Genomic DNA, 225,813 nt, shown 5'->3' on the forward strand with positions numbered 1-225,813 from the left:
CGGAGAAGGACCCGGTCTCGACGGTGGTGATCGTGGTTGGAATGCTGAAGACCTTTGCGGCCTTGGCGAGACCGACGACGTTGTTCTTCAGGACCTGCCGATCGATCGACTGAACGCCGAAGGCCATCTGCGGCTGCTGGTCGATGAAGATCAGCTGGCTGTTTGCGGGGGTCAGGACTTCGAGTTTGCTGGACATGGATTTTCTCCTCTTAAAGCTGGTTGGCAAGCGGGGCGTCGGTGCCCGGTCTTGGCCGGTCTGGGGTGAACTGGTTTGGTGACAACAGGTGTAGCCGACCGGGTTGTGCCGCTGAATTGCAATAATGATTTCGATTGAATTGCGTAAAATGAAACAATTGGTGACGACCCGCGGTCTTGTGCATTCCCCGCGGCCAAAGGCGCAGCCGACCGGGCGTGGAGATGCCGGCGACCCGATCCGTCGTGTGCGGCCAAGCGGATGCCGCGTGCGGTTGTTCGAAAGAGGCACGTCGGGGTGCGCGCCATGCCCGGCGTCGCGCAGCGTCAAAACGCAGTGCTTCTGCGCCTTTTCCGATGTATACTTCAGGACAAGCGGGGAAAATGGAGGTAAGCCAATGAACAGGCTAACGATCATTGCCTTGTCCATGGCGTCGGCGCTGACCAGCGTTTCGCCGGCCATGGCATTTCCCACAGCAGCGGACGTCCCGAAGATCGAGACGACGCAAGCGCAACTGGTTCAGTACAGACGATACGGTGGCGGTTACCGTGGCGGTTACCGCGGTGGCTACCGTGGCGGTTACCGTGGCGGTTACAATCACGGGCACCACAACGGTGGCGACGACGATTGGGCTTGGGCGCTCGGCGGACTGGCCCTCGGTACGATCATCGGTGGAGCGCTGGCGCAGCCCTATTATGGCTCGGGCTACTACGATCAGGGCTATTATAACCAAGGCTATTACGGCGGCCCGACCTACTATCGCCCGCGTTACTATGCGCCACGCTATTACCGGCAGACCTATTATGGCGGCAACGCGCATACGAGCTGGTGCTATGCCCGCTACCGGTCCTACAGGGCTTACGACGACACGTTCCAGCCCTATTACGGTCCGCGGCAGATTTGCATCTCGCCCTACTGACGGGTCAAAGGCCTTCGAGCGAAGGCCAATATTTGACGAACATAGGCCTATATCCTAGATCTACACCCAACGTCAGGTTTAGGTGGGTGCCATTTGTCGTCCCTCATGCAGATTGGAGAACTGTCGGAACGTGCAGGCGTCAGCCACCGCACGATCCACTATTACGAGCGCCTCGGGCTGGTGAAGCCAGCCGAGCGTGAGGGCACGGGCTATCGCTACTATGACGAAGTGGCCGTCAAGCGGCTGGAAAAGATCGCCGCACTCAAGCGACTCGGCCTGCGCCTCGACGAAATCGCCGCCGTCATCGACCTCTATTTCGAGGATGCAAACGGCATCAAGGGCAAGGAAAGGGTACTGGAAATCCTGGAGGCCCAGCTCGTCAACGCCGATGCCCAGCTTGATGAACTCACTGCATTCAAACGCGACCTGGAATCCAACATTACCCGTATGCAAGAGCTGATCGCGCAAGCGAGGCGGACCTAGAGCAAGGCCGGCGGGGACAATTGCGTCCACGATCTACACTTAACGTCAAGTTACATATTGCCTCACCCGGTCTCCAAGCCAACCGAAGGAGTTTTGACATGCCTCGCATACGCCCCCTCATTGCGCTCGCTGCTCTCGGTCTCGTCTTCTCGCCAACCACGGCCAGCATTGCGCTTGCGGAAACTCAGAAGGGAACGTCCATGAAATCGGCAACGCTTTCGGCGCAGTCCGTGGCGACCGTCATCAGAACAGTCATGCCGGTTGGCTACGATGAGGTCGCTCCACGCCCTGCCACTCTGGACGGTCAGGGCGCCGAGCTTGTGCGCTATGAGCGAACGGATGGCCGCAACGCGGCGCTTGGTGGCGAGCATTTCAGCACCGTCATCGCCGCGGATGGCCGGCTCAAGGGGTTCGCTCGCATCGACCTTGCTCTGGTTGGCGGTCAACTGCCGACGCGCGAGGAGACGCAGGCGATCGCCATCGATTTCCTGCGCGACGCGGCACCTGATCTCCTGCCGGTGCTGAAGATCAGCTGGATCGACCCCTATGACGAGCCGCTGCGGGTCGCCCGCAATGGGCGCACGGAAGATCTGACCCTGACGGGCATGAAAGTCAAAATGCGGAATACGGCCGATGGCCTCTGGATGTGGGTCATCGTCGGCGCGGACCGCAAGGTCATGGTGTTCGAGCGCGATATCAACTGGATCACATTCCCGGGCCATCGCGGCACGGAAAAGTGGCTTCACGACTCGTGGCTCGTCGAAAACGGACACGATGTTGACCGAGGCTGACCGTCGTCCTCCGATCGGCCGGGACGCCGCCTCTATGCGCTCGCGACCAAGATGCCGGCTGACGACCTCATCCTCCAGTTAAGAGCGCGAAACCGGTCTCTGATGACGATCTTTCCGTGTGTGATGTCCGCGCGGATACCACTTCGGATTTCTTCCGAAAGAATCCTTGCAAGGCGGCGCGAACCGTTTTTGGCGCGGTACAGCCGATCCGATGCCGCTTCGAGGGCCGCTGTTCAAGTTCGATCTGTCGACGTAGTGTCCGCGCATTGATTTCTAAGGCAGGACGGAATGACGACGATCACGATGAACGAAGCGCTCGACCGTGCCGGCACGGGACCCTATCAGTACCGCTTGATTGGCATCTTCGGTTTGGTCTGGGCGGCTGATGCCATGCAGGTTCTTGCCGTTGGTTTCACGGCAGCCTCCATCGCCGCGACGTTCGGTCTGACGCTTCCGCAGGCACTGCAGACCGGTACCCTGTTCTTTCTCGGCATGCTGATCGGAGCGGTTGGTTTTGGTCGGCTTGCCGATCGCATCGGTCGGCGGCGGGTGCTGATTGTCACCGTGGCCTGCGATGCCATCTTCGGCATGCTATCGATCTTCGCACCCAGCTTCGGCGTCCTTTTGTTCCTGCGGTTCCTCACGGGTGCTGCAGTCGGCGGTACCCTGCCGGTCGACTACGCCATGATGTCGGAGTTCCTGCCCGCCCGAAGCCGCGGTCGCTGGCTCGTCATGCTCGAAGGGTTCTGGGCCGTGGGAACGTTGATCGTGGCGGTGGCGGCATGGCTCGTCGCGCTCGCGGAACTCACGGACGCATGGCGCTATATTTTCGCGATCACGGCCATCCCGGCGGTGCTCGGCCTCGGCCTGCGCTTCCTCGTTCCGGAGTCGCCGCTCTATCTGCTTCGTGCGGGCAAGGCTGCCGAGGCAAAAGCCATCGTCAACCAGATGCTCGTCACCAATCGTCACCCTCAGCTCGAAACGACCGTATCGATCGCACTTCCTGCGGCCTCACCGAGTGCCGGCATCTTCTCTGGGGATCTGCGCCGCCGCAGTCTTCTGATCTTGGCCGTGTGGTTCCTCGTTTCGGTATCCTACTACGGCGTCTTCACCTGGATGCCGCCGCGGCTCGCGGGAGAAGGCTTCGGCTTCGTCCGCGGTTATGGTTTTCTCGTTCTGATCGCTTTGGCGCAAATCCCAGGCTACGCGCTCGCCGCCTATGGCGTCGAGACATGGGGACGCCGGCCGACGCTGGTCGGCTTTTGTCTTCTCTCCGCCCTGAGCTGCCTGCTTTTCGTCGTGGCAGATGGGGCGACGATCATCGCAGCGTCGCTGCTCATCATGAGTTTTGCGCTGCTCGGCACCTGGGGCGCGCTCTACGCCTATACGCCGGAGCTCTATCCAACGGAGTCTCGAGCAACCGGAATGGGTGCGGCGGGCGGCATGGCGCGCCTCGGCGGTCTGCTCGCTCCTTCCTTGATCGGCATCCTGGTGACCCAGAGCTTCGGGCTTGCAATCGGCACCTTTGCCGGTTTGTTGCTGGTGGCTGCGATCGCGGCCTGCCTGATCGATGCGGAAACCCGGCTTGCATCGCTGGCGTGAGGTCACGGACGAATACGCCCATTGCTCCCGGTGAAAAGGGCACTAATCACAGAGGTGCGGAAATGGCAGATCTGCCAAGGTGTTGGGACACGATCGGCCTGTGCACAACCGGTGGATAGAATGCGGACAACTCGGGGAGCAATGACGTCGGGCTTTCTGATCGAGAAAACCGGTCTAGCATGCACATGCGGCCGATCCCACGGTCGCTAGTGTAGCAGCTATATCATCGGGACCGGTGCATTGCGCCGGTCCCGATCCTCTATCCAGATCTTTCTTCGGCAGCAGGCGCCGTTCCGCCACGGTTCTGCAACACGCCGCGCCGAGTGCCCGGAGTCAACCGGGTATCACGTGCGCCTCCTCATGTGCGGTGCACGCATAGCTGCATTGCACAATAATTGTTTTCCAGGTGGTCAAAAATCAGGCATAAAGCACACAGCTGATGCATATGGCGGTTCTCCTCCCAATGCCGCCGCAGCAGCTGTTCCCCTCTGGAGGTTTATTGACCTTCACACCTTATGGGCCGCGGTCTTCCGTCGGCCCTTTTTTCTTTTCTGGCCGCGCCTGTTTTCTCCGCTCAAACCGCCGCGCCAATTGCGTTTCGGCAAAGCGCGTTCTGTAATGCCCTCATCCTGGAGGGGTGGAGGCAGAGCGCGTGGAACCGACACATTTGTTCGAGCTGGTGATTGGCATGTTTGTGGCGATCATCGCCCTGCACTATGTCGCCGACAGGTTCGGGTCACCGCCTTCCGTCGCACTGCTGGCCGGCGGCGCACTGCTCGCTTTTGTGCCGGGCCTGCCGACGATCGCGGTGGATCCCGATCTGGTGCTCGTCATTTTCCTGCCGCCGCTGCTGCTCGACGGCGCATGGACGATCGCCGTTGGCCGACTGCGCCGGCATCTGATCGGCATCGCCTCGCTGGCGATCGCCGCGGTGTTCTTCACCTGTGCCGTGGTCGCCGTGGTCACGCATCTGCTTTTCCCCTCGCTCCCCTGGGCCGCCTGCGCGGCGCTAGGGGCGATCGTGTCGCCGCCCGACGCGGTTTCGGCCCGTGCCGTGCTGCAGCGTGTGCGGCTGCCTCGGCGGCTGCAGATCCTGCTCGAGGGAGAAAGCCTGCTCAACGACGCGAGCGGCCTAGTCCTCTTCCGCTTCGCGATTGCCGCCGGCGTCACCGGGGCCTTCAGCGCGAGCGAAGCGGTCGGCAGCTTTTTCGTGCTGGCCATCGGCGGCGCCCTTGTCGGTACCGCCACCGGCACGGCCTGGGTCCTGCTTGCGCGCCGTCTTGGCGACGAATACCTGATCATCGCGGCCACGGCCCTGCTGTCCTGGACCTCCTACCTGCTCGGCGAGTTCCTGCATGTTTCAGGCGTCATTGCCACCGTCACCACCGGCCTGATCGCAAGCTGGCACCAGCACACCGTGCTCACGGCGGCAACGCGCATGCGCGGCTCGTCGTTCTGGACCGTCATCGTCTTCCTGATGGAGGCTGCCGTCTTCATTCTGATCGGCCTGTCGCTTCGCGGCGTCGTCGAGCGCGGAGGCGGCTTCGATGTCGTCGCCGCCACCATGTGGTGGCCAATCCTAGCAATTCTCGTGGCGCTCTCCGTCGCGCGCTTTGCCTGGGTGTTTGGCTCGGATTTTGCCATCCGCCTCGGAAACGCCCTTGGGATGGAGCGCTATCGGCCGCTTGGGGCACGCGCGGCAACGGTGGTCTCCTGGGCAGGTGTGCGCGGTGTTGTCACGCTGGCCTTGGCCCTCAGCATACCGGAGGGCTTTCCCGGTCGCGACTTCATCCTGGTGACATCCTTTGCCGTCATCTTGGGGACCGTGCTCGTCCAGGGCACCACGCTCGGGCGGGTGATCGCATGGGCGGGGCTCGTCGAGCCGCCATCGGAAAAGGCGCGCCTCAGCATGAGCCAGGCCGAGGCGGCCATGGCGCAGGCGCAACTCGTGACCATTCAGAGCCACGCTTATGATGGCGGAGGCACCCTCATCCATCCGCAACTGCTCGATAGGTATCAGCGCCGGGCGGTGTCGATCGTCGATTACGCCGAGCGCACGGAGCACTACGCGCCCATTCTTCATGCCCATTTCGACGTCGTGCTCGAAGCGGTCGCAACCGGACGGCGCGAACTCATCCGGCTTCATCGCGCCGGCGAGATCGACGACGAGACGCTGCACGAATTGGAACGGGATCTCGACCTTGAAGAATTGAGCGCGCTCGCCGCCAAGGCGTGAGGAGCGCTCCCACGGGATAGGAACAAAGCGCGTCGGCTATTGCCGACGCCGTTTTATCTCAGGCAAACCGGATCGCGTTTCGGGCGCGGGCCTTGGCCGCTTCTTCTTCGCGGTTTCGCGGCGGTTGCGACGTTTCGAGTGATTCGAGCAATTCCCGGGCGCAGGCCGCGATCGAATTGACGGCATGTTCGAAGGCCGCCTCGTTGCGCTTGGCCGGCTTGGTTGTTCCGCTCAGTTTGCGCACGAACTGCAACGCGGCGTCATGGACCTCCGCATCCGTCGCCGGCGGCTCGAAATTGAACAGGGGTTTTATGTTTCGGCACATGACGGGCTCCCGGTCCTCTTCGTTCTCGCTCCTGTAGAGGCCCGGATCTTAATGCTCGTTCCCCATTGGCGAAAGACCTTTGCCGTCCTTCCGTCGGACGTCCCTGTCAGGAGCTCCTGCCGTTCGATGCCAAGCGCACGCCGGCCGCGCGTCCCCCGCTCGGCACCACGACGATCTGCTTGACCTTGCCTTGTTTGAAGGCGGTCAGGAAACGCGGATAGTCGGCGAACGCGACGCAGCCATGGGATTCGGCGCGCTTGCCGCGCAGCAGATAGCTGTGGGTCAGGAAGCCGTCGCGGCCGTGTTTGTTCTTTCCGTCGATCGGCAGCATGCGGATCGCCTCGACCCCATGGAAGCGCGTCTCGCGCATCTTGAGATTATAGATGTGCGGCGGGGTCGGCCCGGTCATCTTGACACCCACGTAGCGCGGATTATCGGCCATCTTGCCGATGCCGGAATGGGCCTCGAGCACGCTGCCATCGGGCATGTAAACCTTGGCCGCGGTGATGTCGTAGACGGCGACGCCATTTCCTGCCTTCGCTCCGCTGCCGAAAATGTTGCGCAGCGCCTGGCCGAAGCCGGTGCCGGAACTGTTTTCCGTCGGATCTTCCGGCCGGGCATAGGCGAGCTTCGGCTTTGCCGGCGCTTCGCGTTCGCCGGTCTTCCCGGTCTCTTCGGTCTTTGGCGCAGCCTCGACTTCGGCCTGCTCGGCCTCAGGTTTCTCGGTTTCCGCAACAGGCTTCTGCACTTGTTCTGTGCGCGGGCGGAACTGCGGCATGGGACCGACAGACGGCGTGTCCTCATGGCTCGGCAGTGTGGCCGTGTCGTCAGCTGCGTCCGGTTCCGGCTGTTCGGCGAGATCGTCCTCGACGGGCGCGGTCAGCACGGCGGAAAACGCGCTGCCTTCCACATGGCTCTGAGAGGGGGTGGCATAGGCGAGCTGGACTGCCGGCTTGTCAGCGAAACCGCCGGTCATCGGGGCGAAGCGTTCCGACGCAGGCACGCTCAGCGTTGCGGCCTGGTGGCGAGATTGCGCGGAAGCGGAGGGGGCGGAATTGCTGGCGAGCTTTTCCGACGCCAATACCGCTTGCTTCACCGCCGCCGCCAGGCGCGCGCTCTTGCCGAGCATTTCGGCATCTTTCGGAAATTCAAGATCGCGCGCGAATCTCGCTTCGCTGGGCGTCAGGCTTGCGACCACGGCCGGCTGCGTCGCAGCGGCCGCGATGAGCCGCGTCGCCTGGTTGACCCTGGCGTGTTTGTCCCAGGCGCGCTCCTTTGTCTTCTCGGCCAAATGGAGCTGCGGTTTGGGCAGCAGGCGGCCCGAACCATGCGTGAAGGAACTGTTCATCGCGACCATACCGACGAGCGACCACGCAGCCGCGCCGACAAGAGCGGTGCCGCAGCAAGTGATCAGCAATGGACGCAACAGACGATTCAAAGACTGTGGGCGAATGATCTTACTCAACAACGCAAATCAAGCCAGAAATTCACGCAAAAGGCCCTCAGGCCGGCGAGCGACCACCGCTGCGCGACTTCCGGATTGTCCCCTTCTTGACGACTGATGGACAAAAGATGGAGAAGTATGGTTAAATTTTGCTTTCCAAGCGGCGAAAATCAGCATTTTTTCGACGCTCGCCTCAAATCGGCGAGCGAGCCTGCTCGTAGAGGTGGCTAAGGCGCTTCAGGGCCGTCCACTGCGTGCGAGATGCTCGAACAGGCTAAGCGCGGGCGGCGTCAATTGTCCGTCACTGCGGATGCACACCGACAGCCGCCGCACGGCCCATTTTTCCTGAAGGTGAATGACAGCGATCTGAGCGGGCCGGCGGCATCGGCGAGCCGCTTTTTCCGGCACGATGCCGATCCCCACGCCAGCGCCGGCCATGCGGCAGATATCATCGAAGGTGCGCAGTTTCACGCGCAGCTTGAGCCTGGCGCCGAGCTTGGCCGCCTGCCCCTCGATGTGATCCTGCAAGGCGCCGCCCGCCAGGCCGATGAAGCGTTCGTCGAGAAGGTCGGCGAAGCGGACCTGCGTTCTCTCGACGATCGGATGGTCGTGCCGGGCCACCACGACGAGCCGGTCGGTTGCGAAGGGGCTGAGCGTCAAGCCGCTTGTCTCCACCGCATCAGAAAGAATGCCGATCTCGGCGAAGCCGGCAGCGATGCTCCTGGCAATCTCGATGCTTTGCCGCTCCTTCAGGTCGATGTCGATCTGCGGGTTGGCTGCCATCCAGGCCGCGAGCCTTTCAGGAATGAACTCGGTCATCGCTGCGGTGTTGGCGAGGACGCGAACGGTGGCGCGCAGCCCCTTCGCATAGCTTCCCAGTTCACTGCGCATCTGCACCGTCTGGCGGATGATCATGCGCGCATGGTGGACGAGCGCCTCGCCCGCCTCCGTCGGAGTGACACCGCGTCGCCCCCGCGTGAGCAGGGCAACGTCGCCCGCCACCTCCATGGCGCGCAGCCGTTCGCTTGCCGCCGGAAGGGAAAGCCCAACCTCCAGCGCGCCATGGGTGATGCTGCCGGCATCCACGACGGCGAGAAACAGGCGAAGATCATTGAGGTCGAAGGACATTCAGCAAGGATAATCGATAAACAGCCTTCGGGCCAGCCGAAGTCTGGGATCGGGACTTCCGCATTGTCTATGCCGCCGAACCGGCTATGCCGTTCACATGTTCGATGCGTCGTTTTCTTTTCTGTTAGCCGTGGCCGCGACATTTTTCGTCGCCGGTCTCGTCAAGGGCGTGACCGGAATGGGCCTGCCGACCGTGGCGATGGGCGTGCTGGGTGCGCTGATTTCACCGGTCGCGGCGGCAAGTCAGCTGGTTGTTCCGTCCTTCGTGACCAATGTCTGGCAGCTTCTGGCGGGACCCGGCATCCTGTCGCTCGCGCGAAGGTTCTGGTCGATGATGCTGGCGATTGTCGTCGGAACGCTGCTCGGCTCCGCATGGCTGGTGAGTGGGGATACACGGTTGACCACCGCCGCGCTCGGGGCCGCGCTCGTCATCTATTCCGGCTACGTGCTGCTTGCGCGGCCGTTCCGTATAGCTGAACGACAGGAACGGTGGCTCTCGCCGATTGTCGGAACGCTGACCGGCGTGGTGACCGGCTGCACCGGGGTCTTCGTCATTCCCGCCGTGCCCTATCTGCAGGCCCTCGGCCTTGCGAAAGACGACCTCGTGCAGGCGCTGGGACTTTCCTTCACCGTTTCGACTGTCGCATTGGCGGCCGGGCTTGGCGCCCAGGGTATCTTTCAGGCCGAAACCCTTGCACTTTCCGTGATTGCAGTCGTGCCCGCGCTTCTCGGAATGTGGGTGGGGCAACGGTTGCGCGGCAGAGTGGGCGCGCAGGCGTTCCGCCGCGGTTTCCTGTTCTGCCTGTTCCTCTTGGGCGCGGAGATGGCTCTGAGACCCGTGTTTTGAAACCGAGGCATGGATAAACTTGGCAGCCGCTTATCCCGCTGTAGTCGGCAACCGGTAGATTTCGGTCTGTTCCGTCCGACCGGAAAGGCAGTGTTTGCCAAGCGGCGTGAGGTCGGAGCGGCCTTCGGTCAGGAAATCGACGGTTTCACCGCTCAGGAGCACGACGATCTCTTCGCTCGGCGCCACCGACTTGCCGAGCTGCTCGATGCGGTTGCAGACATTCACCGCATCGCCGACGATCGTATAGGCGGACCGCCCGCTCATGCCGATATTGCCCGAGACGACCGGACCGGAATGGACGCCGATGCGCACTCTGAGGGGAGCTAGCCCCTGCCGGCGCCGATCCGCGTTGTCCTTAGCGACCGCAAGCGCAATGGCGCGGGCCGCGCGCATGGCGCGATCGGCATGATCCGGCTGGTCGTCCGGAGCACCCCAAAACGCCATCACGCAATCGCCGATGAACTTGTCGATCGTGCCGCCCTCGTCCTCGATGCATTGGCCGAGTAGATCGAAATGCCTGTTCAGGAGTGCGGCGACTTCGGCAGCGGTGGTCTTTTCGGCCGTGGCGGTGAAATCGACCACGTCGGTAAACATGATGGTCACCGTTCGCTGCGTCGAGACGAGATCTCCGCTTCCCAGCAGATGGCGCACCAGTTTCTTCGGCACGTAGGTTTCGAGCCAGCGCAGCCCGGTCAACATCGTATTGTAGGCGCGCGCCTGTTCGTTCAGCTCCGTGAACAGGCTGCCGGGCAGGGGGCGAAGAGCCGCGAAGTCGAGCATGCCAACGGCGCGGACCTCACGCGCCATGCTGGTGACTGGGCGAACAATCAGACGGCTGACGACCCATGCAATGACGATCGCCGCGAGAAGCACTACGAGACCGGCGACGCCGGCGCGCAGCAGGTCGGAAATCGGTTTCTCCAGGGCTTCGATCGGCACCTCGACGCCGACGATGAGAGGAGCGGGTGCGTAACCGCTGACCTCGCGGGTGAGAATGACACGACCCTTGTCCCCCACTTCCACGACACGAGCCTCCAGCGCCGAGTCGTGGAAGGTCTCGGGTTCCCCATCCCACAATGCGGCAAGGAACGGATCGCCAAGTTCGCTAAGCTTCGGCAGCCGGTGCTCTGCGGACAGGAGCGGATGGCCCGATGCCATCATCGGATGCGCGAGCACCTGATCGCGGCCGTAAAGGACGAAGGGTGTCGTCCCGGGATTCGAGACGGCGATCTGGCGCAGGAAGTCCGAAATGGCATCGACCGTGATCGTTGCCCTGAAGACGCCGGCAAACTGGTCGCCGGCGCTTGCCGGTTGCTGCAGGTTTGTGACCGACGTGCGTATCGCCGGATCTGGAACGAAGTAGACCGGCCCCCATTCGGCCTTGCCGCTACGGCGCGCCTCGTCGATCTCCGTTCGCTCGTTGTCGGTCCTGATCGTGTCGGCGAAGGAAAAGACGCCCTTGGGGCCCTGGGTCACGCCGAAGATTTCGCCATTTGGCTTGACGAAGGAGAGCACGCGCACCTGCGGGGTCGCCGCGAGCGCGCCCGTCATCACCCGCTCCAGGGCCAGCGTGTCCGCCGGATCGAGGCGCCCGGCCCCGACTTCCTTTGCCAGGAACGCCAGCTGGTCCTCAACCGGGGCGAACCGGCTGCCGATTTTCGTCTGGACGGCGTCGAGGCCAAGATGGGCCGATTGGGCGAGCAATTCGCGCGTAGCACCGGCCGACATGTACCAGACGACGGAGAGGATGACGGCGGCTGTCAGAGCCACCAGTGCCGCCATCACGATCGCCAGCGTGCGCGACAGGGATATGGTTCGCTTTCGTGTGTCGGCGTCGACCGCCCCGGTTGTCTGCAAAGACATGCCCCAAGTTGGAAACGGCGCCACATACGTCATGGCGCTCGTAAGGATGATAGTTCTTCTAACGATTCCTGCCCTTTTTTCAAACAGACCGGGGTCCGCTTGGGTAGGCGAAGGCTGCGACGTGATGTGCATCGCAATCGAGCGCTTTTGTGACGCCCGCGCGGAAACTAGTCACGCCTGACGGCCGGTACGCCCCGGTTCCCGGGCGTACCGGCGGGACGCGGTCACTGATCCTCGGCGAGCCGCCGGCTGATGGGCGCAAACTCCGGCGTCGACTTGCGCGGCGTCGTGTCGCGCTCATTGGCTTCCATCTGCTGCCAATATTTCCAGCCGACGGTCTTCGAGCCGAGCTCGTAGTCCATGCCATCCCAGGCATCTTCCCGGAAGCTGTAGAAGGCCCAGTGCAGATCGTCCTCGTCGAGGGCGGTCAACACGTCCTCGAGATAGGTCTTGCAACCCGACCAGCGTCGCATGCAGCCAAATTCGCCGGCGACGAGGCGGTTGAGCGGCACGCACTTGTCCTTGGCCCATTGTACAGGCCTTGCGAGGTAAGCGGCCGCCCTTGCCCGGTCCCAGGTCTCTTCGCCTTCGCCAAAGGGCACCTTGCCAGGATAGGCATAGGGCTTGTCGCGCTTGATGTTCGGCGCACTGGTCGCCGCATAGGGTTCGTACATATGAAAGCTGTAGAGCACCTTCTGGTCCGTGAGCCCCGATGGCCAGTAGGAAAACGCATCGGCCGCCGCATACCAGCCGGCATCCGCCATGATGGGGGTCGCTGGATCGACCTCGCGGATCGCGGCGATGACGGTCTCATAGAAGGCTTTGAGATCCGAAGCGCTGCCTTGCTTACCGTCGTACCAGGCCTGCATCGCCTGCGGATCGGCGTGCTCGGCAAGGCCATTGTTCTTTTCCGGTGCCGGTTCGTTGACGATGTTGTAGGCGGCGACCGCCGGGTGGTCCTTCAGTTCGCGCGCCAGATCCTGCCAGAAGCTTGCCGCCTGGTCCCACCAGGCCTTGTCTCGCCAAAGCCGGCCGTCGAACTTGTTGCCATTGTTCTGGGCCCAGCGCATGCCCGGCAGTGACAGCGGCGCGATGACCACCTTGAGGCCCGCCTTGTCGGCGTCGTCGAGCGTCTGTCTGAGCGTCTTCAGATCGGCGGCAGGAATACCGTCGTATTTGTCCGCGTCGCCGATCAGGTAGTCGCGTTTTGCCGGTTTCCACTTGTCGTAGGAAAGGCGCACCCAGGTGGCGCCGTAGCCTGCCAGCGCCTTGAAATAGGCCTCGTCCGGCGGCAGCCGGTTGAAGCTGTTGCCGCCATGCTGGGGCTTGTCCCAGAACGTCATGAGATCGGCGGCATCGGCCGAGCCGGCGAGGCTGAATGCGAAGAGGGTGGCGGCAATCAGGCGCATGAATCGGTCCTTCGGGCTCTGGTTTAAGTGCCGCTAACCTACTGGCGGATCGCATCGCCGGTGTTCCCCAGGGAACAGTGCCAGATTTTGTCGGCTTGCAACGGTTCGATCGTATGCTCGTCCCGCGGCGTGACATGGGTGGGGCGCGAGATTACGGGCGGCTGAATGTTTCGGCGAGAAAATCAAGAAACGCCCGGATCTTTGGCGCGACGTGCTGCCGGGACGGATAGATGGCGTAGAGCGTGGTTTCGACCGTCTCCCAGTCGGAGAGTACGCGCTGCAGTCGACCGCTCTTCAGGTCGTCTTCGACATAGGGACGGGGTATCAGGCTCAGCCCGAAGCCGGCGCGCAGTGCGTCGCGCACGGCAAGGCTCGATGTCACCGAATAGCGAGCCTTTACGGCCACTTTCTCCGTTCGGTTGCCGTTGCGAAACTCCCATAAGTCCGCATGTCCCGAGAGACTGAAGCGGACACAGTTGTGCGATTTCAGGTCGGCGGGCTCCAGCGGTTCGCCATGGGCCTCGAAATAGGCGGGGGCCGCGCAGACGACGTGCGGCATGACCGCGAGTTTTCTGGCGATCAGGCTTGAATCCTCCAGCTTGTCGCTGCCGCGAATGGCGAGATCGAATCCTTCCCGGACGATATCGACGCGCCTGTCGTCGAGATGCAGGTCGAGCTTGAGGTCCGGGTAGCGGGACAGGAACTCGGGGATGACGGATGAAAGCCGCATCAGCGTCACGGTCATCGGAGCGGCGACGCGCAACGTCCCGCCAGGCGTCTGCCGGACGGGCGAGAGTGCTGCGTCGGCATCCTTCAATGCATCCAGTCCGCGAACGACATGCTCGAGATAGAGTTTCCCCTCGTCGGTCAGCGCCATGCGTCGCGTGGTCCGGTTGATGAGCCGCGCGCCGACGCTGGCTTCGAGTTCGGCAACGTTCTTGCTGATCGCCGCCGGTGACAGGCCGAGCTTGCGCCCCGCCTCTGCGAAGCTGCCGAGTTCGGCCACATGGCGGAAGACCTGGAGGGCGGTGTAGCGGTCCACGATAATTGTCCAATGGTGAATGATGTGTTGCGAAATGGCAATATTATCAATGACAGGTGAATTCAATACGGTCGGTCCGACAGACATTCGATCGGATCGGAAGATTGACACATCCCATGATCGCTCTCATCGAACAGCGCGTGTCCGCCAATCGGTTCGATGCGACCCATGAACTGGCAGACGCGGAAATCGAACAGCTGGTGCGTCTCGCGACCCGCGCACCGACGGCCTACAATCTTCAGAACTGGCGGTTCATCGCCGTGCGCACGCCGGAAGGAAAAGCCAGGCTGCGCAATGTGGCGCACGGGCAAGCCAAGGTCTCGGAAGCTGCCGTGACCTTCATTGTCTGCGGCCTGCTGCCCGATTACCAGACGCTGCCTGCAAGGCTGCGCCTTTTCGTCGAGACCGGCTACATGCCAACCGAAATGGTCTCCGGTTGGCAGGAGGCGGTGCGCGCCCAATATGCCGATGCCAAGGTTGCCCGCGACGAGGCCATGCGTTCGGCCAGTCTCGGCGCCGCGACCTTGATCTATGCCGCCGAGGCGTTGGGATTGGCGACGGGCCCTATGGGCGGGTTCGATGCCGAGGGCGTCGCCCGGGAGTTCAACCTTGGGCCGGGCGAATTGCCGGCAATGCTTCTCGCGGTTGGCCGTGCCGTTCCCGGAAACTGGCCGCAAAAGCCCCGCAGGCCGCTTGGCGAGGTTCTTCACTTCTCATGAAAACAGGCGTTTCCGATATCGCCCTGACGGCGATTGCTCCCGTCATCTGGGGCAGCACCTATATCGTTGCCACCGAGTTTCTGCAGGGCTTCTCGCCGCTGACGGTCGCCCTGTTGCGGGCATTGCCGGCCGGGATGCTACTCCTCCTGATCGTCCGGCGATTGCCGCACGGCATCTGGTGGTTTCGCGCCATTGCACTCGGCGCGCTCAACATCTCGATGTTTCTGAGCATGTTGTTCGTCGCGGCCTATCGCCTTCCCGGCGGCGTCGCGGCAACAGTCGCGGCGGTCCAGCCCTTGATCGTCGTTTTCATCGCAGCGCTTCTCATGAAGGCGCCGATCCGTCCCATGTCCCTCGTCGCGGCCATTGTCGGCATTGTCGGCGTCGCGCTGCTGGTGTTGACGCCGCAAGCGGCGCTCGACGAAATCGGCATTGCCGCAGGCCTCGTCGGTGCCGTTTCCATGGCCTTCGGCAACGTCCTGGCGCGAAAGTGGAAGTCGCCGGAATCGTTGCTCACATCCACCGCATGGCAACTGACGGCCGGTGGCTTGCTTCTCGTCCCCGTGGCCCTTGCCTTTGAACCGGCGGTGCCATTCCCGACCGGTCTCAACCTGCTTGCTCTCGCCTGGTTGAGCCTGATCGGCGCGGCGTTGACCTATGTTCTCTGGTTTCGTGGCATCGCGCGGCTGGAATCGGCGGCGGTGTCGGCACTTCTCTTTCTGAGCCCGCTGACGGCGGTTTTGCTCGGATGGGTGTACCTGGGGCAGTCTTTGAGTGTGGTTCAGATTGTCGGCGTCCTTTTGGTCATCGGCAGCATCTGGCTCAGCCAACGCGTTTCCGCTCGATCGTAAACGGCGCGTTGGAAAGCGACGATCCCGGCCTATACTCCCTGGCGTGCGGAGGGGGCGGGTGTCGTGAAAATCGGAGTGTTCGGTGCCGGCGCGGTCGGCGGTTTTGTCGGCGGATGCCTTTTGGCCGGTGGCGCAGAGGTGATCTTTGTCGGCCGGGCGGCGCGCGGTGCCGCTTGGCGAAAGGACGGGTTGCGCCTGACCGACCTGGATGGGCGTGACGATTTCGTCGCGCCCGAGCGGATCGTTTACTCCGACACGGCCTCCTCCCTGGCGGATTGCGATCTCGTCCTCCTGACGGTCAAATCCGGGCAGACGGGCGGTGCCGCGACCGAGCTCTCTTCGGTGCTGCGCTCCGGCATCCCGGTCCTCAGTCTGCAGAACGGTGTGAGCAACAGCGTCACCCTGCAGACCTTGCTGCCGTCCGCAAAGATCCTGCGGGGCATGGTTCCCTTCAACGTGACGCCCCCCGGCCCCGCCCATCTGCATCGTGCGACGGAAGGCAATATAGCCGTCGCGGATGACCCGGTTACGGCCGCCGCCGCACCGTTCTTCACGGCTACGGGACTGCCTCTCGACCTGCGTCGTGACATGGAAGAGGTGCAATGGGCGAAGCTGCTGATGAACCTCAACAACGCAATCAATGCGCTCTCCGGATTGCCCTTGCGCGCGCAGCTCCAGACACGGGGCTTTCGTCTTTGCCTGGCGCTCGCCCAGCGGGAGGCATTGGAGCTGCTCGCCGCTGAGGGACGCCTTCGGCCGGCGCGCCTGACACCGCTGCCACCGGGTTGGTTGCCGTCCGTTCTCAGCCTGCCGGATGCCCTGTTCCGTGCCATTGCCGGTCGCATGCTGAAGATCGACGCCACCGCACGCTCCTCGATGGCAGACGACCTTGCCGCCGGCCGCTTCCCCGAAGTGGATTGGATCAACGGCGCCGTCGTCGCACTCGCCACCAAGCTTGGCCGTCGGGGGCCGGTCAATGAACGGCTTTGCACGCTGGTCAAAGATGCGGCGACCTCCGGGCGCAAGACGTGGGCGGCGGATGCGCTGCTTGCCGAGCTCAGGCAGAACGTGCGCTCCGGATAGAAGGGTACCGGCTTGCGTCTCGTGGGCGCCGGATGTTTTCACACAAAGCCGCTTGTCGCGCGTTAAAACTTGAGAGCGCCGCCCGGGAACCGGCCCCGTCAATTCAGCAGGCGGACCAGCGCCAGCGCAACGCCCGGGGAAACGGTAACGATGACCAGCCTGATGAGGTCTGCGATCACGAACGGCATCACGCCTCGGTAAGTCTGCGCGATCGGCACGTCGGTCGCCAACTTGTTGATGATGAAGACATTGAGGCCGATCGGCGGGGCGGAGAGGCCAATGCCGACGACGATCAGGACGAGAATGCCGAACCAGATGGCGACGTCGTCCGGCGGCATGCCGAGGTCGAGCGTCATGACGATCGGGATGAAGACGGGAAGGGTGAGCAGGATCATCGCCAGTTCGTCCATCACGGCGCCGAGCACGATATAGATCAGCAGCATGCCGCAAACGACAGCGTAGGGCGGCAGCCCGGACTCCCCGATCATCGATGCGAGCATCATGGGCATCTGGGTCAGCGCCAGGAATGCGCCGAAGACTTCCGCCCCAAGCAGAATCAGGAAGATCATCCCGCTGGTTTCGGCTGTCTGCAGCAGCGCGTTCTTCAAGGCTGCAGGGCTCAGCGTCCGTTGCAGCAGGCCGATCGCGAGCGTCACCGCGGCACCGACCGCAGCACCTTCCGTCGGCGTGAACACCTCGCCATAGATTCCTCCGACGACCGTGACCGCAACGGCGGCGGCGGGTACGACGGCGAAATCCGCGGCGAGCAGAAGCAGGCCGAAGATTGCCAGCAATATCGCACCGACGGTGCTGAGCGAACCCAACAACCAGCCGACGGTACCGCCGACAAGCAAGACCAGCCCCGCCGGCCGCGCCCAGAACGGACGCTGCGTCTTTGCGACTTCGACGACCGTCACTGGTGGCGCGAGATGGGGCTTGCGCCGCACTACCACGGCAATCGCGATCAGATAGAACGCCGCTGCCAGCAACCCCGGCACCAGGGCGGCCTGGAACAGCTTGGCGATGTTCTGCTCGGCGGTGATTGCATAGATCACCAGGATGACCGAGGGCGGAATGAGGATGCCGAGCGTACCGCCGGCGGCGATGGTGCCGGTTCCAAGCCCGGCATCGACCCGCGCGCGGCGCAGTTCCGGCAGTGCCGCGCGTCCGAAGGTTGCGGTGGTTGCGACCGACGAGCCGCAGATCGCGCCGAAGCCGGTGCAAGCCGCAATCACCGCCATCGGCATTCCGCCCCTGAACCGTCCGAGCCTCCGCTCGGCCACCCGGAACATGGTCGCGGCGATGCCCGATTGTTCGGCAAGCGCGCCCATCAGGATGAAGAGGGGAATGACGGATAGCGTATAGCTGGCAAACTGGCTGTAGGTGTTGGTCTGCAGGTAATAGACCAGCGCGTGCGGGCCGGAGAGATAGGCATAGCCGGCGGCGCCGACTGCGAGCATGGCGAGCGCGATCGGCATTCTGATGGCGATCAGGACCAGCATCGCAGCGAAGCCCAGGCAAGCGATGGCAAAGCCGCTCATCGAGGGCCTCCGATCTTGAGAATGGCGACGGACAAGCCGATGACGGATGCGAGCGCTGCCAGCGCTGCGCAGGTCAGATAGACCGGCCAGATCGGCCAGGGCAGCTGGATCAGCGTCGTTCCGTACAGACGCGCCTCCAGGCCGCCGGTGAGAAGGCCCCAGGCGAAGAATGCCAGGCAGGCGGCCAGCACGAGGTCCCAGGCACCGTCGATGACCCGTGTGACACGTGACGGAAGGGCGAGCGTAAAGGTATCAATGGTAATGTGTCCGTTGCGCGCCTGGGTGTAGCCGAGGAATGAGAAGACGGCGACACCGATCGCGACCTCCACCAGTTCGTAGTCGGCCGGCACCGGCCGATTGAAGAGCCAGCGACCGAGGACGCTGATCGTCACCAATGCGGCTGCGAGGCAGACGAGCGTTCCACCTATGAGTGCCAATCCGGCCGCGAGGCGCTCGACCCCGCGGCGGCGCGGCACATTCACCACGCCCTCGTGCATTGCTTGTTCCGTCATCCTGGCCTCGAGCTCTTGAACGGTCCGATGCGCCCGAGTGCAGGCGCCTACTGCATAATTCCTCAAATTGGCATCGACTTAAGGACAAAATTATGCAGCAAAACTAAAGTGTTACAGCGACCTTAGCGCGCCTTAAAAGACGCGCGGCGCTGTAAGGCTGGCAGCGCCTTTCAGGCGTTCGCGTATTTCTGAACGAGCCCCTGGGCGGCATCGATCAGCGCCTGGCCGTCGAGGTCCTTGGCCTTCATGTCCTCGATCCACTTGTCGTGGACGGGCTTGGTCGCCGCGACCCACTTCGCCTTTTCGTCCTCGCTGATGGCACTGATCGTTCCGCTTCTGGATGCTTCGATCGCGGCCCGCACTTCGACGCCGACGCTATCCCACATCTCGCCGGCTTTTCTGGCGAAGGTCATGCCGCTGTTGGCGTCCAGCACCGCCCTCAGGTCGGCCGGCAGCGCCTCATACTTGCCCTTGTTCATCGCCAGGAAGAACGTTGCCGTATAGAGCGTCGGGGAACCCGGGATTTCGGTATGGAACTTGGTAAGCTCGTTCACCTTGATGGACGGCACCACTTCCCAGGGGATGACGCAGCCGTCGATCGCGCGCTGGGCCAGCGCTTCCGGCACCTGCGGGATGGGCATCCCGACCGGGGTCGCGCCCAGGGCTGCCAATGCCCCACCGGCAAGACGGGTCGGATTCCGCAGTTTCAGGCCGACCAGATCGGCACCGGACTTCACTTCCCTGTTGGTGTGGATCAATCCGTGGTCGTGGGCCCAGAAGCACAGCAATTGCGTGTCGGCGGTTTCCTTCAGGACATGCGTCTGCCCGTATTCCTGGCACGCCTGGGCGTTGACGATCGCTTCCTTCGCCGCAACGAAAGGAAGTTCGAACACCTCGGTGGAGGGGAAGCGCCCAGGCGTGTTGCCAGGTAGGGTCCAGACGATATCGACGACGCCGTTGGCCGCCTGATCGTAAAGCTGCGGCGGCTTTCCGCCGAGCTGCATAGCCGGAAAGATATCGACCTTGATCGCGCCCTTGCTCTGCTCCTCCAGGGTTTTCGCCCATGGCAGCAGGAGCCGTTGATGGACGTTTGACGCCGGCGGCAGGAAATGGTGCAGCTTCAGCGTGACTGCGCTCTGGGCGCGCGCAGCACCTGTTCGCAAGATGAGAGGGGCCGCAAGCATGGCTCCGCCGGTCTTAATCAGGCTCCGTCTGTTCAGTATCATAGATCCCTCCCATTGATCTGTTTCGATCCACCCGGAAACAGGGCACGCCTGTGTCGCTTCACGTCAACTCAAATGACGGCGATCCGACGGTGATGCAGGCCCTCCTCGATGGCTTGAACCTTCCTCGCTCCTCATCGGGAACATTCAATCCATTAACATGTTAAGTTTATTTTGAACCGGCTGTCAAGCGACGTCGCGCGATGGGTCCGGGCGCCGATCGGGCAGCCCATGTTCTGGCTCTGGGCTTGCGCCTTGCCAATCGAAAGGCAGCCGACCGCAGCTTGATCGAGGACGTGAATTGTCCCCCACGCCGCTCGGCGTGGAGGACAATTCTCTGTGGGATTGACCCGTTGCTCTGCCTCTCAAGAGAGCGTCTCAATCATCATCGGAAGACGAGTTCGACGACGAATTGGAGGACGAGTTCGAGGAGGAGTTGCTGGAGCTGTTCGAGCTGGAGTTGCTCGACGAATTGGAACTGCTGTTCGAGCTGGAGTTCCGCGAGGCGTTCGACGAGCTATTGGAACTGCGGTTGGAGCTCCAGCTCCCACGTCCATCGTCGCCCCGGCCATAGCGCGCGTGGCTTGTTTTGCCGTTGCCGGTGGCTTTCTGCAGGAAGCGGGTGACCGAATCGTCGGCGACGGCAGGTGCGGGTGCTGCCGCGCCGACCACCAGAAATGCACTCAGAATTGCGAGGACCTTCTTCATGACGTTTCTCCTTTGCGGGGACAGCCTCGTTGACTGCAAGGGAGGAACGTCGGCCGAACGTGGTTATTAGCCCGGCAGTGGGGGCCACAGGACGTCCAGAAATTCTTGAAAAAATTGCAGTCCCGCGCTTGAACCGCGAAAATCGAGATCCCATTTCTCCGCCAACCCGCTGGTCCGGGCCCCTCTGGCGAGAGCTTCGGCACTCTTGCGATGTCGGACCTTATTCCGACAACATGTGCCTAATGGGGACCCGTCTGTGGACTTTTCCTTCATGTCTGAAGTGTGGCTGGGAACGCCGCTCTGGATGTGGGCGAGCTTCTTCGCCCTCGTCATTACCATCCTGTCCTTCGACCTCGGCATTCTCCATAAGGAGAACAAGGAGATCGGCGTCCGTGAAAGCGTCAAGCTTTCGGCCTTCTACATCGCGCTCGGCCTGACCTTCGGCGGCTGGGTGTGGTGGTACCTCGGTTCCGAGTCCGGCCTCGCCTATATGACGGGCTTCGTGGTCGAAAAAACGCTGGCGCTCGATAACGTCTTCGTCATCGCCCTGATCTTCTCCTTCTTCGCCGTGCCCCGCATCTATCAGCACCGGGTCCTCTTCTGGGGTATTCTCGGCGTCATCGTGCTGCGCGCAATCATGATCGGCGTCGGCGCGACCCTTGTCGCTGAGTTCGCCTGGATCCTCTATATCTTCGCGGCGTTCCTCATCATCACTGGTATCAAGATGCTGGTCATGAAGGAGGCCGAGCCCGACGTTTCGAACAACATGCTCGTCCGCTTCATGCGCAGTCGCTTCAACGTCACCGAAGAGCATCATGGCGAACGCTTCTTCGCGAAGCTCGTAAACCCGAAGACGGGCAAGATGACCTGGTTTATCACGCCGCTCTTCATGGCGCTGGTGATGGTCGAGGTGGCCGATGTGATCTTCGCAGTCGACTCGGTTCCCGCGATCTTCGCGATCACCACGGACCCCTTCATCGTCTATACGTCGAACATCTTCGCTATCCTCGGCCTGCGCGCCCTCTATTTTGCCCTTGCCGCGATGATCCATCGCTTCCGCTACCTGAAGCCTGCGCTCGCCGTCGTCCTGATCTTCATCGGCTCGAAGATCTTCGTTGCCGATCTCCTGGGGCTTGAGAAATTCCCGGCGGCTCTCTCGCTCGGCGTCACCTTCGCGATCATTGCCGCTGGCGTGGTCTGGAGCCTCGTGAAGGAAGAACAACAGCCCGCATAACACCGCGTCGTTGGGTTCAAGGATAGCGAAGGCGGCGCTCCGCGAGGGGCGCCGCCTTCGTCTATTGGGAAGAACGACAGCCGCACCAGGGCGATCACAGCCCGAGTAGTTGGAACCGCAGGGCGACTGTGCCTTCCAGAGTTTCGCCGGGCGCCAGTCTGACGAGGCCACCGTTTTCGGGCTGCCGGTGCGCGTTCGGTCGATGGCTCATCGGTTCGAAGCAGAAGAAGTCGGCGTCGGTGGAAGGAGAATAAAGGACGAAGAAACGAAAGTTCCCGTCGGCGTCGAGCGAAAGCGCAAGGCCGGTTTCCGGCCACTCGATGCGCATCTTTCCATCCCAGCCGTCGAAGGCATTGTTCAGCCAGCCGGGCGGCAGTGGCGCGCCGGAGGTAAAGTCCAAATCCTGCGGAATTGACTGCGCCGCACCCGGCAGGTGGTTCTCCCGTTCCGTCCAGTAGTGATCGGCGTGGGCAAAAAGGCGGGTTCCCGGCGTGCGCGGAAAATGGGGATGAAAGCCCAGTCCGTAGGGGAGCGCCTGCGCGGCCCGGTTGGTGACGGTGAGCGAAAGGGTCAGGTTCGCACCATCGATCGTCATGGTCTGCACCGCCTCATAGGCGAAGGGCGTGGATGCGTTTGCCTCGTGCCGGTAGTGCAACGCAAGGGAATGACGGTCCTGGTGAAGGATCGACCAGCGCCGAAGCCAGCCGTCGCCGTGGAGCACCAGCGGGTCGGACGTATTGGATGCGAGCGTGTAATCGCGACCTTCGAAGTGGAAGCCATTGTCCTCGATGCGGTTGCCGAAGGGCACCAACGGAAAACACGCTTCGGCGCAGAGCACCTGAGAGGCGAGACCTGGCGCCGGCGTCGGCGCGAGCACGGGAATACCGTGCCAGCGGGTCGAAAGGATGGCGCCGCCGAGCGGACTCACCTCGACGGTGAGCCCTTCGTCATTTTCGAGGACGAGGATGTCTTCCGCCATTCGCTAGCTGCGGCGGCCGGCGGCGGCCGAGCGCAGATTGTCGAGCAGCACGGCGAGCAGAAGGATCAGGCCGCGCACGACATACTGGTAGAAGGCCTGGATGTTGAGCAGGTTCATGACGTTTTCGGCAATGCCCATAATCAGCACGCCGACGATAACGCCGGTCATCGCCGCACGGCCGCCGGCAAGCGAGACGCCGCCGAGCACGCAGGCCGAGATGACCGAGAGTTCGAGACCGGTCGCTGCGTTCGGCTGGCCGGAGGTGATGCGGGAAGCAAGCAGGACGCCGGCAACGGCGCAGACGAGGCCCTGCAGCGCGAAGATCCAGATGCGCATATTCGAGACGTTGACGCCGGCAAGGCGCGAAGCCTCGGGGTTGCCGCCGATCGCCAGTGTGTTCTTGCCGAAGACGGTGCGGTTGAGCACGAAGCCGAAGACGACGAAGAACGCGCCCATCACCCAGATCGGCGTCGGGATACCCAGGAACTTCGACAGCGCCAGCTGATAGAAGCTCGGATCGTTGATGCCGACCGCGCGGCCGTCGGACGCGATCAGCGCGAAACCGCGCACGATCTGCATGGTGGCAAGCGTGGTGATCAGAGCGTTGATGCGGAAATGAGCGATGACGACACCGTTGACGAGGCCGACGAAACCGCCGCACAGGAGCGCGGCAACGAGGCCGATAAGGATCGAGCCCGAAGCGTTCGACGCCATGACGGCGGCCATGCCGGAAAAGGCGACGGTGGAGCCGACCGAGAGATCGAAGTCGCGCGAGGCAAGGCAGAACATCATCGTGCAGGCGACGATGCCGATGGTGACGACCGATTGCAGCAGGCCCAGCATGTTGCGTTCGGTCAGGAAGTTTGGAACCGTCAGCGCGACGATGGCGAAGGCGACGGCAAAAATGACGACCAGACCCTGTTCGCCGAGAAGAAGTTTTTTCAAGGAAGTCATGACGGCTGAACCTGCTCGGTTGGAACATCGGGAAGGGCGGCGGCGAGGATGCGGCGCTCGTCGAAATCGGCGCGCGCAATATCGGCGGCAATCCGGCCCTGGCACATAACGAGGATGCGATCGGTGATGCCCATCACCTCGGGCAGCTCGCTGGAAATGACGACGATCGCCATGCCCTGAGCCGCGAGTTCGTAGAGAATCTCGTAGATTTCCGATTTCGCGCCGACGTCGATGCCGCGCGTTGGCTCGTCGATGATGAGGACCCTTACGCCCTGTTCGGACAGCCAGCGGCCAAGGATCACCTTCTGCTGGTTGCCACCGGAGAGATTGATGATGTCCTGCTTGCGCGATGGCGTGCGCACCCGAAGCTTGGCGATGAAACGATCCGCAAGCTCGGCTTCCTTTTTCAGGTCGAGGATGCCGAAGGGCGAGAAGTGCCGGCGGGACGAGATCGCCATGTTTTCTTCGATGCTGCGCCCCTGGACGATGCCGTCTAACTTGCGGTCCTCCGGACACAACACCATGCCGGCCCTGATCGATTGTGGCGGACTGTCGGCCGGCACGGTCGTGCCGTCGATTGTCACCGTTCCCTGGTGGCGTCTGTCTGCACCATAGACCAGCCGGGTCATCTCGCTGCGGCCGGCGCCGATCAGGCCGAAGAAGCCGAGAATCTCGCCGCGCCGGACGGAAAAGCTCAAGGGCGTTTTCAGTTTCGGACCGGAGATGGTGTCGACGCGCAACCGTTCGGTTCCGAGGTCGCGTGTCCGCCAGCCCCAGATGTTGGAGATCTCTCGCCCGACCATCTCGGCAATGATCTGGTCGCGCGTCACTTTGGAAATATCAGGATGATGGGCCGCAAGCTTGCCGTCGCGCAGTACTGTCAGGCTGTCGCAGAGCCGGAAGATTTCGTCGAGACGGTGCGACACGTAAAGGATCACGGTGCCGTTCGAACGCAGGCGCTCGATGAGCGCAAAGAGGATTTCGCTTTCCCGCGACGACAGCGACGATGTCGGCTCGTCGAGCGCGATGACCCGCGCATCGAGCATGACCGCCTTGGCGATCTCGACCATCTGGCGCTCGCCGATCGAGAGCGAGGCGATCTTGGCTGAGGGATCGACGTCGATGCCGATTTCGGAGAGCTTCTCGCCGACAATGCGGATCAGCCGGCGGCGATCGATCACCCCGCCCTTGCCGGGAAAGTGGCCGAGCCAGAGGTTTTCGGCGACCGTCAGCTCCGGAACGAGCTGCAATTCCTGATGGATGACGATCACGCCGGCGCGAAAGGCGTCACGCACGGAACGATAGCTCTGCGCTTCGCCATCGATCAGGATCTCGCCCTCATCGGCCGACTGGTCGCCGGAAAGCAGGCGGATGAGCGTCGACTTGCCCGCGCCGTTCTCGCCCATGAGCCCATGGACGGCGCCCTTGCGCACGGAAAACGAGACGTCCGACAGCGCCTGGACGCCCGGATAGCCCTTTGAGATGGAACGGAATTCAAGAAAGTCTTGCATGCGCGGCTCCGAGGTGGAACGCCCGGCGGCCAAGCCGCCGGGCTGATAGTGTCGCGAGCAGCGACTACTCGATTCCGAGGTCCTTGCGCACGGCTTCGTAGTTGTCGCGCAGGGCAAGCTGGCCTGCGGTCAGGGTCAGCTTTTCCGGCTCCTTGCCGTTGGCGATCCACTCATACATGTTGAGTGCGGTCTCGTAACCGTGACGCTTCGGCGAGATGATGACGGTGCCGAAGAAGCCGGTGGCCGAGGGCTTCTTGAATTCGTTGATCGCCGAATCCGCGCCGCCGATGCCGACGCCGATCATGCTGTCGGCGGGAATGCCAACCGTCTCGGTCGCGCGCACAGCGCCGAGCACCGCTTCGTCATTGAGGCCGATGGCGACCCACTTCTTGATGCCGGCATTCTTGTTCAGAACGATCGTCGAGGCGTTCAGTGCTGCCTCGGTGTCGGTCTTTGCCTGCGGGGCGTCGAAGATGTTGGCTTCGGGAAGGCCGTTGGCTTTGAGCACCGAGAGGGCGCCCTCGACACGGTCGACGGCGGTCGGGAGCTGGTCGTAAGAAACGCGGATGGCGCCGACGTCCTTCATGTCCCAGCCACGCTTCTTGACCTCGTCGACGATCGCCTGGCCGACGGCTTCGCCGATTTTCGTTGCCGAGATGCCCATATGCGGAACGTCCTCGATCGGGCTGCCATCGGCGTTGACCAGCCGGTCGTCGACCGTCATCAGTTTGAGCTCATTGGCGGCCGCCTTGGCGACGATGCCGGGGCCGAGCTTGACATCAGGCGTGCAGACGATGAAGCCCTGTGCGCCCTGGGCGCCGAGGTTGTCGATCGCCGACTGAACCTTCTCGCCGTCTTCAGCGCCGATCTTCACCAGCGTGAAGCCCTTTTCCTTGGCGGCGACGTCGGCGAACTTCCACTCGTCCTGGAACCACGGCTCTTCCGGCTGCTTGACGATGAAACCGATCTTGACGTCGGCAGCGAACGCTGAGGTTGCCGTGAGCACGGCGACGGTACCAGCCAGAATGGCTGCCTTGATAAAGCGCATGATCTCTCTCCCTGGTGAACTGCCTCCTGCAGTGGACATTTGTGTATGATGAATCATCATATTCGTCAATTGCCTTTGTATGATGAATGAGATAGTGGTGTATAACGATAGCAGCGTGCTTCGGTGCGTTGTCGCGTTCGGGCGTCTGCGCTAAGCAGCAGCTGGGAGACGCGAGCGGGAGGAGATGGCGGTGGAAGAACAGCAGCACCAGAGTGCCATTGAGGAACGCGGCCAGCGCCGCCCACGCGTCCAGAAGAACGTGACGCGCGCAATCGCTTCGGACATCTGCGCCGACGTTTTTCCGGTCGGCTCCTATCTGCCGCGTGAGAACGATCTTTGCGAACGCTATGGCGTCAGCCGAACCGTCATTCGCGAAACGCTGAAGGTGCTTGAATCAAAGGGAATGGTCCGTGGACGTTCCCGGGTCGGCACCGTCGTCTGCAACAAGGACGAATGGAACATTCTTGATTCGCAGGTGCTTGAATGGATCGGCGAGCGCATCTTCGAGTTCGACCTCTTGAACTGCATTCTGGAAGCCCGCCGGGCGATCGAGCCAGCGGCGGCGGAGTTTGCCGCCGAACGCGCCACCGTTCAGGAAATCGCCGATCTCGAACGCGCCTGGCAGGCGATGCGTGACGGCGAGCGCGATCTCGTTGGTTTCACCGATGCCGACGTCGCCTTTCACACATGCCTGCTCAAGGCCAGCCACAACCAGGTCTTCTTGCAACTCGTCGGCATTATCCAGGCGGCGCTGAAGTTCTCGCTGCACGCCTCCAACGAAGTCGCCGATCGCCGTGACGAAGCCGTCGACATTCACGGCGAACTGGTCGAGGCGCTGCGCCTGCGCGACAAGGCGCGGGCGCGCGACTGTTCGATGCGCATGCTCGACCTTGCGGCGCGCGACCTCAAGCTTGCCGTCGAACGTCACCGACCCGCCCATACGGCGGGCTGAAATCCTCTCTGAAGCGGCCATCGCCGCCTCGTTGCACCCAGCGGATATCGCACCATGAAAATCACCAAGCTCACCACCTATATCGTTCCGCCACGCTGGCTGTTTCTGAAGATCGAGACGGACGAGGGCATCGTCGGCTGGGGCGAGCCGGTCGTCGAAGGTCGAGCCCTGACGGTGGAAGCCGCGGTTAACGAGCTCTCGGACTACCTGATCGGCAAGGATCCGCTGCTGATCGAAGACCATTGGCAGGTCATGTATCGCGGCGGCTTCTATCGCGGGGGGGCGGTCCATATGTCGGCACTTGCCGGCATCGACCAGGCGCTCTGGGACATCAAGGGCAAGGCCTACGGCCAGCCAATCCACGCGCTGCTCGGCGGACAGGTGCGTGACCGCATCAAGGTCTATTCCTGGATCGGCGGCGACCGTCCGTCCGACGTCGCCAACAATGCGCGCGATGTCGTTGCCCGCGGCTTCAAGGCGATCAAGCTCAATGGTTGCGAGGAGATGCAGATCGTCGACACCTGGGAGAAGGTGGAGAAGGCGGTCGAGACCATCGCAACGATCCGCGAGGCGATCGGCCCGCATATCGGCATCGGCGTCGATTTCCACGGTCGCGTGCATCGGCCGATGGCCAAGGTGCTGGCGAAGGAACTGCAGCCCTTCAACCTGATGTTCATCGAAGAACCGGTGCTTTCGGAAAACCGCGAGGCACTGAAGGAAATCGCCAACCATTGCTCGACGCCGATCGCGCTCGGCGAAAGGCTCTATTCGCGCTGGGATTTCAAGTCGGTGCTTTCAGACGGCTATGTCGACATCCTGCAGCCGGATCTGTCGCATGCCGGCGGCATCACCGAGTGCCGCAAGATCGCGTCGATGGCGGAAGCCTACGACGTGGCACTGGCGCCGCATTGCCCGCTCGGACCGATCGCGCTCGCCGCCTGCCTTCAGGTCGACGCCGTCAGCTACAACGCCTTCATCCAGGAGCAGAGCCTGGGCATCCATTACAATACGGGCAACGACATCCTCGACTACATCTCCAACAAGGAAGTCTTCCATTACGCAGACGGCTTCGTGTCGATCCCGCAGGGACCGGGCCTCGGCATTGAGGTGGACGAGCAATATGTCATCGAACGCGCGAAGGAAGGCCATCGCTGGCGCAACCCGATCTGGCGCCATGCCGACGGCAGCGTCGCCGAGTGGTGAGGAGCGCGGACATGGCGGGTCGTCTCGAAGGAAAGCGCGTCGTCATCACTGGGGCGGCTCAAGGCATCGGCCTTGCTATTGCCGACACCTTCCTTGCGGAAGGCGCGAGCCTCTACCTCATCGATCGTGATGGCGGTCTGCTGGCGACCGAGGCCGAACGGCTCCGTGCGACCGGCGGAAAGATCGGCTACACCACGACCGACATCACGGATGCGGATGCCATCGAACACGCGATTGCCACGGCCAGCCGCGAGATCGGCCAGCCGAACGCGCTGGTCAACAATGCCGGCGTCAACGTCTTCTTCGAGCCGCTGAAACTCTCGGATGCCGACTGGCAGCGCTGCTTCAACATCAACCTCAAGGGCGCATGGAACTGCAGCAAGGCCGTGCTGCCGGGCATGATCGCTGCGGGTGGCGGCGTCATCCTCAACATCGCCTCGACCCACGCCTTCACCATCATCCCGCACACCTTCCCCTATCCCGTCGCCAAACATGCGCTTCTCGGCATGACCAAGGCGCTGGGGCTGGAATATGCCGGGCAGGGCTTGCGGGTGAATGCGCTGGCACCCGGCTACGTGCGCACGCAGAAAGCCGTGGAATACTGGAACTCATTTCCCGACCCGGCCGCGGCGGAAGCCGAAACGATGAAGCTTCATCCCGGCGGTCGCATTGCGACGCCGGAGGAAATCGCCAAAGCCGCCCTCTTCATGATTTCGGACGAATGTCCCTTCATGAACGCCACCTGCCTGACGGTCGATGGCGGGGTGAGCGTGCTGCATCATCCCTAAACCGTCGGCTGATGCGCGCGCCTGTATGGCGATCTCTGCTACAGCAGACGGGTAGAGCATCCTTTTTCATTGGAACGGCGCTGGGCACCAGGCGGTTCGGAGACCGAAGCATCACGGCCGCGACCCATCCTCACTTCCACATGGAACGCATCCGGGCGCCGACATCGATGCGGATCTGCTTGGCGCTGCGTTCGCCGACGGCCGCCGAAATCTTCGGCCAGTTCGTCGTCTCGAAGAACTGCAGCAGCGTCGCCGGAATGAAGCGGGTCCGCGATGCGTAGACATGCCGGTCGCCTTGGCTGTTCTGGCCGTAGGTGAAGAACCTTTGCGGCGTCACCAGCGCCAGGTGGTCGCGCGCCCGGGTCATGCCGACATAAAGCAGTCGCCGCTCCTCTTCGAGTTCGGCGGTTGTGCCGACACCAAGATCGGACGGGATGCAGCCGTCGACGACATTGAGCATGAAGACCGAGCGCCATTCCTGTCCCTTGGCAGAATGAATGGTCGACAGGATCAGGTAGTCCTCGTCGAGCAGGGGCACGCCTGCCTGGTCGCTGGTGGCATCCGGCGGATCGAGCGTCAGTTCGGTCAGGAAACGCTCGCGGTTCTGGTAGCCGCCGGCGATCTGCTCGAGTTGCACGAGGTCGGCCTTGCGCGTTTCGGCGTCTTCGTGGATGCGGTCGAGATGCGGTTCGTACCAGGCGCGCGCCGTCGCGATTTCTCCCGGCCATCCCGCGTCCGCTTTCCGCAGAGCGGAAACGAGATCAACGAAGCTCGCCCAATCCTCCCCGGTCTTGGGTGGCGCTGGAATTTCCGCGAGCGCTGCGAGCGGTTCCGGATCGGCGGCGATCGCGTCTAGGATTTTGCCTGCCGTCTGCGGGCCGATCCCGGGCAGCATCTGCAACAGCCGGAAGCCGGCGACGCGGTCACGCGGGTTCTGCGCGAAACGCAAGGTTGCCAGCAGATCCTTGACATGGGCGCTGTCAAGGAACTTGAGACCGCCGAATTTCACGAAGGGAATGTTGCGACGGGTGAGCTCGACTTCGAGCGTGCCGCTGTGGTTGGCGGAGCGAAACAGCACCGCCTGCTGCTTCAGGGCTATGCCGACCTCGCGGTTGGCGAGAACCTGCTCCACGATATAGGCGGCCTGGTCCGCCTCGTCCTTGACGGTGACAAGCTGCGGGCGCTGCTCGGACTGCCTGTCCGTCCAGAGGTTCTTGGTGAACCGTTCCCGCGCAAGCCCGATGACGCCGTTGGCGGCAGCGAGGATCGGCTGCGTCGAGCGATAGTTTTGATCGAGCGTGATGACGTCGGCGGGTTCCGGCGAAAACGCATTCGGGAAATCGAGGATATTGCGGACCGTCGCGGCCCGGAAGGAATAGATCGACTGGGCGTCGTCTCCAACGACGGTCAGGCCTTGGCCCTCGGGCTTGAGCGATAGCAGGATCGAGGCCTGAAGGCGGTTCGTGTCCTGATATTCGTCGACCAGGATATGATCGAAACGACTGCTGATATCCTGCGCCAGCTCCGCGTCGGAAACCATCTGGGCCCAGTAGAGAAGGAGATCGTCGTAATCGAGCACGCTTTGCGCCTGCTTTGCCTCGACATAGCCGGCAAACAGTTCCTTCAATTGCTGTTCCCAGCTCACAGCCCAGGGATACGCGGTCTTCAAGACGTCGATGATCGAGCTTTCCGAGTTCACGACGCGCGAATAGATCGCAAGGCACGTGCCCTTTGTCGGGAAGCGGCTTTCCATCTTGGAGAAGCCGAGCTCGTGGCGGACGAGGTTCATGAGATCGGCGCTGTCTTCGCGATCATGGATGGTGAAATCCGCGCCAAGGCCGATCTGTTCGGCATAGATCCTAAGGATCCGCGCGCCGATCCCGTGGAACGTGCCGGCCCAGGAAAGTGCATCCGTCATGACGGCGGCATTGTCGCCGAGCACCTGGCGGCAGATGCGTCCGACCCGGCGCGTCATTTCAGCGGCGGCACGGCGGGAAAAGGTCATCAGCAGAATGCGACGCGGATCGGCACCATTGACGATCAGATGCCCCACCCTGTGGGCGAGCGTGTTCGTCTTGCCCGACCCGGCGCCGGCAATAATCAGCAAAGGGCCGCCGACCTGGCCTTGCGGCAATCCCACACCATGCACCACCGCCTGGCGCTGGCGGTCATTCAGTTTTTCGAGATAGGCGGCGCTCATACGTGTCCAAGCGTTGTCAGCAAGATTCCCAAAATCTTCGTTCCGTTTCATCTCCTTGAAAGAGTTCACGGATTCCGCTTCACGGCGTCAAACTCTTCGCCCGAAGCAGATGACTCGGAACAAAAATGGAACGTATCAGCTTCGATTGCCGCTGGAAACCCGGCTGGCCGGGCTTTCACAGGCTGCTATGCCGCAGAATATCCGGAACATCGAGGAGCGGAGCCGTGGACGGCCGAATTTTCGATCTCGAGAAGCAGATCCGGGGGCTATTGGTCACCGTGTTCGGAAACCTTCGACCTGGCCTTCGGTGCGCCGAACAAGCCAACCCGTCGGTGTTTAGATTGCCCGGGCCACGACCTGCGCAGCGACCGACACCAACAAGGTTGCCAGAGCGACGGCCGTGCCAAATCGTGCGATCTTCATGCGGCGCCCGCGTGCGCCATCCCAATCGTAACCCATCGTGCTCTCCCATAGGCATCATGCCATGGGTCCGATGGTGGGCAAACTTCGTAACAGGGGAGTAAATTTGCGATTGCTACTTCTGCGGGTCGAGCTGGTGCCCTTGGTGAGTGACAAGCAGCATCTCCCGCGCGCGCCGGGCGCGCGCGGGAGTGGAATGAGCGGTTACACGCTCTTGCGCGTGACGAAGCGGGTTTCCAGATAGGCTTCGATCGCCTCGGAGCCGCCTTCCGTGCCGTAGCCGGAATCCTTGATACCGCCGAAGGGCACCTCCGGTAGCGCCAGGCCGAGATGGTTGATGGAGATCATTCCGCTCTCGACTTCGCTTGCGAGGCGATGGGCGCTTCGCTCGGAGCCGGTGAAGGCGTAAGCCGCAAGCCCGAACGGCAGGCGGTTGGCCTCATTGATCGCCTCATCGAGCTCGTTGAAGCGGTTGATGATGGAGACGGGACCGAAGGGTTCGTCATTCATGATACCGGCGCTGACCGGCACGTCGGCAAGCACCGTCGGCTCGAAGAAATAGCCCCGGTTGCCGATACGATGACCGCCGATTGCGAGCCGGCCGCCATGCTCCACGGCATCGGCGACCAGGCTTTCGATCGCGGGGATGCGCCGCTCATTGGCCAGCGGCCCCATGTCGATGCCAGTCTCGAGGCCGTTACCGACCTTGATCTTCCGCGATGCGGCGACAAAACCTTCAAGGAACTGGTCTGCCACCCGTTCCTGGACCAGGAAGCGGGTCGGCGACACGCAGACCTGACCGGCGTTGCGATACTTGCTGCCGGACATGATCGCGACGGCCTGCTCGATGTCGGCGTCCTCGGTGACGATGACAGGGGCATGGCCGCCGAGTTCCATCGTCGCGCGCTTCATGTGCTGGCCGGCGAGTGCCGCCAGCATCTTGCCGACCGGGGTCGAGCCGGTGAAGGACATCTTGCGGATTACCGGATGCGAGATCAGATACTCCGAGATGACCGCCGGCACGCCATAGACGAGGTTGACGACGCCTGCGGGAATACCAGCATCGACGAAGCACCGGATCAGTTCGGCCGGCGATGCCGGTGTTTCCTCGGGTGCCTTCACGATGATCGAGCACCCGGTGGTCAGCGCGGCGGACAGCTTGCGTACGACCTGGTTGATCGGGAAATTCCAGGGCGTGAAAGCGGCGACCGGGCCGACGGGCAGCTTGACGGTCATCTGGGTGACATCGGGCGTGCGCGGCGGAATGATCTGGCCATAGGCGCGCTTTCCCTCCTCGGCAAACCACTCGATGATTTCGGCGGCGCTGAGGATTTCGCCCTTGGACTGGGCCAGCGGCTTGCCCTGTTCCCGCGTCATCAGCCAGGCGATGTCGCCGGCACGCTCGCGCAGCAGCGCCGCTGCCGTTCGCATGACCTTTGCCCGGTCGAAAGCCGAGGTCGCACGCCAGACTTGGAAACCTTTTTGGGCGGCGTTCAGCGCTTCATCCAGATCCGCCACTTCTGCCCAGGCCACTTGGCCAATCGTTTCCTCGGTGGCAGGGTCGATGACGGGAATGGTCTTGCCCGCGCGCGCCGGCCGCCAGGTGCCGTCGATATGAAGGAGGATATCGGGATACTGGGTCATGGGGGAACCTTTGAAGATTGACGTCTATCGCTTCGAGTGCAGGACGCGCCGGTGAGGAAAGTGCGAAGGAGCGCGATGCCGATCAGTTGGGCGCTTCCGCCGGCAATATCAAGACGCGATTTGTCAGGAATAGGCGTGTCGGGTTTGAAGCCCGATGGCGATGGGGGATGGGGGCTACCCGCGATGATGTGCTCTGGCGATCGCGCCAGACCTTGAACATTGATCCTTCCAGCAGGCGGAATTCACGGCCGCGTCAGCAGCATCGAGATGCCCTGTCCGACGCCGATGCACATGGTGGCGATCGCACGCTTCGCACCGTGCTCCTCAAGCTCCAATGCTGCCGTCAGCGCCAGGCGTGCTCCTGACATGCCAAGCGGATGGCCGAGCGCGATGGCGCCGCCATTCGGATTGACGTGGGACGCATCGTCGGCAAGTCCGAGCTGCCGCATGCAGGCGAGCGCCTGTGCCGCGAAGGCTTCGTTCAGTTCGACGATATCGATGTCGCCGATATCAAGACGGAGGCGCTCCAGGAGCTTGCGGGTCGAAAACACAGGGCCGATGCCCATGATGCGTGGCGGAACACCCGCCGTTGCCATTCCGTCGACCCGGGCGAGAGGCTTTAGACCGTAGCGTTCGACCGCTTGGCCGGAGGCAAGGATGAGGGCAGCCGCGCCGTCGTTGACGCCGGAGGCGTTGCCGGCCGTTACCGTGCCGTTGGCGCGGAACGGTGTCGGCAGACTGGCGAGCTTCTCGATGGTCGTTTCGCGCGGGTGCTCGTCTTGCTCGACGCATGTCGTCTCGCCCTTGCGTGCCTTGATCGCATAAGGGGCGATTTCGCGGGCGAAACGCCCGCTCTTTTGCGCAGTGGCCGCCCGGGCCTGGCTGCGCAGTGCAAAGCCGTCCTGGTCTTCGCGCGAGATGGAAAACTCGGTCGCGACGTTTTCGGCGGTCTCCGGCATGGAGTCGATGCCGTATTGGGTTTTCATGACAGGATTGACGAAGCGCCAGCCGATCGTCGTGTCATGGATTTCAGTGCTGCGCTGGAACGGGCTTTCGGCCTTGGGCATGACGAAGGGCGCGCGCGACATGCTCTCGACGCCGCCGGCGACGATAATCTCGGCTTCACCCAGTCGGATCGCGCGGGCGGCGTAGCCGACGGCGTCCAGCCCGGAACCGCAGAGCCGGTTGATCGTCGTTCCGGCTGCCGTCTCGGGCAACCCGGCGAGCAAGGCGGCCATGCGCGCGACGTTGCGGTTGTCTTCGCCCGCCTGGTTGGCGCAGCCAAGAACAACCTCATCGATCGCCTCAGTCGGAACGGACGAAACGCGCGCCAGCGCCTCGCGGATCACGTGGGCGGCAAGATCGTCCGGGCGCGCGCTCGACAGCGCGCCGCCATAGCGACCGATGGGCGTGCGGACGCCGCCGACGATATAGGCTTCACCCATGGGATTTGTCCTTGCTTTGCTCGGCTGTAAACATCGGCCCGCCCTTATGCGCGGGAAAGCCGTAGCCGTTGATCAGCACCAGATCGATGTCGCCGGGACGTGCGGCAATGCCTTCCGCCAGCAGGGCCGTTCCTTCGTCGGCCATCGCTTTCAGAAGCCGGCTCATGATCTCGTCCGCGGTGAAATCGCGCGGCGTGATGTTCTTCACCGCCCTTGCGGTGTCGATGATCGCAGTGACCTCGGGATCGACGGTCCGCTTGCCATCGGGATAGGCGTACCAGCCGCGGCCGCTCTTGCGCCCGAGACGCCCCGCTTCGCAAAGCCTGTCGGCGATTTCGACATAACGGGCAGCGGGATCCCGCGTCGCAGCCTGTCGCTTGCGGCGCGCCCAGGCGATATCGAGCCCGGCCATGTCATTGACGGCGAAGATACCCATCGGAAAACCATAGGCCTCGAGCACGGCGTCGATCTGCTCAGGCAGTGCCCCATCCTCCAGCATGAACTCCGCCTCGCGGCGATAGGCGGAGAAAACTCGGTTGCCGATGAAGCCTTCGGTGACGCCTGAGACGACGGGCAGCTTGCCGAGACGTTTGACGAAGGCAAGCGCGCTCGCCAGCACGTCAGGTGTGGTCTTGGCGCAGTTGACGACTTCGACAAGCCGCATGACGTTGGCGGGCGAGAAGAAATGCAAGCCTACGACCCGCGACGGATCGGCTGCCGCGGCTGCAATCGCATCGGGATCGAGGTAGCTCGTATTGGTCGCGAGGATGGCGCCGGGTGCGACGATGCCGTCGAGCCTCTGAAACAGCTGCGTCTTGACCTGAAGGTCATCGAAGACCGCTTCGATGACGAGGTCGGCTTTCGCGAGGTCTCCGGCCTCCGCGGTCGTCTGCAGTCGCGCGAGGCAGTCGTCGCGGCCGGCCGCAGTCAGCCGTCCGGAGCGCAGGGTCTTGTCGAGGGTCTCGGCGATACGTGCCCGCCCGCTGGCGGCGGCTTCTTCCGTCTGCTCCAGCGCGACCACGCGATAGCCGGAGGTCAAGGCGGAGACGGCGATGCCGGAACCCATCAACCCGGTGCCGACGACACCGACGGTCTCGATCCTGCGCGGCGATACCTTGTCGAGCCCCTCGACCTTGCCGGCGGCACGCTCGGCAAAAAACACGTGTCTGAGCGCAGCGGACTCGGTGGAATCGCGCAAACGCAGGAAGGCCGCGCGTTCCTCGCTCAGGCCTTGTTTCAAATCGAGTTCGCCAGCTGCCTTGACGAGGCGAACGGCCTCTGCGGGGGCGGCTTGGCCGCGGGCTTTCGCCAGAACCTTGGCTGCAGCGACGTCCACGGCTGCGGCGTCCGCCGGCGGAACGGCGATCATGCCGGTCCGGTGGAGCGGTTTGGCAGCGCGTTCCTGCACGAAAGCCAGTGCGGCACCTACGGGATCGGCGGCAACGCTGTCGGCAAGGCCAAGCGTCACAGCTTCGGCGGCCTTAACGGCACGCCCGGTTCCGATGAGGTCTATCGCCACGACGATACCGGTCAGACGCGGCAGGCGCTGCGTCCCGCCTGCGCCCGGGACGAGGCCGAGTTTGACTTCGGGGAGGCCGAATGATGCCTTCTCGCCGGCGACGCGGCCATGGCAGGCGAGCGCGAGTTCGCAGCCGCCGCCAAGGGCGGCGCCATTCACTGCGGAGATGACAGGCTTGTCGAAGGTCTCGATGCGCTCGATCACGTCCGGAAGCGTCGGTTCGACCGGTGGTTTGCCGAACTCCCTGATGTCGGCGCCACCGATAAAGGTGCTGCCGGCGCCCGTGATGACCACGCCGCTAATCGTCGGGAGACTGGCCGCATCGTCGAGCGCCGCCATCAGGCGGGAGCGGACATGGGCAGAGAGCGCGTTCACGGGCGGATTGTCGATGGTGACGACCAGAACGCCGCCTTCAATACGAGCGGATACGCTCTCAGAAAATCGGACCTCGGACATGGTGGCAGCCTCAGTCGGGGATGACGGCCGTGGCCTGGATCTCGATCTTTGCGCGGTCCTCGACCAGCGCCACGACCTGCATCGCCGCCATGGCCGGGAAATGCCGGCCGATGATCTCGCGATAGGCCTGGCCGATGCCGCGCAGATTACCGATATATTCCTGCTTGTCGGTGAAGTACCAGGTCATCGTGGTGATGTGTTGCGGCTCCGCGCCGCCGGCAGCGAGCACAGCGACGACGTTCTTCAGCGTCTGGCGCACCTGCTCGACGAAATCGTCGGTCTCAAACTCGGATTGCGCATTCCAGCCGATCTGGCCGCCGACAAAAACGGTGCGGCCCGTTGCAGCCACGCCGTTGGCGTAGCCGATGGGCTTTGCCCAGCCTTCAGGTTGCAGGATGGTGTGCATCGGTCGTCTCCAGATGTTGTGTCAGCGCAGCGCGGATGTCGTCCGGCCATGCCAGTGAAGCGTGATTGTCGAGCGAGGTGGCGACGACGCGCTGTTTCGCCGTCCAGAGCACCGTGTCCCTTGCCGAGACCGTATGCTCCATGTCGAGCGACGACCGACCGATGCCGTGGACCTTGAGCGTGAAATCAAGTTCGTCGCCCTGAAAGCCCGGGCGAGTGAAGGTGAGATCGAGGCGCACGGTCGGCACGCCGATCCGCAGCCCGTCGTTCATCGTCCTCCAGGGAAAGCCGAGCGACGCGAAGAAGTCCTCCGTCACCCCGACGAGAATGTTGAGGTAGGACGGGAAATAGGCGATGCCCGAGGGGTCGCAGTCTCCAAAGCGCAGCGGTCTATTGGCCCTAAACATGATCTCGATCTCAGTTCGCGAAGGCGGCGATGCCGGTGATGGCACGACCGAGGATCAGAGCGTGGATGTCGTGCGTGCCTTCGTAGGTGTTGACCACTTCGAGGTTGACGAGATGGCGGGCCACCGGAAACTCGTCCGAAATGCCGTTGCCGCCGAGCATGTCACGGGCAGTCCGGGCGATTTCCAGTGCCTTGCCGCAGGAATTCCGCTTGAGGATCGAGGTCAGCTCGACCGGCGGGTTGCCTTCGTCCTTCATGCGTCCGAGGCGCAGGCATCCCTGCAGGCCAAGGGCAATTTCCGTCGCCATGTCCGCCAGTTTCTTTTGGATCAGCTGGTTGGCGGCGAGCGGCCGGCCGAACTGCTTGCGGTCGATGACGTATTGCCGTGCCGTCTCGTAGCAGGACTCAGCCGCACCGAGGGCGCCCCAGGCGATGCCGAAGCGCGCGGAGTTGAGGCAGGTGAAGGGGCCCTTCAGCCCGGTCACATCGGGCAGCATGTTTTCTTCCGGCACGAACACCTCGTCCATGACGATCTGGCCGGTAATCGATGCCCTGAGACCCACCTTGCCGTGGATCGCCGGCGCGCTGAGCCCCTTCCATCCCTTTTCGAGGATGAAGCCGCGGATCAGACCATCCGCGGTCTTCGCCCAGACGACGAAGACGTCGGCGATCGGCGCATTGGAGATCCAGGTCTTGGAGCCGGAAAGCAGATAGCCGCCATCGACCTTGGTGGCCTTGGTGATCATCGAGCCGGGATCGGAACCATGATCGGGCTCGGTGAGACCGAAGCAGCCGATTTTCGTGCCGGCAATCAGTCCCGGCAGGTATTTGCGTTTCTGGTCCTCGCTGCCGAAGGTATAGATCGGCACGATCACCAGGGAAGACTGGACGCTCATCATCGAGCGGTAGCCGCTGTCGATGCGTTCTACTTCGCGGGCGATCAGACCGTAGGAGACGTAGTTGAGGCCCGCGCCGCCGTATTCCTCGGAGACCATCGGTCCGAGCAGGCCGAGTTCGCCCATCTCGGCGAAAATCGACGGATCGGTCTTCTCGTGGCGGAAGGCCTCCTGCACGCGCGGCGCCAGTCGGTCTTCGGCAAAACCTTGCGCGGTGCGCCGCACCATGCGTTCTTCTTCGGTCAACTGCGCATCCAGGTTGAATGGATCCTGCCAGTCGAATGACGCCTTCGAACCATGCATGTTCGACATCCCCCTCGTTATCGTCCCGTACCTTTCATCAGCTCGCGGCCGATGATGAGCTTTTGAACCTCGGTCGCGCCCTCGTAGATCCGCAGTGCCCGGATCTCACGATAGAGCCGTTCGGTGATTTCGCCGACGCGCACGCCGCGGCCGCCGAAGAGCTGCAGCGCCTGGTCGATGACCCATTGTGCATTCTCGGTCGCCGTCATCTTGGCCATGGCCGCTTCCCGCGTGGTCGGCCGCTTCTGCACGTCGCGCTGCCATGCCGTGCGGCAGGTCAGAAGGGCGGCGGCGTCGATCGCAGTCGCCATCTCGCCGAGCGTGCTTTGCGCTGTCGGCAAATCGGCAAGGGTTGCGCCGAACATCTTGCGGTTCTTTGCATGCGCCACTGCCTCGTCGAGCGCCCGGCGGGCAAAGCCTGTTGCGGCGGCCGCGACGGAGGGGCGGAAGATGTCGAGCGTGCGCATGGCGATCTTGAAGCCTTCGCCGGGGCTTCCGAGAAGCTGCGACGCCGGGATGCGGCAATTGTCGAAGCGAAGCCGGGCAAGCGGATGCGGCGCAATGGTCTCGATGCGCTCGGCGATCGTGAAACCCGGCGTGTCGGCGAAGACCACAAAGGCGGAAATGCCGCGCGTGCCGGGCGCTTCGCCGGTGCGGGCAAAGACGGTGTAGACGTCGGCGATGCCGCCGTTCGAGATCCAGGTTTTCTCGCCATCGAGCACGAAATGATCGCCCTCGCGTCGCGCACTACAGGCCATCGCTGCGACATCCGAGCCAGCCTCGGGTTCGGAAAGCGCAAAGGCGGAAATCCACTCGCCGCGGCTGACCTTGGGCAGGACGGCCTGCTTCAGTGCCTCGGAACCGGAAAGGCTGATCGCGCCGGTGCCAAGCCCCTGCATGGCGAAGGCGAAATCGGCAAGACCGTCGGTATAGGCAAGCGTTTCGCGGATGAGGCAGAGCGACCGGCTATCGATCTCCTCGCTTGCGCCGCCAAATGCTTTCGGCACGCAATGGCGAAGCACGCCTGCGGCGCCAAGGGCGCTGACGAGGTGTTTGCACGCGGCATCGGCATTTGCGTGATCGATCTCGCCGAGGCCGCCACGGGATACGAAGTCATCCAGCTCCGTAGCAAACGCACGATGACCATCGTCGAAGAACGGCCAGTCGAGATGGTCGCGGGTTGGTGGGCGCAAAGCCGTGTCACGGGAACTCATGCTCAATTCCCTTTGAATTCCGGCTTCGCCTTGGCGGCAAAGGCCTCGAAGGCGCGGCGGAAATCGCCGGTCGCCATGCAGATCGCCTGGGCCTGGGCTTCCGATTCGATCAGCTGGTCGATGCCCATCGCCCATTCCTGGTCGAGCATCTTCTTTGTCATCGCATGGGCGAACCAGGGGCCATCGGCGATGGTGCGTGCGAATTTCTGCGCCTCGGCAAGCAGCGACGCACGCTCGTGCAGGGCGTTGTAGAAGCCCCAGGCATGACCCTCGGGCGCGGTCATGACCCGGCCGGTGAAGAGCAGTTCGGCGGCGCGGCCTTGGCCGATGATGCGGGGAAGAATGCCGCAGGCGCCCATGTCTGCACCCGCGAGCCCAACGCGCGTGAAGAGAAAGGCGGTCTTCGCTTCCGGCGTCGCGACGCGGAAATCGGAAGCCATCGCCAAGATAGCCCCGGCGCCGGCGCAAATTCCGTCCACGGCCGCGATCACGGGTTGGGGGCAGGCGCGGATCTGGCGCACCAGTTCGCCGGTCATGCGGGTGAAATCCAAGAGGTCCGGCATCGACATGCGCGTCAGCGGCTCGATGATTTCGAAGACGTCGCCGCCGGAGGAGAAGTTGTCGCTGGCGCCGGTCAGCACCACGGCGCGCACGTCGCTGGCGCGGGCAAGCGACCGGAAGAGGTCGCAAAGCTCCTCGTAGCTCTCGAAGGTCAGCGGGTTCTTCTTTTCCGGACGGTTGAGCGTGATCGTCGCGACCCGGCCGTCCGCGTCCGTTTCGAACAGGAAGTGCTTGGCCTTGTAGTCCTTAAAGGCGCGCTTCTTGGCCTGCATCGGGTTTGTCATCTCTATCCTCCGAGAACTTCGCCACCGGCAACGGCGATCGCCTGGCCGGTGATTGCGGTCGCTCTTTCCGACACCAGCCAGGAGACCGTGTCTGCCACCTCATCCGGGGTCACCAGGCGCCCTTGCGGATTGGAACGGGCAAGGCTGGCACGTGCCTCCTCGCGCGAACGACCGGTCTTCTCGCTGATCGTGTCGAGTGCGCCATCGATCAGCGGCGTGTCGGTGAAACCCGGGCAGACGGCATTGACGGTCACGTCGGTTCGCGCCAGCTCGAGTGCCAGAGCGCGCGTCAGCCCGACGACGCCGTGCTTCGATGCGCAATAGGCAGATACATAGGCATAGCCGGTGAGGCCCGCCGTGCTTGCGACATTGACGATGCGGCCGTTGCCGGCCCGGCGCACGGAGGCAAGGGCTGCCTGCGTTACGAGAAAGACGCCGGTGAGGTTGATCGAGATTACCCGCTGCCAGAGCGCGAGATCGGTCTTCTCGAACGGCGCCGAGGGCGCTTCGCCGGCGCAGTTGACGAGAACGGCGATCTCTCCGCTCTTGGCAATCGCAGCCGCAATGCCTTGCTCGATGGCGGACGGGTCGGTCACGTCAAACCCATGGTGGACGTGGGCTTCGCCGCCCGATGAGAGAATCTCTGCTCGCACGGCTTCCAGCGGTGCTGCGCGTCGCCCGGCAAGGCTGACGATATGGCCGTCGGCGGCAAGCGCAAGCGCGATCGCCTTGCCGATCCCGCTGCCCGCGCCTGTGACAAGGGCGTGCCTCTTGCTCATGGCTTGCCCGCCGTCGTTGCCGCACGCGTTAGATTGTTCACATATTGCGCGCGGGCGGAGTGGTACTGCTTGGGCCAGGGCTGATCGTCATAGCCGATCTTTGCCGCCTCATGCATGACGAAGGATGGGTCGGCCAGATGCGGGCGGGCAATCGCGCAGAGGTCGGCGCGACCGGCAGCGATGATGGAATTGGCGTGGTCGGCCTCGGATATCGCCCCGACGGCAATCGTCGCGACCTGGATCTCGTTGCGGATCTTGTCGGAAAAGGGTGTCTGGAACAGGCGGCCGTAGACCGGCTTTTCCTCTTTCACCACCTGACCGGAGGAGCAGTCGATCATGTCGGCGCCGGCCTCCTTGAACAGGCGGGCAAAGATCGCCGCGTCCTCGGGCGTGTTGCCGCCTTCGTGCCAGTCATGCGTCGAAAGGCGCACCGACATCGGCCGATCCTCGGGCCAGGCCTTGCGGACCGCATGGAACACCTCGAGTGGGAAGCGGGCGCGAGCCGCATGGTCGCCGCCATATTCGTCCGTGCGAAGGTTGGTGAGCGGCGACAGGAAGCTCGACAGCAGGTAGCCGTGCGCCACGTGCAGTTCGAGGATGTCGAAGCCGAGATCGCGGGCCCGTTCGGTAGCGTGCACGAAGTCCGCGATGACGCGGTCCATGTCGGCACGCGTCATTTCGCGCGGCATGTCCGAATGCTTGAGATAGGGCAGGGCAGACGCCGAGATGAGCGGCCAGGCGCCTTCGCTCAAGGGCTGGTCGATGCCCTCCCAGGCGAGCTTGGTTGCGCCCTTGCGTCCGGCGTGGCCGAGCTGGATGCCGATCTTGGCGGGTGTCTGCTGGTGCACGAAATCGACGATCCGCTTGAAGGCATGCGCCTGCTCGTCGTTCCAGAGACCGAGGCATCCGGGCGTGATGCGGGCATCGGCCGATACGCAGGTCATTTCCGGGAAAACGAGAGCGGCGCCCCCCATGGCGCGCGCGCCGAGATGCACCAAGTGGAAATCGTTCGGCACGCCATCGGTCGCCGAATACATCGCCATCGGCGAAACGACGATGCGGTTCTTCAGCGTCAGGCCGCGGAGCTTGAACGGCGTGAACATCGGCGGCGGGACCGTGCCGTTTGCGGCCGGCTCGACGCCGGCGCGTTCGGCAAACCAGCGCTCGAAGCCTTCAAGCCAGTCCTTGTCGCGGAGGCGAAGGTTCTCGTGGCTGATGCGCTGCGAGCGGGTCAGCATCGAATACATGAACTGCTCGGGCTCCAGCGTATCGGCATAACGCGTGCCGGCGACTTCGAACCACTCCATGGCATTGCGGGCCGCATTCTGGATGCGGGCGACATCGACCCGGCGTACCTCCTCGTAAGCAGCGAGAACGGCGGGGATATTGGCCTTGTCGTGGCCGAGAATGTCGAACTGCCGGGTGAGCTCGATGGCGTCGTCGATCGCAAGCTTGGTGCCTGAGCCGATGGCGAAATGGGCTGTATGGGCGCTATCGCCCATCAGAACGACGTGGCTGCGGCCGTTGAAATGGCTCCACTTCTCGCAGATCAGCCGACCGAAATTCAGCCAGGCCGAGCCACGCAAATGGCGTGCATTGGTCATCAGCTTGTGGCCGTCGAGGGTCCCGGCAAAGAGCTTTTCGCAGAATTCGATCGACTGCTGCTGGTCCATCTGGTCGAGACCATGGGCCCTAAAGACGTCATCGGTGGTCTCGACGATGAAGGTCGAGGTGTTTTCGTCGAAGCGGTAGATGTGCGCCTGGAACCAGCCATGTTCGGTGCGCTGGAAATCGAAGGTGAAGGCGTCGAACTGTTTGTTCGTGCCGAGCCAGACATAGCGGTTCGGCCGAACGACCATATCGGGCCGGAAGACGTCGGCGTATCTGTTGCGGATGCGCGAATTGACGCCGTCGGAGGCGATGATCAGATCCGCGTCGGCGAACTGCTCGTCGCTCTCGACATCCTGCTCGAACACCAGTTCGACGCCGAGTTCGAGGCAGCGCTCCTGAAGGATGTTGAGCATCTTCTTGCGGCCGATGCCGACGAAGCCGTGGCCGGTCGTCCTGATCTTGCGGCCCTTGAAGACCAGCTCGATATCGTCCCAATGGTTGAAGGAGATCTCGATCGCCTCGGCTGTCTCCGGATCCCATTGGCGCATCGATTGCATGGTGGCATCCGAGAAGACGACGCCCCAGCCGAAGGTGTCGAAGGCGCGGTTCCGCTCGACCACGGTTACGTGGTGTTCCGGGTGCTGGCGCTTCATCAGCAGCGCGAAATAGAGCCCGGCTGGCCCGCCACCGATACAGACGATCCGCATGTCGTTCTCCTCCCGAGTTCCGGCTGCGTGGGTCGCTGTCGAGATGCCGTTGGCCGTCATCCCGGACTGCTGGGAACAAGGTGGACTCGTTCGGGAGAAATTTCAAGCTTAAAATTGTTTTGGGTCGACGTGATGCCTATACGCGCGTTCAGACGACGGCGCGTGGTCATCACGCCGCTCTATGCTCTTGGGAAAAGGGAAGAGTGTTGCCCTCAGGAGTTGCGGGCCAGGGAAGCGATAACGGACCGCTTGAGCTTGGCAAGCTCGTCCATCAGCACGCCACCGTCCTGCGGTGAAACACCCGCGAACAGGTCGGAGATCCAATCGGCATGGGTTGCTGCCATCTTCTCGAATTCGGCGCGGCCGAAGGGGGTCAACGCGATGACCTGCACGCGGCGATCCGTCGGGAGCGTCGTGCGGCTGATGTGGCCGCTCTCGGTCAAGCGCTCCACCAGCACCGTAATGTTGCCGGGCGAAACCATCATGCGCTTCGAAACTTCGCCCAGCACCATGCCGTCAGGGGCGCGTTCGAGCTGGGCCATCAGGTCGAAGCGCGGCAAGGTCGAATCGAATTCTTCCCGAAGCCGGCGACGAATCTCGCTCTCGACCAGCGTCGAGCAGGTCAGCAGGCGCAGCCAGAGCCTGAGCTCGGCGCGGTGATCGCCTGGAGCTTCGAGCGCCTTGGTCTCGCCATCCACCCATTCCGGCGAAGTATCGAACTTGTCTTCACCCATCATTGCAAACGCCCGCTTCTTTTCCTGCGCCTTGGCAGGCACTTCCCTGTCTCTTTGCTTTTAGAGACGTTTCCGGCTCTTGGACAGGCTGTCACGCGCCGTCATTTGGACGCATGCCGCGGCAACAGCGCTGCAGGGCGGCCGCCATCTTCGGACTGGTCGTAGACATTGACCGTAAAGCCGATGTGGTCGGTCATCAGCTTTCGGGCGCGGTCGACGTCGCGGTCGAGTGCGGCCTCCATCAATTCCGTATGATGCTCTATCGCCATCGCGTCCTGCAAGGCGGCAACCGCTTCCTCGTAGCCCTCGCTCATCCCTGCCGCAGCGCGCAGTGTGGGGGCAAGGCTCAGGAAACGGTGGTGGCGGCGGAGCTGGTCGGAGATCGTCGCCTGGAAGCGGGAAAGCCAGCTCGATCTCGCCGCACCGATCAGCGCGGTGTGAAAGGCGGCATGCTTCTCGTCCCACTCGTCGATCTCGCTTTCGGAGACGTTTTCGACGGCAATCTTGCAGCGCGACAAGCGATAGTGGGCGGTGACGACGGCGGACTCCCATGCGCTGTCACCATTTTCGATCGACTCGATGAGCAGCGGAATTTCGACGACCTGCCGCGCTCGGGTGAGGTCGTCGAGCGCCTCTCGCGAGACCGGCGCGACGGCAAAGCCGCGATTGCTGATGGCCGTGACAAGACCCTCCGCTTCCAGCCGCGACAGCGCTTCGCGCAGAGGCGTCCAGCCGATCCCGTAGCTTTCGCGCAGCGCGCTCAGCTTCATCGGTGCGCCGGGCTGCAGCCGCGTCGCCAGAATGTCGCGGCGGAGCAACCGGTAGGCCGATTCGGTTTTGGTCGACTGTTCGTGGTCTTGCATCAAGTTCCCTTAACGCCCACATCGGATCGACACAATTATATATAGTTCTGCGGCTCAGATGAAAATATATATATTTATTTGACAAGACCTCCGACCGTCGCCATCATCCACGCACGCCGCCGAGGAGGGCGGTAACGCTCGTCAAATTCTGGGAGGGATGTATGAGCAGGCTTAAGAGCACTTGGCTTTCGGGGTTGGTCGTCGCCGGCGCAATGGCGTGGGGGCTGGGAACGGCTGCCGCTGATCCGATCCGCATCGGCATCGCCAACTTCGGCGAACATCCACAACTGAGCGCGTCGATCGCCGGCTTCAAGAAGGCGCTGGCTGAAAACGGCTTCGTCGAAGGCAGCGACGTCGTCTACACCGAGAGCCACACCAATTTCGACGCCTCGCTGGTTCCGCAGATGATTGCCAAGCTGCAGGCCGAACAGCCGAAACTGATCTACACCATCACGACGCCGGTCTCGCAGATCGCCAAGAAGGCGCTCGCCGGCTCCGGCATCCCGGTTGTCTTTTCTGCCGTCACCGATCCGGTGGCCGCCAAGCTCGTTCCGTCCTGGGAGGCCGGTGACGAGGGGATGACCGGTGCGACGGACCTTCAGGACGTTGGCGCCGTGATGGCCTTTACCCGCAAGCTGCTGCCCGAAGCCAAGCGCTTCGGCGTGCCCTATAACCCGGGCGAGGCGAACGACACGGCGCTGCTCGACAAGATCAAGGAAGCCGCACCTGCCGCCGGCTTCGAAGTCGTCGCTGTCGGCGTCGACAACGTCAACGACATTCAGCAGCGCATCGCCTCCTTCGCCGGCAAGGCCGACGTGATCTACACGCCCGCATCCAACCTGCTGCAGCCGGCAATCGGTGCCGTTTCTGCGGCGGCACGCCAGGCAGAGATCCCGATCGTCAATTCCGACGATGGCGCCGTCCGCGATGGCGTCGTGCCGGCAAGCTTTGCCGTCAACTACGAGCAGGTCGGCGTCAATGCCGGCAAGATCGCTGCGGAAATCCTCAAAGGCAAGGACCCGAAGACCATCGCGCCGTCGCGCCCGAGCTATGAAGACCACGCGCCGCTGATCTCGAAAAAGGCGACGGCCGCCTTCGGCATCGAAGTGCCGGCAGCGCTCGCCACCGACTGCAGCTGCGTCGTCGACTGATCTCCAATTGGTCTCAACAGTGGCGGCGCCGGGAGCGCCGTCACTCCACGGATAGGGGGAGCCAATGCTGGAAATCAGATCGGCCCGCAAGGTTTTCTACAAGGGGCAGGCAGACGAGAAGGTCGCGCTCGACGGCCTCAAACTCAGCCTCGCCACAGGCGAATTCGGTGTCGTCATCGGCTCGAACGGCGCCGGCAAGAGCAGCATGCTCAACGCCATCTCCGGCGCGCTCGTGCTCGATAGCGGCCAGGTCGTCATCAATGGCGACGACGTGACGGCCATGCCCGTGCACAAGCGTGCCATGCGGCTTGCCCGCGTTTTCCAGGACCCGATGCGCGGCACCGCCGCCAGCATGACGGTGGCGGAAAACATGTTGCTCGCCGAACTGCGCAGCAACAAGCGCACCCTGCGTCGCGGGCTGAATACGACGCGGCTCGCCACCTACAAGGAACGGCTGTCGCTGCTAGGCCTTGGCCTCGAAAACCGTCTCGATACGCGGGTGGAGCTTCTGTCCGGCGGACAGCGGCAGTCGCTGTCGCTGATCATGGCGGTCGGCGGTGAGCCGGAACTGCTGCTGCTCGACGAGCATACCGCAGCACTTGATCCCCGCACCGCCGATATCGTCATGCAGGCAACGATCCGCGCGGTCGAGGCGCTGAAGCTGACGACGCTGATGGTGACACACAACATGCAGCATGCGGTGGACTTCGGCCACAAGGTGATCATGCTCGATGCCGGGCGCGTCCGCCTCGAGATCGACGGCAAGGAAAAGGCCCAGACGACCGTGCCTGAGCTGATTGGCCATTTCTCCGTCAAAACCGACCGCATGTTCCTGGCGAGCTGACGATCATGGATATTCTTCAAAACACCATCGCGAGCTTCGTCTCGCTCGTTCCCGTCACTCTGGCGCAGAGCCTGATCCTCGCCTTCGTGGTGCTCGGGATCATGATCCCGTTCCGCATGTTGAGCTTCCCGGATCTGACCAGCGAAGGCGCGTTTCCGCTCGGCGGCTGCGTCTGCGGCGTGCTGATGGCGGCGGGGATGTCGCCGCTGGCCGCGATCGCCATCGCGCTCGTCGCCGGCTTCGTTGCCGGCTGCTGCACGGCTTTCATCCACCTGCGGTTCCGGATCCACACCCTGCTCGCCGGCATCCTGATGATGACGATGCTCTATTCGATCAATCTGCGCATCATGGGCCGGTCGAACCTCTCGGTCTTCGGCGCAACGACGGTGTTCGACTGGGCGCCGGGGCTGCAGCCGGGCTTCCCGGCAAGCAAGATTGTCGTTGCCGGTTTGATCGCGCTCGTTGTCTTCTTCGTGCTCTATCATTTCTTCCGCACCGAGAAGGGCACCGCCGTCCGTGCCGTCGGCGCCAACCCTGATATGGCCGAAGCGCAAGGCATCAACGTCTGGCTGGCGACGATCGGCGGTGTCGGGCTTGCCGGCGCGTTTTCCGCAGGCAGCGGCGCGCTGATGGTGCAGTCGCAGGGCTTCGCCGACGTCAACATGGGCCTCGGCATCCTGATCAACGGCCTTGCGGCGCTCATGATCGGCGAGGCGATCGTCGGCAAGCAAAGCGTGCTGCGCCAGCTCGCGGCCCCCTTTGTCGGTGCGATCGTCTACTATCAGCTCGTCTCCTTCTGCCTGGCAGCCGGTATGCCCCCGCCGGACCTGAAACTTGCGACCGGCCTGTTCGTTCTCGCCATGCTGGCTCTTCCGAGCCTCAAGCGAAGCCGCGGACCGGCACCTGCCCGCGAAACCGTTCGCGAATAGATGAGGACCACCTTCATGAATGCAGTTCCTGATTTTGTTGCGATCGAGGCGATGGATGCGGCCGATGTGCTGCGTCCGATGCGCGAGCGTTTCATCTTGCCGCAGAACCTGATCTACCTGGACGGCAACTCGCTTGGCGTCGCCTCGACCGCCGCTTTCGACGAACTTCGCAAGGCCGCGACCGAGGAATGGGGGCAGGATCTCATCCGCAGCTGGAACACGGCCGGGTGGTTCGAGATGCCGCTTGCGCTCGGTGACCGGGTCGGGCGGCTGATCGGGGCGGCCGCCGGCCAGACTGTCGTTTGCGATACGACGTCGATCAACATCTACAAGGCCCTGCACGCGGCCATGGCGCTGCGGCCCGATCGCTCTGTCATCGTCAGCGAAGGCGGCAGTTTCCCGACGGACCTCTACATGGCCGAGGGCGTGGTTTCGACGCGCTCGGGCGCTTCGTTGCGGCTCGAAGGGGTCGATGCGCCCGATATCGAGGACCTGATCAACAGCGACGTTGCCGTGGTTCTGGTCAACCATGTCAACTACAAGTCCGGTGAACTGCGCGACATGGCGGCGCTGACACGCAAGGCGCATGAGCATGGCGCGCTGGTCATCTGGGATCTCTGCCATACCGCCGGCGCCCTGCCTGTCGATCTCGATGGCGCCAATGTCGATTTTGCCGTCGGCTGCACCTACAAGTACCTGAACGGCGGTCCTGGCGCGCCTGCCTTCATCTATGCCGCGACCCGTCATCACGGCGATATCCGCCAACCGCTCACCGGCTGGTGGGGCCATGCCCGCCCCTTCGCCTTCGAGAAGCACTATGCGGCCGGCGAGGGCATCCGTCGTTTCCTCTGCGGCACGCAGCCGATCCTGTCGCTGCGGGCGCTGAAGGGCGCGCTCGACGTCTGGGACGAAGTCGACATGAACCAGTTGCGCGAGAAGAGCATCCGGCTCACCGATCTCTTCATCACGCTCGTCGAGGCGAAATGCGCTGCCTACGGCCTGGAACTCGAGAGCCCGCGCGACGGGACAAAACGCGGAAGCCAGGTTTCGTTCAGCCATCCGAACAGCTACGAGATCATGCAGGCGCTCATTGCCCGTGGCGTCATCGGCGATTTCCGCGCCCCCACGACGATGCGCTTCGGCTTCACGCCGCTCTATGTGAGCTATGCCGATGTTTGGCGGGCGGTCGGAATCCTTGAAGAGATCCTTCTCACGGGCGCATGGCAGGACGCGCGCTTTGCGGTCCGCGCAGCCGTGACCTGATCTCGATGGTGGACTGCGGGCGGTCTGCCGTCCGCAGTCGAAAGCCGAGTCATAGGTCGCGATCCGCACGCCCGAACGCGTGAGGCAGACAGGAGACTTCGCAATGACTGCGCCGCAGCGCCCGACACCGGACGAAATCGCGGACGCTCGCGGCCGCATCGCTCCCCACTTCGCGCGAACCCCGCTGGTGCGGCTCGACCTTGGGTTCCCGGACCGCCAGATCTTTCTGAAACTGGAGACGCTCTCTCCGATCGGCGCCTTCAAGCTTCGCCCGGCGCTGAACGCACTCTTGTCGCGTGATCCGGCCGATCTGCAAAACGGCATGGCCGTCACCAGTTCCGGCAACATGGCCTATGGCATGGCCTGGGCCGCCCGCCTCATCGGTGTGCCGATGGTGGCCTACATGTATCGCGGCGCGCCGCAGACGAAGATCGACGGCGTGCGCGAGCTTGGCGGCGAGGTGCGCTTCGTCAGTACCGCGACCTGGTGGGACTACATTACCGATGCGGCCCGTCCGGATGCGCCGGAACTGCTGATCAATCCGGTGACCGATCAGGCGGTGCTTGCCGGCAACGGCTCCATCGGCATGGAAATCATCGAGGACTTGCCCGATGTCGACGTGGTGCTCACCCCCTATGGTGGCGGCAGCATGACGACCGGGGTCGCAAGCGCTGTCAAGGCCACTTCCGACCGTTGCCGTGTCTTCGCCGTCGAGGATGACAGCGCCGCTCCGGTTTCGGCGGCACTTGCGGCGGGACGGATCGTGACGATCGAGACCCGCCCGTCGTTCATCAAGAGCATCGGCGCGCCATCGCTTGTGCCGCAGCTTTGGCCAGTGGCACGGGAACTCATCGACGGGGCGATTGCCGTCAGCCCGGCCCAGGTGACCGATGCGATGCGGCTTCTGTTCAAAAAGGCCAAAGTCGTCGCCGAGGGGGCAGGGGCCGCCTCGCTCGCCGCCGCGATCTCGCGGCCCGACCTGACCGGAAACATCGTCTGCGTCATCTCGGGCGGCAACATCGACGCGGCTGCCTATTCCGTGGTCCTTGGCGGCGGCATTCCCTCGGCCTGAACGGCAAGCTCAGACGCCGAGATAGCGGTCCTGAAGTGCCGGTGTCAGCGCTGCCGGCGATCCTTCGAACACCGTCGCACCCTTTTCCAGGACGAAGCAGCGGTCGGCCACCGGAAGCAATTCCGAAAGCGTCTTGTCGACGACGAGGATCGATTGGCCGGCGACCTTCAGCGTGCGGATCGCCGACCAGATGTCCTGCCGGATCACCGGCGCAAGCCCCTCGGTTGCCTCGTCGAGAATGATCAGGCTGGGATTGGTCATCAGCGCCCGGCCGATGGCAAGCATCTGCTGCTCGCCGCCCGAAAGCGTGTTGGCATATTGGTCACGCCGTTCGCCGAGACGGGGGAAGAGCGCGACCACTTTCTCGAAGGTCCACTCGCTGCCGCGGGCCGTGGCAACCAGGTTCTCCATGACTGTGAGATTGGGAAAGCAGCGCCGTCCTTCGGGCACGAGGCCCAGGCCGAGTCTCGCTATCCGGTGCGGTCGCATGCCCGAGATCGCCTTGCCGGCGAAGCTGATCGCGCCGGAGCGCGGCCGCACGAGGCCGAGGATCGAGTTGATCGTCGTCGTTTTGCCCATGCCGTTGCGGCCCATGAGCGCGACCACCTCGCCCTCCCGCACATCGAGATTGACGCCGAAGAGTGCCTGCGATGCGCCGTAGAAGGTTTCGAGACCTTTCAGTTCGAGCAGGCTCACGCGGCTTCTCCCAAATAGGCGCGGCGAACGTCCGGATCGCTGCGGATTTCATCGACCGTACCTGTTGCGATGATGCGGCCATAAACGAGCACGGAAATGCGATCCGCAAGCGCAAAGACCGCGTCCATGTCGTGTTCCACCAGCAGCATCGGCGCTTCATGGCGCAAGCCGTCGAGAAACGACGTCAGCCGCTTCGAGCCCTCCGGCCCCATGCCGGCCATCGGTTCATCGAAGAGAAACGCCTTCGGCGAAAGCGCCAGCGCGATGGCGATTTCGAGCTGTCGGCGCTCGCCGTGGGAAAGCTCTGCCGCCGGCACATGGGCGCGCGCGGCGAGGTCCACACGCTCCAGCATTGCCATTGCCGGCTCCGTTAGCTCCTTGTCATCAGCGACCTGGCGGAAGAAGCGGAACCTGCTGCCTTGCCGCGCCTGCACCGCCAGCATGACGTTGCGAAGCGCTGAGAACTCCTGCGCCAGCGAGGAGATCTGGAAGCTGCGTGCAAGGCCGAGCCTCGCGCGGGCTGCCATGTCGAGCCCGCCGATATCCTCGCCGAGAAAGCGGATGCTGCCGCTGTCGGCCTTGAGCGAACCGGCGATCTGGTGGATCAGCGTGCTTTTTCCGGCACCGTTCGGACCGATCAGCGCATGGATCTGTCCCGGACGAAGCTCAAGGCTGACCCCGTCGGTCGCCTTGAGGGCGCCGAAGGATTTGCGGAGATCGCGGATTTCGAGAACAGGCTCAGACATGGCGCGGCTTTCCGGAGAGAAGGCCCAGCAGCCCGCCGCGTGCAAAAAGCACGATGCCGAGCAGGATGAGGCCGAGGAAGAACTGCCAGCGCTCGGTGATACCGCCGAGCACATATTCGAAGAAGACGAAGATCATCGCGCCGGCGACGGGGCCGAACAGGCGGCCCTTGCCGCCGAGGATGATCAGCACGATCAGTTCGCCCGACATGTGCCAGGAGAGCATGGAGGGCCCGACGAAGCGATTGAGGTCGGCATAGAGCGCGCCGGCAAATCCGGTGATCATGGCCGAGGCGGCAAACGCGACGAGCCGGATATTGAAGGGCGCGATGCCGACGGCGGCAAGGCGGATTCCATTCTGTCTCGCCGCCTGCAGGGCGCTGCCGAAGCGCGAACCCTCGACCACGCGGAACAGGAGAAGTGCGGCCATGAGTGCCGCATAGCAGATCAGGAAATAGGGCAGGGGCTTGGCGGTGTTGACGCCGGGAAAGGCGTTGCGCACCGACATCGAGAGACCATCTTCGCCGCCATAGGCCGGCCAGGAGATCGCGAAATAGTAGATCATCTGCGCGAAAGCGAGCGTGATCATGATGAAATAGACGCCTGATGTGCGCAGGCTGATCGCGCCGATCGGCAGCGCGATGAGGCCGGCAACCGCCACGGCCGCTATCCAGATGAGCGGCATCGACGTTGTCGCCGGAATGCCGGCAAACAGCGGCTCGCCATTGAAGGCGTGGGTGGCGAGGATGCCGGCGACATAACCGCCAAGGCCGAAGAAGGCTGCGTGGCCGAAGGACAGCAGGCCGCCGGACCCGAGCGCCAGGTTGAGGCCGACGGCGGCAAGCGCCAGGACGACGACGCGGGTCGCGAGCGTCACATAGAAGGGTTCGCCCATGCCGGCGGCGACAAGCGGTGCGCCGAGAAGCAGAAGGGCAAGCAGCAGGTTGACGGTGGTTTCGCGGCTCATCTTGACCTCACGACTGTGCCGAAAACAGGCCGCTCGGCCGGAAAGCGAGGATGAGGGCCATGACCACATAGATCAGCATCGAAGCGAGCGCCGCGCCAATCGTAGTCGCCTGCGATGCGGGCATGGTGAGCGCCAGGACCGATGGGAGCAGGAAGCGGCCCATCGTGTCGACGACGCCGACGATGACAGCGCCGACAAGCGCGCCCTTGATGGAGCCGATGCCGCCGATGACGATGACGACGAAAGCGAGGATGAGCACCGGCTCGCCCATGCCGACCTGCACCGACTGCAGCGCGCCGACCAGGGCGCCGGCAAGACCCGCGAGTGCCGCGCCGAGCGCAAAGACGACCGTGTAGAGCGTGCCGATGTCGACGCCGAGCGCGCCGATCATCTCGCGGTCGGATTCGCCCGCGCGGATGCGCATGCCGAGCCGCGTCCTGGCGATCAGCAGATAGAGACCGATGGCAACCGCGATGCCGACACCGATGATCGCCAGCCGATAGAGCTGGTACTGGCCGCCGCCGGGCAGAGGCACCGCGCCCTGCAGCATGGGCGGTATGTCGAGATAGAGCGGGAAGGAGCCGAAGAGCCAGCGCGCGCCCTCGGACAGGATCAGGATCAGTGCGAAGGTGGCGAGCACCTGGTCGAGATGGTCACGATCATAGAGCCTGCGGATGACGGCAACCTCGATGATTGCACCGACGCCCGCGGCTGCCGCAAGACTGGCGATCAGGCCGATCCAGAAGGAGCCGGTGGCGGCGGCGACCGTGGCGCAGGCGAAGGCGCCGATCATGTAGAGCGAGCCGTGGGCAAGGTTGATCAGGCCCATGACCCCGAAAATCAGGGTCAGGCCGGCGGCCATTAGAAACAGCATGACGCCGAGCTGTAGCCCGTTGAGCAGTTGTTCGATCAGGAGTGCGGTGAACAAGAGGTCGGTCCAAGCTTGATGTCGGGATGACGCGGGTCATCGACCGGATGGCGGCGTCAGGGCCGCGCATCCGGGCAACGACGGGTGCGAGCGTTACATGCTGCACTTGTCGGCGTAGGCGTCCTTGTGGTCTTCGAAGGCGGTGGCGATGATCTTGTTGGTCAGGACGCCATCGTCTTCCTTCACCACCTCACGAACGTAGATGTTCTGGATCGGGTGGTTGTTGTTGTTGAAGGTGAACTTGCCGCGCACCGACTTGAAGTCCGCCGCCTTGAGCGCCGCGCGGAAGGCGTCCTTGTCCTTGACGCTTGCCTTCGATAGCGCGGCGAGGATCAGGTTTGCCGTATCCCAGCTTTGTGCGGCGTAGATCGAGGGCAGGCGCTTGTACTCGGCCTTGAAGGCCTCCACGAACTTCTTGTTGGCTTCGTTGTCGAGGTCCTTGGACCAGGTCGCTGAGTTCTTGACGCCAAGGGCAGCGTCGCCGATCGCCGGCAGGACGTCCTGGCTGAAGGAGAAGCCCGGGCCCATGACCGGGATGTTCACGCCCGACTGCGCATATTGCTTCATGAAGGCGATGCCCATGCCGCCGGGCAGGAAGAAGTAGACGGTATCGGCGCCGGAGGCGCGGATCTGGGCGATTTCGGCGGCATAATCCGTCTGGCCGACCTGCGTGTAGATCTCGCCGGCAAGAGCGCCCTTGTAGTAGCGCTTGAAGCCGGTCAGCGCGTCTTTGCCGGCCGGATAGTTGGGCGCCAGGATGAAGGCGTTCTTGTAGTCCTTATTGGCGTATTGCCCCATCGCCTCATGGAAATTGTCGTTCTGGTAGGCGACGTTGAAATAGTTCGGGTTGCAGTTCGCACCGGCCAGTGCCGAAGGACCGGCATTCGGTGAGAGATAGATCACGTCCTGCGCGACCGCGTTCGGCACGACCGCCATGGCGAGATTCGACCAGATGATGCCCGTCATCAGGTCGACCTTGTCGCCCTGGATCATCTTCTCGGCGATCTGAACCGCAAGTTCCGGCTTCTGGGCATCGTCCTCGATCACCAGCTCCACGTCCTTGTTGCCCGACTGTTTGATTGCCAGCGTGAAGGCGTCGCGCATGTCGATGCCGAGGCCGGCGCCGCCGCCCGAAAGCGTGGTGATGACGCCGATCTTCACCGGCTCGGCATGGGCAAGGCTCGACGTCGCAAGCGAGAGGCCAAGAAGGCTCGCTGCCAGAATGCGGTTCATGCTGTTCTCCTCCTAATAGGTTCCCTTATGAGTTGTGTTCTATCAGAGACCCGTGCGCACGTGCCAGAGCTCTGGGAAGAGTTCCACTTCGAGCATCTTCTTCAGATAGGACGCGCCGGATGTACCCCCGGTTCCGCGCTTCAGGCCGATGATGCGCTCGACCGTCGTGACGTGATTGAAGCGCCATCGGCGGAAATAGTCCTCGAAATCGACCAGCTTCTCGGCGAGTTCATAGAGCATCCAGTAGCGCTCCGGGTCGCGGTAGACGGTCTGCCACGCCGCAAAGACCTTGTCGCTTTCCACGCGCGTTTCGCGCCAATCGGTCTTGCTCGCTTCGTCCCCGACGTCGAAGCCGTTGCGCGAAAGCAGCCGGATCGCTTCGTCGTAGAGCGACGGCGCGGCCAGGATCGCCTCGAGCTTTTCCATGATGTCGGGACGGTGCGCGTGCGGGCCGAGCATGGCGACGTTGCGGTTGCCGGCGAGAAATTCGATCGCCCGGTATTGCCACGACTGGAAGCCGGAGGATTGGCCGAGCGATTCGCGGAACGTGGTGTATTCGCTGGGCGTCATCGTGCGCAGCACGTCCCAGGCGCTGTTCAACTGTTCGAAGATGCGCGCCACGCGCGTCAGCATCTTGAAGGCGGGTTCCAGCCGGTCGTCGCGGATCGAGCGGACTGCGGCGTTGATCTCGTGCAGCGCGAGCTTCATCCAGAGCTCCGACGTCTGATGCTGGATGATAAACAGCATCTCGTCATGGGCCTTGGAAAGCGGCTCCTGTGCGTCCAGCACCTTCTCCAGCATGAGATAGTCGCTGTAGGACATGCGTCCCTTGAACGACATCTGGGCGCCTTCTTTCGAAGGATCGTATGATTTGCTCATGGTTTTAGTTCTCCGAGCGCAATCGGAACCGCTGGATCTTGCCCGTGGCTGTCTTCGGCAGGCTCTCCAGGAATTTGACCGATCGCGGATATTTGTAAGGCGCGATCGTCGCCTTGACATGATCCTGCAGGCGCTTGATCGTCGCGTCGTCGGCCGAGACGCCTGAAATCAACACGACATAGGCTTCGACGATCTGGCCGCGTTCGGCATCGGGGGCACCGACGACGGCGCATTCCGCGACTTCCGGGTGCGAGATCAACGCCGCCTCGACCTCGGGGCCGGCGATGTTGTAGCCGGCGGTAACGATCATGTCGTCCGAGCGGGCGGCGAAATGGAAGAAGCCGTCTTCGTCCTGGTAGAAGGCGTCGCCGGTCAGGTTCCAGCCGTCGCGGACATAATCGCGCTGGCGGGCGTCCGCCATATAGCGGCAGCCGGTCGGGCCGCGCACCGCGAGCTTGCCGACCGTACCGCGAGGGACCTCCCGCATCTCGTCATCGACGATCCGGGCTTCGTAGCCACCGACCGGCTTGCCGGTCGAGGCGGCCTTGCGGTCTTCGAAGCGGTTGGAAATGAAGATATGCAGCATCTCTGTCGCGCCGATCCCGTCGAGGATCGGCTTGCCGGTTTTTTCCGTCCACTCCTCGAAGACAGGCCCCGGCAGCGTTTCGCCCGCCGAGATCGCTACCCGGAGCGACGAAAGGTCGGCACCGTTGTCCATCGCCTTCATCATCGCCCGATAGGCGGTCGGAGCGGTAAACGAGATCGTTGCTTTGTACTTCTCGATGATCTCCACCATGTTGGCGGGCGTCGCGTGCTCGAGCAGCGTTGCCGCCGCGCCGAAACGCAAGGGGAAGATGGCAAGGCCGCCGAGACCGAAGGTGAAGGCGAGCGGCGGTGAGCCGACGAAGACATCGTCGGGTGTCACCCCGAGCACCTCCCTGGCATAGCCGTCGGCAATAACAAGGAGATCGCGATGGAAGTGCATGGTTGCCTTCGGGACCCCTGTCGTGCCCGAGGTGAAACCGAGAAGGGCGACGTCGTCACGACCGGTGTGTACCGCTTCGAAGACCACAGACTTGTCGAGCGCAATGCGGTCGAGTTCGGCGTCGTGGTTTGCTGTCCCGTCGAAGCCGACGACCTGCTTCAGGTAGCGACTGTCCTTGGCGCAGGCGATCATCTCGTCCATCAGGCGGGTATCGCAAAGCGTCAGGCTGACCTCTGCCTTGTCGACGATCTTGGTCAGTTCGCCGGCTCTGAGCATCGGCATGGTGTTGACGACCACGGCGCCGGCCTTGGTGGCCGCCAGCCAACAGGCGACCATGGCCGGATTGTTGGCCGAGCGGATGAGCACACGGTGTCCAGGCTTCACGCCGTAGTTTTCGACGAGGGCATGGGCGAGCCTGTTCGTCCAGTCGGACAGCTCCTTGTAGGTTCGCCGGCGCCCGTTGCCGATCAGCGCGGTATGGTCGCCAAAACCCTTGGCGACCATGGCATCCGTCAATTCGACGGCGGCGTTGAGATGGTCCGGGTAGTCGAAGTCTTCGAGACGGAATTCCGGCCATTCTTCCGGTGGCGGCAGATGGTCGCGTGTGAACGTATCGACGTGCGAAGTCGGTCCAAGCATATGGCGGCTGTTCCCTTGTTCAGTTTCTGCCCGTTGTCCAGGCATTTTCAAAGCCGGCTAAAGTTCTTCGTCGCGCGGAGCCCTGCCGTGCGAACAGACGCCAAGCCTCGCCGCATCGTCGTCGATGGGCGCATGCCGTCGCTAGGGCGGCTCCAGTGATCGTGATGGGCACAGCGAGACCTCCACTTCTCGGCTGAACATGGGGCAGCATCGCACCAGTCCAAAATTATTTCAAGCCTAAAGTTTTTTTGAATGACGCATTGCGTTTCTTGATGGGGCAGGCGATTTCTATGCGTGGGGAGACATCGAAGGGAGGATTGCATCGATGCTGGAACACCGTGTTTCCGATTGGAACGACGCCTATGCCAATGGCGTGAACATTGCGCGGGGCGACCGGTGGCCGCAGGCATGGGTTGGGCCGGCGGAGGCATTCCGCAATGCGCTTTCGGCATCAGGGCTGGCGAAACTCGACCTTGCCTATGGCGAGCGATCCAGAAATCGCATGGACCTTTTCTTCCCCGATGGCGCGGCGAAAGGCCTGGTCGTCTTCGTGCACGGTGGATTCTGGCTGCAGCTCGACAAGAGCTTCTGGTCGCATCTCGCCGCAGGCGCTGTCGCCAGCGGTTACGCCGTCGCCATGCCGTCCTACACGCTCTGCCCGGAGATCCGTATCACCGGGATCGTCGAGGAAGTCGCCGCGGCAATCGGTGAGGCAGCAAAGCTGGTCGAAGGGCCGCTGATGCTGACAGGCCATTCGGCTGGCGGCCATCTCGTCAGCCGAATGATCACGGCGACCGCGCCGCTCTCGCCGGATGTCCAGGGACGCGTCCGCAACGTCGTCTCGATCTCGGGTGTGCATGACCTGCGGCCGATCATGTCGACCGGGATGAACGAGAAGCTTGCGATCGATGAGGCGGAGGCTCTTTCGCAAAGCCCGGCGCTGCTGCGGCCGATGCGGGATACCCGCATCACCTGCTGGGTCGGCGGCGGCGAGCGCGCCGAGTTCCTGCGCCAGAATGCCCTGCTTGCCAATATCTGGACGGGACTGGGTGCAACCACGGCCGCCATCGTCGAACCGGACAGGCACCACTTCAACGTCATCGACGGCCTTGCCGACGCCGGGCATCCGCTGACGCGAACCCTGCTTTCGGTGTGAAGCGCTGTGCCGGACCAAGGGCGGGTGGTTGCGAAATCCGGGTCGCCCTTCTGGCTCGCCCTCGAAATGTCATCGAGAGGTGCCATAACACCCTAGGGTTATTGGCATAGCCCTCGGTTTCCCCGACGCTTCCAGTCTGTTCGTTGGAGGAGGGGAACATGACACAAAACATTAAACTCGATCGAACCCTTGGTCTGTGGTCCGTGGTGCTGTTCGGGCTTGCCTACATGACGCCGATGATCGTGTTCGGCACGTTCGGGGCGCTGGCCTCGGCAAGCCAGGGCACGACGGCGATGGCCTATTTCATCGCGGCGCTTGCAATTTTCCTGACGGCCGCGAGCTACGGGATCATGGCGAAGGTCTATCCGGTCGCCGGATCCGCCTACACCTACGCCCGCAAGTCGCTGAATTCCGGTGCAGGCTTCCTCGTCGGTTGGGCCGTGCTGCTCGACTATTTCTTCCTGCCGATGGTGATCTGGCTGATCGGCGCCGCCTATCTGGGTTCCGCCTTCCCGGCCGTACCGGCCTGGCTGTGGATCGTCGGCTTCATTGTGCTGACGACGGCGGTAAACGTCATCGGCATCGCTTTCGCCAACCGGGTGAACGTTGTGCTGATGCTGGTGCAGCTCACCGTGCTGATCGCCTTCGTCGCGCTGGCAGCACGCTATGTCGTTGCCATCAATGGCGTCGGTGGGCTTGCGTCGGTGCGGCCATTCTTCGAAGCGAATGTGCCGTTCAGCGCCTCGGTCGCCGGTGCGGCAATCGCGGCCTATTCTTTCCTGGGCTTCGATGCCGTCTCAACCCTGACGGAAGAGACGCGTGACCCAACCCGCACGATGCCGAAGGCGATCATGATCATCGCGGTGATCGGCGGGATCATCTTCACCGGTTCGGCCTATGTGACGCAGCTCGCCCATCCCGGCGGCGAATTTACCTCTGTCGATTCCGCTGCGTCGGAAATCGCTCTGATGATCGGCGGCGATATCTTCGTGACCCTGTTCCTCGCCACGCTCGTGGTTGCCCAGTTCACCTCGGGGCTTGCGGCACAGGCGAGCGTCGGTCGGCTGCTTTTCGCCATGGGCCGCGACGGCGTGTTGCCGATGGGGATCTTCGGCAAGCTGCATGAGAAATGGCGCACGCCGGTGTTCAACCTCGTGCTCGTCGGCATCGTCGGCCTGCTTGCGCTCACACTCGACGTGACGACCTCGACGTCCTTCATCAATTTCGGCGCATTCCTCGCCTTCACCGCCGTCAATGTCTCGGTGATCGCGCTCTATCTGCAGGGCAACGCAATCGTCCGGCCGCTTGGCGCGCTGCTGGGGCTTGTCGTTCCGGCTGTCGGCGCGGTCTGCGACCTGTTCCTGCTGTGGAATCTCGATGGCCACGCCAAGCTCCTGGGTATCATCTGGCTGGCCATTGGGGTGTGTTATCTCGCCTACCTCACCCGGTTCTTCCAGTCAGCGCCGCCGGAAGTGGAGTTCGTCGAATGATTAGCGGCGGCTGAGGAAGAGATGGAAGAGCTCCGCCTGGCTGGAAATGGAGAGCTTGGCATAAGCCTGGCGACGATGGACCTTGACCGTATTCGGCGAGAGGCCGAGCGTCGCGGCGAGGGAATAGGTCGAGTGACCCTTGAGGATCAGGGTCACGATCTCCAGCTCCCGTTTCGAGAGCAACGGGTGGCTGATCGTCGCCGCGGCGTCATCCTCCTCGCGGGGAGGGTCGAACCGCGCGCGCCAGTGCCGTTCGGCGAGTGCCCGCACGATCGGCGCAGCACTTTCCAGCCGGGCGATGTCACGGCGGGAGAAGCCGGGCACGTCGCCGATGCGCGAGAGCGACAGCACGGCATCGACATGCGGAAGCTTCAAAATGAAGCCGATCTCATCGACGATGCCGGTCGCCTGGTAGTGGCGGCGGAAGTATTCCGTCTCGGTGAAGCGGTCCGGCGCCAACCGTCGCATCACCAGGACGCCGCCGTCGAGTTTTGCGTTGCGGACAGCATCGTAGAACGGGTCGAGGATATAGGCGCCGGCAAGGTAGTGATCGACGATGGTGACGCGGTCGCCGACGATGCGCTCGTTATGGAGATCGAAGGCCTTGCCGCCTGGCGAATAGGCAAAGCCGTTCATCATTTCGAAGGCGACGAGTTGCCGAAGCGCGCGCTCCAGGGTTTCCGGGAAGCCGGGCTCGCCGAGGTTCGATATGGCCTCTGCGAGCCCGGCGTTCCAGGCATCGATATAGGCGCTCGCTCCGCCGGATGTTGCTGCCACGTCCATTCCCCACCTGTCGAAGACAAGACCTAGCACGGAGTCCGCAGTCATGCAGACGGTTTCTCGCACCCTTGCGCCCACGCATCCGCTCGACCTGCCCGCAACGGAGATCGCTGCCGGCATCCGCGCCCGCCATTTTTCGGCTGAAGCGGTCGTTGTCGAATCGCTGCGCCGCGCGAAAGTCGTCAATCAGACGCTGAACGCATTCACGCTGCTGCGGGAGGAGGCGGCAATCGCATCGGCGCGGGCGGCTGACGAACGCGTCGCAACCGGCGGTGACACGCCCGCTCTTCTCGGCGTCCCCTTCGCCGCCAAGGACCTGACACCGACCAAAGGCGATCTCACCACGCTCGGCTCCTGGACGCGTGGAAATTGGATTCCAACGGAGACGGCGCTGTGCATCGAGCGGCTGGAGGCTGCCGGCGCGATCCTGATCGGCAAGACGACGACGCCGGAATTCGCCCATTCCAGTTTCACGTCGAGCCCACGCTGGGGCGTGACCCGCAATCCCTGGAATCCGGAGCGAACCTCCGGCGGCTCCTCGGGCGGATCAGCGGTCGCTGTCGCGACCGGCGTGGTTCCCTTCGCCGAAGGCACGGACATGGGCGGGTCGGTGCGCATTCCTGCAGCACTTTCGGGCGTCGTTGGCCTCAAGCCCAGCCTGGGGCGAATTCCGATGACCATCCTGCCGAGCGTCTTCGACAACATATCCCATTTCGGCCCGCTGGCGCGCACCGTCAGCGATGCTGTCGCTTTCATGGCAGCGGCTGCCGGCCCCGATGATGCGGATATCGCCTCGTTGCCGCTCTCCTTCGCGGCCGACCGGGCAAGAGCAGGCTCACTTGCGGGCCGGCGCTTCGCCCTTTCGCTGGACCTTGGCTACTACAGCGTCGATGCCTCCGTGCAAGCCGCGATCCTTGCGGCGGTCGAGCAGCTTCGTGCGGCTGGCGCCACGGTGGAACCCGTGGACATCGGCTGGTCCCGCGCCGTCAACGACCAGTGGTACGATCTCTGGTGCGTGTTCATGGCCGCATTTTTCGGCGACGCGATCGATGGCTACCGCGAGCGCATGGACCCGATCGTCGTCGAGCTCATCGAACGCGGGCTTGGTATGAATGCTACAGTCTACAAACGGGTGGAACTGCTCCGGACTGCGATGTGGCGTGATCTCGCCATGATCCTCGCCCGCTACGATGCGCTGCTCTGCCCGACTTGCGCGGTCACGGCCCCCTCGGCTGACGCGGACGACAACGACTACATTGCCGATACGCCGGACGGGCGCTTTCGCGGGCTGGACATGACCTGCCCGTTCAACCTGCTGCCGCAGTGTCCAGCCCTGTCGGTGCCTGTCGGCCTCGCCAATGATGGCCTCCCAGTCGGCCTGCAGATGGTCGGTCGCCGCTACGCCGATGAAGACGTGCTGTCGCTCGGCGGTGCCATCGAGAGCGTGTTGCAGGCTTCGGGTCTTGCGGTCGGCCGGGCGGAGCGGTGGCGCTGGTAACGTGCGCGCCGCCGACGATCGGCCGGCTCCGACCCCTCAAAGCAGCAGGAGCTTCCTCAGCACCGAAACGACTTCCACGGCTTGCTTTTCGGCGATGTCACATCGGGCGATGAACTGGAATTAATTAAATCAATTGCTTGATTGTTGTTGTACCGGCGTGTTCCGCGAATGCGAAGCTCGGTATCGAAGAATCCGCCGATCGCGCGAGGGGCGGTCACCTCGCACTGACCGGCTAGTGAGCCACGCCATGACTTGGTGTCAGCGAATGAAGATCAGCGCCATGCCGAGGACGACGAGGGCAGCACCGGCCCAGGCGCCGGCGGCAGGCCGTTCGCCCGTCCTCAGCCACAGCATCGGCAGGATCATGACCGGCGAGGTCGCGGACAAAGTCGATACGATGCCCACCTTGCCGCCCGAGAGCGCGAAGAGCAGCAGCGTCATCCCCATGCCAAGAGCGAGGACCCCGGTCAGCGCGGTCATTGCGGCAACCTTCAAGGTCAGCGGCGCCCTCGGCTTGACCGATGGAATGGGCAGCTGGATCAGGATGCTCAGGCAGAAGGCGGCAATGCCGACACGCAGCATGGAGGCGACAAAAGGATCGATGCCGGCGGCCATGACCGGTCGTACGATGATCGAGCCGATCGCCTGGCCGGTGGCGGCGCCAAGACCGAGCAGGACGCCGATCCAAAGCGGCCCCTTGACCTTTTCCCATTCGTGCATCTGCGCCCGGCGCTTGCCGAAGAGAATGGCGAGGAACACGCCGGTGGCCGTCAGCGCGATGCCTCCAATCGCGGTTGGTGACAGCGCTTCGCCAAGCACCAGCCAGCCGAGCAAGGCGGTGATCGGCGCGTTGAGGGCGAAGAGGATGCCGGAGCGGCGCGGACCGAGCCGGTTGAGCGCGGCAAAGAGCAACGTGTCGCCGATGAAAATGCCGATCAAGCCGGACAAAAGCAGCGGCGTGAGGCTTGTCGCATCCAGCCCACGCCACGCCCCGGTGGCGAGCACATAGATTGCCAGAAGTCCCGTGACGAAGATCTGCCGAAGGCGGTTGAAGGCGGGTGCGCCGAGGTGGCCGGCCGGTCCGGCCGAGATCAACCCCGTCAGGGCCCAACAGGTCGCGGCCCCCAGCGCGGCGAGTTCATGAATTGGCATGATATTCCGATCGGTAGACTGCGGCCCCGAAGGAGCTCTCCTCGGCCTCCGTTAAAGCTTGAGCGAACGGCATTCGTCCAGCGCTTTTTCAGCCGCATCAACAGGGCGCTTCGTGCCGGGCGGCAGACGGTGCAACAGCGCTCATCATGGTCGTCTTGTGCCCACAGGCGATATGTCCAAGGGCCCACGCGCCGACGTTGATTCCGAATGAATTTTTCAGCACTTTTCGCCAGGCGATTGGAACGCCTGAAGCCGGCTGCCGTTAGGTTGGACATCAAAGGAATCCGCCATGAAAAAGCTCCTGATTGCCCTTCTGGTCTTCGGAGCGCTCGCGGCCGCGGGCGGCCTGAGCCTCGGCTATCTGTCGCGACGGGAGGCTACGGTGCCGATTGAAAAGACCTACGGTCCCGATCCGGTCCTGGTCGAACCAAAGGTGGAGCTCGTGCCATCCGTCGCTGTCGCGGAAGCCACGCCCTGGCCTGCAGGCATGATGCCATCGGCCGCGCCGGGCCTTGCCGCCAAGGAATTTGCGGGCGGCTTCGATCATCCCCGCTGGCTGCACGTGCTGCCGAATGGCGATGTGCTGGTCGCAGAAAGCAATGCGCCACCCCAACCCGACCCCGGCTTTTCGGTGCGGGCCTTTGCTGCTCAGCTCATCCAGGGCAGGGCCGGCGCCCGAAGTAAGAGCGCCAATCGCATATCGTTGTTGCGCGACGCGGACGGTGACGGCGTGGCGGAAACGAAAACGCCCTTCATCACCGGGCTCAATTCACCGTTCGGTATGACATTGCTCGACGGTAAGCTCTACGTAGCCAATGCCGATGCGATCGTGGCCTTTCCCTATCAGGAAGGCGCGACCGAGATTACGGCGCCCGCAGAGAAGATTGTCGACCTACCCGCGGGCCGCAACCATCACTGGACGAAGGACGTCATCGCCAGCCCGGACGGGACCAAGCTTTACGTCACGGTCGGCTCCAATTCCAACGTCGGCGAAAACGGCATGGAGGAGGAAAGGGGACGCGCCGCGGTGCACGAGATCGACCTTTCCACCCGGCAGATGCGGCCGTTCGCATCCGGACTTCGCAATCCCAACGGCCTCTCATGGCAGCCGGATAGCGGTGAGCTATGGGTTGCCGTCAACGAGCGCGACGAACTCGGGCCCGATCTCGTTCCCGATTACATGACCTCGGTCAAGGACGGCGCCTTCTACGGCTGGCCCTATAGCTGGTACGGGCAGCATGTCGACGAGCGGGTGAAGCCGCAGAAACCCGAACTGGTGGCGCGCGCGATCAAGCCGGACTATGCGCTCGGCCCCCACACCGCCTCGCTCGGCCTGACCTTCAACACCGGCGACGTGTTCGGCCCGGAGATGAAGAATGGCGCCTTCGTAGGCCAGCATGGCTCGTGGAACCGGATCCCGCGCAGCGGCTACAAGGTCATCTTCGTGCCTTTCAGCAACGGCAAGCCTTCCGGCCCGCCGCGGGATATCCTGACGGGTTTCCTGACCGACGACGGCAAGGCGCTCGGCCGTCCGGTCGGCGTCGCAATCGCCCGTGATGGCGCGCTGCTTGTTGCCGACGATGCCGGCAACAAGGTGTGGCGGGTCGCCCCCATGCGGTGAGCGATCTCGCGGCTGAGGGGGCACTGGGGCATTTGTGCAACTATTTGGTTGCGCATCTGTCTGCGATCCCTATACTTGCAACCAAATCGTTGCACGAAAGGAAAGCGTCATGAGCTCGTTCGATCGTATCGAGAAGGCAATCCTGTTGCGCGCGCCCATCGAGCGCGTCTGGCGGGCGATAACCGATGTCTCGGAATTCGGGCAGTGGTTCGGCGTAAAGCTGAACGAGCCTTTTGCTCCGGGGCGGGCGATAGCCGGCTCTTTTAAGGGAGAGTTCAAAGCGGAGGACATTGCGAAATATCAGGCTTCGATCGGGATCGAGCCGACACCGATCCGCCAGCCCGAGCCGAATGCCGTTTTTTGCACCGTCGAGGAAATGGATGCGCCGCGGCTTTTCAGTTTTCGCTGGATACCCTATGGCCTCGATGCCGAATGCGATCCCGCGCGGGAACCGACGACACTCGTGGAATTCCGGCTGGAAGCCGTTGCCGGGGACACACGGCTGACCGTCACGGAATCCGGCTTCGAAGGCGTGCCGGCGCATCGGCGCAAGCGCGCATTTCTCATGAATGACGGTGGCTGGAGCGCCCAGATTGAAAACATCAAGCGCCATGTCGAACACGCCTGAGCGAGAACTGGCGGGCGTCTTCGCCGCCCTGGGCGATACGACCCGCCTTGCGCTGATCACGCGGCTTTTGGCTGCCGGTGCCCTGACGGCAACCGCGCTGTCCGAGGGGCAGGCGATCACCCGGCAGGCGATCGTGAAGCACCTGCAGGTGTTGGTAGCGGCTAGGCTGGTGGTGCACGAGCGTCACGGCAAGGAGGTCCTCTACGCGGTCGATCCGCGCCGTCTCGAAGAGGCGCGCGCGTTCCTGACGGCAATCGCTGAGGGTTGGGACAAGGCGCTTGGCCGGCTCAAGTCGCTTGTCGAGGCGCCCTGACGCGAGACACCCAACCGCGCTGGGCCGCTCGGAGCAAAGTGCGTGCCCGCCGGCAACCTGGGTGACCTGGCCGGTGATCCAATCGGACGCGTCGCTGCGAAGAAACAGCACTGCGGCTGCAATTCGATGGTTGCCGACGGCCTTAGCCGTGGATGCTTTTTCGCCGACGGACCGCCTGCCGACACGCGCGGCGAGCGCCTTGCCTAGGTTCGCGAAGCCTATATCGCGCCGATCAAGGTCGAGAGCCCCCACCCGGTCGCTCCCCGCACTTGCCCGTGATCGGTCCAATCGACTGCTCCAGCAGGCTTGAAATCGAAACGCCCCGCTACAGTTGTCTCCTTTTGGTCACCGGGCGTGGGACCAATTTCACAAGCGGATTCGTGATCGCAGTCTTTAGCGGTGGTCCCCGTAGATCGCTGGCCGGGACCCGGAGTGCAGACATGAGGCAGAGTTCGTCCGGCGTCGATAGCTCCTGGATCAAGAAGGCGGATGAACTGGCGGCTCTGTTTCAGTTCACGGATGCGCTCTATCGTGCCAATTCGCTGGCCGACATTTTCGATGCCACGTTCGATGCGATCGAGCGAGCCTTGCGCTGCCGCCGCGCCTCCATCCTACTTTTCGACTCTGCGGGGGTGATGCGTTTCGTCGCTTCACGCGGGCTCTCCGAAGGCTATCGCCGGGCGGTCGACGGTCACTCACCGTGGAGGCCCGGTGACCGCGAAGCCACCCCGATTTTCGTCAGCGACATAGAGCTTGCCGAAGAGCCTCAGGCGCTCAAGGACACCATAAGGGGCGAGGGGATTCGCGCGCTCGCCTTCATTCCCTTGACCGCCAACGGCGTGGTCATTGGAAAGTTCATGACCTATCGCGAAGTGGTGCATGTCTTCACGGAGGAGGAGGCCGTCCTCTCCCTGACGATCGCTCGGCAACTGGGCTTCAGCATCGAGCGCAGACGGACCGAGGAGGCGCACCAGCGTGCCGAGGAGGGACTTCGCCGCAGCAACGAGCGGCTGCGGATCATCCTCGACAGCGCCAGCGAGTATGCGATCATCACGCTCGACGGTGCCGGACGGATCGCAAGCTGGAACAGTGGCGCCGAACGGCTGCTCGGCTATCGCGACACCGAGATCCTCGGTCAGCCGGGTGACATTTTCTTCAGCCCGCAGGACCGAGCATCGGATGTCCCCGAGCAGGAGATGCGAACGGCGCGCGAGGAGGGGCGCGCGACCAACGAACGCTGGCACTATCGCGAGGATGGATCCCGTTTCTGGGGCTCCGGCGTCATGCTTCCCGTCGAGGAGAGCGGACCGGATCGCTATCTCAAGATCTTCAGGGATCGAACCGAGGAGCGCAGAGCACAAAAGCGCCAGAAGCTGCTGATCGGTGAGCTCAACCATCGTGTGAAGAACACGCTTGCAACCGTGCAGTCCCTTGCCGAACAGACGTTGAAGAGTGCCGATAAGCCGGAAGCCTTTGCCGAAGCGTTCAACGGCCGACTGCTTGCTCTTGCCGGGGCACACGACCTGCTGACCCGCGAGGCATGGCAGGCGGTGTACCTGAACGACATCGCCCGGGCGGTTCTCGCAGCCTGGATCGAAGACGGGCGCGTGGCTCTCCACGGGCCTGCGATCCGCATCAGCCCGAAACAGGCCCTGCCGCTTTCGATGGCGTTCAACGAATTGCTGACCAATGCGATCAAATACGGTTCTCTATCGAGCCCCGGTGGCCGTGTTGCGCTGTCATGGCAATGTAGAGACGTGTGCACGGTCCGGTGGGAAGAGCGCGGAGGACCACTGGCATCGCCCCCTCAGCGGCAGGGTTTCGGGCTGCGCGTTCTCAACCGCGGCCTCGCCAACGAACTGGGACACCCCGTCGATCTCCGGTTCGAGCCGGAAGGTGTCACCTGCACGATCGCGATGGACTTCGTCGACGGTGAGCGTGCCGGCATGGACGACAAGGGGGAATGACCATGTCTGGGATATTGACGGGACGCCGGATACTTGTCGTCGAAGACGAGATGCTGGTGGCCATGTCGATCGAGGACACCTTGGTCGATGCCGGCGGCGAAGTGATTGGTCCTGCGCCAACCGTCGGGCGGGCATTGGGGTTGCTGCAGGAGGAGACGAAAATCGACGCCGTCGTGCTGGACATGAATCTCCAGGGGCACAGCGGGCTCCCGGTCGCCGACGCATGCGATGAAAGATCGATCCCGTTTCTCATATTGAGCGGCTATGGCGACACGGCCCTGAACGGCACGCACCATGCGGCCCCGATCCTTTCCAAGCCCTTCGCGAGTGCGGTGCTGGTGGAGACGCTCAAGACGCTTTTCGGAGGCAACCGCGCGTGACGGGCCCGGGTCGTACCCGGTTGCTGACACCAGCACCGATTGCGTACAGCCGGGATGAGGAACCGCATTTCATCCCGCGGAGTTTGTTCGTTGGACCCAAATGCGTTGGGTGGCCCAATGTGTCGGGTGGATTGTGATCATGAACGCGGAACGCTGGATTCATATTTGCGTCGACATGCAGCGAATGTTCAACGAGGAGACGCCGTGGCAGGTGGATTGGATGGCGACGATCTCCGACCAGGTGGTGGAGGTCGCTAGCCGCTTTCCGGATCGCACCATTTTCACCCGGTTCGTCCCGCCACATTCGCCGGCGGAAATGCCGGGCATGTGGCGGCCCTACTATGAAAAATGGCCGATGATGACCGCGACACGGCTCGATCCGGGCCTGATCAATCTCCTTCCTCCCTTGCAGCGTCTGGTGCCGCCCGCCCGTGTTCTCGACAAGCGCACCTATTCCCCCTGGTTAAGCGGCAAGCTGGAAAGCCTGCTCGCTCACCAGGATATCGGAACGATCGTGGTGACCGGCGGTGAGACGGATGTCTGCGTCCTGGCGACCGCGCTCGGAGCGATCGATCTTGGCTACCGGGTGATCCTGTTGAAGGATGCGGTCTGCAGCTCGGTCGATCAGACGCACAATGCCGCGCTCGAGCTTCTCGGCAATCGCTTTTCGGTTCAGCTGGAGATCGCAACGACCGATGAGTGGCTTGCGCAGGCGCGGGCTTAGGCGCGGCCCATTCGGGAACCTTTGCGCGCCACCCTGTTCGCCGCCCTTCAAGCCATGCTTGGTTCCCTCTCTGGCGATGCCCGGCTGGCCATCAGCCCCATGAGCCCGACACCGATGATCGCTGCCGCATAGATGTCGGTCGTAAGCTGGTAGCCCACCGCCTTCGCCAGGAAGCCGGCCAGAATTGCCGGCAGGCTGAACGCCAGATAGCTCTGGATGTAGATGGTAGACAGCAGCCCGGCGCGCTCCTCGGCTTTTGCCAGCGGCATGACCGAGCCGAGCGTGGCGAGGAAGCTCGTGCCGAAACCCATACCGGTGAGAAGCGTGCCGACGATCAGGATGGGCACATAGGCGAGATGGGTTCCGGCGACCACGGTCAGCATGCCGAATGTCGTGCTCAAGACACCGAAGGTCAGGTTTGCCTTGGGGTTGCGGGCGCGGCGAAGGAAGACGCCCAACGCGCCGGCGGCCATCAGCGCCGCGACCACGGCGCCTCCGGTGAGCGGGTTCTTGCTTCCCGTGGTGGCGGCGACAAGCGAGGGGACGAGTGAGAGGTAAAAACCCCCAAGCGCCCAGTTCGCGATATTTACGGGGGTGACGAGCGCCAGCGGCCGCTTGGCGCGCTGCGGAACGGCGATCCGCGGCATGAGCGAGGACAGCGCTCCGGGACGACGCGCGCCGGTTTCAGGGATCAGCCAGATCGCCGCCGCCTGGACTATGAAGCCGACGAACAGCAGCACATAGATGAGATGCAGCGGAAGGGGGCCGTACTGGATCAGCGCGCTGGTGCCGAGCGCCCCGACCGCCAGGCCGATCAAAGGTGCGAGCGAGTTGACCAGCTGTCCCCTGACGTGATCGACATCGACGAGCGCCGCGCCGATCGAAGCGCCGGCAACGCCGGTCGCAAGACCCTGCACGATGCGTGCTGCGATCAGCCAGCCGGTTCCGTCGGCAAGGACGAACAGAGCCATCGCTGCCATCTCGACGAGCAGCGCTGCGAAAATCACCGGCTTGCGCCCGAGATGATCCGAGATCGAACCGGCGATCAGCAATGCCACGAGAAGTGCGAAGGCATAGACCGCGAAAATAACGGTCATCTCCACCGGGCTGGCGGCGAAGTTCTCCTGGTAGAAGCGGTAAAGCGGGGTTGGGGCCGAGGAGGCGCCGAAGAATGTCGCGAGCGTGACGGCGTAGAAGGCAATGGGATTTGCCGCGCGAGTGCTCTCTCTGGATTCGGAGGATGAAGACATCTATATAACCCTTAAAGCTAAATCGTTGCGTTTCGCAGATTTAGGTATGCTTCGCGCTAAAAGCAAATAATTTGCTTTTATGTTGTTGTGAGAATTTCTGAAGCATCGGCCGCACGGCCGAAGAAAGACGGGGTTGGAGCGAATGGCGACAAAGGAAAGCCCGCGGCCGGGCGGACGAAGCGCCCGGGTTCAGGCATCGGTTCACAAGGCCGTGCAGACCTTGCTGGCGACGCTCGAGCGCACCGAGGTCACAGTTCCGCTGATCGCAGCGGAAGCGGGCGTCACGCCTTCGACCATCTATCGCCGCTGGGGCGACCTGCAGGAATTGCTCGCCGACGTCGCGGTCGAGCGGCTGCGTCCCGACATGGTGCCGGTCGACACCGGAAGTTTTGGCAGTGATCTGATGGCCTGGGCCGAGCAATATGCCGAGGAAATGTCCTCGGGGCCGGGTCGCGAAATGATCCGTGACGTGCTTGCGGCGCAGGATGGCAGCGGTGCCTACCAGTGCTGCAACTTCACCAGGCAGCAGATCGAAGTGATCGCCGAACGCGCCGAGGAGCGTGGTGAAGTCTTTACGGATGTCGAGGCCGTTATGGACGGCGTCGTCGCGCCGATCATGTACCGGATCCTCTTCGGCGGTGCGCCGGACGCGGCGCATGTCGAGCGTCTGGTGACGGCATCGCTGGCATCAAAGCCGGCGCCTTGAGGCGTAGTTGCTTCCAAGAAGCATAACACCCGCATCCCGCGTAGGTCTGGTGAGGATCCCGCAACCGGAACCTAAACCCGTTCCCGGGGTTGGAACGCCTGCTCAACACCTGTTCTGGAGGATGCGAGATGAGACCGTTCCACAAGAGTTCCCTTCTGGCTGGCCTTGCGACTATTGTGATCTTGGCCGCCGGCGGCGTTTCGGCCGAAACCCTGAAGTTCAAGGCGGACATGACGGGATCGGGTGAGGTGCCGCCGAACGAAAGCGCGGGCAAGGGCACAGGCGAGATCACCCTCGATACGACGACGAAGAAGGTGACCTGGACGGTGACCGCCGATGGCCTGTCGGGGGATGCGACCGCCGCCCATTTCCACGGTCCGGCAGCCGCGGGCGAAAATGCCGATCCGGTCGTCGACATCTCGACCTCGATGAAATCTGGTTCTGCCGAGCTTACCGATCAGCAGCTCGCAGATCTGCAAGGCGGAAAGTGGTACCTCAACATCCACACGGCGAAATTCCCCGACGGCGAGATTCGCGGCCAGGTGGAGAAGGCACAGTAGACGCTGGCGGTCTTCTACTTCACTGCGCCATGGGCCAGTCCGCTGACCAGATAGCGCTGCATGAACAGCGCGATCAGGTAGACCGGGGCGATGCCCGCGAGCGAGGCTGCGGCCATCTGGCCGAAATTCACCAGCCTGTCGCCCTGGAAAAGAGAAATGCCGACCGGCAGCGTTCGCGTGGCATCGGAGAAGGTGAAGGCCGAGGCGAAGAGGAACTCGTTGTAGGCGAGCACCGTGACGATGATGAAGGTCGCCACGATGCCGGGCGCAATGATCGGCACCACGATCTGCAGCAGAATGCGCAGCGGCCCCGCTCCGTCGATGGCGGCCGCCTGCTCGATCTCGAGCGGCATCCGGCGCAGGAACGGTGTCAGCAGCCAGAAGGCGACGGGCACGTTGGCAAGCCCGTAGATCAGAACCAGGCCGGCGCGCGTGTCGAGCAGGCCGCTCGTCCTCAGCAGGAAGAACAGCGGGATGAGTGCGACGATCGGCGGCGCCATGTAGCTCGAGAGCGTCACGTCCGAAAGCCATTGGCCACCGATCTTCAACCGCAGGACCGCGTAGGCCGACGGCAGCGTGAGCGCGATGGTGAGCAGCCCCGCCAGCAGCGACACGGTTACGGAATTCACGATGAAGCCGATGACATTGGCCGCCTCGAAGGCCGCCGGCCAGTTGGCAAGGGTCGGCGCCGTCGGCCAGAACGAGCCGTTCAGCACGTCGTCCTTCGTCTTCAGGGAAACGGCGATCAGATAGAGGATGGGCAGGGCGAAAAAGCCGACGATCGGTGCCGTTGCCAGACCCAGCCAGAGATGGTGTCCGACGCGCCTCATAGTTCGCGCCTTTCGAAACGCTGATGCAGGCGCACGACCGGCAGCGTCGCCAGACCGATGACCAGCGCATAGACGATCGTCTCGGCGGCCGCCCGACCGACATCGAACTGCTCTATCGCCCGGCGATAGATGGAAAATCCTGCCGAGGTCGTCGCAAACCCCGGACCGCCGAAGGTGAGGATGTAGACCAGGTCGAACAGCTTGAACGAGAGGATCAGCTTCAGGAGGTAGATGGACGAGAGCGGGGCGGCGACGAGCGGCAGCGTGATATGCCAGAAGCGCTGCCAGCCATTCGCGCCATCGACGAGCGCAGCCTCGCGCACACCCTCCGGGATGGTCGAAAGCGCTGCGAAGCAGAGGATGACGATGAAGGGCGTCCATTGCCAGAGATCGGCGACGGCGATCGCCAACCAGGCCAATAGGGGGTGGCCGAGGAAAGAGATCGGCTGGGAGATCACGCCGTAGTTGATTAATGCGCCGTTCAAGAGCCCGCCTGCGGGCGCGAAGATCAGCTTCCAGGCGATCCCGACCATGACGGGCGGCGTCATCAATGGCAGCAACACAAGGCTCATTAGGAAGCGGCCGCCTTTCAGCAGCGACGTGAAAAGCAGCGCGATCAGGAAACCCAGTGCGAGCTGCAGCAGCGACGTCGACAGCGCGTAGGCGACGCTTCTGCCGATTGCCGAAAGGAAGATCGGATCCTGAAGCGCCGTTGCGAAGTGCTTGACGCCGACGAAGCCGCGAAACGGTTTTCCAAGCGTGCTCTTGCTGAAGGCAAGCCCCAGCAGGAAGACTGTCGGGTAGAGCGTCGTGACGGCCAGTGCGAACACGACGGGAGCGATCCACAAGGCGCGGCCGAGACGCGCTGCAAGGATGCCTCGTCGCGCGGAATGGCGCTCGGCGCCCGGCTCGAGAGCGTCGAGGGTGAAGGCGGTCATGCCGCCTCTGCCAGAACCGGCCGCGTCGGCCCGCTGCCGGCCCGCGTGGCAACCAGCATGTCCTCGATGTCATCGAGGTCACCGGGCGTGAGCGCGACGGTTGCCGCTTCGATCCAGCCGTCGATATGCGTTGGCTGACGTGCCCCAATGATCGCCCCGGTCACACCGGGCCAGGAGAGCGCCCAGGCGGCAGCGATCGCGGCAATGGTCGTCTCGTGCCGCGCGGCGATGGGCCTCAGTCCCTCGGCGAAAGCGAGATTGCGGTGGAGCGCCTCGCCGGAAAATTCCTCGTCGCGCGACCGCCAGTCGTTCGTCGGAAGCGCCCGGGCGCGGGCCGGCGTGAAAGCGCCAGTAAGCAGGCCCGACTGCAGCGGACTATAGGCGATGACGCCGCTGCCATGCGCGCGCACCCAGGGCAGGTCGTTCTCGGCGAACCTGCGTTTGATCGCGGAAAAAGGTGGCTGCACCACGTCGACGGGAGCGACCGTGGCAGCGCGCTCCAGCAGTTCCCGGTCGTGGTTCGAAAGACCGATGGCCCGGACCTTGCCCTCTTTCTTGAGGTCGGCAAAGGTTGCCCAATAGTCTTCGACCGGTGTGCCGTCGTTGGTCGGCCAATGCATCTGGTAAAGGTCGATGACCTCGACGCCGAGCCGCTTCAGCGAAGCCTCCACCTCGCGGCGCAGCGATTTGGCATTGCCGATGCGGGCCGGAAGGGCGTTGCGATTGTCCGGATCCCATACCAGCCCGGCCTTGGTGAAGATCAGCGGGCGCTCGGATTTCGGCAACGTCGAGAGCGCTTCACGAACGATCGCCTCGGAATGACCGAGACCGTAGACCGGTGCCGTGTCGATCCAGTTGATGCCGCGCTCGACCGCATGACGGATAGCTGCAATGGACTGGCTGTCGTCCTGGCTTCCCCAGCCCCATCCCCAATCGGGGCCGCCGATCGCCCAGGCGCCGAAGCCGACGGGAGTGATGTCGAAGCCGGTACGGCCGAGCCTGCGCTTCGGCAAGATTTCCGTGGTCATGATCTTTCACCTCTAAAGAGAAGAGGGGGCGCTGCCGGGAGGAAGCGAGCGCCCCCAGGGAGCAATCAGCCGTTGGTCTCGATGATCTCGGTCCAGGCCTGGTGGGCATCGGCGATCGCCTGTTCTGCGCTCTTGGTGCCGGCCAGCGCCAGCGCCAGCTCGTCGGTCAGCGCGTTTTCGAGCTTCGGCGCATAGACGGCGGTCGGCCAGGCAAGGCTGTTTTCCAAGGCGCCGTCGTCGAGCAGCGGCTGCACGAGCGGCTGGAACGCCCTAAACTTCTCCGACTTCAGGCCCGACTGGCGGTCCGGGTCGATGCCGGATCCGGTCAGCGCCAGCAGCTGCTCGTGATAGTCCTTACTGGTGGCGAGCTTGATCAGGTCCCAGGCGACATTCTTGTTCTTGGATCCGCTGGTGATCGCAAAGCCGAAGCCGGCGTTGAAGGCGAGGCGCGGCGTCTTGTTGCTGCCGCCGGTCGGAATACGGGCCACGCCCCATTTGTCGACGATCTTCGAGCCCTTGGGATCCTGGGCGTAGCCGCCAAGATCGGTCCAGAAATCGATCTGCGCCGCCTTGCCGTTGAGAAAGGCGGGCAGGCCTTCCTCAAAGCGCGTTTCGAGCGGGGTCGGCAGCGCGTGGGGTGCGGAGGCGAGCAGCGACTTCAAGGCCTCGACGGCCTCGGTGCTGTCAAGCGCGGAGGTGCCGTCCGGCTTCAGGAAGTTGCCGCCGAAGCCGGTCAGGCGGTTGGCATAGGTCGAGAGGATGATGACCGGGATCTTGGCGCCCAGGACGGCCGCGCCATAGATGCCGTTCTTCGATTCGGCCTCGGTGATCACCTTGGCGTTCTCGTTGTATTCGTCCCAGGTGGAGGGCGCCTTCAGGCCGTAACGGTCGAAGAGTTCGCGGTTGTAGAACAACAGGTGGCTGTCGCCGTCATAGGGCAGGCCATAGCGGCGGCCGTCGTGCAGCGTGTACTGGTCGTAGATGGTCTGGATGAAATCTTCCGGCTGGATCTCGACCTTGTCGCGCTCGATAAGGTCGGTCACGTCCTCGATCACGCCGTCCTCGGCAAGCTGACCCTTGTAGGTGTAGAAATAGTCGATGACGTCGAACTGGTTGGCGCCCGATTGCACGTCCAGCGTCGCCTTGACGCTGACCTGGTCATAAGGCACCGCCGTGACGTTGACCTTGGCGCCGGTCAGCTTCTCGAAGTCCTCGGCAATCTTCTTGCCGGTGACGACATGCGGCTGGATGATCAGCAGATTGATCGTGCGCCCGGCGTACTTGTTGCCGGAAGCAAGGGCCGTCGACGAGGCAAGTGGGGCGATGAAGGGCAGGGTGCCCGCGGCGGCAAGCGATTTCAGCACGCTGCGGCGGCGATAGGCCTGGCCGAAAATGGAAATGGACATGGAATCCTCCGTCGAGATCTGAGTTCTGGCGGTCGGCGATGGCGTACGCCAATCCGTTGGCCGGCGGTCTGCGCCGTGCGACTTTGCTTCAGCATCATGGGGGAGAAGAGGATTCTGATACACAGATAATACATATATTTTATGGATTATATGAGAACGATTTTCCTGCGGCGAGCCGCCGGTCGGGGTAGGAATTTCTCAGGCGACCCGATCGCCGCATGAATGCCGTTGGAGGCGGAAGACGCTCCCGTCGGCGCTGTTGCGGGAACGAGCCGCGCCAGACCGTAGAGACGGCAGAGGAAGCCGATTGGGCCTACTGCATGTTTCCTTTAATCGTAGCCGGTTAAAGGACAAAAACATGCAGCAAATCAAAGTGCTACAGCGACCTTTGCGCGTCTGATAAGACGCGCGGCGCTGTAGGCGCTCAGACGCTCAGGGCCCAATCGCTGTGGTCATACCTCGAAGACGTCCTCGAACGATTCCGGGAAGCTCTGGCGGGCAACCTTCTCGTTGATGATGAGCAACGCTTCATAGGACACGGGATCGAAATCCTTGTCGACCGGCAGCACCTCGCGTCCGAACAGGAGGTTCAGCCGGGCGGCATCGAGATTGCCGCGCTCGAAAGGTTCCGCACCGAAATGATGCCAGAGGGCGTGGAGGAAGGCCGCATCGATGCGGTGCGCCCCAGATCCCGGCCGGGCATGGCGAGGCAGCGCCTTGATCGGCGTTGCCCCCTTGGGATTGGCCCGACGGATGACGAACTGGATGCCCGTGCCCGGCATGGCGTAGGGAAAACCCCGATGTTTCGTCATATCAGCCAGCTTGGCCATTCTGTTCTCCTTACGCGGTCTGCTTCTCGACGATCTTGTCCTCAGTCTTCGTGTCGAAGTCGGAGGCGTCGTGACGCTCATGCAATTGCTCGGCCGGATCGCCGCTCAGCCGGTTGACCATGCGGCCGCGCTTGACCGCCGGGCGAGCGGCAATTTCGGCCGTCCAGCGCTGGACGTGCTCGTAGCTCTGAACCTCGAGGAAGGTGCCAGCGTCGCCATAGGCCTGGCCAAGTGCCAGGTTGCCATACCAGGGCCAGGTCGCCATGTCGGCGATGGTGTATTCGGAGCCGGCGAGGAACCGGTGGTTGGCAAGATGGCGGTCGAGCACATCGAGCTGGCGCTTCACTTCCATGGCGTAGCGGTCGATGGCGTATTTGATCTGCATCGGCGCATAGGCGTAGAAATGACCGAAGCCGCCGCCCAGGAACGGTGCCGAGCCCATCTGCCAGAACAGCCAGTTCAAGGTCTCGGTGCGGGCGCGAAGCTCGCTCGGCAGGAAGGCGCCGAATTTCTCAGCGAGATAGGTGAGGATGGAGGCCGACTCGAAGACGCGGACCGGCTCGCCGCCGCCCTTCGGCTGATGGTCCGTCAGCGCCGGGATCTTGGAGTTGGGGTTGACGTCGACGAAGCCGGAACCGAACTGGTCGCCATCGCCGATCCGGATCGGCCAGGCGTCATATTCGGCGCCCGAATGGCCCGCCGCCAGAAGCTCTTCGAGCATGATCGTGACTTTCACGCCATTCGGAGTCGCGAGCGAATAAAGCTGCAGCGGGTGCTTGCCGACCGGCAGGTCCTTGTCGTGTGTCGGTCCGGCGATCGGGCGGTTGATGCTGGCAAACGCGCCGCCGTTGCCTTTGTCCCAGGTCCAGACCTTGGGAACTTGGTAGCCGGCAGGGAAATTGTCAGCGGGGGATTTTTCGGTCATGAAATCTGTCCTTGTCGTCTAAAGGCATATCCAACGGGCAAGCAACGTCACAAAACATGCGATGTCGGCCAGCTGCTTCGCGCAGTTCTATACCGTCCTTTCGGTACCTGCCAGAAAAACGGTTTCTCTTCGTGCCCGCGCGCTAGCAAGCAAGTTTCGGAGACGTGCGACTTTTTCGACATGCGCATGTCCGCTTTGGCCAGCGGGAACACCAGCGGCAGATCGCCCGCCGCGGTGCAGCATCAACCGCGCCGTGCCGCCTCGATCGCGGCCACGTCGATTTTGCGCATGTCCATCATGGCCTCGAATGCGCGCTTCGCCTCGCCGCCGCCGGCCGCCAGCGCTTCCATCAGGACCCCGGGCGTGATCTGCCAGGAGATCCCCCATTTGTCCTTGCACCAGCCGCACGCGCTTTCCTCGCCGCCATTGTTGACGATGGCGTTCCAGTAGCGGTCGGTCTCTTCCTGATCGTCGGTGGCGATCTGGAACGAGAAGGCCTCGTTGTGCTTGAACATCGGCCCCCCGTTGAGGCCGAGACAGGCGACGCCCGCAACGGTGAACTCGACCGTCAACACATCGCCCTCCTTGCCGGACGGATAGTCGCCGGGCGCCCGGTGCACTGCGGTCAGACGGCTGTCCGGGAAGACCTCGGCGTAGAACCGCGCAGCGGCTTCGGCGTCCTTGTCATACCAGAGGCAGATCGTGTTCTTTGCCATAGCCTTGTTCCTTTCGCGTTGAAGGCTTGCGGCCCTCTCCATGGGGTCTCATACGAAATAGGTAGCAGCCCGGTTATCTCCAGCCCGAAAGTGCTAGTGCGCTTTGCTGAGCGCAGATGATGACGACGCCACCGCTTGCGGCTTCTACGCGTCGGTTCGATCGCGTACGATCTGATTTCCGTTCGTCAAGATCAATCGTCTACATATGTGAACGATAAGTCTATTTTCGGCAGTCTACAGAGGTAGCGTCCACGCGAATATATCCATGGCATCAACCATGGAGAAACCGACATGCACACTATCGCTGAACCGATCTTCACCGCGGGCTTTCCGCTCGGCAGTTCCGCCGGACTGGTCACCGCGTTTGAATGGCTCGGCCAACCCTACCGCCTCACCCGCGTCGACATGCTCGGTGAAATGCGCACCGAGGCCTATCAGCGGCTGAACGGCCGGGTCGAAACGCCCGTGTTGGTCACCGACGAAGGGCGTGTCCATACGGAAACGATGGCGATCGCGCTGTGGCTCGAGGGGCGGGACCATGAGCGCCGCATCAGCTTCGCGCCCGGAACCTACGAAGCCGACCGGATGCATCAGTTCATCGCTTTCCTCAACACCGGCTTCACCGGTGCCTTCTTCCCGATGTGGGTGGCGCTGGAGGCGGAAGAGGCTACGGAAGAATATCGCCAAACGCTCCGCGTCTTCGGCCGTGAGTTTGTCGCTAAGCGCCATGCGCAGCTCGAGGCGATGATGGGGGACAGCGACTACCTGCTGGGCGGCCGGCCGACACTGGCCGATGCGGTTTTCGTCGGCGTCGCCCGCTGGGTGGATTTTCACGAGGCGATCGAGCCCGAGGACTATGAACGGAACTACCCGCGCATCCATGCGCTGCGCAAACGCATCGAGGCTGATCCCGCATTCCGCTTCGCATTGGCGATCGAAGACGGCGAACCTGCCGCCGGCAACGGTTCGATGAAAGGTCTCGTTCCGCTTGAGGACGTGTTGCGTTTGACGGGCGCGATTGCGGTCTGAGCCGCCGGAGTGTTGCGCGCCGATGGTCGCGGCGCGCGACCTGCCACGCTGTCAGAGGCGCCGCGCGAAATCGATGATCGCGTCGCTCACGAGGTCCGGACGCTCCTGCGGGAGCCAATGTCCGCTGCCGGGCACGACGATCTTGCCCTTGAGTTGGGGGACGAGGCCGGGCATTGCATCGATGATATCGAGCATCCCCGGTATGCTGAGCCCGGTGTCCCGCTCGCCGATCATGAACAGGGCCGGTACATCGACCATGACGCCGGCGAGCGCCGCTTGCAGTTGCCAGTTGCGATCCAGGTTGCGGTAGTAGTTCAGGCCACCGCGAAAACCGGAGCGAGCGAAAGCCGCCGCATAGGCGTCGAGGTCGGCAGCGGTCAGCCAGTCCGGCATTTGCTGCGGATCGGGAAGGGCTGCGAGCAGCCCGTCGCGCCGCGAGACCATTCCGAACGGATTTGGCGTCTGGTCTCCGGCTTGCCGCGGGCCGGCCTCTCCCGAAGCCGCGAAGAGGATTTTCCGCAGCGCCTGTCGAATGTCCCGCTCCAGTTTTTCCTCGGCGATGCCGGGTTCCTGGAAGTAGAGTGTGTAGAGTTGTGCCTCATCGGTCTGCGGGAAGATGCGGGTTGGCGGCACGGGTGGCTGGGCCATCATCGGAACGCTGATCGCGACCACGCCGCGGAAGCGGTCGGGCCGCATCTGCGCCGCCTGCCACGCGACCGTCGCGCCCCAGTCGTTGCCGACGATGAGGGCGGTCTCTGCGCCGAGGGCGTCCAAGAGCGCGACCATATCCCCGACAAGGTGAAACAGGGTGTATTCGTCGATCGCCGAGGGGCATTCCGTATGCCCATATCCGCGCATGTCCGGCGCCACCGCACGAAATCCGGCCTTGGCCAGCGCCGCGATTTGATGACGCCAGGCGTGGGCCGTTTCCGGAAAGCCGTGGCAGAAGAGGACAAGTGGCCCTTCTCCCTGTTCGACGACATTCATCCGGATCGTTCTCGTCTCGATGGTGCGAGCAGGCATTTTCGGTCCTTCCGCTCTTGATGTCGTACCGCAGATGGCGCTCGGCGCGGCGCTACACGGCCATGCGGCCGCCAACAGACAGGCCAACATCGTTCGTCTTCGCATCCCTGGGCCCTTGATTCCGTAATTATCTAAGTTACAGAATTGGGTGAGGTCAAGTATGCGTAACAATAAAAGTTACGCTTTAGGGGTGGCATATGAAACGAGACAGCCGGCTGGCGCGCATGATCCACGTGCTCATCCATATGGGGCTTTTGGGCGGGCGCGAGACCTCGGAAACCATCTCAAAGATGCTGAACACCAATCCCGTGGTCGTGCGCCGCACGATGGCGGCGTTGAAGCGCAAGGGCGTGGTGGGTTCAGAGGGAGGGCGCGGTGGCGGATGGGTGCTGCTGCGGTCTCTGGACGACTTGACGGTCCTGGACATCCAGAAAGCGCTCGACGAAGGCGAGGTTTTGTCCGCCGGCGTTTCGGAAGATCATCCAACCTGTCCGGTGGAGCGGGCGGCGAACGCCGCCCTGGTGCAGGCCTTCGACAAGGCGGAGAGCACTCTGCTGGACGAGTTCGCAAAGCTCAGGCTATCGATCATCGCGGAGCATGCCCTGTCGGCGGACAGGCAGCTGACACGGCACCAAGACGGAAGAAATGATGGCTGACAACAGCGCTGACCATCCGCGTTTCGTATGGCGCGGCGACTTCGCGAATGCCGAGTTGAATGCGCTGCATGCCGAGTGTTTCGAACACGCGCTTGCCGGTGACGATTGGTGGAAACAGGTGAACACCTTCAGCCTCGGCTGGGTTTGCTTGCGTCTCTCGGGCAAGCTTGCCGGTTTCGTCAATGTCGCCTGGGATGGCGGTGTGCACGCTTTTCTGCTCGACACCATGGTCTCAGCGCCCTGGCGGCGAAAGGGTTACGCGCGCCGGCTCGTCGAAGAGGCGGTGGCAAATGCAAGGCTGTCGGGTTGCGAGTGGCTGCATGTCGACTTTGATGCGCATCTTCGCGACTTTTACCTTGAAGTCTGCGGGTTCGTTCCCACGGATGCCGGCCTGATCCGCCTTCGCCAGGACTAGCGAATGCGAGCCCCGATCGGGGCTTCCGTTGCGAATTAAAGATGAGTAAAGAAGGAAGGAATTAGATCGAGGCGCGGCCTCTGATTCCCCGAGCATTGGGCAATTGATGACGTTCCAGCCACGGATGCAGAACAAGATCTCCGGCTTCAAGGTCCTCGGCGGTTTGCGCCGCCGGGAATGGAACGGGATCATCGCCGACGTCTGGGATGTCGAATGCGAGGCGCGGGCGGGCGGTCACTATGTGTCGGATGATCCGCGCATGTTCATCGTGCTCGATGCCCAAGGCGGGAGCCGCTGCAACGTCAAGCTTTCGCCCGGCGGCCCCGGGACGGTGCAGAACTATCGCGAACAAGGTCTTTCCTACATCCCGGCGGGCATGGAAATCTGGGCCGATGTCGTCGATGTGCAATACATCCGCCATCTCGATCTGCACTTCAATCTCGATGTCCTCAGCCGACGGCTGATGGAAGACCTCGACGCCAGCCGTTGCAACGCGCCCCGGCTGATGTTTCATGATGAGCGTTTCCTGCAACTCGCACGGCTCATCGCTGCGGAGTGCCTCAATCCGCAGCCATTGCATGATCTCTACGGGGACGGCCTCACGGTCGCGCTGTTCATCGACCTGATGAAGCTCAACCGTGCCGATCCGCGCAAGCGCAGTCCGCTTGCTGCCTGGCAGATGCGCCGCGTGGCCGATTACATCGAGGAGAACTTCGGCCGCAACATCCGGCTTGAGGAATTGGCAACGCTTGCCGGGTTGTCGCAATCGCATTTCAGTCATGCCTTCAAGGCCTCGACCGGCATGCCGCCGCATCAGTGGCAGACGAAAACGCGCGTCGAACGGGCCAAGCAACTCCTGCTCAAGAATGACGCGTCGCTGACGGCGATTGCCGTCGAGACCGGGTTTTCGGACCAGGCGCATTTCACCCGGGTCTTCCGCAAGGTTGTCGGCACAACGCCGGCGCAATGGAAGCGGAGCCGATTGGCCTGAGCAAATCGCCGCGCGCACGGGCGATTGTTCGCCGCAAATTGCCCAGGATCGTTCAATTGTCGCGGATCGCTCCAAGCGTCGGCATAATAGTTGATATAAACACTCATCTTATAGGGATTACTTTCTAACGCCGCATATCGCTCCGGGGATTGGCGCGATGGGCGGCTCGGGGCGATGAAGAGATGATGGTGAGTGGCAGGGCGGCAGGTTTCGCCGAATGGCTGGCAGATGGGGTAGCCGGCATTGCAATTCTGGCAGCGGGTGCCGCGATCGCGCAGGACGCGCCGGCGACCCGGCTGGAAAAGATCGAGGTCCAGGCTGGAGCGACCGCAGACGACGCAACCGGTCCGGTCGAGGGCTATGTCGCCAAAGCGACGACCACCGGCTCGAAGTCTGCCACCCCGATCAACGAAATTCCCCAATCCGTATCGGTCATCGGCCGCGACGAGCTGGACGATCGCGGCGTCGTCAACAAGATCGACGAGGCGCTTCGCTATACGCCCGGCGTGATGGCCGAGCCCTTCGGCGTCGATCCGGATACCGACTGGTTCTACATCCGCGGCTTCGATGCCACGCAGACCGGCGTCTTCCTCGATGGCCTCAATCTTTTCTCCTACGGTTTCGGGGGTTTTCAGATCGATCCGTTCATGCTGGAGCGCGTCGAGGTGCTGAAAGGGCCGGCGTCTGTGCTCTATGGCGGCGCCAATCCGGGCGGCATAGTCAGCCTCATCAGCAAGCGGCCAAGTGATGGGAGCTCCACCTATGTGGAGACCGGCATCAACAACAATGGCAATGCCTTCCTTGGCATCGACGTGAACCGCCCGTTGGACGATGCGATCAACTACCGCGTCACCGGCAAGGTCTCCGGCGGCAACAACTACACCGACCACTCGGAAGACATGCGCGGGTTCATCCTGCCGCAGATCACCTATCAGCCCGACGATGCGACCAGCCTGACGGTCTACGGCCTGCTGCAGGGCCTTGATCAGGTCCATACCGGTGGCGGCTTCCTGCCCTATGTCGGGACGGTCGTCGATGCGCCGTTCGGCAAGATCGATCGCAAGGCCTTCTTCGGCGAACCGGCTATCGATACCGGCACCTATGTGCAGCAGATGCTCGGCTACGAGATCAAGCACGAGTTCGATAGCGGTTGGCAGTTCAGCCAGAACCTGCGCTACGGTCACCTCTACAAGCATGAGAACGGCCCGTATACCTACGGCTATTACGATCCGAGCCTGCCGTTCCCGGTTTCGCCGACGCCGGCCACACCTGACAATCTGCTCTATCGCCTGGGCTTTGAGGCGACCTCCAAGGTCGATACGTTCGGCGTCGACAATCGTCTTGAGGGCGAATTCGAGACCGGCGCGCTCGATCATACGCTGCTGGTCGGACTCGACTACAAGCTCTTCCGCCTGGATCACGTCCAGGCATCGTCGGCGGCAACGCCGATCAGCGCCACGGATCCGGTCTACGGCGCACCGCAGCCGGCCAACGCCATCTATATCAACCAGGTGATCACCCAGCAGCAGCTCGGCGTCTACGCGCAGGACCAGATTCGATTCGGCGACGGTTGGCTCGTCACGCTCAATGGCCGTTACGACTATGTCGACACCAAAACTGACAATGGCCCCACCTTCTGGGCTCCGACGCAGAACTCGAGCTTTGATTACAGCGAGGGCGCCGTCAGCGGCCGCGCCGGACTTGCCTATGAATTCGACAATGGGCTGACCCCCTATGTCAGCGTTGCCACCTTCTTCAATCCGATCGTGGCGGTAACGGCAACCGGCAACACCAAACCCGAGGAGGGCGAGCAGTTCGAGGCCGGCGTCAAGTACGAGCCATACTTCTTTGATGGCGTGTTGACGGCGTCCATCTACCAGCTGACCAAACGCAATGCTTTCGTGACCGACCCGTTGACGAGCATTTCCACCCAGACGGGCGAGGTGCGTTCCCGCGGCATCGAGCTCGAAGGCAAGGTCAATCTCAACGAAAGCTGGAAGGTGATCGCCGGCCTCGACTTCATGGATATCGAGGTGACCGAGGACGCGAACCGCGCGCTGGTCGGCAAGTCGCCCTATCTCGCTCCCGATGCGCAGGCCGCGTTGTGGGTCGATTACACCGTGCAGCAGGGCGCGCTCGAGGGCGTCAGCCTCGGTGCCGGTGTTCGCTACCGCGGCGAAAGCTGGGCGGACAAGGAGAACACGGCGAAGGTGCCTTCCTCGACGGTGTTCGATGCCGGGCTGCGCTATGAAAAGGACGGATGGGGTGCCGCTCTCAACGTCACCAACCTTTTCGACAAGGAATATGTGAGCGGTTGCAGCGGCGTGCTCGTCTGCGGTTACGGCGACGCCCGAACCGTCACGCTCAAGCTCAGCAAGACATGGTAGACTGAGCCCATGGGCGGGGCCGGAGTGTACCGGCCCTGCGCCACTTCGCGTACAGGTTGAGCGTCGTTTCTGCGCCACAACCACTGTCTGGCGAGCCGCCCGGCTGCTATGTCGCGGGCGGGCATTTCCGCGCGATCGGTGAGGCGATCGACGTCTCCTCGAAGTCGCTGGTCTCTCGCCTACCTGTTCCAATTCCGCGGACGAACCGACCTGGCAAACGGGTTTCCGCAGAGCGTTTGACAAACACATAGCCAATTGGCTATACGTCATCCCATAGCCAATCGGGTATGAGACATGTCGCAGTTACAAGATGCGGTATTTCGGGCACTTGCAGATCCCACACGTCGCGGGCTCTTCGAACACCTCTGCCGCCAAGGAGATACGACGGTCGTCGGATTGCTGGCCGATGCCGGGGTTTCGCAGCCGGTCGTGTCCAAGCATCTGAAGATCCTGAAGGCGGCAGGGCTCGTGCACGATCGGCATGAAGGCCGTTACACCTATTACAGCGCCAAGCGCGAAGCTCTTGCCACCCTGGTCGATTGGACGACCGAGATGGCCGGCTTCTGGCAGGAGCGCTTCGATGATCTCGATGATTTACTAAAGAGAATGGACCAATGAACGAAACAACCGAAACAACACGCTCTGTCGTGGTCGAACGCGAATTTTCTCATGCGCCGGAAAAGATCTGGCGCGCGCTGACCCAGCCCCATCTGATTGCCGAATGGCTGATGCGGAACGATTTCGTGCCCGAAGTGGGCCGTCGCTTCACGCTTTCGGCCGACTGGGGACAGGTCGATTGCGAAGTCGAAACGATTGAGAAGGACCGCTCGCTCGCCTATCGCTGGGACACAAAAGATCTCACCAGCGTCGTCACCTGGACACTCGTTCCCACCAACGGCGGCACCAACTTGCGTATGGAACAGCGCGGCTTCAAGGCGGATCAGAAGTCTTACTACCAGGGCGCAACCGTCGGGTGGCGACGCTTCATCGACCAGCTGGCCGAAGTTGTCGCAAAGTTCGACTGACCATCTCCCGGCTTCAGGACCCTTTCTCAAACAACGAGGTGCCAGAAATGACCGCTCTCATCCGAACAATCCATCGCTGGACGTCGGTGCTTTTCTCGCTGGCCGTTGCGGCGATCTTTGCCGGCATGGCTCTGACGACGCTTCCCGAATGGGTCTATCTCATGCCACTGCCGCCGCTTGCCGTGCTTGTGCCGACCGGCCTCTATCTCTTCGCGCTGCCCTATCTGAGCAAGCCGCGAGAGAGGATTCAGGCGGCCGAGTAGGGGCGGCAGCCTGCCAGTTTATCCGGCCGGAAGAGCCGGGCTGGCGAAGCGCTTTCGGTACTCTGCCGGCGTCACGCCGACATGGCGCATGAAGGCACGGCGCAGCGTATCGGCATCGGAAAAGCCGCATTGAGCCGCGACCTGCTTGGGGGCTTCGTGTCCCTGCTCGAGAAGGCGGCGGGCAGCGTTGACCCGCGCCTCCTCGACCCAGGTTGCCGGCGTGATGCCGACCTCGCTGCGGAAGAGCCGGGAGAAATGGCGCGGGCTGAGATCCATCCGGCTGGCGAGGCTTGCAACGCTGTGATCGTGCGCGGATTGGCCGCGATCCAGCGCTGCAATTCCTGAAGCGCGGACCGGCCCGCTGGCATGGCCTCGCCCTTGCGGCTGAACTGCATCTGCCCGCCGGGCCTTTTGAAGAACATCACCAGCTGGCTCGCCACGCGTTTGGCGATCTCATGCCCGAGGTCCTCCTCGACCAGTGCCAGCGCCAGGTCGAGCCCCGCCGTCACGCCGGCCGCCGTGCGCGCCGGCCCGTCGCTGACATGGATCGCGTCCTCGTCGACGGTGACCTCAGGAAAGCGCCGCGCGAGATCTTCGGCGACGGCCCAGTGCGTAGTCACGCGCCGCGGCAATTTCTGCTGCGTGATCCGCTGCTCGCACTGGCACGGCTGAGGCGTCCTGTGCGCGGGGATGCCACATGTCCTGAGGCAGCCCCGCGCCTGTCAGCCTATTCCAAAAGACAGTCAATCAACGCTCGTGTTGCGGAAGAGAGATGACGATGCGGCGGGTAGATGAGGGAGAAGGGCCGCGATCGGCCGCCAAAATCCGGCAGGAGTTCGACCAGGCTTCCCTGCGCCAGGCGATCGCGCACGACGAAGTCATAGGTCTGACATATGCCAAGGCCCGCCTCTGCCAGGGATACGGTGCCGAGCACATCATCCTCGACATGGACAGGACCCTGCGGCACCCAGTCGATGTCATGCCCATCGACCCGGAACAACCACGGACCGGGACGGCCGGTTCTCGGCATGATGAACAGCAGGCACGTATGTGCCGTAAGATCGTCGATCGAGCGTGGCAGCCCGTGCCGCGCCACATAGGCGGGAGATGCCACCAACCTTAGCGGTGCGTCCTCGAGTTTTCGCCCGATCATGCCGCTATCGGGAAGTTGGCCGAGTCGTATGACCAGGTCGTAGCCTTCCGCGACCAGATCGACGTTGCGGTTGGCCACTGACAGTTCGACGATGACCGACGGGTGCTTCAGCGCGAAGCGTGTCAGCTTTTCCGGCAGGCGGAAATGACCGTAGGTGGTGGAAACGCTGAGGCGGACCCGACCGGCCAGAATGCCTGTGCCTTGAACGGCCCGCTCCGCCTGATCGATCGTCTCGAACGCCGAGCGGACCTGTTCCAGATAGGTGCGTCCCGCTTCCGTAAGGCTGATGCGCCGCGTCGTTCGCCGCATCAGTTGGGTCCCGAGCTTCGTTTCCAGCAGGGTGATCGCCCGGCTTAGCACCGAAGGCGTCGTACCAAGCGCCACGGCGCCGGCCGTCATCGAACCCCTGTCCATGACCGTGATGAAAGCCTCGACATCGGCGAGGTGATCGAAGCGGCGCATTTTTGCCTTTCTAGACCAAATCATTTCCCTAAAGGCGAATTTATCGCCGATATCGAAGCTAATAAATAGACGCCATCAGCAACGCCCGCGACGTCGGGCCCATTCCAAAAAGGGAAGTGATGATGACGGAGACAGCCCCGTTAGCCGGAAAACCCGTGCTTTTCGTTCTCACCAGCCACGGCACCAAGGGCGACGGCGGCCAGCCGACCGGCTTCTATCTCGGTGAGGTCACGCACCCGCTGGCCGTGCTCGAAGCGGCTGGGATCTCCGTCGAATTCGCGTCGATCAAAGGGGGTGAACCGCCGATCGACGGTCTCGATCTCGAAGACACGATCAACCAGCGCTATTGGAACGACGAGGCGTTTCGCGCCGCGATCCGCACGACCGCCAAGCTCGATGAGGTCGACCCCTCGCGCTACGCTGCGATCTTTTTCGCCGGCGGCCACGGCGCCATGTGGGACCTGCCGCAAAGCGGCGCGGTCGACCGGGTGACCCGTTCGATCTTCGAGGCCGGCGGTGCTGTCGCGGCGGTGTGCCATGGCCCGGCGGCGCTCGTAAACGTCAAGCTTTCCGGCGGCAGCTACCTGGTGTCCGGTCGTAATGTCAGCGCCTTCACCGATTCAGAAGAACGCGCCGTCGGTCTCGACAAGACCGTGCCCTTCCTGCTCGCCAGCACGCTCGTAGAGCGCGGCGCGCGGCATCACCCGGCGCCGGACTGGACGTCGAAGGTGGTCGTCGATGGCCGATTGATCACCGGCCAGAATCCGCAGTCCGCCACAGGCGTCGGCGAGGCCCTTCGTGACGTTCTTGTCGCCTGAAAACCCAGTTGCAGGAGGTCGTGAGACTTCCATTTGGAGATATAAAAATGAAAATGCTGATGACCCTGACGGCGACGATGGCAATCGTCCTCGGCGCCACGCACGCGCATGCCGGCAATATCCTGGTCGTGCTTTCGGATGAAAACAGCCTGGACCTCAAGGATGGCAAGGTTTTCGAGACCGGCTTCTACCTCAACGAATTGATGCAGCCGGTGAAGGCGTTCCTGGACGCCGGCCACGAGTTAACCTTCGCGACGCCGAAAGGAATGGCGCCCAGCGTCGACCGTACGTCGATCGACAGGATGTATTTCGGCGGCGATGAAACGGCGATGCGGGAAAGCGAAGCGCTGCTCGGCAAGCTCAAGATCACCTCGCCGGCGGAGACACCGGTTGTCAGTCTGTCGCGGGTGGAACAGATCGGCTACGACCATTTCGATGCCGTCTATGTTCCGGGCGGGCATGCGCCGATGCAGGATTTGCTTGTCGACGCGGACCTCGGCGAGTTGCTTCGGCATTTTCACGCGAGCGGCAAGACGACCGCCCTGATGTGCCACGGGCCGATCGCGCTTCTGTCGACACTGTCCGAGTCGGTTGCGTTTACCGGCGAACTGGCAGCGGGCCGTCAGGCTGCCGCCGATGCCGGCTGGATCTATGCCGGCTATCGGATGACGGTCTTCAGCAATGGCGAGGAAGAAATGGCCAAGCCGCTGCTGAAGGGCGGCGAGATGAAGTTCTATCCGCAGGATGCGCTAACCTTGGCTGGCGGCGCAATCGCCAACGGTGATACGCCCTTCCAGCCGAACATGATCGTCGATCGCGAACTGATCACCGGCCAGAACCCGGCGAGCGCCACGGAGGTCGCGGCAGAGATCCTGAAGCGCGTCCAATAGACTCTTATTGTCGCGGTGGCCCTCGGGGCTCGCTTAGATTTCGTTTGCGAATTAAGTCTATGCAATGCATAGGTTTTTGATCGCCTTCACGAGGTTGCTCCGAGGTCGCTCATGCCCATCGCAAGTCTTGCCATGTATGTCAGTCCGGCGCCGCTGAAGGATGCGACGCGGCAGTTCTGGGAGGCGCTGGCGGACCGCCTTCGTGCCGTGGGGGTCGATGCGCCCACGGCTCTGCAAGAGGATATGCGCTATGACGAGGCCTGGCTTCGTCCCGACCTCCTGTTCGGCCAGACCTGCGGCTATCCCTATGTCCAGCGTCTGCGCGGTCAGGTGCAACTGGTGGCGACGCCGGTCTACGGACTGCCGGGCTGCGACGGTCCGCTCAAATGCAGCTTCATCATCGTCAGCGCCAAGTCCGCCGCGCGCTCGATCGAAGATCTGCGGGGGGCACGCGCGGCGATCAACGATCCCGGCAGCAATTCCGGCTACAACCTGTTCCGCGCCTCTGTGGCGCCCCATGCGATCGACGGACGGTTCTTCTCGTCGGTGCTTCAGACCGGCGGCCATGTGGCGAGCATCGACGCGGTTTCGAGCGGGGTCGCCGACATCGCGGCGATCGACTGCGTGACCTTCGGCAACACCTTGCGCTTCGACCCCGATCGCGTCGCAGGCGTGCGCATTCTGGCGGAGACAAAAAAGGGTCCGGGTCTGCCTTTCATCACCGCGGCATCGACGCCGGCAAAGGATCTCGTGCTGCTGCGCCGCGTGCTTGCGGAAACCATCGCAGATCCGGCGCTTGCTGAGATCTGCGATACGCTATCGCTGCGCGGTATCAGCCTGCTCGGAGACAGTGATTACGAGGCCCTGGCGGCGCTTGATCGCGATGCTGCCGGTCAAGGATACCCGACGATCGCCTGACGGTTCATCGGCACATGGCGACCTGTCGCGAACACAACGACCGAAATAGAATATAAATTACATAGAATAAATATTTTACCGCTGCGGCGTTTGGCGCAAGCAGTATTCCCGTTTGCGCCGCTTCGCCGCAAAGCCATGCGGCGCGTTCCCATTGGCCGGCTTTTTATATTGGCGATTGAAATCTATCGCTTTTCCGGCCGGACACCGCATGTCGACTGATGCACTGCCCCCACAATCGAACCTAACTGCCATCGCCCGCGTCGAATGGCAGACCATAGCGCTGGTCGTGGCCATTTATGGTGGCTTTCTCGCTCTGACCTGGTTCTGGCAGTCGCTTCCGATTGTCGTCGTGATCGGTCTTGGCGGCTGGCTGATTGCCTGGCACGGCTCGCTGCAGCATGAGGTCATTCACGGGCACCCGACGCGCAATCAGCGTATCAACGATGCGATCGGATGGCCGCCGCTGTCTCTCTGGCTGCCCTATGCGATCTATCTGGAAGGCCACCTCGTCCACCATCGCGACGAACATCTGACGGATCCGATCGAGGATCCGGAGTCCTCCTATTTCACCCGGGCCGCCTGGGAAGGCATGGGCAAGGTGGGGCGGAAGCTTGCAGAGTGGAACACGACTTTGCTCGGTCGGCTGACGCTCGGGCCGCTGGTCATGATCCTGAGCTTCCTCGCACAGGAACTGGTGCTGATCGTGCGGGGTGACAGGGAGCGGGCAAGGACCTGGCTCTCGCACGGGGCAGGCGTCGCCATCGTGCTCGCCTGGGTCGTCGCGGTCTGCGGCATGCCGCTCTGGCTCTACCTTTTCGGCTTCGTCTATGTCGGTGCCGCACTGACGCGGCTTCGCTCCTATGCGGAACATCGTTATGCCGGCCATCACGAGGAACGGACGGCGATCGTCGAAGACACGCCGCTTTTCGGTCTCTTGTTTCTCTACAACAACCTGCATGTGCTGCATCACCAGCGGCCGGGTATTCCCTGGTACCAGATCCCGGCACTTTATCGCCGGCACAGACGTGCGCTGCTGGCGATCAACGGCGGCCTCGTCTATCGCGGTTATCGCGATGTGGCCCGTCGCTTCCTTCTGAAGCCGCATGATGATCCGCGCCATCCGCAGCATCTCTGATGTTACGGACGCGCGCCGCCATCCGCGAAGGCCTGCGCGAAGCCCTAGGCGCCTCGCGTGTGGCGCGCCCGGTGGTGGGCGACGAAGGCGCGCACGGCCGCCGAGCCTTCGACCTTGCGAGAGGCGACCGCGAGGTCCGACGTGACGCGGTTTCGCGCCAGTGAAACATAGCGCACGCCGGGCAGCTGCAGGCATTGCAGCGACTGCGGCACGAGCGCGATGCCGAGCCCCACCGCGACCATGCTCATGATGGTGGTAAAATCTCGGCCTGTTGCACTGACCTTTGGCGCCAGCCCGGCGTCCTTGCAGGCGTCGAGCGTATTGGAGTGGAAGCCGACATCGGCGGGTTGGCGCGGCGTTATGAAGGTCTGGTCCGAGAGCGATGCGAGATCGATCGCATGCTGGGCGGCGAGCGGATGCGCCTCCGGCAGCGCCACCACCAGCGGCTCGCGCAACACGGTGGTCGTCGTCAGGCCGGCCGGGATCGGCGCTGGCGGGCGGATGTAGCCGAAGTCGAGTTCGCCTTCCGAGATCATCGTGAGTTGCTGGCGCATTTCGATCTCGACAAGCTGAAGCTCGATGTCGGGAAATTCTTGTCGGAAGGTAGTCAGCGATTCCGTCAGCACGCCCGAATAGGCGGCCGAGGCGACATAGCCGATCGATATTCTGCCCGTCTGGCCGCGGCCGACCCGCTGCAGTTCGGACAGCGCGAGGTCGGCCTGGGCGACGATCTTTCGGGCCTCATCAAACAGCAATTGCCCCGACAGTGTCAGCTGCACGGAACGTTTCGCGCGGTTCAGCAGCGGGATGCCGACCAGGCTTTCCAGATTGAGGATCTGCTGGCTGAGGCCGGGCTGGGCAATGCCGAGCCGGGCGGCGGCGCGCTCGAAATTCTTTTCCTCCACGAGAGCGATGAAATAGCGCAGATGGCGAAGTTCGAAGGTCGCGGCGCGTGGCGATTTTGGAGCCGACATGGGGCCTCGCAATGCAATAACTGAAAACGATGCTGTGCGCGCATATCATAATCGATAGTTCTGAAAAATCCTGTGCCGAGTTATTGGAAAGCCGGAAAATTTGACTATAGAAAGATGACAAAATTACTCCAGATTGAGCGCGCAGAGGCCGCGCGCGCAGAGGCTTTCGTCATCCCATGTCACGCATTCATTGGCTGCTGTTAACGTCCGTCGCCTTCGTGGGGTCCGCCGGACAGAGCGCACTGGCGCAGCAGCAAGCCGAGACCAAGCTTGAGGCGATCGTCGCGAAAGGCGACAGGGAGGCCGGCGGCCCGGTTGAGGGCTATGTGGCGAAGTCGAGCCGCACCGCTTCGAAGTCCGGCGCGCCCCTGCTCGAGACGCAGCAGTCGGTGTCCGTCATCACCCATGACCAGATCGAGGCGCAGGGTGCCCAGACCGTGGGGCAGGCGCTGAATTACACGCCCGGCGTTTTCGGACAGCCCTTCGGCGCCGACCCCCGCTTCGACGCGCCGATCATCCGCGGCTTCGACGGTCGCCAGGTCCAGTTCCTGAACGGGCTCAGGATGATGCGCACCGCCGGCGCACCGGCCGTTGAAATCTACGGGCTTGAAAACATCGACGTCCTTCGCGGACCCGCTTCGGTCATGTATGGCCAGGGCAATCCGGGCGGCATCATCAACATGATCAGCAAACGGCCGGTCTTCGAGAATTTCGGCGAAGTCGGCGTGCAGGGCGGAAGCTACGAGACCTTTGGTGGCTTCTTCGATTTCGGCGGTACGCTTCGCGAGGAGTCGGATTTTGCATACCGGCTGACCGGTCTTGGCAAGAACGCCGCTGCCCAGGTCGACGAACTGGACAACGATCGCTACTTCATTGCGCCGGCGCTGACCTGGCAGCCGGACGAGGACACCAAGCTGACGATCCTTGCGAGCGTCCAGCACGACAATCCCGGCACGCCCTCGGGCCTGCCGCCGCAATATACGCTGAACGCCACCGACTTTCGCCTGCCGCGCGACTTTTATGTCGGCGACGAATCCTTCGACCGCTCCAGCCGCACGCTGACAAACCTCGGATACGAACTCGAGCATCGCCTGAGCGAGAACTGGATCTTCCGGCAGAACTTCCGCTACACCGACTTCGACTGGGACTACCAGTCGCTTGGCATGTCGACGCTTGGTCTTGCCGCTGACGGCCGGACACTCCGCCGAAACGCGACCTTCCAGGACGAGGCGCTCAACACCGTCAATATCGACAACAATCTGCAGGGCGAATTCTCGACCGGCGAGGTCGACCATACGCTGCTTGTGGGCCTCGACTATCGCTACTTCGACAACAATGTGCGCACCCGCTTCTTCCACGCAACGCCGCTCGACGTGCGCTCGCCAAGCTATGGCGGACCGATCCGGCTGATCGCGCCGACGCTCGATACGACCGTCGATAGCGAGCTTTTGCAGCTTGGCGTCTACGTGCAGGACGAACTGGCGCTCGGAGGCTGGCGCGCAACGTTGGGCCTCAGGCAGGATTGGACCAGCAGCTCGGGAACGTCGCTCAATGGGCTCTCGCGCGTTTCCCGTCCGCTCGACCAGGACGATCATGAGCTGACCGGCAGGGCCGGCCTCAGCTATATCTTCGACAATGGCATTGCGCCCTATGTCAGCTACTCGACGTCCTTCGAGCCGGTGATCGGCGCTGCTCCGGACGGCAGGCCTTTCGAGCCGACTTCGGGCGAGCAGGTCGAGCTCGGCGTGAAATACGAACCCACGGATTGGAACGGCTTCTTCACGGCGGCCGTCTACGACCTCAAGCAGAAGAATGTGCTGCGCACCATCGCCGGCATTTCGTCGCAGATCGGCGAGGTCAATGTCCGCGGCCTGGAACTCGAAGGTGTCGCGAGCATAACACAAGGGCTCGATTTGCGGGCGGCCTACACCTACACGGATGCCCGGATCGCAGCGGGCGCCGACGACGGCAATCGCGTCGAAAACGTGCCGGAGCATATGGCGAGCCTCTGGGCGAACTACACCTTCCAGGAAGACACGGCACTCGAAGGTCTCGGCATTGGGGCGGGCGTGCGTTATGTCGGCCAGCGCTACGGCAACAGCGCCAACACCTTCGAACTAGATTCGGTCGTGCTCGCCGATTTCGCGCTCTCCTATAAGAAGAATGGTTACAAGGCGTCGCTCAACGTTCAAAATCTCTTCGACAAGGACTATGTCGCAAGCTGCAGCTCGTTCGGCTGCTACTACGGCGACGGCCGCACGTTTATGGGGAAGCTGACCTATAGCTGGTAGCGAATTGAGAGAGCGGGCATTGGGTCCTTTTGTCAGTCGCCGGGAGCTGCTTCTCGGCGCGGCGCTTTTGCTCGCCGCGCCGATGGCCAGGGCCGGCGCGCCCTTGCGCATAGCCGCGATCGACTGGGCGATGCTGGAGACGCTGTGCGCGCTCGGCCTTACCCCGGTCGCCGCGACGGAGCTCATTCAGTTTCGAAGCGATGCCGTCGAGCCCGACTTACCTGCAGATGTCGTCGATCTCGGTCTGCGCGGCTCGCCCAATTTCGAACTGCTTCACCTGCTCAGGCCGGACCTGATCCTGATCTCGCCGTTCTATGTACGCCACGAGGCGGCGCTCGGCCGGATCGCGCCGCTTTTCTCCCTGCCATTCTACGTGCGGGGCGAGCCGCCTTTCGAAAAGGCGCTCGCAGCGGTGAAGGCGCTCGGCGAGCGTCTCGGACGCTCCGACAGGGCGGAGGCGCTGCTGAAGGAGATAGTCGGCGAAATCGAAGGCTTTAGGCAGACGCTCGCTCCCTTCGCGAACAGGTCCACCTATATCGTCAATATCGGCGACGCGCGGCATGTCCGCGTCTTTGGTTTCGACAGCATGTTCGGCGACATGCTCGCCCGGCTCGGCCTGCCGAATGCCTGGACGGATCGTTCGCGCTTCACCTTTGCGGCACCCGTCTCGATCGAAAACCTGGCGGCAGATCCCGACGCACGCATCGTCATCGTTTCCGAGGTGCCGGTCGAGGCGCGCAGTGGCCTTCGAAACAGCATCATCTGGAATTCGTTGGAGCCGGTCCGCAAGGGGCGGGTCATCCAGCTCGCCAACGTCAATCCCTACGGCGGTGTTACTGCGGGCCTGCGGTTTGCGCGCCTCTTTGCCGAGGCGATGCTTGCAGGAGACCGGCGCGGATGACGATGCGGGCATGGTCCTTCCTGTCGGCCAGCCTGCTCGCCAGCCTCATGCTCTTCGCGCTGGCCGCATCGAGCCAGGTCCCGTTTTCGCAATGGGGAGACCTGTTGGCCCCTCCCGCCGAGCTCACGCTCGACAAGATCATCCTGGCCTATAGCCTGTTCCCGAGGGCAGCGGTCGCTCTGGTCGCGGGCGCCGCACTCGGACTATCCGGGGCGCTTCTCCAGCAATTTCTGCGCAATCCGCTTGCCGATCCCTCGACCCTCGGCATCTCGGCCGGCGCTCAGCTCGCGATCGTAGCGGCGACGCTCTATGTGCCTGAGATCGTCGACGGCCACCGAACTTTGGTCGCGCTCGCCGGCGCCGCCGGGGCAGCGGCGATCGTCTTCGCGCTCGGTTGGCGTCGGGCTTTCGAGCCGGTGACGATGGTGGTCTGCGGCCTGCTTGTGGGGGTGACAGCCGCAGCCCTGTCCGCAGCGATGACGCTCGCGCGGGGTGAGTACCTCATGTCGCTTGTGACCTGGAACGGCGGATCCCTCAGTCAGCAGGACTGGTCAGTGTTCCAAAGCCTTGGCCTGGAGTTGGTGCTCCTCGGCCTGTTTGCCGGCCTGTTGATCCGCCCGATGTTGGTGTTGGGGCTTGGCGACACGAGCGCGCGCAGCCTGGGTGTCAATCTCGGTGGCATTCGCTTCGCAATCGCCGCGATCGCCACGGCACTTGCCGGCTTCGTCGCCTCAGCGGTTGGCCTGGTGAGCTTCGTCGGCCTTGCCGCCCCAGCCTTCGTGCGCGCCTGCGGTGCCCGCCGCCCAGCGGCGATCGTCGCGCTGTCGCCACTTGCGGGGGCGCTTTTCCTCTGGCTCTGCGACAGCATCGTGCAAACCGTCGCGCGTGCCTCCAGCGAGAATTTTCCGACGGGCGCGGTCACCGCACTTGTTGGCGGTCCTTTGCTGCTCTGGCTTCTGCCCAAGGTGCGAAGCATGGAAGTGCCGCACGAGGCGCGGGAAAGCGTCCACCGCGGCAATCTGAAAATAGCATTTGCCGCCTTTCTGGTTCTCGTGCCGGTCCTTGTCGCGATCGCATTCGTCGTCGGGCCGTCCGGACATGGCTGGAAGATCCTGAGTTGGGCGGAGACGCTCGACTTGGCACCGCTCAGATGGCCTCGGCTCCTGGCGTCTGCCGCGGCCGGCGGCCTGCTGGCCGTGACCGGCGCGATCCTGCAGCGCATGACCGGCAATGCAATGGCCAGCCCCGAGGTCGTCGGCGTCAGCGGCGGTGCCGGCCTTGGCTTTGCCGCAGCGCTCACATTCGCGCCGGATGGCGGCACAGTCGTGGTCTTCACTGGCGCAGGGCTCGGCGCGCTCATTGCCATGCTGGCGGTGCTGGTCTTTGCCAGCCGCCGGCATCTGCCGCCGGAAAAGCTGTTGCTTGCGGGCGTGGCGGTCGGTTCCTTCAGTTCGGCCGTCCTGTCGGCGCTGCTGGCGATCGGTGATCAGCGGTCGTGGCAAATTCTCTCCTGGCTCGGTGGTTCGGCATCCACGGCAACGCCGGCGACTGCGATTTTCCTCGGCATTCTTTCTCTGCTCGTCGTTGCCGCGGCACTGCTGTTGAGCCGCTGGTTGACGATCCTGCCCTTCGGACCGTCGATCGCCCTGTCGCTTGGCCTGTCGGTGCGGTTGAGCCGCGTGCTTCTTCTGCTTCTTTCGGGTGCTGCGACCGGTGCGGCGTCCCTGCTTGTCGGGCCCTTGAGCTTTGTCGGGCTCGTCGCGCCGCATATCGTCCTGCGCGCCGGTCTCGTCACGGCGCCGCAGCACCTGGCAGGCTCGTTCCTGCTCGGCTCGATCCTGATGGCCCTTGCCGATTTCGGCGCCCGCACGGCGACCTTCCCCTACGAGCTGCCGCTCGGCCTCTTCGCGGCACTCGTCGGCGCGCCCTACCTCATCTGGCTTCTGGGACGGCACAGATGATGGTGAACCAGCTTCCGGTGCTTCCGATTCCGTTCGCGGATGCAGCCCTGAGCCACGCAGTGCCGGCTGAAGACGATGATCTCGTCAGCCTGGACAGCATTCTCGAGCCAGGGCCGGTTGCGAACGCACTGGATGGACTGTTGCGGCGGTGGGGGCCGGGCGATCGCCGGGCCGCGGCGTCGCTATGGACGCAGGGTTACTTCGGCCGGCTGCTCAGACCCGTTATCGCCTATGGCCTCGTTCACGACATCTGGTTTTCGATGACGTTACCGGACGTTCAGGTCGGCCTATCCGATATGGCGACGCCCGTCCGGTTCGTGCTGAAACGCGCGGCTCCCGCTCCGTTGAGCGCGCGCCTGCGGGGGATTGTCGAAGACAATGTGCGACCTTTGATCGTCCGGATGGCGAACGTGACGGCCACGTCCGAACGGGTGCACTGGAGCAATGCGTCCTTCGCGTTTTGCCGCGCCTGCCGTCATGTTGATGATCTTTGGTCACAGGAGGCCATGCCGGTAGATGTCGCGGCGCGCTTGCGCGAGATGGAGACGCTGATCGCTGCGGACCATCCCCTTTTTCGGCTGACGCAGACGATCCCGGGTGTCGCGGGCGGTGCCTGTCTCCAGCGCAAGGTCTGCTGCATCCGCTACAAGCTCGACGGCCTGAAGAAATGCGGCACAGCCTGCCCGATCAATGCTTCGACCTTTTGCAGTCAATGATATCTATCGATGAGACCAACAGCAGGTCCAGCAATCCTGTCCGGAACGAAAAGATGCAGAACCACGCGACTGAAACTCCACCCATCGCCCGCGACCAGGCCGTTCTGTCGCTCCATGATGTGAGCTTTGCGATCGATGGGCGCAACCTGCTGCACCCTCTGACGTTGGAGATCCCGGCCGGGCATTCCATCGCGCTGATCGGCCATAATGGTTCCGGCAAATCGACGCTGCTCAAGCTGATCGGGCGACAGCTCGCGCCGACCACTGGGCGTATCGATTTCGAGGGAAAGCCGCTTGCTGGCTGGGGAACGCGGGCCTTCGCCCGGCGGCTCGGCTATCTGCCGCAGAATACGCCGCCAGCACCCGGCATGCTGGCACGGGAACTGATCGCACTTGGCCGCTATCCCTGGCACGGCGCGCTCGGCCGCTTCGGGGCGGCCGACAAGGCGAAGGTCGAAGAGGCGATCGAGGTCACCGGCATCGAGCCGTTTGTCAACCGGGAGGTCGACAGTCTGTCGGGCGGGGAACGCCAGCGCGTTTGGCTTGCCATGCTCGTCGCCCAGGATGCCACCTGCCTGCTGCTCGACGAGCCGATCTCCGCCCTCGACATCGGCCACCAGCTCGAGGTGCTGGCACTGACCCGCGACCTCTGCCGGGACAAGGGCATCACCATCATCTCGGTACTGCACGAGATCAATATGGCCGCGCGTTTCTGCGACCGCATCGTGGCGCTCCATTCCGGCCGCCTTATCGCGGAGGGCACGCCTTCCGACATCATGACGCCGGAAGAACTGGCGCGGATTTACGACGTGCAGATGGATGTTCTGGAACAGCCCGTCAGCGGACGCCGCGTCGCGCTGGCGCGGTAGGCCACACGGCCACGGATCTGGCCGATAGTCCGACCGAGCGCGTACTGAACAGAGGTCCCGTTTGCTCGAACGGCGAGGACGGGCTTCGCCGTCCCAAGCGATCAAGAGCCACAGATCCCAATAACAACCCGGCATTTGGCACCAAGGCGCCTGACCCGCAATTGACATGAGTCAATGCGGCAGCCTCGTCCTTCGGGCCTATTCCCGGTTGTGTTTGAGTGGTCGCGGGCTATTCTCGTGGTCCGTTTTGATGGTGGGACGCTGAAATGGAAAAAGCCCGGAAGAATTGGCTCCTGGTTGGTCTGGTCATTCTGGCGCTCGCGGGCGGCTACTATGCCTGGCAGAACATGGATCGCAATGCGCTACCCGCCGGGATCGCGAGCGGCAACGGACGCATCGAAGCAGTTGAGATCGACATCTCGACCAAGACGGCAGGCCGGATAAAGGAAATCCTGGTGGATGAGGGCGATTTCGTCACTGCCGGCCAGGTGCTCGCCCAGATGGATACCGTGCAATTGGAAGCGCACAAGCGGCAGGCCGAAGCGCAGCAGCAGCGTGCGATCATCAGCGTCGAAGCGGCGAAGAACCTGGTCACGCAGCGCGAAGCGGAAAAGGCGGCGGCGGAGGCTGTCCTCGCGCAGCGGCGCGCACAACTGGACGCTGCCGAACGGCGGCTCGCCCGGTCCGAACAACTCGTGAAGATGAGCACCGTTTCGCAACAGGTGCTCGACGACGACAGGGCCACCGCCGAGGGCGCGCGCGCTGCCGCCAGCGCCGCGGAAGCATCGCTCGCCGCGTCAAATGCGGCGATCAATTCGGCGAAGTCCCAGGTCGTCGATGCCGAAGCCTCGGTCGAGGCGGCCAAGGCGTCGGTCGAAAGCATCATCGCCGACATCAACGACAGTACCCTGGTCTCGCCGCGCGACGGCCGTATTCAGTATCGTGTGGTCCAGCCGGGCGAAGTGCTGGCGGCCGGCGGCCGCGTGCTTAATCTCGTCGATCTCGGCGATGTCTACATGACGTTCTTCCTGCCGACGGATCAGGCCGGACGCCTGTCGATCGGCAGCGAAGTCCGGCTCGTGCTGGACGCCGCACCGCAATACATCATTCCCGCCAAGGTTTCCTATGTCGCCGACGTCGCGCAGTTCACGCCGAAGACGGTCGAGACGGCAGAGGAGCGGCAGAAGCTGACCTTCCGCATCAAGGCGCAAATTCCGAAGGAACTGCTGAAGAAGTACATCCGCATGGTGAAAACCGGCCTTCCGGGTGTCGCCTATGTGAAGGTCGACCCGAATGCAGAGTGGCCGGCGAGCCAGACCGGCACACTGGTGCAGTGATGGTGGCCTCTGGTTGGGCCGGCCTGCCGCCGGCAGAGCCCGTGGTTCGTCTGAGCGCCGTCACGCTTTCCTATGGCAAGACGAAGGCGCTGGATTACGTGACGCTCGACATACCCTCGGGCTGCATGGCTGGGCTGATCGGGCCCGACGGCGTTGGGAAATCGAGCCTGCTGTCACTCGTCGCCGGCGCACGTGCCGTACAGGCGGGCAGCGTGGAGGTGCTTGGCGGTGACATTGCCGATGCCGGCCATCGGCGGCGGACCTGCCCGCGTATTGCCTACATGCCGCAGGGTCTTGGGAAGAACCTCTATCCGACCCTTTCCGTCTTCGAGAACGTCGATTTCTTCGGCCGGCTCTTCGGCCACGATCGCCAGGAGCGCGAGAGGCGGATTGTCAGCCTGCTCGAAAGCACCGGGCTTGCCCCTTTCGCCGACCGTCCGGCGGGCAAGCTCTCCGGCGGCATGAAACAGAAGCTCGGGCTTTGCTGCGCGCTGATCCACGATCCCGATCTCCTGATCCTCGACGAGCCGACGACCGGCGTGGACCCGTTGTCACGACGGCAGTTCTGGGAACTGATCGATGAGATCCGCACTGAGCGGCCGGGCATGAGCGTCATCGTGGCAACCGCCTATATGGAGGAAGCGGCCCGTTTCGATTGGCTGGTCGCGATGGATGCGGGCCGGGTGCTGGCCACGGGCACGCCCGAACAACTGCTTGAAAAGACCGGCGTCGACACGCTTGACGCCGCCTTCATCGCGCTGCTTCCCGAGGAACTCAGGCGCGAGCACCACGACGTCGTCATTCCGCCGCGTCCGGAAGGGGTGGGCGGCGACATCGCCATCGAGGCCAACAACCTCACCATGCGCTTCGGCGATTTCGTCGCCGTCGACAATGTCAGCTTCCGCATCGGCCGCGGTGAGATCTTCGGCTTCCTCGGCTCCAACGGCTGCGGCAAGACGACGACGATGAAGATGCTGACGGGCCTGCTTGCCGCCAGCGAAGGGACGGCCAAACTCTTTGGCCGCGAGGTCGACCCGCGCGACATGGAAGTGCGCCACCGCGTCGGTTACATGTCGCAGGCCTTCTCGCTCTATACCGAGCTCACGGTTCTGCAGAACCTCGAGCTGCATGCCAAGCTGTTCGGCATGGCGGCGGACAGCATTCCCAAACGGATCGAGGAACTGGCGAAGCGCTTCGATCTCTCGGATGTGATGGAGGCCTTGCCGGACGCATTGCCGCTCGGCGTGCGCCAACGGCTCTCGCTTGCGGTCGCGCTGATCCATTCACCCGATATCCTCATCCTCGATGAACCGACGTCCGGCGTCGATCCCGTGGCGCGCGACAGTTTCTGGCAGATCCTCGTCGATCTCTCCCGCAACGAGCAGGTGACGATCTTCATCTCCACCCACTTCATGAACGAGGCGATGCGCTGCGATCGCATGTCGCTGATGCATGCGGGCAAGGTGCTCGTCAGCGATACGCCGACCGGCATCATGAAAAGCCGTTCGGCCTCGACGCTGGAGGAAGCCTTCATCGCCTATCTGGAAGAGGCGATCGCCGGGGCAAAGCAGCCGGCGCCGGCGGTGGTCAGGGCCAATGCGCCGCTGGAACCGGTCGCCGAACAATCGGCCGGGGCCATGCGGCCCCCGAAGTCAGGGTTTTTCGACGTCGGGCGGATGTTCAGCTATACCCGCCGCGAGGCGCTGGAACTGGTGCGCGATCCCATCCGTGCGACGCTTGCCACCATCGGCACGGTCATCCTGATGTTCGTCATCGGCTACGGCATCAACATGGACGTCGAGGATTTGACCTTCGCGGTGCTCGACCGCGACCAGACGACGACCAGCCGCGACTACATTCTCGAGATCGCCGGTTCGCGCTACTTCATCGAGAAGGATCCGATCACCGACTATGCCGATCTCGACCGGCGCATGCGCAACGGCGAACTGAGTCTCGCAATCGAGATCCCGCCGGGTTTTGCCCGCGATGCGGCGCGCGGCGATACGGTTGAAATTGCCGCCTGGATCGACGGTGTGATGGCGAGCCGTGCCGAAACGGTCAAGGGCTATGTGCAGGGACTGCACGCCCATTGGCTGACCGGCAAGATCCGCGAACGCTATGGGGCGGCTGCGACCACCGGCAGCTTCAAGATCGAGACGCGTTTCCGCTACAACCCGGATGTCAAGAGCATCGTTGCCATGGTGCCGGCGGTCATCCCGCTCCTGCTGATGCTGATCCCGGCCATGCTCTCGGCGCTCAGCGTCGTGCGCGAGAAGGAGCTGGGGTCGATCGTCAATCTCTATGTCTCGCCGGTGACGCGGCTCGAATTCCTGATCGGCAAACAGATCCCGTACATTGCCCTGGCGATGCTCAATTTCGTGCTGCTGACGGCATTCGCAATCTTCGTGTTCCGGGTGCCGTTTACCGGCAGTCTGCTCGCCTGGACGGTCGCAGGGCTGATCTACGTCTCGGCGGCAACGGCCATGGGGCTCGTCATCTCGACCTTCATGTCGAGCCAGATCGCCGCGATCTTCGGCACGGCGATCCTGACGCTCATTCCGGCAATCCAGTATTCCGGGATGATCGATCCGGTCTCCTCGCTCGAAGGGGCGGGCGCCTTCATCGGCCAGATCTACCCGACCACACATTTCATGACGATCGCCCGCGGTACCTTTTCCAAGGCTCTGGGCTTCGGTGACCTCGGCGGCGCCTTCGTGCCGATGCTGATCGCGGTGCCCGTGCTGCTCGCGGTGGGCACCCTGTCCCTCAAGAAGCAGGCGAGGTGACGATGCGCCTATCCCATATCTACCATCTCGGCATCAAGGAACTCTGGGGGCTCTGGCGCGATCCGATCCTGCTGATCCTGATCGTCTATTCCTTCACCCTGTCGGTCTATACCGGCTCGACCGCAATGCCGGAAACGCTGAACCGTGCGGCAATCGCCATCGTCGACGAGGACCGCTCGCCGGTTTCGACGCGGATCTCGACGGCTTTCTATCCGCCCTATTTCGTGCCGCCGCAGATGATCACGCCGGCGGAAATGGACCGCCGCATGGACCAGGGGCTCGATACCTTCGCGCTCGACATTCCGCCGAATTTCCAGACGGATCTATTGGCCGGCCGCTCCCCGACGATCCAGCTCAATGTCGACGCAACGCGCATGAGCCAGGCCTTTTCCGGCAATGGCTACATCCAGCAGATCGTCACCGGCGAGGTCTCGGGCTTCCTCGATCGTCACCGCAGCGAGCAGAAACTGCCGGTCGATCTGGTTCTGCGGGCGCGGTTCAATGCCGAGCTCAACAAGGGCTGGTTCGGCGCGGTGATGAACGTCATCACCAACATCACCATCCTGTCAATCGTGCTCACGGGTGCCGCCCTCATCCGCGAGCGCGAACACGGGACGGTGGAGCACCTCCTGGTCATGCCCGTGACCCCGTTCGAAATCATGGTCAGCAAGGTCTGGTCGATGGGGCTGGTGGTGCTGCTCGCCTCGGCGGTCTCGCTGATCGTCGTCGTCAAGGGCGCGCTCGCGGTTCCGGTGCAGGGCTCGTTCGCGCTGTTCCTGCTGGCAACGGCCCTGCAACTCTTTGCGACCACGTCAATGGGCATCCTGCTTGCCACGATTGCCGGCTCCATGCCGCAGTTCGGTCTGCTGCTGATGCTTGTGCTCTTGCCGCTACAGGCCCTCTCCGGGGGAATGACGCCGCGCGAAAGCATGCCCGAGATCATCCAGAACATCATGCTGGCGGCGCCAAACACCCACTTCGTCATTCTGGCACAGGCCGTGCTCTTTCGCGATGCCGGCCTGGACGTGGTCTGGCCGCAACTTCTCGCCTTGCTGCTGATCGGCACCATCCTCTTCGCCTTTGCCATGCGGCGCTTCCGGGTGTTCCTGAAGTAGGCATCCCATACATGGCTGATCGGTTGACGTGACGTGCCGACCGACCAGCGCTTTGTCGGAAAAACGCTATTGTCGGCACCGTGCGCGAGGCGTCAGGCGGGAATGAACTTTCCGTCGTAGCGCACGCGAAAATTCCGGCGTTGGGCGTCTTCCTGGAAGCAGACAAACACCAGTTCGAGATCGTGCGTGCTGCTGCGTCTGCCAAGCAGGCTCAACGTGATCACGATGACGCCGCCATAGGTGCGCGTCAGATTGATGGCGGCGCGCCGGATTTCATTGGTTCCGGCATCGTCCCGGTCTTCGCGCCGCTCGTATACCTGCCAGAAACGCGCGCTCTCCCAGGCGGACCGCAGGGCTTCGGTTATCTCGGCCTTGAACTCGTCCACCGACCTGCCCTTGCTCCATGAAACGGTCCGCTCGGTGTGATCGCCAAAGATATCGAGATAGCCGTCATAGTCGTCCGGATCGGAAAAACACCGCTCGATCATTCCGAATGCTACGTCGTCGGAAATTGCTGCCTTAAAGAAAATCGTCATCGAATCGCAATCCTGCCTTGAGCGCCTATGTTGTCAAAGCGTCGACGGTGTATCCAGCCCCTCGGCGTCTGATCGCCGCCGCGCGAACAACTATCGTCTCGCTGCAATGGCTTAGGTGGGTCGATCGCATCGCGCCGGCGGCCGATTCCGCGTCCATGATCGTTGCCTTATGTTCGGGCTCCATGCTATCTTTGGTTTCATTATTGACTGACGCAACTTTCATTTCTCTTTCGCCATCCCGCGCACGTTCGCAGCAATGGATGCGAAAGAACTGTTTGTTTTGATAGTCATATTTGCAGAATGAAATTTGCGGGGGGCCGCGCACCACGCTGATGCGAAAAGGGATCGGGCGAGATCCCTGGACCGCCGGCGCAGGGACAGTCGGGAGAGGGACAGTTTTTTGATCGGCATGGCATTTCCACGAGAAGTTTTCTCGCGTTCAGTGGTCATTGTCTGTCTGTTGGTTGGGCTCCTGGCCTCGGCCGCGACGGTTCGAGCGGCGCCGGCTGGCGGCGCTGACATGCAGTTCTTCGTGGTTCGCAGCGGTCAGCCAGGGTGCGAGCCAACCTGTCCGGAGTGGATATCGGCGGAGGGGACGATCGTTCGCGAAAGCCCGGCGCAGTTCAAGAAGCTGCTCAAAACCATCGGCAAGCGCCGCCTGCCGGTCGTGGTGACGTCACCTGGGGGAGACGTCGACGCTGCGCTGGCACTAGGGCGGCTCATCAGAGCGCGAAGGCTTGAAGTGGCGGTCGGCAAAACCCGCTTCATCGGTTGCCAGCCGCAGCAGAAGGATTGCCGCGAAAACGACGGCAAGGGCGCCCGCTATATCGGTATCGCCTATTCGGGCGGAGCCTACTGCAATTCGGCCTGTCCGCTGATGTTCGCCGGCGGAACCCGCCGAGTGGCCGGGGAATGGGCCTATCTCGGCGTTCACCAGATCACCACTGTCTTCGTTCAGACCCAGACGCGGTATCGGGAGGAGTACCGTATCGTCAACGGCAAGAAGAAGGTGACCAGCAAGAAGGTCGTCAGCCGCAAGAATGTCGGCAGCCGCAAGATCTACGAGATGACCAAGGCGCAGGAGCGCGAGTTGACCGCCTACCTCGCGGAAATGGGCATCGGCCGCACGGTTATCGATCTGATGAAGATCACGCCCGCCTCCGATATGCGCAAGATCGAACCCGTCGCGATGACCGAGATGAAATTGATCACGCAGCTGGGCGGGGTCGAATTGCTGACCTCGGTCGAGACCTGCAGAACGGTACCGGCGTCCGCCAATTGTCGGGTTTTCGTCATGTCGGACCTGAAGCGTTAGACCAGGGGATTTGGGTTGGAGACCGGAATGCGAATATGGAGTTCTCCCGTCGGCGCAGCCACGCCCCGCCTGCTACGGGTTGCGCTGGTAATCTGTCTGCTGGCCGCAAGCCTGTTGATGGAGCGGCCGGCAATGGCGGCTGAGCAGGAGATGCGGTTTGTCGTCGTGCGCTCCAACCAGGCCGGGTGCGAGCCGACATGTCCGGAGTGGATTTCCGCCGCGGGCACCATCGGGCCGAAGACACCGGCCCTGCTGAAGGCAACCTTGAAGACGCTCGCAGGCCGCAAGCTGCCATTGGTCCTGCGATCGCCCGGTGGCGACATGGCGGCTGCGATGGCACTCGGCCGCCTCATCCGCAAAAGCAAACTGAGCGTGGCGGTGGGCACGACCGTTTTCTTCGGGTGTCAGCGCGATCAGAAGAACTGTACCGCAAACGACCAAAAGGGAGCCGCCTATATCGGCAAGGCCGTTTCGCTCGGAGCCTGCTCACAGGCATGTACGCTCGCCCTTGCGTCAGGCAGTCGACGGCTCGCGGGAGAAGGGACGATCGTCGAAGAGATTCCGATGGTGACTGGAAACGAAGCCAGCAGCAAAAAGCTGGCGGCCTACTATGATGAAATGGGCGTGCGCTACCAGATGCTGGCCGAGGGCCCGCGCGATGCGGCTGGCAATCCCGGTCTCTGGCAATTGTTCAAGGCCCTTCTGCTGACGAACACGCTGGCAGTGGACCAACTGGTCGATGCGCAGATTTGCAAAAGCACGCCTGCGCCCGACAATTGCCGCGTCTTCACCACGATGGATCTGGAGTAGCTGCGCCCAAATAATTGTCGGCCAGTCTCGGCCGTCGATCCGTCTCCCGCCAAGATCTCCGGGCGACGCACGCGGGTCTCCAGGCGGGCAAGGAGCGATGGTGGGTTGAGGTGGCAGCAAGCAATGGCTATGTGGTGCGTTCCGTACTCAACGAACCATAAGGCCAATCGGGATGATCCCAGCGTTTCTCGTTACCCATTCCGGTGGCTTCCATGCCGACGAGCTGTTGTCCACCGTCATTCTCACGCGGCTTTTCCCGCAGGCTCGCCTGATCCGCAGTCGGGCTCCGGAATGGATCAGGCCCGGTGCAGACCGTATCGTCTACGATGTGGGTGGCGAGTATGACGCCGCGGCCGGTATCTTCGATCATCACCAGCGCGGCGCGCCGCTGAGAGAGGACGGCCAGCCCTACAGTTCGTTCGGGCTGATCTGGAAGCACTACGGCCGCGACTATCTCGCCGCTTCAGGCGTTCCTGAAGACCATATCGAGGCGGTCCATGCGGCCTTTGATGCACGCTTCGTGCTTCCGGTCGACCTGGTGGATAATGGTGCGCTCGACCCTTCCGTTGCCGGGCCGCTCGCAGGGCTCACCCTGCCGGCGCTTTTGGAAACCTTGAAGCCGGTTTTCGACGAGGCCGGCCAGGAGGCTGACGAACGCGGCTTTCAGGCGGCCCTGGCGGTTGCCCGTGCGCTCGTCGAGGCCAGCGTCGCCCAGCGCGCCGCCAAGCTCAGAGCCGAGGCACTCGTTCTTCAGCAAATCGCCCGTGCCGGGGATGGTCGCGTTCTCGAGCTGCCGATGGGCATGCCCTTCCGTCCGGCCGTCGTGAAGTCCGGTGCCGATCACCTGTTGTTCGTCGTTCACCCGCGTGACAAAGACTGGTGCCTGACGGGCATCCGCAAGGCCGATGAGGGCTTTGAGCTTCGCGCAGACCTGCCCGCAGCCTGGGCCGGCCTGACCAACGGAGAACTGGAAGCGGCCTGCGGGGTCGCGGGCGCAAGCTTCTGCCACAATGGCCGCTTCATCGCGGCTGCCGCAACGCGCGAAGCTGCCCTTGCCATGGCCGCGTTGGCCGTCGCAGAGGCCACGTCGCTTGCAAGTGAAACCAAGGCGTAAGCCAGGACATGCCCTGCTTCGGGCCGGCGCTGCCCGGAATCGGCTGCACATGGTCCGACCGCGGCGCGGTCGGCCACAAGACGCAGCTTCGCGCTAGCTTTTGGCGAGCCCGCTACCCGCAGTCCTGATGAAATCGACGAAGGCGCGTAGCGCCGCCGGCATTTGCCGTCGGCTCGGATAGTATAGATAGAGGCCGCCGTAGTAGGGGCACCAGTCCTCGAGCACCCGAACAAGTTTTCCTTCGTCTATCAGCGACAGCACCTGATCCTCGAAGGTGAAGGTCACGCCGGCTCCGGCAAGGGCAGCGTCCACCATCATGTCCTGGTCGTCGACGATCAGGGGGCCGCTCACTTCGACCTGAAGTTCCACGCCGCCGCGCTCGAATTCCCATGCGTAAAGCCGGCCGCTGCCGAAGCGCAGTCCGACACAGGGGAGTTCCCTCAGGTGATCGGGAGCGGTCGGTTTTGGAAAGCGCTCGAAGAAGGAACGCGTTGCCACAATCGCCGTGCGCTGGCGCGGCCCGATCGGTACGGCAATCATGTCCTGCGCGATGACCTCGCCGAAACGAACGCCGGCGTCGAAACCCTCCGACACCATGTCGACGAGGTCGTTGTCGGTGACGATCTCGATGCTGATTTTCGGGTAGGCTTCGAGAAAGCGTGCGACCAAAGGCAGAAGCACCATCTTCGCGGAGGCGCGCGCCGCATTGAGTTTCAAGCGCCCGACAGGTGTGCCCCGGAAGTTGTTGAGGTCGTCAAGCGCATCCTCGATGTCGCGGAAGGCGGGGGCGACGCGCGCGAGCAGAAGTTCGCCCGCTTCCGTCAACGCGACGCTGCGGGTCGTTCGGTTGAAGAGGCGGAGATCGAGCCGCTCCTCAAGTGCCTTCAGGGCATGGCTGAGTGCCGATGGCGTGCAGCCGACCTCGTCAGCGGCGCGGCGGAAGCTTCGGTGCCGGGCCAAAGCCAGGAAGGAGGACAGGTCGGAAGGCGATACGGTTCTCATTGATGAATCTTACTCATCAGCTCAAGGAGAATCCAGTCGATTATCTCAGCAGATGGAGCGCGGTAAAACCTTCTCAGCCGCCGACGATGGAGCGGCGAAACAAACAGGAGGTTCACATGCATACATGGTTCGTTACCGGGGCATCCCGTGGATTTGGCGCCCTCATTGTGGAAAAGGCACTCGCCAAGGGCGATCAGGTCGTCGCGACGGCGCGCAATCCGAAGGCGATCGCCGAGCGTTTCGGCGAGCAACCCAACCTTCTGGCCGTAGCGCTCGATGTTACCGACGAGTCCCAGGCGCATCAGGCCGTCGGGCAGGCGATCGCCCGCTTTGGCCGGATCGATGTTCTGGTCAACAATGCCGGCTACGGACTGCTCGGTGCGGTCGAAGAGGCAAGCGGTGCCGAGATCGAGGCCCTGTATCGCACCAACGTCTTCGGCCTGCTGGCCGTCACCCGTGCCGTGCTGCCGCACATGCGCCGCCAGCGTTCGGGACGCATCCTGAACTTCTCGTCGATCGGCGGCTATCGCAGCGGCCCTGGCTTCGGGGTCTATTGCTCGACGAAGTTTGCCGTTGAAGGCCTGACCGAAGCGCTCGCAGCAGAGCTTGCCCCGCTCGGTATCCATGCGACGGCGATCGAACCCGGTTACTTCCGCACCGACTTTCTCGAGTCGACCTCACTCGGCATCAGCCCGATCGAGATCGAGGACTATGCCGAGACGGCCGGCTTCGTTCGCAGCAAGGCGAAGGAGATCAGCCATAACCAGCCGGGCAATCCCAACAGGCTGGCAGAGGTCTTGATCTCGTTCGCTGATGCCGAAAATCCGCCGGTGCGGTTGCCGCTTGGCAGCGACACGGTGGCCGCGATCGAAGCCAAGCACGCATCGGACGCAGAAATCCTTGCCCAATGGCGTGCCGTGTCCCTCTCGACCGACTTTGAACCGGCCGCATAAGCGTCGAGGAGCGGCGGTCGACCGTTCCCTCAGAGGCCCCGCCATCGTGCGGGGCCTTCTCGTTGGCTGAGCCAACCTCGGTCCGCGCTGTCGCAGCTCACTCAACCGTTCAACGCTGCGCGTCTTCCGCATGCTTGGATCCCGTAGGTCTTGTCGCCAGCCAGAAGAGCAGCGAGGTAAGGCTGATCGCCGCGCCCATCAGGCAGACGCCGTTCCATCCCGCATGCGTATGGGCGACCGTGGAGAGAGAGGATCCGATCGCGCTGCCGAGCGAATAGAAGAGCATGTAGGCTGCCGTCAGTCGGTTCTGCGCTTCCGGACGGACGCGATAGATCAGGGCCTGGTTGGTCACGTGGACCGCCTGGAGCCCGAAGTCGAGGACGAGCACACCGGCGATCAGCCACAGGATCGAGTGATGCAGCAATGAGATCGGCAGCCATGCGATGAGCATAAGCGCGAGTGCAATCCCCGTCGTCGCCTGGCCAAATCCGCGATCGGCCCAATGGCCCGCACGAGAAGCGGCCAAAGCCCCGGCGATCCCTGCCAGACCGAAGAGGCCGACCTCGGTATGCGACATGGAGAAGGGCGGTGCGCTCAGCGGCAGGACAAGCGGGGTGAGCAGGGTCGTCACGTTCGCGAAGATCAGCATGGCGATCACGCCGCGGGTGCGCAGCACCGGCTCTTCCCAGATCAGCTTGAAGGTGGAGCCGACAAGGCGGGGGTAGCTGAGCTTGCTCGTTTCCCGTCTCTGGTGCGGCAACAACCTGTACAGCAGGCCGGCGATCAAGAGCGTTGCGACACATGATGCAAGATAGACCGATCGCCAGCCGGAGAGATCCGTCAGAAGGCCTGCGACGGTGCGTGCGGAGAGGATGCCGATCACGATGCCGCTGGTGACAAACCCCACCACCCGGCCACGTTCCGATGGTTGGGCCAGGCTGGCCGCATAGGCGACCAGGGCCTGTGTCAGGACGGCAAGCATGCCGACGGCTGCGATCGAAGCCATCAGCATTTTGGCGTTGGCCGAAAGGGCGACGAAGCTGAGCGCGACCACGGAAAGCAGGGATTGAATGATGATGACCTTGCGGCGATCGAAAAGGTCGCCAAGAGGAACAAGCAGGACCAGGCCGAGCGCGTAGCCGATTTGCGTCGCGCCGACGATCAAACCGGCGCGGGTTTGCGAAAGGTCGAGATCGGCCGCCATCACATCCAGCAAGGGGTGGGCAAAATAGGCATTGGCGACCGCAAGGCCAGAGGCGAGGGCGAAGAGTGTCATCATCGGGCGCGTCAACGGCGACATTGTCGTCTTGCTGGCGTTTGGGCGCGCAGCGTCGTTTGCGGCGTCGATCGACGCCGCAGCAGCTCTACCATCCATTGGACTTCTTCCTTATTTCGGTTTAATAATGAAACCAAATTTATGGATACCGATTTGGTTTCATAATGCAACCAAAATCTCGTGGCCGCGAGAGAGGAGAGTTCGTATGGTGGCGCGCAGAAGCCTCAAGGGAGACTACTGCCCCAGTGCGCGATCTCTGGACGCGATCGGCGACTGGTGGTCGCTGCTGATCGTGCGCGATGCGTTCGACGGATTGAGACGCTTCAGCGACTTTCAGAAAAGCCTCGGCATTGCCAAGAACATCCTGACGGAGCGCCTGCGCACGCTCGTCGATCGCGGCATTCTGGAGACGGTTCCCGTCGGCGAGGCGAAAGCGCGGGTCGAGTATCAATTGACGGCGATGGGCCGGGACCTCTTTCCTGTGATGGTCGCCTTGCGCCAGTTCGGCGAAAGGCACCTCTTTCAGCCCGGCGAAGAGCATTCCCTGCTGGTCGAAAAGGAAACCGGACTACCGGTGAAACTCGACATCCGCACACAGGACGGCAGGCCGATCGAGGCCGCCGAGACGGTCCTGATCAAGGTGCCCGAAGACAGCGGCGAACCGATCTAACTTTAGACGAATATTCAGTTTTCTCTGCTAGCTTGCTGGAGTCCTTCCGCAGCCGGGGAAATTGGTAATGAGCGTTGTCACGCTAGACCAGGTAGAGAACCAGATCGCGCGCGGCTTTCGTTATCTGCAATTCTCGCCGGAGATCGAGGCGCTGTTCCGCAAGGAATATGCGGCCGAACGTGTGCGGCTCGCGGTGATCTGGGGCGTGATCGGTGTCTTCATTTACGATCTGGTCTACTTCGGCGATCGCACGATGCTGCCCGATGTGTTCAGCGAGCTGCTCGTCGCCCGCTTCCTGGTGTTCACGCCTTTCGTCATCGGCTGTATCCTGGCCGTGCGCCGTTGGCCGAATGCGCTTCTCTACGACGTTCTGGCGGTGGCGATCGCGGTGCTGGGCGTCACCCTGCCGATGGCGGCGGCCACGCAGAGCGCCAGCTCCTACCTCTTCGTCTATCAGAACGGCAATTCCGCCGCCTTCCTGTTCTTCGTCATCGCGCTGCGGCCGCGCTTCTTTTCCGTCGTGATCGGGCTCGCGCTGATGTGCGCTTCCCATTTCACCACCACGCGCCTGACCGGCGCCTTCGACGATGTCACCTATTCCGGTATCATCACCTTCTATTTGACGCTGTCGATCTTCCTGGCGGTCAGCGCCTATTTTTTGGAGCAGAAGGACAGGCAGAATTTCCTCAACCAGTTGAGGGGCAGCCTTCTCTACCGCCAGCTTGAGCGCAATGCCGAACGGGATGAACTGACGGGACTGTTGAACCGCCGCTCGCTGGCGCGGGTTGGCGAGATGCTGTGGAACGACGCGCCTCGCCTGGCGCCGGTTTCGGCGATCCTGCTGGATATCGACCACTTCAAGCGGTTCAACGACGTTCACGGCCATATCGAGGGCGACGCCTGCATCCGCGCCGTCTCGCAATGCATGCGCGACACCGTGGATGAGGCCTCCTTCGTCTTCCGCTTCGGCGGTGAGGAGATGCTGGTGCTCGTGGCGGATCGGGAGCCGCTGCAGGCGCTGGCGATGGCCGAGCGTATCCGCTCGGCGATCGAACGGCTCGACATTGCACATCGCGGACTTGGCAATGGGTGCGTGACGGCAAGCCTGGGCGTCGCTGCGGCGCTTGCGACTGAGACGACGCTTGAAAAGCTGCTGCAAAAGGCGGACGGCGCCCTCTACGAGGCGAAGCACATGGGTCGCAATACCGTCGCGTTGGCTGGCGCGCCGAAGGCCGGCGCGCAGGTCGCCTGAGACACGGGGATTACCGCTCAGCCAATGATCGCCTTCGGCTCGAGAAAGGCTTCGAGGCCGAAGGGTCCGAATTCGCGACCGATGCCGGAATGCTTGAAGCCACCGAAGGGAGCCTGGGCATCTGCCGGCGCCTCGTTGAGGACCACGCGACCGGCCTCGAGTTGGCCGGCCACGCGGCGCATGCGTTCCACATCGGTGCCGAGAACGTAGGATTGCAGGCCATAGTCCGTGTCGTTGGCGATGGCGACAGCCTCGTCTTCGTTGCGATAGGAAAGAACGCTGAGGACGGGGCCGAAGATTTCTTCCCGCGCGATCCGCATGTCGTTGGTGACATCGGTGAAAACGGTGGGGCGGACGAACCAGCCACGACCGAGCCCTTCCGGGCGACCTTCGCCGCCTGCCAGCAGCTTTGCTCCGTCCTCCTGACCGAGACGAATATAGGACTGGACGCGCTGCCATTGTCTGGCGCTGACCATCGGGCCGATATCCGAGGTCGGGTCGCTCGAAGGGCCGATCTTCAATGCCGAGACGGCGGTGGCGAGACGCGAGGTCACTTCCGCTAGCCTCCGCTCCGACACCAGAAGCCGGGTGCCGGCAATGCAGGCCTGGCCGCTGTTGCGGAAGGCGGAAGCAAGCACGTGCGGAATGGCGTGATCGAGATCGGCATCGTCGAGCAGGATCTGCGGCCCCTTGCCGCCGAGCTCCAAGGTCACGCGCTTGAAGCTTTCCGCAGCGGTTCGAAGGATCGTCTTTCCGGTGGTGGTCGAGCCGGTAAAGGTGATCTTGGCGATACCAGGGTTCTGGCTGAGCTCCGCGCCGACGACATGACCATAGCCGTTGACGACGTTGAGTACGCCGCGCGGCAGGCCGGCTTCGTGCAGCGCTTCCAGCAGCGTCTGGGTCTGGATGGCGCTCATTTCCGACGGCTTGATCACGATCGTCGTGCCGGCCGCAATTGCGGTGGCGAGCTTGGTGCAGATGAAGCCGATGTTGCTGTTCCAGGGGGTGATGGCGGCGGCAACCCCAACCGGTTCCATGACGACCGCGGCGTTGCCGATCTGCCGGGTAAAGGTATAGCCAGCCACGGTCTTCGCGGCGACCTCGAAAACGTGAGAAGCATGCGGCACCGAGAAAGCGAGGAAGGACTGCGGTGCGCCGTACTCGGTCGCCATGGCCTCATGCAAGGCATCGGCGTGCGCTGCGACCGCGTCGCGCAGCGCTTGCAGCATGGCGATGCGCTCGGCTGGTGTCGTGTGCCGCATGGCCGGGAAGGCGCGCTTGGCGGCTGCGATCGCCGAGCGGGCGTCTTCCGCGTCACCGAGGCGGACCTCGCCGATCTTCTCTTCGGTGGCGGGATTGAAAAGCTCGAAGCGCTCGCTGCCCTCAGGGGTCACGAAAGCACCGTCGACATAGATCTGCTCGATTATCTTCATCGTTCGGTTTCCTGTTGTGATGAAGGGGATATGCGCCGGAAGGGTCGCCAGGATAAGATCATCAATCATAGACAGGTTGATGAGGAAAATAGCGCAATGAGACCCAGTCTGTCCGAACTCGAGGCGGTGACGACGATCGCGCGGCTCGGCGGTTTCCGCGCCGCTGCCCGCGAACTCGGCGTGTCGTCCTCTGCGCTCAGCCATGCCGTGTCGGCGCTGGAGGAGCGGCTGGATGTCCGTCTGTTCAACCGGACAACCCGGTCGGTGGCACTCACTGCGGCGGGCGAGGCCTTCGTGGCCGAGGTTCTGCCGGCTCTCGCCGCGATCGACGGTGCCGTCGAGAGGGTGACGGAATCCCGGGCGCGGCCGACCGGGACGCTTCGGCTGAACACCTCGCCCGGGGCGGCACGCATGGTACTGCAGCCGCTGCTGATGGAATATCTCCGGCGTTTTCCGGACATGGCGGTGGAGGTAGCGACCGACAACGCGCTGGTGGACATCGTCGCCCTAGGCTTCGATGCCGGCTTCCGGCTGACAGACGCAGTGCCGCCGGACATGATCGCAGTGCCAGTCACGCGCCAGTCGCGCATGATCGTCGTCGGGTCGCCGGATTATTTCCGTGAGAGGGCGGCGCCGCTGCGACCAGCCGATCTCATGAACCACACTTGCATTCGGGCGCGCATGGCGAGCGGCCGGATCTATCACTGGGAGTTCTCGCGTCATGGCGAAAGCGTGGAGATCGATGTGCCCGGACGGGTCATTCTGGACGAGAGCGGGTTGATGCTCGAGGCGGTACTGTGTGGCGCAGGGCTGGCCTATCTCTCCGACTATGCGGTCCAGGAGCACGTCGCTGCCGGACGGCTGGTGCGGGTTCTCGATGAGTGGACGCCACCCTATGACGGCCTGTGCCTCTATTTCTCCGGCCGGCGACACGTGCCGGCAAAACTCCGGGCGTTGATCGAACTCGTCAGAGAGTTGCGTGTCGAGGGCGGGGAGATTGGTGGCGCCCTTGAGTCTCGACACCGAAAGTGAGACGAACCGGACAGGTTGGGCGCTCGACTGCCGTTTCGTTGGCCATGGCGAGAAACCGGAAAAACCGCCATGTTCGCCATCCCTGCCGCGTCCGGTTGACACGGTTCGCGCTCAGATGGGTAATCGTCCTCGGAGCGAAAAGTTCCGCTTCTGCAACGGGATACGGTCTCCGGCCAAGGACGCTCAGGCTCGGCGGCGAGGCGTCGAGGCAATTGGCTGGAAAAATAACATGACTATTACAGACAAGTTTATTTACGCGTGCTAAGAGACGTCGCGTTCGTTTGGCCATCCGGTCCACCGATCGCGTCGCGGCAGGCAGTGCGAACGACGCTGGACGCCACATCAAAGTTGTTTTGTTCGGATCAGACGCCTTGGTCGACATGGAAACGCGCCATCAGGTCTATTTCGCCAATCGTACCGCTTTGGTCGCCTATGCGACGCGCATCGTCGGGTCGCGTGAGACGGCCGAAGACATCGTGCAGGAGGCGTTCATCCGCTTCGCGCCGGCCAATACCGACAATGGTTCCCAGGGCCTCTCGCCTGCCTATCTCTACAGAATCGTCCGCAATCTGTGCCTCGATCTTCTCAAGCGTCGGAAGATAGAGGCGCGGGAGGAACAGGACGAGCCCCAGTTCTGGTCGATGCCGATCGAGATGCCGACGCCCGAAGACATCGCTGTGGTGACCGACGAGATCCGGCGCATTTCAGGCGTCCTCGACGATCTTCCCACGGACGTTCGTGTTGCCCTTGAGATGCACCGCTTCGGTGGATACACCCTGGAAGAAATCGCCGCCCACCTGAACATCTCGGTCGCAACCGTACATCGCCATGTTCGCACCGCCATGATGCGGGTGGCGACAATTCTGGCGGGCGATGCCTCCTAGAATTTTGAGCCGGCGTGAAAAAAAATCCGCAGTAATTCGTCTTTGTGACAGACCGAATGATTCCGCTTGTGCATGTTTCCTTGAATCGTACCCGATTAAAGGATGAAAACATGCAGCAATTCAAAGTGCTACAGCGACCTTTGCGCGTCTGATAAGACGCGCGGCGCTGTAGTGTCTCGTCGAACACGTAACCAGCAGGCAGAGCTTTGACCAAGGACAACCACATACCGGAGGTGTTGCTCGAAGAGGCCATGGACTGGTTCCTCGAACTGAAGGCGCGTCCGAACTGTCGGGAGACGGAAGCCGCGTTCCGCACTTGGTTGGGCAGGTCGGAACTGCATGTCCGATCCTGGGAGACGGCATTGAAGACCTGGCAGCTGCTGGGAGAAGTGCCGCCGGTTCATGAGCATCTTTGGCGCGGGGCGACACCGTTGGTTTTATCGGCGGCAACCACCCGCCAGCCGAAGCGTTGGGCGGCCAGAACCTTAGCTGCCGGCACCGCAGTGATGGCGCTTGCCGCCTGCCTGGTGCTGTTCGTCGCGCTCCCGTCGCTGCTGGTGTGGTGGCAGGCCGATCATGTGACCGAGACCGCACAGAGCAGGACGATCACGCTGGAGGACGGCACAACTATTCAGATGGGCGGCGGCAGCGCCATCGCCACCGCGATCAACACCGCGGCCCGGCACGTCCGGCTTCTCAAGGGCGAGGCCTATTTCGATGTTGCGCGCGACCCGTCGCGTCCCTTCGTCGTCGATGCCGGCGGCGTGGAGGTTTCGGTTCTCGGCACCTCTTTTGACGTGCAGCTTGCGAGTACGGAGACGACGGTCGAGCTCGCCCACGGCACGGTGGCCGTTTCGTACAGTGGGGAAAATCATAAGCAGAATTTCGAACTCGCGCCGGGAGAAATGGCGACGGTGGCGCATGCGACGGGTGCTGTCACCCGAAGCGCGATCGCGACCGAAGAGATCGGCGCCTGGCGCAGTGGCAAGATGTTCGTCAACAACGTCACCGTTGCGGCTGCCGCCGAGCGGCTGCAACGTTACCATTCCGCCTGGATCTCCATCCCGCAATCCGAACTCGCGGCGCGACGGGTGACGGGCGTCTATGATCTCACGGATCCCGATCACGCTCTTCAGGCATTGGTTCAGCCGTTTGGTGGCAAGGTGCGCGAGGTGACATCCTATGGCCGCGTTCTGACGCAATTTTAATTTGGACTCAAAAATTCAAGAAAAAATCGCGGACCGGTGAAAAAAAATCCGGAGCCCGTCGTCTTTGGTCCGAAGCGCCTGCCGAGAGGCAGCGCGCGGATCATCGAGACGGGGGTAAAATGAGTTCGACGAAATGCCGCAAGGGACATCTTTCTTTCAGCGCAGGATATAGCCATGCAGGACTGCGCCTGCTGACAACGACGGCGATCGTCGGGCTTTCCTCCCTTGCCTTCATGCCCCTTTCCGTCGCCTCCGCCCAAGAGACGACATCGCGTGTCAGCACGGCCCGCACGTTCGACATTCCGTCGCAACCGCTGGCGGGCGCATTGAATGCTTTTGGCCGGCAATCCGGCCTGCAGGTGACCCTGGCTGCAGCGACGTCGAAGGGCATTCGTTCGACCGCTGTCAGCGGCACGCTGGAGCCGCAGCAGGCCCTGGCACAGCTGCTGTCGGGCACCGGCATCTCCTACCGGGTATCGGGCGGAACGGCGCTGATCGGCTCGGCCACGGCGGCCGGCAGCAGCGAGGGCGTGGATGCATCCGGCGCCACGGTTCTCAACCCGATTTCCGCCTTTGGCAGCGGACCGCTCGGCGCCGGCGAGATCGTCATCTCGTCGGAGGACCTGAAGCTGAAGAACCCCGCCAACATTGCCGACGTCTTTTCAGGGGAGCCGGGCATCGCCGTCGGCAGCTCCTTGCCGATGTCGCAGAAGGTCTACGTTCATGGCATCGAGGAAACGAGCCTTGCCGTGACCATGGACGGCGGCCGCCAGAACAACAAGGTCTTCCACCACAATGGCACGAACCTCATCGATCCGGGCCTCCTGAAGGCCGTCAGCGTCGATGCCGGCGTTGCCCCGGCCGATGCCGGCCCGGGGGCGCTCGCCGGTGCGATCGCCTATGAGACGATTGATCCGCGCGATCTGTTGGATGCCGACGCTTTCGGTGGCTTCGTTACATCCAGCTATAATTTCAACAGCGACACGGTGACCACGGGGCTCTCCGCCTATGGCATGCATGAAGGGCTTGAGTTCCTCGGCTACTTCAACTTCGGCAATGGCAACGATTTCACCGCGGGTAACGGTAAGGAGGTTGAAGGCACCAGCACCAATCTGCTGAGCGGCCTCGGCAAGCTCGCCTACGAGTTCGAGAGTGGCGACCGTTTCGAGATCAGCCACGACCGTATCAACGACGATGCGCCACGGCCGTTCCGCGCCAATGTGGGTTCGATTTCGAACCCCAAGCCGTGGGAGCCGCGCATCCGCGACTATACGCTCGACCGGCAGAACACCGTCTTTACCTATACCGACAGCACGCCGGAGGGGTGGTGGGACCCGAAGCTCCTGCTTGCCTACAGCAAGACAGAGGTCGATCTGCCGATCTTCCCGAAGCCGGGACCGGGCGTTCCGAAGACCTATGACGCCATCGGCACGTCGGATAGTTTCAATGGCAAGTTCGAGAACAAGTTCTCTTTCGATATCGGCAATGTGATCGCGGGCATCGACTTCTACAGCGACAAGGCGGAGCTTGAGGATCTCTACGATCCCGGTACCGAGAAGGCGCGCAATGTCGGCATTTACGCGCAGGCGAGGCTTGAGCCTTGGGAGAGGACGCGCCTTTCCTTTGGCGCAAGAGGGGACAACCAGCACTTTACCGGAACAACGGGCGAGAAATGGACCAACTCGGGCTTCAGCGGCAACGTCTCGGGCGAATATGATCTCATCGAGGATCTTCTGACGGCCAAGGCCGGGTATTCGCATGTCTGGGCGGGCATTCCGCTTGCCGAGAACTTCATCATCAATCCCAACTGGGACTATGGCAACGGTCCGAAGCCGGTAACGGCAGACAATTACGTCTTGGGATTGGAGGCCAACTACAACGGCTTCATAGTCGAGGGCAGTGTCTTCCAGACCGATCTCGATGATGCGCGCGCACCGCGCTTCCGGGCAGACCTCGGCATCGCCGCCCATGATGTTCGCTCGCGCGGCTTCGAGATCGGTGGCGGCTACAATTGGGGCGATGGCTATTTCAAGGTGAAATACGCCAATATCGACGTCGAGATCGACGGCAAGCCTGCCGATTCCGACCTCGGCACCTATCTCGCAGCACCCGCAGGCCAGATCATCACGCTGCAGGCGATCCACACGCTGGCCGACTGGGGCGTCACCTTCGGCGCCGACGCCGAGATTGCGCTCGACTACGACGACGTCGCCGCCGGCAGCAAGCCTTTCGAGGGCTACGAGGTCTTCAACGCCTTTGTCGAATATGTACCGCCGCAACGGCCGAACCTGACGCTGCGCGCCGAACTCAAGAACATCTTCGACGAAACCTATTCGGACCGGGCGACCTACGGCCAGGAGTTCGGGAACGTGACGCCGCTCTACGAGCCCGGCCGTTCCTTCATCCTGACCGCAAGAGCGACTTTCTAGGCCGACGGTTCACGATCGCGGCTGCCGTGTCCTCCCCACGGCGGTCGCCCGAGACGCTCAGGCGGTCATCCCGGGCCGACTGGGCAACAAAAAGCCTGATGACAGGAGTTCCAGATGCAAGAAGCGACCACCCACTTTGCAACGGACGACGGCCAGAAATACCTGACGCAGCTCTGCAAGCACTTCGCCCACAAGATCGACGTCGAGCAGACGGGCGATCGCGCCGAACTCCGGTTTTCCTGCGGGACCGGCTATCTCCAGGCCACACCGGATGGCCTGAGCATCCGCGCCCGCTCGCCTGGCGAGGCCGATCTCGACGATACGAAATCGGTCATCGAAAGCCATCTTCTGCGCTTCGCGTTCCGCGAGCAGCCGGGATCGCTCCACTGGCAGGCCGCCGGCTGAGCGCCACGGGCTGACAACGCTCTCAATAAGAAAATTCAATGTGTTGGTCGAAAACGTCCAACGCCATTGCGCGGCTATGCGTCGCGTGCCGAGGATCGACAGGATGCAATCGTCTAGGCAAATCGCAGAAATCGCCACCTTTCAAAGCTTCGCCAACTGCTATCTACGCGAAGTGAACCCGGGTATCCGGGTCATGCATCGAACCGTCGGCGGCGCTTTCGACTGTGTGGAATGGTCGCTCCCGAGGCAGCACATGATCCTGCGCGTCGAGGTGATGTCGCCGTCCCTCTGCGGCCCGCATCATTTCGGCCGGGTCTGGGGCAGGGGCGGTTCCGACGGGACATGGCGCCAGATCGAACTGATATCGGCGCTGCACATCCTCATCCACGAGTGCTACCGCCAGGGCGATGAAAACCAGGCGGATGCCTTGCGCGGCTTCGAACTCGAACTGCTGATGCGGGTCCTCGAAAGCTATCAGCAGACCGCACTCTATATCGACAAGGCGGAGCCCGAGCCGGCAGAGGGCGGCCATTTCATCGAGGCGGAGCAGTCGCTCGTCTTTGGTCACTGGCAGCATCCGACGCCGAAGAGCCGGCAGGGCATGACCTACTGGCAGCAGGAATCTTACGCGCCGGAACTGCGCGGTACGTTCAAGCTGCACTATTTTGCCGCCAAGGCTGAGTGTGTGCGGCAGGCGTCCGCCCGTTCGACGGCGGCCCACGAAATTGTCCGTTCGCTGTTGGGGCCGGATGCGGATGGCGTCACGCTCGGTAACGATGAATGCCTGCTGCCGATGCATCCGCTCCAGGCGGAAGCGCTGCTGCTTGATCCCGACATCCGGTCAATGCTCGAGAAGGGGCAGTTGCGCCACCTGGGCCCCGCCGGCCCTGCCTTTACGGCGACCTCATCGGTACGCACAGTCTATGACGCCGATGCCGACTGGATGCTCAAGTTTTCCCTGCCCGTCCGCATCACCAATTCCGTGCGTCTGAACCGGCGCCAGGAACTCGAGGCGGGCGTCGCCATGGCGAAGCTCCTCGATCGCATCGGGTTTGCCGCGCGGTCCCGCAACTTCCGGATCATCCAGGACCCCGCCTATATAACGCTCGACCTGCCCGGCCGGAGCGAAAGCGGCTTCGAAGTCATCCTGCGGGAGAACCCGTTTTCGGGCGCAAAGGGCAGGGGCGTCGTGACGGTTGCCGCCCTGACGGCCGATCCGCTCCCGGGCGAGGGTTCGCGCCTGGAACGCCTTGTCCGAGCCCTCGCCGCGCGCACGGGCGAAAGCCTGCCGGATGCGGCCCTGCTGTGGTTCCGCCACTATCTCGACTGCGCGGTCGAGCCTTTGATCCGCCTTTATGACGACTATGGCATCGCGCTCGAGGCGCACCAGCAGAACAGTCTGCTGGACATCGCCAACGGTTATCCCTCTGCCAGCTATTATCGCGACAATCAGGGCTTCTATCTCTCCGAACGCTATCGCAGCCTGATCGTCAGCCATGTTCCCGAGACGCAAACGATCGCCTCACTCTATTATGCCGACAGCGAAATCCGCGACCGCTTCGCCTACTACCTGATCGTCAATCAGGTCTTCTCGGTCGTCAGTCGCATGGGCCATGACGGCGTCTGTGACGAGAGCCTGCTCTTGCGCGAACTGCGCCTGCATCTCGAAGGTTATGCCGCCCGCATGACCGGAGCCGGACGCGAATTCGCGCGTCATGTCCTCGACCTGCCGACGATCGCCTCCAAGGCCAATCTGACGACGCGCCTCTATGACGTAGACGAGCTGCAATCCAATCACGCGCCGACGCTGTATCGCCCCGTGCCAAACCCGTTGCGGGCGCCGGCAGTCCTGACAGCGCCGAGGACCGATCATGCCATTGCCTCTTGATCTCAAGGGACGGCCGGACGAACGCGTGCTTCGCCAGCTCGCCGCCGCCCTCCTATACGAAGACATCGTCGATGCCAGTGAGCACGCCCACGGGGATGCGGTCGATTTTTCTTGGTCGCTCGGCGGCCGGGATTTCCGGTGCCGCGGCGCCATTGGCCCCTTTGGACGGCTTCGCTTGATGCCGGGTTCGGTGGAGATGCGCGAAGGCGCGGACAGCTGGGTCGCGCCGCCGCTGGCGCAACTGGTTGCCGCCTTGCCGGGCAGCGGCCCGACGCGCGGAAAGCTGCTCGACGAGCTCACGCAGACGATCGCCTTCTGCCAGTGGAACGAACGTCACCTCCCTGCGCGGTCGCGGCGCACGATGTCCTTAGCCGAACTGGAAGGCGCACTTGATGAAGGGCATCCGTACCATCCCTGCTTCAAGGCGCGCACGGGCTTTTCCTTCGCAGACCATGCGGCCTACGGACCGGAAACGGGCCGGGCATTCCAGCTCGTCTGGCTGCTGGTGGCACGCAAACATCTTCACCAGGCAATGCCCGGCGGCGAGGGTGCCTTCTGGCGCGTGGAACTCGGACATGAGGTGTGGGCCGAGCTGCTCGCGAAGCAGCAGCAACGCGGCGTCTCGCCGGAAGATTTCGGGCTTGTCCCGCTGCACCCCTGGCAGTGGCGCGAACTGCGCGAAACTGAGCTTGCCGGTTGGATCGCATCGGGGGACATCCATTATCTGGGGCCGGCCGGCGACCGCTACACGGCAACACAGTCGGTGCGCTCGCTGCTGAACCAGGACAGGCCTCTTGCGGCAAGCATCAAGCTGCCGCTCAACATCGTCAACACCTCGTCGCGGCGGACGCTTGAGCCGCATTCGGTCTGCACGGCGCCGGTGATCTCGCGCTGGATTGCCGGGATCGTCGAGAGCGATCCGGCCTTTGGCGAATGCTATCCGCTCACGATCCTGCAGGAATATGCCGGGATTATCGCCGGTCGCGACGGACCTTTGGCGGGCCAAGTGGCGGCGATCTGGCGCGAGAGCGCTGAAGCCACCCTTGCAACGGGCGAGGCTGCCATTCCCTTCAATGCCCTGATGATGATCGAGGCGGACGGACGCCCGTTCGCCGACGGCTGGATCCGCCGTTTCGGCCTCATGCCGTGGATCAACCGGTTGACCGAGATCGCCATCCTTCCGGTCTGGCATCTGCTCGTCCATCATGGCCTGGCGGTCGAGGCGCACGGGCAGAATATGCTGCTCGTTCATCGCGACGGCTGGCCGGTCAGGCTCATCCTGCGCGATTTCCACGAGAGCATCGAGTTCTCGCCGGGCTTTTTGCGCGAGCCGGAAAAGGCGCCGGACTTCCTGGCACTGAACCCAGTCTACCGTGATGCCGAGCCGGACCAGTTCTACTGGACGGACAATCTGGATTCGCTGCGCGAATTGGTGATGGACACGCTGTTCGTCTACAATCTCAGCGAGATCTCCCATCTTCTCGACCACTGCTACGATCTGCCGGAAACGCTTTTCTGGCAGCGGGTCCAAACCGTGCTTGCGTCCTATGAGAGCGAGCATGGGGCGACCGAGCGGCTGAGCCAGCTCGGCTGTGGCCAACCCCGCATTCTCACCGAATCCCTGATGACGAGGAAGCTCCTCGCGCTCAAGCCCGAATACCACCACACGGTGCCGAACAGCTTGGCCGCGAAAGCGCTTCAACGAAGGAGAAAGTCATGATCCGCATCGATGACAGGCTCTACGACGAGTCCTATTTCAGCGAAACATCGGCACGATTGGCCGCCGAGATCGGCCTCTCCGACCGTGACACCGGCCGCTACGCCGTCTGCTTTCCGGAAACCGTCGACTGGCTGGCGCTGTTTTTCGCCATCCGCAAGGCGGGTGCAAGCGTGCTGCCGATCCATCCCGGAACGCCCTATCCGGGCGCACGCAAGCTCGCGATCGGCGCCGGTTGCGACCGGCTGCTCTATAACAGCCTGACAGCCGAAGTTCTCCAGAAGCCCGAGCTGGGGTCGCCGCAGGGCACGCTGTTGCAGATGAGTTCCGGGACGACAGGCGCGCCGAAATGCGTGGCGCGAAGCTGGGCGGAAGTCGACGCCGAAATCGAAAGCTATGTTCGCACGTTCCGCCAGCCGGAGGGCATGACGCCGGTCATCGCCTGCCCGACCACCCATTCCTACGGGCTGATCTGCGGCATTCTGGTGGCGCTGAAGCGCGGCCAGACGCCCGTGATCGTCAACACCGGGAACCCGAAATATCTGCTGAAGGTGCTGCGCGAAACGGAGCGGCCGTTGCTCTATTCGTCGCCGGCGATCCTGCACACGCTTGCGCGGCTTCTGCCCCAGGGCGAACAGATCCACGCGACGATGACGTCCGGCACCCTGCTCCCCGATCCGTGGTTTGCCGATATCCGCGCCAAAAGCCGGTTCATGTTCCAGCAATATGGCTGCTCCGAATCCGGCTGCATCGCCATCAATCCGGATGTCGCCGCCGCTGGCGACATGGGCTTCGTGCTGCCGCATCTTTCCCCGGAAACGGGCAGCAGTTTCGAAGACGCCGGAGAGATTGTCGTCAGGAATGGCGATGGCGCGCCGATCCACACGCGTGATCTCGGCTACCGCCGCGCCAACGGCATGCTGGTCTTCGTCTCCCGTCTGGACGACATGATCAATGTTTCCGGCCTCAACGTCTACCCGAAGGACGTGGAGGATGCGGTCATGGCCATGCCCGCGATCACCGATGCGGTCGCCTTCCGCAAGAACGACCGTTTTGCCGGGGAGCGCGTGGCGCTGCTCTTCAGCGCCGATGTACCGGTGGCGCCGCAGGCCGTGCGCGAATGGTGCAGCCGCCAGCTCGCCGGCCACCAGTTGCCGATGGAGATCCTGCAGGTCGATGCGGTTCCGCGTCAGGCGAACGGCAAGATCAGCCGGCGGGACGTGGCGGCGCGCCATCTGGCAGGGGAGTTCAACAGGCCAATGGCGGGAGCTGCATCATGAGCGAGAACGAAATCCTGGCGGCAATCGAGACTGTCCTCACCGAAAAAATGGCACATGGGCACATGGAGGGGTTCGGCCCGGATGCCCGCCTCAACGAAGACCTCTATCTCGATTCCGTCCTGATCCTGGAGATCTTCCTCAATCTCGAACTTGAATACGGGCTATCGGTGCCAGAGGAGGCGATCGCGAAACAGGAGATCGAGACGGTCGGCGATCTCGTCTTGCTCTATCTGCTGAAAACGACGGCTACCGTCGTACCGGCCTTTCCGCTCACGGGCGGGACGACCGACGAGGGCGTTCATGGCGAGGCCTACTACGACATCAAGGTTCATTGCTTCGTCAGCTGCGTTTCCGATGGATTGAAGCGAAACGGGCTGGACCAGCGGCCGTTCTATTTCGGCGTCTGGGACGCGAAGTTTGCTGTCAGCGAACGCTTCGAGCTTCTCTATCACGCACCCGACATTACCCAGGAGTTCTTCCGCGGCTGGTTCGAGCGGCTCTACGGTGTCTCCGTCGTCGAATGGTACGATCCGGCGCGCACCAAGCTCGACAACCTTGCAGTGCTCCTCGGTCTTCTCAAACAGCGCAGCGAAACCGGCTCGGTCATGGTCATGCTCGACATGTTCCATCTGCCGGAGCGCGAGAACAAGTTTAATCAGAACCCGTTTCCGCACTATCTCATGCTGCAGGAGACCGCCGATCCCGAGACCTGGTTCGTGCACGACCCCGACTATCGCTGGGAAGGCGAGATCGCCAAGGAAAAGGTCATTCACGCGATCATGCAGCCGACAGTCGGCGGCGGCTATGTCTTCGATAATGCCGAAGCGCGCGCGCCACACGCGGAAGACCTGAAAGCCTATTTCGAAGCGTGCTTCATTCGTGACCGGAACCCGCTTGTCGATGCCGTCCGCGAAATCGTCACCGCGCACCTCGACGAACGAGACGGGCTCACGCTCTCGAATCTTGGTGCCGCGGTGCGCGAACTGCCCGTCATCACTATCCGCAAATATGCCTATGAGCACGGCTTTGCCTTCTACTGGCGGGCACTGAAGCTACCGGCGGCGGAATTCGAGAAATGGTGCGAGGAAATCGAGGCGCTGGTTCAGGCGCTGAAGACCCTGCACTACGCCTGCATGAAGCTGGCCCAGACGGGAAATCGCGCCCTGGCCGGAGCAGTCTTCGAGCGCCTCGACGAAGCGGACCGGTTGGAGACGAAGCTTAAGGCAAAGCTCGCCGAGGTCTTCGATCTCTGGTCCGCCCTCGTCCTACCCGCAGAAGTTCCCCCATTGAAGAGGGTCGCGCGATGAGAGTTTCGCTCTGCACCATCACCTTCCGGCATCACCTCATCTCGCTCGACGAGATCGCCACCTGGGCCGAGGCGAACGATTTCCAGGGCATCGAACTCTGGGGCGCGCATGCACGCAACCTGGCGCCACGGGTGGACCGCAACGCCGAGTGGCTCGACGGCTACGGCCTGTCCGTGCCGATGATCAGCGACTACTTGCCGCTTGATGGCGATACCGAAGCGTTGCGGCACAAGACGGTGGAGCTTTGCAGGCTTGCCCGCCGTTGGCGCACCCGCAAGATCCGCACCTTCGCCGGAAGCCGCGGCAGTCTGGCCGTCGGGGCGGACGAGCGGCAACGGATCGTCGCTCGGCTGAAGGAGATCTGCGAGATCACCGCCAGCTACGGCATTCAGCTGCTTGTCGAGACGCACCCGAAGACACTGGCCGACACGGCGGCCTCGACCATGCAACTGATCGAAGAGGTCGACCATTCCCATTTCGCAGTTAATTTCGACACGCTGCATGTCTGGGAGGGCGGTGACGATCCGGTTGCGGTCCATCGGGCCATGAAGCCGCACATCCGCCACTACCACCTGAAGAACATCGTTAGCCGGGCGGATCTCACCGTCTTCGAACCGGCCAATGTCTATGCCGCCGCCGGCAACAGGCGCGGCATGACACCCTTGTTCGAGGGAACCGTCGACTACGATCGATTCCTCCGGGAGATTTCCGGCGATCCGCTGGCCGATGCGTCGCTAGAGTGGTTCGGCAATGATTGCCTGGACACCCTAAGGCGCGACCGCAGGCAGGTGCGCCAGGCGATCGAAGGCGGCGAGCGCCCGTTGCTGACGGCAAACGTCTAGGAACGTGTGCAGAAAAGCCTTCGCGGCGGACTCGGCAGTCCGGCACGAAAGTGAGTAGAACACCGCGCTTTAATCGAACAGCGCGGTGTTCGATGGAGAAGGGCGAAAGTCGGCTGTGTCAGCCGTCCTTGTAGTAGTAGCTGTAGCCGTTGAGCGCCGGCGCGCCGCCAAGATGAGCGTAGAGGACGCGGGATCCTTCGGGGAAGAAGCCCTTGCGGGTGAGATCGATCAGCCCCTGCATGGATTTACCCTCATAGACCGGATCGGTGATCATCGCTTCGGTGCGGGCCGCAAGCCGGATCGCCGCGTTCGTTTCCTCGGATGGTACGCCATAGGCGGGGTAGGCGTAATCGGGATTGATGACGATCTCGTTTTCGCGGATCGCCCGGTTGAGCCCGACCAATTCGGCTGTGGAATCGACGATGTTGCGGACCTGGGCGCGGGTTTGCTCGAGCGTGCCCGATGCGTCGATGCCGATCACCCGCTCGGCCCGGTCCTGCGCCGCAAAACCGACGATCATGCCGCCCTGGGTCGAACCGGTGACCACGCAGACGACGATGTAATCGAAGGTGAAGCCGAGTTCCTTCTCCTGTTCCGCGACCTCTTCGGCAAAACCGACATAGCCGAGCGCGCCATATTTGTGCACCGAGGCGCCGGCCGGAATCGGATAGGGTTTGCCGCCCGCATCCTTCACCGACTGGATCGCGTCCTCCCAGCTCTTGCGGATGCCGATGTCGAAGCCGTCATCGACCAGCCGGCTGTCCGCCCCCATCAGCCGCGTCATCAGGATGTTGCCGACACGATCATAAACAGCATCATAGTGCGGCACCCATTTTTCCTGGATCACCACGCATTTCATGCCGATCTTCGCTGCGGTCGCAGCGACCATGCGGGTGTGGTTCGACTGCACGCCGCCGATCGAGACCAGGGTGTCAGCGCCGGAGGCGATCGCATCCGGAACGATGTATTCGAGTTTCCGGAGTTTGTTGCCGCCCATGGCAAGACCGGAATTGCAGTCTTCGCGCTTGGCATAGATCTCGACTTTTCCGCCAAGTGCTGCCGTCAGCCGCGGCAGATGCTCGATCGGCGTCGGGCCGAAGGTGAGCGGGTAGCGTTCGAACTTTTCGAGCAGTGACATTGATCCAGGCCTCCGTGTGGAAATTGTAGGCAAAGGATAGGGGAAGATGCGTGAAAGGTGCTCTCTAATTTCCTGTTCTGGTTTTTTGCAGATGAGATAGAGTTCTCAAACGATTTCGTTGTTCTTCAAGATTGTGGCTCAGAAATGAAAGATTCTTCCAACGAAGATTTCGACAGGATCGACATCAAGATCCTGCGCGCCCTGCAATCAGAGGGCCGGCTGACAAATGCTGACCTGGCCGAGCGGGTGAATGTCAGTCCGGCCACCTGCCACCGGCGGACGCAAAGGCTGTTCGACGAGGGTTACATTACCGGCGTTCGGGCGGAAATCGCACCCGCTGCCGTCGGTCTCGGCGCTTTGGTGATGGTCGGCGTGGTGCTCGACCGTTCGACGCCCGAAAGTTTTGCGGCCTTCGAAGGCGCGGTGATGGAGATGAAGGAAGTGCTCGACTGCAACCTGGTCGCCGGCGATTTCGACTATCTCCTGAAGATCCGCGTCCGCGACATGGCCGATTTCAACAAACTGCACGGCCTGAAGCTGATCGCCTTGCCCGGAGTGCGCCAGACCCGGACGTTCTTCGTGATGAAGGAAGTCAAGGAGAACGCGCGGCTGCCGTTCTGACGGCCGTCATACGGTTGGCCGCCCGCGCAGGAAGGTGCGCGCGGCTCACCTGTCTCGATCGAGAAGGATGCGGCCGGCTTGACGCAGTCCGCCTAGACCTGGACGAAATGGTCCTCGGCGACCTGTTGATAGCGCCGCTCGACCGGAACGTAGTCGGGCGCGCGCAAGGGGCTTTTGAGCTCGTCGCTCGCAACGCCACGGCGCGTGTGGCGGCGGGTCGGGTCGGCGATCGGGACGGCGGCGATCAGCTTCCCGGTATAGGGGTGCTGCGGGTTTTCGAACACCTGTGCGCGTGAACCGATCTCGACGATTTCGCCGAGATGCATGACCGCCACACGGTGGCTGACGCGCTCGACGACCGCCATGTCGTGCGAGATGAACAGGTAGGCGAGGCCGAGGCTCGCCTGCAGGTCGAGCAGCAGGTTGATGACCTGCGCCTTGATCGAGACGTCGAGTGCGGAAACGGATTCGTCGGCGACGATCACCTTCGGGTCGAGCGCCAAGGCGCGCGCGATGCAGACGCGCTGGCGCTGGCCGCCGGAGAATTCATGCGGGTAGCGCGCCGCCATGTCGGGTTGCAGGCCGACGCGTTCGAGCAGGTCGGCAATCCTCTCGCGGGCCTGGCGTGGCGTGCCGAGCTTGTGTTCGAGATAGGGCTCGGCAATGGCCGCCCCCACCGTCATGCGCGGATTGAGGCTCGCGAAGGGATCCTGGAAGATCATCTGCATGGTGCGGCGCATTTCGCGCAAGCTCTTGCGGTCCATCGCCAGCACGTCCTTTCCGTCAAGCATCACCGAGCCGCTTTCCGGTTCGATCAGCCGCATGATCGCGCGGCCGGTCGTCGATTTGCCGCAGCCGGATTCGCCGACGAGCGACAGCGTCTCGCCCGGCTGCAGGCTGAACGAGACGTCTTCGATCGCGTGCACGCGGCCCTTGAGCTTGCCGAGCAGGCCCGCATGGATGTCGAAGCGCTTGACGAGGTTCTTCACCTCAAGGATCGGCTTGCGGTCGGATTGAACCGTGTCGGTCGCTTCAGCCACGGTACCCGGAAGACCGGTTGCCGCATCGATGACCGGAAAGCGCATAGGCTGGGGCTCGCCCTTCATCGCCCCGAGCATCGGCACTGCCGAAAGAAGCGCGCGGGTATAGGGATGTTTCGCCCTGAGGAAGATGTCTTCCGTCTTGCCGGTCTCGACCGCGTCACCGCGGAACATCACCACGGTGCGATCGGCGATCTCGGCGACGACGCCCATGTCGTGGGTGATGAACAGCACCGAGGTGCCTTCCTCCTCCTGCAGCACTTTGATCAGGTCGAGGATCTGGCCCTGGATGGTGACGTCGAGCGCCGTCGTCGGCTCGTCGGCGATCAGGAGCTTCGGACGGCTTGCAAGCGCCATGGCGATCATCACGCGCTGGCGCATGCCGCCGGAGAAGCGATGCGGATACTCGTCGAAGCGCGAGGCGGCCGAAGGGATACGGACCTTTTCCAGAAGGCGAATGGTTTCTGCTCTCGCCTCCGCCTTCGACATCGGGCTGTGGCAAAGCAGGGCTTCGGAGATCTGGTCGCCGATGGTGAACAGCGGATTGAGGCTGGTCATCGGCTCTTGGAAGATCATCGCGACGTCGTTCCCGCGCACATGACGCATCTCGGATTCGGGCAGGTCGAGGATGTTGCGGCCGCCCATCATCACCCGGCCCTCGACGCGGCTCGTTTCCTTCTGCAAGAGCCGCATGATCGAGAGCGAGGTGACGCTCTTGCCCGAACCGGATTCGCCGACAATCGCGACGGTCTCTCCCGGCGCCACCTGGAAGGAGATGTCGCGCACGACGGGCTTCCATGCGCCATCGACCAGGAACGAAGTCGTCAGGTTCTCGACGGAAAGAACAGGCGTCGTCGAGCGGGCCTCTGCGATTGCGGTGTCGGTCATGTCGGCTCCTCCGCCTGTTGCTATGCGTCTTGTCGTTTTCGGTGTCCGGTCAGTCGGGCCAGCGCAGCAGGCCGGCGAAGCGCCGGGCGTTGCGCTCGCTGAGCGAGGTGGCGATGATCTCGTTCGAGGCGCGCGCCTTGTCGAGTTCCTCGGCAAGGCGGCTTGCGACCACCTTCTCCTGGCCGGGGTGCAGGTTGCACGGGTCGAGATAGAAGTAATTGTGCTCGGCCTCGTGGTCCCGCACGATGATCGGCGGTGTGCCGCGGGCGAGCGCGTCGGCGAGATCCCAGGCGGTGATGTGGGCTTCCTGCGGGTCGATGTTGACGCGCAGGCGGTCGAGCGGGTTGTTGGTCGGATCGGCCTCGACCACCGGCTTGATGCCGGGGCGGCCGCTCAGCGTCTCGTGCCAGAGGTTCAGGTAACCGGTTTCACGCTCACGGATGCCGGCGTGGTCGCGCTTTTCCCAGGCTTCGAGTGCCGCCATCACGCCCAGCATGCTTTCCTTGCCGACCTTCATGCCGCGGCCGATGCCGAGGTTCTGCAGGAAGGTGTTGCGCACCAGGTCCTTTTTTCCGGCGACGATGCCCGAAGTCGGGCCACCCAGGAACTTGTGGCCGGAATAGAGCACGATGTCGGCGCCCTCATCGAGGAAGATGCGCAGATCATATTCCGAGGCCGCGTCGACGATGACCGGCACCCCCTTCGAATGGCAGACCTCGGCAAATTCCTTGAGCCCCAGGAGGCCGTATTGCACCACATGGTGCGAGACGACGTAGACGGCGCAGGCCGTACGCTCGTTGATCGCGCCCTCCAGATGGTAGCGATAGGCCGATGTCGCCTGGCCGACCAGCACCGGCTTGGCGCCGGCGATGCGGATTGCCTGGTCGACGGGCGCGCCGTAGCTCACCACATGGCCCATTTGGATGACGACCTCGTTCTTGAGGCCGCTGGTGTCGGGCAGGCGCTCGATCGCGGCAAGGTCGCTGCCGGTCATGGTTCCCGAGACGGCAAGGCTGATGCCGGCGGAGCAGGACGCCGTGACGAAGCCGGCTTCGGCACCCGTCAGCCGCGCGATCACGGGGCTCACCTTGCGCTGCAGGTCGTTGATCTCGACGAATTGCGGCAGTATGCCTGTCATCGCGGCGATCGCTTCCGGGACCACGATCGATGCGCCGAGCCCGGTCATCGTGCCGGAGACGTTGATAACGGGACGAAGTCCGAGAGCTTCGCGAATGTCACGGTCAGGCATAGTGGTCTCCATGTGATTTTTTGGCAGGCGATTTTCTGGCAGGCGAAACGGATAGACTATTCCGTTTTCGCGGAATATCTACCATAGTAATGAAGTATGGGTGAGGCCTTCCGCCATCTGTCGCGGCCGCCATCGAGGGCGCGGCAGCAGCGGGACCCGACACTTTCCCGGCAGTGCGCAATTCGAGCCGCGCAGGAGTTGAGCAGTGGACAAGACGATGACCGGCGTCGAGCCGAACGAGGACATAGAAACGACCGGCAAGCCGCGCCGTTCGCGCGTGAGCGGTATGGACCGCGCCTTGCAGGTGCTCGATTTCCTTTACGAGACGGGTTCCCCGAGCGGCGTCTACGCGATTGCCAAGGCAGTCGGCGCGCCGCTGTCGACGGCCTATGTGATTGTCGACGACATGGTCGAGAAGAACCTGCTCAGCCGCGATGCCGATGGGCTCGTCTGGCTTGGCGACCGGCTCTATCATTATGGCCTCGCCTATGCCCGTTCGCTCGATTTCCTCGGCGTTGCCACCCGCGAGATGCATGACCTTGGTCGGGAAGTGTCCGAAACGATCCAGCTTTGCGGTCGCGACGGCGACTACATGCAGGTGCTCGCCATGGCCGACGGTCCCGGCCATTTCCAGGTGACCTCGCGCGTCGGTACCCGTGTGCCGCTCAACTGGACGGCATCCGGTCGCCTGCTCGTCGGCCATCTGCCGGCCGACGAAAGGCTCGAGCTCTTCCGCCGCTGCGCCCGCACCTCGCCGACCGGCCGCGCCGACATCGATCCGGCGGCACTTTCCGATCAGGCCGGCAGCGCGCTTGCAGCAAGGCTGTCTATCCAGGCCGGCGAATCCGATTACGCGGTCGCCTGCGTCGCCGCTCCCATTCTCGACGACAAGGGCAATTGCGCCGCGACGATCTCCATCGTTCTGCCCGAGCAGAAGATCGTCGACGACCGGGCGTTCTACGCCGATCACGTCAGGGTATCCGCCGAGCGGATCGAGAAGATGATGGGCTGGCGCAGCCATTGATCCAACCTCCCGTCGTTAATCGTGCAGAGCGACGATCGCTTCGATCTCGACGGTGATGTTGCCGGGTAGCGACCCGAAACCCACCGCCGAGCGCGCATGGCTGCCGGCCTCGCCGAAGACATCCATCATCAGGTCCGAGCAGCCGTTGATGACGCGCGGGTGCTCGGCGAAATCCGGAACGGCATTGACCATGCCGAGGATCTTGACGATGCGCTTGACCCGCCCGAGGTCGCCCAGTGCATCGTGCATGACGGCAAGCAGGTTGATGCCGGTCAGCCGGGCGTGATCATAGGCGCTGTCGATATCGACATCGGCGCCCACCTTGCCGGCGTGCAGATGGCCATCGACTTCACGCGGGCCCTGGCCTGAGAGGTAGAGGATATTGCCTTCGCGCACATGCGTCACGAAATTGGCGATCGGCGGCGGCGCCGGCGGCAGGTTGATGCCGAGGGCCTGAAGCCGTTGATAGGGCGAGACGGCGGCAGGGCTGTCTTTTTTCTGATCCAGACTGTTCACGCGATGTCCTGTCATTTCTGTATTCTGTCGTCTCGAGTCAGCGGTAGCCGAAGCCATGGCTGTGATCGGGGCACTCGATATGCGGCGGCTGGTAGCGGTTGGCCGCGACCACCTCAGCGCCCATGACCGCGTAGCGTGGCTCGAAGAGGCGGTTGAGGTGCGCCTCCGCCCCAAGGGAATCGAAGACCCGCAGTTCCGAGTCGACGAGGTCGAAGAGGGTGAACTCGGCGCGGGCGCCGACGCTCAGGAGATTGTCCATCGGCAGGCGGATCACCGAGGCCGGCGCCTGGGTCACGGCCTCGACCACCTTTTCAAAGGGCATGCCGACGCTGAGCAGCTTCGACATGGTGGTGCCGAGATCCCAGACGGACTGGTTCATGCTGCGCAGATGTACGTCGGTGGAGATTGAGAAGGGCAGCAGTCCGCGGGCGATCGCGACTTCCGCGACGCGGAAGGAGAAGGAGGCGCCGCCATGGCCGATGTCGAGGCGGATGCCTTCGCCGGCGCAACGTTCTGCAAGCTCGAACAGGTCCTCGTCCTCGATGATGCTGGAGCCGGCCTTGCCGTTGAAGCAGTGGGTGACGATGTCGCCGGGGCCGAGGATCTCCAGCACCTCGTCATAGAGCGCCGGGGGTTCGCCGACATGCACCATCATGGGGACCTTCAGGATCTTGGCGATCTTCTTACCGAGCTTGACCGGCGTCACGCCCCAGGACCCGGTGATCATATGGCTGGCACGAACCTTCAGCCCGACGATGTGCTCGCGGTTTTCCTGGTAGCAGGCGATGATGCGGTCGATGTCGATCGAGCGGATGTCGGAGAGTTCACTGACGCGGTTGCAGGCGACAAGGCCGATCGAGCCGAGATTGAGAAACGCCTTGATGCGCTCGCGCGACGGCTCGATGATGTATTCGCGAAAGCCGTGGAAATTGGCTTCGCCGGCGGAACCCGCATCGACGATGGTGGTGACGCCGCGCTCCATGCCGCAAAGCTGCGGGCGCACGGAGATGTCGGTGCCGCCATGCCAGACATGGGCGTGCAGGTCGATCCAGCCGGGCGAGATCCAGGCGCCGTGACCCTCGACGCGACGCACGCTGCCGGATGCGTCCAGGTTCGGGCCGAGGGCCGAGATGCGGCCTCTGCCATCGACGAGTATATCGATCGTTTCGGCCGGCGCGTCCACGCCGAAGGCGACGGGTTTCACCTGCCGGATCAGGACCGGACCGGCGTCCTTGGTTGCGTTCGTCATGACTTACAGATCCTTTCTGAGGCGGGGGTCAAGCATGTCGCGCAGGCCGTCTCCGACCATCTGCAGCGACAGCACCGAAAGCACGATGGCGATGCCGGGGAAGAGCGTCACCCAGTCGGCCTGACCGATATATTGGCGACCCGAGGCGATCATGGTGCCCCAGGTGGGAATTTCCGGGCTGACGCCGACGCCGAGGAAGGAGAGGCCGGCCTCGGCCAGCATGGCATGGGCAAAGAGGAAGGTGCCCTGCACCAGCACCGGAGACAGAAGATTGCGCAGCACATGCCGCGTCATGATGTGCGGCGTCGAGATGCCGAGCGCGCGCGCCGCCTCGACGTAAGGAAGCTCGCGGATCACCAGCGTCGAGGCGCGCACCACGCGGGCGAGCCTCGGTGCATAGACGATGCTGAGCGCAATGATGACGGTGGTCAGCGATGGCCCAAGCGCGGCGACAAGCGCAATCGCAAGGAGGATGTCCGGGAAGGCCATCATCGCGTCGATGACGCGGGCGATCGGCGTGTCGAGCTTCGGGAAGAAACCGGCGAGCAACCCGAGCACGACGCCGATCACGGTCGCGAGCGTGACGACGGCAGCACCGACGAGGAGCGACAGCCGGCCGGCATAGATAGTGCGGGAGAAGACGTCGCGGCCGAATTCGTCGGTGCCGAAGAACCATTGCAGGCTCGGCGGCTGCAGCCGGTTGACGATCGACAGCTTGCCGGGCGCATAGGGCGCGATGAGCGGCGCGAAGACGGCGAGCAGCACGAAGACGGTCAGCACGATCAGGCCGAAGGCCACCGTCTTGCGCTTCAGCAGGCGGCGGACGAACTTGCGGCCCTCGCTCTCGGCGGGGACTGATACGGTGACGGTCATCAGTAGCGTACCCTTGGATCAACGAGGAGATAGAGCATGTCGATCGCGAAATTGATCAGCACGTAGAGGGCGGCGATCACCAGCAAGGCCCCCTGGATCACCGGATAGTCGCGGCGAAGCACGGCGGAGACGACGAGGTTGCCGACACCCGGCAGGCCGAAGACCGTCTCGGTGACGACGGCGCCGGAAATCAGCACGGCGGCGGTCAGGCCGATAATGGTGAGGATCGGGATCAACGCGTTCTTGAGAGCATGTTTCATCACCACCTTGCGCTCGCCAAGCCCTTTGGCTCGGGCGGTGCGGATGAAATCGTCGCCGAGCACATCGAGCATCGAAGCGCGGGTGAAGCGCAGGATCAGCGCGGAGGAAACGACGCCGAGCGCGATCGCCGGCAAGGTCAGGTGATACATGCGCTCGGTAAAGGAGGAGCCAGGCCCGCCATAGCCGGAAACCGGGAACCAGCCAAAGCGCACCGCAAACACCTGGATGAGAATCAGGCCGAGCCAGAAGCTCGGTATGCTGGCGGCGAGCATCGCAAGCGTGGTTGCCGCCTGGTCGACGAAGGAGCCGCGCTTATAGGCGGCGTAGATGCCGATCGGCAGCGCGATGGCGCAGGCGATCACGATCGAGAACAGCGTCAGGAAGAAGGTCGGCTCGGCGCGTTCGGCCAGCGCTGAGGTCACCGGCTGATTGAGGAAGATCGACTGCCCGAGGTCGCCCCGCAGCAACTGGCCGATATAATAGACATATTGCAGGCCGAGCGACTGGTCGAGGCCGAGCCGGGTGCGCAGCGCCGCAATGTCCTCCTGGGTCGCTTCCGGACCGAGCATCACGGCGGCCGGATCGCCCGGTGTCACGCGGACGATGACGAAAACGATTGTGACGACGATCGCCATGACGACGATCATGCCCATCAGCCGCTGGAAGATGTAGCGTAACATGGTGGCCTCGAACCTTTCCTGTGCGCCGCAACCGCCGGAGCGGGCAACGGCGCGCCCTTCCGGCGGGCGCCAGGCTTGTAGCCGGGCGCCCGCCGAAGTCCCTGGGAGGGTGGGAGCTTACTTCTTGATCGAAGCGTTCCAGAAATACGGCCATGGCGCCGGGGACACGCCTTCAAGCGTCTTCGACTTTGCCGAGAGCGCGTTGAAGTCGCCGATCTTGATGAAAGGCACTTCTTCGAAGATCACCTTCTGCACGTCGGCCCAGAGTGCTACGCGCTTGGCCGGATCGGATTCGGCGTTGAAGGCATCGACCGCCTTGGCGCGCGCCGGGGTATCCCAGTTGCCGGGCGCCTTGGTTGACATCATGCCGATCAGCGCCGGTTCCGGTAGGAAGGGGCTGTGGGTGATGTAGATGTCCCAGAGCGTTGGGTCGGCGCGGCGCTGCGTCAGTGTCGCCCAATCGACCACCTGCAGATCGACCGTGAAGCCGGCGAGCTTCAGATACTCGGCGGCGACCTGCGCCATCTTGTAGTGGAACTCGTACTGGCGGCTCGTCAGGATGCGCAGCGGTTCACCCTTGTAGCCGGCGGCCTTCAAGAGTTCGCCAGCCTTTTCCGGGTCGGCGATGTTGTAGGCGCCTTCGGTGCCGGCATCCGTCCGCCAGGTGAATTGCGACGGATAAAGTGCTGCATGGAGCGCATAGAAGTCGGTGCTGCCGAAGGCGGCGGCCATCATATCTTCCATGCTGAGCGAGGCGCGGATCGCCTTGCGCAGATCGAGGTTCTTGGTCATGCCGTTGCCGGAGTTCAAGACGAAGACCGGCCAGCCGAACGGCTGGAGCATGACGGGATCGGAGGCGCTCGAACCCTTCACGCGATCGAAGGATTCGACCGGCAGGGAGTCGACATAATCATACTGGCCGGAGACGGCCGCCTCGACGCGGGTGTTCGGGTCCGGAACCGGCACGAAACGGATTTCGTCGGCATACTGGTGGCGGGCGCCGCCATAGCCATTGGCCTCGCCTTCCGGCGACGTGTAGGCATCGTAGCGGGTCAGCTGGATATACTGGTCCGCCTTGCGCTCCTTCAACTGGTAGGGGCCGGTGCCGACGAAATCGGTCATCGGCTCGGCCTGCTTTTCCGAGGGAAGCACGATCGCCGCGGAGTTGTTGAAGGCGAGCAGCGAGACGAGCGGTGCGTAAGGGGTGTTGAGCGAGATCTTGACCGTCAGCGGGTCGACCGCCTCGATGCCGGCAATCGTGGTTGCCGTCTGCTTGCCGCGCGAGGCGACCTTCGTCCAGCGCTCGAGCGAGGCGACGACGTCCTTGCTGTCGAGATCGCTGCCATCATGGAACTTGACGTTCGCGCGCAGCTTGATCGTGTAGGTTTTGCCGTCGGCGCTGATCTCGGGCAGGCTGGCAGCAAGCAACGGCGTTGGCTTCCAGTCCTTGTCGAAGGTGTAGAGCGTCTCGAAGATGTGCTGCGAGATGATGCCGACGAGGTCGGCGGTCGATGCCATCGGGTCGAGCGTCGGGGGCTCCCCGACCGTCGCGACGTTGATGACGCCGCCCTTTTCCTGTGCAAAGGCAAGGGTTGCCGATGCCACGAGCGCGGTTCCGATAAGCAATGCAAGTTTGGTCGATTTCATATTTGTTCCTCCTCATATTCCATAGTTATGCTATGTCGTTCTTTATTTTGGAATATAAAAGTCCACGAAACCGGAAATGTCAACCGATCGTCGTCGTCACGTCACGCAGCTTTGCGGAAAAGTCCGTTGATGGGGGCGGGAAAGGCGCTCGGCGGAGACCGGCGTTGAGCCCCGCAATTGCGTTCTGCGCCGGTCGCTGGAGCTATCGCGATGGCTCGCGATTTGTTAGCTCAGAGTCCGGTTCGAAAATGGAGCGCGCAAAGTGAAGGTCATCGGCCTGATTGGCGGCATGAGCTGGGAGAGCTCGGCCGAGTACTACCGCATCATCAACGAGACGGTTCGCGGCCGCCTGGGTGGCGTGCATTCGGCAAAATCGCTGATGTGGTCGATGGATTTCGGCGAAATCGAACGGCTTCAGCATCATGGCGACTGGCCGGCGCTGACGGAGGAGATGATTGCGGCGGCGCGGCGCCTGGAAGCTGGCGGCGCCGATTTCCTGATGATCTGCACCAACACGATGCACAAGATGGCAGCCGACGTTTCGGCGGCCGTTTCCATTCCGCTGCTCCATATCGCTGACCCGACGGCGCAGAAGATCAAGGCCGCGGGCCTGAGCAAGGTCGGTCTGCTTGGAACCGCCTTCACGATGGAGCAGGATTTCTACAAGGGCAGGCTGAAGGACACCTTCGGTCTCGATGTTCTGGTGCCGGAGGCGGACGACCGCGCCAAGGTGCACGAGATCATCTATCGAGAACTCGTCGCCGGCATCGTCAAGGACAGCTCGCGCGACGCCTATCGCGCCGTCATCGCGCGCCTGGTCGATGCGGGGGCCGAGGCGATCATCATGGGCTGCACCGAGATCATGCTGTTGATTTCGCAGGCCGACAGCCCGGTTCCGGTGTTCGATACGACTGAAATTCATGCGCTGGCTGCGGTCGACCTCGCGCTCGAAGGCGCGTGAGACGCCTAATGGCCCGCTGAGCAGCCGCCGCGGCCGGTCGAGGATAGTCATCATCGACCGGTGCAAAGTGGCAACGGCCGGCTGGTCGCCGGCCGTGGTCGTGAGCTTTAGTGCAAGGTGAACTCTCGGGGCTCGCCCTGAAACAGGCTGATCAACGCGATACCTTGCTGCAACAGAAGTTCGGCCGCCGGCAGATCGCCAACGACCAGGTCGTCAGCACAGCTGATGATGATGTTGGCGAGGCTGATCGAATTCTCTGCAAACCGGTCATCGCCGATCTCGTAGGCCTTCTCGGCCGTTGCTTCGAGTGCGTCTGCGACGAGCGCCATCATGTCCGAGCGCTCGTGGAGCGTCATCTTGTCCAGTGTCTTGGCGTCAAGCGTCTTGGCAGAAGTCTGCATGATTACCTTCCCTATTGTTCAAGCCGGAATTGGCCGCGCCGGCCGGGGGCCGGGGGAAAAGTCTACGACTGGGATGGAGTGCTGAAGGGAGCCGGCGTCGAACGCGGCTTCATCATTAAGATCGTGAATAGCGGCGCGGGATGCAAGGAATGGCTACTATGCGCCCTGCGCATGGGTCGGCGGATCGAAAGTGAAGAGGTGCCTTCGAGACGCTCATATGGGTGGTGTTCGTCGGTTATGCCAGACTCTCGTCGACCGTCAGGCGATCGGCAGCGCATTCCCGGGCGAGAAAGTCGATCAAGGTGCGAACCGACGGCAGAAGCCCGCGCCTTGAGGGATTGCCTTGGCTGTTACGCGCGGCCCACGGCTTGCTGGGCGTCCTGCGCGCTCACGCGAGCGGCCGGCTTCAAACGGCCGGTCAAAAGCAGGCTGACGGCGAGGAAGGGTACGAGCACGCCGAGACCGAAGCGCATGTCGCTGTGCTCGGCGATCAGGCCGATAAGTGGTGGTCCGAGCAGGAAGCCGAGCAGAGCGATGAAGGACAGGATGGCGACGCTGGCTGCGGCCGGTCGGTCCTTCTGGTCGGCGGCCGCCGTGACGGCGAGCGGGAAGCCGACGGAGACCCCGAAGCCCATGGCGGCAAAGCCGAACAGCGCTGCCCAGGCGGCGGGGCTTGCAACGACCAGAAACAACCCGGCAATGCTGGCGATGCCACAGGCGCGCGCAACCGCCACCGGACCGTAACTCGCCTTCAGCCGGTCACCGGCAAAACGGCCGGCTGCCACCATGAAGGCGAAGATCGAATAGCCGAAGCCGGCGCTGGCGCTGGAGAGCCCGAAGACATCGCGCAGGAAAACGGCCGACCAGTCTGCCACAGCGCCCTCGGTCATGGTGATGCCGAAGACGAAGAAGCAGACGCCGAGAAGCGCAAAGCTCGGTAGCCGCCCCCTGGACGGCGCCGCCTCTGCAGCCGCGGCCTCGCCGGTTTGGAGGAGCGGCAGCTTTCTGGCGAAAAAGACGCTGATCGGCAGCATGACCGCGGCCGCCAGCGGCACTGCCCATTCCGGCGCGACGTGGAGCGCGGCGAAGCCGACGCCGATCAGGCTGCCGGTCATGATGCCGAGACTCCAGAAGCCGTGACAGGTGCTCATGATCAACTGTCCGGAGTGCTTCTCGATCGCATCTGCCTCGACGTTGAGGCCGAGCTCGAGGGTTGCCAGCGCCACACCGACGATGGCAAGAGCGACGAAGAGCACTTCGATGCTCGAGGCCCATGTCGGCAGCCAGACCAGCGCCAGGAAAACGACGAAGCCATAGAGGATCGTGGCGCGGCCGCCGATCCAGGCGACGAAACGTCCGGCGAAAGGCAGCGTCAGCAAAATGCCGACGGGCATGCCGAGAAGCGCGATCGCCAGTTCGGCCGGTCCAAGGCCGAGCTTCTGCTGCACATCGGGGATGCGCGGCAGCCAAGCGCCGAAGGCGATCGGCTGAAGGAAGAAGATCGGCATGATGAGCCGTTGATTGGTCATGCGCATTGGTCCCCAACAGGTATCGCATCGCACGATCAACCACGGCAGCGGCGGCCGGGGTGATGTGGTCTATGAAGCAATTCTGATATTCTGAAAATCGTTTTCAGAGCTTGTCGCGCACGACAGGGGCCGTCAAGGCTAGAAAAAGTTGCCAAGCCGGAAAGCTATGTCTTTTCGGTCGAATGGGCGGGAAGTGTTGCGGATGTGTCGCCACCAATTCCGCCATTGGTCTGGTCGCGATGAAAAAAATGTACACGCCGGGCAAGGAGGCGGGGTCTAACGCCTCCCGCGCCGTTGCGGGACTTTCGCTTCATCGCAGCAATTTCAGGGATCCCGTCAGCGATTTGACCCACTTGGTGGCACTGGCCAGTCCAATGCCGTCGATCGTTTCCTCCGAGAGATCACGCTCGGGGAATTGCGTTTCATAGTCCGCATAGCTGTGCAGAGAGCGCGCAAAAGCCGGAAACGGCACGATGATGCGGTCTTCCTCTTTCGGCAGCGCCTTCAGGAGCAACGCGCCGATCGTCCTGCTGTCGGCCTGCAGGATCGGGATGGGTCGGTTGGAACTGATGTCGATCGTATTTTGATTGCTGTCGGTAAGGTGCTGATTGCCGAGAACGGGCATGGCCGCGCCGATGCCGATGGAAATCGCCGCGATGGTGTTGGCGAGATGACCCGGCGGCAGCTCCGGATTGACGATAATGGCGAGGCGGATGTCCTGAAGCACGGTGGTTTATTCCTTCTCTGTTTCTCGACGGGGAGAATAGACCGGGCCTTGAGGTAAGTTCTTTCGGATGTTGCGGAGATTTACGAATATGGGGTAGTTTCTACCTGCATTGACAAAGCGTGAGGTAGGATGTGCCTACAATCTTGACGCCCGCCGATGTGAAGATTTTGACCGCGCTGCAGAATGACGGGCGCCTGAGCAACCAGGCGCTTTCGGAGGAAGTGGGCATGTCGACATCGCCCTGCTGGCGGCGCGTGCGCCAGCTTGAGGATGATGGCGTCATTCAGGGCTATATGGCTGTCCTGAACCGGAAGGAAATCGGCTTGGGAGTGCTCGCCTTCATCCGGGTGAAGATCGACAGCCATACCGAGGCGGAAGCCGATGCTTTCGCCGATGAAGTGATGAAGCTCGACAGCGTTGTCGCCTGCTACAGCATAGCCGGTGATGCGGACTTCCTTCTGCAGGTCGTTTCATCCGACCTCGATTCCTATTCGGATTTCGCCATGAAAGTGGTGCGACGGCTGCCCTGCATCAAGGAAATGCAGACGACCTTCGTGCTGAAGGAGATCAAGGCGTTCAACGGACTCCCGCTGCGCGCAACGATCGGTCAACGCTGAGCGGCGTTCCGCTGTCAGGAGGCGGACGCCATCAACGGATCTTCCTTCACTGCCTCGACAAGAAAATCGAGAACGGTTCGCACACGCAGCGGCATGTTCCGGCGCGACGGATAGACGACGCTGATCGGCAGACGCGCTGGCGGAAAGTCCGGCATCAGGTTCACCAGCCTGCCAGCTTCGATGTCGGGGCAGGCGAGGATGTGCGACAGGATCGCCAGGCCGCTTCCCGCAAGCACCGCACGGTGCACGGCCACCGCATTGTTGGCGACGAGACGCGGTGCAATGCGCACGAAGATGTCGTCGGAACCATCGGAAAAGGTCCAGGAGCGTCCGTCACCGGCACGACTGTAGCAGATGCACTCGTGGCCCCCGATCTCGTCAGGCGTTTTCGGTGTGCTCCTTCCGTCCAAATAGCCGGGTGCTGCAACGAGGAAGGCGGTCGTCCAGCCGATGCGCCGGCACATCAGGCTATTGTCCGTCACAGGCCCGAGGCGCACTTCGAGATCAATGCCTTCGCCGACCAGATCCGACGACTCTTCACGGAAGATCAACTCGACCGACAGGCCGGGATGCCGCTCGAGAAAGCCGGCGAGCCGATCGCTGACATAAAGGCCGAGGGGTGCGGGCAGGGTGAGCCGGACTCGACCGGAGACCGAGGCAGTCTCGGCACACGAGGCTTCGTTCAGGGCGTCGACCGCTTCCACCACCCGGAGCGCCATCGGGATCATGTGCTCGCCCTCGGCGGTAAGCGCCAATGCGCTCGTCGTCCGGTGAAGAAGGCGCGTGTTCAGGTGCTCCTCGAGAGCCGATACCTGCCGCGAGACCGCCGGCTGCGTCAGGTTGAGATCGAGTGCGGCGGCGGAAAACGAGCCCGTCTCCGCCACGCGCAGGAAGGCTCTCAGCGCTGAGACAATATCCATCCGGTCCCTCAAACGTTTCGGCATAAGCCTTATGCGCCGAGTGTATGACCATCGCGCTTTACTGTCCAGTAATTACGGATATCTTGTATCCATAAGGATAGATAATATCCTTAATTACGGAGCGAACCCATGACACAGCGCCTGAACTACGCACAGCATTCCCCCGAGTTCTTCAAGAAGATCTCCGACCTCAGCCTCAGCCTGAGGGACAGCGTCATCGAACAGAAGATCCACGACCTCGTGAACATAAGGGCCTCGCAGATCAATGGCTGCGCCTTCTGCGTTGACATGCATGTGAAGGAGGCAAAGATTCACGGCGAGAGCGAACTGCGTCTCTACCACGTCGCGATCTGGCGTGAATCGAACCTCTTCATCCCGCGCGAACGCGCAGCGCTTGCCTGGGCCGAGGCGGTTACGAAACTGCCCGAAGGCGGCATTCCGGACGAACTTTACGAGCGTGTACGCGGCCAGCTTTCGGAGAAGGAGATCTCCGATCTCACCTTCTCCATCATGGTCATCAATGCCTGGAACCGCGTCAGTGTCGCCTTCAAGGCCGTGCCCGGTTCGGCCGACAAGCTCTATGGCCTCGACAAGGCCGGACTGAACTAAACCCTGTTCCTGAGTGATCGAACAACGCGGCCAGCCGCCGCAACGATTGGAGGATCCCATGAAAATCGTCATTATCGGCGGAACGGGCCTGATCGGCTCCAAGACGGTCGAACGCCTGCGCAAGCAAGGCCATGAGGTGGTTGCCGCCTCTCCGAATACGGGCGTCAACACCATCACCGGCGAAGGTCTCGCCGAGGCGCTTTCCGGTTGCGAGGTGGTCATCGACCTCGCCAACTCGCCCTCCTTCGAGGACAAGGCGGTGCTCGAGTTCTTCGAGACCTCCGGCCGCAACCTGCTTGCGGCGGAAAAGGCTGCCGGCGTCAAACACCATATCGCGCTTTCGGTCGTCGGGACCGAGCGTCTGCAGGAAAGCGGCTATTTCCGCGGCAAGCTCGCCCAGGAAAAACTGATCAAGGCCGGCGGTATCCCCTATACGATCGTGCATTCGACCCAGTTCATGGAGTTTTTGGGCGGCATCGCCCAATCCGGGACTGTCGGCGACACCGTGCACCTCTCGCCGGCCTATGTGCAGCCGATCGCGTCCGATGACGTCGCCGATGCCATGGCCGCGGTCGCGCTTGCCGCCCCGGTCAACGGCACGATCGAGATTGCCGGACCGGAGCGCTCACGCCTCAGCGATCTCGTCGCCCGCTACCTCAAGGCAAGCGGCGACAACCGCAAGGTCGAGGCCGATCGGGAGGCTCGCTACTTCGGCGCGCTGCTGCAAGACGGCTCGCTGGTCTCCGACAACAATCCCCGCCTCGGCCGGATCACCTTCGAAGAATGGTTCGCCACGGCTCCTCGCAAGTGACCACATACGGGTGCGCCGGCGGCGCACCTCCAGCCCCCTGAAAGGACTTCCGACATGATCAAGTCTCTCATCGCCGCCACTGCGGTCGCCACCGCATTGTTCGGCACGGCCGCTGCGGGCGATGCTGCCAAAGTCACCCTGGTCTATGAGCACGAGTTGCCGAACGCGCCGGGCAAGAGCATCAAGGGCGTTCTGGTGGAATATGGGCCCGGCGGCTCTTCGGAGGCGCACACCCATCCGAGCACCGCCTTCATCTATGCGACGGTGCTGGAAGGCTCGATCCGAAGCCAGGTCAACGATGGACCGGTCAAGGTCTACAAGGCCGGCGAGAACTTTTCGGAAATGCCCGGCGACCGTCACGGCGTCAGCGCCAACGGCAGCGAGACAGAGCCCGCCAAGCTGCTCGCGGTCTTCGTCGTCGATACCGCCGAAAAGGAACTGACCTATCCGATGAAGTGATCCCTGCAGGACCGGCCGCACAAGCGCCCGGTCCTGCAATTTGTCTGCAATCGTTGGAGCCCAAGATGTTCGCCGACCAATTACCGTTGCCGCTCGTGCTGATCAATCTTCTTGGCATCACCGGCATCGTTGTCTGGCATGTGCAGGGGCGCCGTCGCCCGCTCGCCAGGCTGATTGTCCAGATCCTCTTCTTCTGCGTGATGACGGCGGTTCTCCTCCTTTCCGGCATCATGCCGCATCGGAGCGACGATCAGCATCTTCAGGGAGCGCTCGCCTTTCTGGCGACGTCGGCACGGGTGCTGTGGTGGACGCACCTCGCCTGGTCGCTTATCGGCTTCGTGCGTCTCTACATCGTCCTTGAAAGGCGGCCGCAGGAGGCCCGCCTGCTGCAGGACCTCATCGTCGCCATTGTCTATCTCGGCGTGGCACTGTCGATACTGGGCTTCGTCTTCCGGGCGCCGATCGGCACGCTGGTTGCGACCTCCGGGGTGGTTGCCATCATCTTCGGTCTCGCGCTTCAAAATACGCTCGGCGACGTGTTCTCGGGTATCGCGCTGACGCTGGGGCGGCCCTTTGCCATCGGCGACTGGATAGTGCTTGGCGACGGCACCGAAGGCCGTGTCATCGAGAACAACTGGCGTTCCACGTTTCTGCTCACCGGAGCGCACAATGTCGTCGTGCTGCCGAACAGCGCGCTCGCCAAGGTCGGGCTCACCAATCTCAGCCGTCCGGACGAGACCCATCAGATCGCTTTGTCGATCCGTCTTGCCGCGGATCATCCGCCACGCCGGATCGAAGAAACGATGCAGAGAGCTCTGCAAGGGTGCGGCCTGATCGTGCGCGAGCCGCCGCCGGTCGTCGCCCTCAAGGCGATCGACGCCGTGGCCGTCGAGGTCGAACTGCAGTTTCGCGTCAAGAACCCGGCTGAGCGGACGCCGGCACGCAACGAGGTGATCGACCGCGTTCATGAACAATGCCGTCTAGAGGGTCTCTCGCTTGCGCCGCCGCCTCAGGCCTATTTCTACGTGCCGCCTGCCGGCACAGACGCCGGTTTTCGCTCAGCCGGCGCGCTCTAGAACCCACGCGAAACTCCGTTTCAAGAGATCCGAGGGAATTTCCTGCGAGAGGATCTCGATCAGGTCGGATAGGCGCACGCTGCGCAGCTTGTCGCGCCAGGCTTCGTCGGCCTCCCACATGATGCGCGCCACCGCGCACGGCGTCTCTTCGCAGTAGCCGGGTGCGCGACAGGGATTGTTGGCCCTGATATTGGTGCAGACGAAGGTTCTCGATCTGCCTTCGACCGCCTCGACGATTTCGAGAAAGGTCAGCTCGGCCGGCGCTTTTGCCAGCCGGTATCCGCCCGATGGACCGAGGGTCGTGTGGACGAGACCGGCCTGCGAAAGGCTCTGCAGCGCCTTCGACAGATACTCCTTGGGCAGCCCGTGAAATTCCGCCAGCGCCTTGGTTGAGAGGTAGCGGCCTTCAGGCAGGCCGGCGAGAATGGCACAACAGTGCAACGCCCATTCGACTTGGCTTTTGAGGATCATGTCTTCGTCCGGCGGATGCCAAGGTGCATATTAAGGATAACAAATATCCCTATTTTTCTGCTGTGTAAACAGTGTCAAACCGATGCGGCCGGTCCCGTCTTCATGGTGCGGCACGCACGACGCGGAAAATCAGGAGAGGTTCGGCGATCTCGGCGCTGAGCCGCCCCTTGAGGATTTCAGCGAAAACAGCGCCGCCGCTGGAGTGCCGCCGGTGGCAGGCCCGGCGGACGAAAGCGCGCAGGCCGAGCCAGATCATCGCGAGCGCCAGTACCGCAAGCGCATTACCGAGCGAAATGGTGACAAAGTTGTAGCCATCACCGCGCAGCGTCAGCAGGACGAAGCCGACCGCGCCGATGGAGAAGGCCGAGGACCACAGAAGCAGTTCGAGGCTCTTGCGCTCCTGTCGCCAGGCAAGGCCGAAGAAAACGGCGAAGACCACCAGCGTCGCGAACGAACTGAGCATGATCGTCGGGGTATGCAGGATGTCCACCGTCGTCTCCTGATGTTGGTGCGGAACCTTGCCCGACAACCGTAAAGCTTTCGCAAATGGCTGCGCTTTCGACCTGCGCTTGATGTCGAGCAGCCCGTAAGCGGCGGCCACCGAGGCAGGAAACGGGTTGAATTCGTCGCCCTCCGGCACGATTTTGATAGTAGAGACACAGGGAGGCTATACGGATGGGGCAGGCAGGACATCGCTATTTCATCTTCGAGACTGCGGCCGGCTTCTGCGGCATCGCCTGGAACGATGTGGGCATCACGCGATTCCAACTGCCGACCCGGGCGGCAGAGGCAACCCAGCGGCTGCTGTTGCGGCGTCTGTCGGCCGCCGAGGCTTCCCAGCCGACACCCGAAATCCGGGAGGCAGTGGAGGCCGTCCAACGCTACTTTGATGGCAAGGAGGTCGATTTCTCCGGCTTTGCGGTCGATCTGGAAGGGCAGGATGAGCTTTTCCAGCGCATCTATGCTGCGACCCGCCAGCTGCGCTGGGGGCAGACGACCACGTATGGCGCGCTGGCAAAGGAACTGGGCGCAGGCCCGGAAGCCGCGCGCGACGTTGGTCAGGCGATGGCCAAGAACCCGGTGTCCCTGATCATCCCCTGTCACCGGGTACTTGCCGCCGGCGGCAAGATCGGTGGGTTCTCGGCGCCTGGCGGTTCCACCACCAAGACCCGCATGCTGGAGCTGGAAGGCATACATCTGGGGCAAGCGCCCGAACCGACGCAACAGTCCTTCGGTTTTTAAAGATATCGACAATCGTCAGGCCGACCGGACACTCAAAGCGCTTTTGCTCAAACAATTGTGCGCGGCCCGCGTGCGCAAGCGCGTGAATATTGACTGAGGGTTGCGCGTTGCTACCTTCTTTCCGAGAGGTTCTCAGGCTCGCTGCTCAATATATGTTACAAGCTTTATCGGCGCTTCGAGAAATATATAGTATTTTCAATCTGTTGCTGATGCAGCCCGATCGGATTAATTCTGATTTTCTCATGACAGACTATCAGAACGGAAATATTTTAGGCACCGCAACTTGTCGCGAACGAATCCTGGGGGTGACGCATGTCCATCAGTTCAGGAACGCCGTGCCGCAAGGACCGTACGCCGACCGGGATTGTGATAGAACACCAGACGCTCGTGCGCAGCGTCATCGTTGCCGTTCTCGAATACGAACTCTCCGGTTGGAATTTTATCGATATGGTCTCGACCGACAGCCTGGACCAGGCGCTCGGGTACGATGTGCGTTTAATCGTGCTGGACCTGAGCGCTCGAAACGACGGCGGGTGCAACTTGCATGATGAGCTTGCGGAAATCCGCAAGCGCTTTCCGGACGTGCCGGTTGCGGTGCTCTCGGACACGGACGACAGGACGACCGCTGCCGATGTCCTCAAGCTTGGAGTTCGCGGCTTCTTCACGACGTCCTTGCGGATCGAGCTTGCGCTTGCCGGCTTGCGGCTGGTCCTTGCCGGCGGCATCTTCTGTCCAGACCCGCTTGCCGCGCTCACCGAATGCGCGGCTGCCGCTCGTCATATCGAAAGGGTGCCGATCAGCGCTTATCGAAGCGAGTTTGCGCTCGCCGACTTCACGCCGCGCGAGGCGGACGTGCTCGCGGAATTGCGATGCGGCTCTTCGAACAAAGTGATCGCTGGAAAGCTCAATCTTTCCGACCATACGGTGAAAATGCATCTGCAGCACATCATGCGCAAATTGCAGGTGCAGAACCGCACCGAGGTCGTCGCCTTGCTTGCAGACCGGGGAACCGCCGGCAACGGTCATGGCGTCGCCACCAACGGCAGCAGCATCGTCAACGTGATGTCTTTTCGAGCATCTCGCTGAGCGTTGCGGCCGTCAGCATGGCTTCGGCCAATAGCCTCTTGAGCTTCTGATTTTCCAGTTCGAGCGCCTTTACGCGCTCCGCATCGAAATTGGGGCCCCTGCTTTGCAGCGATTGCCAGCGATAGAAAGTCGGCTGGCTGATGCCATGCCGGTGGCAGACATCGGCTACGGTCGCACCGTACTGATGCTCCTTGAGGATCTCCAGGACTTCGTCGTCATTGAACTTACGTTTGCCCATCGCAGCTGTCCTTCCGGGAACCGACTGGCACATATGATCGCGGGGCCGGATAACAGAGCCCATGTGGTACGCCCACGGCGTTCCGCGCGGCACGCCTCAGTTCTCGCGAAATGCGGTGTTGAAACTGTCAAGCAACGGACGCAGCGCGTAAAGCGCCACGCTGCTCGTACCGGTCTCTATCATGGCCCGCACCGGCATGCCCGGTACCATCTCCACGCCCGGCATATGGCCTAGCCGCTCATCGGTAACGCGGATTGTTGCCGCGTAGTAGGTGTGGCCGGTTTGCCGGTCGACCAGATGGTCGGCGGACACATAGGCGACCGTGCCCTTCAGCAGCGGTACCCGCCGCTGGTTGTAAGGAATGAGATGAACCTGTGCCTCGAGCCCGGCATGGACCTGGGCGATATCTTCCGGCTTCACCCGCGCCGCGACGACCAGTGCGCCGGCGTCCGGCACGAGGTCGGCCAACGGCTCTCCAGCGCCGATGACGCCGCCTGTCGTGTGGACACGTAGATCCATGATCACTCCGTCGTCGGGCGCTCTGATCTCGGTTCTCGCCAATTGATCATCGATGGCGTTCAAACGCTCACGCAGCTGCGCCAGCTGGTTTTCCGTATCGCGCAGTGTGAGCGCGACTTCATTCAGCCGGTCGCTGCGCAGCTTGACGATATAGGACTGTGACTCGCTGATAACCTGGTGGGCGCGGGATATGCGCGCGGAGACTTCGCCGATCTGACCGCCGATGTCGGCCCTTTCCCGCGCCAGGATGAGAACCCGGCTCTTTCGTTCGAGACCCTTCGCGGTGAGCGCCGAAACCGTCTCAAGCTCCTGGCGCGAAATGGCACTCCTCTCCATCAGGGACGCCTTCTGGGCGCTCAGTCCGGCGACTTCCTCCAGCACTTCCTTGATCTTCTGCTGCGTGATCACGATGTCGGACTGCATCACCTGGCGACGGGCATCGAATATATTCTGCTGACCGTCGAGAATGTCGTGGATCACCCGGTAGTTGCCGGCTTGCTCCACGAGATCGGGGGGAAAGGCGACCTGATCCCAGCCGTTCTGCTCAGCGGTGAGCCGCGCCTGTCGCGCCTCCGCATCCCAAAGTTGGCCGCGAAGGCTGTCCCGTTCCGAACGCGGCTTCGTATCGTCGAGCTTGATCAGCACCTGGCCGGCGGACACGGCATCGCCGTTGCGCACAAGGATCCGCCTGACGATTCCGCCTTCGAGATGCTGGATGGTCTTGCGGTTCGCCTCGGTTTCAACGACGCCGGACGCGATCGCGGCGCTGCTGAGCGGTGCGAGAACCGACCAGATGCCCAGGCCGAAAACAAAGACGCCGATCAGCAGGTTTCCCGTCCAGGCGACATGCCGCAGCCGCGACATCGGTGAGGCTTCGGCAAGCGTCACCGGAAGGCGGGTGGAGACCGCTGTGGAGGGCTGGGGCCCGGCTATCCCATTGGCGTCGCAGGCATAGCCTACAATTTCAGGGCCGCGTCGGGTCAGGTCGGATTTGATGAGCTCCATCGTTCTCGCGCCTCCCTTCTCACGTGCCCGCTCGGGCCGGTGGCTGCAGATAGGTATCGAAGACCCAGTCGCTGTCGCCGAAGGCTTCGATCGTGCCATTGCGCATGATCGCGATCTTGTTGGTCACCGGGAGAATGCCCATGCGGTGCGTGATGATGATGATCATCATCCCCATGGCGCGCATGCGGGCGATTGCTGCAAACAATCGGCGTTCGCCGTCGTAATCCAGACTGGAATTGGGATCGTCGAGGACGACGAGGGCGGGATTGCCGTAAACCGCGCGCGCCAGTCCCAGCTGCTGGCGTTGGGCCCGAAGCAGGGTCGCGCCGCCATCGCCGACATCCGTCTCGTAGCCCTGAGGCAGTTGCATGATCGCATCGTGCAGCCCGACAAGCTTTGCCGCTTCGATGACCTTGCCGACGTCGGTTCCGTCGAGCCGGCCGACGACGTCCTTCACCGCGCCGCCGAAGAGTTCGATGTCCTGCGGCAGGTAGCCGACATGACGCATGCCGCCGCCGAGCCGGAGGGTGGCAATATCGACGCCGCCGAGCAGGGCGCTGCCGCAGGTCGTCGGCTGAACGCCCGCTATGATGCGGCCAAGCGTCGACTTTCCGGAACCGGATGGACCGATCAGCGCAAGACAATCGCCCGGCGCCAGCCGCAAAGTAACGGCATTCAGTATCTGACGGTTGCCCGAAGGAAGCATGTAACCGACGCGGTCGAGCACGAGCCCGCCCGCTTCGGGCATCGGTATCGTGCGTGCGCTCTCCTGCGACGCGATCGATATCAACATCGCGTTGATGCGATTGAATGCGGCATGGGCGAAGGCCACGGCGCGCCACCCGCCGATCGCGCCCTCGATCGGGGCAAGCCCGCGACCGAGAAGCAGGCTGGAGACGAAGATGATGCCGGGGTTTCCGCTTTCCTCCAGGACGAGCCAGGCTGCGGATCCCATCATCAGGATCTGCGCCAGCATGCGCACCGATTTCGAGAGCCCGAGAATGGTTTCGGTGCGCTTCATCGCATCGTCTTGCGCCTGTCGTGCGGTCTCGGCGTCGCGATAGACGAGTTGGGCGGCGCCATTCTGCATGTTCATCGCGCGGATGACCTGGATATACCGCAACGCCGTCGCGAAACGCATGTGGCTGCGGGAGAGCGCCAGGTTCGCTTTCATTAACGGCTGCCGGGTCGCGAATTCCGTCGCGATGGCGAGCAGCAGCAAGGTGAGCGCGGTGAATAGCCCGATGGTTCCGAGCAACGGATGGACTAGGAACAGAAGCAGCAGGAAGATCGGCGCCCAGGGAACGTCGAAAAGCAGCGAGCTGGCCGGGGCGTCGAGGAACTGGCGCAGGATCGATAGGTCGCGGTAGCAATCGTTGGCGAGGTTCGTTTCGGTGCGGGCGCCATATTCGAAGCAGGCCGTCAGCACGACGGGCCGCAAGCGGTGATCGAGCCAGCTGCCGATCCGCGACAGCGCGGCGCGGCGAACGATATCCAGGATCGAGCCGACCAACACCGCTGCCGCGATGATGAGCGTCAGCATCAACAGCGTGTCGGCGCTGCGGCTCGACAGGACGCGATCGTAGATCTGCAACAGGTAGATGGAAGGCGCCAGCAGGAACAGGTTGTAGGCGCAGCTATAGAGGAAGACCAGCAGGAACGCTCCCGTGCAGGCCTTGAGAGCCAGGACCAGATGGGTTGGAGAGTGCTGCGCCCCTGTCGGATTCGTCGTCATTATCGGATCTCGATCGGATCGGCATGATCGATGCTGATGCGGTCGGCTTGGCTGCTTCAGGCTTCTTTTGCTCGGGCTCGATCCGTGGCCAAATGCAACTCAAAGGTCCCGTAGCGTTCTTGCACGCCGCGACACAGGTGAAAGGAGGATCGCCGGCCATGGCCGGCGATCCTTGTCGAGCGACTCAGATACCGATGTCGCTGATGTTGCCTAATGTGTTGTCGAAATTGTCGAGAACGTTCGAGACCGCCGTGGTGGTAGTCGTCGTGGTGGTTTCCGAGATCGGGTTCGAATGAACCAGAGCGGCGGAAATATCGCCACCGAGCGCCGTTGCGCCGCTGCCGCCAGCCCCGCCCATGCCCGAGATGATCGTCGCACCTTGGTCGGCGAGCAGGGTCGTGGTTTGCGTAGCGGTGGTGTTAGCACCTACCGTTGCCGTGTTGCCGCCGCTGGTGTTGCTCTGGTCGCCACTCGAGGTCGGATTGCCGCCTGCGCCGCCTGCACCGCTGTTGGTAAGCGAAGCAAGGACGGCGATCGGTACCTGGATGAAGCCACCGCCATCAGCGCTGCCGGTGCCCCAGGCCGCAGCCTGGCCGACGTCATCGCCGTTGTCGACGGTGGGGACTGAGCCGACGACGGTCTGCGTCGGGGCAACCGTGACAACTGGGGTGTAGTTGATATCGCCGTTGTTGGTGCCGTCGCCGCCGTTGCCGGCGCTCGCGTCGCCCGCGACGGGATTGGTGAAGTTGATCGTGTCGGTGGTTAGTTGCGAGATAGGCATAGCGTCGCTCCTCTACTTGTTGCCCCGTAGTCTTGGACGGTTCGATGCCACAGCACACCGCCGCAGCGGGGGACAGCGCGAAGATATGGTGCGCGTGATCATCGGGGGGAACCAGCCGGACATTCGGGGACGTTCCTTTGGGTAGGGTCCGCCCGCGCTTCAGGCTTCGGCCGGCGTCAAGCGCTCCGGCGGCGCGCGGTTTCAAGTATATTGGCCGTGGGTGATGGTGGCAGAACGCCATGTCTCCGTGGCGCCAGAGCCGCTTGTTGGGCTTGATCTGGAATGCGGCGGGTCAGCCGTGCAGGACGTCGTCGATCAGCGCGGCATTGGTCTCGGCGATGTTGCCTTCGCCGCCCGCTCCCCCGATGCCGCCGATCTGCAGTGTATGCTGGTCGACGAGCAGGTGGTTGAGCTGGTCCGCCTCGGCGGTGCCGCCGGCGGGCACGGCGATGTTGAGCGGGTGGAAGTAGCCGATGTTGACGTCGACTGCGCTGCCGTTCGAATAGCCGTCACCGCCGCCGCCGGCGACCCCGCTTCCGGTGAAGATCGTGTCCGATGAGAGGTTGAAACCACCGCCCTTGCCGCCGATGCCGGCGATCTGCACGCCGCCCTGGTCGAAGATCACGTTGTTCGACTGCGTGGCGTGGGCATCGCCGCCGGCCGCGCCGACAGCAATGTTGATGGGCGAGAACACAGCGACGTTCACGTCGACCATGCTGCCGATGAAAGTGCCGTCACCACCATGGCCCGCGTAGGCGTCGCCATTGAAAATGAACGTCGCGCCCTGCGGCTGGGCCGGCGCGGTATTGCCGGCAACGTTATGATCCCCGCCGGAGCCGCCAACACCGCCGATCTGGGTGGCGCCTTGAAGGAAGGCGGCATTGTTTGTTTGTCCGGCCGTGGAGGTCGAACCCTGACCGGCCGCGACAGCCAGGTTCAAAGGCGCAAACACCGCGGTGTCGGTGCTGACGAGGCCGCCAAAAAAGCTGCCGTCGCCGCCACCGCCGGCCACGCTGCCGCCGCCGTGGCCGCCGGCAACATTACCATTCCCGCCTTCACCGCCGATGCCCGCCATCTCGGTGACGTGCTGATTCATCAGTGCGGTATTGCCTTGGTGCGCATCGGCGTCCGTGTGCGAGCCGGCGATTGCCGCGTTCGACGGTGTGAACATTGCCAGCGTGTTGCTGCCGATCGTACCCAGGCTTGTGCCGTCGCCGCCGCTTCCGGCGGAGTTCTGCGCCGGCGCTATGTCGAGTGGAAGCCACGTCGGGACCAGTGCGAGATGTCCGCCGGCAACTGTGCTCTGATTGGAGTTCGCGTTCGGTGCCTCTTCCGACAAAAGACGAGTTTCCGCCATCGCCATCACTCCCATAGACTTCATCCCTCGCAGCACGATCATGCGACGTGTACGAGCGCGCATCGCGAGCTATTTTGAAGGCGGTTGCGGCAAAAGGTGAGCCTGCAATTCGGCTACGTCCGTTCGGGGAGGTCATTAGCCAATCGGCTATCGTGGCCAGGCACCCCGAGTGGTAATGCAAGGCTCACTTCGGCAGTGTCGCGCGCATTTGGCGCGGCGACTGGCCGAAGGTCTTGGCAAATGTCCTGGAGAAATGCCCCGCGCTTTCGAAGCCGACTTCGAGGGCGATCTCGATGAGCGAGGCATCGGTCTGGGCGAGAAGGTGCTTGGCGCGTTCCAGCCGGAATTTCCTGTAGACGTGCGCGGGCGACATCTTGGCTTTTTCCATGAACAGGCGCTCGAGTTGCCTGCGTGACAGACCGACGGAGGCCGCCAGCTCAGGGATCGAGAGCGTGTTCTCGGTATTCTGCTCCATGATGATAAGCGCAGCGTTGAGGCGGGGGTCGTTGCTCTCGATCGCGAGCGGCTTCCTCGGCTGGACATGAAGATGCGAGCGGGCCTTGTCGATCTGCAGGACCTCCAGCGCATTGCGCTCCGCCTCCCTGCTGATGTGGAGGCGCACGATGTGGGCGGCCATGTCGGCCGCGCTGCTGCCGCCGGCGCAAGAGCCGCGGGTGCGGTCGAGATTGAAGAGGCGGTCCGAGCGCACCTTCAAGTCCGGGAAGCGTTCGCGGAACGCCTGATAGTGGAGCCAGCTGACGCAAACGACGTGCCCCGCCATGAGCCCGGCTTCCGCCAGGATGAAGGTGCCGGTGCACAGGCCGATCAACGGCACTTTCTTCGCGGCTGCCTTCTTCAGGAAAGCGATCGTCTCGTTGTCGATCGGGTGCTCGTTCTTGAGCAGGCCGCCGACCATCACGATGTAGTCGAACTGGCCGGGATCGACGAGGTCAGACGTGGGCGCCACCTGTACCCCGCAACTGGATGCGATCAGATGGCGGGTGTTGCCAAGCACCTGCCAATCGGCACGCACGCGGCCCGATTTATCGAGCTCGTCGCTCGCCAGCCGAAGCGTGTCGATGAAGAGAGCGAAGGCCGAGAGTGTGAACGACCGGGCGAGCACGAAACCTATCTTGAGGCGATTGGCTGCAGCATCGTTGGATTTCGTGTTCATCGTCATTGCGAACCCACTTTAAACTCGTCATGCCCATTGGTTGGCGCGCAGGTCACTTGTCGCGGCCCGACGGTCGTCGCGCGACTTTGCAAGCGCCGATAACAGGAACCGCAAGCTTCCGGTTCCGCCGACCCTGGTCCCGATCCGTTATCCTATCTGAAATCTGCGTGCTAGGGGATCACAATCATCCACGAAGATCAGCCGGCGCCCGATGCGCTCTACTCTTTCAGTTCCCTGCTGGCCGTTGCTCATCGCGGGATGAAGCAGACCTGCAACGGGCACCATGTCGCATGACGACAGCCTGCGATCAGAATGGTCTAGAGTTGTAATATTAGAACAAAAAAAGTTTGACATTTCAATCGAAAGAATAGTTATAAAGATAACAACAAATCGTTTGGATCTATCAGATGCTCGCCATTGTCGCTGATGACCTGACCGGCGCACTGGATGCCGCGGCGCCGTTTGCTGCGAGGGGCTTCCATGTCGAAGTCGCATTGGCGATCGAAGCGATCGGCGATGCTCTGGGGGCAGGTCCGGACGTGCTCTCGATCAATCTCGGCTCGCGCGAACTGAGCGCCGAAAGTGCCAGGCAACGTGCCGCAGCCGCTCTCGGCGCGCTCCCTTCCAGTTGGCGGATCTTCAAGAAGATCGACTCTCGTCTGAAAGGCAACATTGCCGCCGAACTCGATGCGATGTTCTTCCATTCTGCCTTAGTGGCGCCGGCCATTCCTGCCTTTGGCCGGGTGGTGACATCCGGCCGCGTTCAAGGCTTTGGGGTGGATGCGCCCATTTCCGTTGCCGAGAGGCTCGGCCGGCATGCGGCAAGAGCCTTGATCCCGGATGCATCCACCGAGGCCGAAATGCGCGCTCTGCTCGAAGAGGCGGAGCGAAGCGGCACCGATCTGCTGATCGGAGCGCGTGGCCTGGCCGAAGCGCTTGCCGAGCGGATGAGTGACGGAGAGGAAGCAAGCGCTGCCGAAATGTCGGGTGGCCCGGCCTTGTTCGTTATCGGGTCCCGCGACCCGATTACCCTTGCCCAGATCGACGCGCTTCGCAGTGTCCTTGCTCTTTCCTACCTGCCGGCGCCGAATGGGCGGCTTGTCGGGTCAAGCGACGCTGGCGGCGCGATCACCCTCGTTCAGGCGGTGCCGGGCGAAGGGGAGGTGACGCCGGAGGCGGTTTCCGAGGCGCTTGCTGAAAGCGTTTGTCAGGGCCTTGTCGAAGCGGCAGGAACGCTGCTTCTGTCCGGTGGCGCCACCGCAGAGGCGGTTCTGAAGAAAATGGGCGTTCAGCGCTTTCGCCTGCTTGGTGAGTGCCTGCCGGGCCTGGGCTTGGCTGAGGTCGATGGACGTTGCATCATCGCCAAGTCCGGCGGATTCGGCGTGCCGGACACGCTGAAGGAAATCGCGGAGGCTGTCCTCCGCAAGATGGGATGACGGATGGGACTGGAGAACGGAACAGCACGCAAGAGCCTCGGCGATCTCGTCTTTGAGCGCATGCACCGAGCGATCAAATCCGGCGCCTACAAGCCGGACGAGCGCTTGCCGACTGAGCACGATCTGGCAAGCGAGTTCGAGGTTTCCCGCCCGATCATTCGCGAAGCGCTGCGCCGGCTGCGCGAGCAGGGTTTCATCTATTCGCGGCGCGGCGCTGGCAGCTTCGTTCGCGCTGTCGGCATGCGTGAGCCGCTTGGCTTCGGGCAGTTGGAGAACGTCGCCGATCTTCTGAACTGCTACGAGTTCCGCCTGACGGTCGAGCCGGCTGCAGCTGCAGCTGCGGCCGAGCGGCACGACGCTGCCACCTTGGCCGCCATCCGTCAGGCACTGGAACTGATGCGGGACGCCACCAACCGGCAATCGCACCGGGAGGATGCGGACTTCCAGTTTCATCTCGCGATCGCGCGCGCCGCCCAGAACAGTTATTTCTTCACGGCGATGGAAGCGCTGAAGGACCATATCGCCGTCGGCATGCGGTTTCACGGTGCTTCGGTCAAGCGGGAGACCACCGGGCTGACGCGCGTCTTCGCGGAGCACGAGGCGATTGCCGAAGCCATTGCCGCGCGCGAAGCCGCAAAGGCGAGACAACTCATGCAAGACCACCTCGCCGGGTCCCGCGAGCGCCTGTTCCAGGCGACCAAATAGTGATCTCGAATGCGAAAACCCCGGCTGCTGCCGGGGTTTGATTTTTGCAGTGGCCGGTGGGTCAGAAGGCTGCCCTGTAGACGGCGAGCACGTCTTCGACGCTCATATCGACGGGATTGTTGTCCATCAGCCGGCGGTTGGCATGGGCCTCGCTGGCATAAAGCGGCAAGTCGTCGGCATTTGCGCCGTGGGCGGCAAGCGACATTTCGATGCCGAGATCGCGGCAGAAGCCGCATGCTGCATCCAGGAGTTCCCGGGGGGACAGATTTTCGCCAAGACCTAAGGCCTGGGCGACTTCCGCCGTCTTGCTCACGGCTACCGGCTGGTTGAAGGCGAGCACGTGCGGAAAGATGATGGCATTTGCCAGGCCATGGGGCAGGCGAAGCCTCGTGCCGAGCGGATAGGCGATGGCATGTCCGGCAGCGGTGTTGACCGGGCCAAGGCAGATGCCGCCGTAGTAGGAGGCAAGCATCATCCCTTCACGTGCCTCGGTATCGGCACCATCCCTGACTGCGCGCGCGAGATACTTGCCGACGAGCTTGAAGCCCATACGGGCAAAGCCGTCGATCATCGGATGGGCGCGCCGATTGGTGAAGGCTTCCACGCAATGGGCCATGGCGTCGACGCCGGTGGCCGCGGTTACCGCCGACGGCACCGAATAGGTGAGTTCCGGATCGAGAACGGCGAAGTCAGCGATCATGTGTGGGCTTTCGACCGCGATCTTGTTCCCCTTGGCGGGATCAGTGATCAGCGAGCGGATACCGGCCTCCGAGCCGGTGCCGGCGGTCGTGGCGACCTGGGCAAGGCGCGTTTTGCGGCCAAGAACCCGGTTTGGCCCGGCGACATCGGCAAGCGTCTGCTCCGAGTCCCAAAGCACGGCAACCAGCTTGGCGACGTCGAGTACCGATCCGCCGCCAAGGCCGACGATGAGGTCCGGCTTGCTTTGACGCGCAGCGTCGAGCGCGGCGTTGAGCGTATCGACATCGGGTTCGCCCGGGATGGCGTCAAACACCGTGACGCGGCCCGAAAGCGTCAGGCGATCGACGAAGCCGGCGGTGATCGGCGTTGCGATGACGAGCACCGAACCGGCGTCGGCCGCCCAGGTGCCGACGTCTGCGATCGTGCCGGCGCCGACGGCGAGGCGACGCGGCTGGTGAAGGGTAAGGGGAGCGATGGTCATCGTGTCATCCTCGCTTGGCGTCACCCGCGACGAGCTTGCGGGCATAGGCGATGGCGGAATTCATGTTGCCGTGGTTGGCGATGCCCTGGCCGGCGATGTCGAAAGCGGTGCCGTGATCGACCGAGGTTCGGTCGATCGGCAGGTCAACCGACACGTTCACGGCGGTATCGAAGGCGACGAGTTTCACCGGGATGTGCCCCTGGTCGTGATACTGCGCGACCACGAGGTCGAAGGCGCCGGAATAGGCGCGGTGGAACACCGTGTCGGCGGAGATCGGGCCATAGGCATCGATCCCTTCTGCCCGCGCCGCCGTGACGGCCGGCGCGATCTGGTCGTCATCCTCGGTGCCGAAAAGGCCGTTCTCGCCGCAATGGGGATTGATGCCGGCGACTGCGATTTTGGGTGCCGCGTAGCCGATGCGTTTCAGATGGGCGTCGCCGGCGCGGATGGTGGCGAGAACCCGTTCGGTCGTCGAGCGCCGGATTGCTTCCTGCAGCGCCACATGGGTCGAAACGTGGATGACCTTGAGGCGCTCGGAGGCAAGCAGCATGTAGGCAGCCTTCGATCCCGTGAGGCTGCGCAACATGCCGGTGTGGCCGTCATAGTGATGACCGGCAAGGTTGAGGGCTTCCTTGTTGATCGGCGCCGTCACGATGCAGCCGATGACGCCGGCTTCGGCGTCGCGCACCGCCATTTCGATGAAGCGGAAGGCGGCGTCGCCGGCGACCGGGCTCAACTGTCCCCAGGGAAGCGGCGCGCCCTCGATCGGCAGATCCACGACATGTGCGGTGAGATCAATCTCGAGGCCAAGGGCCGCACGGGCCGCCTCGAGCGTGGCGAGATTGCCGTAGATCCGGATCGTGTCGCGCTCTTGCTGCGACATGTCGGCGAGGGCACGCACCGAAATCTCGGGGCCGACGCCGCACGGGTCGCCCATGGTTATGCCGATGATGTTGCTCATGAAGGTCTCCGTTGGTCGGCGTGGTCCCAGCCAGGGGCCAGGCGAACATATTTGATGGCGCGCCGGTGGTAGGTGTAGGCGAGATGCACGGCCCCGTCCGGTCCCTCAAGCAGCCAGGGATAGGACATCTCCTTGTTGCGGCCGTCGGTCGAGTCGTTGGAAAGGCACGTGCCGGGGCCGTCTTCGATCAGCAGCCGGACGGGAAAGGTCTTGCCGCCATCCTCGGAGAGGCAGAGGGCGACCGGCGCGCGCCGGACACCCCAGATTGGAACGCAGCCGCCCGTGGGGTCTGCGTCGGGGCGGCTGTCGTTCTCGCCGATTTCGTCGTAAAGCGAGGTGCGCCGCTCGGCGGTGTCGGCCGCGCTGACGGGATTGCAGATCATCGCGATCCGACCATCGGCAAGGCGCAGGGCGGCGATCGAGGAATTGTTGTTCGGGACGTCGCTTGCCTCGGGCGCGGACCAGGTTCGGCCCTCGTCGAGGCTCTCGGTCCTATAGACCCAGTCGGCCTGCCGCCGGCGGAAGAGGGCGGTAAGGCGGCCATCGCCGAGTGATACCGGCGACATGTGCACGCAGCCAATGGAACGCTCCAGTTCTTCGAGCTGCCATGTTTCCCCTTGGTCGAGCGAGATGCCGATGGCCGCGGTATCGTGGCTTCCGTTCCACTTCTGACCGGGGCGCTGAACGCAGCGGAAGATCGGCAGCATCCATGCGCCGTCGCCGCGGACCACGAGGGGCGCGCGGATGAAGCATCCACGCGGGAGGTCGAGATAGCGGCCCTCGGTCGTCGTCAGTGCCAGCGGGTCGGATGCATCGCGGCGGATCTCTGCCATCCGGATCCGGCACTCATCCTGATTGCCGGAGGGTTGGGACGTGTGGAAGAGCCACAGCCTGCCGTCGGGTGCGGTGAAGAGCACCGGGTTCTGCTCCGAATGCGCAGGGTCAAAGCTCAGGCGCTGTGGCGGACCCCATTGCGTAGCGTCCTTTGGCAGGACGGAAGCAAAGATCGAGATATCCGACTTGCCCTCGAGCGTACCGCCGAACCAGGCGCAGGCGAGCGCGCCATCTGAAAGCAGATGCAGAAAGGCAGCATGGTTCTGGATCATCGGCGAAGGCAAGAGCGCTTCCATGCGCCCGGGGGAGGCGGATTGAAGCAGGCCATTCATGCCGCGGGCGATTTCTTCAGGGTTCATGGGCTCCTCCTGTGTGCTTCGAAAATCGCTGAATTTTCAAAGTTGTCAAGTTTGATAAAGTTACAAATTGACCTGTGTTTGCTCGTTTATGTCATTAATATATTGAATTTACGTAATTATTTATTGTGAGAATTCTAGAATGAATTTTACATCGCAAATTAATTTGACAAACTTGAGCGAAAAGTGGATTGTCTGGACAAGCCGGCGAGAGGATGCCGGGGAGGAGGATCTCATGCCGGAAGCCAGCCCCCAGGGGGCCAAGATTGCTGTCACCTTCGCGGTCGGTGCCGCGATTCTGGCGGCAGTCGACGCGGTGATCGTGCGGGTGCTGAACGGTGCCGTGCATCCCTTCGTCATTGGCTTCTTCCGTGCCTTTTTCGGTGCGGTCATCCTTTTGCCCTTTGTTGTCCTGCGCCCATCCGTGCTCAAGTCGAGCCACCCCTTGCGTCAGCATGCGGTGCGTGCCGGCTTCAAGCTGCTCGCCATGGTCGCCTTCTTCGCCGCCTTCAGCTGGGGTCCGCTTGCCGACGTGACGGCCATCGCCTTCACCTCGCCGATCTTCCTGTTGCTCGGCGCCGCGCTGGCGCTGGGCGAAAAGCCCGGCGCGGCGATGATCGGTGCGGTGGCGCTTGGTTTCGTGGGTGCGATGCTGATCATTGGCCCCTCGGGCGCCGGCTTCAGCTTTGCCATCCTTCTTGGGCTTACGGGCGCGGTGCTCCAGTCGACCATTCAGTTGATCCTGAAGTCGATGTCGAAGGGCGACTCGACATCGACGCTTGTCGTCTGGAACCTCCTCTTGACCGTTCCGATCGCGCTTTTTTTCGCTCTACCGTTCTGGGTTATGCCGGGGGCGAGGGAGATGACGCTTCTGGCGCTGCAAGGCGTCGTCGGAACTGCCTGCATGGGGATGATGACTCACGCCTTTTCGCTCGCACCCGCCACGATCGTCGCGCCGGTCGATTTCCTGCGCCTGCCGCTCGTGGCGCTCGGCGGCTTCGCGCTGTTTGGGGAACACATTGCCCTCACCACCCTTTGCGGTGGCGGGCTCATCGGTTGTGCGGCGCTGATCGCTGCGCGATCCGGAAAAGCAACATCCGGCTGAACGAATTTCACCAGGGAGGAAATGCCGTGAAGAAACTGTTTGTCTTGAGTGCGCTCATGCTGAGCTCCGCTCTTTCGCCCGCCTTTGCCGGGTCCGGCCCGATCAAGATCGTGCTGGCCGAGGAAGCGGACCTGCTCGAGCCCTGCATGGCGACGCGTTCGAACATCGGTCGCGTCATCATGCAGAACGTCAGCGAAACACTGACCGAACTCGATGTTCGCGGCGACAAGGGCGTCATGCCGCGGCTTGCCGAAAAATGGGAACAGAATGAAGACGGCAGCTGGCGCTTTCACCTGCGTCAGGGCGTCAAGTTCTCGGATGGCACGACCTTCGACGCCAAGGATGTCAAGCACAGCTTTGACCGTATCATGAGCGACAAGAACACCTGCGAGTCGCGTCGCTATTTCGGCGGCATTACGGTGACCCCCACTGTGGTCGACGATTACACGATCGACTTCAGCGCCGATCCGGTCCAGCCGATCCTGCCGCTCTTGATGTCTCTCGTCACGATCGTGCCCGAAGAAACGCCGCTTGAGTTCATCCGCGAGCCGGTCGGTACCGGTCCCTACAAGCTCACCAACTGGACGCCGGGGCAGCAGATCGTGCTGACGAGCCGCGACGACTATTGGGGCACGAAACCCGAGGTCACGGAAGCCACATATCTGTTCCGCGCCGACCCATCGGTGCGCGCCGCCATGGTGCAGACCGGCGAGGCCGATCTCTCGCCGTCGATCTCGCAACTCGACGCCACCAATCCGGCCACGGACTTCTCCTACCTCGACAGTGAAACCGTCTACCTGCGCATCGATCACAACATCGAGCCATTGAACGACGTTCGCGTTCGCCGCGCGCTCAACATCGCCATCGACCGCCAGGCCTTCCTCGGCACCCTGGTTCCCGAAAGCGCACTGCTCGCGACCGCAATCGTGCCGCCGCCGACGCTTGGCTGGAACCCTGACGTAAAGGTCTTCCCCTATGACCCGGAAGGCGCGAAGAAGCTGCTCGAGGAAGCCAAGGCCGATGGCGTGAAGGTCGATACGCCTATCACCATCATCGCCCGTTCAGCAAACTTCCCGAACGTGACCGAGATCATGGAAGCCATTCAGGCACAGCTTCAGGAAGCGGGCTTCAAGGTCGAGCTGAAATTCGTCGAGGTTGCCGAGCACGAACAGTACTATTCGAAGCCCTTCAAGGAAGGCCGCGGTCCGCAGATCGTCGCTGCCATGCACGACAATTCCAAGGGCGATCCGTCATTCTCGATGTTCTTCAAGTATGCGACCGACGGTACGCAGTCCGGCTTTTCCGATCCGAAGGTTGACGACTTGATAAAGCGTGCATCGGCTGCCGTCGGCGAGGAACGTGCCAAGCTCTGGTCCGAACTGATCGCCTATGTGCATGACGATGTCGTCGCCGACGTCCTGCTCTTCCACATGGTCGGTTTCTCGCGCGTTTCCGAGCGGCTTGATTTCAAGCCGACTATGGCGACCAACGGGACGCTGCAACTCTCGGAGATCAAGATCAAGTAATCTGCCCTGGCGGACGATCGGTTCGCCAGTCACAACAGAAATCAAGGCGGTGGGATGATCCCGCCGCCGGATTCCTTCGAGGGCGCCATGCTGAAATTCGTTCGAAAACGCGCCGTGGCCAGTCTGATCTCGCTCGTCGGGCTGCTCGTCATGGTCTTCTTCCTGTCGCGGTTGACGGGTGATCCGGCCGCCTTGTTCCTGCCGGTCGAAGCCTCCGCGGAGATGAAGGCGCAGTTCCGCGAACTGCATGGCCTGAACGATCCCATGCTGATGCAATTCGCGCGTTACGTCGGCGACGTCGTGACCGGCGATTTTGGCGAATCCCTGCGCAAGGCCCGCCCCGCTCTGGAGGTCGTGCTCGAGGCCTTCACATGGACGCTCTGGCTTGCCGTCATCACCATGACGCTCGTCGCCGGTGCTGCGATCGTCGTCGGCTCGCTTGCCGCCTTCCGCGCCGGCGGTTTTTTCGACCGGCTATCTTCGCTGATCTCGCTGGTCGGCGCTTCCGTTCCCGATTTCTGGATCGCCATCGTCGCGATCGTCGTGTTTTCGGTAAACCTCGCCTGGCTGCCGACTTCGGGCACGGGGTCTCTGCTTCATTGGATCCTGCCGATCTCGGTTCTGTTCATCCGGCCTTTCGGCATCATCGTGCAGGTAGTGCGCGGCTCTATGATCGGGGCACTGTCCTCGGCCTATGTGAAGACGGCGCGCGCCAAGGGCGTCAAATCCGGGCCGATCATCTTTGTGCATGCACTGCGCAATGCCATGCTGCCGGTCATCACCGTCATCGGCGACCAGGCGGCGAGCCTTCTGAATGGCGCAGTGATCGTCGAGACCATCTTCGGATTTCCGGGGGTCGGCAAGTTGATGATCGATTCCATTTTGCAGCGCGATTTCAACGTCGTGCTTGCCGCCATCCTCGTCACGGCTCTGGCGATCTTCCTCATGAACCTGCTCATCGACCTCGCCTATGCGCTGCTCGATCCGCGAATTCGACACTGAGGAGGCGACCATGACCCTCCAGACTGCCGATACCGTCATTGCCGAAGAACCGCGCTTCGCGATGCGCATGTTCCGCATGCTGCTTGCCGACAAGTTCGCGCTATGCGCTGCGATCTTCCTGATTTTCGTGCTGATCCTGGCGATCGTGGGGCCGAGCTGGCTCGGCGATCTCGCGACCAAGCAGAACCTCAGAGGGCGCAACGCCGTGCCTTTCGACTGGGAGCGCGGATGGGTCTGGTGGATGGGGGCCGATGCTCTCGGGCGACCGTTGCTTGCCCGCATGATCGTTGCCACCCAGAACACGCTGATGGTGGCCGCAGGTGCCGTCGCGCTTTCGGCAACCGTCGGCACCTTCCTCGGCCTTGTCGCCGGCTTTGCCTCGCCGCGCGTCAATCAGGTCATCATGCGGCTCGCGGACGTCATCATGTCCTTCCCGTCGCTGCTGATCGCCGTCATCGTGCTCTATATTCTCGGCTCGTCGATCCTCAACCTGATGCTGGTGCTGGCGATCACGCGCATCCCGGTCTACTTGAGGACGACGCGCGCCGAAGTGCTGGAAATCCGCGAGCGCATGTTCGTGCAGGCGGCGCGCGTGATGGGCGCATCCAGCAAGCGCATCCTCTTCCGCCACATCCTGCCGGTGGTGCTGCCGACACTGACGACGCTTGCCACGCTGGATTTCGCCTATGTGATGCTGGCGGAAAGTGCGCTCTCATTCCTCGGTATCGGCATCCAGCCGCCGGAAATCACCTGGGGGCTGATGATCTCTCAGGGCCGCCAATACCTCACCAACGCTTGGTGGCTTTCCTTCTGGCCCGGGCTTGCGATCATCCTCACCACCATGTCGCTGAACCTCCTGTCGAACTGGCTGCGCATCGCGCTCGATCCGGTGCAGCGCTGGCGCCTCGAAATGAAAGGTCGCAAGAATGGCTGACCATCTCCTGGAAGTCCGCGACCTTTCGGTCGAGTTCCACACCGCAGTCGGCGTGGTGAAGGCGGTCCGCAACATTTCCTACCACCTCGACCGTGGCGAGACCCTAGCGATCCTCGGTGAGAGCGGGTCCGGAAAGTCGGTCTCCTCCTCGGCGATCATGAACCTGATCGACATGCCGCCGGGACGCATCAGCTCCGGAGAAATCCTGCTCGACGGTGCCGACCTGCTGACGATGCCGGCGCATGAAAGGCGCAAGGTCAACGGGCGTCGAATCGCCATGATCTTCCAAGATCCGCTGAGCCACCTCAATCCGGTCTATACGGTCGGCTGGCAGATCCGCGAGGCGCTCACCACCCACGGAACCGATGCTGCCAAGGCTGCGTCTGAGGCGTTGCGACTTCTGACGCGAGTCGGCATCCCCGACCCCGAGCGCTCACTGGACAAGTATCCGCACGAATTCTCGGGCGGCCAGCGTCAGCGCGTCATGATCGCCATGGCGCTAGCGCTCCGCCCGGACCTCCTGATTGCCGATGAGCCCACGACGGCGCTCGACGTCACGGTGCAGGCCGAGGTGCTCGCTTTGCTCGAGGAATTGCAGCAGGAGACCGGAATGGCGGTTCTCATCATCACCCATGATCTCGGTGTCGTCGCCGAGATCGCCGACCGCGTCGTCGTGATGGAGAAAGGCGTCCTGGTCGAGGCCGGCACGGTGAGCGAGGTTTACAAGAACCCGCAGCATCCCTATACGAAAAAGCTCATTGCCGCCGCCCCCGGCAAGGGCGAGATGCACGCACCTGCGGCTCGCGCCGAGCCTGTTCTCTCGGTCCGTGACGTGCGCAAGCGCTACGGCTCCTTCGAGGCGTTGAAGGGCTTGTCCTTCGATCTCATGCCCGGCGAGACCATGGCCGTCGTCGGCGAGAGCGGCTCGGGCAAGTCGACGCTGGCGCGTATCCTGCTGCGCCTCGACGAACCGGATAGCGGTAGTGCCTTGTGGAAGGGCCGCGACCTATTCACCATGTCGCCCGCCGAACTCTATAAGCTGCGCCGCGACCTGCAGATGGTGTTCCAGGACCCTACGCAATCGCTCAATCCGCGCATGACGGTCTATCAGCTCATCTCCGAGGCCTGGGTCATCCATCCGGATATCCTGCCCAAGGCGAAATGGCGCGAGCGCGTGGCTGAACTTCTGGTGCAGGTCGGTCTCGGTCCGGAACACATGGGTCGCTACCCGCATCAGTTCTCCGGCGGCCAGCGCCAACGCATCGCAATCGCCCGCGCACTTGCGCTCGAGCCGCAGCTCATCATCTGCGACGAGGCGGTCTCGGCACTCGACGTCTCGGTTCAGGCCCAGGTGATCGCGTTGCTCGACAGGCTGCGCAAGGAAATGGGCATCGCCTTCATCTTCATCGCCCATGACCTGCCAGTCGTGCGCGACTTTGCCGACCACGTCATGGTCATGCAGAAAGGCAACATCGTCGAGCTCGGCACGGTGCGCGAGGTGTTTGATACGCCGCGGCAAGACTATACGCGCGCGCTACTCGCCGCAGGCCTCGACCCCGATCCCGACGTCCAGGCCGCTCATCGCGCCGCCCGTCTTCAGCGCGCGTCTTGAGACGCGCCCATTCAAAGGAATGCCCGCATGACCAAGCAAGCCTTCGTCGCCCTCGTGACCTGCTTCAACGAGGACGAGACCATCAACTACCAGGCCACGCGCGCCCAGGTCCGCCGCCAGGTGGCGGCGGGCAACAACATCATGTGCGCCGGTACCAATGGGGACTTCACCGCGCTGACCTTCGAGGAGAAGGTGCGCCTGACGGAAGAGGTGGTCGATGAGGTCGGCGGCCGGGTCAAGGTGATTGTCAATGCCGGCATGCCGGCGACCTTCGAGACGGTGAAGCTTGCCCGCGAATTCGACCGTATCGGCGTCGATGGGATCGCTGTCATCACACCGTTCTTCATCGCCTGTACGCAGGATGGCCTTGTCCGCCACTTCTCGACCGTTGCCGACGCCGTGAAGACACCCGTCTACCTCTACGACATCCCGGCCCGCACGCAGAACCACATCGAACCCGACACCGCGCGCACGCTTGCCGGCCACGGCAACATTGCCGGCATCAAGGATTCCGGCGGCGCAAAGGAGACGCTGGAGGCCTATCTGCAGGTTGCTAGGGAGGTCGAAAGTTTCGAGGTCTATTCCGGCCCAGACCACCTCGTGCTTTGGGCACTGCTGAACGGTGCGGCCGGCTGCATTTCGGGCCTCGGCAACGCCATGCCGCATGTGCTTGCCGGCATCCTGAAGGCGTTCAATGCAGGCGAGATCGGCGAAGCCGAAAAGCAGCAGGCGATCTTTACCGCTTTTCGCACCGACCTCTACGCGCTGGGTTTCGCCCCGGCCATGGTCAAGCGCGCGCTCTTCCTGCAGGACGCCTCCGTCGGCGCCAGCCGCCAGCCGGCCCTGCTTCCGAACGCAGAGCAGGACGACCAGATCGCGGAAATCCTCCGCAGATACGAACTTCTGGGGTGATGCCGCCAGTGCCGGCGACCACACGGCAGCCGGATCGGCGATGGAAGGCTATTCACGCGCCGGCTTCTGCAGAAGCTGGTTGAACAGTTTTCCCAGGGTGCCGCTTTCCTCCGCAGGCTGCTCCGTTTCAGCAGCCGGTTGCTGGTCGGGCTGCTGCCCCTCCGGTGCCGGTTGCTCGGTGGCAACGTCCGGCGTCACGGGTTGTTCTTCAGCCGGTGGAGCGGGTGGCGTCTCGCTGCCTTCTGTCGCCTTGCCACCGATGATCTCTTCGATGGAGAGTTGATCGCCTCCGTCTTTCGCTGGCTTGCCGATAGCGCCACCAATGATGTCGCGGATCGATCCGGCCTTTCCTTCGCCGGAGAGCAGCTCGTCGAGCTTCAGCTTCCCGGTCGGCAAGCCCAGCTTCTGCAGCGCCGAGAGTGCGGCGTCCGGGTTCTTCAGCAGGCCTGAGAGATCGGGATAGATGCGCGGGGCAGCAAAGGAACCCTCGATCATCACAGGCACGCCGATGCCTTCGGTCGCGATAGCGGCGCCCTGGCCTTCGAGTGAGGCGACGACGCGTGGATCCAGGCGGAAGTTCAGCTGGTCGTTTGGAAGGTTTGCCTCACCGCTGCCGCTCATACGCACCAGCGGGCCGATGAGTTTGATATCTTCGGTGCGCGCGACGCCGTTTTCGATGGCAAAGGATGCCCCAAGCTCGGTGAAGCCGGTCGCCTTGTTTTCGTTCTGCTTGAAGCCCGACGACATCAGGCCGACAAGGTTGTTGTAGACATCGGCGACGTCGATGCCGCGGATGGCGCCGTCGAAAAAGCGGACATTCGCCGACCCCTGAAGCGCGCGCTTGAGCGCGCCGGCCGTAGCGCCTGCGCCGGTGATGTCGAACTGGGCTTGCAATGCGCCTTCGAGATACTTGAAATTTGCAAGGTCGATCAGCAGCGGGGCGGCCGAAGCGCCGGCGATCGAGGCCTTCAGGGCGATCGAAGCGTCCTCTCCCGTGCCGTCAGCTCTAAGGTTTGCGGCCATCCGCCCGCCATAGAACGGGCTTTCGGGAAGGTCGAGGCTGGCCACACCCTGGGAGATCACCAGGGTGGTTGCTACCGGTCCGGCAAAGACGCGGCCATAGCCGAGCTTCTCCGCGTCGACCTTGATGGATGCATCGATCGTTCGAAGCGACGACAGGTCCAGCGGCGCGTCGGGGGTGGGGCTGCCTGCTTTGCCCTTCGCTTGCGACGGTGCGGGGCGTGCACCGGCAAGCCGCGCGAGGTCGAGTTCGGCGAAATGGAGCGCGCTGGATATCTTGAGGGGCGTGCCCAGCTCTACGGAACCGTTGCCGGTTCCTTCGACCCCGTTGACGGACAAGGTGGCTTTTTGAAACGCAACGCCGGTGGGGCTTGCGTTGACATCGCCCTTGAAGGCGAATTGCTCGACGCTGTCGCCGCCGCCCTGGCCGAACCAGGCAAGAAGCGCGCGCAGATCCGTGGCCGCGAAGTTCACCTTGCCGGCATAGCTGCCCGCGAGCGCCGCCTTGCCGTCAAGGGAGAGTGTCGCTTCTGGCATGCGCAGATCGAGTGTCAGGGGCAGCTCACTCGAACCCGAGAGCAGTTCGCGGACCGGCAGTCGCAAATCGATATCGGCTGCTTTCCCGCGCCAGACCAGGTTGCCGGATAGGAGCACGGGCTTGGTAAGATCGTCGATCTGGACCGCCAGCTTCTTGATCGTCACTTCGCCCATCGATGGGTCGGTGACACCGGGTGCTACGAAGGTGGCGTCGCGCAGGCTCGCAGTGCCGCTCAGGTTGACGGTCTTTCGGAACGCATCTCCGCCGAGCCCGCGGAACGCAAACCCGGTATCCATCGCAAGCGTTCCCGACAGTGAAACCGATTGGCCGGCGAGGCTCGCGAGCTTGGAGATGTCGAGCCCTTTGCTTGCGACGCGTCCCTTGAACGTCGGCTCGCTCTTGCGGACGTCGGCGGTGATTTCGGCCGAAATGCCGCCGGCGTCTATGCCGAGATGTTCAAGCCGGGTCCTGAGCAGCCCATCCTTCAGCGTTGCCGTCAATGCCGCATCGGAGGCGGAAATATCGTTGACGGTAATGGCGCCCACAGTGACGCTGACATCGGCATCGAAGCCGGCGAGTGCCTGCAAGCCGGCCGAGGCCGACTGCCTTTCCGATTGCCCTGCCGGTTGTGACGACCCCGAGGCGCTGGTTCCGACAAACGCGCTGAAATCCAGCTGATCGGCACTGAGGTCGGCCAGGAACCGCGGCCGGTCACCGGGAATGAACAGCGCATCGAGGCTGAGCTCTTCGTCCCCCGCTAGCAGCTTGCCGCCGCGGATCTGGTAGCTGCCGTTGCTGTTGAGCGCCACCTGCCCGCTGGCCTTGAGCTCGGTCAGGCCCGGCGCAAGCAGGGGGTCGGCTTCCACCGAGAGGCTGAGGTCAGCGGGCTTGCGCTCAAGGAGAGGGCGAAGCGGGGAGACGGAGAGAGCGACCTGGTAGCGCCGGTCTTCAAGCCGAGCACCGGCCGAAAGCGAAAGCTCGCCGTCGATGTCAGGGGCCTGGAGTGTAAGGTCGAGATCGCTGACAACGTCAGCTGTCCCGGCGGCGTTCTCTTGTCTCAGCGTGCCCCCGGTGATCGAAATCGTATCGATGGCGCTTCGTTCGAGGAAGGCGACCAGGGCTGCGAGCGGGTCGTTCTGCTTGGCCTCGCCATTGCCGCCCCCGCCGTCTTCCACCGTCGATGCGTTCTCCGGTTTCTGCCGTATCACCACGACCGGCCGGGTGAGCCTGACCTCCTTGACGTGCAGGCGGTTCGACCACAGCGAGGAGAGCGTCACGGAGCCTGCGACTTCGCCAATCTCTGCCGTCACGCCATCGCTTTGCGCATCGAGCGAAACATCCTCGGCCACAACAGCCAGATGGGGGATGACGGAGAGCCGGACGGGACCCTTCAGCGCGATCGAACTGCCCGTCGCGCTCGAGAGCTGACGGCTGAGCTCGGCGCGCATCCAGTCGCTGGAAACAAAGCTCGGCAGGACAATGAGAGAGACGACTGCGAGAACCCCGAGCGCCAGCAGGCCGAGAAAGAAACGCCGCATGTGTCTCTCCGTTGCGATAGCAATTGATTCGGTATCGTTTTCCACGGAGGCGTGTTTTGCAACTCTTGCGGTGTGTTCACCTGGACGCCGCGGGACTTCCCGCATCTGCAGTGATGTCCGTCGTCGTCTGTGCTTCGATGTTCGTAGTCGATACGTTTCCGGCTGCCGGCGCGTAGTTTCGCGGGCGATGGACGAGCGTGACCAGCACGAAAGACAGGATCATCAGCAGGTACCAGGCGCCGAGCTTCTGGAGCGAGACCGGGGTCCAGCCGTTGTGCTGCGAGGGATAGATCCAGGCGCGTGACCAGGTGCCGATGTTCTCGGCAAACCAAATGAACAGGGCGACGAGTAGAAAGCCGAGAAGCAACGGCATGCGGTGCCGAAACCGGAAGACGCGATAGTGCACTGTCGTGCGCAGAAACAGGACCGCCGTGATCGCAAACAGCGCGTAGCGCAGGTCGATGACGAAGTGGTGCGTAAAGAAATTGGCATAGATCGCCAAGGCGAGCAGCATCGTCGCCCAAAGCGGCGGATAGTTGCTGTAGCGCATGTCGAGGATACGGGTCACGCGGGCGAGATAGGAGCCGACGGCGGCATACATGAAGCCCGAGAATAGCGGAACGCCGCCGATGCGGAAGATGCTTGGCTCCGGGTAGATCCAGGACCCGACCGACGTCTTGAAGATCTCCATCACCGTGCCGACGATGTGGAAGATCAGAATGACCTTGGCTTCGGCGACGGTCTCAAGCTTGAAGACGAGCAACGAAATCTGGATGACAAGGGCCGCGACGAAAAGGAAATCATAGCGGGCAAAGCCCATGTCCTCCGGCCAGAACAATTTTGTCGCGAGCATCAGGGCGAGCATGGCGCCGCCGAAAAGGCAGGCGAAGGCCTGCTTGATGCCGAATACCAGGAACTCCGTCAGGCCGCCGAGGAGGCCGGCCGCCGGCAGCCGATCGAGCAGGCGGTGCGCCGCAGCGTCGATACGCGCTTCCCGGCTCGTGAAACGCCTATCGTCCGCCATTCGAGCCATCAGTACCGCCTCCGCTTCGCCGTTGGGGACGCGATGCCGGGACAATGCGGTTGAATTAAGGGTGGACAACAACTGCCGGGTGGGCGGACAGGCAGCCGCCCCTGCGGGTTGCCCGCCTCACCGGGGGAAGGAATAGCGCTCGACGATCGACCAGATTTCCCTGTTGACCACCTGCAACTGCTCGATGACTTCGTTGATCCGCGAAATCTCCGCATCGTTGATCTGCTCGATCTTGCCGTATTTGATCGTGTCCTTGCTGTCGAAGATCGCCATCAGCTGGGTGCTTGCCTGGTCTCCGGTCTCGTCGAAGGAATAGATGCAGTGGCTGTATTTGTTGCGAAGCTTCGCTTGCCGGCCCAGCTGCTGGGTCAGCGCGAGGATTTCCTGCCGTTGGTTCAGAGGTGTCTTGTTTGTTTTGGCCAATCGCTCGACCAGCTCGATCCGAGCCCGCGTCGTGTTCAGCGTCAGGAAGATGATGATCGCGGTTTCCTTGTCCACGCGCGCAAGACCGGCGATCAGATAGATGAGCAGGCTTTCCGTGTTGGTCCAAGTGTAGTTTAGCTGTCCGATCAGGAGAAGGATGTCGTGAAATCTCGCCATGGGCACCTGCCGAGCTTCTGTTCAAGAACAATAGTGTTTCAGAATAGCGCATTCCCGTCGTCAGTACATTCTCCCAATACGGCTATGCGGCGCACGCATTCGGTGCCGTTGAGCTTTGTGCAAGGAATCCGTTTAAAAGCAATTTCTAATAGGTACTACATTGGGCGGACCGGCGGCTAAGTCAATGCTACCCCGGCAAGGCTAGCCCGAAGTGGCAGCTTACAACGCATGTCTGTTTGCGACAGACTTGCCTCCGTAATCGGCGAGCAGGACGTGTTCAGGCCTTTGAGGGCTAGTACTGCAGCGAATTGGAGAATGCCCTTTTCATACCTGAAACCGCTGCTCTCCACCAAGTAAAGGGAGAGGCAGCCCAATATTAAATTGATTGCATATTAGAGCATATAGGCGCGCAAGCGCCTCGGAGGATCCAAACTTTCATCAAATCCAACCGCAGCCCGCCAATGGCCCAAATCCGCGTAAGAGAAGAATGCGGTTCGGCTATGGCGGCCTCAACTTGAGGTGATCGTCATGAGCAAGGACAAGAATATTCTGTTCCCATGGGACCCGAGCCAGGATCAAAGCCAGGACCAGGACCAGGGTCAAGGCCAGGGTCAAGGGCAACTGCAAGCTGAGCTCCAGGCCCAGCTCCAAGGCCAGGGACAAGGTCAGGGCCAGGGACAAGGCCAGGATCAGGGTCAAGACCAGGGCCAAGGCCAGGGTCAGGATCAGTCGCAATACAGCGAATCCTACAATGGCAACCTGAACGGTAACGGCAACCTGAACGGCAACGGCAACGGCAACCTGAACGGCAACGGCAACCTGAACGGTAACGGCAACGCCAACCTGAACGGTAACGGCAACCTGAACGCCAACGGCAACCTGAACGCCAACTTCAACGAAAACAAGACCGACGTTGACGTCGACGTCGACAGTAAGACCAAAGTCGACGTGGATGTGGACATCGACCTCGACGGCTACAAGCCGTCGGACGACGACTTCAACGACATCGACCATTCCAAGATCGACGGTATGGCCAGCACGAGCTTCAAGGACATCTTGAATGACTCGCTCAACGGCAACAACAACGTTGCCAATGTCTTCAGCCAAAACGCCATCATGTCGGACGACGACAAGGCTGAAAACATCCACAACAGCGGAACGCTGAACCAGAACGGCAGCGCCTGGGGTGGTATCGCCAAGTCGGGTGACGGCATCCAGTCCGGAGCAGACGGTGGCGAGGGCGGAAGCAAAGCTTATGCCGATGGTGGCGCCGGTGGTGACGGCGGTCACACGGTCGGCGGCTTTGCCGCCGGCGGTAAGGGTGAGGGCGGCGATTCCGACAACGACGGCGACGCAACTGGCGGGCACGGCCTTGGTGGTATTGCAGCCAGCGTTGGCGTCGGCGCCGATGGCACAAGCGGTGACGCGAACGGTGGTGCCGCCACAGGTGGTGCCGGTGGTCAGGGTGCTGCTGGTCTCGGCGTAGGTCTTGGCCTCGGTCTTGGCCTCGGTGTCGGCGCAGCAGGCGGCGGTGATGGTGGCGACAACACAGCCGGCGCCGGCGGTCAGTCTGGCAACGTCCAAAGTGGGGATGGTGACGGCGGTGACGGCGGTGATGCTGGTGACGGCGGCGACGCTGGCGGCTTCATCCTGCCGATTCTGAACTTCGCTGGAGACGGCGGCGACGGCGGCGACGGCGGCGATGGCAACAGTGTTGCACTCGGCAGGACCGGCAGCGCTGACGGTGGCGAATCGGGCGATGCCGGCGACGGCGGCAATGCTTTCGGCGCAGGCCTCGGGGCTGGTGGCGGCTACGGCGCAGGCGTTGGCTACGGCGGTGACGGCGGTGCCGGCGGCGGTGCCAGCGCCAACGGTGGAGCCACGGGTGATGCCTATGGCGGTGACGGAACCGGTGGCGCGGCGGCCGGTGGCCATGGCCTCGGCGGTCTTGCTCTCACGGGCTCGTGGGCCAGTGGCGGTGAAGGCGGTGCTGCCTATGGCGGCGACGCCTGGGGCGGAGACGGTGGTGCCGGCGGCAACGGCGGCTTTGCCACGAATGGCGACGGTGGTGCAGGTGGCAATGCCGGCACTTGGGGCTCCTTCAATGGCGGCGACTCTGTGGTCGAGGGGCTCTCCCAGGCGACGGCAGATGCCGTGATCGACACCAACGCCTTCAACCAGCAGATCGTGCTCGGCGCGAACCTGCAGGGCAACACGATCGACATGACAGTCGTCGGTGGCGACTACCATGCCGACGTAATCGGTCACGACGACAACGCTTGATTGTAAGCGACGCGGCCGGTTGCGATCATTCGCAATCGGCTTCGAACCGGGCTGCGCGGGTCTCCCGCGCAGCCCGTCATGACCCGATGCGCTTAGGGGCACTACCGGCGACAAAAAAGAGGCCCTGACCATGTACTCCGCAAAAATCACCGAAACGATTGCCCATTTTATCGGTCTCTTCCAACTCTCGATCGAAGACGCCCGCATGCGCGAAGCGCACGAGAAGTTCGACCCCAACCGAGAGATTCACAAGGACCCGAAGGACCTTGAAACCGCCCCGGTCAAAGTGCAGGCGCCGTACGATCTCGACGACTTCAATCCCGACGTTCCCTACCGGCCGCTCGATACGGACATTTATACGCCCGTTCCATACGGCTATGCCGGCTTGCCTTTCCCGCAGTACCCACACTCTGAAGGGACGTACGGTCGTCCGGAAACCGATGGCGCCGTGCAGAACACGTCGTTCAAGTCGACCTATTTCAGCACCCCGCACATCAATCCCCCGGGTTCGGTCGTGGTCTACAGTCAGCAGACCGCCGAGCTCTCGGACAACGACTATGTCAACATGGGCGGACACGGCCTGAAATCCGTCCTGCACATCGATAGCAGTGCGGTCATGGCGGAACTCATCGAAGGCTCGCTGCAGATTTCGCCGCTAGGCCTCGAGGATCCCGCAGGCTCTGCCGAAACCGTCGCCAGCCTGGTGACGACCACCGCCGCGACGCTCGATGCCTACTCTGCCGGCGATGAAAGCCAGGTGGGCGGGCTGGCCGCCAGCACATTCGTCGCGAAGGCAGCAACGCTTGAAGGCGTTTATGTCAACGGCGATCTGGTGGAGACCGCGCCCGTTCTCAAGGACCATCTGCCGAACCAGGACGAAACCGAGGAAACGCCGGAACCTGAACTGACGGAGGGCCCGAAGGAGGCGAGTGGTGCCGTTGCGCATGGCGAAGGGGAGGTTGCGATCTCGGCCTCGGTAGAGCTGGAGGCCGGCAGCAATACGCTGGTGAACGAGGTTGTCATCACAAACAATTGGCTGCAGTCGAACGTCCTCGCCGTTGCCGGCGACCATGTTCAGCTCAACGCCATCGTCCAGACCAATGCCTACTACGACAGCGATCTGGTAAGCTCCGCGCTTTGCGGCGGCAGTCTGGCGGCGGACAAGGCGACCGAAGCGCTCAACATCGCGTCATTCAAGCACGTCGCTTCCACGGAAACGACACATAACGAGTCGGGTGTTTTCCCAAAGGCATGGGCGATCACCGAGGTCAAGGGCGACCTGATGATGGTGAACTGGCTCCAGCAGTTCACGTTCATGTCCGACAACGACACCGCTATCCTGGCGGCCTCCGGCTCCAAGCTTTCGATCATCGCCGGCGACAACACCTCCGCCAATCAGGTGTCGCTGCTTGAACTGGGGTTCCGCTACGACCTGATATTCGTCGGCGGAAACGTCTTCGACGCCAACATCATCCACCAGACGAACATCCTGCTCGACAACGATTTTATCGGCGCCGTCGGCGGATTCCAGATGAGTGGAAACGGATCCGTTTCGACCGGCGGAAACCTGTTGTGGAACTATGCCAATATCGTCGAGGCCGGTGGCGCCAGCGCCGTGAACCCGATGTCGGAAGGATATCTCTCGGCCTTGCAAGACCTTGCGGAAGGCAAGGACCCTTCGTCGAAGGACTTCATGCACGACGCCGCATTTGCCGGACTGCTGGGCCTGCGTGTGCTCTATATTTCCGGCGATCTGCTCAGTCTCAACTACATTTCGCAGACCAACATCCTCGGCGACAGCGACCAGGTGACGCTGGCAATGAACGCGCTGACGGCACTTCCGGATGCGGATTGGACCATTTCAACCGGCTCGAACGCCCTCTTGAACTATGCCGGGATCGTCGATGTCGATACCGGCAAGACAATCTATGCGGGCGGTGAGGTCTATTCGGATGAAGTTCTCATCCAGGCTGAGCTGGTGAAGAACGACCCCTTCCTCGGCGGGCAGGATCCGAATGCGCTCGCGAGCGAAGCGGTGGTCTTCCTCGGCGACGGCATGCTCTCCTCGGACACCGGTGATCAGACGCAGGACGATGCATCGCCGAACCCGACATCACACACGATAGAGACGGCGAGCTGCGATCCCATGCATAGCATGGTCGCTTGATCGGGGCGCGGGGATACTCATGACCGACCGCATCAATCCCGTCCGGCTGGTACGAACTGACGCCGACGACACATTTTCTCCGAATGGCGACGACGCGGGCCGGAAGGCGGACAAGCCGGATGCAGACGCTGCGCGGCAGCAGTTCCTCCGCAGACTTGACCAACAGGAATACATTCTGGATCGCGCTGTAAAGGAGATCGACGGGGTGGCGGACCAACTTCGAAGAGCGGCGGCAAACGGCGCCAACGAAAACGAGAACTGGGCCAATAAGGCAGCAGTCCCGCTTCCAGGACCGGGCGCCAGAGTCGCGAGCGTCACGCTGGCTGCCATCGATGCGACCCCGACGCCGACAAACATCGCACCCGCGACAGTGAAATCCCCGCCTGCATCAACAGCAACTGAGGCAGCCAGCGTCACACCGCGGGCCTGGCCTCCAAGAGCCGAGCCCAATTCCCGGGTCGAGACGCCTCCGAAGAACGAGACACCGGCCAAGACGGAACCCCTGTTTGCACTGCGCGATCGGATATCGGTGGAACGGCAACCGTCTCAGGGCGAGCAAAAGCCGGAGCCACGCGCCGAGCGGCCGGTTATCTGGCCGACGGCCGAGATGAAGGAGAAGAGCTCGCCGCCCGGCATGGTCGTGATCGATGGCGATCGCGGTCCCATCAAGGCCGACGAGCGGTCCCCCGGCAATGGCGGCGGCTCGTCGAGCGGCAATGGCGGCGGCGGAGGCGGAGGGGGCGTCTTCCACAAACGCCTCGGACCGGTCGATTTTTCCGCAAGCCTCAGGGCCGGCGTCAAGGCGATCCGGCAGAACCTTATGATCGTGATGATCTTCACGATCGTAACCAACATCCTCGTACTCGCCATCCCGGTGTATCTGTTCCAGATTTCGGACAGGGTGCTCACCAGCCGCTCGCTCGACACGCTGGTGATGCTGACCGCCCTGATCGTCGGTGCGGTGTTGCTGCAGGCGATTTTCGACGGCATTCGCCGCATGATCCTGATGCGGACCGCGGTTGAGGTCGCTGCCCAGCTCGGGGCTCCGATCCTCAGCGCGGCAGCCAGGGCAGCACTCCACAGCAATGGGCGGGAGTATCAGACGCTGGGCGATCTGCAGCAGCTCCGCTCCTTCCTGGTGTCGGGCACGCTGCTTTCCTTTCTCGATGCCCCGATGGCGCCGCTCTTTGTCGTTGCGGTGTTTCTGATTCACCCGCATCTCGGCGCCATCGTCATCACATCGGCATTTCTGCTTTTGATCGTCACGCTGTTGAACCAGAGAGCGACGGCCGCCGCCTTCGGCGAAGCCACCACTTTCCAGACGAAGGCGAACCTTCATCTTGATTCGATGTCCCGCAACTCGCAGATCATCAATGCGCTGGCAATGATCCCGGAAGCCGTCCACCTCTGGGGTAAGGACATGGCCGGCTCGCTGAAAGCGCAGGTTCTGGCGCAAGACCGCAACATCGCCTTTGCGTCACTCTCCAAGGCCGTGCGACTGCTCACCCAGGTGACGATGCTCGGTTGGGGCGCCAATCTTGCTCTCCACGGTCAACTGACGGGTGGCATGGTAATCTGCGCCTCGATCATTGCCGGCCGGGCGCTCGGCCCGATTGAAGGCGCGATCGAGGGGTGGAGCCAGGTTATCCAGTCGCGCGCCGCCTACGGGCGCATTGCCTCGCTCCTGCAGACGTCGCCGCTCAACTTCGAGCGGTTGAAACTGCCGCGTCCGGAAGGGCGCCTCGACGTCGAGCGGTTGCTCTTCGTCCCACAGGGCACCAAACGTGTGGTTCTCAACGGCATCACCTTTGCGCTCGAACCCGGTGACTCTCTTGCCGTGATAGGCAGTTCCGGTGCTGGTAAGACGACGCTTGGCAAGATGCTCGTTGGCTCCATTCTGCCGACCTCTGGCAACGTCCGGCTCGACCTCATGGACCTGAGGAACTGGGACCAGCGTCAGTTCGGCGAGAGCATCGGCTATCTGCCGCAGGATGTGCAGCTTTTCCCCGGAACGATCAAGGCCAACATCGCCCGCATGCGCGAGGATGCAACGGACGCGGAGATCTATGCCGCTGCCAAGCTCGCCGACGTGCACGACATGATCGCCATGCTGCCGCATGGATATGAGACGGTCGTTGCCGCTGACGGCTCGCCCCTGTCGGGTGGACAAAAGCAGCGCGTGGCGCTTGCCCGTGCCTTCTTCGGCAATCCGCGCATGGTGGTGCTGGATGAGCCGAATTCCAATCTGGACACGTCGGGCGAAGCGGCGCTGACCCGGGCGCTCGCGCATGCCAAACGCGAGAAGATCACGGTCATCACCATTACCCAGCGGCCCGCTCTTCTCAACAGCGTCGACAAGGTCCTGCTCCTGGTGAACGGCACGGTTGCCCTGTTCGGCCACCGACAGGACGTTCTCAAGGCGCTTGCTGCCCGCGGCGTGAATACTGAAGGCAACCCGATCGACCAACCCCAGCTTCCGTAGGCGATGATGACGGACATAGCCAAAGTACATGACCTGACTTGGTACGCAGAGGTGCCGCGCTCGATCTGGAGGCACACCATGATCGGCATGGTGTTGATGGTGGCTACGGTCGGCGGCTTCGGCCTGTGGGCCTTCACCGCCCCGCTGGCCGCAGCCATCATCGCGCAAGGCAGCTTCGTCGCCACCGGCCAGAACAAGGTGATCCAGCATTTCGAAGGCGGGATCATCAAGGACATCCTGGTCAGCGAGGGCGATCATGTGACTGTCGACCAACCGTTGGTGCTGCTGGACGAGACGGCGGCGCTCGCCAATGAGCGTCAGTTCTTTCTGCGGCGGGCACGGCTGGAGGCGATCGTCGCCCGCCTCAACGCGCAGACGCACGGTCTGAAAGCGATCGTTTTGCCCGAGATCCTGACCCCGCACCTGAAAAATGACCCGGAGATCGGCCCGATCGTGCTAAGCCAGCAACTCAGCTTCCAGACCTGGAGGAGCAAGCTGGAGAGCGATCTCGGCTTGCTGAGACGCAACATCGAGAGCCTGGAATTCCGGTCGCAAGGCTTCCAAGAGCAGCTGAAGTCGGTTCGGGAGCAGCGCCGGCTGCTGCAGGAGGAATATGAAGGCAAGAAGACGCTGCTTGCGAAGGACCTGATCCGCAAGACGGAGATCAAGACCATCCAGCGGGCAATCGCCGACGCTGAAGGTCAGATCGGCAGGCTGATGTCCGAAGTCTCCGAAACGGGCTCCCAGATCCTCAAGCAGGAACAGCAGGTCAACCAGACCGAACAGAGTTACCGCGAGGCGGCGCAGGACGACTTGCAGAAGGCAGAGGCTGAACTGGACACGGTGCGTGAACAGTTGCGCGGGGCCACCAATGTTCTTCGCCGTGCCACGATCAACGCACCGGTGACCGGTACCGTGATCAGGATGCATTACCACACGTCCGGCGGCGTTATCGAAAGCGGCAAACCGATCATGGAGATCCTGCCAGCTGACGTGCCGCTGATCATAGAGGCCCAGGTGCTGCGCACCGAGATCGACAACATCAAGGTCGGCGAGAAGGCAACCGTACGGTTGACGGCTCTCAACCAGCGCACGACACCAGTGCTGAACGGCCAGGTCTTCTATGTATCGGCCGATGCCCTGCCGGTGCAGACTCAGGAGGGGACGCGCGAGGTTTACGTCGCCCGCATCAGCCTACCGACAAGCGAGCTCGCAAGGGTGCATAACTTTGCCGTGACGCCGGGTATGCCGGCCGAAATCCTAATCCAGACCGCTGAACGGACCTTCTTCGACTATCTTACCAAGCCGATCCGCGACAGCATGGCCCGCGCCTTCATGGAAAACTGACCGAGGCCTTCGCGTTCTGCCTTGCCGACTGCCCGAGATCTGAAATGATCTGGGAGGGAAGGTTACATTGGTTCTCCCGCAAGGCTTCAGTTCGCGGCGAAGCAATAGAAGAGGCCTTCGCCGCCCGTACCCTTGAAGGCTTCGATGGTGCAGCCTCCCCGCGTCGTGTGCGACGAGTTCCAGGATTTGGCTTCGGCGGAATCGTTCGGGCCCGTGCGGTCGCTGTGGCCGACGATCGCCGCGCCGTCGGCGCCGCCCATCGTCCAGTTGCCGCAGGTATCGGGTGCCGCAGTGCCATCCGCCTTCGAGCCGGTCAGGATGTCATGACGGTTGGGTGTGTCGCCACGCCCGTTGATGACCTCGCCTTTTTCATTGAGCGCGGTCTGTTTGGTGAGGTTGTTCTTGTCGCTATGGAGCGAGGCCACGTCGTCGGCGATCTTCTCGCCCTTGGCGTTGTACCATGGCCCCTTGCCGATCCGGTCCTTGGCATTTTCGGCGTCGGTGGACAGATAGGCTTTCCACGTCTTGCCGGTCGAGCCGGCCGCCTTTGCCAGGGTGTCGCAATAGGCGTCTGCGCCCGTAAGCCCGCCAAGATCGCCGCCCTTTCCTGGGTTCACGCTGGTGACGAAGAAACTCATGCTGGTGTCCTGGGCATGGGCCGCTCCGGAGCAGGCCAGGACGAATGCGAGAGCTGCAAGTCCGCTTTTCATTGGTCTCTCTCCCATCAGGTTTCGGGGAAGCCTAATGGTCGCGCTTGGCGGAGTAAAATCGAAATGGCGTGATGAACGAGGGGAAGTGTCCCTCTGAGGCGCGGGGGCCAGGCATCGTGTTGCGCGCCGGACGCATGGCTGGCTTGCGAAATCCCATCTACGATTTCGGCGCGATCGCTGTATATTCAGATCATCGAAGCGATGCACCTCCTCCCGCAAAGCTTCGACAGGTAAACGACCTTCTCCTCCTCCCAAAGGTCGTTTGCGAGATCAGCGCCACTCCTCCTCCCAAGGTTGCTGATCGGTTTTCTAAGAGCCTGCCGCTCCTCCCGCGGCGGGCTCTTTTGTTTTCACCGGATGGGACGCCAGCTTGCGCAGCATGGACCTGACGCGACGGCGGATGATGACACGCCCCAACTCTGCGGAACAAAGTGCCGGCTAGATAGTTGAACCTCCGGGAGGTTCCAATGTCGATCCGGCACTTGAAATCCAATGTGGAGCAGAAATCGCCGCGGTGGGCGTTCCACCATGGCGCGGGACGTCTCCGCCGGGCGGAAAGTGACGATACAGGCAGCCGACTGGTCGCTGAAGTGCAGCGTGAGCAGATCGTCGACGCGGGCGACGGCGGCCTGGTAGCGCCGGACCTTGCAGCCACCCCTGTACCCGATCGCAGCCGCCAACCGCCTCCACACGACTACAGCCGTCCCGCGACGAAGATCGGCAAGCTGCTTTCCGCCCAGGCCATGCGCGACGAAGATGGCGCCGGCGGGCCGGTCTGGTTGGCCGTGCTCGGCGATAATACCAGCGAAGCCATGCGACAGTTCATGGGGCTGGTGTTTGCCTTTATCTTCCTGTCGGCAGTCTTCTTCTGGTTTCTTACGTAGCGCGGCAACGAGTGTTGTGTGACTGGAAGTCACCCTATCTCTGCAACGCCGCCACGGTTGACGACCAAAGGCCGAACCCTAGATTACCGGCGACATCCCGCCTCATTCCAACGCCAGCGAGATCATCATGCACTACAGAACCTTCGGCCGTAGCGGCCTTCGCGTATCCGAAATCGGTTATGGTGCCTGGGGCATCGGCAAGAGCCATTGGCGGGGAGCGACCGATGACGAGTCCGCCCGCGCCCTCAATCGCGCCGTCGATCTCGGCCTCAACTTCATCGATACCGCGCTTGGCTACGGCCAGGGCCACAGCGAGAAGCTGATCGGGGCTTTGCTGCGCGAGCGGTCGGAGACGATCCATGTCGCCACCAAGATCCCGCCGAAGAACATGCAATGGCCTGCCCACGCCGGCACGCCGGCCGAGCAGACCTTTCCGGCCGATCATGTGATCGCCTGTACCGAGACGAGCCTGCGCAATCTCGGCGTCGAGACGATCGACGTGCAGCAGTTCCATGTCTGGTCGGATGAGTGGGTCGGTCGCGGCGACTGGCTGGAGGCGGTCGAGCGACTGAAGCGCGACGGCAAGATCCGTTTCTTCGGCGTCTCGATCAACGACTACGAACCGGACAACGCACTGAGGCTGATCGAAAGCGGCGTGGTCGACAGCGTGCAGGTGATCTACAATATCTTCGAACAGGCGCCAGAGGAAAAGCTGCTGCCTGCCTGCCTCGAGCACAATGTCGGCGTCATCGTCCGCGTGGCCCTGGACGAAGGCGGCCTGACCGGCCAGATTCGCGCTGACACCGTCTTCCCCGAGGGCGATTTTCGCGAGACCTATTTCCGCGGCGAGCGCAAGCGCGAGGTCGAGGAACGCACGCAGAAGATCGTCGAAGACCTGGAGATCGCGCCCGACGCGCTTGCCGAAACGGCACTGCGCTTCGTTCTTAGCCACCCAGCCGTATCGACCGTCATTCCCGGCATGCGCTCGGTCCGCAACGTCGAGCGCAACTGCGCTATCGGCGACGGCCTCGGCTTGCCGGACGCTCAACGTGCAAAGCTGAGCGCCCACCACTGGCGGCGCAACTTCTACCGGGATTGAGCGGCCCGGCGGCCTGGCGGTTAAGACACTCCCCCAAGGGATCATTGCCGTCGGGCGACTGCTCTATCGGTGCCCCGGGCGCCCGGATGTGCTATCCATATGGTTGCAGGAGCCCGGGGGGCGCCGATGGAACAAAAGCTATCCGTCATCATGGCCGCGGACGTGGCCGGCTATAGCCGGCTGATGGAGCTCGACGAGAAGGGTACGCTTGCGGCCCTGATGGCTCATCGACGGGAGCTTTGGGACGTCGAGGTCGCCGCGCATCATGGGCGCATCGTCAAGCTCATCGGCGACGGTATGCTGGTGGAGTTCCGTGCTGTGGAAGACGCAGTTCTCTGCGCGGTCGAGATCCAGCGGGGAATGCGGAGCAGAAACGCCGGCATACGCCCGGATCGCCGGATGGAATTTCGCATCGGGATCAATATCGGTGACATGCTGTTTGAAGATGGCGACGTCTATGGCGACGGCGTCAATGTGGCGGCGCGCATCGAGGGCCTCGCCAAACCGGGTGGGGTATCCGTCTCCTCCTCGGTCTACGACACCTTGGGCGGTCGCCTGGGCATCCGCTTCGAAGATACGGGCGCGCAGGCATTGAAGAACATCGGCCGCCCCGTCCACATCTACAATGTCTTCATCGACGACGCCGGGTCCGGGCCCGCCGTGCTGATGGCGCCGCCATCACAAGAGGTTCGAGAAAATCCCCCGGTCAAATCGGGCCGGACTCTTCTCCATGTGTCGCGCTTTGCGAATCTGAGCGGCAATCCCGACCGGGAGTATTTCGCTGCCGGCATAACGCAGGTGTCGTCGCGGCATTGTCGCGCTTCTCCGGCTTGAACGTGATTGTTCGGGCGCCACGTGTCGAACCGCAACACCATGCAGCCGCCTGCTACTCGCTTGAAGGCAGCGTCAGGCGCGTTGGCGACCGCGTCAGGGTCAATGCCAACCTGACGAACGCCACTGGCGAACACATCTGGGCGGAGAAATACGATTTCGACCTGATCGACATGTTCGACGTCCAGGACGAACTGTCCCGTTCCATTCCGGCGGCCCTGAACGTCAAGATCGAAGAAGCCGAACGATACAGGGTTCTCGCCGAACCGCTCAAAGGTTCGAGCGCTTACGATTTCTATCTGCGCGGCCGGCACATTGAAAAGAGCCTGAAACCGGATGAGATCAGGTTGGCGAAGGAGATGTTCCTGGCAGCGATTGACGCCGATCCGGCTTATGCGCGCGGATATCTCGGGCTCGCCTGGCTGGAGATACGCAAGCTGAAGTGGAACGAGCGCGTTGATATGGAGGCGACGCTCGCCAGCGCTTTCGCCTCGGCAAGCAAGGCTCTGGAGCTCAGCCCCTATGACGCCGACATTCACTGGGCGCTTGGCGTCGTCCATCTGTGGAGGGGAGAGGCCGATCGGGCAATCGGTTGTTATGAACGCGGCCGCGAATTGGCACCCAACAACTGCGATCTCCTCGCAGAATATTGCGATGCCCTCGGCTATCTCGGTCTTCTTGAAGACGCGATCAGGATCGGCGAACTGGCATTGCGGCTGAACCCCAGTCGCCCGGACTGGTATTTCTGGAATATCGCGGCCAGCAAATACCTCTCCGGGCAATATAGCGAAGCGCTGGCGCTGCTGGAAAAGATGGCCGAGCTTGGATCGGCCTACCGATTGCTCGCGGCGACCTACGCGCAACTCGGCCGTTTGGAGGAAGCGCGCCGCGCCGCGGCCGAACTCTTAAAACTCAATCCGGAATTCTCGATCGAGCGATACAGTTCTCGCACTCCCTATCGGGACAAGGCGCTGCTCGCGCGATACGTTGAAGGGCTGCGGCTGGCGGAACTGCCGGAATGAGGTCTGGTTGTCGCGAGGGCGCCGCCTCGGCCGTGTTCAGTTGGAGGATACGCAATGTCGGAAACAGTCAACGTCCGCTACATGGTCGACGACGTCGAGGCGGCGATCGCCTGGTACACCACCCATCTCGGCTTTTCGGTTCTGTCGAACTATGCGCCGGCCTTCGCGGATGTCCAGCGCGGAGCGTTGCGGCTCCTGCTCAGCGGGCCGACGAGCTCGGCGGGCAGGCCGATGCCGGATGGCGAGACGCCGGGGCCTGGCGGCTGGAACCGCATCCATCTCATCGTCGATGACCTCAACGCCGAGGTAGAGCGGCTGCGCGGCGCCGGCGTCAGGTTTCGCAACGACATCGTCACCGGTCCCGGAGGGGCGCAGATCCTTTTGATCGACCCCTCCGGAAATGTCGTCGAACTGTTTCAGCCGGCGCGCCGATAACGATCGCGCCCTGAGCACGTTCGTTGACGCCGCGCGCACCGTTGGAGATGCGAGAGGCGGATCTGGTCTCAGCCGGCGCTGGTGTCGACCACTTCGAAATCATGCGTGATCGTCGCGGTCTTGGCGAGCATGGCCGAGGCCGAGCAGTATTTTTCGATCGAGAGCGAGATGGCGCGTTCGACTTTGTTGACCGCCAGTCCGCGTCCCTTGACGATGAAATGCATGTGGATGCGGGTAAAGACGCGCGGTTCCGTCTCGGCGCGGTCCGCATCGAGTTCGACGACGCAATCCTCGACCGGCTCGCGACCCTTTTCCAGGATGTGCACGACATCAAAGGCCGAGCAGCCGCCGGTGCCGATCAGCACCAATTCCATCGGGCTCGGACCCGGCGTGCGGCCTTCCTCACCGAAGGCGGTTCCCAAAACGACCTTGTGGCCGCTTCCGGACTCTCCGACGAAGGTCCGGTCTTCCACCCATTTGACGCGTGCTTTCATGTGTTTCGTCCTGTTACAGCAATGTCCGGATCATAGACCCGCGCGGCCGATGACCTCCAGTTCACATACCGTTTCGAACGATTTTCGCAAATGCCTCGCTTCCGGTAAAATGCCAAGCCCGCGCCATGTGCGCGCGAAACAGGCAAGGATTGATCGGATGAACGAGACGACCGGAAATGCGCCTGACAGCTCCGGCGCGGTGGTGCACCCGCCGATCGCGTGGGTGCTGGCCGTCGGTGGCGGCCTCGTGCTCGACCGGCTTTACCCGTTGCCGTTCGTGCCGGAGATGGTGCCTGACGCGTTGGTTGGCGGCCTCGTGTTTCTGGCCGGCCTCGCGCTGCTCGTCTGGGCAGCGATGACCTTCGGCCGTGCAGGAACCGACATACCGGTCAACCGCCCGACGTCAACGATCGTCGAAGCGGGTCCCTACCGCTTCACCCGCAATCCCATCTATACCGGGATGTTCCTCGGCCTGATCGGCTTTTCCATCGCCTTCGACAGCCTGTGGCTGCTGATCCTGCTGGTCCCCTTCTACCTCGTCATCCGCTATGGCGTGGTGGCGCGTGAGGAGGCCTATCTCGAGCGCAAGTTCGGTGACGTCTATCGGGCCTACAAGACGCGCGTCAGGCGCTGGCTTTAGCGGCGCGGACGAAGGACGGAGAGCTTGAAACTGCCCGGAGCGCATCGGCCAGGCGCTCGACGTCGCGCGGCAGTAGACCGGCGATGTTGATGCGTCCGTTCGCCGTTCCGTAGACGCCGAAGTCCTCGCGGAGCCGGTTCATCTGGCGCTGGTCGAGCGGTAGCAGCGAGAACATGCCTTTTTGCCGGCGCAACACCTGGAATTTCTCCGGGGCGCCGCATCCTGCGAGCGCATCGGCGAGGCCGCTGCGGATCTCGGCTACGCGGCGGCGGCTCGCCTCCAGTTCGGCAAGCCACATCCCGGGGTTTTCGAAGAGGCGCGCGGCAATCGCGGCGCCGTGCTCCGGCGGCATGGAGTAGTTGGCCCGGGTGATCCGCTCCAGCGTGGCGCGAATGTTGGCGAGCAGGTCCCGGTCAGGCGCGATCACCATCGCCGCGCCGGTACGTTCGCAATAGAGACCCATGTTCTTGGAGCAGCTTGCCGCGACGAGCACCGTGTCGAGTTCTTGAGCGAAATGCCGCAGGCCCACGGCGTCCTCTTCGATCCCGTCGCCGAAGCCCTGGTAGGCCATGTCGATCAGCGGTATCAGCCCCTTGTCTTTGCAGAGTTTGGCAAGCAGCCGCCACCGCTCCGGCGTCGGATCGATGCCGGTCGGATTGTGGCAGCAGCCGTGGAGGAGAACGACGTCTCCCTGGCGGGCCTCCCCAAGATCCGCGACGACGGCGTCGAGATCGAGGCCAGCCTCGTTCTCCTGCCAGCGGAAAGCCCGTACGGCGAGGCCCGCGGCCGTCATGATCGGGCGGTGGTTCACATAGCCGGGATTGGTGTTCCAGATCGTCGCGTGCGGCGAGACGAGCGCGATGAAATCCGCGAGGATCCGGAGCGCGCCAGTGCCGCCAACCGTCTGGATCGTACACTGGCGGTTGAGCGCCTCGGCGCCTTCACCGAGAAGGAGCCTGGACATCCCGTCGTTGAATGCCGGGTTCCCGGAGAGTGCCCTGTAGGACTTGGACGCGGCTGCGGAGGCGAGACGCGCCTCTGCGTCCTGGACCGCCCGCATGACAGGTGTTTGACCCGAAGCATCGCGATAGACGCCGACGACGAGATCGATCTTGTCGGTGCGACGATCCTGCCGGAACGAGCTGATGAGAGCCCACAACGGATCGGGTTCGGCGATTGGTAGAGCGGCGAGCATACTGGGTTCCCTATCGTTCTTGAAACTAGTGGCGGTTTGCCAAGATCACGCCCGTCGTGATGACGAGGATACCGATGGCGGTCGCTAACGCGAGCGCCTCGCCAAGGATCGGAATGGCCATCAGGCTTGCGAGCGCCGGCGCGAGCGAGCCGATCGTCGCGCTTCTGGCAGTGCCGAGCCGCGAGATCGCGAAGGCGTAGCCGACGGTCGAAACGAGGCCGACACCGAGCCCCTGCACCAGAATGAAGGGCAGGGCCTGATGCCAGGAAAATTGCCCGATATGCGAGGCGACGGCGCCGGTCAGGAGCAGGGGGAGGAGGATGACGAGCGAGCCGATAGAGAGCAGCAGTCCGTTGCTGATCGCATCCACTCCGGTGCGGCGCAGCCCGATCGTATAGGCGCCCCAGATGAGGCTCGCGACAAGCAGCAGGCCGACGCCGCGGAGGGTTTCGGTCGTCACCGCATACTGCTGTCCGGCAACGATGCCGATGACGCCGGCAAGGATCAGGGCGAGCGGCAGCCAGCGCTTCCTCGGCACGCCCTTTCGCTCAAGCAGAAGGACGAGCAAGGCAACGGATAGCGGCGTCGTTCCGGCAACGAGTGCGCCAACATAGGCCGCGGAGGTTGCTTTGGCACCTTCCGAGACGATGAAGAAGAACGGTACGCCGCCGAGCAAGACGAGGGCCGCATCCATTGGCCTGACCTTGCGAAGTGCGGAAAGGCGCTGGGGGATGGCCGGCAGCAGGGCGAGGATCGGGATCGCGAAGCGAATGAGGGCGACGTCGACGGTGGCAAGCGGCGAGGCCCCGATCGCCCGCATGGTCAGCGCGAAGCCCGCCCAGACCAGCACGACGATGGACAGCACGATGTAGCCGACTGTCGTCGGTGTCAGCCATCCGCTTCTCGATTGCTGAAAATCTGACGTCACGTCGGTCATGCGGGGCCTCATCGCTAGGATTGCTCACATGATATGCTTCTCGCGCAGTCGATATCTTGCTATTTCACTCGCCGTTTGCATAGAGTTTGGCAGAATCTGCCATCGGGGAGGGGCGAATGGACGAAAAGGACATGCAGATCATCTGGGCGCTGCAGAAGGACGGCCGCCTTTCCAATCAGGATCTCTCCGAGAAGGTCGCGCTGTCTCCGTCTCCGTGCCTCAGACGGCTGCGCCTGCTTGAGGAGGCGAAGATCATCAAGGGCTATACGGCGATCGTCGACGAGGAGGCCTATGGTCTGCCGATCACGGCTTTCGTCCGCATCCGGCTCGAGCGCCATTCCGAGGCTTCCGTCGCCGCCTTCGAGCGCAAGGTGAGAACGATCGACAACATCCAGGATTGTTACGTCATGACCGGCGAAGCCGACTACCTGCTGCGGGTCCTGGTGACGAGCCTCAAGGATTACGAGCAGTTCGTCCGCACCCAACTGCACAATATCGAGGGCATTGCCGCGATCGATACCAGCTTTGCCTATGGCACGGTCAAGCGCGCAACCGTCTTTCCGCGTCTGTGAGCGGCCAGCGAATGCCGCGCCTCGTCACTCCGCCCAACGCCGGAAGACAACGCTGGCATTGACGCCACCGAACCCGAAGCCGTTGGAGATGGCATAGTCGAGCGACAGCTTCCGTGCCGCGCCCGAGACAAAGTCGATACCGTCCGCAGCCGGATCCGGCGTTTCGAGATTGAGCGTCGGCGGCGCGATCTGGTCGCGCAGGGCGAGCACGGTAAAGATCGCCTCCAGACCGCCCGCTGCACCCAGCAAATGCCCGGTTGCGGATTTCGTCGCGCTGACGGCGATTTCGCCGTTGCGGCCAAAGACCGACTTGATCGCCTCGATTTCGCCCTTGTCGCCGACCGGCGTTGAGGTCGCATGAGCATTGAGATGGCGAATATCGCTTGGCCGAATGTCGGCCTGGGCGATGGCGATTTCCATCGCCCGCCGGGCGCCTGCACCATCCTCCGGGCCTGAGGTGATGTGGTGGGCATCGGCCGTGGTGCCATATCCGACGAGTTCGGCGATCGGTGTGGCGCCGCGCGCCAATGCATGCTCGAGCGCCTCGATCACGACGATGCCTGCGCCCTCCCCCATGACGAAGCCGTCACGATCGACATCGAAGGGCCGTGAAGCGCGATCGGGCGTCTCGTTGAAACCCGTCGACAGGGAACGGGCAGCGGCAAAACCGCCGAGGCTGATGGTGTTGATGCAGGCTTCCGCCCCGCCGCAGATCGCAATATCCGCCTCTTGCGCGCGGATCAGCCGGGCCGCGTCGCCGATCGCCTGGACGCCTGCGGCGCAAGCGGTCACCGGCGCGCCGATCGGCCCCTTGAAACCGTGACGGATCGAAACCTGGCCGGCGGCGAGGTTCACGAGAAAGGATGGCACCGTGAAGGGCGAGAGCCGCCGTACGCCGCGCTGATCGACCGTGCGGACCGCCTCCGAGATTGCCGGGAAGCCGCCAATGCCGGACGCGATCACCGTGGCCGTGCGCTGCTGTTCGATCGCGGTCGCGGGATTCCAACCCGCTTGCTCAATTGCCTCTTCCGCCGCGGCCAACGCCAACAGGATGAAGCGATCCATCTTGCGCTGGTCCTTCGGCGGGATGATCCGGTCGGGATCGAAGCCAGCCGTTGCGTCGTCCGCAGAGGTGGGCACCGTCCCGCCGATCTTGCTGCCGAGTTCGGCGACGACCTCTTCCGGCAGACGGCGAAGCCCCGAGTTTCCGGCAAGAAGCCGCGACCAGCTTGCCTCTACGCCCGCTGCCAAAGGGCTGATCGCCCCCATTCCCGTTACGACGATGCGACGCATCGGTTCTCCTGACCTGGGTTACGCAATCCGAACGGAAAGCCGCTCGTGTTGTTCCTGCCATTGCTCGCGGATCCGAGCCGCAAGGCGCGAACTGCCGCAGCACGGATGACCTCTCTCCTGTGCATGGTCCTCAGCGAGGACGCTCGATGGCGATCGCGGTGGCTTCGCCGCCGCCGATGCACAGGGCAGCGACGCCGCGCGAAAGACCCCGCCGCGCCAAGGCGTGAAGCAGGGTCACGATCAGCCGCGCGCCGGTCGCACCGATCGGATGGCCGAGCGCGCAGGCGCCGCCGTTGACGTTCAGCCGGTCGCGGGCGATGCTGAGATCCTTGGCGGCGGCCATAGCCACCACGGCGAAGGCTTCGTTGATTTCGAAGAGATCAACGTCATCGACACTCCAGCCGGTCTTTTCCAGCAGCTTGCGGATCGCAGGAATAGGTGCCGTCGTGTACCAAGCGGGTTGCTGACTGTGCGTCGCATGCGCCTTGATTTCGGCGAGGATCGGCATGCCTTCGCGCTCGGCGATCGAGCGGCGGGTCAGGACGAGCGCCGCCGCACCATCGGCATTGGCCGACGCGCTGGCGGCCGTGATCGTGCCATTGGCGCGAAAGGCGGGCTTCAGGTTCGGGATCTTTTCGGGCGACACCTTCCGCGGGTGCTCGTCGGTATCGATGACCGTGTCTCCGCCCTTGGCAATGACGATGATCGGCGCGATCTCGTCGGCAAAGGCCCCGGTTTCGATCGCGGTGCGGGCGCGTGTCAGCGTCTCCACCGCATAGGCATCCTGGTCGGCACGGGTGAACCCGTAGGCCTCGGCCGCCGCCTCGCCGAAATCGCCCATCGGCCGGCCGGGCTCATAGGCATCTTCCAACCCGTCGAGCATCATGTGGTCGAAGATCCGGTCATGCCCGGCGCGATAGCCGGCTCGTGCCTTGGGGAGCAGATAGGGCGCGTTCGACATCGACTCCATGCCGCCGGCGACCGCGACATCGATCGACCCGGCAAGAATGAGATCATGCGCCAGCATGGTAGCCTTCATGCCGGAACCGCAGACCTTGTTGATCGTGGTGGCGCCGACGGCATCGGGCAGACCCGCGCCGCGGGCTGCCTGCCGGGCCGGGGCCTGTCCCTGGCTAGCGGGAAGCACGCAGCCCATCAGCACCTCGTCCGGGCGATCGGGCGAGAGCTGCGCCCGTTCAAGTGCGGCACCGATGACGTGGGCGCCGAGCGCGCTCGCCTGGGCCGGCGCAAGATCGCCGAGGAAGCGGCCAAGCGGCGTGCGCACCGCCGATACGATGACGATGGGGTCGGATGTGCTGTACATGGTCCGGTCCTTTCCGGCTGGAGGGAACCCCTGAACGTTTCGTGGGGGATCTTTGCCTGCTACTGCAGTGGCGACGCCTGCGACGCCCCTTCGTCGGCAAGCAATCTCTCGGCCGCCGCCTTCAGGAACCGGTTCGAGAGGTGCTCGTCGTCGACGGCCCGAGAAAGCACCAGCGCACCGACCATGGTCGAGAGCGCGACGAATGATTGGTCACGCACTTCCTTGCCTGGTTCGGGTGGAACCACCCCATCGAGAATGTCGAGATGACTGTTGATGCCGGCCTCGAAAGCCTGGCGCAAAGCTGGGCTGCGGCGGGCGGCTTCCGGTGCGAGCGCGGCCAGCGCGCATCCATCCGCCTTTTCACCGCGATGCAGATCCGACAGGTAAAAGCGGAGCAGGGCGCGAAGCGGCTTACCGGCCGCATTAGAGACGACCCTAGCCCAGTTCGCCACGCCGCTCTCCAGCGCCTTGGAAGAGGCCTGAACGATGAGGTCGTCCTTGGATTCGAATTGCTTGTAGAAACCGCCTTGGGTCAGGCCGGCGCCCTTCATCAGGTCGTTCAGACCGATGCCGTCGAAGCCTCTCTCGCGAAAGAGGCGACTTGCGACCTCGATGACCGTTCGGCGGTTTTCCTCCGCCTGTGCCCGGCTTACTCTCATTGTCTGCTCCCATCAGGCAAATGCGACAAAGAGAATATATGTCGATCATCATCTATCCGTCAAGTATAGATGGTGACCGAAATCTTAATGGAGGCTTGAGCGGCTGCGACGAGGAGGCTCAGGCGCCTAGCCGAACGCCGGTCATCTCCTCACCGACGGCCCAAAGCCGCTCGGCGGCCTCCCGGTCGACGGCATAGGCCTCGACGCCGGCAATGCGGGCGGACGACGTATTGCGTGCGATCGACCAGGGCGTGTCGCTGGGAAGCAGTGGGGCAATTTCGCAGTCCATGCAGAACACGCCGCCCTTGCCGTCGAGCTGTGGGCTGGTGGCGCACCAGACCTGGGTGGCCGCCCCTTGCTCCGGGGTTTTCAGGTCACGCGACGGGTCGAGGATCGGTTCGCCCTTATCGTCCAGCGCGCCGTGCGCCTGCAGCGTCTCGACCGACATGTGGCGGGTGAGCCCGGTTCCGACGATGCCGCCCGGGTGCACGGAGAGGGCACGGATGCCATCCTCCTTGCCGCGCGCGTCGAGCGCGGTGGCAAAGAGCATATTCGCCGTCTTCGACTGGCCATAGGCCAGCCACGGATCGTAGGCGCGGCGCTCGAAATTGATGTCGTCGAACACCACGGGCGAGAAGCGGTGCCCGGCCGACGAGACGGAAACGACGCGGGCGCCCTGCGCGCGCTTCAGCGCCGGCCAGAGCCGCGCAACCAGCCGGAAATGGCCGAGATGGTTGGTGGAGAACTGCAGCTCGTTGCCGCGAGCGTCGCGTTTCAATTCTTCGACGGCCATGATGCCGGCGCTGTTGACGAGGATATGGAGCGGCAGCCCGGAGGCCAGGAAATCATCGGCGAAGGCGTCGATCGAGGCGGGGTCGACAAGGTTCATTGGCCGGACTTCGACGCCCGCGGCCACCGCGCCGATGGCCTTGCGGGCGCGGTCGACGTCGCGGGCCGGCACGATCACCTTGGCGCCTGCCTGCGCAAATGTGCGTACCGTTTCAAGGCCGAGGCCGGAATAGCCGCCGGTGACGATGGCGATCTTGTCCTTGAGGTCGATGCCGCGGACGACATCCGCTGTGGTCGAGGCAGCGGTGAAGCCGGAGTTGATGGGCTGTTGCAAAGTGGACATGGTGGGGTCTCCAGTTGATGCCCCCTGGAGATATCCATCATCAACTGAATTATGAATGCTTGATAATCCGTAGTCCTTTCGCCATAGTTCAGAAATGGACCAAGATCCGCTTTCCTCCATCCTGTCGCTGATCGAAGCCCGCGCGGTTTATGCCGGCGGCTTCAGTGCCGGCGGCGATTGGGCAATCCGCTTTCCGCCGCCGGAGAAGATCAAGTTCTTCGCCATTGCCCGCGGCGCCTGCCTGCTTGCTGTCGATGGCCTCGGCGATCCGCTTCAGCTTGATTGTGGCGATGTCGTGCTGCTGTCGGCGCCGGCTCCGTTCACGATCGCCAGCGCAGATGGAATTTCTCCCGTTGATGCCTATGAGCTCTATACCGAAGGCAAGCGCATGGCGTCCCTCGGGCAGGGGGACGACTTCCTGTTCATGGGTGGCCATATCGACCTCGGCACCGCAAGCAGCCGCCTGCTCATCGACAATCTGCCGCCGGTCATTCACCTGCGCCGCGATGATGCCGGGGTGGATCAGTTGCAATGGCTCATCCGCGAGCTGGTGCAGGAAACCATGGCCGCAGCGCCCGGTGCAGATGCCGCGTGCTCGGGCCTTGCCCATCTGATGTTCCTGCAGATCCTCAGGGGCTATCTGTCACGGGAGCGTGGCGTCGATGTCGGCTGGCTGCGCGCCGCATGCGATCCGAAGCTGGCGCCGGCGCTCTCACTGATGCATGGCGACCCGACACGCAACTGGCATCTGCCGGAACTGGCCCGCGCTGCGGCCATGTCGCGCACTGCCTTTGCCACCTATTTCAAGGCCGTCGCGGGCATTGCTCCGCTCAGCTATCTCGCCGAATGGCGCATGCGGCTGGCGGAGCGAAAGCTACAGGATGGTGGCCAGTCTGTGGCGACGGTCGCGCAATCCGTCGGCTACGCCTCCGAAGCCGCCTTCAGCACCGCGTTCAAGCGCATCATGGGCCGCTCGCCACGGCAGCGCGCCAAGACTGGACGTCAGGTCTCGCCGGGTCAGCTGTTGCCGGTCACGCTCTGACCTTTGGCCGGAGTGCCCTCAGGCATCCGGCAGGGTGAAGACGGTGCAGGGCGCTGCGATCCCACGCAATTTATGATCGCCGAGGGGTAGGAGCGGCGTCGTCGTGACGTTGGCGACGGCGCCTGAGATCAATACGGACCGGCCAAGCGGCCGACACAGGCCTTCCAGGCGGCCGACGAGGTTCACCGCCGCGCCGATGGCGGTGAAATCGAGCCGGTCGGCTGCGCCGATATTGCCCCAGAGAATGTCGCCGAGATGCAGCGCCACGCCGAAGGAGAGCGGCGGCAGACCCTCGGCCTGCCTTGCAGCATCGAGATGCGCCATGCCGGCGCGGGCGGCGGTCACCGCGCGCAAGGCCGCGTCACACGCCTCGGTCGGCGAACCACTGACCGGAAAGATCGCCAGGACGCCGTCGCCGATGAATTTCAGCACCTCGCCGCCGAAGGCGTGGATCGCGCCGGCCACCCGATCGAACCAGGCGTCGAGGGCCGCAATCACCAAAGCGGGCTCCGTTGTTTCGGACAAACCCGTGAAATTGCGAAGATCGGCGTAGAACAATGCGGCGCGAATGGTCTCGCCGGTGCCGCGGGTCAGCTCCCCGGCTCGGACGCGGGCGGCACTGCGACGGCCGAGATAGGCTTCGAGCAGGGCGGCGAGCGCTGCCCGCTCGGCGAGTGCCACCAAGGGAGCGACGGCGAAGCGTGCGACCTGACGAAGCCTAGCGGTTTCTGCCGGGTCGAAAGGCCGGGTTCCGGCCCAGCCGAGCCTCGCCCGGTCCGTCCCCGAACTGGTCGATTGTTCAAGCACCGGCCCGAGACCGGCCAGCCAGTCATGTCCTGCCCGATCGGATACCGCGCCCGCGAAGCCCAGGCTCTCGATCACGACGCCAGTCTCGGCCCGCCATAGCCAGGTGCGGCGGGCGATGATCGGATGCGGCACGGCCAGAGTGAGCGCACCGCCGGCAAGCGGCAGGTCGTCGGCGACAAGCAGGCGTCCAAGCCCGGACAGGAACCGGTCCGGATCGGGCGAGGCGCTCGCTTCATCCACGAGCCAGGCGAGGGGTGCGGACAAATCCATGGCGAAGAGGATAGAGCCGGGGCTCGTTCCGGCAAGGGGCTGGCCTGCAAGGTGGCGCCAAACGGCACGCGGGTCTATGATCGCGGCAGCCCGGGTTCCGTGCTTCACCTCTCCTGAACCGGCGGGCAGGCCAAACAGCAAAGGGAAGACCGATGCAAGAAGCCCTCGTCGTCCGCCGCGAAACGCGTATTCAGGCGCCGCCCGCCGCGGTGTTCGCTCTCCTGACCGATCCGGAAAAGATCCTCCGCTGGATGGGAACGGAGGCCGACACCAAGGCGGAGCCCGGCGGTCTCTATCTCGTCAACGTAACCGGAGCGCGTTTCGCCCGTGGGTCTTTTCGTGAGGTGGTGCCGGTGCATCGGCTCGCCTACAGCTTCGGCTGGGAGGGCAGTGACATCGTCCCGCCCGGCTCCAGCCTGATCGAGATCGACCTGATCGAACAGCCGGATGGAACCTTGCTGCGTCTCACCCACACGGGATTGCCCAATTCCGAGCAATGCGCCGGCCATGCGGAAGGCTGGGCGCATTATCTGGAACGGTTGGGGCAAGTCGCGTCCGGGCGCGATCCCGGGCCCGATCCCTGGCTCGGCCGTGACGGCAGCAGCAGCTGACGACCTCTCCTGATTGCTTAGATCGGCAGGAGCGCATCCGGCTTCACGTCCCCGACCGACGCGTAGGTGTGCGTCTCTCTGACGCCGGGAAGCGGCAATATCACCCGTTCGAGAAAGTCCTGGAATAGCGACATGTCGCCAATCCGCGCCTTTACGAGATAGTCGAAGCCGCCGATCACCATGTGGCATTCGAGAACCTCCGGTGCCTTTGCGATGGCCTCGGAGAACCGCTCGAAGATATGCGGCGCCGTGTGGTCGAGGCGCACCTGAATGAAGACGACGGTTCCCCGGCCGATCTTCTTCGGATCGAGGATTGCTCGCACCGCTTTCACATAACCCTCGCGGAAGAGGCGCTTGACGCGCTGGCTGGTGCCGGTCGGCGAGAGCCCCACCCGGTTCGCCAGTTCAAGCGTCGTGCGCCGGCCGTCTTCCTGGAGCAGCCTCAGCAGGTTGCGATCGATGGTGTCGAGACCTGCAATTTCCTGATTCACGCAAACTGATCCTCGATAGAGTGCATTTCACTCAGATTCTGCGAAATTAATATATTTAGACACGCTCATTCGAGCAATAGCATGCCGCTTCCGCAGTCCGATAACCGTTTCTGGCCGGACCGATCTCGTCGTCATGGAGGCAAGCGTGCGTGTTCTGTTGGTCGAGCAAGAGGCCGGAAGCAAGAGGTTGGCGATCCTGGCGGGCGTGGTCTTCGTTGCGATCACCACTATCCAGTTCGTTGCCGCCCGCTTCAGCCTGCGCGAACATCTGACCGCCGCCGATATCGTCAGTTTGCGGTTTGCGGGCGCTGCTTTCGCCTTCCTGCCGGTGGTTTGGAAGACCGGGGCTGCGAGGCTGAGGGCACTCGGCTGGCGGAAGGCTGGTTTGCTGGCCCTGCTGACGGGGCTACCCTATCCACTGATCATCAATCAGGGGCTCACCCAGGCGCCGGCCGCCCATGCCGCGGCCCTCTCTCCCGCCTTTATCGTCTTCTTTTCGTTCCTGTTCTCGCGCATCGCGTTCAGGGACAGGGTTTCCGGCCAACGGGTGATCGGCATTGCCGTGATCATGGCGGGGCTCGCGCTGTTCGTCTTTCACGCAGGCATCGGTTCCGGCGACACCTTGCGCGGCGATCTTCTTTTTGCAGGTTCGGGCATCATGTTCGCGGTTTATGCGGTGCTAGTGAGGCTCTGGTCGGTCGATGCGGTCACGGCGACCATCGCCGTGGTCTTCTTTTCCTGTCTGCCTCTGCCGCTGCTGCACATCCTGGCGCCGAGCGGGCTCGGGGCCACGTCGCTGGCGGAAATCGCAACGCAGCTGGTGATCCAGGGGTTCCTTGCCGGTGCCGCTGCCGTCGTCCTCTACACCTTCGTGGTGCGCCAGCTTGGGCCGCAGCCGGCTTCGCTGTTCATGCCGTTCATTCCGGTGACCACCGCCTTGGTCGGCATGGTGGCGCTCGGCGAAATACCGGCGCCTCTGCAATTTGCGGCAATCGCGGTCATCGCGTTTGGAATGATCTTCCCGATCCTGATGCGAGCGTAGCGATCTTTTTGGAAGGATGCTCCGGGGTTGCCAGAGAACGCCTACTTCTGTGCCTGCTCGGCGGGCATCGGCTTGACCGGCGCGCCGGGGAAAATCTTCTGCAGGTTTCCCGCGATCACCTGATCGCCCTCCGCAACGCCTGACGTCAGGCCGATGAGGTCGCCGCTTGTCGGGCCGAGGGTGACCAGCCGCTGCTCGACCGTGTCGCCCTTGCCGACGACATAGATGTATTTGCCGAGCTGGCTCGAGCCGAGTGCCGTTTCCGGCACCATCAGCACATTTGGTTCGTCGCGGACTTTCAGCCGCACGCGGACATATTGGCCAGGTAGCAGGGTCAGATCGGTATTGTCGATCGTCACGCGCGCGATGACCGTTCCGGTATTGCCCTCGACCGTATTGTTGATGAAGCTGAGGTCGCCCCGATAGCGCGGCTCCTCGTCGCCGGGAAGAAGCACTTCGGCCTCCACCTTGCCCTTTGCCCGAGCCTTTTGGATGTCGGCGAGTTCCGTTTCGCTCGGGTTGAACGAGACATAGATCGGCGAAAGCTGCACGAGGTTATTGAGGGGCGTTCCGGTGGTATTGCTGACGAGCGTTCCCTCAGAAGCCTGGTTGCGGCCAAGCCGGCCGGCGAAGGGCGCTCGTATTTCGGTGTAGTCGAAGTTGATCTCGGCCGTGCGCACCGCCGCTCGCGACATCGCCAGCGCCGCTTCCGCCTGATGCACGGCGCTCTGGCGCTGGTCGAAACTGTCCTTGTCCAGATAGCCCGTGGTCGCGAGCTCGTTGCCGCGCGTGAGGTTGGACTGAAGATAGGCAAGCGATGCCTGGTCGCGCTCGACCTGGGCCTTCGCCTGATCGAGTTCTGCGCGATAGTCGCGGGCGTCGATCCGGTAGAGAAGGTCGCCTTCCTTCACATCCGAACCGTCGGGAGCCGCCTGCGATTCGATGTAGCCGGTGATCTTGGCGCGAAGCGTGACGTTGCGGATCGCCTCGGTGCGCGCCGAATAGTCGAGATAGATCGGGATCGTCTTCTTGACCACCGCCGCGACCGGAACGGGCATCGCCTGCTGCGGCGGACCCACCGCCGCGCCGGCGTCTCCGCCTTTCAGCTCAAAGCCGCCGTTCTTGTAGTGATAGGCTGCAGCGAGGGCGGCGATCGCGACCGCTGCGGCAAGGACCAGTCTCGAACCACGCATGTCAGGCTCCAATTCCTATTCCGCCGCCTCCGGCTCGCGGCTCTGGCCGAACGGCTTCGAGGACGTACGCTCGCGCCATTGCTCGATGACCGCGTAGAACACCGGGACGAAGATGAGTGTGAGAATGGTCGCTGCCAACATGCCGCCGAAGACGGTGGTGCCGATCGACTGGCGGCTCGCCGCACCCGCGCCTCTGGCATACATCAGCGGCAGCACACCGAGGATGAAGGCAAAGGCCGTCATCAGGATCGGCCGCAGGCGCAGGCGCGCCGCTTCCGCTGCGGCCGCGACCACGTCGAGACCCTCCTCGCGTCGTCGTCTTGCGAACTCGACGATCAGGATGGCGTTCTTGGCGGCAAGTCCTACCAGCATCACGAAACCGATCTGCGAATAGACGTCGATCTGCAGTCCGCGCAGCCATAGCGCCGAAAGCGCCCCCAAAAGCGCGAGCGGCACCGAAAGCAGCACCATAAACGGCATCGACCAGCTTTCGTACTGGGCGGCCAGGATCAGGAAGCAGAAAACGAGCGCGAGCGCAAAGACGAGCGCGGCGATCGAGCCTGCGCGGATCTCCTGATAGGTAATGCCGGTCCACTCGAATGTGTAGTCCCGCGGCAGCGTCGTGCGGGCGACGCGCTCCATCGCCGCCACCGCCTGGCTCGAGCTGAAGCCGGGCGCTGCCGCGCCGTTGATCAGCGCCGAGGGGTAATTGTTGTAGTGCGTGATGGTCTCGGGGCCGACCGTCGGCTTGAAGGTTCCGAGCGTGTTGAGCGGCACCATTTCGCCTTCGGTGTTGCGCACATAGAGGCGGGAAAGATCCGTCGCCGAGGCCCGCGCACCCTGGTCGGCCTGCAGCGTCACGCGGAAGGTGCGGCCGAAGATGTTGAAGTCGTTGACATAGAGCGAGCCGAAATAGATCTGCAGCGTGCTGAAGATGTCCGGCAGGCTCAGGCCCAGCAGCTTCGCCTTGTCGCGGTCGAGGTCATAGTCGAATTGCGGGCTCGAGGTGCTGAAGGTGGTGAAGAGCTGGTAGGGATTGATCTCCGGCTGCTTGCGCGCCTCGGCAATCAGTGCCTGGGTCGCGTCGCTCAGCGCCTGCGCACTGCGCCCGCCGAGATCCTCGACCTGGAATTCGAAGCCGCCTGTCGCGCCGAGCCCCTGGATCGACGGCGGATCGAAGGCAAGCACCAGCGCATCCGGGATCTGCAGCAGTTGCGGCATTACGGCCTCGCGTAGCGCCGAGGCGCCCTGTTCGGGGGGACGTTCGTCCCATGGCTTCAAGACGGCGAACTGCACCGCGGAATTCGACTGGGCGGCAAAGGACAGGAAATTGAAGCCGACGACGGAGCCGACGAAATCGACGCCGGCGGTGCCGCGCAGGATCTCCTCCGATCGCCGCGCAACGGCCTCGGTTCTTTCAAGCGAGGCGCCGTCCGGCAGCTGGATGACGACGAAGAAATAGCCCTGGTCCTCGACCGGCAGGAAGGTCGACGGAATGCGCTGCCACAAGGCATAGGTGGACCCGATCGCGACGAGGAAAAGGGCAAACAGCGCCCAGCGCCAGCGCACGAGCCCCGCGACGCTGCGCGCATAACCGTGCGACAACGCATGGAAGCCCGAATTGAACCAGCGGAAGAGGGCGAAGCGCGGCTCGCCGCGATAGCGAAGGAACGCGGCGCTCAAGGCCGGGCTGAGCGTCAGCGAATTGAAGGCGGAGAACGCGACGGAGATCGCAACCGTCAGAGCGAACTGGTTATAAAGGCTGCCGGCGACGCCCGGAATGAAGGCGACCGGGATGAACACGGCGAGCAGCACGGCTGTCGTGGCAATGATCGGGCCGGTCACCTCCTGCATGGCCTTTTTGGTGGCGGCAAGCGGCGGCAAGCCGGCCTCCAGCTGGCGTTCGACGTTCTCGACGACAACGATCGCGTCGTCGACCACCAGCCCGATGGCAAGCACCATGCCAAGCAGGCTCAGCATGTTGAGCGAGAAGCCGAAGAGATACATGACGACGAGCGTCGCGATCAGCGAGACCGGAATGGCGATCGTCGGAATGATGGTCGTACGCAGGTTCTGCAGGAAGATGAAGACGACGAAAACGACGAGGGCAAGCGCCTCGAGCAGGGTGAAGACCACATCCTTCATCGCCGCCGAGACGAAGCGCGTGGTGTCGTAGAACATGTGATAGGCGATGCCGGCGGGGAAGCGCTGCGACAGCTCGTCCATTTTCGCCTGCACGCGGCTCTGCAGGTCGAGCGCGTTGGAGCCCGGCGCCTGGAAGACGGCAAGCACGACGCTCTCCTTGCCGTTGAAGGTGACCGATGACGAGTAGAGAAGGGCGCCGAGTTCGATGCGTGCGATGTCGCGCAATCTGGTTGTCGCGCCGGTCGTCTGGTCGGCCCGAAGCACGATGTCACCGAACTGCGAGGGATCGCTCAAGCGCCCGAGCGCGTTGATCTGCATCTCGAAGGGCGTGCCTGCTGGCGCCGGCGACTGCCCGATCTTGCCGCCTGCGACCTGGATATTCTGCTCGGCGATGACGTTCTGGACGTCGACGGCGGTGATGCCGAGATTGGCCATGCGATCCGGATCGAGCCAGACGCGCATCGAATAGCGGCGCTCACCGAAAAGCTGCACGTCCCCGACGCCCGGCAGGCGCTTCAGCGGATCGAGAATCTGCAGGTAGGCGTAATTGCTGACCGAGGCGAAATCGACCGAATTGTCCGGCGAATCCAGGCTGACGAGCACGGTGAAATTGGGGATCTGCTTGGCGATGGTGACGCCGGTCTGGTTGACGAGCGCGGGAAGCGACGAGGCCGCCTGGGAGACGCGGTTCTGGACGTCGAGTGCCGCGACGTCGATCGGATAACCCACTTCGAAGGAAATGATGATGCGCGACGAGCCGTCGTTCGAACTCGTCGAGGTCATGTAGAGCATGCCCGGCACGCCGTTGATCTGCTGTTCGAGCGGCGTCGTCACCGTGTCGGCGACCACCTGCGCGCTGGCACCCGGATAATTGGCGGCAACCACGATCTGCGGCGGCGTTACATCGGGAAACTGCGAGATCGGCAGCAGGAAATAGCAGATGCCGCCGGCAAGCGTCATGATGATCGCGATCGCCGATGCGAAGATCGGCCGGTGAATGAAGAAGTCGATCATGGCGGGAACGATCCATCGCAGGCGCCGCTTTCGGGGCGGGCGGCATAGCGGAGCATTTCGAACCTGTGCATGCGCACGCCCGCCGCGCGGACCTTCCGGTCCGCGACGTTCTCCTCAGCTTTCGGCCCATCCAGCATGCGCATCGTAAGGCTCCGGCACGAGATCATGATGGGCCGGATCGACCCAAATCATGAGCGTTATCGAATTTTAAAAGTCTCTGCGGTGTGCGCTCTGGCTAAAAGACGCCTGACGACCGCGCTCACCGACACTGCGCTAGAAAGTTTTCTGCGGTTACCGCCGTCTCCGGAAGGCCTTCGCGGCAAGCGGCGACTCCTCTGTGCCGCGTTGGCGAAAATGTTACTGGTCGGTAACAGCGTTGCATGTTATCGACCAATGACAGGGCGTCAAGGGCAAGATTTTTCACGCCGACCACGCCGGGCCAATGCGATGACAACGGATTTCTGCAAGCCATCCCGTCGTTCGCCGCGCGATCGCATCGTCGAGGCCGCGCGAGACCTCTTTCGCCGGCACGGCATTCGCGGAACCGGCGTCGATGCGATCGCCGATGCCGCCGACAGCAACAAGATGACGCTCTATCGCCATTTCAATTCGAAGGATGAGCTGATCGTCGAATGCCTGCGCCATGCGGGAATGGAGATGGACGACTTCTGGCGAGAGCTGGAAGACGCGTATCCGGGCGACGGGCTAGGGCAGCTCAGGGCCTGGGTTCGGCGGATCGCCGACCATCTCGGTGACGACAAGTGCCAATGCGAAATGATGAGCGCCGCCGTGCAACTGACCGACGAGGATCATCCCGGGCGCTCGGTGATCCGCATGTTCAAGGATGCGCAACGCGACCGCGTCGTGGAACTCTGCCGCAGGGCCGGCGTCGCGGATGCGGAACTGCTTTGCGACACGCTGCTGCTGTTGATCGAGGGCGCGCGCGCCGCTCAGCAAAGCAGCGGTGCCGAAGGGCCGAGCGCCCGTTTTGCGGAGATCGCCGACGCGGCGATCCTGTCCTTTGCCGGCAGCGGTGACGCTTTCAAGTAGCGACCGTTTGCCTATCGCTCGGCCGGCCAGTCTGGGTGATGGCTGTCGATCACAAACACATGGGTGTGTCGGTGACCGCCGCCGACGCGCGTGGCACCTGCGAGATGAGGGTGACCGTCGGCAAGCTCGTGATGGACGTGCTCGATTTCGTCCGGATCTTGCGCCGGCCAGAGCCGGGCCGCCGCGACGATGGCGCCTACAGCGATGAGGCCAAGCGCTGCGAAGGTCGGCGTCAGCCCGGCCGTCGCGCCGAGCCAGCCGGCAAGCGGATAGGTGATCAGCCAGCAGGCATGCGAAAGGGCGAACTGCGCGGCAAAGAGCGCGGGCCTGTCTTCCGGCTGCGCCGAGCGGCGCAGCAGCCGGCCGGATGGTGTCTGTGCCAGCGAATAGCCGAGACCGATGGCGAGCCACAGCGGCAGCAGCGAAACGAAACTTGGGACAAGAGCGCCGATGAACAGGCCGGTGGTGAGGACCGCTGCACCCGAAAACATGGCGACGCGATCGGGTGTCCTGTCGAGCAGGCGGGGCAACAGCAGCGCGGCGATCATCGAGCCGCCGCCAAAGGCGGCGAGTGCGATGGCTGTGTCGGTCTGGGTGAGCCCGAATTTGGCCTGGACCAACACCACGGTGTTGACGATGACCATCGATCCGGCAGCCGAAACCGCGAGGTTGAGCGCGAGCAGTCCCCTGAGCCGCGGCGTTGCCAGGTAGATGCGCAAGCCCCGCGTCGTCCGGTCGTAGATGCCGCGCCGTTCCGTCGCCTTCGGGCTTGGAAGCGCGACTGAGACGACGAGTGCGGCGGAGGCGAGGAAGCCAACAACCGTGCCGGCAAACAGGTTGTGGAAATTGACGACGGTGAGCAGCGCTGCGGCCAGCATCGGGCTTGCGACGCTCTCGAGGTCATAGGCAAGCCGCGAGAGCGACAGGGCGCGTGTGTATTCCCTTTCATCCGGCAGCACATCCGGAATGGTTGCCTGGAACGTGGGGGTAAAGGCGGCCGACGCCGACTGCAGCACGAAGATCAGCACATAAACCTGCCAGATTTCTGTCACGAACGGCAGGAAGAGCGCAACGGCGGCGCGCACCAGATCGAGGCAGACGAGCATCGCGCGACGCGGAAGCCGCTCCGCAAAGGCGGCGGCGATCGGCGCCACGCCGACATAGGCAATCATCTTGATCGCGAATGCCGTGCCCAGGACGGCGCCCGCTTCGGCGCCGGCCAGGTCATAGGCGAGAAGCCCGAGCGCAACGGTCGCAAGACCGGTTCCGACCAGCGCGATCATCTGCGCCAGAAACAGATGGCGGTACGTCCGGTTTGCGAGGATCTGCAGCATGAGGTTTGGGCTCGCTCGGTGGCGGTTGATGTGACGGCGGGTTCGGCCGCTCAGAGATATTTTGTGATCGCCTTGAACTCGTCGATGGAGTGGCGCTGGTCACGCGGAAGCGCACCGATCGTGTCTTCGAGGCAATGATCCAGATGGTCCTGGATCAGGGTTCGCTTCGCCTGGCTGATCGCCTTCTCCACCGCGTGGAGTTGCTGGGCGATGTCGAGGCAGGGGCGGCCGCCCTCGATCATGGCAATGACGCTCTTCAGGTGCCCTTCGGCGCGCTTTAGCCGCTTGACGATCTCGGGATGGGTATCGTGTCTGTGTTCGCTCATGCTCGTAACCTATCCCCCTGGAGGGGATATATCAAGGGATGCTTGCGGAGATAGCGCTGCCCTCAGGCGCGCGTAACGCCTTGGAAGCGCGGGTATCGCCTTGGCGCTATTCAACTCGCGCGAACGTAACGACAAGTGACGTGACTTTCTTCATATTGCATACAATTTGAATTCGGCAATCCTCGGAGATTGAAGCCGAAGAACGCCGATCTGGCTGATAAAGTCCCGCCACTGCATCCACTTTTTCATCAAATGAGCCGTGATGCGGGAGGTTTCTCGCCGATTTTGATGCGCCAGACCCGGTGTCTTTTCACTCAAAGTTCAAAATGCCTACAATCTAAAATACGATATTGACGCAAGATTGCATACATGAGACAGTTATTTTGTCTATACAAAACGGCGTGGAGGCCGGATGTCTAGGCGGGCGCAGGGAGCGCCAAAACGGAGGAGAAAATTCATGTCAGTGAAGAGACGTACGTTCCTGCAAGGGGCGGCCGGCGCTATCGGCTTGGCCATCGCACAGGGTGCCTTGTCGAAGATCGCCTATGCGCAGGGTGCAGCCGGCACGCTCCGGGTCGCCATCGCCAAGCCTGCCGGCAATCTCGATCCGCAGAGCCACTATGCGATCTGGGCGATCCAGGATCTGATGTTCGAACCGCTCGTGAAATACGGCAAGGGCGGCCAGATCGAACCGTGCCTGGCGACCGACTGGAAGATCGAGGACGGTGGAAAAACGCTGTATCTGACGTTGCGCCAGGGCGTCACGTTTCAGGACGGCACCAAGTTCGATGCTGCCTCGTGCAAATGGAATCTCGAGCGCTGGATGGGGCTCGACCAGTTCAGCTGGATGAATTGCTCAAAACACTTCCAGTCGCTTGAGGTGGTCGACGACTACCACGTCACCCTGCATTTCAAGGAGCCGGTTCTCGCGCTGATGCAGGAGCTTTCCTACACCCGGCCGACGCGCTTTCTTTCGCCCAAATCGGTTGGCGCTGATGGCAAGTTCAAGGAGCCTGTGGGCACCGGGCCGTGGCGTCAGATCAGCGCCGACGATACGCAGAGCGTCTTCGAGCATCACGAAGGTTACTGGGGCGAGTTGCCATCCTATGAACGCCTTGAAGCCAAGGTCGTCCCCGATGCACGGTCGCGGGTTGCAGCGCTGCGTGCCGGCGAGCTTGACCTGATCGGCGGCTTCTGGATCGCGCCGCTCACCCCGGAAGAAGGCAAGCAGCTCGAGGCGGCCGGCTTCAATGTCGTCGTCGATCCGGGCAATGTCACGCTGGTGATGGCCTATAATCCGGACCGCGCCGAGGCGCTCAAGGATCCGGCGGTGCGAAGGGCCGTCAGCATCGGCATCGATCGCGCGGCGATCTCCAAGGTGCTCTACCACGGCTACGCCAAGCCCGCCGGCAACATGTTCTCCAGCGCTTTGCCCTATGCTGGAACGCAGAGTGATGCACCGGTTCGCGATGCGGCGGCCGCCTCGGCCCTGCTCGAAAAGGCCGGCTGGACGGGAAGCCCCATAAGGTCCAAGGACGGCAAGCCGCTGACGCTCGAACTGGTCGTCAGCCCGGACGCCGTGCCGGGATCGCGCGTCATTGCCGAAGTCATCCAGTCCGAGATGAAGGAGATCGGCATCGACCTGGTGATCCGTTCGGTCGACCATGCCTCCAAGCACACCGACATGCTGGAGCAGAAGTATGACCTCGGCTTCTTCCTGACCTACGGCGCGCCATACGATCCATTCGGCTCGATCGTGGGGCTGTGCCTGTCGACCTTCCACAATGACGTCGAGGGCAAGCTGGTCACCGATCCGGTTAATCTGGATCCATTGATCAACGCGGCGATGGCGGCAACGGGGGACCAGATTCAGCCGACTATCCAGAAGGTCTACGACTGGCTCAGGGACAACGACGCGATTGCGCCGCTGGTCTACGTGCCGAGCATCTGGGCGCATTCCAAGCGGGTCCACGGCTTTTCGAGCCCGGTCACCGAATACGACATGCCCTACGAAAACGTTCTGCTGGCCGAGTAAGAGGAGGGTACCTTGATCCACTTCATCAGCAAGCGGCTGAAGCATTCCCTGGTCCTTTTGTTCATGGCGTCCCTTGTTTGCTTCACCCTCGTGGTTTCGGCACCCGGTAATGTTGCAGTCTTGATTGCCGAGCTTCGCGGGGCGGTCGCAACACCGGGTTACGTCGAACAGGTTGCCGAAGAGATAGGACTGCATAAGCCATTGCTGATGCGCTACGTGGATTGGCTGGGCGATGCGGTTCGCGGAGATTTCGGCATCTCCTACAGAACGGGAACGAACGTCAGCGCGGACCTCGCGAACCGTATGTTCGTGACGGGAACGCTGATTGCGGGCTCGGCCGTGATCGCCACCCTCATCAGCCTGGCCTTGGGGTTCCTCGGTGCCTTCTGGCCCTACAAATTGCCGGATCGCGTTTCGCGCGGTCTGGCGCTCCTCGGCGCATCGACCCCGACGTTCTTCGTCGGCGCGCTGATGATCTACGCCTTCTCCGTCACCTTCCAGCTCCTGCCATCGTTCGGTTTCAATGGTCCGAAAAGCTGGATCCTGCCATGGCTCACCGTCGCCGTTCTGCCGGCTGCCGTTCTCAGTCGTGTCGTGCGGGTGGGTCTGGAAGAGGCGATGACGAGTCCCTTCGTTCTGACCGCGAAAAGCAAGGGCCTCGGCCGCACCGCCATCTTGTTCCGTGAGGCGTTGCCCAACATCACACCCCTCTTCATCAACGCGCTCGGCACCCAGGTCGGTTTGATGACCGCGACCGCCATCATCGTCGAACCGCTGTTCGCCTGGCAGGGCCTGGGAGATTATTTCCTCGCCGGCGTGCGCTTCCGCGATTTCATGGTGGTGCAGGCGTGCCTGCTCATCTTCCTCACTTTCTTCATCGTGGTGAACCTGATCGTCGATCTGGCCGTCCTGCTGACCGATCCGCGCATTCGTCGCCAATGGAGCTGACCATGAACATGCTCAATCCCATTTTTGCCCGATTGAACAAGATGCCGCGCGCGGCACTGATCACCATCGGCCTATTCGTTGCTCTCGGCACCTTCGCGCCCTGGCTTGCACCCCAGGATCCGAGCACCCAGAGCCTGCTCGATGCCGGACTTGGTCCGTCCGCCGCTCACTGGCTCGGAACCGACCACCTCGGACGCGATACCTTCAGCCGGTTGATCATCGCCGCAAACACTTCGCTCGTCAGCGTGGGCTCGGTTCTCGGCGTCGCCATGACCATCGGCATCCTGCTCGGAACGATCGCCGGCTATCATCGCGGCTGGGTCGATGACCTCTTGATGCGCGTCGTCGATGTCGGTCTCTCCATTCCGAGCCTGATCATCTCGCTCGCCGTCATCGGCATCGTCGGCCCCGGATACTGGACCATGGTGCTGGCACTGGCGCTTGCCTGGTGGCCCATGAGCGGCCGCATCAGCCGGGCCGTCGCCGTCAGCATCATGAGCAAGCCGCATATCGAGGCCTTGCGGGTGCTGGGCGCCAGCCCCTGGCGCATCTACTTCGGTCACCTTCTGCCAGGGACGATCGGTGCGGTGATGGTCTATGCGACGGCAGACGCCGGCACGGCTGCGCTCGCGGTCGCGACGCTGAGCTTCCTCGGCCTCGGCATCCAGCCGCCGACGCCGGAATGGGGGCAGATGCTCGTGGATGCGCTGCCCTATCTCGAATCCGACCCGCGCCAGGTGCTGCTGCCGGGCCTCGCCCTCACAGCCGCCGTCATCGGCTTCAACACGCTCGGGGAATCCATCGCGCTCAACCGCATTCCGAAACCGCTGACACGGCGCATGCTCGCAATCCGTCGGGCCGAGGTCGCAAGCTGGGGCAAGGAGAATTCCGATGCATGACGAACCGCTCCTTGAGGTCAGGAACCTGACGGTCAACCTGCTGACCGCGAAATCGGCAGTACGCCCGGTCGACGGCGTCAGCTATTCGGTCCGGCAAGGCGAATGTCTTGCCATCGTCGGCGAAAGCGGTAGCGGCAAGACGGTGATGAATTTCGCGCCGCTCGGGCTGATGCCAACAGGCGTGACGACGATGCTCTCCGGCTCCGTCAAGCTCGAGGGTCGCGAGCTGATCGGCCTGCCCGAGGCTGAGATCCAGAAACTGCGCGGCAAGTCCGTCGGTTTCATCTTTCAGGACCCGATGAGCGCGCTCAATCCGGTACGCCGGATCGGGCGGCAGATCGCCGAGATGGCCGAACTGCATCTCGACGTGACGCCGAGGGCCGCGGAAGCGCATGCGTTGGAACTTGTAAAACTCGTCGGCATCTCCGACCCGGTGGCACGGCTTCGGCAGTATCCGCACGAGCTCTCCGGCGGCTTGCGGCAACGCATCGTCATTGCCATTGCGCTTGCCGGCGAGCCGAAGCTCCTGATTGCCGACGAGCCGACGACCGCACTCGACGTGACGGTTCAGGCGCAGATCCTGCGGCTGCTCAAGGACGTGCAGCGTCGGCTGAACATGGCGATGGTGCTGATTACCCACGACATGGGCGTGGTCGCGAGTGCAGCCGACAACATCGTCGTCATGTATGCGGCGCGCGCTGCCGAATGCGGTCCGGTGGACAAGGTGCTGGTGAGTCCGCGTCACCCCTACACGCAGGGCCTGATCAACGCGATACCGCGGCGAGAGGACCCAATCGGATCGGAGTTCCGGGGGCTTCCCGGCATTCCGCCGACGCTCGGTGCACCGATCAAAGGCTGCGCTCTTGCGCCGCGCTGCGAACTCGCCGTCCCTGCATGCAGCAACAGCCGCCCTCCGTTGGTCCGGTCGGACGACAGCGCGGTTCTCGTGGCTTGCCCTGTCGTCAATCAAGGAAAGGCTGCCGCATGACACAAGCACCTGTTCTTAAAGTTGAAAACCTGCAGACGCGCTTCAAGAGCGTTCAGCGGGGCAAATTTGTCCATGCCGTCGACGATGTCTCGATCGAACTCTATCCGGGCGAGATCGTCGGGTTGGTCGGCGAATCCGGCTGCGGCAAGTCGACCCTCGGGCGCACCATCGTCGGGCTCGAGAAGGCAAGCAGCGGCCGCGTGCTTCTCGACGGCGTCGATCTCAGCGCTCTCTCCGGGGCCGCCCTGCGCGACAGCCGCCGGGCGCTGCAATACGTCTTCCAGGATCCCTATTCGTCTCTGAACGATCGACAGACCGTGGGCGAGGCGATCGACGAAGCGCTGGTGATCGCCGGTACCCGATCGCCGGAGGAGCGGGATCGCCGCACCAAGGAGCTCCTGGATCAGGTGGGCCTCGCATCCGCGGTCAGGGACCGTCACACGCGCGAGCTCTCGGGCGGTCAGCGCCAGCGCGTGGCGATTGCCAGATCGCTTGCCGTGAACCCGCGCGTGTTGATCTGCGATGAACCGGTGAGCGCGCTCGATCTCTCGATCCGTGCACAGGTGATGAACCTCTTCCTGCGGCTGCAGAAGGATCTGGGCGTGGCATGCCTGTTCATTGCCCATGATCTTGCGCTGGTGCGGCAGGCGGCGTCGCGTGTCTACGTCATGTATCTCGGCAGGATCGTCGAGCATGGCTCGTCAAAGGAGCTTTATGACCGTCCGAGCCACCCCTATTCGCAGATGCTGCTGGCATCGGCGCCCGAGGTGGATCCGCGGATCGAGAAGCACCGCAGGGGACCGTTGATGATCGGCGAAGTTCCCAGTCCGACAAACCCGCCGTCGGGCTGCCGGTTCCGAACCCGTTGCCCTCTTGCCGTCGACGATTGCGCTAAGGCGCTGCCGCCATCCCGGGTGCTTTCGCCGGGGCATACGGCGGCCTGCACTTTCGCCGCGGATCTCCACCGCGGCAATCGAACGGCTCTCGTTCAACAGGAGATGTCGGCGCCATAGAGCCGGGAGCGGCTCGCCTCAGCGGTCCGGACGTTGCCTGCTTCGAATCCCAAGTTCCCTCGCATCCTTTAAGCTGGGGATGCGCGCCTGCCCCGCCATCGAGCGGGGCCTTTTTTTGTTCGGATAGACGTGTGGACCGCACCGCGGTGTCGCGGACGCGATCAACATGGACGCACTAGCACTTTGATTCTAGAGGATCTTATCCGCGTTCTGTGCTTCCACTTGAAGGCGGGATGCTCTAGAGGCGGACAAGCATCTTGTCGGTGTAGCAGCGTCATGACCAAGGTTTTGCCACCGAACCGATTTTGACAATGAGCGCGGCAAGCGTCGCAACGAACAGCACGTAGGCGAGCGCCGCCTGCCAGGCCCCTGCGGGCAGACCAATCAGCAGCAGCGTGTCGTTCCCACCGGGAATGAGTAGTGCACCCAGTCCCATAAGGATGCCCGCAAGCGTTCTCTTGACTATGGTCTTCACTGTCGGCCGCTTCAGCATGAATCCATGCTTCCGAAGTCTTGCGGAAACGAGGCTGCCGCCGAACATGCAGACCGAAATCACGGCTCCCGCGACAGGTATCGAAGCGATCGCTCCGACCGATGCGGTGATTGAGAACCCGGGCGCAAGAAGCGTCAGGACCGTAGAGGTGATGCCGATCGCTCCCATCGCTATCGTCAGCCGCCGGAAGTTTGACTCGGATCTGCGTGAAACGCCGAGCCTCAGAGCCATGATCGCCAACAATGCAAGCGCGAGAAGCGCCGCCTCCAGCGGCGGGGGAGCACTTATCGGCGGCTGATCCGAAAGCAGATCAAACAAGGATTCAATGTAGAGGACCGCATAGATCCCGAGAAACGTGAATGCGAATCCGATTTCGCCATTTCCGATATGCCCAACGGACCCGAACACACAAGCGCCGTTCACATAGCTGCCGATCCCAAGCAAAATGGCTGCGGGAACGAGGTAGCCGAGTGGCGACCAGCCCTCCTGCATCATCGGTGCCGTTTCGAGGATTGCGTAGACGAGGGCCGCCCAGACGGCGCATTCGACCAGAGCGATGAAACGTGCCGGCCTCTTGTCCGATACCAACTCCTTCGTGGCGATGACGGTGCAGATCGATCCACGATTCATGGCGAAGCCGAGAACAAATCCGAGCGCCCCGATCAAGGCCATACTTACCCAGATCTCTAAGCTAGTGGCGACAGGGCCCGTGCCTGATATGTTAAGGAGAAATTCACTCATTCGGCAAACGGACTCGCGTCCTGCTCCAGTTTCGGACACATCCAGCGATTCATATTGATCGCCGTCGCTGACATTTCAGCGACCCCAGCAGTGAGGTTCTCCCGCTCCGGCGGGCGCGCAATTGTGCCTCAAATCTTTTTGGGCGGACAGCACTTCGGTGGTTTCGATGCGAACGATCGCTTCGGAAGAGCGGGCGATCCCCCCGGGCGACTTCAAGCCAGACCATTGCCGTTTAGCCAGGTGCCTCCGCCCCGACCTTGGCGTCGCCCGGGCGGGCTGTGCTCTTCCTGTCTTTGGGAAAAGGTGTGCTCAAAATAGCGTTTAGACGCGGGCGAGGCGACGCACGAGACCGCGCCGGCCACGCTCCATGACCACCCCATGGTTCCAACGGAAGATGGGCTTCAGGATGAATGAGAGCGTGATCATCCAGGGCTTGGTGACCTGGACGATCCAGTCGTAGCGCACCCGGCAGCGGGGGCCTTCGCGCTCAAGCGTCCATCGGCCGATGCCGTCAAGCTCCCCTGAGGCCCTGCCTTCGATGAGCGACAGCGGCTCGACCCGCACCGTCTCCACGTTGAAGATCAGTTCATAGGGCAGGGCCGTCACCCATTCCAGCCGGCGAACCGCGCCCACGCCGTGTTCGTCTCCCTCGCGCAGCAGGGAAACCCGCTTGACCGATGGCCACCATTCCGGCCAGGCCTCCGGGGTGCTCAGCTCCCGCCACACGTCTTCGACCGGAGCATCGATGGTCCATTGGGTGATGAGATGAAACTCGGTGAGAGACATCGCCGGTCCTCTTCATAGCCAGAGGACGCAGCACGCCGGCGGCGATGCCTGAGCAAAGCGCAGGGCCCGCCAGCGTACGCGATCCGGCCAAGCACTCAATAAGTCTCGATAGAAGAGACACTGCTCGGCTCGCTTGTGCAAGCTCTGCTTGATCGGCGAAAGGGGGATTTTGCGGCCCGCTGCAAATAGGTGTCTCGCAGGTCGGGTACGTTTGAGTTGATGGTAGTTGCGCACCTTGCCGAGCGGGCACATGCGGGCCGTCGTAGCCCGCATGGTCAATTTTTGGAGCGCTAGGCCGCGCGTGCCGCAGCCACGAGCGGCTCAAGGTCATCGACGACCTTGTCGCCGTTGTAGACGGTCTCGTCGAGAATGCCCTCGCGCTTGGAGACGATCGTCGGCACCAGTGCCTGGCCGGCGACGTTGACCGCCGTGCGGCCCATGTCGAGGATCGGGTCGATGGCGAGCAGCAGGCCGACGCCTTCGAGCGGCAGACCGAGCGTCGAGAGCGTCAGCGTCAGCATGACGGTCGCGCCGGTGAGGCCGGCGGTGGCGGCGGAGCCGAGTACAGAGACGAAGACGATCAGCACATATTCCTGGATGCCGAGTGGCAGCCCGAAGAACTGCGCGATGAAGATCGCCGAGATGGCCGGGTAGATCGCGGCGCAGCCGTCCATTTTGGTGGTCGCGCCGAGCGGTACGGCGAAGGCGGCGTATTCGCGGGGAACGCCGAGGCTCTTTTCGGTCACCGTTTCGGTGACGGGCAGGGTGCCTACGGAAGAACGGGAGACGAAGGCGAGCTGGATCGCCGGCCAGGCGCCGGCAAAGAAGCGCGACGGCTTCAGGCCGTGGCCGATGAGCAGCGCCGGGTAGACGACGAAGAGCACGATCGCAAGGCCGATATAGACAGCCGCGGCATACCAGCCGAGTTGCGCCAGCGTTTCCCAGCCATATTGGGCGACGGCGCGGCCGAGCAGGCCGATCGTGCCGATCGGAGTCAGGCGGATGACCCACCAGAGGATCTTGCGGACGATGGCGAGCAGCGACTGGTTGAAGGCGAGGAACGGCTTGGCGGCATCACCGACCTTCAGCGCAGCGGCACCGACGGCGATCGAAACGACGAGGATCTGCAAGACGTTGAAATTGAGCGAGGTGGTAGCACCCGTGTCGGTGACCTTGGTGCTGGCTTCGAGGCCGAGCACGTTGGCGGGCACCAGGCCCTTCAGGAAATCAAGCCACGAGCCGGAGTAGGAGGGCGCCTTGGCGGCTTCCTGCGAAACGGCAGAGCCGACGCCCGGCTGAAGGATCAGTCCGAGGGCGATGCCGATGACGACGGCAATCAGCGATGTGATCGCGAACCAGAGCAGCGTCTGCCAGACGAGTTTCGCGGCATTCTGCAGCGTCGCCAGATTGGCGATCGAGGCGACGATGGCGGTGAAGACGAGCGGCGGCACGAGGGCGCGCAAAAGCTGGACGAAGATCGAACCGATCGTCTGCAGGGTTACCGTCAGCCAGTTGGCGTTGCCGCTGGCATCGACGCCCATGTTGCGGGCGACGAGGCCGAGCAGCAGGCCGATCACCATGGCCGCGAGGACTTGAAAGCCGAAGGAGGCGTAAATCGGTTTCGGGGGAGATTTGATGGTTGCTTGGGACACGTCTTCTACTCTCATTGGATGGCGGTGGCCGCATTTTTGGCAAAGGCCGCCGCAAGTGCCCAAAAAATAGTCGAGTGCCCGATTCAGGATAAGAAACCCTTTGGCTCGAAAACCACTCAGAGTAGAATAATTTCCCCGGTGCGATTGGCTGATTGTCCAGGCACCGCCCGGGTCTCGCGGAGCGACGGTATTTCGGCCGAAGCGGTATGCGCTGCGGCGATATCGCGCGTTCCAGGCTGTGGCCACAGCCGTGGAGAGTCCTCAGGATTGCTCGGCTCACCGCGCTCGCCTCGCAACAAGTCACGGCGCAACCAGCCTTTCTCTCCCAAGCTCTCAGTCCCCCGGTACACGGCGATTGATCTCGCTTTCTGCGCCTGCGTCGAAAATCTTTTCACTTGCCTCGGGCGCACGGGAAATACTCTTTCTCTATAAACATTATGGATAATGTAGCCTGTCTTTCTGGCAGCCAAGGTCGTGGGTCTGGTCGCAGACAGCCCTTCATCCGTGACTTGACGCCCAAGAATTTGCAGCGAGAAGAGGAGAGGATTGAGATGACACGCAGGATCAGGCTTGGAGCATTTCTTCCCGGTGGCGGACAGCATATCGCCGCCTGGCGCCACCCCGACCAGCCGGCCGACGGGGCGACCAGTTTCGAATTTCACAAGCAACTGGCGCTGACGGCGGAACGCGGTCTGTTCGACGCCTATTTCCTGGCAGATGGGCTGGCGATCGGCTTCGGCGGGGCGCGCGAGGGCGGAAACGCCCGGGTGGCGGGCTTCGAGCCGGTGACCCTGTTTTCGGCGCTGGCGCCGCTCACCACCCATCTCGGCTTCATCGCGACCTCGTCGACGACCTATGAAGAGCCCTACACCACGGCACGCAAATTCGCTTCGCTCGATCTCATTTCCGGCGGCCGCGCCGGATGGAATGTGGTGACGACAACGGGCGATGCGACGGCGCAGAACTTCAACCGCGAGACGCAGCTTCCGCATGCCGAACGCTATCGGCGCGCGGCCGAGCATGTCGACGTGGTCACGAAGCTCTGGGACAGCTTCGAGGACGATGCGTTCATTCGCGACAAGCAAACGGGCATCTTCTACGACCCGGCGAAGCTGCACGATACCGACCATCGCGGCGAACATTTCAAGGTGCGCGGCCCGCTCAACATCTCGCGCTCTCCGCAAGGGCATCCTGTCATCGTCCAGGCGGGCCAGTCCGACGACGGTCGCGGGCTGGCGGCCGCGACGGCTGAGGTGATCTTCACTGCGCACCAGCACATTGAGACGGCGCAGGAATTTTATCGCGACATCAAGGCACGTGCGCGCGGTCTCGGCCGCAACCCGGACCACATTCTGGTCATGCCCGGGGTCTCCCCCTTCGTCGGCAGAACGGAGGCCGAAGCGCGCGAAAAGTACGATCGCCTGACCTCGCTCATCGTCGAGGAGGATGGCATCGGCCTGCTCAATGGCCTGACCGGCGGCACGCTCGATCTCCATGGCTACGATCTCGATGGGCCGCTGCCGCCGGCACCGCCAACCGAGGGCATGAAGAGCCGGCAGGCGCTGATCCGCCAGATCGCCGACGAAAACAACTTCAGCATTCGCCAGCTCTATCAATGGATTGCGTCAGCGCGCGGCCACTACACGATCGTCGGAACGGCAGAACAGATCGCCGACACCCTGCAGGAGTGGTTCGAAAACGAAGCGGCCGATGGCTTCAACATCCTGCCGCCCTGGTTTCCGACGGCGCTTGACGACTTTGTCGAGCTGGTGGTCCCGGAACTGCAGCGTCGCGGCCTTTTCCGCACGGCCTATGAGGGTCGGACGCTCCGGGAAAATCTCGGTCTGCCCATTCCCGTCAACCGCTGGGCCGACGTGCGATCGGCCGTTCAGGCAGCAGAGTGAGGTGCGATCATGTCCTACGAACACGTCAACACGTCGCTTGCAGCGAGCTTTGGTCTCGGCCGCGCTGACGGTCAGGTCTCTACAGCCGTCCCGGCCATCGTTTCCCGCTGGCGCGCCCTGCTTGGCTCGATCGTCGCACGCTATGGTGTCGTACTCGGGTTTCTCGCCTTCTGGCAACTTTCCAGCACGCTTGGCTGGGTCAATCCAGCGGTCTTTCCGCCTCTCGATGTGATCCTGTCCACGCTGTGGGGCGGTCTTGCCAGCGGCGCGCTACTGGACGATATCGCCATCAGCCTGCAGCGATCGGGCATCGCCTTTGCGGCCGCTGTCGTAGTCGGCATCCCGCTCGGCCTGTTCATGGGCCAGGTACGGCTTGTCGAACAGGCGCTCGACCCGATCCTGCAGCTCTTTCGCCAGACCTCGGCCCTGGCGCTCTATCCGGTCTTCATCCTGCTGCTCGGCCTCGGCGAGACCTCAAAGGTTTTCGTGATCTTCTGGGCGACGCTGTTTCCGGTCCTGCTTTCGACGATCGGCGGCGTCAAAGAGGTCGACAAGAAGCTGATCGAGATGGCCCGAACCTACGGTGCCGGACCGCTCACCGTGTTCCGCCGCGTGGTGCTGCCTGCCTCGGTGCCGGCGATTTTCGTAGGCCTGCGCCTCTCGGCCACCACGGCGCTTCTGCTGTTGATCGCCGCCGAGATGATCGGCGCCAACAAGGGCATCGGCTTCCAGGTCATGAACGCCCAATACAACTTCCAGATCCCGCTGATGTTCGCGGCGATCCTGTTGCTCGCCCTGCTCGGGCTCGCCGCCAACGCGCTGCTCGTTCTGCTCCAGCGCAACCTCTGCCGCTGGTCGCAACCCAACGCCTGATCGTTTCTTTGCCAGATTTCTCCTTCGAAAGGATATCGATATGACCTTCCATGCCCGCAACCTTCTTCTGTCTGCTGCAATCACCCTCGGCCTTGTCGCACCGGCGGCCGCGGCCGATGACGTGAAGCTGCGCTATCTCGCGAGCCAGGGTGGCCTGTCGGCGCACGAGCTTGCCCAGGAACTCGGATACTTCGAGGGCACCGGCATCACGATCGAGAGCGTCGGCTACGCCACGGGCGGCCCGGCCTCGCTGATCGCGCTGGCCTCGGGCGACGTCGAGATCGGCGGTGCCGCGACGTCCGCCGTCCTGAATTCGATCATCAGCGGCAACGACTTCGTCGCCGCCTATCCCTCGAACGGCATCAATGACGAGGTGCAGTCGATCTTCTACGTGCTCGAAGACAGCCCCATCAAGAGCATCAAGGACATCGCCGGCAAGAGCATTGCCGTCAACACGCTGGGCGCCCATCTCGACTATACGATCCGCGAAGCCCTGCATTCGGTCGGGTTGCCGACAGACGCCGCCAACCAGGTTGTCGTCCCCGGTCCGCAGCTGGAGCAGGTTCTGCGCTCCGGCCAGGTGGATATTTCCGCTTTCGGCTACTGGCAGACGACCTTCGAAGGGGCAGCCCGCAAGAAGGGTGGCCTGCGTGCGATCTTCGACGACACCGATGTGCTCGGCGAGATTGCCGGAGGCTTCGTCGTGCTGCGCCGGGATTTCATCAAGGAACATCCGGAAGCCGCCAAGACCTTCGTCCTGCAGTCGGCCCGTGCGCTGGACTACGCGCGTGAGCATCCCGAGGAAACCAAGGAAATCCTCGCAAAGGCATTGCAGGCGCGTGGCGAAAATCCTGACGTCGCCCAGTATTTCCGTGGCTACGGCGTGCGTGCGGGCGGCCTGCCCGTCGAGCGTGACCTTCAGTTCTGGATCGACGTTCTGGTGCGTGAAGGCAAGCTCAAGGAAGGCCAGCTGACGCCAAAGGACGTGCTCTTCGCCGTCGACGGCGCATCGGCCAGCAACTGAGGACCGGCCATGAGCGTTGCCCAGAACCTTCGTCGTGGAGAGGTGGCGATCCGCCATCTCTCCAAGTCCTACCGCCTGAACGGCGCGCCATTGCCCGTCCTCAGGGATATCAACCTCAACATCCGCTCAGGTGAGACGCTCGCGATCGTCGGCGCCAGCGGTTCCGGCAAGACGACCTTGCTGCGGGTTCTGGCAGGGCTCGAGGATCCGGATGCCGGAGAAGTGCTGATCGACGGCAAGCTGACGAAAGGCGTCGGCACCGACCGCGCGGTGATCTTCCAGGAGCCGAGGTTGCTGCCTTGGCTGACGGTGCTCGACAATGTCGGCTTCGGGCTGGAGACGCAGGGGCTCTCGCGCGGCGAGGCGAGGCACCGGGCACGACGCTATGTCCAGCTCGTCGGCCTGCAGCAGTTTGAAAGCGCCTATCCCCGGCAACTCTCCGGCGGCATGGCGCAGCGCGTCGGCATTGCTCGTGCGCTGGCGGTCCAGCCCGAAATCCTGCTGCTCGACGAGCCGCTCGGCGCGCTCGACGCCATGACAAAGATCAGCATGCAGCAGGAACTGGCACGGATCTGGCGGGATGAGGATGTGACGACCGTTCTCGTCACCCATGATCTCGAGGAGGCGATCTACCTCGCCGACCGTATCCTGATCCTGCCACGCGAGAAGGGTGGCGAACCAAGGCTGATCGAGATCGATCTGCCGCGACCCCGCGATCGCAGCGCGCCCGAATTTGTCCGCCACCGCGAAGAACTGCTCAATCTCTTCGGTCTGCATTGAGGCTGCGGCGGAACGGTTGCAGCGATCAGGCGTTTATCTCTCGGGCAGCATCCGACAGGAGGCGCAGCCTGCTGGGCCTCCTGCGCGGGGCCGGATGCGAAGCCGAGACAGGAGCAACGCTATGAGAGTTTCCAAGAGGATGTCATTCGCCGCAATCGTCTTTGCCTTGAGTGGGGCAGCTGGTCCGGTGCTGGCCAACGGCTTTTATACTGGTATCGATCCGCACAATCCGCCAGGCACCCAGAATAGGTTGATGTCGACGGGTCCGTATTATCTCGAGCCCGCACCTGGGCCTGTCTATGTGGAGCCGGCGCCAGGGCCGGTCTATGTCGATCCGATGCCAACAGGCAGTATCTATATGGATCCAGCGCCAGGCTACGTCTATCGCCCGCCGGCACGCACATTGGGCGACGCCCGCCAGCGCTACACGGGTGAGTATCAGAGCGGCGGCGAGGGCGACTACTATCTCGGTGTCGCGCATCCGCCACAGGTTCCTTAAGCCCGCTGCCGCGGATCCAACCGACAATGCTTAGAGGCGACGCGTGGTATAGCGATCTCACGCGTCTGTCGGTTGGCGCGTCTCCCGAATGGGGCCGCCTATTCGGGCAGGTCCAGCAGGCGGTAGCCTTCCACGAAGTGCTGCCGCATCGTCTCGTCCCGGAACGGTTGCGATGCGGCCCATTGGCCGATCGTGAAGTTCGGATTGTTCATCAAAAACAATTGCGCTTCGGTCCGTGCCTCGTCCAGGCGACCGAGCCGCGCCAGACTGGCAGCAAGCAGGCGGCGCGATGTCGCCCGGTAGGTTTCCGGGTGGCGCAAGGTCTGGACCGCGGCCTCGTAGTCGCGAATGGCGTATTGCGCTTGCCCAAGCATCCAGTAGTACCAGCCCGGCGGATGCGGGTTGAGTCGGAGCGCTTTGTGAACGTGTTCGATCGCTTGTGCCGGTCGACCACAAAGGACGATAAGGTCGGAGCGCATCGCCCAGGCGTCGGCATGGTTCGGATCAAGCGTCAGCGCCAGGTCGAATTCGGCGTCGGATTCCTCCCAGCGGCACTCGTGACCGAGAATGATGCCCAGGACCCAGCGGTTCCCGGCGTCGTTGGGGTCGAGCGCTACCGCATTCTGCGCCTCGCTGACGGCGCGTTGCCGATAGGGAACGATCGGCTGGTCCCAGAATTCCCAGCTCAGCCAGAGGTTCAGTGCCAGGAGCCGGTGCGCCTCAGCATAGTCCTGATCGAATGCGAGCGCCCGCTCGAGAAGAAAGATCGCCTCTCTGGCTGCCCCTGCGGTCTGCAGACCGAGCGTGCGCGCCCGGACGCAATAGTCATAGGCTTTCAGGTTCGATGGGCGGTTCCGGGCCGGTGCGTCAGTTAGGCGCCCGACCAGGGCCTCGACGATCCTGCTCGTCACTTCGTCCTGAACGGCGAACATATCTTCCAGGCTGCGATCAAACCTCTCCGCCCACAGGTGATCGCCCTGCAAGGCGTCGATCAGTTGGGCGTTGATGCGAACACGCCCGGCCGCCCGTCGGGCACTGCCTTCCAGCACGTAGCGAACGCCGAGTTCGCGCGCGATGCGGCGCACATCCTCATGCCGGCCCTTGTAGGCGAAAACCGAATTGCTGGCGATGACGAACAGCCCGCCGGCCCTGGAGAGGTCGGTGATCAGGTCTTCGGTCAAGCCGTCGACGAAGACCTCCTGCTCCGGCTCGTTGCTCATATTGGTGAAGGGAAGGACGGCGATGGAGGGCTTGATGGGCAACGGCAAGGAGGCCCTGGCGCCGCTGCCTTGGCTCAAGGTCGCCGTGCTGATGCGATAAAGAGAAACCGGCTCGACTATGTTCTTGATCGCGTGGGGGCCAAGCGCGTCGAAATCGCAAAAGAGGCGCCGCCGCACCTGGTCGTAAATGTTGCCGGAGACGTAGATTTCGCCGGGACCAGCCATGGTCTGAAGCCGCGCGGCGACAATGACGCCGTCGCCGTAGAGATCGCCGCTTTCGACGACGACATCGCCGAGATTGATGCCGACGCGCAGAAGAATTCGGCGGTCGTCGGCAAGGCCCTGATTGGCTGTTGCCATGCCCTTCTGAATGTCGATCGCACAGCTGACTGCATTCACGGCACTGGCAAACTCCACCAGCACACCATCGCCCATCGTCTTGACGATGCGGCCGTTGTGCTCGCGGACAAGGGGATCGAGAATCTGCTTACGGCGTTCTTTCAACGCCGCAAGTGTACCGCCTTCGTCCAGTTCGACGAGGCGGCTGTAACCGACGACATCGGCAGCCACGATAGCGGCGAGACGCCGTTGAGCGCGTTCTTCAGCCATATCGCGCCCTTCCGCAGAATGGGGTGCACGGAATTGTAGGACGTCCGCCGGAAATGTCTATGAGGGAATGCTTATGGGCTCGATCGTCGGCAATCGGAGCTCCAATCGCGACAATCCTGCCTGCTTCCGCCGAGGCGGGCTGCCGGCCCTAGCGCCAGCCGAGAGCGGGTGCGACGTGCTTCAGGATCGCCTCGATCACATGGGCGTTGTAGTCGACGCCGAGCTGGTTCGGAACGGTCAACAGCAGCGTGTCGGCTTCCGCTATCGCTTCGTCCTTGGCCAATTGCTCTATGAGAACATGCGGTTCGGCGGCGTAGCTGCGCCCGAAGATCGCCCGCGTCTTGTCGTCGATGAAACCGATCTTGTCCTCGTGCTGGTTTCCGCCGCCGAAGTAGACGCGGTCGCGATCATCCACTAGCGCGAAGATGCTGCGGCTGACCGAAACGCGCGGCTCGCGCGTGTGACCAGCCGCCTTCCACGCTTCCCGGTAGGCGCGAATCTGGTCCGCCTGCTGGACATGGAACGGCAGGCCGGTCTCATCGTCCTTCAGCGTCGAGCTCTGCAGGTTCATGCCGAGTTTCGCAGCCCAGACAGCGGTGGCGTTTGAGCTGGCGCCCCACCAGATGCGCTCCCTAAGCCCTGCGGAGTGTGGTTCGACGCGCAGCAGGCCGGGAGGATTGGGGAACATCGGCCGCGGGTTGGGCGCAGCGAAACCTTCGCCGCGCAGGACGTCGAGCAGAACCTCTGCATGCCGTCTTGCCATGTCGCTTTCTGTTTCGCCTTCGGCCGGCTGGTAGCCGAAGTGGCGCCAGCCGTCGATTATCTGTTCCGGCGAGCCGCGGCTGATGCCAAGCTGCAGGCGTCCGCCGGCGATGAGGTCGGCGGCACCCGCATCCTCGGCCATGTAGAGCGGGTTTTCGTAGCGCATGTCGATGACGGCGGTGCCGATCTCGATCCGGCTGGTCTTGGCGCCGACCGCCGCCAGCAGCGGGAACGGCGAGGCGAGTTGGCGGGCGAAGTGATGGACGCGGAAATAGGCGCCGTCAGCGCCCAGTTCCTCGGCCGCGACGGCGAGATCGATCGACTGCAGCAATGCGTCGGCCGCGGATCGCGTCTGCGACTGGGGCGAAGGTGTCCAGTGTCCGAAGGAAAGAAAACCGATCTTCTTCATGCTCGTGCCGCCTGTCGAATGAAACCGACGGCTTCATCGCATGATTCCGGCTTTGGATACAGACGGCGTTCGGTGACTTCACCGTGAACGGCGACGCGCTCTGATGATGTTGCGCCGCCGTCGTGGTCGGGAGTGGGGGCCCCTCATCCCAACCGTAAAAGAGCGGTCTTCCGCTTTCACCGCACTTGCAGGCGCGCCTTCATGTTCGGGTGAAAGCGGCAGTAATAGTCGAAAGTGCCGGCCCTGGTGACGGTGAGCGTCGCCGTTTTTCCGGGTGGGATCACCACGTCGAAACCGTCCTTGGCCGTTGCCGTGTGCGCCATGACGTCCTTGTTCTGCCATTCGATCACGTCGCCGACGACAGCGCTGATCTCGGCGGGCGAAAAGACGAGCTTTTCGACCGTGACCCGGATGGTTTCGG

At 63.0% G+C, this 225,813-nt stretch carries 206 protein-coding genes and 2 pseudogenes (1 of these 208 only partly in view); 108 read left to right on the forward strand and 100 right to left on the reverse strand.

The genetic code is table 11. The annotated features are described in order from the left end of the window. Positions 1-196 (reverse strand): annotated as a pseudogene (locus IB265_RS27705) (hydrolase); the annotation flags it as partial. Between the two features lie 394 nt (positions 197-590). On the opposite strand from IB265_RS27705, the gene IB265_RS27710 reads away from it, so the two are divergent. The 5 genes from IB265_RS27710 (at position 591) to IB265_RS27730 (ending at position 6,224) form a co-directional block, all read left to right on the forward strand. Next, positions 591-1,112 carry a BA14K family protein gene (locus tag IB265_RS27710; protein WP_192495483.1) on the forward strand — a complete coding sequence of 174 codons (522 nt, stop codon included), beginning with the start codon at positions 591-593 and terminating at the stop codon, positions 1,110-1,112. A gap of 93 nt (positions 1,113-1,205) precedes the next feature. Beyond that, entirely contained in the window at positions 1,206-1,595 is a 390-nt protein-coding gene (locus IB265_RS27715) for a MerR family transcriptional regulator (RefSeq protein ID WP_200964214.1), read from the forward strand. Positions 1,596-1,693: 98 nt separating this feature from the next. Continuing rightward, on the forward strand, positions 1,694-2,386 hold the full coding sequence (locus tag IB265_RS36535; RefSeq protein WP_210334609.1) for a hypothetical protein: 693 nt from the start codon (positions 1,694-1,696) through the stop codon (positions 2,384-2,386). A 288-nt stretch (positions 2,387-2,674) separates the two neighbouring features. Beyond that, positions 2,675-3,988 carry an MFS transporter gene (locus tag IB265_RS27725; protein WP_057255192.1) on the forward strand — a complete coding sequence of 438 codons (1,314 nt, stop codon included), beginning with the start codon at positions 2,675-2,677 and terminating at the stop codon, positions 3,986-3,988. A gap of 652 nt (positions 3,989-4,640) precedes the next feature. Continuing rightward, the gene (locus IB265_RS27730) at positions 4,641-6,224 is read left to right on the forward strand and encodes a Na+/H+ antiporter (RefSeq protein WP_192495484.1); all 1,584 of its coding nucleotides are present in this window, start codon (positions 4,641-4,643) and stop codon (positions 6,222-6,224) included. Between the two features lie 58 nt (positions 6,225-6,282). Here IB265_RS27730 and IB265_RS27735 read toward each other — a convergent pair whose 3' ends face one another. From IB265_RS27735 to IB265_RS27745, 3 genes are all read right to left on the reverse strand, one after another. Continuing rightward, positions 6,283-6,549, reverse strand: a complete 267-nt coding sequence (locus IB265_RS27735; protein WP_192495485.1) for a DUF2277 domain-containing protein — start codon at positions 6,547-6,549, stop codon at positions 6,283-6,285. Positions 6,550-6,655: 106 nt separating this feature from the next. Then, complete coding sequence (locus tag IB265_RS27740) at positions 6,656-7,897, reverse strand: DUF2778 domain-containing protein (protein ID WP_246806069.1); 1,242 nt, start codon at positions 7,895-7,897, stop codon at positions 6,656-6,658. Between the two features lie 333 nt (positions 7,898-8,230). Then, positions 8,231-9,121, reverse strand: coding sequence for a LysR family transcriptional regulator (locus IB265_RS27745; protein ID WP_057255196.1), 891 nt, complete (start codon positions 9,119-9,121; stop codon positions 8,231-8,233). 97 nt (positions 9,122-9,218) lie between these two features. On the opposite strand from IB265_RS27745, the gene IB265_RS27750 reads away from it, so the two are divergent. Then, complete coding sequence (locus IB265_RS27750) at positions 9,219-9,968, forward strand: sulfite exporter TauE/SafE family protein (RefSeq protein ID WP_192495486.1); 750 nt, start codon at positions 9,219-9,221, stop codon at positions 9,966-9,968. A gap of 30 nt (positions 9,969-9,998) precedes the next feature. Here IB265_RS27750 and IB265_RS27755 read toward each other — a convergent pair whose 3' ends face one another. From IB265_RS27755 to IB265_RS27765, 3 genes are all read right to left on the reverse strand, one after another. Beyond that, positions 9,999-11,831: an adenylate/guanylate cyclase domain-containing protein gene (locus IB265_RS27755; RefSeq protein WP_156414749.1), complete on the reverse strand. Its 1,833-nt coding sequence runs from the start codon at positions 11,829-11,831 to the stop codon at positions 9,999-10,001. 224 nt (positions 11,832-12,055) lie between these two features. Next, positions 12,056-13,240, reverse strand: a complete 1,185-nt coding sequence (locus IB265_RS27760; RefSeq protein WP_192495487.1) for a glycoside hydrolase family 5 protein — start codon at positions 13,238-13,240, stop codon at positions 12,056-12,058. A 151-nt stretch (positions 13,241-13,391) separates the two neighbouring features. Further along, positions 13,392-14,282, reverse strand: coding sequence for a LysR family transcriptional regulator (locus tag IB265_RS27765; RefSeq protein WP_112996511.1), 891 nt, complete (start codon positions 14,280-14,282; stop codon positions 13,392-13,394). Positions 14,283-14,398: 116 nt separating this feature from the next. On the opposite strand from IB265_RS27765, the gene IB265_RS27770 reads away from it, so the two are divergent. The 3 genes from IB265_RS27770 to IB265_RS27780 all read left to right on the forward strand — a co-directional run bounded on the left by IB265_RS27770 (position 14,399) and on the right by IB265_RS27780 (position 16,935). Continuing rightward, complete coding sequence (locus IB265_RS27770) at positions 14,399-15,001, forward strand: nitroreductase family protein (protein ID WP_192495488.1); 603 nt, start codon at positions 14,399-14,401, stop codon at positions 14,999-15,001. Then, positions 14,998-15,852, forward strand: coding sequence for an EamA family transporter (locus IB265_RS27775; RefSeq protein WP_057255201.1), 855 nt, complete (start codon positions 14,998-15,000; stop codon positions 15,850-15,852). The genes IB265_RS27770 and IB265_RS27775 overlap by 4 nt, the downstream gene beginning before the upstream one ends. A 63-nt stretch (positions 15,853-15,915) precedes the next feature. After that, positions 15,916-16,935, forward strand: a complete 1,020-nt coding sequence (locus tag IB265_RS27780) for a 2-dehydropantoate 2-reductase (protein ID WP_057255202.1) — start codon at positions 15,916-15,918, stop codon at positions 16,933-16,935. A gap of 98 nt (positions 16,936-17,033) precedes the next feature. On the opposite strand, the gene IB265_RS27785 is transcribed toward IB265_RS27780, so the two are convergent. From IB265_RS27785 to IB265_RS27800, 4 genes are all read right to left on the reverse strand, one after another. Then, entirely contained in the window at positions 17,034-18,476 is a 1,443-nt protein-coding gene (locus IB265_RS27785) for a TRAP transporter large permease (RefSeq protein WP_057255203.1), read from the reverse strand. Next, positions 18,473-18,988: a TRAP transporter small permease gene (locus IB265_RS27790; RefSeq protein ID WP_192495489.1), complete on the reverse strand. Its 516-nt coding sequence runs from the start codon at positions 18,986-18,988 to the stop codon at positions 18,473-18,475. The genes IB265_RS27785 and IB265_RS27790 overlap by 4 nt, the downstream gene beginning before the upstream one ends. Positions 18,989-19,158: 170 nt before the next feature. After that, positions 19,159-20,214, reverse strand: a complete 1,056-nt coding sequence (locus tag IB265_RS27795) for a TRAP transporter substrate-binding protein (RefSeq protein ID WP_082616230.1) — start codon at positions 20,212-20,214, stop codon at positions 19,159-19,161. A 375-nt stretch (positions 20,215-20,589) separates the two neighbouring features. Continuing rightward, positions 20,590-20,919, reverse strand: a complete 330-nt coding sequence (locus IB265_RS27800) for a hypothetical protein (RefSeq protein ID WP_192495490.1) — start codon at positions 20,917-20,919, stop codon at positions 20,590-20,592. 256 nt (positions 20,920-21,175) lie between these two features. On the opposite strand from IB265_RS27800, the gene IB265_RS27805 reads away from it, so the two are divergent. Next, positions 21,176-22,153 (forward strand): TerC family protein, encoded by a 978-nt coding sequence (locus tag IB265_RS27805; protein ID WP_057255206.1) that lies wholly within the window; start codon positions 21,176-21,178, stop codon positions 22,151-22,153. A 94-nt stretch (positions 22,154-22,247) separates the two neighbouring features. Here IB265_RS27805 and IB265_RS27810 read toward each other — a convergent pair whose 3' ends face one another. The 4 genes from IB265_RS27810 to IB265_RS27825 form a co-directional block, all read right to left on the reverse strand. Continuing rightward, positions 22,248-23,132, reverse strand: a complete 885-nt coding sequence (locus IB265_RS27810; protein WP_057255207.1) for an aldose 1-epimerase — start codon at positions 23,130-23,132, stop codon at positions 22,248-22,250. A gap of 3 nt (positions 23,133-23,135) precedes the next feature. Next, positions 23,136-24,086 carry an L-arabinose ABC transporter permease AraH gene (gene araH / locus IB265_RS27815; protein WP_057255208.1) on the reverse strand — a complete coding sequence of 317 codons (951 nt, stop codon included), beginning with the start codon at positions 24,084-24,086 and terminating at the stop codon, positions 23,136-23,138. Then, positions 24,083-25,597 carry an L-arabinose ABC transporter ATP-binding protein AraG gene (gene araG / locus IB265_RS27820; protein ID WP_192495491.1) on the reverse strand — a complete coding sequence of 505 codons (1,515 nt, stop codon included), beginning with the start codon at positions 25,595-25,597 and terminating at the stop codon, positions 24,083-24,085. The genes araH and araG overlap by 4 nt, the downstream gene beginning before the upstream one ends. 64 nt (positions 25,598-25,661) lie before the next feature. Beyond that, on the reverse strand, positions 25,662-26,645 hold the full coding sequence (locus IB265_RS27825) for an arabinose ABC transporter substrate-binding protein (RefSeq protein ID WP_057255210.1): 984 nt from the start codon (positions 26,643-26,645) through the stop codon (positions 25,662-25,664). Positions 26,646-26,835: 190 nt separating this feature from the next. On the opposite strand from IB265_RS27825, the gene IB265_RS27830 reads away from it, so the two are divergent. Genes IB265_RS27830 through IB265_RS27840 form a run of 3 tightly spaced genes read left to right on the forward strand, consistent with a single transcriptional unit; the run spans position 26,836 to position 29,588 of the window. Then, the gene (locus tag IB265_RS27830; RefSeq protein ID WP_057255538.1) at positions 26,836-27,597 is read left to right on the forward strand and encodes a FadR/GntR family transcriptional regulator; all 762 of its coding nucleotides are present in this window, start codon (positions 26,836-26,838) and stop codon (positions 27,595-27,597) included. Positions 27,598-27,651: 54 nt separating this feature from the next. Next, entirely contained in the window at positions 27,652-28,800 is a 1,149-nt protein-coding gene (gene dgoD / locus IB265_RS27835) for a galactonate dehydratase (RefSeq protein ID WP_057255211.1), read from the forward strand. A gap of 11 nt (positions 28,801-28,811) precedes the next feature. Beyond that, positions 28,812-29,588, forward strand: a complete 777-nt coding sequence (locus IB265_RS27840; RefSeq protein WP_057255212.1) for an SDR family oxidoreductase — start codon at positions 28,812-28,814, stop codon at positions 29,586-29,588. A gap of 130 nt (positions 29,589-29,718) precedes the next feature. On the opposite strand, the gene IB265_RS27845 is transcribed toward IB265_RS27840, so the two are convergent. The 14 genes from IB265_RS27845 to IB265_RS27905 all read right to left on the reverse strand — a co-directional run bounded on the left by IB265_RS27845 (position 29,719) and on the right by IB265_RS27905 (position 46,035). Then, a complete protein-coding gene (locus IB265_RS27845; RefSeq protein ID WP_057255213.1) occupies positions 29,719-31,788 on the reverse strand; it encodes an ATP-dependent helicase in 2,070 nt (689 codons plus the stop codon). A gap of 336 nt (positions 31,789-32,124) precedes the next feature. Further along, on the reverse strand, positions 32,125-32,247 hold the full coding sequence (locus IB265_RS37390) for a hypothetical protein (protein ID WP_255571072.1): 123 nt from the start codon (positions 32,245-32,247) through the stop codon (positions 32,125-32,127). A gap of 165 nt (positions 32,248-32,412) precedes the next feature. Then, positions 32,413-33,852, reverse strand: coding sequence for an NAD-dependent succinate-semialdehyde dehydrogenase (locus IB265_RS27850; RefSeq protein ID WP_057255214.1), 1,440 nt, complete (start codon positions 33,850-33,852; stop codon positions 32,413-32,415). 242 nt (positions 33,853-34,094) lie between these two features. Then, entirely contained in the window at positions 34,095-35,297 is a 1,203-nt protein-coding gene (gene pcaF, locus IB265_RS27855) for a 3-oxoadipyl-CoA thiolase (protein ID WP_057255215.1), read from the reverse strand. Beyond that, positions 35,290-37,272 (reverse strand): 3-hydroxyacyl-CoA dehydrogenase NAD-binding domain-containing protein, encoded by a 1,983-nt coding sequence (locus IB265_RS27860; RefSeq protein WP_057255216.1) that lies wholly within the window; start codon positions 37,270-37,272, stop codon positions 35,290-35,292. Before IB265_RS27860 ends, pcaF begins: the two co-directional genes overlap by 8 nt. A 10-nt stretch (positions 37,273-37,282) precedes the next feature. After that, complete coding sequence (locus IB265_RS27865) at positions 37,283-37,678, reverse strand: RidA family protein (protein WP_057255217.1); 396 nt, start codon at positions 37,676-37,678, stop codon at positions 37,283-37,285. Further along, positions 37,656-38,087 carry a thioesterase family protein gene (locus IB265_RS27870; RefSeq protein ID WP_057255539.1) on the reverse strand — a complete coding sequence of 144 codons (432 nt, stop codon included), beginning with the start codon at positions 38,085-38,087 and terminating at the stop codon, positions 37,656-37,658. The genes IB265_RS27865 and IB265_RS27870 overlap by 23 nt, the downstream gene beginning before the upstream one ends. 7 nt (positions 38,088-38,094) lie before the next feature. Further along, on the reverse strand, positions 38,095-39,282 hold the full coding sequence (locus IB265_RS27875) for an acyl-CoA dehydrogenase (RefSeq protein ID WP_057255540.1): 1,188 nt from the start codon (positions 39,280-39,282) through the stop codon (positions 38,095-38,097). A gap of 17 nt (positions 39,283-39,299) precedes the next feature. Then, positions 39,300-40,496, reverse strand: a complete 1,197-nt coding sequence (locus tag IB265_RS27880) for an acyl-CoA dehydrogenase family protein (RefSeq protein ID WP_057255218.1) — start codon at positions 40,494-40,496, stop codon at positions 39,300-39,302. 2 nt (positions 40,497-40,498) lie between these two features. Beyond that, positions 40,499-41,341, reverse strand: a complete 843-nt coding sequence (locus IB265_RS27885) for an enoyl-CoA hydratase family protein (protein ID WP_057255219.1) — start codon at positions 41,339-41,341, stop codon at positions 40,499-40,501. A gap of 2 nt (positions 41,342-41,343) precedes the next feature. Continuing rightward, positions 41,344-42,120, reverse strand: coding sequence for an SDR family NAD(P)-dependent oxidoreductase (locus tag IB265_RS27890; protein ID WP_057255220.1), 777 nt, complete (start codon positions 42,118-42,120; stop codon positions 41,344-41,346). Beyond that, entirely contained in the window at positions 42,117-44,438 is a 2,322-nt protein-coding gene (locus tag IB265_RS27895) for a bifunctional salicylyl-CoA 5-hydroxylase/oxidoreductase (protein ID WP_057255221.1), read from the reverse strand. The genes IB265_RS27890 and IB265_RS27895 overlap by 4 nt, the downstream gene beginning before the upstream one ends. Before the next feature lie 212 nt (positions 44,439-44,650). After that, positions 44,651-45,172, reverse strand: a complete 522-nt coding sequence (locus tag IB265_RS27900) for a MarR family winged helix-turn-helix transcriptional regulator (protein ID WP_057255541.1) — start codon at positions 45,170-45,172, stop codon at positions 44,651-44,653. A gap of 101 nt (positions 45,173-45,273) precedes the next feature. Continuing rightward, positions 45,274-46,035 (reverse strand): GntR family transcriptional regulator, encoded by a 762-nt coding sequence (locus IB265_RS27905; protein WP_057255222.1) that lies wholly within the window; start codon positions 46,033-46,035, stop codon positions 45,274-45,276. A 161-nt stretch (positions 46,036-46,196) separates the two neighbouring features. On the opposite strand from IB265_RS27905, the gene IB265_RS27910 reads away from it, so the two are divergent. The 5 genes from IB265_RS27910 (at position 46,197) to IB265_RS27930 (ending at position 51,294) form a co-directional block, all read left to right on the forward strand. After that, the gene (locus IB265_RS27910; RefSeq protein ID WP_057255223.1) at positions 46,197-47,186 is read left to right on the forward strand and encodes an ABC transporter substrate-binding protein; all 990 of its coding nucleotides are present in this window, start codon (positions 46,197-46,199) and stop codon (positions 47,184-47,186) included. Positions 47,187-47,250: 64 nt separating this feature from the next. Then, on the forward strand, positions 47,251-48,030 hold the full coding sequence (locus IB265_RS27915; protein ID WP_057255224.1) for an ABC transporter ATP-binding protein: 780 nt from the start codon (positions 47,251-47,253) through the stop codon (positions 48,028-48,030). A 5-nt stretch (positions 48,031-48,035) separates the two neighbouring features. Beyond that, positions 48,036-48,959: an ABC transporter permease gene (locus IB265_RS27920; protein WP_057255225.1), complete on the forward strand. Its 924-nt coding sequence runs from the start codon at positions 48,036-48,038 to the stop codon at positions 48,957-48,959. A gap of 15 nt (positions 48,960-48,974) precedes the next feature. Continuing rightward, positions 48,975-50,222 (forward strand): kynureninase, encoded by a 1,248-nt coding sequence (gene kynU / locus IB265_RS27925; RefSeq protein ID WP_112996501.1) that lies wholly within the window; start codon positions 48,975-48,977, stop codon positions 50,220-50,222. 103 nt (positions 50,223-50,325) lie between these two features. Next, positions 50,326-51,294 carry a threonine/serine dehydratase gene (locus IB265_RS27930; protein ID WP_057255226.1) on the forward strand — a complete coding sequence of 323 codons (969 nt, stop codon included), beginning with the start codon at positions 50,326-50,328 and terminating at the stop codon, positions 51,292-51,294. Between the two features lie 9 nt (positions 51,295-51,303). Here IB265_RS27930 and IB265_RS27935 read toward each other — a convergent pair whose 3' ends face one another. The 7 genes from IB265_RS27935 to IB265_RS27965 all read right to left on the reverse strand — a co-directional run bounded on the left by IB265_RS27935 (position 51,304) and on the right by IB265_RS27965 (position 58,364). Continuing rightward, positions 51,304-51,990, reverse strand: coding sequence for an ABC transporter ATP-binding protein (locus IB265_RS27935; protein ID WP_057255227.1), 687 nt, complete (start codon positions 51,988-51,990; stop codon positions 51,304-51,306). Continuing rightward, positions 51,987-52,736 (reverse strand): ABC transporter ATP-binding protein, encoded by a 750-nt coding sequence (locus IB265_RS27940; protein WP_192495492.1) that lies wholly within the window; start codon positions 52,734-52,736, stop codon positions 51,987-51,989. Before IB265_RS27940 ends, IB265_RS27935 begins: the two co-directional genes overlap by 4 nt. After that, the gene (locus IB265_RS27945) at positions 52,729-53,700 is read right to left on the reverse strand and encodes a branched-chain amino acid ABC transporter permease (protein WP_113132552.1); all 972 of its coding nucleotides are present in this window, start codon (positions 53,698-53,700) and stop codon (positions 52,729-52,731) included. The genes IB265_RS27940 and IB265_RS27945 overlap by 8 nt, the downstream gene beginning before the upstream one ends. Positions 53,701-53,707: 7 nt before the next feature. Further along, positions 53,708-54,628 carry a branched-chain amino acid ABC transporter permease gene (locus IB265_RS27950; protein WP_057255230.1) on the reverse strand — a complete coding sequence of 307 codons (921 nt, stop codon included), beginning with the start codon at positions 54,626-54,628 and terminating at the stop codon, positions 53,708-53,710. A 93-nt stretch (positions 54,629-54,721) separates the two neighbouring features. Further along, positions 54,722-55,861, reverse strand: a complete 1,140-nt coding sequence (locus IB265_RS27955; RefSeq protein ID WP_057255231.1) for an ABC transporter substrate-binding protein — start codon at positions 55,859-55,861, stop codon at positions 54,722-54,724. A gap of 42 nt (positions 55,862-55,903) precedes the next feature. Further along, entirely contained in the window at positions 55,904-56,740 is an 837-nt protein-coding gene (kynA, locus tag IB265_RS27960; protein WP_110879734.1) for a tryptophan 2,3-dioxygenase, read from the reverse strand. 4 nt (positions 56,741-56,744) lie between these two features. Further along, positions 56,745-58,364 (reverse strand): benzoate-CoA ligase family protein, encoded by a 1,620-nt coding sequence (locus tag IB265_RS27965; RefSeq protein ID WP_057255233.1) that lies wholly within the window; start codon positions 58,362-58,364, stop codon positions 56,745-56,747. 325 nt (positions 58,365-58,689) lie between these two features. Between IB265_RS27965 and IB265_RS27970 the strand changes: the two genes are divergently transcribed. Both IB265_RS27970 and IB265_RS27975 read left to right on the forward strand, forming a co-directional pair. After that, on the forward strand, positions 58,690-59,520 hold the full coding sequence (locus tag IB265_RS27970) for an alpha/beta hydrolase (protein ID WP_057255234.1): 831 nt from the start codon (positions 58,690-58,692) through the stop codon (positions 59,518-59,520). A 158-nt stretch (positions 59,521-59,678) separates the two neighbouring features. Next, the gene (locus IB265_RS27975) at positions 59,679-61,010 is read left to right on the forward strand and encodes an APC family permease (RefSeq protein ID WP_057255235.1); all 1,332 of its coding nucleotides are present in this window, start codon (positions 59,679-59,681) and stop codon (positions 61,008-61,010) included. Here IB265_RS27975 and IB265_RS27980 read toward each other — a convergent pair whose 3' ends face one another. Continuing rightward, positions 61,011-61,838, reverse strand: coding sequence for a helix-turn-helix transcriptional regulator (locus IB265_RS27980; RefSeq protein WP_192495493.1), 828 nt, complete (start codon positions 61,836-61,838; stop codon positions 61,011-61,013). Between IB265_RS27980 and IB265_RS27985 the strand changes: the two genes are divergently transcribed. After that, entirely contained in the window at positions 61,837-63,288 is a 1,452-nt protein-coding gene (locus tag IB265_RS27985; RefSeq protein ID WP_112996499.1) for an amidase, read from the forward strand. The genes IB265_RS27980 and IB265_RS27985 overlap by 2 nt on opposite strands. A gap of 258 nt (positions 63,289-63,546) precedes the next feature. On the opposite strand, the gene IB265_RS27990 is transcribed toward IB265_RS27985, so the two are convergent. Beyond that, positions 63,547-64,440, reverse strand: a complete 894-nt coding sequence (locus IB265_RS27990) for a DMT family transporter (protein ID WP_113479730.1) — start codon at positions 64,438-64,440, stop codon at positions 63,547-63,549. Between the two features lie 289 nt (positions 64,441-64,729). Here IB265_RS27990 and IB265_RS27995 point away from each other — a divergent pair, with 289 nt between their 5' ends. The 6 genes from IB265_RS27995 to IB265_RS28020 all read left to right on the forward strand — a co-directional run bounded on the left by IB265_RS27995 (position 64,730) and on the right by IB265_RS28020 (position 70,073). Beyond that, complete coding sequence (locus IB265_RS27995; protein WP_192495494.1) at positions 64,730-66,061, forward strand: sorbosone dehydrogenase family protein; 1,332 nt, start codon at positions 64,730-64,732, stop codon at positions 66,059-66,061. A gap of 109 nt (positions 66,062-66,170) precedes the next feature. Continuing rightward, a complete protein-coding gene (locus tag IB265_RS28000; RefSeq protein ID WP_057255240.1) occupies positions 66,171-66,689 on the forward strand; it encodes an SRPBCC family protein in 519 nt (172 codons plus the stop codon). Then, the gene (locus IB265_RS28005; protein WP_244495734.1) at positions 66,655-67,002 is read left to right on the forward strand and encodes a helix-turn-helix transcriptional regulator; all 348 of its coding nucleotides are present in this window, start codon (positions 66,655-66,657) and stop codon (positions 67,000-67,002) included. The genes IB265_RS28000 and IB265_RS28005 overlap by 35 nt, the downstream gene beginning before the upstream one ends. A 440-nt stretch (positions 67,003-67,442) precedes the next feature. Continuing rightward, positions 67,443-68,969 (forward strand): sensor histidine kinase, encoded by a 1,527-nt coding sequence (locus IB265_RS28010; protein WP_057255242.1) that lies wholly within the window; start codon positions 67,443-67,445, stop codon positions 68,967-68,969. Positions 68,970-68,971: 2 nt separating this feature from the next. Beyond that, on the forward strand, positions 68,972-69,349 hold the full coding sequence (locus IB265_RS28015) for a response regulator (RefSeq protein WP_093232700.1): 378 nt from the start codon (positions 68,972-68,974) through the stop codon (positions 69,347-69,349). A gap of 139 nt (positions 69,350-69,488) precedes the next feature. Next, positions 69,489-70,073 (forward strand): cysteine hydrolase family protein, encoded by a 585-nt coding sequence (locus tag IB265_RS28020; RefSeq protein ID WP_057255244.1) that lies wholly within the window; start codon positions 69,489-69,491, stop codon positions 70,071-70,073. A 47-nt stretch (positions 70,074-70,120) separates the two neighbouring features. Here the strand turns inward: IB265_RS28020 and IB265_RS28025 are convergent, their stop codons facing one another. After that, positions 70,121-71,323, reverse strand: coding sequence for an MFS transporter (locus IB265_RS28025; RefSeq protein ID WP_057255245.1), 1,203 nt, complete (start codon positions 71,321-71,323; stop codon positions 70,121-70,123). 142 nt (positions 71,324-71,465) lie between these two features. Between IB265_RS28025 and IB265_RS28030 the strand changes: the two genes are divergently transcribed. Together IB265_RS28030 and IB265_RS28035 are read left to right on the forward strand one after the other, a co-directional pair. Beyond that, complete coding sequence (locus IB265_RS28030) at positions 71,466-72,029, forward strand: TetR/AcrR family transcriptional regulator (protein ID WP_057255246.1); 564 nt, start codon at positions 71,466-71,468, stop codon at positions 72,027-72,029. A 128-nt stretch (positions 72,030-72,157) separates the two neighbouring features. After that, a complete protein-coding gene (locus IB265_RS28035) occupies positions 72,158-72,589 on the forward strand; it encodes a CHRD domain-containing protein (RefSeq protein ID WP_057255247.1) in 432 nt (143 codons plus the stop codon). Between the two features lie 14 nt (positions 72,590-72,603). Here the strand turns inward: IB265_RS28035 and IB265_RS28040 are convergent, their stop codons facing one another. The 7 genes from IB265_RS28040 to IB265_RS28070 form a co-directional block, all read right to left on the reverse strand. Next, positions 72,604-73,419, reverse strand: a complete 816-nt coding sequence (locus IB265_RS28040) for a carbohydrate ABC transporter permease (RefSeq protein ID WP_057255248.1) — start codon at positions 73,417-73,419, stop codon at positions 72,604-72,606. Next, positions 73,416-74,357 (reverse strand): carbohydrate ABC transporter permease, encoded by a 942-nt coding sequence (locus IB265_RS28045; RefSeq protein ID WP_057255249.1) that lies wholly within the window; start codon positions 74,355-74,357, stop codon positions 73,416-73,418. The genes IB265_RS28040 and IB265_RS28045 overlap by 4 nt, the downstream gene beginning before the upstream one ends. After that, positions 74,354-75,385, reverse strand: coding sequence for an aldo/keto reductase (locus IB265_RS28050; protein WP_057255250.1), 1,032 nt, complete (start codon positions 75,383-75,385; stop codon positions 74,354-74,356). The genes IB265_RS28045 and IB265_RS28050 overlap by 4 nt, the downstream gene beginning before the upstream one ends. Before the next feature lie 65 nt (positions 75,386-75,450). Continuing rightward, on the reverse strand, positions 75,451-76,791 hold the full coding sequence (locus tag IB265_RS28055) for a sugar ABC transporter substrate-binding protein (protein ID WP_057255251.1): 1,341 nt from the start codon (positions 76,789-76,791) through the stop codon (positions 75,451-75,453). A 452-nt stretch (positions 76,792-77,243) separates the two neighbouring features. After that, positions 77,244-77,621, reverse strand: coding sequence for a hypothetical protein (locus IB265_RS28060; protein ID WP_057255252.1), 378 nt, complete (start codon positions 77,619-77,621; stop codon positions 77,244-77,246). A gap of 10 nt (positions 77,622-77,631) precedes the next feature. Beyond that, positions 77,632-78,546: a glutathione-dependent disulfide-bond oxidoreductase gene (gene yghU / locus IB265_RS28065; RefSeq protein ID WP_112996492.1), complete on the reverse strand. Its 915-nt coding sequence runs from the start codon at positions 78,544-78,546 to the stop codon at positions 77,632-77,634. 242 nt (positions 78,547-78,788) lie between these two features. Further along, positions 78,789-79,262: a VOC family protein gene (locus tag IB265_RS28070; RefSeq protein ID WP_057255254.1), complete on the reverse strand. Its 474-nt coding sequence runs from the start codon at positions 79,260-79,262 to the stop codon at positions 78,789-78,791. A 291-nt stretch (positions 79,263-79,553) separates the two neighbouring features. On the opposite strand from IB265_RS28070, the gene IB265_RS28075 reads away from it, so the two are divergent. Then, on the forward strand, positions 79,554-80,291 hold the full coding sequence (locus tag IB265_RS28075) for a glutathione S-transferase family protein (protein ID WP_057255255.1): 738 nt from the start codon (positions 79,554-79,556) through the stop codon (positions 80,289-80,291). A gap of 51 nt (positions 80,292-80,342) precedes the next feature. Here the strand turns inward: IB265_RS28075 and IB265_RS28080 are convergent, their stop codons facing one another. Then, positions 80,343-81,314, reverse strand: coding sequence for an alpha/beta fold hydrolase (locus tag IB265_RS28080; RefSeq protein ID WP_057255256.1), 972 nt, complete (start codon positions 81,312-81,314; stop codon positions 80,343-80,345). Positions 81,315-81,511: 197 nt separating this feature from the next. Here IB265_RS28080 and IB265_RS28085 point away from each other — a divergent pair, with 197 nt between their 5' ends. From IB265_RS28085 to IB265_RS28115, 7 genes are all read left to right on the forward strand, one after another. Then, entirely contained in the window at positions 81,512-81,970 is a 459-nt protein-coding gene (locus IB265_RS28085) for an Rrf2 family transcriptional regulator (protein WP_057255257.1), read from the forward strand. Beyond that, positions 81,963-82,385: a GNAT family N-acetyltransferase gene (locus tag IB265_RS28090; protein WP_057255258.1), complete on the forward strand. Its 423-nt coding sequence runs from the start codon at positions 81,963-81,965 to the stop codon at positions 82,383-82,385. Before IB265_RS28085 ends, IB265_RS28090 begins: the two co-directional genes overlap by 8 nt. A gap of 106 nt (positions 82,386-82,491) precedes the next feature. After that, on the forward strand, positions 82,492-83,376 hold the full coding sequence (locus IB265_RS28095; RefSeq protein ID WP_057255259.1) for an AraC family transcriptional regulator: 885 nt from the start codon (positions 82,492-82,494) through the stop codon (positions 83,374-83,376). A 185-nt stretch (positions 83,377-83,561) separates the two neighbouring features. Beyond that, positions 83,562-85,763, forward strand: coding sequence for a TonB-dependent siderophore receptor (locus IB265_RS28100; protein ID WP_375293091.1), 2,202 nt, complete (start codon positions 83,562-83,564; stop codon positions 85,761-85,763). Positions 85,764-86,057: 294 nt separating this feature from the next. Then, the gene (locus IB265_RS28105; protein WP_057255261.1) at positions 86,058-86,381 is read left to right on the forward strand and encodes a helix-turn-helix transcriptional regulator; all 324 of its coding nucleotides are present in this window, start codon (positions 86,058-86,060) and stop codon (positions 86,379-86,381) included. Next, positions 86,378-86,788, forward strand: coding sequence for an SRPBCC domain-containing protein (locus IB265_RS28110; protein ID WP_113479726.1), 411 nt, complete (start codon positions 86,378-86,380; stop codon positions 86,786-86,788). The genes IB265_RS28105 and IB265_RS28110 overlap by 4 nt, the downstream gene beginning before the upstream one ends. Before the next feature lie 47 nt (positions 86,789-86,835). Continuing rightward, positions 86,836-87,051 carry a hypothetical protein gene (locus IB265_RS28115; protein WP_057255262.1) on the forward strand — a complete coding sequence of 72 codons (216 nt, stop codon included), beginning with the start codon at positions 86,836-86,838 and terminating at the stop codon, positions 87,049-87,051. Positions 87,052-87,069: 18 nt separating this feature from the next. Here the strand turns inward: IB265_RS28115 and IB265_RS28120 are convergent. Next, positions 87,070-87,677, reverse strand: a pseudogene (locus tag IB265_RS28120) (GlxA family transcriptional regulator); the annotation flags it as partial. Positions 87,678-87,778: 101 nt separating this feature from the next. Beyond that, positions 87,779-88,666, reverse strand: coding sequence for a LysR family transcriptional regulator (locus tag IB265_RS28125; protein ID WP_192495495.1), 888 nt, complete (start codon positions 88,664-88,666; stop codon positions 87,779-87,781). Between the two features lie 122 nt (positions 88,667-88,788). Here IB265_RS28125 and IB265_RS28130 point away from each other — a divergent pair, with 122 nt between their 5' ends. The 4 genes from IB265_RS28130 (at position 88,789) to IB265_RS28145 (ending at position 92,427) form a co-directional block, all read left to right on the forward strand. Then, the gene (locus tag IB265_RS28130; RefSeq protein ID WP_375293088.1) at positions 88,789-89,484 is read left to right on the forward strand and encodes a type 1 glutamine amidotransferase domain-containing protein; all 696 of its coding nucleotides are present in this window, start codon (positions 88,789-88,791) and stop codon (positions 89,482-89,484) included. Between the two features lie 47 nt (positions 89,485-89,531). Next, positions 89,532-90,374 carry a type 1 glutamine amidotransferase domain-containing protein gene (locus IB265_RS28135; RefSeq protein ID WP_057255265.1) on the forward strand — a complete coding sequence of 281 codons (843 nt, stop codon included), beginning with the start codon at positions 89,532-89,534 and terminating at the stop codon, positions 90,372-90,374. A 111-nt stretch (positions 90,375-90,485) separates the two neighbouring features. Beyond that, positions 90,486-91,292: a phosphate/phosphite/phosphonate ABC transporter substrate-binding protein gene (locus IB265_RS28140; protein WP_057255266.1), complete on the forward strand. Its 807-nt coding sequence runs from the start codon at positions 90,486-90,488 to the stop codon at positions 91,290-91,292. Between the two features lie 208 nt (positions 91,293-91,500). Next, positions 91,501-92,427, forward strand: coding sequence for a fatty acid desaturase (locus IB265_RS28145; protein WP_192495496.1), 927 nt, complete (start codon positions 91,501-91,503; stop codon positions 92,425-92,427). 44 nt (positions 92,428-92,471) lie between these two features. Here IB265_RS28145 and IB265_RS28150 read toward each other — a convergent pair whose 3' ends face one another. Further along, a complete protein-coding gene (locus IB265_RS28150; RefSeq protein ID WP_192495497.1) occupies positions 92,472-93,401 on the reverse strand; it encodes a LysR family transcriptional regulator in 930 nt (309 codons plus the stop codon). 176 nt (positions 93,402-93,577) lie between these two features. Here IB265_RS28150 and IB265_RS28155 point away from each other — a divergent pair, with 176 nt between their 5' ends. From IB265_RS28155 to IB265_RS28190, 8 genes are all read left to right on the forward strand, one after another. Further along, positions 93,578-95,692, forward strand: a complete 2,115-nt coding sequence (locus IB265_RS28155; RefSeq protein ID WP_192495498.1) for a TonB-dependent siderophore receptor — start codon at positions 93,578-93,580, stop codon at positions 95,690-95,692. A 19-nt stretch (positions 95,693-95,711) separates the two neighbouring features. Next, a complete protein-coding gene (locus tag IB265_RS28160) occupies positions 95,712-96,593 on the forward strand; it encodes an iron-siderophore ABC transporter substrate-binding protein (protein ID WP_375293089.1) in 882 nt (293 codons plus the stop codon). Beyond that, on the forward strand, positions 96,590-98,554 hold the full coding sequence (fhuB, locus tag IB265_RS28165) for a Fe(3+)-hydroxamate ABC transporter permease FhuB (protein WP_057255271.1): 1,965 nt from the start codon (positions 96,590-96,592) through the stop codon (positions 98,552-98,554). Before IB265_RS28160 ends, fhuB begins: the two co-directional genes overlap by 4 nt. Next, entirely contained in the window at positions 98,551-99,270 is a 720-nt protein-coding gene (gene fhuF / locus IB265_RS28170) for a siderophore-iron reductase FhuF (RefSeq protein WP_082616238.1), read from the forward strand. The genes fhuB and fhuF overlap by 4 nt, the downstream gene beginning before the upstream one ends. Before the next feature lie 53 nt (positions 99,271-99,323). Further along, positions 99,324-100,139, forward strand: a complete 816-nt coding sequence (locus tag IB265_RS28175; protein WP_057255273.1) for an ATP-binding cassette domain-containing protein — start codon at positions 99,324-99,326, stop codon at positions 100,137-100,139. 266 nt (positions 100,140-100,405) lie between these two features. Beyond that, on the forward strand, positions 100,406-101,476 hold the full coding sequence (locus tag IB265_RS28180; RefSeq protein WP_192495499.1) for an HlyD family secretion protein: 1,071 nt from the start codon (positions 100,406-100,408) through the stop codon (positions 101,474-101,476). After that, the gene (rbbA, locus tag IB265_RS28185) at positions 101,476-104,262 is read left to right on the forward strand and encodes a ribosome-associated ATPase/putative transporter RbbA (protein ID WP_192495500.1); all 2,787 of its coding nucleotides are present in this window, start codon (positions 101,476-101,478) and stop codon (positions 104,260-104,262) included. The genes IB265_RS28180 and rbbA overlap by 1 nt, the downstream gene beginning before the upstream one ends. 2 nt (positions 104,263-104,264) lie before the next feature. Further along, on the forward strand, positions 104,265-105,377 hold the full coding sequence (locus IB265_RS28190; RefSeq protein WP_192495501.1) for an ABC transporter permease: 1,113 nt from the start codon (positions 104,265-104,267) through the stop codon (positions 105,375-105,377). Positions 105,378-105,469: 92 nt separating this feature from the next. Here IB265_RS28190 and IB265_RS28195 read toward each other — a convergent pair whose 3' ends face one another. Then, positions 105,470-105,913, reverse strand: coding sequence for a hypothetical protein (locus tag IB265_RS28195; RefSeq protein ID WP_057255277.1), 444 nt, complete (start codon positions 105,911-105,913; stop codon positions 105,470-105,472). A gap of 520 nt (positions 105,914-106,433) precedes the next feature. On the opposite strand from IB265_RS28195, the gene IB265_RS36975 reads away from it, so the two are divergent. The 3 genes from IB265_RS36975 (at position 106,434) to IB265_RS28205 (ending at position 109,152) form a co-directional block, all read left to right on the forward strand. Further along, positions 106,434-107,228 carry a hypothetical protein gene (locus IB265_RS36975; RefSeq protein ID WP_244495736.1) on the forward strand — a complete coding sequence of 265 codons (795 nt, stop codon included), beginning with the start codon at positions 106,434-106,436 and terminating at the stop codon, positions 107,226-107,228. Between the two features lie 27 nt (positions 107,229-107,255). Further along, the gene (locus IB265_RS36980) at positions 107,256-108,038 is read left to right on the forward strand and encodes a hypothetical protein (protein WP_246806070.1); all 783 of its coding nucleotides are present in this window, start codon (positions 107,256-107,258) and stop codon (positions 108,036-108,038) included. Between the two features lie 172 nt (positions 108,039-108,210). Further along, on the forward strand, positions 108,211-109,152 hold the full coding sequence (locus IB265_RS28205) for an MYG1 family protein (RefSeq protein WP_192495502.1): 942 nt from the start codon (positions 108,211-108,213) through the stop codon (positions 109,150-109,152). Between the two features lie 93 nt (positions 109,153-109,245). Here IB265_RS28205 and IB265_RS28210 read toward each other — a convergent pair whose 3' ends face one another. Next, complete coding sequence (locus IB265_RS28210; protein ID WP_057255282.1) at positions 109,246-110,154, reverse strand: LysR family transcriptional regulator; 909 nt, start codon at positions 110,152-110,154, stop codon at positions 109,246-109,248. Between the two features lie 116 nt (positions 110,155-110,270). Between IB265_RS28210 and IB265_RS28215 the strand changes: the two genes are divergently transcribed. Beyond that, on the forward strand, positions 110,271-111,107 hold the full coding sequence (locus IB265_RS28215; protein ID WP_192495503.1) for an oxidoreductase: 837 nt from the start codon (positions 110,271-110,273) through the stop codon (positions 111,105-111,107). A gap of 109 nt (positions 111,108-111,216) precedes the next feature. Here the strand turns inward: IB265_RS28215 and IB265_RS28220 are convergent, their stop codons facing one another. Beyond that, a complete protein-coding gene (locus IB265_RS28220) occupies positions 111,217-112,482 on the reverse strand; it encodes an MFS transporter (protein WP_192495504.1) in 1,266 nt (421 codons plus the stop codon). A gap of 106 nt (positions 112,483-112,588) precedes the next feature. Between IB265_RS28220 and IB265_RS28225 the strand changes: the two genes are divergently transcribed. Next, positions 112,589-113,053, forward strand: coding sequence for a helix-turn-helix domain-containing protein (locus IB265_RS28225; RefSeq protein ID WP_112996477.1), 465 nt, complete (start codon positions 112,589-112,591; stop codon positions 113,051-113,053). A gap of 67 nt (positions 113,054-113,120) precedes the next feature. Further along, positions 113,121-114,305, forward strand: a complete 1,185-nt coding sequence (locus IB265_RS28230) for a GGDEF domain-containing protein (RefSeq protein ID WP_112996476.1) — start codon at positions 113,121-113,123, stop codon at positions 114,303-114,305. 17 nt (positions 114,306-114,322) lie between these two features. On the opposite strand, the gene IB265_RS28235 is transcribed toward IB265_RS28230, so the two are convergent. After that, a complete protein-coding gene (locus IB265_RS28235; RefSeq protein ID WP_112996475.1) occupies positions 114,323-115,738 on the reverse strand; it encodes an aldehyde dehydrogenase family protein in 1,416 nt (471 codons plus the stop codon). Between the two features lie 96 nt (positions 115,739-115,834). On the opposite strand from IB265_RS28235, the gene IB265_RS28240 reads away from it, so the two are divergent. The 10 genes from IB265_RS28240 (at position 115,835) to IB265_RS28285 (ending at position 128,730) form a co-directional block, all read left to right on the forward strand. Next, positions 115,835-116,770 (forward strand): LysR family transcriptional regulator, encoded by a 936-nt coding sequence (locus tag IB265_RS28240; RefSeq protein ID WP_112996474.1) that lies wholly within the window; start codon positions 115,835-115,837, stop codon positions 116,768-116,770. 380 nt (positions 116,771-117,150) lie between these two features. Further along, positions 117,151-117,654 carry an RNA polymerase sigma factor gene (locus IB265_RS28245; protein WP_112996531.1) on the forward strand — a complete coding sequence of 168 codons (504 nt, stop codon included), beginning with the start codon at positions 117,151-117,153 and terminating at the stop codon, positions 117,652-117,654. A gap of 206 nt (positions 117,655-117,860) precedes the next feature. Then, positions 117,861-118,862 (forward strand): FecR family protein, encoded by a 1,002-nt coding sequence (locus tag IB265_RS28250; protein WP_112996473.1) that lies wholly within the window; start codon positions 117,861-117,863, stop codon positions 118,860-118,862. A gap of 119 nt (positions 118,863-118,981) precedes the next feature. Next, positions 118,982-121,291: a TonB-dependent receptor gene (locus tag IB265_RS28255; protein ID WP_112996472.1), complete on the forward strand. Its 2,310-nt coding sequence runs from the start codon at positions 118,982-118,984 to the stop codon at positions 121,289-121,291. Between the two features lie 114 nt (positions 121,292-121,405). After that, positions 121,406-121,696 carry a DUF2218 domain-containing protein gene (locus IB265_RS28260; RefSeq protein WP_058330038.1) on the forward strand — a complete coding sequence of 97 codons (291 nt, stop codon included), beginning with the start codon at positions 121,406-121,408 and terminating at the stop codon, positions 121,694-121,696. A 103-nt stretch (positions 121,697-121,799) separates the two neighbouring features. After that, positions 121,800-123,584 carry an IucA/IucC family siderophore biosynthesis protein gene (locus IB265_RS28265; RefSeq protein ID WP_112996530.1) on the forward strand — a complete coding sequence of 595 codons (1,785 nt, stop codon included), beginning with the start codon at positions 121,800-121,802 and terminating at the stop codon, positions 123,582-123,584. Beyond that, entirely contained in the window at positions 123,568-125,304 is a 1,737-nt protein-coding gene (locus IB265_RS28270; protein ID WP_112996471.1) for an IucA/IucC family siderophore biosynthesis protein, read from the forward strand. The genes IB265_RS28265 and IB265_RS28270 overlap by 17 nt, the downstream gene beginning before the upstream one ends. After that, the gene (locus IB265_RS28275) at positions 125,301-126,581 is read left to right on the forward strand and encodes an AMP-binding protein (RefSeq protein WP_112996470.1); all 1,281 of its coding nucleotides are present in this window, start codon (positions 125,301-125,303) and stop codon (positions 126,579-126,581) included. The genes IB265_RS28270 and IB265_RS28275 overlap by 4 nt, the downstream gene beginning before the upstream one ends. Then, complete coding sequence (locus tag IB265_RS28280) at positions 126,578-127,888, forward strand: DUF6005 family protein (RefSeq protein WP_112996469.1); 1,311 nt, start codon at positions 126,578-126,580, stop codon at positions 127,886-127,888. Before IB265_RS28275 ends, IB265_RS28280 begins: the two co-directional genes overlap by 4 nt. Further along, the gene (locus tag IB265_RS28285) at positions 127,885-128,730 is read left to right on the forward strand and encodes a sugar phosphate isomerase/epimerase (RefSeq protein WP_112996468.1); all 846 of its coding nucleotides are present in this window, start codon (positions 127,885-127,887) and stop codon (positions 128,728-128,730) included. Before IB265_RS28280 ends, IB265_RS28285 begins: the two co-directional genes overlap by 4 nt. A 118-nt stretch (positions 128,731-128,848) precedes the next feature. Here the strand turns inward: IB265_RS28285 and IB265_RS28290 are convergent, their stop codons facing one another. After that, entirely contained in the window at positions 128,849-129,868 is a 1,020-nt protein-coding gene (locus IB265_RS28290; RefSeq protein WP_112996467.1) for a 1-aminocyclopropane-1-carboxylate deaminase, read from the reverse strand. Between the two features lie 144 nt (positions 129,869-130,012). Here IB265_RS28290 and IB265_RS28295 point away from each other — a divergent pair, with 144 nt between their 5' ends. After that, positions 130,013-130,489 carry an Lrp/AsnC family transcriptional regulator gene (locus tag IB265_RS28295; protein ID WP_057255298.1) on the forward strand — a complete coding sequence of 159 codons (477 nt, stop codon included), beginning with the start codon at positions 130,013-130,015 and terminating at the stop codon, positions 130,487-130,489. 92 nt (positions 130,490-130,581) lie between these two features. Here the strand turns inward: IB265_RS28295 and IB265_RS28300 are convergent, their stop codons facing one another. Further along, the gene (locus IB265_RS28300; protein ID WP_057255299.1) at positions 130,582-132,417 is read right to left on the reverse strand and encodes an ABC transporter ATP-binding protein; all 1,836 of its coding nucleotides are present in this window, start codon (positions 132,415-132,417) and stop codon (positions 130,582-130,584) included. A gap of 49 nt (positions 132,418-132,466) precedes the next feature. Beyond that, entirely contained in the window at positions 132,467-133,666 is a 1,200-nt protein-coding gene (locus IB265_RS28305) for an aminotransferase class V-fold PLP-dependent enzyme (RefSeq protein WP_057255300.1), read from the reverse strand. Positions 133,667-133,883: 217 nt separating this feature from the next. On the opposite strand from IB265_RS28305, the gene IB265_RS28310 reads away from it, so the two are divergent. Then, positions 133,884-134,690, forward strand: coding sequence for an IclR family transcriptional regulator (locus IB265_RS28310; RefSeq protein WP_057255544.1), 807 nt, complete (start codon positions 133,884-133,886; stop codon positions 134,688-134,690). A 15-nt stretch (positions 134,691-134,705) separates the two neighbouring features. Here the strand turns inward: IB265_RS28310 and IB265_RS28315 are convergent, their stop codons facing one another. From IB265_RS28315 to IB265_RS28335, 5 genes are all read right to left on the reverse strand, one after another. Further along, on the reverse strand, positions 134,706-135,197 hold the full coding sequence (locus tag IB265_RS28315) for a RidA family protein (RefSeq protein ID WP_244495747.1): 492 nt from the start codon (positions 135,195-135,197) through the stop codon (positions 134,706-134,708). A gap of 46 nt (positions 135,198-135,243) precedes the next feature. Next, complete coding sequence (locus tag IB265_RS28320) at positions 135,244-136,455, reverse strand: amidohydrolase/deacetylase family metallohydrolase (RefSeq protein WP_057255302.1); 1,212 nt, start codon at positions 136,453-136,455, stop codon at positions 135,244-135,246. Between the two features lie 3 nt (positions 136,456-136,458). Continuing rightward, positions 136,459-137,328: an ABC transporter permease gene (locus tag IB265_RS28325; protein WP_057255303.1), complete on the reverse strand. Its 870-nt coding sequence runs from the start codon at positions 137,326-137,328 to the stop codon at positions 136,459-136,461. After that, complete coding sequence (locus IB265_RS28330) at positions 137,328-138,269, reverse strand: ABC transporter permease (protein ID WP_057255304.1); 942 nt, start codon at positions 138,267-138,269, stop codon at positions 137,328-137,330. The genes IB265_RS28325 and IB265_RS28330 overlap by 1 nt, the downstream gene beginning before the upstream one ends. 117 nt (positions 138,270-138,386) lie before the next feature. After that, positions 138,387-139,916, reverse strand: a complete 1,530-nt coding sequence (locus tag IB265_RS28335) for an ABC transporter substrate-binding protein (protein ID WP_057255305.1) — start codon at positions 139,914-139,916, stop codon at positions 138,387-138,389. Between the two features lie 262 nt (positions 139,917-140,178). Between IB265_RS28335 and IB265_RS28340 the strand changes: the two genes are divergently transcribed. Beyond that, on the forward strand, positions 140,179-140,877 hold the full coding sequence (locus IB265_RS28340; protein WP_057255306.1) for an aspartate/glutamate racemase family protein: 699 nt from the start codon (positions 140,179-140,181) through the stop codon (positions 140,875-140,877). Between the two features lie 107 nt (positions 140,878-140,984). Here the strand turns inward: IB265_RS28340 and IB265_RS28345 are convergent, their stop codons facing one another. The 3 genes from IB265_RS28345 to IB265_RS28355 form a co-directional block, all read right to left on the reverse strand. Then, positions 140,985-141,278 carry a hypothetical protein gene (locus tag IB265_RS28345; RefSeq protein WP_057255307.1) on the reverse strand — a complete coding sequence of 98 codons (294 nt, stop codon included), beginning with the start codon at positions 141,276-141,278 and terminating at the stop codon, positions 140,985-140,987. A gap of 350 nt (positions 141,279-141,628) precedes the next feature. Continuing rightward, on the reverse strand, positions 141,629-142,807 hold the full coding sequence (locus tag IB265_RS28350) for an MFS transporter (RefSeq protein WP_113132569.1): 1,179 nt from the start codon (positions 142,805-142,807) through the stop codon (positions 141,629-141,631). A 310-nt stretch (positions 142,808-143,117) separates the two neighbouring features. Further along, positions 143,118-143,534, reverse strand: a complete 417-nt coding sequence (locus IB265_RS28355; protein WP_113132570.1) for a DUF2000 domain-containing protein — start codon at positions 143,532-143,534, stop codon at positions 143,118-143,120. A 143-nt stretch (positions 143,535-143,677) separates the two neighbouring features. Here IB265_RS28355 and IB265_RS28360 point away from each other — a divergent pair, with 143 nt between their 5' ends. Then, positions 143,678-144,151 (forward strand): Lrp/AsnC family transcriptional regulator, encoded by a 474-nt coding sequence (locus IB265_RS28360; RefSeq protein WP_210334613.1) that lies wholly within the window; start codon positions 143,678-143,680, stop codon positions 144,149-144,151. A 14-nt stretch (positions 144,152-144,165) separates the two neighbouring features. On the opposite strand, the gene IB265_RS28365 is transcribed toward IB265_RS28360, so the two are convergent. Then, a complete protein-coding gene (locus IB265_RS28365; protein WP_113132571.1) occupies positions 144,166-145,071 on the reverse strand; it encodes a LysR family transcriptional regulator in 906 nt (301 codons plus the stop codon). A 129-nt stretch (positions 145,072-145,200) separates the two neighbouring features. Here IB265_RS28365 and IB265_RS28370 point away from each other — a divergent pair, with 129 nt between their 5' ends. The 4 genes from IB265_RS28370 to IB265_RS28385 all read left to right on the forward strand — a co-directional run bounded on the left by IB265_RS28370 (position 145,201) and on the right by IB265_RS28385 (position 148,026). After that, positions 145,201-145,680 carry a carboxymuconolactone decarboxylase family protein gene (locus IB265_RS28370; RefSeq protein ID WP_113132572.1) on the forward strand — a complete coding sequence of 160 codons (480 nt, stop codon included), beginning with the start codon at positions 145,201-145,203 and terminating at the stop codon, positions 145,678-145,680. Positions 145,681-145,738: 58 nt separating this feature from the next. Then, positions 145,739-146,491 (forward strand): SDR family oxidoreductase, encoded by a 753-nt coding sequence (locus IB265_RS28375; RefSeq protein WP_057255313.1) that lies wholly within the window; start codon positions 145,739-145,741, stop codon positions 146,489-146,491. Between the two features lie 54 nt (positions 146,492-146,545). Continuing rightward, positions 146,546-146,950 carry a cupin domain-containing protein gene (locus IB265_RS28380; RefSeq protein WP_057255314.1) on the forward strand — a complete coding sequence of 135 codons (405 nt, stop codon included), beginning with the start codon at positions 146,546-146,548 and terminating at the stop codon, positions 146,948-146,950. Between the two features lie 65 nt (positions 146,951-147,015). Beyond that, entirely contained in the window at positions 147,016-148,026 is a 1,011-nt protein-coding gene (locus IB265_RS28385; protein WP_057255315.1) for a mechanosensitive ion channel family protein, read from the forward strand. On the opposite strand, the gene IB265_RS28390 is transcribed toward IB265_RS28385, so the two are convergent. Both IB265_RS28390 and IB265_RS28395 read right to left on the reverse strand, forming a co-directional pair. Then, on the reverse strand, positions 148,009-148,497 hold the full coding sequence (locus IB265_RS28390; RefSeq protein ID WP_057255316.1) for an Rrf2 family transcriptional regulator: 489 nt from the start codon (positions 148,495-148,497) through the stop codon (positions 148,009-148,011). The two genes, IB265_RS28385 and IB265_RS28390, sit on opposite strands and share 18 nt — an antisense overlap. Before the next feature lie 100 nt (positions 148,498-148,597). After that, on the reverse strand, positions 148,598-149,137 hold the full coding sequence (locus IB265_RS28395; protein WP_113132574.1) for a hypothetical protein: 540 nt from the start codon (positions 149,135-149,137) through the stop codon (positions 148,598-148,600). Between the two features lie 35 nt (positions 149,138-149,172). Between IB265_RS28395 and IB265_RS28400 the strand changes: the two genes are divergently transcribed. Together IB265_RS28400 and IB265_RS28405 are read left to right on the forward strand one after the other, a co-directional pair. Next, complete coding sequence (locus IB265_RS28400; RefSeq protein WP_057255318.1) at positions 149,173-149,739, forward strand: methylated-DNA--[protein]-cysteine S-methyltransferase; 567 nt, start codon at positions 149,173-149,175, stop codon at positions 149,737-149,739. Positions 149,740-150,051: 312 nt separating this feature from the next. Next, positions 150,052-150,825 (forward strand): LuxR C-terminal-related transcriptional regulator, encoded by a 774-nt coding sequence (locus IB265_RS28405; protein ID WP_057255319.1) that lies wholly within the window; start codon positions 150,052-150,054, stop codon positions 150,823-150,825. On the opposite strand, the gene IB265_RS28410 is transcribed toward IB265_RS28405, so the two are convergent. The 6 genes from IB265_RS28410 to IB265_RS28435 form a co-directional block, all read right to left on the reverse strand. Then, positions 150,794-151,063, reverse strand: a complete 270-nt coding sequence (locus IB265_RS28410; RefSeq protein ID WP_057255320.1) for a transposase — start codon at positions 151,061-151,063, stop codon at positions 150,794-150,796. The two genes, IB265_RS28405 and IB265_RS28410, sit on opposite strands and share 32 nt — an antisense overlap. 96 nt (positions 151,064-151,159) lie before the next feature. Further along, complete coding sequence (locus tag IB265_RS28415; protein ID WP_112996464.1) at positions 151,160-152,587, reverse strand: HlyD family type I secretion periplasmic adaptor subunit; 1,428 nt, start codon at positions 152,585-152,587, stop codon at positions 151,160-151,162. Positions 152,588-152,606: 19 nt separating this feature from the next. Further along, entirely contained in the window at positions 152,607-154,322 is a 1,716-nt protein-coding gene (locus IB265_RS28420) for a type I secretion system permease/ATPase (protein ID WP_113132575.1), read from the reverse strand. Positions 154,323-154,506: 184 nt separating this feature from the next. Then, entirely contained in the window at positions 154,507-155,103 is a 597-nt protein-coding gene (locus tag IB265_RS28425; protein ID WP_057255323.1) for a hypothetical protein, read from the reverse strand. Positions 155,104-155,395: 292 nt separating this feature from the next. Then, the gene (locus IB265_RS28430) at positions 155,396-156,460 is read right to left on the reverse strand and encodes a hypothetical protein (protein WP_057255545.1); all 1,065 of its coding nucleotides are present in this window, start codon (positions 156,458-156,460) and stop codon (positions 155,396-155,398) included. Between the two features lie 184 nt (positions 156,461-156,644). Next, positions 156,645-157,634 (reverse strand): GlxA family transcriptional regulator, encoded by a 990-nt coding sequence (locus IB265_RS28435; RefSeq protein WP_057255546.1) that lies wholly within the window; start codon positions 157,632-157,634, stop codon positions 156,645-156,647. Positions 157,635-158,041: 407 nt separating this feature from the next. Between IB265_RS28435 and IB265_RS28440 the strand changes: the two genes are divergently transcribed. Beyond that, the gene (locus tag IB265_RS28440; protein ID WP_057255324.1) at positions 158,042-159,070 is read left to right on the forward strand and encodes a four-carbon acid sugar kinase family protein; all 1,029 of its coding nucleotides are present in this window, start codon (positions 158,042-158,044) and stop codon (positions 159,068-159,070) included. A gap of 3 nt (positions 159,071-159,073) precedes the next feature. After that, positions 159,074-159,775 carry a FadR/GntR family transcriptional regulator gene (locus IB265_RS28445; protein ID WP_057255325.1) on the forward strand — a complete coding sequence of 234 codons (702 nt, stop codon included), beginning with the start codon at positions 159,074-159,076 and terminating at the stop codon, positions 159,773-159,775. A gap of 61 nt (positions 159,776-159,836) precedes the next feature. Here the strand turns inward: IB265_RS28445 and IB265_RS28450 are convergent, their stop codons facing one another. The 3 genes from IB265_RS28450 to IB265_RS28460 are packed head-to-tail and all read right to left on the reverse strand — an operon-like array spanning position 159,837 to position 163,109. Beyond that, positions 159,837-160,955, reverse strand: coding sequence for an iron-containing alcohol dehydrogenase (locus IB265_RS28450; RefSeq protein ID WP_112996461.1), 1,119 nt, complete (start codon positions 160,953-160,955; stop codon positions 159,837-159,839). 4 nt (positions 160,956-160,959) lie between these two features. Then, positions 160,960-161,916: a 4-hydroxythreonine-4-phosphate dehydrogenase PdxA gene (pdxA, locus tag IB265_RS28455; RefSeq protein WP_057255327.1), complete on the reverse strand. Its 957-nt coding sequence runs from the start codon at positions 161,914-161,916 to the stop codon at positions 160,960-160,962. Then, the gene (locus IB265_RS28460) at positions 161,913-163,109 is read right to left on the reverse strand and encodes an exo-alpha-sialidase (protein WP_057255328.1); all 1,197 of its coding nucleotides are present in this window, start codon (positions 163,107-163,109) and stop codon (positions 161,913-161,915) included. The genes pdxA and IB265_RS28460 overlap by 4 nt, the downstream gene beginning before the upstream one ends. A 232-nt stretch (positions 163,110-163,341) precedes the next feature. Between IB265_RS28460 and IB265_RS28465 the strand changes: the two genes are divergently transcribed. From IB265_RS28465 to IB265_RS28490, 6 genes are all read left to right on the forward strand, one after another. Beyond that, positions 163,342-164,211 (forward strand): DMT family transporter, encoded by an 870-nt coding sequence (locus IB265_RS28465; RefSeq protein WP_057255329.1) that lies wholly within the window; start codon positions 163,342-163,344, stop codon positions 164,209-164,211. A gap of 56 nt (positions 164,212-164,267) precedes the next feature. Further along, complete coding sequence (locus IB265_RS28470; protein WP_210334619.1) at positions 164,268-165,737, forward strand: ABC transporter substrate-binding protein; 1,470 nt, start codon at positions 164,268-164,270, stop codon at positions 165,735-165,737. An 87-nt stretch (positions 165,738-165,824) separates the two neighbouring features. Further along, positions 165,825-166,739, forward strand: coding sequence for an ABC transporter permease (locus IB265_RS28475; protein WP_057255547.1), 915 nt, complete (start codon positions 165,825-165,827; stop codon positions 166,737-166,739). A gap of 10 nt (positions 166,740-166,749) precedes the next feature. Next, a complete protein-coding gene (locus IB265_RS28480; RefSeq protein WP_057255548.1) occupies positions 166,750-167,673 on the forward strand; it encodes an ABC transporter permease in 924 nt (307 codons plus the stop codon). Beyond that, positions 167,666-169,285, forward strand: a complete 1,620-nt coding sequence (locus IB265_RS28485; RefSeq protein WP_057255331.1) for an ABC transporter ATP-binding protein — start codon at positions 167,666-167,668, stop codon at positions 169,283-169,285. Before IB265_RS28480 ends, IB265_RS28485 begins: the two co-directional genes overlap by 8 nt. Positions 169,286-169,312: 27 nt before the next feature. After that, entirely contained in the window at positions 169,313-170,197 is an 885-nt protein-coding gene (locus IB265_RS28490; protein ID WP_057255332.1) for a dihydrodipicolinate synthase family protein, read from the forward strand. A gap of 48 nt (positions 170,198-170,245) precedes the next feature. Here the strand turns inward: IB265_RS28490 and IB265_RS28495 are convergent, their stop codons facing one another. The 3 genes from IB265_RS28495 to IB265_RS28505 form a co-directional block, all read right to left on the reverse strand. Next, positions 170,246-173,293 (reverse strand): AsmA family protein, encoded by a 3,048-nt coding sequence (locus IB265_RS28495; protein ID WP_057255333.1) that lies wholly within the window; start codon positions 173,291-173,293, stop codon positions 170,246-170,248. A 76-nt stretch (positions 173,294-173,369) separates the two neighbouring features. Then, positions 173,370-174,317 (reverse strand): DUF817 domain-containing protein, encoded by a 948-nt coding sequence (locus IB265_RS28500; protein ID WP_082616242.1) that lies wholly within the window; start codon positions 174,315-174,317, stop codon positions 173,370-173,372. Positions 174,318-174,443: 126 nt separating this feature from the next. Continuing rightward, positions 174,444-174,926: a hypothetical protein gene (locus IB265_RS28505; protein WP_112996458.1), complete on the reverse strand. Its 483-nt coding sequence runs from the start codon at positions 174,924-174,926 to the stop codon at positions 174,444-174,446. A gap of 528 nt (positions 174,927-175,454) precedes the next feature. Here IB265_RS28505 and IB265_RS28510 point away from each other — a divergent pair. From IB265_RS28510 to IB265_RS28525, 4 genes are all read left to right on the forward strand, one after another. After that, positions 175,455-177,209: a hypothetical protein gene (locus tag IB265_RS28510; RefSeq protein ID WP_162733612.1), complete on the forward strand. Its 1,755-nt coding sequence runs from the start codon at positions 175,455-175,457 to the stop codon at positions 177,207-177,209. A 130-nt stretch (positions 177,210-177,339) separates the two neighbouring features. Next, positions 177,340-179,376 (forward strand): type I secretion protein, encoded by a 2,037-nt coding sequence (locus IB265_RS28515; protein ID WP_246806071.1) that lies wholly within the window; start codon positions 177,340-177,342, stop codon positions 179,374-179,376. 19 nt (positions 179,377-179,395) lie between these two features. Then, positions 179,396-181,858 (forward strand): type I secretion system permease/ATPase, encoded by a 2,463-nt coding sequence (locus tag IB265_RS28520; protein WP_112996453.1) that lies wholly within the window; start codon positions 179,396-179,398, stop codon positions 181,856-181,858. 6 nt (positions 181,859-181,864) lie between these two features. Beyond that, complete coding sequence (locus tag IB265_RS28525; protein ID WP_058330140.1) at positions 181,865-183,205, forward strand: HlyD family type I secretion periplasmic adaptor subunit; 1,341 nt, start codon at positions 181,865-181,867, stop codon at positions 183,203-183,205. An 86-nt stretch (positions 183,206-183,291) separates the two neighbouring features. On the opposite strand, the gene IB265_RS28530 is transcribed toward IB265_RS28525, so the two are convergent. Beyond that, on the reverse strand, positions 183,292-183,915 hold the full coding sequence (locus tag IB265_RS28530) for a hypothetical protein (RefSeq protein WP_057255338.1): 624 nt from the start codon (positions 183,913-183,915) through the stop codon (positions 183,292-183,294). Between the two features lie 467 nt (positions 183,916-184,382). Here IB265_RS28530 and IB265_RS28535 point away from each other — a divergent pair, with 467 nt between their 5' ends. The 5 genes from IB265_RS28535 (at position 184,383) to IB265_RS28550 (ending at position 188,186) form a co-directional block, all read left to right on the forward strand. Continuing rightward, positions 184,383-184,799, forward strand: a complete 417-nt coding sequence (locus IB265_RS28535) for a hypothetical protein (RefSeq protein ID WP_057255339.1) — start codon at positions 184,383-184,385, stop codon at positions 184,797-184,799. A gap of 127 nt (positions 184,800-184,926) precedes the next feature. Continuing rightward, a complete protein-coding gene (locus IB265_RS28540; protein ID WP_057255340.1) occupies positions 184,927-185,898 on the forward strand; it encodes an aldo/keto reductase in 972 nt (323 codons plus the stop codon). 99 nt (positions 185,899-185,997) lie between these two features. After that, positions 185,998-186,732: an adenylate/guanylate cyclase domain-containing protein gene (locus tag IB265_RS36985; RefSeq protein WP_246806072.1), complete on the forward strand. Its 735-nt coding sequence runs from the start codon at positions 185,998-186,000 to the stop codon at positions 186,730-186,732. Next, a complete protein-coding gene (locus IB265_RS36990; RefSeq protein WP_246806073.1) occupies positions 186,711-187,751 on the forward strand; it encodes a tetratricopeptide repeat protein in 1,041 nt (346 codons plus the stop codon). Before IB265_RS36985 ends, IB265_RS36990 begins: the two co-directional genes overlap by 22 nt. 54 nt (positions 187,752-187,805) lie before the next feature. Then, positions 187,806-188,186, forward strand: coding sequence for a VOC family protein (locus IB265_RS28550; RefSeq protein WP_057255342.1), 381 nt, complete (start codon positions 187,806-187,808; stop codon positions 188,184-188,186). A gap of 68 nt (positions 188,187-188,254) precedes the next feature. Here IB265_RS28550 and IB265_RS28555 read toward each other — a convergent pair whose 3' ends face one another. After that, complete coding sequence (locus IB265_RS28555) at positions 188,255-188,680, reverse strand: OsmC family protein (protein WP_057255343.1); 426 nt, start codon at positions 188,678-188,680, stop codon at positions 188,255-188,257. 157 nt (positions 188,681-188,837) lie between these two features. Here IB265_RS28555 and IB265_RS28560 point away from each other — a divergent pair, with 157 nt between their 5' ends. After that, complete coding sequence (locus IB265_RS28560) at positions 188,838-189,320, forward strand: isoprenylcysteine carboxylmethyltransferase family protein (RefSeq protein ID WP_057255344.1); 483 nt, start codon at positions 188,838-188,840, stop codon at positions 189,318-189,320. Here the strand turns inward: IB265_RS28560 and IB265_RS28565 are convergent. Together IB265_RS28565 and IB265_RS28570 are read right to left on the reverse strand one after the other, a co-directional pair. Continuing rightward, entirely contained in the window at positions 189,304-190,515 is a 1,212-nt protein-coding gene (locus tag IB265_RS28565; protein WP_192495506.1) for an aromatic amino acid transaminase, read from the reverse strand. The genes IB265_RS28560 and IB265_RS28565 overlap by 17 nt on opposite strands. Before the next feature lie 25 nt (positions 190,516-190,540). Then, a complete protein-coding gene (locus tag IB265_RS28570) occupies positions 190,541-191,452 on the reverse strand; it encodes a DMT family transporter (protein ID WP_192495507.1) in 912 nt (303 codons plus the stop codon). A 116-nt stretch (positions 191,453-191,568) separates the two neighbouring features. Between IB265_RS28570 and IB265_RS28575 the strand changes: the two genes are divergently transcribed. Further along, positions 191,569-192,024, forward strand: coding sequence for an Lrp/AsnC family transcriptional regulator (locus IB265_RS28575; RefSeq protein WP_057255347.1), 456 nt, complete (start codon positions 191,569-191,571; stop codon positions 192,022-192,024). Between the two features lie 24 nt (positions 192,025-192,048). On the opposite strand, the gene fabF is transcribed toward IB265_RS28575, so the two are convergent. The 4 genes from fabF to IB265_RS28595 all read right to left on the reverse strand — a co-directional run bounded on the left by fabF (position 192,049) and on the right by IB265_RS28595 (position 196,432). Then, positions 192,049-193,317, reverse strand: coding sequence for a beta-ketoacyl-ACP synthase II (gene fabF, locus IB265_RS28580; RefSeq protein WP_192495508.1), 1,269 nt, complete (start codon positions 193,315-193,317; stop codon positions 192,049-192,051). 130 nt (positions 193,318-193,447) lie between these two features. Further along, positions 193,448-194,641, reverse strand: a complete 1,194-nt coding sequence (locus tag IB265_RS28585) for an acetyl-CoA C-acyltransferase (protein ID WP_192495509.1) — start codon at positions 194,639-194,641, stop codon at positions 193,448-193,450. 59 nt (positions 194,642-194,700) lie between these two features. Then, positions 194,701-195,300 carry a TetR/AcrR family transcriptional regulator gene (locus IB265_RS28590; RefSeq protein ID WP_192495510.1) on the reverse strand — a complete coding sequence of 200 codons (600 nt, stop codon included), beginning with the start codon at positions 195,298-195,300 and terminating at the stop codon, positions 194,701-194,703. Between the two features lie 118 nt (positions 195,301-195,418). Next, entirely contained in the window at positions 195,419-196,432 is a 1,014-nt protein-coding gene (locus IB265_RS28595; protein WP_192495511.1) for an oxidoreductase, read from the reverse strand. 94 nt (positions 196,433-196,526) lie between these two features. On the opposite strand from IB265_RS28595, the gene IB265_RS28600 reads away from it, so the two are divergent. Continuing rightward, positions 196,527-197,474 carry an AraC family transcriptional regulator gene (locus tag IB265_RS28600; protein WP_112996446.1) on the forward strand — a complete coding sequence of 316 codons (948 nt, stop codon included), beginning with the start codon at positions 196,527-196,529 and terminating at the stop codon, positions 197,472-197,474. A gap of 18 nt (positions 197,475-197,492) precedes the next feature. On the opposite strand, the gene IB265_RS28605 is transcribed toward IB265_RS28600, so the two are convergent. Beyond that, positions 197,493-198,551: an adenylate/guanylate cyclase domain-containing protein gene (locus tag IB265_RS28605; protein WP_192495538.1), complete on the reverse strand. Its 1,059-nt coding sequence runs from the start codon at positions 198,549-198,551 to the stop codon at positions 197,493-197,495. 152 nt (positions 198,552-198,703) lie between these two features. On the opposite strand from IB265_RS28605, the gene IB265_RS28610 reads away from it, so the two are divergent. Then, positions 198,704-199,162 carry an SRPBCC domain-containing protein gene (locus IB265_RS28610; protein WP_057255354.1) on the forward strand — a complete coding sequence of 153 codons (459 nt, stop codon included), beginning with the start codon at positions 198,704-198,706 and terminating at the stop codon, positions 199,160-199,162. Positions 199,163-199,179: 17 nt separating this feature from the next. Here the strand turns inward: IB265_RS28610 and IB265_RS28615 are convergent, their stop codons facing one another. Next, on the reverse strand, positions 199,180-199,653 hold the full coding sequence (locus IB265_RS28615; protein WP_057255355.1) for an Lrp/AsnC family transcriptional regulator: 474 nt from the start codon (positions 199,651-199,653) through the stop codon (positions 199,180-199,182). Positions 199,654-199,798: 145 nt separating this feature from the next. Here IB265_RS28615 and IB265_RS28620 point away from each other — a divergent pair, with 145 nt between their 5' ends. Beyond that, positions 199,799-200,695, forward strand: a complete 897-nt coding sequence (locus IB265_RS28620) for a DMT family transporter (protein WP_244495738.1) — start codon at positions 199,799-199,801, stop codon at positions 200,693-200,695. Between the two features lie 41 nt (positions 200,696-200,736). Here the strand turns inward: IB265_RS28620 and IB265_RS28625 are convergent, their stop codons facing one another. Beyond that, on the reverse strand, positions 200,737-201,888 hold the full coding sequence (locus IB265_RS28625; protein ID WP_057255357.1) for an efflux RND transporter periplasmic adaptor subunit: 1,152 nt from the start codon (positions 201,886-201,888) through the stop codon (positions 200,737-200,739). Positions 201,889-201,903: 15 nt separating this feature from the next. Continuing rightward, positions 201,904-205,047 carry an efflux RND transporter permease subunit gene (locus tag IB265_RS28630; RefSeq protein WP_112996444.1) on the reverse strand — a complete coding sequence of 1,048 codons (3,144 nt, stop codon included), beginning with the start codon at positions 205,045-205,047 and terminating at the stop codon, positions 201,904-201,906. Positions 205,048-205,116: 69 nt separating this feature from the next. On the opposite strand from IB265_RS28630, the gene IB265_RS37635 reads away from it, so the two are divergent. Next, complete coding sequence (locus IB265_RS37635) at positions 205,117-206,097, forward strand: TetR/AcrR family transcriptional regulator (RefSeq protein WP_309140499.1); 981 nt, start codon at positions 205,117-205,119, stop codon at positions 206,095-206,097. Between the two features lie 11 nt (positions 206,098-206,108). On the opposite strand, the gene IB265_RS28645 is transcribed toward IB265_RS37635, so the two are convergent. Both IB265_RS28645 and IB265_RS28650 read right to left on the reverse strand, forming a co-directional pair. Then, positions 206,109-207,431 carry an MFS transporter gene (locus tag IB265_RS28645; RefSeq protein ID WP_192495513.1) on the reverse strand — a complete coding sequence of 441 codons (1,323 nt, stop codon included), beginning with the start codon at positions 207,429-207,431 and terminating at the stop codon, positions 206,109-206,111. A 50-nt stretch (positions 207,432-207,481) separates the two neighbouring features. Continuing rightward, positions 207,482-207,757 (reverse strand): metal-sensing transcriptional repressor, encoded by a 276-nt coding sequence (locus tag IB265_RS28650; RefSeq protein ID WP_113736468.1) that lies wholly within the window; start codon positions 207,755-207,757, stop codon positions 207,482-207,484. Positions 207,758-208,214: 457 nt separating this feature from the next. On the opposite strand from IB265_RS28650, the gene IB265_RS28655 reads away from it, so the two are divergent. From IB265_RS28655 to IB265_RS28675, 5 genes are read left to right on the forward strand one after another with little or no spacing between them, the layout of a single operon-like run. Further along, positions 208,215-209,792: a nickel ABC transporter substrate-binding protein gene (locus IB265_RS28655; RefSeq protein WP_112996440.1), complete on the forward strand. Its 1,578-nt coding sequence runs from the start codon at positions 208,215-208,217 to the stop codon at positions 209,790-209,792. Positions 209,793-209,804: 12 nt separating this feature from the next. Then, the gene (locus IB265_RS28660) at positions 209,805-210,740 is read left to right on the forward strand and encodes an ABC transporter permease (protein WP_057255363.1); all 936 of its coding nucleotides are present in this window, start codon (positions 209,805-209,807) and stop codon (positions 210,738-210,740) included. Beyond that, a complete protein-coding gene (locus IB265_RS28665; protein WP_057255364.1) occupies positions 210,731-211,639 on the forward strand; it encodes an ABC transporter permease in 909 nt (302 codons plus the stop codon). The genes IB265_RS28660 and IB265_RS28665 overlap by 10 nt, the downstream gene beginning before the upstream one ends. Further along, on the forward strand, positions 211,632-212,627 hold the full coding sequence (locus IB265_RS28670; protein ID WP_192495514.1) for an ABC transporter ATP-binding protein: 996 nt from the start codon (positions 211,632-211,634) through the stop codon (positions 212,625-212,627). Before IB265_RS28665 ends, IB265_RS28670 begins: the two co-directional genes overlap by 8 nt. After that, positions 212,624-213,640, forward strand: a complete 1,017-nt coding sequence (locus tag IB265_RS28675; RefSeq protein WP_058329987.1) for an ABC transporter ATP-binding protein — start codon at positions 212,624-212,626, stop codon at positions 213,638-213,640. Before IB265_RS28670 ends, IB265_RS28675 begins: the two co-directional genes overlap by 4 nt. A gap of 274 nt (positions 213,641-213,914) precedes the next feature. Here IB265_RS28675 and IB265_RS28680 read toward each other — a convergent pair whose 3' ends face one another. The 3 genes from IB265_RS28680 to IB265_RS28690 form a co-directional block, all read right to left on the reverse strand. Further along, positions 213,915-214,874: a YeeE/YedE thiosulfate transporter family protein gene (locus IB265_RS28680; protein ID WP_057255367.1), complete on the reverse strand. Its 960-nt coding sequence runs from the start codon at positions 214,872-214,874 to the stop codon at positions 213,915-213,917. A gap of 321 nt (positions 214,875-215,195) precedes the next feature. Next, entirely contained in the window at positions 215,196-215,660 is a 465-nt protein-coding gene (locus IB265_RS28685; RefSeq protein WP_057255368.1) for an SRPBCC family protein, read from the reverse strand. A 290-nt stretch (positions 215,661-215,950) separates the two neighbouring features. Next, on the reverse strand, positions 215,951-217,312 hold the full coding sequence (locus IB265_RS28690) for a dicarboxylate/amino acid:cation symporter (RefSeq protein ID WP_058329984.1): 1,362 nt from the start codon (positions 217,310-217,312) through the stop codon (positions 215,951-215,953). A gap of 551 nt (positions 217,313-217,863) precedes the next feature. Between IB265_RS28690 and IB265_RS28695 the strand changes: the two genes are divergently transcribed. From IB265_RS28695 to IB265_RS28715, 5 genes are all read left to right on the forward strand, one after another. Next, entirely contained in the window at positions 217,864-219,216 is a 1,353-nt protein-coding gene (locus IB265_RS28695) for an LLM class flavin-dependent oxidoreductase (RefSeq protein ID WP_057255370.1), read from the forward strand. A 9-nt stretch (positions 219,217-219,225) separates the two neighbouring features. After that, complete coding sequence (locus tag IB265_RS28700) at positions 219,226-220,089, forward strand: ABC transporter permease (RefSeq protein WP_192495515.1); 864 nt, start codon at positions 219,226-219,228, stop codon at positions 220,087-220,089. Between the two features lie 40 nt (positions 220,090-220,129). Then, the gene (locus tag IB265_RS28705; RefSeq protein WP_192495516.1) at positions 220,130-221,113 is read left to right on the forward strand and encodes an ABC transporter substrate-binding protein; all 984 of its coding nucleotides are present in this window, start codon (positions 220,130-220,132) and stop codon (positions 221,111-221,113) included. A gap of 9 nt (positions 221,114-221,122) precedes the next feature. After that, a complete protein-coding gene (locus IB265_RS28710; RefSeq protein WP_057255373.1) occupies positions 221,123-221,893 on the forward strand; it encodes an ABC transporter ATP-binding protein in 771 nt (256 codons plus the stop codon). A gap of 121 nt (positions 221,894-222,014) precedes the next feature. Continuing rightward, the gene (locus tag IB265_RS28715; protein ID WP_192495517.1) at positions 222,015-222,392 is read left to right on the forward strand and encodes a hypothetical protein; all 378 of its coding nucleotides are present in this window, start codon (positions 222,015-222,017) and stop codon (positions 222,390-222,392) included. A gap of 98 nt (positions 222,393-222,490) precedes the next feature. On the opposite strand, the gene IB265_RS28720 is transcribed toward IB265_RS28715, so the two are convergent. The 3 genes from IB265_RS28720 to IB265_RS28730 form a co-directional block, all read right to left on the reverse strand. Beyond that, on the reverse strand, positions 222,491-224,221 hold the full coding sequence (locus IB265_RS28720; RefSeq protein ID WP_057255375.1) for an adenylate/guanylate cyclase domain-containing protein: 1,731 nt from the start codon (positions 224,219-224,221) through the stop codon (positions 222,491-222,493). A 148-nt stretch (positions 224,222-224,369) separates the two neighbouring features. Next, positions 224,370-225,392 carry an LLM class flavin-dependent oxidoreductase gene (locus IB265_RS28725; protein ID WP_192495518.1) on the reverse strand — a complete coding sequence of 341 codons (1,023 nt, stop codon included), beginning with the start codon at positions 225,390-225,392 and terminating at the stop codon, positions 224,370-224,372. Positions 225,393-225,568: 176 nt separating this feature from the next. Continuing rightward, positions 225,569-225,813, reverse strand: partial view of a cupredoxin family copper-binding protein gene (locus tag IB265_RS28730; protein WP_057255377.1) — the 3' portion only. It continues 70 nt past the right edge of the window; the window shows 245 of its 315 coding nt (coding positions 71-315); the start codon falls outside the window, past its right edge; its stop codon occupies positions 225,569-225,571.

The organism is Ensifer sp. ENS10 (genome assembly GCF_014852025.1).
Lineage (GTDB): Bacteria > Pseudomonadota > Alphaproteobacteria > Rhizobiales > Rhizobiaceae > Ensifer.

What these genes read in the sequence shown, in the direction of transcription:
- IB265_RS28695 (WP_057255370.1), top strand. Translation starts at nt 217,864, where the DNA reads ATGACACGCAGGATCAGGCTTGGAGCATTTCTTCCCGGTGGCGGACAG.
- IB265_RS28700 (WP_192495515.1), top strand. Translation starts at nt 219,226, where the DNA reads ATGTCCTACGAACACGTCAACACGTCGCTTGCAGCGAGCTTTGGTCTC.
- IB265_RS28670 (WP_192495514.1), top strand. Translation starts at nt 211,632, where the DNA reads ATGCATGACGAACCGCTCCTTGAGGTCAGGAACCTGACGGTCAACCTG.
- IB265_RS27800 (WP_192495490.1), bottom strand. Translation starts at nt 20,919, where the DNA reads ATGAAGAAGGTCCTCGCAATTCTGAGTGCATTTCTGGTGGTCGGCGCG.
- IB265_RS28610 (WP_057255354.1), top strand. Translation starts at nt 198,704, where the DNA reads ATGCAAGAAGCCCTCGTCGTCCGCCGCGAAACGCGTATTCAGGCGCCG.
- IB265_RS28655 (WP_112996440.1), top strand. Translation starts at nt 208,215, where the DNA reads ATGTCAGTGAAGAGACGTACGTTCCTGCAAGGGGCGGCCGGCGCTATC.
- IB265_RS28015 (WP_093232700.1), top strand. Translation starts at nt 68,972, where the DNA reads ATGTCTGGGATATTGACGGGACGCCGGATACTTGTCGTCGAAGACGAG.
- IB265_RS28470 (WP_210334619.1), top strand. Translation starts at nt 164,268, where the DNA reads ATGCTGAGCTCCGCTCTTTCGCCCGCCTTTGCCGGGTCCGGCCCGATC.
- IB265_RS28195 (WP_057255277.1), bottom strand. Translation starts at nt 105,913, where the DNA reads ATGACGATTTTCTTTAAGGCAGCAATTTCCGACGACGTAGCATTCGGA.
- IB265_RS27810 (WP_057255207.1), bottom strand. Translation starts at nt 23,132, where the DNA reads ATGGCGGAAGACATCCTCGTCCTCGAAAATGACGAAGGGCTCACCGTC.
- IB265_RS27985 (WP_112996499.1), top strand. Translation starts at nt 61,837, where the DNA reads ATGCAGACGGTTTCTCGCACCCTTGCGCCCACGCATCCGCTCGACCTG.
- IB265_RS28320 (WP_057255302.1), bottom strand. Translation starts at nt 136,455, where the DNA reads ATGACGAACGCAACCAAGGACGCCGGTCCGGTCCTGATCCGGCAGGTG.
- IB265_RS27980 (WP_192495493.1), bottom strand. Translation starts at nt 61,838, where the DNA reads ATGACTGCGGACTCCGTGCTAGGTCTTGTCTTCGACAGGTGGGGAATG.
- IB265_RS28305 (WP_057255300.1), bottom strand. Translation starts at nt 133,666, where the DNA reads ATGCCTGACCGTGACATTCGCGAAGCTCTCGGACTTCGTCCCGTTATC.
- IB265_RS28405 (WP_057255319.1), top strand. Translation starts at nt 150,052, where the DNA reads ATGTCCATCAGTTCAGGAACGCCGTGCCGCAAGGACCGTACGCCGACC.
- IB265_RS28125 (WP_192495495.1), bottom strand. Translation starts at nt 88,666, where the DNA reads ATGCGCCGCTTCGATCACCTCGCCGATGTCGAGGCTTTCATCACGGTC.
- IB265_RS27930 (WP_057255226.1), top strand. Translation starts at nt 50,326, where the DNA reads ATGACTGCGCCGCAGCGCCCGACACCGGACGAAATCGCGGACGCTCGC.
- IB265_RS36975 (WP_244495736.1), top strand. Translation starts at nt 106,434, where the DNA reads ATGCAGTTCTTCGTGGTTCGCAGCGGTCAGCCAGGGTGCGAGCCAACC.
- IB265_RS27840 (WP_057255212.1), top strand. Translation starts at nt 28,812, where the DNA reads ATGGCGGGTCGTCTCGAAGGAAAGCGCGTCGTCATCACTGGGGCGGCT.
- IB265_RS28715 (WP_192495517.1), top strand. Translation starts at nt 222,015, where the DNA reads ATGAGAGTTTCCAAGAGGATGTCATTCGCCGCAATCGTCTTTGCCTTG.
- IB265_RS28090 (WP_057255258.1), top strand. Translation starts at nt 81,963, where the DNA reads ATGGCTGACAACAGCGCTGACCATCCGCGTTTCGTATGGCGCGGCGAC.
- IB265_RS28490 (WP_057255332.1), top strand. Translation starts at nt 169,313, where the DNA reads ATGACCAAGCAAGCCTTCGTCGCCCTCGTGACCTGCTTCAACGAGGAC.
- IB265_RS28525 (WP_058330140.1), top strand. Translation starts at nt 181,865, where the DNA reads ATGACGGACATAGCCAAAGTACATGACCTGACTTGGTACGCAGAGGTG.
- IB265_RS28035 (WP_057255247.1), top strand. Translation starts at nt 72,158, where the DNA reads ATGAGACCGTTCCACAAGAGTTCCCTTCTGGCTGGCCTTGCGACTATT.
- IB265_RS28535 (WP_057255339.1), top strand. Translation starts at nt 184,383, where the DNA reads ATGTCGATCCGGCACTTGAAATCCAATGTGGAGCAGAAATCGCCGCGG.
- IB265_RS28575 (WP_057255347.1), top strand. Translation starts at nt 191,569, where the DNA reads ATGGACGAAAAGGACATGCAGATCATCTGGGCGCTGCAGAAGGACGGC.
- IB265_RS28215 (WP_192495503.1), top strand. Translation starts at nt 110,271, where the DNA reads ATGCATACATGGTTCGTTACCGGGGCATCCCGTGGATTTGGCGCCCTC.
- IB265_RS27945 (WP_113132552.1), bottom strand. Translation starts at nt 53,700, where the DNA reads ATGAGCCGCGAAACCACCGTCAACCTGCTGCTTGCCCTTCTGCTTCTC.
- IB265_RS27895 (WP_057255221.1), bottom strand. Translation starts at nt 44,438, where the DNA reads ATGCGGATCGTCTGTATCGGTGGCGGGCCAGCCGGGCTCTATTTCGCG.
- IB265_RS27845 (WP_057255213.1), bottom strand. Translation starts at nt 31,788, where the DNA reads ATGAGCGCCGCCTATCTCGAAAAACTGAATGACCGCCAGCGCCAGGCG.
- IB265_RS28270 (WP_112996471.1), top strand. Translation starts at nt 123,568, where the DNA reads ATGCCATTGCCTCTTGATCTCAAGGGACGGCCGGACGAACGCGTGCTT.
- IB265_RS28155 (WP_192495498.1), top strand. Translation starts at nt 93,578, where the DNA reads ATGTCACGCATTCATTGGCTGCTGTTAACGTCCGTCGCCTTCGTGGGG.
- IB265_RS28190 (WP_192495501.1), top strand. Translation starts at nt 104,265, where the DNA reads ATGCGCCTATCCCATATCTACCATCTCGGCATCAAGGAACTCTGGGGG.
- IB265_RS28210 (WP_057255282.1), bottom strand. Translation starts at nt 110,154, where the DNA reads ATGAGAACCGTATCGCCTTCCGACCTGTCCTCCTTCCTGGCTTTGGCC.
- IB265_RS27875 (WP_057255540.1), bottom strand. Translation starts at nt 39,282, where the DNA reads ATGCATGGTTCGAAGGCGTCATTCGACTGGCAGGATCCATTCAACCTG.
- IB265_RS28675 (WP_058329987.1), top strand. Translation starts at nt 212,624, where the DNA reads ATGACACAAGCACCTGTTCTTAAAGTTGAAAACCTGCAGACGCGCTTC.
- IB265_RS28245 (WP_112996531.1), top strand. Translation starts at nt 117,151, where the DNA reads ATGGAAACGCGCCATCAGGTCTATTTCGCCAATCGTACCGCTTTGGTC.
- IB265_RS28335 (WP_057255305.1), bottom strand. Translation starts at nt 139,916, where the DNA reads ATGAAATCGACCAAACTTGCATTGCTTATCGGAACCGCGCTCGTGGCA.
- kynA (WP_110879734.1), bottom strand. Translation starts at nt 56,740, where the DNA reads ATGAGCAAATCATACGATCCTTCGAAAGAAGGCGCCCAGATGTCGTTC.
- dgoD (WP_057255211.1), top strand. Translation starts at nt 27,652, where the DNA reads ATGAAAATCACCAAGCTCACCACCTATATCGTTCCGCCACGCTGGCTG.
- IB265_RS27975 (WP_057255235.1), top strand. Translation starts at nt 59,679, where the DNA reads ATGACACAAAACATTAAACTCGATCGAACCCTTGGTCTGTGGTCCGTG.
- IB265_RS27725 (WP_057255192.1), top strand. Translation starts at nt 2,675, where the DNA reads ATGACGACGATCACGATGAACGAAGCGCTCGACCGTGCCGGCACGGGA.
- IB265_RS27710 (WP_192495483.1), top strand. Translation starts at nt 591, where the DNA reads ATGAACAGGCTAACGATCATTGCCTTGTCCATGGCGTCGGCGCTGACC.
- IB265_RS27865 (WP_057255217.1), bottom strand. Translation starts at nt 37,678, where the DNA reads ATGCACACCATCCTGCAACCTGAAGGCTGGGCAAAGCCCATCGGCTAC.
- IB265_RS28540 (WP_057255340.1), top strand. Translation starts at nt 184,927, where the DNA reads ATGCACTACAGAACCTTCGGCCGTAGCGGCCTTCGCGTATCCGAAATC.
- IB265_RS27970 (WP_057255234.1), top strand. Translation starts at nt 58,690, where the DNA reads ATGCTGGAACACCGTGTTTCCGATTGGAACGACGCCTATGCCAATGGC.
- IB265_RS28310 (WP_057255544.1), top strand. Translation starts at nt 133,884, where the DNA reads ATGACCGGCGTCGAGCCGAACGAGGACATAGAAACGACCGGCAAGCCG.
- IB265_RS27955 (WP_057255231.1), bottom strand. Translation starts at nt 55,861, where the DNA reads ATGAACCGCATTCTGGCAGCGAGCCTTCTTGGCCTCTCGCTTGCGACG.
- kynU (WP_112996501.1), top strand. Translation starts at nt 48,975, where the DNA reads ATGAATGCAGTTCCTGATTTTGTTGCGATCGAGGCGATGGATGCGGCC.
- IB265_RS28080 (WP_057255256.1), bottom strand. Translation starts at nt 81,314, where the DNA reads ATGCCTGCTCGCACCATCGAGACGAGAACGATCCGGATGAATGTCGTC.
- IB265_RS27770 (WP_192495488.1), top strand. Translation starts at nt 14,399, where the DNA reads ATGATCGCTCTCATCGAACAGCGCGTGTCCGCCAATCGGTTCGATGCG.
- IB265_RS37635 (WP_309140499.1), top strand. Translation starts at nt 205,117, where the DNA reads ATGCGCACGCCCGCCGCGCGGACCTTCCGGTCCGCGACGTTCTCCTCA.
- IB265_RS28625 (WP_057255357.1), bottom strand. Translation starts at nt 201,888, where the DNA reads ATGCGTGGTTCGAGACTGGTCCTTGCCGCAGCGGTCGCGATCGCCGCC.
- IB265_RS28280 (WP_112996469.1), top strand. Translation starts at nt 126,578, where the DNA reads ATGAGCGAGAACGAAATCCTGGCGGCAATCGAGACTGTCCTCACCGAA.
- pdxA (WP_057255327.1), bottom strand. Translation starts at nt 161,916, where the DNA reads ATGAGCAACATCATCGGCATAACCATGGGCGACCCGTGCGGCGTCGGC.
- IB265_RS28095 (WP_057255259.1), top strand. Translation starts at nt 82,492, where the DNA reads ATGACGTTCCAGCCACGGATGCAGAACAAGATCTCCGGCTTCAAGGTC.
- IB265_RS28345 (WP_057255307.1), bottom strand. Translation starts at nt 141,278, where the DNA reads ATGCAGACTTCTGCCAAGACGCTTGACGCCAAGACACTGGACAAGATG.
- IB265_RS27775 (WP_057255201.1), top strand. Translation starts at nt 14,998, where the DNA reads ATGAAAACAGGCGTTTCCGATATCGCCCTGACGGCGATTGCTCCCGTC.
- IB265_RS28180 (WP_192495499.1), top strand. Translation starts at nt 100,406, where the DNA reads ATGGAAAAAGCCCGGAAGAATTGGCTCCTGGTTGGTCTGGTCATTCTG.
- araG (WP_192495491.1), bottom strand. Translation starts at nt 25,597, where the DNA reads ATGCAAGACTTTCTTGAATTCCGTTCCATCTCAAAGGGCTATCCGGGC.
- IB265_RS28410 (WP_057255320.1), bottom strand. Translation starts at nt 151,063, where the DNA reads ATGGGCAAACGTAAGTTCAATGACGACGAAGTCCTGGAGATCCTCAAG.
- IB265_RS28040 (WP_057255248.1), bottom strand. Translation starts at nt 73,419, where the DNA reads ATGAGGCGCGTCGGACACCATCTCTGGCTGGGTCTGGCAACGGCACCG.
- IB265_RS27795 (WP_082616230.1), bottom strand. Translation starts at nt 20,214, where the DNA reads ATGATACTGAACAGACGGAGCCTGATTAAGACCGGCGGAGCCATGCTT.
- IB265_RS28045 (WP_057255249.1), bottom strand. Translation starts at nt 74,357, where the DNA reads ATGACCGCCTTCACCCTCGACGCTCTCGAGCCGGGCGCCGAGCGCCAT.
- IB265_RS27990 (WP_113479730.1), bottom strand. Translation starts at nt 64,440, where the DNA reads ATGCCAATTCATGAACTCGCCGCGCTGGGGGCCGCGACCTGTTGGGCC.
- IB265_RS28650 (WP_113736468.1), bottom strand. Translation starts at nt 207,757, where the DNA reads ATGAGCGAACACAGACACGATACCCATCCCGAGATCGTCAAGCGGCTA.
- IB265_RS28260 (WP_058330038.1), top strand. Translation starts at nt 121,406, where the DNA reads ATGCAAGAAGCGACCACCCACTTTGCAACGGACGACGGCCAGAAATAC.
- IB265_RS28645 (WP_192495513.1), bottom strand. Translation starts at nt 207,431, where the DNA reads ATGCTGCAGATCCTCGCAAACCGGACGTACCGCCATCTGTTTCTGGCG.
- IB265_RS27885 (WP_057255219.1), bottom strand. Translation starts at nt 41,341, where the DNA reads ATGACAAACCCGATGCAGGCCAAGAAGCGCGCCTTTAAGGACTACAAG.
- fhuB (WP_057255271.1), top strand. Translation starts at nt 96,590, where the DNA reads ATGACGATGCGGGCATGGTCCTTCCTGTCGGCCAGCCTGCTCGCCAGC.
- IB265_RS36980 (WP_246806070.1), top strand. Translation starts at nt 107,256, where the DNA reads ATGCGAATATGGAGTTCTCCCGTCGGCGCAGCCACGCCCCGCCTGCTA.
- IB265_RS28085 (WP_057255257.1), top strand. Translation starts at nt 81,512, where the DNA reads ATGAAACGAGACAGCCGGCTGGCGCGCATGATCCACGTGCTCATCCAT.
- IB265_RS28495 (WP_057255333.1), bottom strand. Translation starts at nt 173,293, where the DNA reads ATGCGGCGTTTCTTTCTCGGCCTGCTGGCGCTCGGGGTTCTCGCAGTC.
- IB265_RS28485 (WP_057255331.1), top strand. Translation starts at nt 167,666, where the DNA reads ATGGCTGACCATCTCCTGGAAGTCCGCGACCTTTCGGTCGAGTTCCAC.
- IB265_RS28255 (WP_112996472.1), top strand. Translation starts at nt 118,982, where the DNA reads ATGAGTTCGACGAAATGCCGCAAGGGACATCTTTCTTTCAGCGCAGGA.
- IB265_RS28025 (WP_057255245.1), bottom strand. Translation starts at nt 71,323, where the DNA reads ATGTCTTCATCCTCCGAATCCAGAGAGAGCACTCGCGCGGCAAATCCC.
- yghU (WP_112996492.1), bottom strand. Translation starts at nt 78,546, where the DNA reads ATGACCGAAAAATCCCCCGCTGACAATTTCCCTGCCGGCTACCAAGTT.
- IB265_RS28330 (WP_057255304.1), bottom strand. Translation starts at nt 138,269, where the DNA reads ATGTTACGCTACATCTTCCAGCGGCTGATGGGCATGATCGTCGTCATG.
- IB265_RS28585 (WP_192495509.1), bottom strand. Translation starts at nt 194,641, where the DNA reads ATGTACAGCACATCCGACCCCATCGTCATCGTATCGGCGGTGCGCACG.
- IB265_RS28680 (WP_057255367.1), bottom strand. Translation starts at nt 214,874, where the DNA reads ATGAGTGAATTTCTCCTTAACATATCAGGCACGGGCCCTGTCGCCACT.
- IB265_RS28365 (WP_113132571.1), bottom strand. Translation starts at nt 145,071, where the DNA reads ATGGATATTGTCTCAGCGCTGAGAGCCTTCCTGCGCGTGGCGGAGACG.
- IB265_RS28515 (WP_246806071.1), top strand. Translation starts at nt 177,340, where the DNA reads ATGTACTCCGCAAAAATCACCGAAACGATTGCCCATTTTATCGGTCTC.
- IB265_RS28075 (WP_057255255.1), top strand. Translation starts at nt 79,554, where the DNA reads ATGCACACTATCGCTGAACCGATCTTCACCGCGGGCTTTCCGCTCGGC.
- IB265_RS28275 (WP_112996470.1), top strand. Translation starts at nt 125,301, where the DNA reads ATGATCCGCATCGATGACAGGCTCTACGACGAGTCCTATTTCAGCGAA.
- IB265_RS27965 (WP_057255233.1), bottom strand. Translation starts at nt 58,364, where the DNA reads ATGCTTGGACCGACTTCGCACGTCGATACGTTCACACGCGACCATCTG.
- IB265_RS28150 (WP_192495497.1), bottom strand. Translation starts at nt 93,401, where the DNA reads ATGTCGGCTCCAAAATCGCCACGCGCCGCGACCTTCGAACTTCGCCAT.
- IB265_RS28400 (WP_057255318.1), top strand. Translation starts at nt 149,173, where the DNA reads ATGGGGCAGGCAGGACATCGCTATTTCATCTTCGAGACTGCGGCCGGC.
- IB265_RS28565 (WP_192495506.1), bottom strand. Translation starts at nt 190,515, where the DNA reads ATGCTCGCCGCTCTACCAATCGCCGAACCCGATCCGTTGTGGGCTCTC.
- araH (WP_057255208.1), bottom strand. Translation starts at nt 24,086, where the DNA reads ATGACTTCCTTGAAAAAACTTCTTCTCGGCGAACAGGGTCTGGTCGTC.
- IB265_RS28510 (WP_162733612.1), top strand. Translation starts at nt 175,455, where the DNA reads ATGAGCAAGGACAAGAATATTCTGTTCCCATGGGACCCGAGCCAGGAT.
- IB265_RS28220 (WP_192495504.1), bottom strand. Translation starts at nt 112,482, where the DNA reads ATGGATGGTAGAGCTGCTGCGGCGTCGATCGACGCCGCAAACGACGCT.
- fabF (WP_192495508.1), bottom strand. Translation starts at nt 193,317, where the DNA reads ATGCGTCGCATCGTCGTAACGGGAATGGGGGCGATCAGCCCTTTGGCA.
- IB265_RS28375 (WP_057255313.1), top strand. Translation starts at nt 145,739, where the DNA reads ATGAAAATCGTCATTATCGGCGGAACGGGCCTGATCGGCTCCAAGACG.
- IB265_RS28595 (WP_192495511.1), bottom strand. Translation starts at nt 196,432, where the DNA reads ATGTCCACTTTGCAACAGCCCATCAACTCCGGCTTCACCGCTGCCTCG.
- IB265_RS28000 (WP_057255240.1), top strand. Translation starts at nt 66,171, where the DNA reads ATGAGCTCGTTCGATCGTATCGAGAAGGCAATCCTGTTGCGCGCGCCC.
- IB265_RS37390 (WP_255571072.1), bottom strand. Translation starts at nt 32,247, where the DNA reads ATGGGTTACGATTGGGATGGCGCACGCGGGCGCCGCATGAAGATCGCA.
- IB265_RS28300 (WP_057255299.1), bottom strand. Translation starts at nt 132,417, where the DNA reads ATGACCGACACCGCAATCGCAGAGGCCCGCTCGACGACGCCTGTTCTT.
- IB265_RS28590 (WP_192495510.1), bottom strand. Translation starts at nt 195,300, where the DNA reads ATGAGAGTAAGCCGGGCACAGGCGGAGGAAAACCGCCGAACGGTCATC.
- IB265_RS28505 (WP_112996458.1), bottom strand. Translation starts at nt 174,926, where the DNA reads ATGGCGAGATTTCACGACATCCTTCTCCTGATCGGACAGCTAAACTAC.
- IB265_RS28145 (WP_192495496.1), top strand. Translation starts at nt 91,501, where the DNA reads ATGTCGACTGATGCACTGCCCCCACAATCGAACCTAACTGCCATCGCC.
- IB265_RS28235 (WP_112996475.1), bottom strand. Translation starts at nt 115,738, where the DNA reads ATGAAGATAATCGAGCAGATCTATGTCGACGGTGCTTTCGTGACCCCT.
- IB265_RS28500 (WP_082616242.1), bottom strand. Translation starts at nt 174,317, where the DNA reads ATGGCGGACGATAGGCGTTTCACGAGCCGGGAAGCGCGTATCGACGCT.
- IB265_RS28055 (WP_057255251.1), bottom strand. Translation starts at nt 76,791, where the DNA reads ATGTCCATTTCCATTTTCGGCCAGGCCTATCGCCGCCGCAGCGTGCTG.
- IB265_RS28295 (WP_057255298.1), top strand. Translation starts at nt 130,013, where the DNA reads ATGAAAGATTCTTCCAACGAAGATTTCGACAGGATCGACATCAAGATC.
- IB265_RS28555 (WP_057255343.1), bottom strand. Translation starts at nt 188,680, where the DNA reads ATGAAAGCACGCGTCAAATGGGTGGAAGACCGGACCTTCGTCGGAGAG.
- IB265_RS28115 (WP_057255262.1), top strand. Translation starts at nt 86,836, where the DNA reads ATGACCGCTCTCATCCGAACAATCCATCGCTGGACGTCGGTGCTTTTC.
- IB265_RS27790 (WP_192495489.1), bottom strand. Translation starts at nt 18,988, where the DNA reads ATGACGGAACAAGCAATGCACGAGGGCGTGGTGAATGTGCCGCGCCGC.
- IB265_RS27915 (WP_057255224.1), top strand. Translation starts at nt 47,251, where the DNA reads ATGCTGGAAATCAGATCGGCCCGCAAGGTTTTCTACAAGGGGCAGGCA.
- IB265_RS28010 (WP_057255242.1), top strand. Translation starts at nt 67,443, where the DNA reads ATGAGGCAGAGTTCGTCCGGCGTCGATAGCTCCTGGATCAAGAAGGCG.
- IB265_RS28265 (WP_112996530.1), top strand. Translation starts at nt 121,800, where the DNA reads ATGCAATCGTCTAGGCAAATCGCAGAAATCGCCACCTTTCAAAGCTTC.
- IB265_RS27920 (WP_057255225.1), top strand. Translation starts at nt 48,036, where the DNA reads ATGGATATTCTTCAAAACACCATCGCGAGCTTCGTCTCGCTCGTTCCC.
- IB265_RS27735 (WP_192495485.1), bottom strand. Translation starts at nt 6,549, where the DNA reads ATGTGCCGAAACATAAAACCCCTGTTCAATTTCGAGCCGCCGGCGACG.
- IB265_RS27785 (WP_057255203.1), bottom strand. Translation starts at nt 18,476, where the DNA reads ATGAGCGGCTTTGCCATCGCTTGCCTGGGCTTCGCTGCGATGCTGGTC.
- IB265_RS28350 (WP_113132569.1), bottom strand. Translation starts at nt 142,807, where the DNA reads ATGACCAATCAACGGCTCATCATGCCGATCTTCTTCCTTCAGCCGATC.
- IB265_RS27825 (WP_057255210.1), bottom strand. Translation starts at nt 26,645, where the DNA reads ATGCGCTTTATCAAGGCAGCCATTCTGGCTGGTACCGTCGCCGTGCTC.
- IB265_RS28285 (WP_112996468.1), top strand. Translation starts at nt 127,885, where the DNA reads ATGAGAGTTTCGCTCTGCACCATCACCTTCCGGCATCACCTCATCTCG.
- IB265_RS28060 (WP_057255252.1), bottom strand. Translation starts at nt 77,621, where the DNA reads ATGGCCAAGCTGGCTGATATGACGAAACATCGGGGTTTTCCCTACGCC.
- rbbA (WP_192495500.1), top strand. Translation starts at nt 101,476, where the DNA reads ATGGTGGCCTCTGGTTGGGCCGGCCTGCCGCCGGCAGAGCCCGTGGTT.
- IB265_RS28550 (WP_057255342.1), top strand. Translation starts at nt 187,806, where the DNA reads ATGTCGGAAACAGTCAACGTCCGCTACATGGTCGACGACGTCGAGGCG.
- IB265_RS27940 (WP_192495492.1), bottom strand. Translation starts at nt 52,736, where the DNA reads ATGTCTGAGCCTGTTCTCGAAATCCGCGATCTCCGCAAATCCTTCGGC.
- IB265_RS28105 (WP_057255261.1), top strand. Translation starts at nt 86,058, where the DNA reads ATGTCGCAGTTACAAGATGCGGTATTTCGGGCACTTGCAGATCCCACA.
- IB265_RS28480 (WP_057255548.1), top strand. Translation starts at nt 166,750, where the DNA reads ATGACCCTCCAGACTGCCGATACCGTCATTGCCGAAGAACCGCGCTTC.
- IB265_RS28710 (WP_057255373.1), top strand. Translation starts at nt 221,123, where the DNA reads ATGAGCGTTGCCCAGAACCTTCGTCGTGGAGAGGTGGCGATCCGCCAT.
- IB265_RS28380 (WP_057255314.1), top strand. Translation starts at nt 146,546, where the DNA reads ATGATCAAGTCTCTCATCGCCGCCACTGCGGTCGCCACCGCATTGTTC.
- IB265_RS28130 (WP_375293088.1), top strand. Translation starts at nt 88,789, where the DNA reads ATGACGGAGACAGCCCCGTTAGCCGGAAAACCCGTGCTTTTCGTTCTC.
- IB265_RS28225 (WP_112996477.1), top strand. Translation starts at nt 112,589, where the DNA reads ATGGTGGCGCGCAGAAGCCTCAAGGGAGACTACTGCCCCAGTGCGCGA.
- IB265_RS28370 (WP_113132572.1), top strand. Translation starts at nt 145,201, where the DNA reads ATGACACAGCGCCTGAACTACGCACAGCATTCCCCCGAGTTCTTCAAG.
- IB265_RS28605 (WP_192495538.1), bottom strand. Translation starts at nt 198,551, where the DNA reads ATGGATTTGTCCGCACCCCTCGCCTGGCTCGTGGATGAAGCGAGCGCC.
- IB265_RS27755 (WP_156414749.1), bottom strand. Translation starts at nt 11,831, where the DNA reads ATGTCTTTGCAGACAACCGGGGCGGTCGACGCCGACACACGAAAGCGA.
- IB265_RS28325 (WP_057255303.1), bottom strand. Translation starts at nt 137,328, where the DNA reads ATGACCGTCACCGTATCAGTCCCCGCCGAGAGCGAGGGCCGCAAGTTC.
- IB265_RS28720 (WP_057255375.1), bottom strand. Translation starts at nt 224,221, where the DNA reads ATGGCTGAAGAACGCGCTCAACGGCGTCTCGCCGCTATCGTGGCTGCC.
- IB265_RS28385 (WP_057255315.1), top strand. Translation starts at nt 147,016, where the DNA reads ATGTTCGCCGACCAATTACCGTTGCCGCTCGTGCTGATCAATCTTCTT.
- IB265_RS27910 (WP_057255223.1), top strand. Translation starts at nt 46,197, where the DNA reads ATGAGCAGGCTTAAGAGCACTTGGCTTTCGGGGTTGGTCGTCGCCGGC.
- IB265_RS28665 (WP_057255364.1), top strand. Translation starts at nt 210,731, where the DNA reads ATGGAGCTGACCATGAACATGCTCAATCCCATTTTTGCCCGATTGAAC.
- IB265_RS28050 (WP_057255250.1), bottom strand. Translation starts at nt 75,385, where the DNA reads ATGACCACGGAAATCTTGCCGAAGCGCAGGCTCGGCCGTACCGGCTTC.
- IB265_RS27750 (WP_192495486.1), top strand. Translation starts at nt 9,219, where the DNA reads ATGTTCGATGCGTCGTTTTCTTTTCTGTTAGCCGTGGCCGCGACATTT.
- IB265_RS28460 (WP_057255328.1), bottom strand. Translation starts at nt 163,109, where the DNA reads ATGAACCCTGAAGAAATCGCCCGCGGCATGAATGGCCTGCTTCAATCC.
- IB265_RS27995 (WP_192495494.1), top strand. Translation starts at nt 64,730, where the DNA reads ATGAAAAAGCTCCTGATTGCCCTTCTGGTCTTCGGAGCGCTCGCGGCC.
- IB265_RS28290 (WP_112996467.1), bottom strand. Translation starts at nt 129,868, where the DNA reads ATGTCACTGCTCGAAAAGTTCGAACGCTACCCGCTCACCTTCGGCCCG.
- IB265_RS28530 (WP_057255338.1), bottom strand. Translation starts at nt 183,915, where the DNA reads ATGAAAAGCGGACTTGCAGCTCTCGCATTCGTCCTGGCCTGCTCCGGA.
- IB265_RS28420 (WP_113132575.1), bottom strand. Translation starts at nt 154,322, where the DNA reads ATGACGACGAATCCGACAGGGGCGCAGCACTCTCCAACCCATCTGGTC.
- IB265_RS28240 (WP_112996474.1), top strand. Translation starts at nt 115,835, where the DNA reads ATGAGACCCAGTCTGTCCGAACTCGAGGCGGTGACGACGATCGCGCGG.
- IB265_RS27740 (WP_246806069.1), bottom strand. Translation starts at nt 7,897, where the DNA reads ATGAACAGTTCCTTCACGCATGGTTCGGGCCGCCTGCTGCCCAAACCG.
- IB265_RS27905 (WP_057255222.1), bottom strand. Translation starts at nt 46,035, where the DNA reads ATGCAAGACCACGAACAGTCGACCAAAACCGAATCGGCCTACCGGTTG.
- IB265_RS28135 (WP_057255265.1), top strand. Translation starts at nt 89,532, where the DNA reads ATGAAAATGCTGATGACCCTGACGGCGACGATGGCAATCGTCCTCGGC.
- IB265_RS27850 (WP_057255214.1), bottom strand. Translation starts at nt 33,852, where the DNA reads ATGACCCAGTATCCCGATATCCTCCTTCATATCGACGGCACCTGGCGG.
- fhuF (WP_082616238.1), top strand. Translation starts at nt 98,551, where the DNA reads ATGATGGTGAACCAGCTTCCGGTGCTTCCGATTCCGTTCGCGGATGCA.
- IB265_RS28445 (WP_057255325.1), top strand. Translation starts at nt 159,074, where the DNA reads ATGGGACTGGAGAACGGAACAGCACGCAAGAGCCTCGGCGATCTCGTC.
- IB265_RS28425 (WP_057255323.1), bottom strand. Translation starts at nt 155,103, where the DNA reads ATGCCTATCTCGCAACTAACCACCGACACGATCAACTTCACCAATCCC.
- IB265_RS28685 (WP_057255368.1), bottom strand. Translation starts at nt 215,660, where the DNA reads ATGTCTCTCACCGAGTTTCATCTCATCACCCAATGGACCATCGATGCT.
- IB265_RS28725 (WP_192495518.1), bottom strand. Translation starts at nt 225,392, where the DNA reads ATGAAGAAGATCGGTTTTCTTTCCTTCGGACACTGGACACCTTCGCCC.
- IB265_RS28450 (WP_112996461.1), bottom strand. Translation starts at nt 160,955, where the DNA reads ATGACCATCGCTCCCCTTACCCTTCACCAGCCGCGTCGCCTCGCCGTC.
- IB265_RS28430 (WP_057255545.1), bottom strand. Translation starts at nt 156,460, where the DNA reads ATGGCGGAAACTCGTCTTTTGTCGGAAGAGGCACCGAACGCGAACTCC.
- IB265_RS27760 (WP_192495487.1), bottom strand. Translation starts at nt 13,240, where the DNA reads ATGCGCCTGATTGCCGCCACCCTCTTCGCATTCAGCCTCGCCGGCTCG.
- IB265_RS28600 (WP_112996446.1), top strand. Translation starts at nt 196,527, where the DNA reads ATGGACCAAGATCCGCTTTCCTCCATCCTGTCGCTGATCGAAGCCCGC.
- IB265_RS36985 (WP_246806072.1), top strand. Translation starts at nt 185,998, where the DNA reads ATGGTTGCAGGAGCCCGGGGGGCGCCGATGGAACAAAAGCTATCCGTC.
- IB265_RS27745 (WP_057255196.1), bottom strand. Translation starts at nt 9,121, where the DNA reads ATGTCCTTCGACCTCAATGATCTTCGCCTGTTTCTCGCCGTCGTGGAT.
- IB265_RS28435 (WP_057255546.1), bottom strand. Translation starts at nt 157,634, where the DNA reads ATGAACACGAAATCCAACGATGCTGCAGCCAATCGCCTCAAGATAGGT.
- IB265_RS27900 (WP_057255541.1), bottom strand. Translation starts at nt 45,172, where the DNA reads ATGGGTGAAGACAAGTTCGATACTTCGCCGGAATGGGTGGATGGCGAG.
- pcaF (WP_057255215.1), bottom strand. Translation starts at nt 35,297, where the DNA reads ATGGGTGAAGCCTATATCGTCGGCGGCGTCCGCACGCCCATCGGTCGC.
- IB265_RS28415 (WP_112996464.1), bottom strand. Translation starts at nt 152,587, where the DNA reads ATGGAGCTCATCAAATCCGACCTGACCCGACGCGGCCCTGAAATTGTA.
- IB265_RS28520 (WP_112996453.1), top strand. Translation starts at nt 179,396, where the DNA reads ATGACCGACCGCATCAATCCCGTCCGGCTGGTACGAACTGACGCCGAC.
- IB265_RS28110 (WP_113479726.1), top strand. Translation starts at nt 86,378, where the DNA reads ATGAACGAAACAACCGAAACAACACGCTCTGTCGTGGTCGAACGCGAA.
- IB265_RS28630 (WP_112996444.1), bottom strand. Translation starts at nt 205,047, where the DNA reads ATGATCGACTTCTTCATTCACCGGCCGATCTTCGCATCGGCGATCGCG.
- IB265_RS28100 (WP_375293091.1), top strand. Translation starts at nt 83,562, where the DNA reads ATGGTGAGTGGCAGGGCGGCAGGTTTCGCCGAATGGCTGGCAGATGGG.
- IB265_RS28440 (WP_057255324.1), top strand. Translation starts at nt 158,042, where the DNA reads ATGCTCGCCATTGTCGCTGATGACCTGACCGGCGCACTGGATGCCGCG.
- IB265_RS27890 (WP_057255220.1), bottom strand. Translation starts at nt 42,120, where the DNA reads ATGAGCAAGAGGCACGCCCTTGTCACAGGCGCGGGCAGCGGGATCGGC.
- IB265_RS27880 (WP_057255218.1), bottom strand. Translation starts at nt 40,496, where the DNA reads ATGAGTTCCCGTGACACGGCTTTGCGCCCACCAACCCGCGACCATCTC.
- IB265_RS28705 (WP_192495516.1), top strand. Translation starts at nt 220,130, where the DNA reads ATGACCTTCCATGCCCGCAACCTTCTTCTGTCTGCTGCAATCACCCTC.
- IB265_RS28390 (WP_057255316.1), bottom strand. Translation starts at nt 148,497, where the DNA reads ATGATCCTCAAAAGCCAAGTCGAATGGGCGTTGCACTGTTGTGCCATT.
- IB265_RS28070 (WP_057255254.1), bottom strand. Translation starts at nt 79,262, where the DNA reads ATGGCAAAGAACACGATCTGCCTCTGGTATGACAAGGACGCCGAAGCC.
- IB265_RS28475 (WP_057255547.1), top strand. Translation starts at nt 165,825, where the DNA reads ATGCTGAAATTCGTTCGAAAACGCGCCGTGGCCAGTCTGATCTCGCTC.
- IB265_RS28020 (WP_057255244.1), top strand. Translation starts at nt 69,489, where the DNA reads ATGAACGCGGAACGCTGGATTCATATTTGCGTCGACATGCAGCGAATG.
- IB265_RS28560 (WP_057255344.1), top strand. Translation starts at nt 188,838, where the DNA reads ATGAACGAGACGACCGGAAATGCGCCTGACAGCTCCGGCGCGGTGGTG.
- IB265_RS28140 (WP_057255266.1), top strand. Translation starts at nt 90,486, where the DNA reads ATGCCCATCGCAAGTCTTGCCATGTATGTCAGTCCGGCGCCGCTGAAG.
- IB265_RS28230 (WP_112996476.1), top strand. Translation starts at nt 113,121, where the DNA reads ATGAGCGTTGTCACGCTAGACCAGGTAGAGAACCAGATCGCGCGCGGC.
- IB265_RS28205 (WP_192495502.1), top strand. Translation starts at nt 108,211, where the DNA reads ATGATCCCAGCGTTTCTCGTTACCCATTCCGGTGGCTTCCATGCCGAC.
- IB265_RS36535 (WP_210334609.1), top strand. Translation starts at nt 1,694, where the DNA reads ATGCCTCGCATACGCCCCCTCATTGCGCTCGCTGCTCTCGGTCTCGTC.
- IB265_RS28030 (WP_057255246.1), top strand. Translation starts at nt 71,466, where the DNA reads ATGGCGACAAAGGAAAGCCCGCGGCCGGGCGGACGAAGCGCCCGGGTT.
- IB265_RS28175 (WP_057255273.1), top strand. Translation starts at nt 99,324, where the DNA reads ATGCAGAACCACGCGACTGAAACTCCACCCATCGCCCGCGACCAGGCC.
- IB265_RS27860 (WP_057255216.1), bottom strand. Translation starts at nt 37,272, where the DNA reads ATGTCCGAGGTCCGATTTTCTGAGAGCGTATCCGCTCGTATTGAAGGC.
- IB265_RS28465 (WP_057255329.1), top strand. Translation starts at nt 163,342, where the DNA reads ATGCCGGAAGCCAGCCCCCAGGGGGCCAAGATTGCTGTCACCTTCGCG.
- IB265_RS28570 (WP_192495507.1), bottom strand. Translation starts at nt 191,452, where the DNA reads ATGACCGACGTGACGTCAGATTTTCAGCAATCGAGAAGCGGATGGCTG.